Genomic DNA, 230,686 nt, shown 5'->3' with positions numbered 1-230,686 from the left:
CGCAGGCCTTCGGCGAGCTGCGCGAATTCCTGCACCGCACCGCGATTGCGGCTGCCGTGGCCGCAGATCATCAGGCCGAGCTTTTCGCCCGCCGGCGTTTCTCCGACAAGATCCGCCATCACGCCGCCCCTTCTTCGGCCGGATCGCCGGCCTTGTCCGCCGCGTCGGCCTCCGCATCGGCGCTCTTTTCGCCCTTGCGCCGTCCGGCGATGGCGAGCCCCGCGGCCAGGGCGGCGGCGGCCGCGACCGCGGCGACCCCGACCCAATGCGAGTGTCCGGCGAGTTCCCCCACATGCCCGAGGTGAGCCTGCGCGGTCGCCGGCGTCATCGCCGTCGCCGCCAGGAGTGCCGACAGCGCATGGCGTGCCGTCTTGTGCCGCATCATATCCGTCTCCCCGACCAAAGCCGTGCCGCAGGCGCCCGCAGGAACGGGACGCGCGACCGCGTGAACAAGGCAACGCCATGTCGAGGGAGAGAAACCGGTCGAACGCACGAGCACCCATGGCGCCCCACCGGGGACGCCGCGCGCGATCGAGCCGTTCCGACAGCTCCGGACTGGACCCCCGGGTTGGGTCGGTCGCCACCGGATTCGCTTTCAGTCCCTCAAGGGACGCCGTCTCTTCAGGATGAATCCCGAAGCCGCACGCTAGTGGAGGGCAGCCGGCGCATCAAGGTCGAATTGCGACACCGGTCAGTCCGGCCCACGCCCGCGCACGGCAACCGCCTGTTCACGCTTGCCGTGCCATTGTGCGGCAGCATCCTGCAACCGTGGAGGGACAGACGGTCGATGGCACTTCAGGACACCACCCCGATCATGCGGACCGCGGCGGCTCCTTCCGCCGTCGCCCTGCCGGGTCTTGCCCATGCGGTCCCGACCACGCTGCCCCTGGCACCGGCCCCGATCGATCCCGATTGGATCCTGGAGGGCGCGCCGCAGGCGCGCGCGGCGCAGATCGCACACGCCGCAGACGGCCGCGCCACGCTGTCGGTGTGGGACTGCACGCGCGGACGTTTCCACTGGTATTTCGGCGGCGACGAGGCGGTCCACATTCTGGACGGCGCGGTGAATGTCACCGGTCCCGACGGCCGGACGCGGCATCTGGTCGCGGGCGACGCGGCGTGGTTTCCCGCCGGCACGTGGTTCGAGTGGGATGTGCCGGAGTATGTCCGCAAGGTCGCCTTCTGCCACGATCCGGTGCCAGCCGTCGCGCGGCTGCCGCTCAGGGTCTGGGGCAGGCTCGGGCGCATCGCCGCGCGGGTCCTGCGCGGTCGCCGTACCCGCGCGCCCGGAGGCCGCACGCCGGCGTGACGCGCCGGACCGCATGATCTAGTCTTCCCTGCAAAATCACACGCGCCAAAAGCACACACGGGGGAAGCGCATCATGTCCACCACCTCTCTTGTCGCCACCGTGATCGCCGACGACCGGCCGGGGCTCGTCCAGCGGCTGGCGGATGTCATCGCCGCCCATGACGGCAACTGGATCGAAAGCTCGATGGCGCGGCTCGCCGGCGAGTTCGCCGGCATCGTGCGCATCGAGGCGCCGAGCGACAGGGCGGACGCGCTGGAAGCCGGCCTGCGGGCGCTGGAGGCGGACGGCATCCATACCACCTTGCGGCGCAGCGACACGGCGCGGGAATCGCACGGCCAGCACGCGCGCATCTCCATCGTCTGTCAGGATCACGCCGGCATCGTGCATGCCCTGTCGGCGGCCCTGGCCGAGCGCCAGGTCAGCATCACCCATCTGGAGACGGAGGTCTTCGCCGGCTCCATGAGCGGCGAACGCATGTTCCGCGCCGAACTGGACGTCGTGCTGCCGGTCGACCTCGACACGCGCGCGCTGGCCGAGACGCTGGAGGATCTCGCCGGCGACCTGATGGCCGAGATCGACTTCGCCGACATCGGCTAGGACGCGCCAGGGCCGGAAGACCTCGCCCCGCCCCGCTGCCCGGCGCCGTCAGCCGTCCGTCACGGGGCGCACGGCGACCAGATGGTTGTCCCAGGCGACCCCCGGCCGGGCCGCGACGAGCAGCGGCCGCGTCTGCGGCCCCGTGCTCTCCAGCAGCGCGCCGGATCCGTCGGAAAGCAGAAAGCCGGTTCGGTCGAGCGGCGCGACGCCACAGGCGTCGGCACGCTGCTGGCTGCCCAGGAATCGCCCGTCGCCCCCGGCAAAATACAGCACCCGGCCGGCGCGCGGACAGGAAGCGGCGATCACCGTGCCGTCATGGCTCGCCGAAACCGATCCGACGTAATTGGCGAGCCGGCCCGACAAATCCGCCGGCACGTCGTGAAATGTCAGCCGCTCGCGGGTCGCATCGAAGGAGGCCATGAGCGGCGGCGTCTCCTCCGCGCCGCCCTGGTGCTGCCCGCCGATCCACACGCGCCCCGCGTCCGTCACCGCCATGTGGCGCAGCGACAGCTTGTGCAGCACCGCCGGGGCCTCGACGCGGGCGACGATCTCGCCGCTCTCCCGGTCGATCAGGCTCACATTGGGGCGCATCGTCGCGATGTTGAGTTTCTCCCGGCCGCGCTCGGGATGGGTCTCGATCCCGCCATTGGCCACCACCAGCCGACGCCCGTCCGGCATCGGCAGGAGATCGTGCGGTCCCGTGCCGCCGCTGTCGAACTCGCCGATGCGCCGGACCGTTTCCCCGGAGACATCATAGACGCCGATCACGCCGCGCGCCGCGGCGTAATCGTTTTCCGTCGCATAGGCGAGCCGCCCGTCGGGCGAGAAGGCGCCGTGACCGTAGAAATGCCGCCCCGCGACCGCCTGGATGGTCTCAGGCGGCCGGCGGCCGGCCGGATCGAACAGGACCGCGAAGGTGCCCGGACGGCGGGCGAAGGCAAGACAGCGCCCGCTCACCGGACATTGGGCGACGTCATGCCCGCGCGCGGGCAAGGGAATGACCTGACGGTCCAGACCGTCGAGCCCGGTGACGACCACCGCATGCGATCCGTCCGCCTGCCGGCGCGCGGCGACGAACAGCGGATCGTCCTGCAACGACGGCCCCGCCCCCGCCTGGCCGCGCGCCGCGCCGGGCAGCACAAGCGCCAGGGCCGTGGCCGCCGCGCCGGTGAGCACCTGCCGCCGGTCGAGGGCGCGCTCAGTCGCCGTCGAGCGCATTGAAGCCCCCCTCGAAGTCCAGCGCCCCGGCCAGTTGCCCGCCGACCATCGACTGAAGCCCGGTCAGGATGGCACGGACATAGATGAGACGCTGACGGTCGTCCTCATCCGCCAACGCCACCGCGAGATCGGCCGGCAAAGCCGCGAGCGCCCGGCCCGCGTTCTTCGCCTCGAAGGCGAGCGTGTTGTCCATCCACGCCAGGTCGGGCGCCGCCCTGGTGTAGCCTGCACGGCGGAGCGCCTCGGCGAAGCCGTCGATCGAGGCCGCAAGATGCCGGGCGGCGAGATGGGAGCGGGCAAAGGGCGCGCGCGCGGCGCGCGCCTCGGCCGGGCCCGGCTCCAGGACCGGCGTCAGCACCTGATCGGCCATCAGCGACAGGCTCGTCGTCAGCTGGTTGAAGGCGAAGCCGGCGGCCGCCTTCTCGGTTTGCGCGAGCGCGTTGTCCGGTCCCGGCGCGAGAAGCTGCGCGGTCTGGCCGGTCGGCGTTTCATAGGCGGTGCGGATTTCCAACGCGAGATCGCTCAGGCGCGCCCCCAGCGCGCGGGCATAGGCACAGGCGAAGCCGTCGTCGGCCTCCGCCGCGAGCCGCACCTCGCCATCGCCGCCGAAGGCGATCCATTCCAGCGCCGTCAGGCCCTGCAGAGCGACGCTCTTGTCGCGCAGCACGTCGGGATCGGTGGCACCGGGATCGCGGCTGGCGGTGAGCCGGGTCACCTGACGCCACACCACGTTGCGCCGGTCGGGCACGAAGGCGAGGCGCTCCAGCCGGGTATCCTCGGCAAGCGCGCCGAAGCGCAGGACGGCCAGGCGGCCTTGCGCGGCGACCGCCCCGGCAAAGGCGTCCCGAAAGGCGTCGCGGGCCGCCTCGCCGGCCTCGGCAGCGCAGACATCATCGATGCGCCCGCGCAAGTCGCGCAGGCGCGCCTCCAGCGCCTCGGTGGCCGGCACGGCGACCTCGCGCACCAGCGCCGGGATCAGCGCCGCGTAATCGGGCCTTGCCGTCTCGGACGCGGTCTGCGCGCGCGCCGCGCCGGGACCCGTGGCAAGCGCCATCCCGGCCAGCACGAGTCCGGTCCGCACAAGTCCGGTCAGCACGGGCGCCAGCGCGGGCCGGCGACGTTTTGGGGCACGGATCATCTCGAAAGCCTTCCTCTGTCTGATGGTCGGCATCTCTCGACCGACGTCGCCGACGCGACGGGTTACAGCGATTTCAGGAAGCGGATCAAGGCGTCGCGATCGGCCTTTTCCAGCGCCGCATAGCCGTCACGGGCGGCCTGCCCCTCGCCGCCGTGCCACAGGATCGCCTCCTCGAGCGTGCGCGCCCGCCCGTCATGGAGATAGCTCTCCTGCCCGCTGACGAGTTCCGTCAGGCCGATGCCCCACAGCGGCGGTGTGCGCCACTCGCGCCCCGACGCGGAGCCGGCCGGGCGGTGGTCCGCCAGCCCCTCCCCCATGTCGTGCAGCAGCAGGTCCGTATAGGGCCAGATCAACTGGAAGCGGTGGCCCGGCTGCGCGGCCTTGCGCGAGGTCACATATTTCGGCGTGTGGCAGCTCGCACAGCCGAGATCGGAAAAGAGCGCCTTGCCGGTGAGAACCTCCGGCGCGTCCACGTCGCGCCGGGCGGGCACGGCGAGATTGCGCGAATAGAAGTCAACGAGCGCCATCACCGGGTCCGGCGCTTCGCTCTCGCCCAGATGCGCCTGCTCGCCGGTCGGCAGATCGAAACAGGCGGTCTGGGCCGGCATGCAATCGCCGAAGGGTTTTGGCACGTCGGGCGAGGAAATGCCGATGTCGCCGGCGAAGGCCCCCGCCGATTGCGAGCGCACGGTCGGCTCCGACGCCTTCCAGCCGAAACGCCCGAGCACCCATTCGCCGGTTTGCGCGTCGCGGCGAAGGCTCGCCCGCCCGGAAATGCCGTCGCCGTCGGCATCCTCCGGATCGGCGCGCGCCAGGATGTCGCCCGGGTGGATCGCCTCCAGCAGGCCGAGACCGATCATCTGCGGCGCAACACGCGGCGAGACCATCACGTCGGGACGCATCGGCCCATAGCCGAGATCGGTCATCTCATAGGTCGGCACGCGCAGCGACACTTCCGTGCCGTCGGCGAGCGTCACGGGCTTTTCCGCGTAGGAGACGCGCAGGCGCCCCTCGGCGGGAAGGCCCTGCACGGCAAAGGTCTGGAACTGCGTGCCATAGGTCGGCTCCGGGAGCACCAGCGCGCGCCCCTCGTCCAGCATCGTGCGTTCCGCCTCCGTTTCCGGCGGCACCGACAGGCGCAGGAAGAGCGCCACGGGTTCTTCGCCGGCGCGCGGCGGATGGCCGCGCCCGTCGCGCAGGTGGCAACCCTGGCAGGAGCGGGCGTTGAACAGCGGCCCGAGCCCGTCGGAGGCCTGCGTCGAGGCCGGAGAGGAGACCCAGAACTTCTCGAACAGGCCGTTGCCTAAGAGAAAGTCGCGCTGCTCCTCGAAGGACAGATTGGCGGAGGGAAAGGAGAAGGCGGTCGTGTTCAGCTTCTTGCGCGAGGTCGCCGCGCCGCCCGCCATGATCTCGAAAGCCTCGACCGTGCCCGGATCGTCGGGGTGGCTGAGGACGCCGGCAACCTTTTCCCGGTCGGCGGGCGTGAGATCATCGCGATGCGACAGGTCCATCGCCTGCGCCGGGCCGATGCCCGCCAAGGCGACAGACAGCCCCCAGGCCAGGGTGACAAGACAGGACGCCACCGGACTTCCCCCGGCGCGTGCTGTAAAACGCGAGTTCTTCATCTGCTGCGGTCCCGTGCCGCGCGTCCCTCCAACCGCGCCACTTGCCTTTCGAGTGCGGGGCGGACACCCCAAGCCGGTTCCCGTCCCGCGTCGTGTCGGCCGCCGGCGGTGCCGGCGGCCGGTTTCTTTCGGCCTGCGTCTTACTGGAAGACGGCGCCAGGATTGTCGAGGCTGTCGGAGCCCTCGAAGGCGACGTCGCCGAGGTCGAGCGCCAGCACGACCTTCTCGATGGAGCGCGTCTGGTCGATCAGCGCGTCGATCGCCGCCTGCACGGCCGCGTTGCCCTCGGCGTTGCCCTCGCCGATCATCTGATCGTAGGCCTCGACCGTCTCGGCACGCGCGCGCAGGGCCTCGAAGCGGGCCAGCGAGGCGTCGAGCTTCACGGTCAGCTCCTCGGCGAGCGCGGCATCGCGCTCCGCCACGAGATCCTTGAGCGCCGCGCCGGACACCGACTTGCCGTCGAAGCCCTCATAGGCGCCGTGCCAGACGTTGCGGATGCCGATCACATCGTCGAGATGCGACATGTGGGTGTTGTCGGAGAAGCAATCGTGCTCTTCCTCCGGATCGTGCAGCATGAGCCCGAGCTTCATGCGCTCGCCGGCAAGCTCGCCGTAGGAGAGCGAGCCCATGCCGGTGAGGATGGTGGCGAGACCGCCCGCCTCGCCCTTGGCCATGAGCTCGGCGCGCGCGGCCCCCTCGTCGGTCCAGGCCGCCGCCATTTCCTTGAGATCCGCAAGCAGCAGGTCGGTCGCCGCCCTGAGATAGGCGACCCGACGCTCGCAATTGCCGCCGGTGCAGTTGTCGACGTCGAAATCCGTTGCCGGTCGCGCGCCGGCACCGGCCCCGGTGCCGTTCAGATCCTGCCCCCACAGCAGGAACTCGATCGCATGATAGCCGGTGGCGACATTGGCCTCGATCTCACCCGCCTCCTGAAGCTCCTCGGCGAGCAGCGCCGGGGTGATTTCGGTCGCGTCGATCTCGCGCCCGCCGACCTTGAGCGTCGGGTTCGCGATCACATTGGCGGTGTAGAAGGCGTTTTCCGGCGACTCCGACCCGTAGCTCGCGTCGACGTAATCGATCAGCCCCTCGTCGAGCGGCCAGGCGTTCACCTTGCCTTCCCAGTCGTCGACCATCGCATTGCCGAAGCGATAGACCTCGGTCTGCTGGTAGGGCCGACGGGCCGCGATCCAGGCGGTGCGCGCGGCGGCCAGCGTTTCGGCGTTCGGCGTCGCGATCAGCGCGTCGATCGCAGCGGACAGGGCCTCGGCGGTGGTGACGGATTCGGCGTATTTCGCCGCGGCGATGTCGGCATAGGTGTCGAGCACCGCCTTCGGCTCCGCCGCGGATGCGCCAGACGCAAGGGAACTGGCGAAGGGGATGAGCGCGGCGACGGCAAGCGTTGCCAGCAGACGGGTCTTCTTCATGAGGGCGCCTTTCTTGACGGAATTGGCAACCGGCACGCCGGGGGACGGGGCCGGTTCGGGATGATCAGTGACGGGTCAGTCAGTGACGGGTCAGGGAGGGGGCATGCGTGCGCGGGATCTGGCGCGCGCCCGGCGGAAGCGCCGCCGACACGAGCCGCAAATCGACGCGGCGCAGGCTGTCGGCGAAGAAGGCCGTGGCCTCCAGCGTGCTCGGCAGCCCGGGCGAGACGACCAGTTCCTCGACAATTCCGGTCGCCGCCTCGCGGTTGCCGCGCTGCCATGCGGCGAGCGCCTCCACGGCCATCGCCTCATGCGCGCAGCGGCGCGGGCAGTCATGGGGCATCAGGCAGAAGCCGCATTTCGCCCAGCCGTTGATCGCCCGCGCATAGGCGGACAGACCGGACACCGCGACACGGGCCCGGGCGACGCCGAGGCGGCCGGCGTAGAGGCTCCACGCATCTTCCCAGCAGGAAATGTTTCCGGTCTGATAGCCGGCAAGCCAGCGCCGCAGGCCCTCGACGACCAGATGCTCGGCCTCGCCGCCCGTGCAGGCGTCGGGCGCGGGGAAATCCACTCGCATGTTCATCGCAACCCCCAATCGACGGGGGTCAAGGCCCCGCCATCAAAGGGCGGCCGGTGCGGCCGCACGACCGCAGCTAGCAATACATGAGAGATTACGTCAAGATTTTTCTCGTTTTAAGTCAATAGTTTAGAATAATTCAAATGTGGAGTGCAGTAATCATATTTACGTAGTCACGGCGCGAAACCCGGAGCTCGGGACCTCTGCGACCCGCCCTGGACCGAGACTTGACGCGCCGTGCTTCTCCACCTCGACAAAACGCATCAGATCGGCCGGCGCCATGGGCCGGGCATAGAGAAACCCCTGCACCGTCGAGCAGCCCGCGCCCTGCAGGAAGGCGAGCTGGTCGGGCGTTTCGACGCCTTCGGCCACGACGGGCACCTTGAGCGACTGTCCGAGCATGATGACCGAATGGACGATGGCCCGGGCGCTTTCGCAACTCACCAGATCGTTGATGAAGCCGCGATCCAGTTTCAGCCGGTCGAAGGGGAAGCTGCGCAGACTGGCCAGCGCGGAGTAGCCGGTGCCGAAATCGTCCAGCGTGACCGACACGCCGAGCGCGCGCAGCGCCGCGAGCACGGCGATGTTTTTCTCCGGGCTCGCCATCAGCGCGGTTTCCGTCACCTCGAGTTCGAGGCGCTCGGCGGGCAGGCCCGTATCGGCGAGGATCGCGGCGACGCGCTCGGGCAGATCGCCGCGCATCAGCTGCACCGCCGACAGGTTCACCCCCAGATGCAGGGGCCGCGTCCAGGTCGCAGCCGCCCGGCAGGCCTCGCACAGGACCCAGTCGCCGATCTGCAGGATCGCGCCGTTGTCCTCGGCCAGCGGGATGAAATCGGCCGGCGACACCGGTCCGAAGTCCGGATGCCTCCAGCGCAGGAGCGCCTCGGCCCCGTTGCAACGGCCGGTCTCGAGATCGAGCTGCGGCTGGAACACCAGATGCAGCTCGTCGCGGTCGACGACGGTGCGCAGATCGACGGAGAGCGCGCGGCGGCGACGCTCGCGATCGTCGATGGAGGTGTCGCAGATCTCGATGTCGCCGAGACTGTTGGCCTTGGCGCGGGAGAGCGCCAGCGCCGTGTTGGCGTGCAGATCCTGGGCGGACAGACCGTGGTCGGGATAGGCGCCCCCGCCGAGGCTGGCCGAACAGCCGAGCAGCGTGCCGGACGCGCGCACCGGCGCGCAGACGAGATCGCGCATCCGGGTGAGAAACGATTGAAGATCCTGCGTCGCCGGCACCCGGGCGACGATCGCGAATTCGTCGCCGCCGAGCCGGATGGCGCATTCGCCCACGCCCATGTCGTCGCGAATGCGCGCGCCCAGCGCCGCCAGATAGGCGTCGCCGGCGGATTGTCCGCGCAGATCGTTGAGCGTCTTGAAGTCGTCGAGGTCGACGAGCGCCAGAAACACCCGCCCGCCGCCGGTGTCGCTCCAGGCGCAGGCCTCGCTCAGAACCTGAAGAAAGGTCGTGCGGTTGCCCAACCCGGTGAGCGGGTCGCGGGTCGACAGACGCAGGCGGTCGGCATCCGCGACGGCCCGGGTTCGGTGATCGAGCAGCGCGGTGACGACCCCCATGCCGACGACCATGGTGCCGACCCCCATGACGGAGAGCGCCAGCGCCCAAAGCGCGTCCGCATCCTGCGGAACGCTCGGACCGAGCACCTCGATCCGCAGCGCGGACATGCCGGTGAAATGCAGGCTGACGATCATCGCGACGAAAACGGCGAGCGCGCCGTAGCGGCACCAGATCGTCACCGGGCGCATGGCGCGGTTGAGCGCAAGCCCGCCCAGCGCCAGCGCCAGCACCACCGACCAGACCACCCTGGTCTCGTCCCAGGACACCAGCCCTTCGACGCGATAGCCGCGCATGCCAAGATAATGCATCGCCGTCGTGGCCGCGCCGATGACCATGCCACCGGCTTCCGGCGCCAGCGGAAAGCGGCCGCTGCTCGCCACGCCGAAGCCGATCGCGGTGCCGACAATCGCGATGAACAGCGACAGGATCGTCGGAACGGGATCGAAGAACACCGGCGCCGGCGTCTCATAGGCCAGCATCGAGACGAAATGCGTGCACCAGATCGCCGAGCCGGCCGCCACGCCGTTCAGAAAGAGCCATCCGGCCCGGGTCCAACCATCCGAATCCCGCGCACGGGCGAACAAACGCAGACTGATCCATGCCCCTGCGACACAAATACCGGCGGCACAGGCCACCAGAAACAGGTTGTGCTCAAGATAAATACACGCAAGTACGTCGATCATCACACCCGGTTTCTCGCGGTTTCGCGTGTTTTCGCCCGTGGAAAGCAGAGAGTTCGGCGCAAAGTCAGCAGGCAGGCTAAGCCTTGACCGCCTAACGCCGTCTTTACTTCCGGGAAAAACTTGCGACCCCAGGAAAAACGGGCACCGGATCATCGCCCGGTACAGTCAATGGGACAGTCGGCCGGGACCGCGGCTACCGCGCGGCCGCGTCCTTGCCGCCCTCCGCTCCGTCGTCCGCGCGGCGCGCACCGGGCGGCACCAGGGACGCGCGCCGGTTGAGCGCGTCGACGTCGAAACCGGCGAGCCGCTTGTAGCCGGAGGCGGTCTCGGTCAGTTCCTCGCGCGACAGCACGTCCTCGATGCGGGCAAATCCGTCCGGCGCCCGGGCCTCGACGATGTCGAGGATCTTGTCGGGACCGTCGGCGCGGTTGGCGAGCACGATCCGCGCGGTCGCGGGCCGGCGCTCCGCCTCATAGGCCGCGAGTGCGGCCGGGGTCGTGCCATGGGCGAGGATCTCGCGCGTCAGCACCCGCGCGTCGAGGATCGCCTGGCTCGCCCCGTTGGAGCCGATGGGATACATGGGGTGGGCCGCATCGCCCAGCAGCGTCATGGCGCCATGGGTCCAGCGCGGCAGCGGGTCGCGGTCGACCATCGGATATTCGAAGATGCTTTCGGCGGCGCGAATCACGGCCGGGATATCGAGCCAGTCGAAATGCCAGTCGGCGAAGCGGGGCAGGAAGTCGGCCGGGTCGCCGGGGCGATTCCAGTCCTCGCGGCGCCACAGATAATCCGGCGGCAGCCTCAGGTCCGCGATCCAGTTGATCACCGAGCCCGGACGGCCGTCCTCCAGCGTGATGTCCTCGATCGGATAGCACACGAACTTGCGCGGCTTGCAGCCCGACATCGCCATGCTCCGCCCGGTGAGGAACCGGGGACCGCGCGTCACGCCGCGCCACATCACGATGCCGCCCCACACCGGCGGCCCCTCGTCCGGGTAAAGCGCCGCGCGGGCCGAGGAATGAATGCCGTCGGCGGCCACGAAGATCGCGCCGCGCTCCGATCCAAGCGCCTTTCCGTCGCGGTCGGCGAGATCGATCTCGACGCCGTCGCCGAGATCGCGCCAGCCGGTCACGGCGGCATCGCAGCGCACGGCTTGCGCGCCGAGGCGCGCGCGCACCGTCTCCAGCAGCAGCATCTGCAGCTTGCCGCGATGGATGGAGACCTGCGGCCAGGAATAGCCGGCGTTGCGCCCGCGCGGCTCCGACCAGATGGGCTGGCCGCGCGAGGAGAAATAGGCGACCTCCGCCGTGCGCAGCCCGATCCCGTCGAGGCCCTCCATCAGACCGAGCTCGTCGAGTTCGCGCACGGCATGCGGTTGCAGATTGATGCCGACGCCGAGCGGCTTGATCTCGCGCACGCTCTCGAAAACGCGTACGGGCACGCCGATGCGCTCCAGGCTGAGCGCCAGGGTGAGGCCGGCAATTCCTGCGCCGGCGATCAGAACGGTCATGGGATCGATCTCGTTTTCGGGAACGGGGCCGGCGCTCCGCCCGAGGCCCGGCGGCACGACACCGCCGGGCCGGGCGAGCGCGGAAACGGCTCAGTCGGTGCCGGCATACTCGGCGATCATCGCCCGGGCATCCTCGACCATCGCCGCGCCGTCATACCCCTTCGCCGTGACGTCGGCGATCCAGGCTTCGATGACCGGTTCGGCCGCCGCCTTCCAGCGCGCCACTTCCTCGGCGTCCAGCATGCGGATGGTGTTGCCGGCGGCCTCCGCCGCGGCGATGCCGGGCTGGTCGCCCTCGTCCATCACCCGTCCGACCCACTTGGAGATCTCGCGCCCGCTGTTGGCGTCGATCACGGCCTTCAGGTCGTCCGGCAGCCGGTCGTAGGAGGCCTTGTTCATGGCGAAGACGAAGGCGGCGGTGTAGAGACCGCGCGGCCCCTCGAAGTCGGTGTGGCTGTCGACCAGTTCCGCGACCTTGAGCGGCGTGGTGACTTCCCACGGCACGACCGTGCCGTCGATCACCCCCTTCGACAGCGCCTCGGGCATGGCCGGGACCGGCATGCCGACCGGCGTCGCGCCGAGCGCGTCGAGCAACGCGTTGGTCTGGCGGGTCGGCCCGCGCAGCTTCAGCCCCTGCATATCCTCAAGCGACGACACGCCGTCGCCCTTCACGTGCAGCAGGCCGGGGCCGTGCACATGCAGCGCGATCACATGCACGTCCTTGAACTCGTCGGTCAGATACTTCTCGTAGAAGTCCCAGAGCGCCTGGCTGGTCGTCTCGGCCCGCGCCGGCATGAACGGCAGTTCGAAGGCCTCGGTGCCGGGGAAACGGCCGGGGGTGTAGCCGGGCAGCGTCCAGACGATGTCGACCACCCCGTCCCGGGCCTGATCGAAGAGCGCCGGCGGCGTGCCGCCAAGCTGCATGGAGGGATAGACCTCGACCTTGATCCGCCCGTCGGACTCCTCCATCACCTTTTCCGCCCAGGGCGTGATGAAGTTCTTCGGCACGGGCGCCGGGGCGGGCAGGAAGTGATGGACGCGCAGCGTGACGTCCTGCGCGAGCGCGGGCGACAGCCCGGCGCACAGGAGCGCCGTCGCGGCGATGGCAAGCGGCTTCAAGGGGATCATGAGCGGTTCCTCCCAACAGGATGCGCCCGGGGGCGCGCCCCGGATCATTCTTCAGTGAAACGAGTATGATCGGCTTGCCGGCGCGTTTCAACAACGCGGCTCATGCGCGCGCATCAGACGCGCGACAACCCGCGATGCCTTTGCGCGCGTCAGACGCGCGACACCATGCGATAATCGCTTCGGTGCAGCATCCGCACCTGGGTGATCGGCTGGTCGAGCAGCCAGGTGGTGCGCTCGAAGACGAACAGCGGATCGCCGGGCGACAGAGCCAGAAGTTCCGCCTCTTCCGCCGTGGCGGCCGTCGCGCCGAGCGAAATCTCCATCTCCGAGAAGGGCGCGTTCTTCACCAGCCATTCGTTGGGGCTCATGCCGGTGAAGGGCTCGCCGGCGATGTCGGGCACGGCGGCGAGGTTGATCCAGCGGTCCTCATAGGCCCAGGGTCGATTGTTTGCGAAATGCAGGCAGCGCAGATGCAGCATCGCCGTCCCGGCCGGCAGGTCGAGATGCGCCGAAACCGCCTCGGGCGCGGGCAGCGTCTCGCGCGTGAGCACGGTGAAGCGATAGATCGCGCCGCGCCCCTCGACCTCGTCGCGCACGATGGGGATTTCCAGCCGCGCCTCGCGCAAGGGATGTTCGGCGATGCGCGTGCCGGCGCGGCGCTTGCGCTCCACCACGCCGATGTCCGCCAGCTCGCGCAGCGCCCGGTTGACCGTCACCCGGGCACAGCCGAACTCGCGCGCGAGATCCTCCTCGCCGGGAATGAGCTCCCCCGGCTGCCAGACGCGGTCGCGGATCCGGCGCAGGATCTCGGTCTTGATCGTGCGGAACGAGACCAGGGCGCGCTGTTCGGGCGGACCGTCGGCAGGTTTGTCGACGGGGACGCCGACGGGGCTGCCGATTGGGCCAAGTGGGTCGGTCAAAGGGTCTCCTTCAGCTTGCGCATGGCCTTGCGATAGCCCGCCTCGATCGCGTCGCGCCGCACGTGGCGGCCGCCTTGCACCAGATGCCGGCCGGCCGACCACACGTCGCGCACGAGCGTGTCGTCGCCGGCGAAGATCCAGGCGTCGAGCAGATCGTCGCCGGCAAGGCCTTCCAGATGCACCGAGCCGGCGTCGAGTGCAAGCAGATCGGCGAAGGCGCCTTGACGGATCGCCCCGCTGTCGCGCCCGAGCGCCCGCGCGCCGCCGACGAGGGCCTCGTCGTACAGCCGGCGCCCGCAGGAGCGCTCGGCGGTGGCGAGCACGGCGCGGTGACGATCGCGCAGACGCTGCGAGTACTCCAGCGTGCGCAGCTCCTCCGACAGGGCGATGCGGATGTTGGAATCGGAGCCGACCCCCAGCGTCCCGCCCTCGGCGAGATAGGCCGCGCCATCGAAAATGCCATCGCCGAGGCTCGATTCTGTGATCGGGCACAGTCCGGCGACCGCGCCGCTCGTCGCCAGCGCGCGCCGCTCGTCCTCGGTCAGATGCGTGCAATGGATCAGGCACCAGCGGTCGTCGACCGCATGCGTGTCGAACAGCCACTCCACCGGGCGCTTTCCGGTCGCCGCGCGCACCTCCTCCACCTCGCCGGTCTGCTCGGCGATATGCATGTGCAGCGGCGCGTCGGGCCGCCAGGTCACAAGCTCGGCCAGCGCCGCCGATGGCACCGCGCGCAGCGAATGCGGCGCGATCCCGAGGCGCGCATCGCCCGGCAGGGCGCGCACGGCCGCCTCGGCGCCCTCCAGGATCGCGGCATAATGGTCGAGATCGGTCCGGAAGCGGCGCTGCCCGCCGGCGAGCGGGCGCGCGTCGAGCCCGCCGACCTCGTAGTAGACGGGCAGCAGCGTCAGGCCGATGCCCGAGGTTTCGGACGCGGCGGCGATCCGGCGCGCGAGGATCGCGGCGTCGTCATAGGGCGTGCCGTCGGCCTGGTTGTGCACATAGTGGAATTCGGCGGAGGCCGCATAGCCGGCTTCCAGCATTTCCATCTGCACGAAGGCGGCGACCGCCTCGATCTCCTCGGGCGTGAAGCCGGCGAGGAAGCGGTACATCAGATCCCGCCAGGTCCAGAAGGTGTCATGCGTGCCGGGACCGCGCCGCTCGCTCAGGCCCGCCATCGCGCGCTGAAAGGCATGCGAATGGAGATTGCCGGGCGCGGGCAGCAGCACCTCGACCGCCGCATCGGCGCGCGCCCGGCCTCCCGCATCCCCCTGCGCCACCGACGCGATCCGCCCGTCGGCGCCGATCTCGACCGACACGTCCCGCGCCCATCCGCTCTCCAGCAAAGCCGCCGTCGCCCAAATCCGCATGCGTCACCCCTTCATTTTTGGATTGACAATTATGTACATACATATCGTAATTAAGCCAATACATATTAACGCCCCCTCCGTTTTCGCGGGGCGGAGGTTCACCAACGCCGGGAGGAAGCATGCCGGGACGGGTTTTGCGCGACGCACGCCTTGCCACCATGGTGCCGGGCGGCGCGCCCTACGGCCTGATCGAGGATGCGGCGCTGGCCATCGACGCCGACGGGCGCATCGCCTTCGCCGGACTCGCGGCGGATCTGCCCGCGGCCTTCGCCGACTGGGCGCAGGAGCCGCTGGACGGCCGGCTGGTGACGCCGGGGCTCATCGACTGCCATACCCACATCGTGCATGGCGGTGATCGCGCGCGCGAGTTCGAGCTGCGCCTCGAGGGCGCGAGCTACGAGGAGATCGCGCGGGCCGGCGGCGGCATCGTCTCCACGGTCAGCGCGACCCGCGCCGCCAGCGAGGAGGATCTGGTCGCCGCCGCGCTGAAGCATATGGACGCGCTGATCCGAGACGGCGTGACCACGGTGGAGGTCAAGTCCGGCTACGGGCTGACCATCGCCGACGAGCTGAAAATGCTGCGCGCCGCCCGAAGGCTGGCCATGCTGCGCGAGGTGCGCGTCGTCACCACCTATCTCGCCGCCCATGCCGTTCCGGCCGACTACAAGGACCGCGCCGACGCCTATATCGACGAGGTGGTGCTTCCCGGGCTCGAGGCCGCAAAGCAGGAAGGGCTGGTCGACGCCGTCGACGGCTTCTGCGAGGGCATCGCCTTTTCCCCGGCGCAGATGGCGCGCGTGTTCGACAAGGCGGCGGAACTCGGCCTGCCGATCAAGCTGCACGCGGAGCAACTGTCGGATCTCGGCGGGGCGCGGCTTGCCGCAGAGCGCGGCGCGCTGTCGGCCGATCATTTGGAGTATCTGTCGCAGGACGGCATCGCGGCGATGGCCGAGGCCGGCACGGTCGCCGTGCTGCTGCCCGGTGCCTTCTACACCCTGCGCGAGACGCAGCTGCCGCCGGTGGATGGCCTGCGCGCCGCGGGCGTTCCCATCGCGCTCGCCACCGACTGCAATCCCGGCTCCTCGCCGATGAGCTCGCTGCTGCTGGCGATGAACATGGGCGCGACCCTCTTCCGCCTCACGCCGGAGGAAGCGCTGGCCGGCACCACCCGCGAGGCGGCGCGCGCGCTTGGTCTTTCCGACGATCTCGGCACGCTGGAGGCCGGCAAGATCGCGGATCTGGCGATCTGGGACGTCGCGACCCCGGCCGAACTCACCTATCGCATCGGCTTCACGCCGCTTCATCGCCGGATCTTCGGCCACGCTGTCAGCCACGAAAAGGGAGGCGCCGCATGACCGTCGTCCTGACCCCCGGCCGCCTCACGCTCGCCGATCTCGACGCCATCTATCGCGGCGCCCCGGCCTCGCTCGATCCCGCCTGTCGCGGGTCCGTGGAGGCCGCGGCCGCGCGCATCGCCGAGGTCGCCGCCGGCGACGTGCCCGTCTATGGCGTGAACACCGGCTTCGGCAAGCTCGCCAGCGTGCGCATCGCGCCGGTGGACGTGACCACGCTGCAGCGCAATCTGATCCTGTCGCATTGCTGCGGCGTCGGCGATCCGCTCGACCGCGACGTGGTGCGCCTCGTGATGGCCACCAAGCTGCTGTCGCTCGGCCATGGCGCCTCGGGCCTGAAGTGGGACACGCTCGCCCTGCTCGACGCGATGCTCGCGCACGACGTGATTCCGGTCATTCCCGGTCAGGGCTCGGTCGGTGCCTCGGGCGATCTCGCGCCGCTGGCGCATCTCGCCGCCGTGATGATCGGCGAGGGCGAGGCCTGGGTGAAGGGCGAGCGGCTGCCCGGACGCGCCGCGCTGGAACGCGCCGGCCTCAGCCCCATCGTGCTCGGCCCCAAGGAGGGCCTCGGGCTGATCAACGGCACGCAGGTCTCCACCGCGCTGGCGCTCGCCGGCCTCTTCAAGGCCTGGCGCACGGCAACGGCGAGCCTCGTGACGGGGGCGCTGTCCACCGACGCGGCGATGGGTTCGGCCGCGCCCTTCCGCGCCGAGATCCATGCCCTGCGCGGCCAGCCGGGGCAGATCGAGGCGGCACGCGCGCTGCGTGCCCTGATGGACGGCTCGCAGATCCGCGAAAGCCATCGCGAGGGCGACGAGCGGGTTCAGGATCCCTATTGCATCCGCTGCCAGCCGCAGGTGGCCGGCGCCTGTCTTGACCTGCTGCGCCAGGCGGGCGCGACGCTTGAACGCGAGGCCAATGCGGTCACCGACAATCCGCTGGTGCTCGGCGACGGGTCGGTCGTGTCGGGCGGCAACTTTCATGCCGAGCCGGTGGCCTTCGCCGCCGATCAGATCGCCATCGCCGTGTGCGAACTGGGGTCTGTCGCCCAGCGTCGCATCGCGCTTCTGGTCGATCCGGCGCTGTCCTACGGCCTGCCGCCCTTCCTGACGCCGACGCCGGGGCTCAACTCGGGCCTGATGATCGCCGAGGTGACGGCGGCGGCGCTGATGTCGGAGAACAAGCAGCGCGCCATGCCGGCAAGCGTCGATTCCACGCCGACCTCGGCCAACCAGGAAGACCATGTGTCGATGGCCTGCCACGGCGCCCGCCGCCTGCTCGCCATGACCGACAATCTCGCGCGCATCGTCGCCATCGAGGCGCTGACGGCGGCCCAGGGCGTGGAGCTGCGCGCGCCGCTCGTCACCAGCCCGGCACTCTCCGCCGCGCTGGCCGCGATCCGCGCGGCCGTGCCGTCGCTCACCGACGACCGCTACATGGCCGGCGATCTCGCGGCCGCCGCACGCCTCGTCGCCGAGGGAACGCTCGCCGAGGCGGTGCCGGCCGGTACCCTGCCCGATCTCGCCGGCACCCCGGGTGGCGAAGCAAAAGGAGCGACCGCGTGACCCCCGTCGAAATTCATGAGGGAACCTCCCCCGTCATCCTCGGCCTGCCGCACACGGGCACGCATGTGCCCGACGCGATCCTCAGCCGGCTGAACGACCGGGGTCGGGTGCTCGCCGACACCGACTGGCATATCCATACGCTCTATGACGGGCTGCTCGCCGGCGCGACGACCGTGCGCGCCACCTTCCACCGGTATGTGATCGACGCCAATCGCGATCCGGCCGGCGTCAGCCTCTATCCGGGGCAGAACACCACCACGCTGGTGCCGGAGACCGATTTCGACGGCCATCCCATCTGGCGCGACGGCGAGACGCCCGGCGCCGACGAGATCGCGGAACGTCGCGATACCTTCCACGCGCCCTATCACGCGGCCATGGCCGCGCAGATCGCGCGCGTGAAGGCGATCCACGGCGTCGCGCTTCTCTACGACTGCCATTCGATCCGCTCGCACATCCCGTTCCTGTTCGACGGCAAGCTTCCCGATTTCAACATCGGGACCAACCAGGGCACGACCTGCGCGCCGGCGCTCGAACAGGTCACGGTTGAAACCTGCGCCGCCGCGCAAGGCTACACCAGCGTGCTCAACGGCCGCTTCAAGGGCGGCTGGACCACCCGCCACTACGGACAGCCCGAAACGGGCGTCCACGCCATCCAGATGGAACTGGCCCAGTGCACTCACCTCGCGACCGAGGCCCCGCCCTTCGCCTATGACGCGGACAAGGCGGCCCGGTTGCGGCCCCATCTCGCCACCCTGCTTGCGCGTCTGGAGCGTCTCGTGCTCGAGGACGCGCGCGTCAACGGAGACCCTGCATGACCAACCCGCGTCACAACACCCGCATCGTGCGCGCCGACACCGGCACCGAGCTTTCGGCCAAGTCCTGGCTGACGGAAGCCCCGCTGCGGATGCTGATGAACAACCTGGACCCGGATGTCGCGGAGAAGCCGCATGAGCTCGTCGTCTACGGCGGCATCGGCCGGGCCGCGCGCACCTGGGACGATTTCGACAGGATCGCCGCGACGCTGAAGGATCTGGAAGCCGACGAGACGCTGGTCGTGCAGTCCGGCAAGCCGGTCGCGGTGTTCAAGACGCACAAGGACGCGCCGCGCGTTCTCATCGCCAACTCCAACATCGTGCCGCATTGGGCCAACTGGGACCACTTCAACAAGCTCGATAAGGCCGGGCTGATGATGTACGGCCAGATGACCGCCGGCTCCTGGATCTACATCGGCAGCCAGGGCATCGTGCAGGGCACCTACGAGACCTTCGTGGAGGCCGGCCGCCAGCATTACGGCGGCAACCTGAAGGGCAAGTGGATCCTGACCGGCGGCCTCGGCGGCATGGGCGGCGCCCAGCCGCTCGCAGCCGTCATGGCCGGCGCCTGCTGTCTCGCCGTGGAGTGCAACCCGGACTCCATCGACTTCCGCCTGCGCACCCGCTACGTCGACGAGAAGACCGATTCGCTCGACGAGGCGCTCGCGATGATCGACCGCTGGACCAAGGCCGGCGAGGCCAAGTCCGTGGCGCTGCTGGGCAACGCGGCGGAGGTCTTCCCCGAGCTGGTGCGCCGCGGCGTGCATCCCGACATCGTCACCGACCAGACCTCGGCGCATGATCCGATCAACGGCTATCTGCCCAAGGGCTGGACGATGGCCGAATGGGAGGCGAAGCGCGAGAGCGACCCCAAGGCGGTGGAAAAGGCGGCGCGGGCCTCCATGCGCGAGCATGTGGAGGCGATGGTCGCCTTCTGGAACGCCGGCGTGCCGACCCTCGACTACGGCAACAACATCCGCCAGGTGGCGCTGGAGGAAGGCTTCGAGAATGCCTTCGCCTTCCCCGGCTTCGTGCCGGCCTACATCCGTCCGCTGTTCTGCCGCGGCGTCGGTCCGTTCCGCTGGGCGGCGCTGTCGGGCGATCCGGAGGACATCTACCGCACCGACGAGAAGGTGCGCGAGCTGCTGCCGGACGACCATCACCTGCACCGCTGGCTCGACATGGCGCGCGAGCGCATCTCCTTCCAGGGCCTGCCGGCGCGCATCTGCTGGGTGGGTCTGGGCGACCGGCACCGCCTCGGCCTCGCCTTCAACGAGATGGTGCGCAAGGGCGAACTCAAGGCCCCGATCGTGATCGGCCGCGACCATCTGGACTCCGGCTCGGTCGCCTCGCCCAACCGCGAGACCGAGGCGATGAAGGACGGCTCGGACGCGGTCTCCGACTGGCCGCTGCTCAACGCGCTGCTCAATTGCGCCAGCGGCGCCACCTGGGTCAGCCTGCACCACGGCGGCGGCGTCGGCATGGGCTTCTCGCAGCACTCCGGCATGGTGATCTGCTGCGACGGCACCGAGGATGCCGACCGGCGCATCGAGCGGGTGCTGTGGAACGATCCGGCCACCGGCGTGATGCGCCACGCGGACGCCGGCTACGAGATCGCGCTGGACTGTGCGCGTGAACACGGATTGCGGCTGCCGGCCATTCTCGGCAATTGAGGTCGTCGACCGCACCGTACCCGGGTCCGGGACCGCGCCTGCGGCCCCGGACCGCCTCCCGACAACAACACGACCAACCAGAGGATCGAGCGAAATGAAAAGACGCGATTTCCTGAAAACCGCCGCCACCGGCGCCGTCGCCACCGCCGCGGGCGCGACGCTCGCCACGCCTGCGATCGCGCAGGGCGTGCTGAAGTGGAAGATGGTCACCGCCTGGCCGAAGAACCTGCCCGGCCCGGGTGTGGCCGCGCAGATGCTGGCCGACCGCATCACCGCCCTGTCCGGCGGACGCATCGAGGTGCAGCTCTTCGCCGCCGGCGAGCTCGTGCCCGGCCCGGGCGTGTTCGATGCCGTATCGGAAGGCACCGCCGAGCTCTATCACGCCGTTCCGGCCTATTGGGGCTCGAAGTCCAAGGGCATCCTGCTGTTCGGCTCGCAGCCCTTCGGCCTGCGCGCGGACGAGCACTTCGGCTGGCTCGCCCATGGCGGCGGTCAGGCGCTCTATGACGAAATGTACGGCCGCTTCGGGCTGAAGCCGTTCCTGTGCGGCAACTCCGGACCGCAGTGGGCCGGCTGGTTCCGCAACGAGATCACTTCCGCGGACGATCTCAAGGGCCTGCGCTTCCGCACCACCGGCCTCGCCTCCGAGATGTGCGCCAAGCTCGGCATGGCCGTGCAGGCCATGGGCGGCCGCGACATGTTCCAGGGGCTGCAGTCCGGCGCGCTCGACGCGGGCGAATTCATCGGACCGTGGTCCGACAGCGCGCTCGGCTTCTATCAGGTCGCCAAGAACTACTACTGGCCGGGCGTCGGCGAGCCGTGCTCGGCCGAGGAATGCGCGGTCAACATGGAGGCCTATGAGGCGCTGCCCGACGACCTCAAGCAGGCCGTCAAGTTCGCCTGCGAATCCCTCTACAACCCGGTTTGGACCGAGTACACGACCAAGCACGCGCTGGCGCTGGAGAAGCTGGTCGCCGAGCAGGGCGTGCAGGTGAAGAAGCTGCCCGACGACGTGATCGTCGCCATGGGCAATGCCGCCGGCGAGGTCATCGCGGATCTGCGCGAGGACGACGACGAGCTGGTGCGCCGGATCACGGAGAGCTTCCTGACCTATCGCGCCTCGATCGCCGCCTACATGCCCTATGCGGACAACGGGCAGATGAACGCCCGCGCGATGGACTACAAGTACTAGGACCTGCCCCGATGCGGGACCGGGAGGCCGGCATCGCGCCGCGCCTCCCGGTTCCGGATCCGCCGGTTCGCCTTGCCGCCTCCCCGTCCTGAAGGATCCCGCCCGTGCTCGATCGCCTCGCCGACAGGCTCGATTGTCTCAACCGTGTCGTCGGCGCGACGGTGCGGTGGTTCGCCCTCGCCATGGTGATGCTGCAGTTCGTCGTCGTGGTGCTGCGCTACGTCTACGGCATCAGCTTCGTCTTCCTCAACGAGGGCGTTCTCTACCTGCACGCCGCGCTGTTCATGCTGGGCGCCGGATACACCCTTCTGGTCGACGGCCACGTGCGCGTCGACATCTTCTACGCCAACGCCTCGCGGCGCGGACGCGCCGCCATCGACGCCGCCGGCGCCGTGCTTCTGCTGCTCCCCTCGATGGCGGTGCTCGCCTGGTACTCCTGGCCGTCGGTGCGCAATTCCTGGGCCGTGATGGAGGGTGCGATCTCCGTCGGCGGCATTCCCGCCTCCTTTCTTCTGAAGTCCCTGATCCCGGCCTTCTGCGTGCTGCTGGCGGTGCAGGGGATCGCCTGCCTGCTGCGCGATCTCGCCCGCCTCGCCGGCACGCCCCGCACGCCCGGCCACGAGGACCACGCATGAGCCTGCCACTCGACCTCCTGATGTTCGCGGCGCTGATCGCCGCGATCCTGATCGGCTATCCGGTCTCCTTCACCCTCGCCGGGGTCGCCACCCTCTTCGCCTTCCTAGGACTGGTGACGGGGCAGTTCGACATGGGCCTGCTCGGCGCGCTCGCCCAGCGCGTGTTCGGCCTGATGACCAACACGGTGCTGATCGCCATTCCGCTGTTCGTCTTCATGGGCGTCGTGCTGGAAAAGAGCCGCATCGCGGAAGACCTGCTGGAAACCGCCGGCCGGCTGTTCGGCACGCTGCGCGGCGGGCTCGGCATCTCGGTCGTGCTCGTCGGCGCGCTGCTCGCCGCCTCGACCGGCATCGTCGGCGCGACCGTCGTCGCCATGGGAATGATCGCCCTGCCGACCATGCTGCGCAACGGCTACGATCCGAAGCTCGCCAGCGGCATCGTGTGCACCTCCGGCACGCTGGGGCAGATCATTCCGCCCTCCACGCTGCTGATCATTCTCTCCGACGTGATGTCGAACGCCTACCAGCAGGCCCAGTTCCGCGAGGGCAAGTTCACCATCGAAACGATCTCGGTGGGACAGATCTTCGCCGCCGCGCTCTTGCCCGGCCTGACGCTGGTCGGCATCTACATCGTCTATCTGCTCGCCAAGGCCTGGCTGTCGCCGGCCTCCGCCCCGGCGCTGGAAAAGGCCGACCACGCACCGGGCCGCGTGGAGATCGCCGCCGCCATCCTGCCGCCGGTGCTGCTGATCATCGCCGTGCTCGGCTCGATCCTCGGCGGCATCGCCACGCCGGGCGAGGCCGCCTCGGTCGGCGCCGTCGGCGCGTTGCTGATGGCCAGCGCGCGCCTGGCCGGCGGCGCCAAGCGGCTGGTGATCGCCGGCACGCTCGCCCTCGCCCTGCTGGCCCTGCTCGCGGGCGTGCATCCGGTGCGCCTGCAGCGCGACGACGCGGACCTCGTCGACTGGATCATCGGCGCGATCGCCACCGGGCTCGTCGCCATCGCCGTCGCGGCCGTGGTACAGGCGCTGGTGCGCGCCCATCGCGCCGACGTGCTCAAGCCGGTGATGTCGTCGACCCTGTCGGTCACCGCGATGATCTTCGCCACCATCCTGACGGCCAGCGTCTTCTCGCTGGTGTTCCGCGGACTCGGCGGCGACGCGCGGGTGGAGGAAATCCTGTCGAACATGCCCGGCGGCCCGCAGGGCGCGCTCGTCTTCGTGATGGCACTGATCTTCGTGCTCGGCTTCTTCCTGGACTTCGTCGAGATCTCGGTGATCCTGCTGCCGCTGGTCGCCCCGGTGCTGATCCTGATGGGACACGATCCGGTGTGGCTGTCGATCCTGATCGCCATCAACCTGCAGACGTCGTTCCTGACGCCACCCTTCGGCTTCTCGCTGTTCTACCTGCGCGGCGCGGCCCCGAAGGAGGTCACGACGGGCATGATCTATCGCGGCGTGCTGCCCTTCATCGCGCTGCAGATCGGCGCCATCGGGCTGATCTGGATGTGGCCGCAGATCGCGACCACCCTGCCGAAACTGGTCTTCTGACGACCGGGACCGAATCAGGCCGCAACGCGAGCGGAGGCCGGACACGGCCGCCGCTTCCGGCAGCCGCCCACACACGCCGATCCCGCCGGACGCATCGCGCCTCACACGGGCGCGATCGTCACATGCTCCGCGTCGGGAAACCGGACCTCCTCCAGATTGTCACCCGGCCCGGCGCGGTCGACCACGAGAAAGTCGTGGACGGGCTGCAGCGCCAGCAGCGGGTGATGCCAGACCCCGCGCGCGATCTGGATGCCCTGATCGCCCCGCGCCAGAAACGCGCGACACGCCTGCGCCCGCGGCGCCTCGGCCACCACCACCAGCCAGGCGTGACGCTGCATCGGAACGAAGGCCTGGCTGCCCAGCGGATGCCGCTCCAGCATCTCAACGCGCACCGGGCTCGGCCAGGGCGTTCCGCGAAAGATCGACAGGATCGCGCGCCCCCCCTCCCCCGGATCCGCCTCGGCCAGCGCGTGAAAGCGGCGGGTGCGGCCCGCGTTGATCAGGTGACTGCGCGCGAAATCCGCCTCGATCACATCGCCGAAGGGCGCGAAGGCCTCGGCGGTCAGCGGCTCGGGAACAATCGGGTCTGGATGGGACGACACGGGCGCCTCCGGGTTTGACGCTACGCAGAAAGACGATGGCGACAGACGCGGCGCGGGCTGCCGCCGCCCCTTTGCCGCGGACCGCGGCGTGACCCGGCGCACGGCCCGACGCCCGCGCATCATACCCGTCCGCGCCGACGTGGAAAGCCCACCCGGCCTCCCTGTGGCAGTCATGCCCCGGCGCCACTCACTGGCGCTGCTCACCGGCGCCGCTCGTCGGCGCTGTTCGATGGCGCTGCTCGATGGCCCCGCCCGGTCTCTGGCCGTCCCACGTCACGGGCCCGGTTCGCGCCGCGCGGATATCCCTAAGGAGACCGCAAAGCGCATCAAGGGGTGCATTGCAGCCCCGCCGCTCGGGATCGTTGCACTCCTGCAACACCCTTGCCAAAAGTTAACACCTAACTCCCGGTAGCATCGATTCCCGATTGCCATATCTTTCCTTAGCGGCAATCGTTCCGGGGCCGTCCGCTTTCATCCCGTTTTTCAGATATTTAATCCTGAAATCGGGTCAGTTCACGCGCGTTACTTTCGCAACTTAGAGTCTTTGGGGGTGTTCCATTCCTGCCTCGGCCCAGCCCACCCCGGCCACGCGCCGCTCCTCCCTGCGCCATGCGGGCCTGCGCCGTCCGGGCCGCGACCTTCTGACGTCCTCCTGCGCGGCCGCCCTGCTGGCCGGCGGCGGCGGGTCGGCGTTCGCACAGGATGTGGCCGCGCCCTGGCAGCCCTGGGCGGAAGCCGGGGCCCAGGCGGGGGCGCGCTCCTCGGCGTTTCTCGAGGGCTTCATGCCGCTCGCGCAGGATGCCGACAGCCTCGTCTTCCTCGACATGCGTCTCGACTACGACACCGACAATCGCGGCGCGACCGCCTTCGGGCTCGGTCTGCGCGAGATCGTCGGCGAGGATCTGATCCTGGGCGCCAATGCCTTCATCGACGTGGTGCGCACCGACAACGACAATGTGTTCGCCGGCGCGACGCTTGGGCTTGAAGCCTTCACCTCCATCTTCGATCTGCGTCTCAACGCCCATATTCCCATCGGCGGATCGGCCGGCGCCGGCTCGAGCATCGCGTCCACCGGCACGGTCTCGGTGATCGGCAACCAGCTCACGGAGGGGCGCGTACGGACCGACCGGACCGAGGCCCTGCTCTACGGGCTGACCGGCGAGATCGGCGCGCTGTTCGATTCGCCCTTCGGCGCCGGGCAATCGATCCGTCCCTATGCCGGCGGCTATCTCTACGATCGCGAGGGATATGACACGCGCAGCGGCGCGCGCCTCGGGCTGGAGTATCGTGTCGACGACGTGTTGAGCCTCGCCGGCTCGCGCTTCACCCTCGGCGCGGAGGTGGTCTTCGACAGCGAGGACGATGTCGATGCCATCGCCTCCGCGCGGCTGCGCATACCCCTGTTCGCCGGGCGAAACGGCGGCGGCGCCCTTGGCGAGGGCCGCATGTCGGCGCTGCGCGACCGCATGGACGAGGGCGTGCGCCGGGACACGGGCATCCGCACGGGCGAGAAGGGCCGCTCGACCGCGATCGCCGGGATACCGGTGGTCAATCCGGCGACCGGGCGAACCTACGGGCAGGTCTATTATGCCTCCCAGGGCGCGTCGGGCAGCGGCAGCTTCGCCGATCCGACGAGCCTTGCGACGGCGGTCGCAAACGCCGGGACCGACGGCATCGTGGTGGTGCTGGGCGCCGGCGGCGCGGTGACGACCTCCGGCGTCACCCTCCAGTCCGGCCAGATCCTGACCGGCGGCGGCGAGACCATCGCCACGCGATTGAGCGACGGGACGACCGCGAACTTCCTGCTCGAAGGCACCAACGGCACCATCGACGGCGATCCGGGCGTGACCACCGTGACGCTGGCCGACGGCGTGACGATCCGCGATCTGACGATCCAGGGCGGGGCGACCGCCATCGGCGGCACCAATGTCTCGGATTTCACGCTGACCGACCTCTCGGTGCAAAACGCCACGGACGGCATTCGCGTCACCGGCGCGACGAATGCCACCGTCAGCAACGTGTCGTTCAGCGGCATCACCGGCACGTCGCTGTTTCTCAACAACCAGTCGGCCAATATCAGCAATATCACCATCACCGGCGGAACGACCGGCCTGTCGATCGCCAACAACACCGGCACGACGACGCTGTCCGACATCACCGTCACCGGTGTTTCCGGCGACGCGGTGACCTTCGCGGCAAACAGCGGCACCATCGCGGTCGAGAATCTGGCGACCGACGGCAGCGGCGGCGACGCGCTGTCGATCAGCGGCGGCGGCACCTACGGCTTCACCGGCACGACGCAACTCGCCAATGCCGGCGGCGACGGCATCGACCTGACGGGCACCTCGAATGCGACGCTGACCTTCGGCGACGTCGACGTGACCGCGCTCGGCGCCGGCACGGGCCTCAATCTCGCCGGCGGCGACGCGACCGTGACCATCCAAAGCCTCGATGTGAGCGGCACCGGCACGGCCGGCAGCCGCGGCGTCGACCTGTCGGGCACGCAGAACGGGCGCAGCGTCACCGTCACCAACGGGGGAACGATCGCCGGCGTGGAGACCGGCATCGTGCTCGGATCGAACGGTGCCGCGGCCGCGGCGCCCGACGCGGTCTTCACCTGGGGCGGCGGCGACATCGGCGGAACCGCCTTCTCGCTCGACGGGGTCGGCGTGAACGCCGCCGACGGCGCTTACGCGTTCGGCACCACGGGCTTCAGCGCCCCGTTCAACTTCACCGCCTCCACCACGACCAACTACTTCGTCGCCGCGACCGCCACCGGGACCGGCGACGGCTCGTCGACCGAGAACCGCGCGTCGATCGCGACCGCGATCGGCGCCGCCGCCGGGCTCGGGACGGTCAATTTCATCCTGATCAACGACGGATCGGCGCTCGACACGAGCGGGCTCACCTTCCAGCTCTCGGACGATCAGACCGTCGACACCTTCGGCGACGGGCGGACCTTCGCCTCGAACGGACTGCTGATCTCTGCGAATATCACCGGCGCGAACCTGCCGAGCGGATCGACCGCCATCTCCGACCCGACCGGCCTGGGCGCCGCCACGCTGACCAACAGCAGCGGCGCCGTGGCGACCCTGTCGCTGGCGAACGGCAATGCCGTGCGCAATCTCACGATCGGCAGCGCGGCCGGGACGGCGCTGTCCGGCTCCGGCATCGCCGGCGTGACGCTCGAAGGGCTGACCATCGGCGGCAGCGCCGGCGCGATCGTCAACGGCGTCGCGCTGTCGGACGTAAGCGGCGCGGTCACCCTGACCGACGTCGAGATATCCGGCGCGACGGGATCGGGTCTCAGCCTCACCGACGTGTCGGGGACGGTGACGGGGACGAATGTCGACATTACCGGCACGACTGCGCTCAGCGTGACGGGGGGCGATGCGGCGATCTCCTTCGACGCGGCGAGTTCGGTGACCAACACCGGCGGCACGGCCGTTGCCATCACCAACCGCATCGGCGGGTCGTTCAGCCATTTCGGCGCCATCATGTCGGATGGCGCGGGGGCGGGCGGCATCACCGTTTCCGGTGCGATGGCCGCCAGCGACGTGACCTTCGGCGGCCAGGTCTCGCTCGGCACCGCGACCGCGCTCGGCGCCGGCGCCGGCGTCTCGCTGGACAACAATGGCCAGGCTTCCGACATCGCCTTCACCGGCGGGCTGGAGATCGCCACCGACGGGCAGGCCGGCCTCACGGCGACGGGCGGCGGCACGCTTGCCATCGCCGATGCGGGAGCCGAGAGCATCGCGGCGACCGGCGCGCAGGCGCTGTCGCTCGACGGCATCGCGCTGGCCGCAGGCGGCGTCAGTTTCGACAGCCTGTCCTCGACGGGCAGCGCCACCACCGGCGTGACGCTGAACGGGCTCTCGGGCGACGCCTTCGCCGTCACCGGCACGACCACCGTCACCAACGCCACCGGCGACGGCATCGCGCTCGCCGGCATCGCGAGCGCCGCCACCTTCGGCGCGACCACGGTGACCGGCGCGGGCGGCGCGGGCGTGGCGCTTGCCGGCAACACCGGCGCCACCGTTTTCGGCATGACGACGGTGACCGATGCCGGCGGCGACGGCATCGACATCACCGGAAACGCCGGGACCACCACCTTCGCGACGACGGCCGTCGATCACGGCGCAGGCGTGGCCGGGATCGACATCAACGGCACCAACGCGCAGGTCACCTTCGGCGCGACGACGATCTCCGATCTGCGCGACGGAACCACCGGCATCGACCTGTCGGGCGCCAATACCCCGGCGAGCTTCGGCGTCACCACGATCACCGGCCGCACGAATGCAAGCGCGGTCGGCATCGACCTGTCGTCGACCACCGGCGGGCAGACCGTCTCCTTCGCCACCGGCTCGTCGATCACCTTCACCGGCACGGGCGCGGCGGTCGGCGTGGAGCTGTCGTCCGGCAATTCGGCGGCCACCAGCGCCAATGCCGAGTTCACCTTCGGCGACGGGTCTGGCACCGACGCCAACGGCACCAACAGCACCATCTCGGTCGGCGCCAACGGCGCGACCGTCGGCGTCAAGGGCCTCGTCTCGACCTCGGGCACCTACGACTTCGACGATGTCGCCTTCACCGGCGTCGCCGAGTTCGGGGCGACCGGCAACACCTTCGTCTCCGCCGCCGCCACGACCGGCGCCGGCGACGGCTCCTTCTTCAATCCGCTGTCGGTGGCCGATGCCGACACGCTCGCCACCGCCACCACCTTCGTCTTCCTCGATGGCACCTACGACTTCACCACGCTGAACGGCGGCACCGGCTTCTCGCTCGCCAGCGGACAGAATGTGACCGGCTTCGACAACGCCAATGCCGTGTCCATCGGCGGGGCGCCTGTGAATGTCTCCGGGCTCGCCTCCGTGACGGTGGCGCGCGGCGACGCGGGAACCGGAACGGGCGGCGCGATCGCCATCGCCAATTCCGGCGCCGCCGACCTGTTCCTGCTGGCCGGTGACAATGACGTCACCAATGTCTCGCTCACCGGGGCGGGCGGCACCGGCGATGTGCTCGACATCACCGGCAGCGGGCCGATCGCGATCGAGGGCGTCACCGTGTCCAACGTCGGCGCCGGACGCGCCGTCTTCGACGTCAACGCCGCCACCGGCACGCTCACGCTCTCCGGCAACGCCATCGACGTCGCCGGCACGCTGCTCGACCTCGACGGCGGATCTGCGGATGTCACCCTCGCCCGCGGCACGCTGCCCAATGGCGGCGCGGCGGGCACGCTGTCCGGCGGCGCGCTGACGCTTGCCAACACCACCGGCGGCACGATCGCGCTCACCGACGTGACACTCACCGGCAGCGCCAGCCTCACCGACGTGTCGGGGACGGTGACGGGGACGAATGTCGACATTACCGGCACGACTGCGCTCAGCGTGACCGGGGGCGATGCGGCGATCTCCTTCGACGCGGCGAGTTCGGTGACCAACACCGGCGGCACGGCCGTTGCCATCACCAACCGCATCGGCGGGTCGTTCAGCCATTTCGGCGCCATCGCGTCGGATGGCGCGGGGGCGGGCGGCATCACCGTTTCCGGCGCGACGGCCGCCAGCGACGTGACCTTCGGCGGCCAGGTCTCGCTCGGCACCGCGACCGCGCTCGGCGCCGGCGCCGGCGTCTCGCTGGACAACAATGGCCAGGCTTCCGACATCGCCTTCACCGGCGGGCTGGAGATCGCCACCGACGGGCAGGCCGGCCTCACGGCGACGGGCGGCGGCACGCTTGCCATCGCCGATGCGGGAGCCGAGAGCATCGCGGCGACCGGCGCGCAGGCGCTGTCGCTCGACGGCATCGCGCTGGCCGCGGGCGGCGTCAGTTTCGACAGCCTGTCCTCGACGGGCAGCGCCACCACCGGCGTGACGCTGAACGGGCTCTCGGGCGGCGCCTTCGCCGTCACCGGCGCGACCACCGTCACCAACGCCACCGGCGATGGCATCGCGCTCGCCGGCACCGCAAGCGCCGCCACCTTCGGCGCGACCACGGTGACCGGCGTGGGTGATGACGGGCTCGACCTCAACGACGTGACTGGCGCCGTCACCTTCGCCGGCCCCGTCACGATCGCGGGCGCGACCGACGACGGCATCGACATTCAGGACAGCTTCGATGCCGATGTGACCTTCCAGGACACCGTGACGATCTCCGGGTCGGGCGGCAACGGGGTCGAACTGAACGGGTTCAACACAGCCGGCACCTCGGCTGGCACCCTCACCTTCGCCGGTCTGCTCGATATCGACACCTCGACCGGCACCGGCATCTCTATCTCCGACCGGGTCGGGACGCTGACGTTCGGTCAGGTCGACATCGACACGGTGGGCACCGGGGGCGTGGTCGTGTCGGGGGCAACCCTCGACGGCACGCTGTCCTTCGCGCAACTCGACGTGAACGGCGGCGCGGGCAGCCAGGTCGGCTTCGGCGTGGCGGGCGGCTCGAGCGGCGCGATCGATATCGACGGCGGCACGATCGAGGCCATCGACGGCGAGGCGGTCGGACTCATCGGCTCCAGCGTGACGCTGACCTACAGCGGCACGGTCACGCAGGCGAACGCCACAAACGAGCTTCTGCTCGTCTCGGACGGCGATACGAGCACGGCCACCTTCGAGGCGGGCAGCACACTGACCGCGAGCGACGGCACCGGCCTGCAATTCGACAACGCCGACGGGACCTATAGCTTCCTCGGCACCACGACGCTGAACGGGGGCGACGCCGGTCTCGACATCCTGAACGGGTCGGCGGGCACGTTGCAGTTCGCCGCGACCACGTCGATCACCGATCCGTCCGGCACGGCCGTGTCGATCCAGAACAGCAGCGCCGACCTGACCTATGCTGGCACGATCACGCAGACCAATGCGGTGACCGCGATTCTCGCCAGCAACAACACCGGCGGCAGCGCGACCTTCAGCGGCGGGGTGACGGCCAACACGAGCACGGCAACGGCGGTCGACCTCCAGACCAACGCCGGGGCAGCCTTCAGCTTCACCGGCGATCTCGACATCGACACGACAACGGGAACCGGGTTCCTGGCTTCCGACAGCGGGACCCTCGGGATCGCGGCGGGCGGCGCAACCAGCATCCTATCGACGGCCGGTCAGGCCCTCAGCCTGTCCGGGACCGCACTGGCCGCGGGCGGCGTCAGTTTCGACAGCCTGTCCTCGACGGGCAGCGGCACCACCGGCGTGACGCTGAACGGGCTCTCGGGCGGCGCCTTCGCCGTCACCGGCGCAACCACCGTGAGCGGCTCCACGAACGCCGGCCTTCAGCTTGGCGGGAATGCCTCCGACATCACCTTCGCCGGCCCCACGTCGGTGACCATGACCAACGCGGCCGCCGCCGTCGCCGTCACCGGCACGACCACGGGCGCGACGACCTTCAACGATCTCGACATCGCGCTGAACGCGGCCGGAGCCACCGGTCTCGACCTGACCGGCGCCACCGTCGACGCCGACCTGACCGCGAGCGACTTCGACGTCACGGGCACCGGTGCCACCGGCTCGACGGGCGTCGACCTGTCCGGCACCACCGGAACCGGCACGATCCGGCTCGGCGACGCCGATCCGGGGGGCGAGAGCGCGACCATCGCCGGCGTCGACATCGGCGTGCGCTTCTCCGCCGCCACCGATACGGCCCTGGTGTTCGGCGACGGCGAGGACAGCGACGACCAGGGATCGTCCATATCGGCGGCGACCTGGGCGATCCGCAACGGCAAGGACGTCACGGCCGGAACCTATGATTTCGACGACGTGACGAGCTTCACCGGCGCGCTCGACTTCAACTCAAGCCCGGGCGACCAGCTGGTCTTCGTTGCCGCGAACGCAACCGGCGACGGCTCCGGATCGGACGTCGACAACCGCGCCACGATTGCAACGGCGGATGCGATCACGACCGCGAACGTCATCTTCGTCCTGATCGACGATGGGGCGACGATCGTCGACAACGACGGCTTCACCCTGTCCGACGACCAGACCATGGCGTCTTTCGGGAACGGGCGGACCTTCGCGACCAGCGGACTGGACATCGACACCACGCTTTTCTCCGGGGTGCCGGGTGCTGCGGACACGATCTCGGACCCCACCAGCAACGGCGCCGCGACGCTGACCAGCGCCGCGACCACCACGCTGACGGCCGGCAATAACGCGGTTCTTCAGGATTTCATTCTAGGGAACACCGGCGCGGGCGGCTCGGCCCTGCTCGCCAGCGGCACAGCCAACCTGAATGTCACCGGCCTCACCGTTTCGAACGGCTCGACCGCCACCGGCATCACCCTCAACTCCGTGACCGGAACGGTCGCGTTCGAAAACACCAGCGTCACCACCAACGGGGACGGCATCGTCACGAGCGGAACCGACGTCACGTTCAACGGGACCACCTCCGGCACCCTGTCGAGCATGACCGGCGACATTCTCACGGTGAACAGCGGCAGCGCCACGTTCAACGGTGCCGTGACCATGACCGGGGCCGCGGGAAGCACCGGAAACGGCCTCGTCGTCGCCGGTGGCACCACGACCTTCAACAACACGCTGACCGTCACCCACGGGGGAACCGGAGACGGCATCGTCCAGTCGGGCGGCACGACGGCGTTCAACGGCGCCGTCACCGTCACCCAGACCGGAACGGGCGGCGGCATCAGTCAGACCGGCGGCACATCGGCCTTCGGCGGCGGGCTCGCCGTCGACACGGCGAACGGCGCGGGCGTTTCGGCCTCCGGGGGCGCAACCATCGGCGTGGCGGCGACGGGCGGCGCCGAAACGATCACGACCGGGACGGGAACCGCGCTCGATCTCGCCAATGTCAGCATCGGCGCGGGCGGGCTGAACTTCGACACGCTGGCGGTCACCGCCGGAGGGGCGGACGACGGCATTTCGCTCGACACGGTCGACACGACCAATGGCGGCATCGTCCTCGGTTCCGCGGCGCTCGCCGGCCACACGGGCACCGCGATCGACCTCGACGCGATCACCGGGGCCAACGGCCTCACGCTGACCTCGGCCGATCTCGATCTCGGCGCGGGCGGCACCGGCGTCGCCGTGGGCGGCGCGAATACGACCATCGCGCTCGGCACGGGCACGGCCAATGGCGTCACGGGACTGGTCGTCGACGGCGGGGCCACCGGCGTCACGGTGAGCCAGACCGCCGGCACGCTCGACATCGGCACCACCGCGACCGGCCAGCTTCGCATCGGCGCGACGACCGCCCCGACGGGGGCCGGCGTCGAGATCGGCGCGAATTCCGGCGGCACGATCGCCATCGGCAATGCCACCAATGCCTCGACACTCCGCGCCGGGGGCGACGCGGTGGCCGTGACCAATTCCGACGCCGACGTCACCCTCACCGGCCTCGACATCAACGCCGCGGGCGGCGACGGCATCCGCGTCACCGACGATGACGCGACGGGCAGCTTCACGCTCGCCGGCACCAACACCATCGACAACACCGGCGGCGACGGGATCGACATCGCCGGCGCCAGTGCCTCGATTTCCGGCGTCACCATCGGCGGCTCGGCGACGGGGCCAAGCGACGACATCACCGGCGACGGCGTGCGCGTCACCGACGGCGGGCAATCGATCACGGCGCGCCTCGACAACGTGATGGTCGCGCTTGCCGGGCAGGCGGGCATTTCGCTCGACGGGTCCGGCGCGGGATCCATTGTCGTGACGTCCTTCAACGGCAACGCGGTCACCGCCGCCGGCGGCGCGGGCGTGTCGATGACCGATGTCGCCTTCGACGCCGACGGCGGGTTGACCGGCGGCGGCGATGCGAACTTCACCGGCGACACGGTGACGGGCGGCGATCTTGCCATCGGCCAGGGCGGCACGGTCGCGGGCGCCGGCCTCGTGCTCGCCAATGTCTCCGGCGATCTGGCCTTCGGCGCGCTGGACGTGACCTCCGCCGGCACCGGCCTCGACGTGACGGGGTCCGGCGCGTTCAACGCCGGGGCCGGCAGCGGCTTCCGCCTCGCGACCACGTCGGGCACCGTCAATTCCACGGCGGCCGCGGGCGTGCTGTTCGACCCCTTCACCGCCGATGTGACGCTGACCAGCATCACGGCGAACGGCGGCACGACCGGCGTGCTGCTCGAGGATATCTCCGGCAGCTTCACGGTCACCGGCACGACCGACGTGAACGGGGCGACCGGCGACGGCCTCGTGCTGCGCGGCAATGATGCCAGCGTCACCTTCTCCGGGACGACCACCGTCACGGATGCGGGCGGCAATGGCATCACGCTCGACGGCAACACCGGCGCCGTGACCTTCGGCGCGACGACCATCGACATGGGAACGGGTGCCGGCGCGCGCGGCATCGGCTACGTCAATTCCAACGCGGCGACGAGCTTCGGCGCGACGATCATTCAGGACATCGGTGCGGCCGGCACCCAGGTCGGCATCGACTTTAACGGCGCAGAGCTGACGGGCGCGGCCACCTACGCCTCCGTCGCCCTGTCGGGGCCGGACACATCCACGGACTCCATCGGCGTCGATCTGAGGGGAATCGACGGCGACCAGGCGGTCACGCTCGGCACCGTCGGCGCGACCGACAGCACCAGCGACACGCCGAGTTCGATCACCGACCTGCATCGCGGCGTCGTCATCGATCCGACGGCGGCGGTCCAGTTCACCTTCGGCGACGGCGCGCCCGGCGGCCCGGACGAAGCGAGCAGCATCACGGTCAACGGCCAGGCGGGCGCCTACACGGTCGACGCGGGCGGCGGCACGCTCAACGCCTCCAGCTTCGACTTCAGCGACGTCGCCTTCACCGGCGACGCCAATTTCCCCGTCTCGCCGACAAGCGTCCTCTTCGTCAGCGAAACCGGCGGAGCCATTGCCGCCGGCGTGCACAATCTCAACATCGCGCTCAGCGCGGATCAGGTGCTGACGGTGACGGAGGCGGAAGGCCTGACCAACACAGGGCAGACCTTCGTCTTCGTGGCGCATACGGCCGCCGGCACGATCGACGTGAGCGGCGGCGGCGCGGACGGGTTCACGCTTCAGGAGGGGCAGTCGCTCGACGGCTTCGCCGACGGCAACTCGGTGTCCTTCGGCAGCATCAAGCCAGCCAACATCGAGGGCGATTTCGGCACGACCGGGGGCTCCGTCACCCAGAACGTCGTGACGGCGTCCAACGGCAACGCCGGGGCGACCTCGATCATCGCGGCCGCCGGCGACAACACCATCGCGAACACCACCTTCAATGCCGCCGGCCTGACGACCGGCGAGGCGGCGATCCTGGTCTCCGGCATCACCAACGCCGCCCATACGGTCACCCTCGACAATCTGGAGATCGGCGGCATCGGCGCCGGCGCCATTGGCGTGGCGCTCGACGACAACAACGCGGCCATCACCCTCACGGACGTGGACCTCATCGGCAGCAATGCCGGAACGGCGCTCAGCGTCGACGCGGGCACGGCCTCGACGGCTGCGATCAGCGTCGACGCGGCGTCCGACATCGACGGCACGACCGGCACCGTCGTCGCCATCGGGGCCGGCGGTCGGGACGTGACGGTCAATTCGGCCCTCAGTGCGAGCGGCAACACGGAGAAGGTGATCGACATCGCCGGACAGAGCGCCGGCACGATCCAGTTCGGCACGGTGAGTTCGGCAACGGCGACCGGCGACAGCGTCATCGAGGTTACCGGCCAGACCGGCGGCACGGTGACCTTCGGCAATGTGTCGATCACCGGCTATGGCGATGGCGGCGGCGATACGGCCGTCGCGCTCGCGGGCAGCGGCGGCACGATCAACCTTGCCGATGTGGATATCACCACGACCGACGGCGCGGGCCTTTCGGCGACGGGCGGCGGCCTGTCCGTCCAGGCGACGTCGGGCGACATCGATGTGTCGGGCGGCACGGCGCTCGGTCTGTCCGGCGTGACGGCCAATGCCTTCGCGCTGACCTCGATCACCGGCAACGGCGGCGGCACGACCGGCACCGGCGTCCTGCTGAACAATCTCGGGACGACGTCCTCGTTCACGGTCTCCGGCGCGACCACGCTCGACAATTACACCGGATTCGGCATCGAGATCGCCAATCTGAGCGAGGCGACGCAGACAATCGGCTTCGGGGCGGTCAACATCAACACCACCGTCGGCCAGGTCGCCGCCACCGGCGACGGTGTTTCCATCGACACGCTCTCGGCGACCGGCGTCGACATCGACTTTGGTGCCGTGACGATCGGCAATGCGACCAACCAGACCGACACCGGCCTCTCGATCGGCAACATCACAGCCGCCGCGAACGACATCGACGTGGACTTCGCCAGCCTGGCGCTCACCAATCTTGACGAGGCCTTCCTCGTCGACAGTTTCGACGCAACCGGCCGCACGATCACGGTTGCCGGAACCACCACCATCGCCGACGCGGCGACCACCGGAATCGCCGTCACCAACTCCGCCGGCAACGTGACGTTCAACGACCGAACGACCATCTTGAATGACGCCGCCGGCGCGAACGCAAGCGGCGTCGATCTCGGGACCAGCGCCGGCGGGGCGAACACCGGCGCCTACACGTTCAACGGCGTCGACATCACCGTGAACGGGACGGGCGCCTTCGGCTTCCGCGCCACCGATTCCGGCAGCGTCACGATCAACGACCCCGCCAGCAACAACCAGATCACCTCCAACAACGGCACGGCACTCTTCATCAATCCGACGCAGATCAGCATCGATCTGGAAACGGTTACCTCCTCCAACGCGAGCGGCTCTGGCGTGTTCATCACCGGCGGGGACGCACTCGGCGGGGCCGGCGCAACTGGGCTCGACATCGCCAATCTGACCGTCACGAATTCGGGCGGCGCGGGCCTGCGGATCACCAACTCGACCGGCACCTATTCCTTCGGCACGACGACCATCGACAACGCGAGTGGTGCCGGCACGGCCGGCGACGGTGTCGACATCGTCGGGGGCGCGGGCGTGACGACCACGGTGAATTTCACCAATGGCCTCGAGATCACGACGACCTCGGGCACCGGCTTCGTCGCCGACGGCAGCACCGGCACGCTGACGCTCAATGTCGCCAATGCCGGGACCGAATCGATCACCACGCAGACGGGCCGGATCCTGCGGATGGACCAGATCGGGATCGGCGGCACCGGCGTTTCCTTCGACACGCTGACGGCCCCGGGAACGGTGACCGGCGGGGATGCCATCAGCCTGTTCGATGTCGACGGCGGCACCTTCAGTGGCGGTGCGGTGAGCATTGCCGGGACCGCCGTTTTCGGCGACGGCATCACGATTTCCGGCTTCTCGTCGTCGACGTTCAACTTCGCCTCCGCCACGATCAACAACACGGCGGAGGACGGCATCGCTCTCAGCGGCGCGAATGGCGCGGTGACCTTCGGAACGGTCGACATCGACGGCACGACCGGCGACGGCATCGACATCACCAATGCCGTCAACGCCGTGACGATCAACGGCGGCACCATCGGCGCGACCGACGATCCGGCCGGCATCGGCGTGGACATCAATGGCGGCTCGGGCCCTGTCACCATCGCCGCGGCGGTCAGCAAGACCACGGCCGGCGACATCGTCGAGATCACGGGCCGCACGGCCGGCACGGTGGCGCTCACCGGCGCCATCACCGGATCGGGCGCCAGCGGCGGCATCGACGTGTCGGGCAACAGCGGCGGCGGCATCGATTTCCAGGACGATCTCAACCTGTCGGGCAGCGGCGCGACGGTGAGCGTGCAGACCAACACCGGCGGCACGACCACTTTCTCCGGCACCAGCAAGATCATCAACACCGGCACGGGCAACGCCGTCACCCTTGCCAACAATGCCGGCACCGTGAGCTTCACGAACGGCGGGCTCGACATCGACACGACGTCCGGCACGGGCTTTTCGGCGACCGGAGGCGGCACGGTGAACGTCACCGGCGGGGGCAACAGCATCGCCTCCACCGGCACCGGCCGGCTGCTGGTGATGAACGGCGTCGCCGTGGGCAGCACCGTCACCTTCGCCTCGCTGACGGGGACGGGCACGATCTCCGGCGACGCGGTGAGCCTGACGAACGTGTCGGGCGGCACGGTCGATGGCGGCACGGTGACGATTGCCGGAACCTCCGGCGGCGGCACCGGCATCGCGCTTGCGAGCAACGCCGCGACGGTCCAGTTCGGCACGACAAGCGTGACCGATGCGACGGGCGACGCCATCGATCTCAACGCCAACTCCGGCACGGTGACCTTCGGCGCGACCACGATCGCCAGTCCGACCGGCATCGGCATCGACGTCGCCGGCAGCAACGGCGCGATCGCCTTCGGCGATGTGGACATCACCGGTCTGGGCGCGACGACCGGCGTCGATCTGTCCGGCGGCACGGTCGACGCGCAGATCACCTTCGCCACGCTGGACATCACCGGTACGAGCACCGCCGGCTCCACCGGCATGGATCTCACCGACTACGACAACGGCCAGGATGTGGTCACGACCGGCTCCGGCACGATCCAGGACGTCGAGACCGGCATCGATCTCACCAACGCCAATATCGCCGATGGCGTCACCTTCCGGTATGGCGATGGCTCGGGCACCAATCCCGGCACCGAGAGCACCATCGATACCGCCGGCGTCGGGGCCGACAACCCCATCGTGATCACCGGCCTGTCGTCGACCGGCGATTACAATTTCCTGGATGTCGGTTTCGGCGGCAGCGACACGTCCGGCCTCAGCGGTGGCGGCGGTGGAGGAACCGTGTTCTGGGTGGCGGCATCCGCGACGGGCGCCGGCGACGGATCTTCGGCGGCGAATGCGGGTCTGATTTCGACCGCAGATGGGCTGACCGGTGTCGATACTCCCACCTACATCGTGCTGCTGAACGATCCAACTGGCGGGCAAGACACGATCAATCTCGGCTCCGTTGCGTTCACTTTGGAAGCCGATCAATCGCTGCTGAGCTTCCACACCCAGGACTCGTTCTCCTTCGGCGGCGGCGCGCCGGCGAACGTTCAGCTCACCGGGATCACCGGCGGCACGACGATCACCAATCCGAACACCGGCTCCGGCGCCCCGGTGCTGACCTCCAGCGGCACGACGACGGTTACGGTGGCCGACGGCAGCGTGATCGACGGGCTGGAGATCGCGCATACCGGAGGCAGCGGCCAAGCGGTCTTGAGCAGCGACCTCGACGGGTCCTTCACGGTGCAGAACTCCCTCATCCAGGCCAGTACCTCCGGCGACGCCGCCATCCTGGTTGAGCGTAGCTCGGGCTTTTCCGGCACGACGGTCGGTCTGATCGACAACAACACGATCGACACCAATGACGCCGGCGCCGGAATCAGAGCCCTCCTCAATGCCAGCACGGGTGCCCCAGACCTCCAGATCACGATCAGCAACAATACGTTCCAGGGCACAGATCCCAATATCGGCATCGCGGTTGGGGGAGGCGTTTCCGCAACGGCTTGCGTGGACATCGTCGGCAACATCGACGTCACCGGTGCAGCACATAGCATCACTGTATCGGCGCTCTTTGGCTTCGATCTGGAGCTTGCCGGCTACACGGGCCCTGCGGATAATACGGCGGCGATCCAAACCTTCCTCGCGGGCCGGAACACGGTTACCGGCGGCGCGTCGACGATCAACGTCCAGGCTGGATTGGGTGGCACAGTCGGGCCCGGTCCCGCCACCTGTACCCAGCCATGAACCAGGAGGTCAAACGTCGTCGGTCAGACCCTGCCCCGGCATCCGGATGCGCCATCCAGACCGTGGGCCGACGCCTCGGTTGGATGGCGGAACCGTCCGGCGGCAGACGCCGTGAGTGGGGCAGCCATGGCGTCAAACCGGGTGCAACCGGCGATGTCAACACTGACAGGAGGCACGACACCCGAGGCGGGGGAGTTCATGCTCGCAAAGCGCGCCAATTTCGGGTTTTCAATTGACACGAGCATTGTGTGATGAGAAAATTTACAATGTTCATCGTCGATTTACTTGAGCCGGACCTGCTTTCAGAAGCGAGAAACCAGAACACGCACGTTCATCTTTCGAGAACCGGGGGAGACTGAAAAGCATGGCGGAACCATTCCTTGCCGAGATCCGAATGGTGGGGTTCAACTTTGCCCCGCGGGGGTGGGGCTTCTGCGACGGACAGATCCTGCCGATCAACCAGAACCAGTCGCTCTATTCCATTCTGGGCACGACCTATGGCGGCGACGGGCGCACCACCTTCGCCCTGCCGGATCTGCGCGGGCGCACGCCGATCCATGTCGGGCGCAGCGACGGCGGGCAGTTCCACGCGGAGGGGCAGAAAAGCGGCGAGGAGACCCACACGCTCAGCACGCCCGAAATGCCGGAACATACACACTACCTGCAAGCGAACTCGAACCCCGGGAACCAGTTTTCACCCGCCGGCCATACGCTCGCGAGCTTGTTGGACAGCTACGTCGACTACAGTGCGAGCACGCGGGTGCAGCTGCGATCGGGCACGATCACCAACACCGGCGGCGGACAGGCGCATGAAAACATGCAGCCCTATCTCGCCGTGAATTTCTGCATCGCGCTGCAAGGGCTCTTCCCCTCGCGCAACTGAGCGCTTCGATCCGATCCATTCTTCAGTCAGGCTTGGGAGGGCCGAAGACATGTCCGAACCCTTCGTCGGCGAAATCCGCATGTTCGCCGGAAATTTCGCCCCGCGCGGCTGGGCCTTCTGCGACGGCCAGTTGCTGGCCGTCAGCCAGAACGACGCGCTGTTCTCGCTGCTCGGCACGATCTACGGCGGCGACGGGCGCACCACCTTCGGCCTGCCCGACCTGCGCGGTCGCATTCCGATTCACTCCGGCCACGGGCCGGGCCTTTCGGAGCGCCGGCTGGGGGCCAAGGGCGGAGCGGAAAAGGTGACGCTCACCGTCAACCAGATGCCGTCCCACGGCCATCCGCTTCAAGCGAGCACCTCTCCCGGCATCACGTCGAGCCCGCAGGGTCGGGTCACGGGAGACACCTCTGGCTTGGACTTGTATGCCGAGGCGATGCAGGACACGAACATGTCCTCGGACTCCGTGACCCACACGGGCGGCAGCCGGTCGCACACCAACCTGATGCCCTACCTCTGCGTCCATTTCATCATGGCGCTGGTCGGCATCTATCCGAGCCGACACTGAGGAGGCGCCGCCATGTCCGAACCCTTCATCGCGGAAATCCGCATCTTCGCCGGCAATTTCGCCCCGCGCAGCTGGGCCTTCTGCAACGGTCAGCTTCTGCCGATCGCACAGAACACGGCGCTGTTCTCCCTCATCGGCACCACCTACGGCGGCGACGGGCGCACGACCACGGCGCTTCCCAACATGGAAGGACGCGCCCCCATGCACCCGGGTCGGGGACCGGGCCTCACATCGCGCCGGCTCGGCGAGCGGGGCGGCACCGAAACGGTGACGCTCAGCGAAGCCCAGCTCCCGAACCACAACCACACCCTACGCGCCGCTGGAAATACAGTGGGAACCACGGGAACCCCCACGACCAACACGGCATATGCGATACCCCTCACGCAGAACGGGTACCATGGCGGCACGCCGGACGTCGACATGGCCTTCGAAGCGCTGCCGGGCGCCGGCGCAACCAACGCGCACAACAACATGCAGCCCTATCTGACGATGAATTTCATCATCGCGCTGCAAGGGCTTTATCCGTCGCGCGGCTGAGACACGCGGCTTTCGACGGGGACCTCACAGTCAAGGGAGCGACGCCATGACGGACGCACCGATTGAAAACACAGACCGCGCGCTCGAGGACGACGCCTTCCTTCCAGGCGGCAGCGATCCGGGCCTCACTCCCTTCGCCGAACTGTCGCGGCTGATGGTCGTGGGCATCGACGTGGGCAACGACAACGCAGTGTCCTACGTCTGCCAGGATGCGCCGAACGGACCGTGGGCGGGGAGCTGGACGGCCATCTCCGACACCGCCTATCTCGTGCTCGGCACGGGCGTCACGACGGACGGTCGCGTCGCGCTGGCCGCGCAGACGCGGGACACGCCGACGGTGCACTACATCGACGAGGCCCCGCAGGGGCCCGGCGGCGGGCAACGCTGGAACATGGCCATCGATCTCGGTCTGCCGCCCGGGGTCGACGGTCTGGTGCAACTCGTCATGGGACGCGACGCGGACGGGCGCATCTCGATCTTCGGCGTCGACGGCAGCACCGGCAACGTCTGGTGGATCTTCGAAAATCCGGACAAGATCGTCGACCAGACCGAGGAGATCACCCCGCCCGGGGCCTCCGAGCCGATCACCGTCCACGTCAAGGTGGCGGAACCGCCCGACCAGCCCTTCGGCGACTGGATCCAGTTGCCCGGCGCGGCGATCTCGCGGCTCACCCTCGCCAACAACGCCGACGGGCGCATCGTGCTGATCGGAACCGGCCAGGAAGAGACGGCGCGGTCGGTCTACGTCACCCAGATGAAGGGCGGCACGACCCTGACGCCGGGCCAGTGGACCGACTGGACGCGGATCGACACGCCGGCGAGCGGCCCAGCCCTGTCGCAGCCGACCGCGATGGTCGATCTGGAGGGCATGCTCAACATCTTCATGGTGTGCAACCACAATCAGGTCGCGCAGATCCGGCAGGTCCAGCCCGGATCGGCCCATTGGTCGCGCTGGGTCCGCCCCGGCATGGTCGACACCGACCTCGTGGCCGTCACCGCCGCGGTCGATGGCGACGGCCACATCCTGCTGATGGCGATCGACCAGAACAAGGGCCTGCACGCCAACATGCAGGTGGATGCCGTGTTCCAGCAGTGGAGCAGCTGGCGCAAGATCGGGATCGCGCCGGGCTTCGGCGAAATGGGGATGGACTACAATTCAGACGGGCGGCTGACCTACTTCCAGGGCGACGGCACCGACGACAGCCTGCACATCCTGTCGCAGTTCACGCTGGACTCGACCTCCTGGGACGCGTCCTTCACGACACTGACGCCCGCGCAGACGCAGATCTTCACCTATGGTGTCGTGCGGGATCTGACGCCACCGGGAACCGGCTGACATGACGATGCCTGCCGCGGCCGCCATTCCGGCGGCCGCAGATCGGCCGATCCCGACGCTTCCCCGCGCCAAGCGGCGGGGGCTCGTGCTTCGCCGCATCGCGGAAAGCGACCTGCCGTTCCTCGCCGCGCTCTATGCGTCGACCCGGGCGGAGGAAGTCGCGCCGCTGCCCTGGAGTGCCGACGAGAAAACCGCCTTTCTCGACATGCAGTTCCACGCGCAGCATGCCCATTACATGCAGCATTATCCGGATGCCGACTGGCTCGTCGTGGAACAGGCGGGCACCTCCGTCGGGCGGCTCTATCTGGAACGCTGGCCCTCGGAAATCCGGGTCATCGACATCGCGCTCTTGCCGGACGCGCGCGGGAACGGCCTCGGCCGGGCGATGATGGAAGACGTGATGGCGCTCGCTCGGGCGGACGGCCTCGGCGTCGGCATTCACGTGGAGTACAACAACCCCGCCATGCGGCTCTATTCCCGCCTCGGCTTCACCAAGCGCGAGGACAAGGGCGTCTATCACCTCATGCGCTGGGACCCGGCCTGAACGGATTGCCGGCGCGACCCGCCTCCTCTCTTCTCTATCCGGCGTTGATCCGGGCTGGCCGATCCTCGGGGGCTCGTCGATTCTCGGGAGTTGACCGATCCCTGGGCCGACCGATCGAGGCAGATGCAGGTCGATCCGCAGCCTGGGCCCCGCACCCCGCAGCCGGACGACAGCGCGCCTGCGCGTCACACGGCGAAATCGGACGCCCCCTCCCCACGCTCGCGCAGGGCGCTCGACAATCGGCGCCGCCAGCGGGCTGCGTCTTCCGAAGCCGGCAGAGACCCAACCCGACGGGCGCGAAGCCGCTGACAAATCGCTCGGCCGGGACAACCAGGCCTCAGGCGAAGACCGCCTCGTAGAGCACGCCCTGTGCATCCTCCCCGATGGGGACGAGAAAGAGGTCGATCGCCTCCTCGCCGTCGAACTCGACGCGATGGATCGCCTGGTCGATCACCGGCGACTTCGGACCGCGAAACACCACGGAAAACGCCCCGCCGGGGCGCTCGGACTGGCCCCTGTGCGCGACGTCCGTGATCCGCAGCGCCATGGTTTCGCCGTCGGCGCTGACATGCACCGGTTGCGCCATGCGGGCCGAGAAGTCCTCGGCGGTGAGCGCGGCAAGATCGGTGAGGGACGTCATGAGGCAGTCTCCCGAGAGGTTTTGATACGGCTAAGTGTCGCCCGTCGGCCCGGCGGGCGGTGTGCGGTCCGAGCGCGGGCGGCGGACGATGCGCGGGATCGGAAAGACGCCGAACCCGAGATCGATGGTGCGCGCCCGGGCGGGCGATCCGCCCCGGGCGGTGTCGCCCTCAGGCGCAGCGGTCGCGGCGGGCAATCCGGCGGCCAGGGCGCCGCTGCGGATCGCCTCCAGCGTCGGCTCCACCACGCCCCCGAACCCGCCCTGATGCAGCGCGGTCAGCATGGTCAGCGTGTTGGCCGCCTCCCCTGAGAAGGTCCAGCGGCTGTCCGCGAAGCGACACCCCTGGAGAACCGGCAGGGCACCGCCGCAATAGACGATCCGGCAGGATTCGAAGCTGCAGTCGCGAAAAGCGCCACCGTCGACGATCACGGTCCGGCCATGGAACCGCGCCCCGTGGTGCGTGCCCCGCACCGGATTTGGGTCGCTCGCGCCCTCGTTCCCCGCCGTCGTCATTCGCGCTCCCGCTGTGGCGTCTCGCCGGCGAGCGTAGAACAACCAGACCGCGCTGGAAAGGCCCGCTTCGCGCAACCGAGACGCGCCCTCCCCCGCTCTGTTCGGTCCGGGACCACAGGGGCGCCGTGAACGGTTGTCGCCACGGGGGCACACCCGTTAGGGTGTTCGCGACGTGCGTTCGCGCACCGCCACAGGCAAGGGATTTCACACATGAGCGACACACCGGGCGATGCCCGTCAGACCAATGGCGCCGGCGCGGCGCCTGCCGAAGACGGCGCAAGCGCGGCGCCGGGTGCCCTGCCGCTGTTCTATCGCACGCCCGAGCCCCTGCGCGCGGACACGCATGGCGCCTTGAAAGTCGATCTCACGCCGCATTACGGCTTCGCCCGCAACGCCCATGCCGTGCCGCTGAATGCCATCGAGTTCGCGGCCGCCGCCCGCCACTATCCGATCGTGTTCGCCGCCGGCTCCACCCCGCCGGCGGCGGTTGCCGTGCTCGGCCTGCGGCGCGACGCCAATCTGTTCGTCAACGCGGCGGGCGGCTGGGTCGAGGACCTCTACGTGCCCTCTTACCTGCGCCGCTACCCGTTCATTCTGGCGCGCGATGCACAGGGCAAGGATTTCGCCCTGTGTGTGGATGTCGCCAGCGACAAGGTCGGCGAGGCGGCCGGCCATGCACTCTTCGCCGAGGGCGCGGCAAGCGAGGCCACCCGGAAGGCGCTGGAGTTCTGCAGCGCGTTTCACCGCGAGGCGCAGGCCAGCGCCGCCGCCCTCGAAAAACTCGCCGAACACGACCTGCTGATTCCCAACGAGGGGCGCTTCACCCTGTCTTCCGGCGAGGTGCTGACCGTCAACGACTTCCTGGTCGTCAGCGAGGAGCGGTTCGCTGCCCTGTCAGACGCGGCGTTCCTCGATCTGCGCAAGGCCGGCACGCTGCCCGCGATCTACTGCCATCTTCTGTCGATGCGCTGCTGGAGCGACCTCGTGCGGCGGCTCGAGGCCCAGGCCTGACGGTCTGCCCGCCCCCCGAGTTTCGGTGCGGTTCGGTGGCTTTCGGTGGCCCTGAGCAGCGCGGTATTCCTCAGTCCCGCCCCAAACCCCGATCCCCGGCCCCCGGACCGTCCGCAGCCGGGCCGGGGTGCCCGCTTTCCCGCTTTCGGGAAAGCCGGCGTGCGGCGCGGGGTGCACGCGTGCGGTGCAGGTCAGTTCAGCTGGTCGTAGGCGGCGGTGAAGCCGATCAGCGACACGGGCACGGCGAGATCCTTGCGCTGCGCCGTCTTGAAGGCGACCGTCATGCGGCTCCCCTTCTTCAGGGACGCGAGAAGATCGTCGCTGATCGCCGTTCCGGCATAGGCCCCGTTGGCATCGCTCGTCTGGATGACGAGGGCGGAAGGCTCGCCGTCGTCCACCGCGATCGAGGCGCCCGCCGGCAGGAAGACGCCATGCGGCAGGGCCAGCACGAGCGCATGGTTTTCCGCGCCCTCGCGCGGCTCGACGACGACCGTCAGCAGGCGCTGGTTGGTCTCCTGAAGAACGATGTTCTGCACCACGCGGCACCGCCGGGGCGCGTCGCCCTGCGCCTCGCCGCATTGCATCACCCAGTTGCGCGCGCCGTCGCTCCCGCCCTGCGCGCCCCCCGCTTGCTGGGCCTCTACCGCGCTCGCGCCCGCCAATGCGAGACCGGCGGCGAGCGCAAGCGCCAGGGGGCCGGCGCGACGCGCTCGGGTGCGAAGGAATGGTCGGCGAGCGAAAATCATGAGCGAATCCGATCCGTTTCGACAATCAGGCATTGTGCGCGATCTTAGGGACCAGACCCCCGGCGGGTCAATGCGCAGGGCCCCGCAAACAGGCCCTCGCAAGTCGCAAGAACCGGCAGCCGGACGCCGCGTCCCGCCCGCGCGCGACGTCCCGCTTGGCGTAGGGGAAAGCGCCGGGTAATCTTGACGTCGGGCAAGGGCGCGATCATGGGAGGCATCCCCCTTTAAGACGGATCCACCGGGCCCTGCCGCCGAGGACCGCCATGACATCGCGCTTTCCCGTTCCCGCGCCCGCCCGTCGCCTCTGCCGCACGCGCCAGCTTCCCCGCTCCGCCTCCGCTCGGATGCGCGGCTGAACGATGGCGCGGGTGACCTCACAGGACGTGGCACGCCGCGCCGGGGTCAGCCAATCGGCGGTCAGCCGGGCCTTCACGCCCGGCGCCAGCGTCGCCCCGGAGACCCGCAGCCGGATCCTCGCGGCCGCCGAGGCGCTCGGCTACCGGCCCAACAAGATCGCCCGCTCGCTGATCACCCGGCGCTCCGGGCTCATCGGCATCGTCGTCGGCTATCTCGACAATCTCTTCTATCCGACCGTGATCGAGAGACTTTCGCGCGGCCTGCAGGAGCGCGGTTTTCACGCGCTGATGTTCTTCACCCCACCGACGGCCGAAACCGACGAGGCGGTGCTGCGCGAACTGCTGGAGTACCAGGTCGACGGTCTGATCATGGTCTCCGCCGGCCTGTCCTCGACCTTCGCCGCCCGCTGCTCGGCCGCCGGCATTCCCGTCCTGCTGTTCAACAGGACACTCGACGACCCGTCCTTGTCGGCGGTCAGCTCCGACAATGTGGCCGGCGGCGAGACGATCGCCCGCCATCTCGTCGCCTGCGGTCATCGGCGCATCGCGTTTCTGGCGGGCTGGCCGGGAAGCTCCACCAGCCGCGACCGGCGGCGCGGTTTCGTTGCCGAGCTGAAGCGCCAGGGCCTGGATCTCTATCGCGAGGACGTCGGTAACTACGATCTGGAAACAGCGCGCGCCGCCACGCGGCGGCTGTTCGCCGAACCGCCGATCCCCGATGCCCTGTTCTGCGCGAACGACCACATGGCGATTGCCGCGCTGGACGTCCTGCGCGCCGACCTCGGCCTCTCGGTTCCCGGGGATGTGGCCGTGGCGGGCTACGACGACGCGCCGATGGCCGGCTGGGCCGCCTATGCGCTGACCACCGTCAGCCAGCCGCCGGACGAGATGGTGGCGGCCGCGCTGCGCATCCTGCTCGCCAACATCGCCGCACCGGCCCCACGGCCCGAGCGGGTCCGGATCGCCGGGCGCCTCATCCTGCGCGCCAGCACCCGGGCGATCCACGAGCCGCCGTCCGCATGAAAAAACCGCCGGCCCTGTCGGACCGGCGGTTTCTGCATTCTCCGTCGCGGTTTACCGCGACACGCAGCGCTTTACTGCGAGAAGTCGATCTGCGGCAGCAGCCACTCGAAGTAGCTGTTTTCGGCGAGCAGCACCTCGGTGAAGGTCAGCGCGTCCGCATAGTCGATTTCCGTCAGCGTGGTCTTGCCGAACTTGACGAAATTCTCGCGCTGGACAGCCTTGGCGACCGCCGCGGAGATCGTCTCGACGACATCGTCCGGCGTGCCGGCCGGCGCCCAGATGCCGACGTTGGGCGGCAGCGCCAGATCGACGCCGGCTTCCTTCAGCGTCGGCAGGTCCGGGGCGAGCTGCGCACGCTCCTCGCTGAGCTGCGCCAGCGCCACGAGCTTGCCGGCCTCGGCCTGCGGCAGGATCGCCGAGGCGAAGCCGAGCACGACGTCGACATCGCCGGCGACCGTCGCGGCGATGGCCGGGGTCACGCCGCCGAAGGGAATGTGGAACATCTCGATGTCGGCGGCCTTGGCGATGGCCTCGGCGGCGATATGCGTCGCCCCGCCGGTGCCGGCGCTGCCGTAGCTGACCTTGCCCGGATTCGCCTTGGCGTATTCGAGCATCTCCTCCATCGTCTTGAAGGGCGCGTCGGCGCGCGCGGCGAGGACGTTCGGTCCCACGGCGACCCGCGCGACCGGCTTGAGATCCTCGAAGCCGTAGGGCAGGTCACGCTGATGCGGGGCGACCGTCTGCACCGAGCTCACCGCGAACAGCAGCGTGTGCCCGTCCGGATCGGCGTTGGCGACATAGGCGCCGCCGACGGTGCCGCCGGCGCCGGGGCGCGTTTCCACAACCACCGGAGTGCCGAGTTCCTCCGACAGACCCTCGGACAGCGTCCGGGCGAGCGTGTCGGTCGAGCCCGGCGAATAGGGCACGATGATGGTCACGGCGCGCGACGGAAACTCCGCCGCCGCCTGCGCGGTCATCGCGGCAAGGGCCAGGCCGGCCCCCGCCAGAAGCGTCGTCAGTGTTCGTTTCATGTCATCCTCCGTTTGCGACACAAGAAACTTCACGCGCCGCGCGCGGCACGGCATCCGCGCGCGACGTAGCCTCGGGCGCGGTGCGCCCCCTCGCGGCCTGTCCGGCAGCGCGACCGGCCACGTATCCAAGACCCAGCGCGGACAGCAGCCCGTTGCCGGACACATAGCCGCCGGAGCCGGACCGTCCGCTGATCCCGACGGCCGCGCCGCCGCCGGCGAAGAGACCGGGGATCGCCTCGCCGTCCGGGCGCAGCACGCGGGCGCGCGCATCCACCATCAGTCCGCCCTGGGTGTGAAACACCGCCGGCATGATCTGGGTTGCGTAAAGCGGCGCGCGCAGCGGCCCCATCTCCCAGCTTGTGCGACCGAAACGGTCGCTGCCACCTTCGGCGGCGCGGGCGCAGCAGGACAAAGTCCGTTCCAGACGGTCCGCCGGCAGGCCCGCGCGCCGCGCCAGGGCGGCAACCGTCTCCTCGACGATCGTCACGCCGGGCGCCAGCACATCCCCGAAGGTCGGCTGGCCGGCCCGCACGCTTTCCGCGATGCGGGCGTCGTAGATCATCACGCAGGGCCCCTCGGCGGTCATTTCATGATCGGTGAAGGCCGAGTAGCCGAGCGTTTCGTCGGCGAAGCGGTTACCATTCGCATCGACGATCAGGCCGCCGCGCTCGATCACGGTCCAGGTCACCAGCGCGCCGTTGCGGGCGGCGATGGCCGCATGGCCCTGAAAGGCGCCGAGATTGCCGGTCGCCGCGCCCAGGTCGCGACCCCAGCGCAGGGCCTCGCCCTCGCTGCCGGGCGCGCCGGCATATTGCGCCGCGCGGGTCGACGGGCAGTTGAGGTGCAACAGACCCGGCGCGCCGCCGAAGCCGTTGGTCGCCAGCACGACCGCCTTGGCGCCGATGCGCAGCGTGCGCCCCTGCGAATCGCGGGTTTCGGCGCCGATCACGCGCCCGTCGCGCTCCAGGAGCCGCACGGCCGGCTGCGCGAAAGCCAGCGGAATGTCGCGCGCTTCCGCCGCCCGCTCCAGACCCGCCAGAAGATCCGCACCGGACCGCGACGGCGGCGCATGCAGACGCGCCACGCTGTGGCCGACATGACGATAGGTCTCGACGAGGGTCAGTTCGACGCCGGCGACATCGACCAGCCATTCCACAAGCGGCCCGGACAGCCCGGCCAGCGCGGCGGTCAGATGCGGCGCGTCATGGTCCCCCGCGACCCGGTGCAGATCGGCCTTGAAGCGCTCCGCCGTGTCGTCGATCCCGGCCGCCTTCTGGAACCGCGTTCCCGCGCCGGGGATCGATCCGCTCGACAGAACGGTGTTTCCGGCGGCACGCTCGAGCTTCTCGATGACGGCAACCTCGGCGCCGGCCTCATGCGCGGCAATGGCGGCCGTCAGCCCGCAGCCGCCGGCGCCGATCACCAGAACCTCGATGTGCATATCCATCTCGATACCCGACATCGTGTCGTGCGCCATGTCGGCTCCCCCTTGACACTCCCGGCAAGGACTCATCCGGCAACGCTTCGCCGGGCCTCGTCTCTCTGCAACCCGGGTCTCCGCCGTCGCGCACCGCTGACCGGCCGACGCCTGGCGGGACGCAGCTGCCAGCCGGCATCGCCTCCCCGAAAAGTGTCAACACTATTCACGATCACGGCCGGGAGTGTCAACCGTTTTGCGCGCGGATCCGCGCGTCACAGGATTTCGCGAAAGAGGGCAGAGACTTGTTGTCTTTTTTATACATCGTTTGCAAGGAGGCCGAGAGGCTTCCCGAATCTCCCGAAAGGCGTCAGGGTTCGTCGAACGCGCTCGTCTTGCACTTATAGTGTTGACAGTTTGCGCGCAAATGACAGTATGGCGACGAAAATCGCGGCCCACTGGCCGGGTGTCTGGCCAAGTGTCTGGCCGGGCGTGTCGCCGGGTATGTCGCCAGGTGTGCCCATGACGCGCCGCTCGCCCTCCCGGGTCGCGGCGCCTGCCGACCGGCGGGCAGCTTTTGGGGCCGGGCCGCGACGGACATCCGCGCCGCCCCCGGTCGCAGCGGGTGACCATGGGGGATCGGCCGGCATTGCCGGCAAGCGACGGGCCACCCGCCAAGGCCAAAAGCCTGGCGGTCGGGGGCGACGGCGGATGCCTCCGGCGTCCGGTCGGGGACCGGGTCGGGACCGGTTGGGGCCGGCATGCCGGACAGACTGAAGATTGGGAGCGTGTGATCCGTACCGAAACAACAAGCGCCGCGCGGGCCCTGGTTACCGGGAGCGCATCCGGCATAGGTCGCGCGGTGGCGCGGCGGCTGATGGCCGACGGCTACGAGGTCGTCGGCGTCGACAGGGTCGCCGGGGAGACCGCCGGCGCCTCTGGAGCGGGCGCGGAGGCGGCGGGCGATCGCCAGCATGAAACCCTGCGGGCCGATTTGACGGCGCCGGACGATCTCGCGCGCGTGTGCGCGCAGGTCGCGGGCGCCCCCTGGAGCGTCTTCGTCCATGCCGCCGGCATCATGCGGGCCGATGCGGACACGCGGACATGGGCCACCGCCGGGCGCGATCTCTGGCTTCTTCACGTGGGCGCGGCGGCGCATCTTGCCGCCGCGCTGACCCCGACCATGCCGACAGGGCGCGGCCGGATCGTGCTGCTGTCGAGCCGGGCGGCGCGGGGCCGCGCCGGGCGTCAGCTCTATGCCGCCTCCAAGGCCGCGCTCGACGGGCTGGCCCGTTCGCTCGCCGCCGATCTGATCGACCGTGGCATCACGGTCAATGTGGTCGCGCCGGGCGCGACGGACACGCCGATGCTGCGCGACCCGCACCGTGCGGCCCCCATGCCGCCACCGCCGCCGCTCGGCCGCTTCGTCGCCGCCGAGGAAGTGGCGGCGACCGTCGCCTTTCTGGCAAGCATCGAGGCCGGTGCCATCACCGGTCAAACGCTCTATCAATGTGCAGGCGCCGGCCTGGCGTCAGCCGGACGGACAAATGGATCGGCCGCCCCGATCCGGGAGGAGACATGAAACCTGTTTGGAACCGGGCGGAACTGATCGCCGCCCTGGCCTTCGTGGCCACCGGCGTCGGCGCGCTCGTCATCGCGCTCGACTATCCGCTCGGATCGATCACGCGGATGGGCCCGGGCTTCGCACCCGTCGGCCTGAGCCTGCTGCTGATCGCCACCGCGGGGGTCGTCGCCCTGCAGGCCCGCCGGGCGCCGGAAAGCAACGTCCACTTCGCGCTCAGACCCTTCGCCCTGATCATGGGCGGGATTCTCGTCTGGGCGGTGCTGGTCGACCGGGTCGGCTTCGTGCCCGCCACCGTGCTTCTGGTGCTGGCCTGCGCCTATGTGGAGATCGGCACCACCTGGCGCAGTTCTCTGCTTCTCGCCGGCGGCCTGTGCGCCGCCGGTTACACGATCTTCATCTGGGGACTGGGTATCCCCATGTCCGCGTTCGGAGGCTGAGCCCATGGATCTCATGAGCGGACTTTCCGTCGGCTTCGACATGGCGGTGACCTATGAAGGCCTGCTGTTCTGCCTGATCGGCGTCTCCATCGGCATGTTCATCGGCGTGCTGCCCGGCATCGGGCCGCTGGCGGCGGTCGCGATGACGCTGCCGATCACCTATCACCTGCAGCCGATGAGCGCGCTCATCATGCTGGCGGGCATCTTCTACGGCGCGCAATACGGCGGCTCGACCGCCTCGATCCTGCTGAACCTGCCGGGCACCTCGACCACCGCGGTGACCGCGCTCGACGGCTATCCGATGGCCAAGCAGGGGCGCGCGGGCGTGGCCTTGTTCATCACCACCATCACCTCCTTCTTCGGCGGCTGCGTGGCGATCGTGCTGCTGATGGGCTTCGCCCCGGCGCTCGGCTCCATGGCGCTGGAGTTCTCCTCCGCCGAATATTTCTCGATCATGCTGCTCGGCCTGATCGCGGCGGCGACGATGGCGGTCGGCTCACCGATGAAGGGCGTGGTGTCCGTCGTCGCCGGTCTGCTGCTGGCGATGATCGGCATGGACACCACCTCCGGCACGCTGCGCTACACCTTCGGCATTCTGGAATTGCAGGACGGGCTCAACCTGGTCGCCATGGCGATGGGGCTGTTCGGCGTCGCGGAGATCCTGAAGAACGCCGGTCAGCCGGACCGCCCCACCGACAACCTGCAGAAGGTGCGTCTGCGCGACCTGATGCCCACCCGCGCGGACCTCGGGCAATGCTGGCGCCCGGCGATACGCGGGGCCGGCATCGGCTCCTTCATCGGCATCCTGCCCGGCGCCGGACCGACGCTCGCCGCCTTCCTCGCCTATGCGATGGAAAAGCGGGTCGCGCGCGATCCCTCGCGCTTCGGCAAGGGCGCGATCGAGGGCATCTCCGCTCCGGAAGCGGCGAACAACGCCTCGACGCAGGCTGCGTTCATCCCCACGCTGGCGCTCGGCATTCCCGGCGATGCCTCGATGGCGGTGCTGCTCGGGGCGATGATGATCCACGGCATCACCCCGCGCCCGGAGTTCTTCTCCGTGCACGCGGACCTCTTCTGGGGCCTGGTGGTCAGCTTCTGGATCGGAAACCTGATGCTGCTGGTGCTCAACATCCCGTTGATCAGCGTCTGGGTGCGCATTCTCACGATCCCGCAGCGCCTGCTGTTTCCGGCGGTGATCTTCTTCATCTGCGTCGGCGTCTACAGCGTGAACAACAACCCGTTCGACGTGATGACGGTGATCGTCTTCGGCATCATCGGCTACATGATGAACATGTTCCAGTATCCCACCGCGCCGATGCTGATGGGCTTCATCCTGGGGCCGATGATCGAACAGCACTTCCGCCGGGCGCTGCTGTTCTCGCGCGGCGACATGATGACCTTCATCGACCGGCCGATCAGCGCCGCCTTCCTGGCCTGCTCCGCCGCGCTGGTGCTGCTGCTGATGCTGCCGGCGCTGAAATCCGGTGTCCGCCGCCTGCGCCGGCTGACGTAGGGTCGCGCGTCCGCACGGACGCGGGGCCCGCGCAAACTGCAACGCCCTCGAACGGCGGCCCGCCCGGGCCGCCGTTTTTTTTCGTGCGCAGCGCGCGCGGCGCGCGGGACTGTGGTCCGCGCGCCGGCAAACAAAAAGGGCCCGCCGAAGCGGGCCCTTGTCTTCTTGGCAAGACCGGCGAGAGAGCGCGTCAGCCCTGCTTCGCCATCTCCGGCGCGGCGAGTTCCGGCGGCACGGCGACCCCGTCCAGATCGTTGTAGTAGCGTTCCATCTCCTTGACTTCCGGCTGGCCCATCAGGCCCCAGATGTCGTCGATGGAGACCAGCAGATCGGGGCGGTCGACCACCTCGTCGGAGGGGATCGCCTCCTTCAGGATGGCGAGCGCGTTCTGCATCGCCATCAGGGCTGCGGCCGGCATCAGGCGCGGCAGCGTCACGCGCTTGACGCCGAGTTCCGCCAGACGCTTGTAGGGAATGAGCGGCGTGGTGGGACGGTTGCGGATGCCGAAGCCCATGTTGACCGACACGGGCACCGGGACGGCATCGACCAGGGCCTTGATCTGGTCCTCGCCCTGGATCGCATCGGCGAAAATGAGATCCGCCCCCGCCTTGGCGTAAAGCTTGGCGCGGCGGATCGCGCCTTCGAGACCCTCGAGCGCGATCGCGTCCGTGCGGGCCAGCACCACGAAGTCGTCGTCGCGGCGCGCGTCGCAGGCCGCCTCGATCTTGCGCGCCATCTCGCGCATGTCGATCACGTCCTTGCCGGCCATGTGGCCGCAGCGCTTGGGGCTGACCTGATCCTCGATGTTGACGCCGGCGACCCCGGCCTCCTCGAAGCGCTGGATCGTGTGATAGACGGTGACCGGATTGCCGTAGCCGGTGTCGGCGTCGGCCATCACCGGGATCGAGACGCTGCGCGCGATCATGCGGCAGGCGTCGACATTGTCGGTCAGCCCCATGATGCCGACATCGGGCACGCCCATGCGCGAATTGGCGAGGCCGGCGCCGGTGGTGCAGGCGGTCTTGAAACCCATCTGCTCCACGAGACGCACGCTGTAGCCGTCGAACACGCCCGGCGACACAAGGAGGCCGTCGGCGGCGAGCAGCTCGCGCATCATCCTGGTCGGTTTCACGGCGCGGGCATCGGTCTTCTTCATCCGGTTTTCCTTTTTTCGGATTGTGCAGTCGCGTCCTCGCCACGGGCCTCGAGCAGGTCGTGCAAGGCGCGGGTGGCGCGCGCGATGTGCGCGCGCATCAGGGATTCGGCGAGATCCGCGTCGCGCGCCTTCATGGCGCGCAGGATCTGCCAGTGTTCGGAAAAGGCATCCTCGCGGCGGCCGGGCACCTTGCCGGAGCGGGCGCGGTACAGGCGCAGGAGATAGTAGAGCTCCTCGCACAGCAGATAGCGGATGCGGGCGTTGCCGCAGCCATCGGCGATGCGCACGTGCACGTCCAGCGCCGGTCCGTCGCGCGAGGCCCGCGCGGTGGAAAAATCCTCCACCAGCGCATCCATCTCGGCGTCGGACATGACCTGCGTCGCCAGACGCACCGACATCCCCTCCACCGCCTCGCGCAGTTGGAAGATCTGGATCATGTCGGCGACCGACAGATCCACGACGCGAGCCTTGAGATAGGGCTCCTTGACCACCAACTGTCGGCCCTGGAGCCGTTTCACCGCCTCGCGGACCGGACCGCGACTGACCTGGAAGCGCTCGGCCAGCGCCGCCTCGTTGACAACCCCTCCGAGTGGAATCTCGCCCGTCAATAGAAGGTCGAAGATGCTCTCGAAAACCCGGTCGACCAGTGTCTGATGTTGCTTCTCAGCCAAAGCGAGCCCTTTCTGTCGACACTTCAATCAAGGTTTCCGCGATAATCGCGAAACTAAACGAATTTCATGCGGGCCACAAGCCAGTTTCAACAAAAGTGTTGACACTTTGCGGCCCGACCGATATCGCCAAGGGAAAGGAGGATCCATGTCAGGCCATATGTCCATTCCCCTGTCCGACCTTCCCGCGCGCGCTCCCGAGCACGGGCGGCCCGAGCACGGAGTGCCCGGCCCCCGGATCGTCGATCTGCCGGCGCTCGGCAAGGAGCGGATCGCGCGCCTGCCCAAGTCCCTGCTCGTCGTGCTGGAGAATATGACGCGTCAGGCGCTCGCAGGCGAGCCCGTCGGCGCGGCAATCGACGCCCTTCTCGCCTTTGACGCGACGTCGCGCGACCTGGTCGTGCCGCTTCGGGTGTCGCGTGTGCTTTTGCCCGATTCCAGCGGGCTGCCGGCGCTCATGGATCTGGCGGCCGCCCGCGACGCGCTTGCCGCGCGCGGCGAGGACCCGGAAAAGGTCGAGCCCCGCGTGCCGGTGACGCTTGTCGTCGACCATTCCCTGATCGTCGATGTCGCCGGCCGGCCGGATGCGGTGGCGCGCAACATCGAGCTGGAATACGTCCGCAACCGCGAGCGTTACGCCTTCTTCAAGTGGGCGCAGCAGGCCTTTAAAAGCCTGCGCGTGGTGCCGCCGGGCGCGGGCATCATTCATCAGGTCCATCTGGAAAAGCTCGCGAAGGTCGTCGACCTTCACGAGGTGCCCGGCGTCGGCCCGGTCGCGGCACCCGAGTTCGTGCTCGGCTGCGATTCCCACACGCCGATGGTCAACGGCCTCGGGCTGCTCGCCTGGGGTGTCGGCGGCATCGACGGCGAGGCCGCGGCCCTCGGCCAGCCCTATGTGGTGCGCATTCCCCGCGTCGTCGGCGTGCGACTGACCGGCGCCCTGCCGGCCGGCTCGACCACGACCGACCTCGTGCTGACCGTCACCCAGCGCCTGCGCCAGGCCGATGTGGTCGGCGCCTTCGTCGAGTTCTTCGGACCCGGCGTCGCCGCGCTGAGCGTGCCCGATCGCGCGACGCTCGCCAACATGGCGCCGGAATACGGCGCGACGGTCGGCTATTTCCCCATCGACGCGCGCACCATCGACTATCTCGCCCAGTCGGGCCGCTCGGCGGAACAGATCGCGCTGGTGGAAGATTATGCGAAGGCCGCCGGTCTCTTCGTCGACGACCCCGCCTGGGAGCCGACGGTGTCGGAGGCGATCGACATCGACCTGTCGTCCATCGTGCCGAGCGTCGCCGGGCCGAAGCGTCCGCAGGACCGTGTCGCGCTTCCGGACGTCAAGGCGAGCTTTACCCAGGCCCTGACCCAGCCGACGGAGGAGCGCGGGTTCGGTCTGTCGCCGGACGCGCTCGACGCCCGTGCCGAGGTCACGCTCGACGGCGAGACGGCGACGCTCACGCACGGTTCGATCACCATCGCCGCGATCACCTCGTGCACCAACACGTCGAACCCGTCGGTGATGATCGCCGCCGGGCTTCTGGCGCGCAACGCGGCCGAAAAGGGCCTGGTCCCGCCGCCTTTCGTGAAGACCTCGCTCGCGCCGGGCTCGCGGCTGGTGAAGGATTATCTCGGAGATGCCGGCCTCCTGACGCCGCTCGAGACGCTCGGCTTCCACATCGTCGGCTACGGCTGCACGACCTGCTCCGGCAAGTCCGGCCCGGTCGACCCGGCAATCGCGCAGGCGGTCGCCGACGAGGGGCTGGTGGCGGCGGCCGTCCTGTCCGGCAACCGCAATTTCGAGGGACGCATCCACAAGACGGCGCGCGCCGCCTATCTCGCCTCCCCGCCGCTGGTCGTCGCCTATGCGCTGGCCGGCCGCGTCACCATCGATTTCGAGGCCGAGCCGCTCGGCACGGACCGCGACGGCGCGCCGGTCTATCTGCGCGACATCTGGCCGGGGCGCGACGAGATCGACCGGCTGGTGCGCACCAGCCAGCGCCCCGAACGCTTCCGCGAAAGCTACGAGACGCTGTTCGACGGCTCCGAGCTCTGGCACGACCTGGAAACCGCGACGGGTCCGCGTTTCGACTGGGACCCGGCCTCGACCTACATCAAGCGCCCGCCCTTCTTCGACCTCGACGGCGGGCCGCTGCCCGATGCGATCGAGGGGGCCCGCGTGCTGGTGAAGGTGGGCGACAGTCTGACGACCGACCACGTCACGCCGAGCGGCGAGATCCTGCCCGACAGTCTGGCCGGTCAGTATCTCATCGACCAGGGCGTGGCGCCGAAGGACTTCAACGCCGTGACACAGCGGCGCGGCAATCACGAATTCATGGCGCGGATCACCTTCGCCAACCAGCGCATGAAGAATGCGCTGGCGCCCGGCACCGAGGGCGGCTTCACCCGCCTGTCGGCGCAGGCGGAGCCGGTCCCGATCTACGAGGCCGCCTGCCGCCTCAACGAGGACGGCGCGCCGGCGGTGGTGCTGGCCGGACGCGACTACGGCATGGGCTCGAGCCGAGACTGGGCGGCCAAGGGCCCGCGCCTGCTCGGCGTGCGCGTCGTGCTGGCGCGCTCCTTCGAGCGCATCCACCGGGCCAATCTGATCGGCATGGGCATCGTGCCGCTGGTTTTCGCCGACGGCGAGGATGCCGACAGCCTGGGCCTTACCGGCTTCGAGACCTATCGTTTCGAAGGCCTGCACGACGCGCTGTCCGACGACGCGCCGGTCGCGGTCACCGCGACCCGCGACGACGGCACGCCCCTGCGCTTCGCGGCCCGTCTCGACGTGGCCGGATCGCAGGAGCGCGCGCTGCTCGGCAATGGCGGCATCTTCGAAACCCTGCTCGCGCAGCTGAGCGACACGGCGCCTGCGACCTGATCCGCGCGGCACACCCCGCGCAGTCCGTTGAACCACGAGGGAGAGACATCGATGACACTCGACGAGGCCAGAGACCTCGCCGTCGCCTATCTCGAAGCGATGGAACGCCGCGATCTCGACGCCGCGCGCGGCTTCGTGGGCCCGGCGCCGGAAATCACCTTTCCCGGCGGCCGCCGCTTTTCCAGCATCGACGAGATCGTCGCCAATTCCTCCGGCCGCTATCGCCGGGTGTGCAAGACGATCACCCGGCGCGACGCCTGGGACGCCGGTGCGGCGATCGGCGTTCTGATCACCGGCACGCTTTACGGCGAATGGCCCGACGGCAGCGCTTTCGACGGCATTCGCTTCGCCGACCGCTTCGACATCGTCGACGGGCGGATCGTGCGCCAGGAAGTGTGGAACGACGCCGGCGAGCGGGTGCTCGCCATGCAGAAGGAGGCCGCCGAATGAGCTACGACCTCGTCCTGAAGAACGGCGACATCGTCTTCCCGGCGGAGGGCGTGCGCCGGGGCAGCATCGCCGTGAAGAACGGCCGCATCGCCGCGATCCTCGATCCGTCGGAAACGGTCTCCGCGACCCGCGTGATCGACTGCAGCGACAAGTGGATCCTGCCCGGCCTGATCGACCCGCACACCCATGTCGGCTTCGGCGACAAGGAAAACGACTGGGCGACCGAGACCCGCACGGCGGCCTTCGGCGGCGTCACCGGGCTGATGAGCTTCTGGCGCCACGAGGATCTCGGCGCCTCCACGGGGCCGTGGATCGAAGCCGGCGAAGCCACCGCGATGACCGACTTCGGCCTGCATTTCGGCGTGACCTCGCGCCGGCACGTGGAGGAACTGGGCGCGCTGTCGCGCCGCTTCGGGATCACCTCGATCAAGGTGTATCTCATGTACAAGGGCGCGACCGGGGCGGCCAAGGGCTTCACCGAGGTGGACGACGCGCTGCTCTACAGCGCGATGCAGGCCGGCGCCAAGGTGCCCGGCGGCGTCGTCAGCGTGCATTGCGAGAACACCGAGGTCATTCCGATCTTCCGCGAGCCGCTCAAGGACGCCGGCCGCGACGATCTGGTCGCGTGGGACGAGCAGTCGCCGGGCTTCCTGGAGACGGAAAACGTCTTCCGCGTCGCCTTCTTCGGCGAAAAGACCGGCTGCCCGGTCAACATCGTGCACATGTCGGCGGCCGAAAGCCTGGAGCAGGTGCGCCGCATGCGGCGCCCGGGCCGTCCGCCGATCAACATCGAGACCTGCATCCACTATCTGTCGCTGTCGCGCGACGCGGACATCGGCACCATTGGCAAGGTCAACCCGCCGCTCAGGCCGCAGTCCGACATCGACGCCCTGTGGGAGGGCGTGCGCGAGGGCGACATCACCACGATCGGCTCCGACCACGTGCCGCGCAAGCGCGCCACCAAGGAAGGCAGCATCTGGACGGCGACCGCGGGTTTTCCCGGCATCGCGCAGATCCTGCCCGTGCTGGTCGAGGAAGGCTACTACAAGCGCGGCATCCCGATCGAGCGGCTGGCGGCGACGACCTCGCGCAACGTGGCGGCCCTCTATTCGCTGCCCAACAAGGGCTCGATCGCGCCAGGTTACGACGCGGATTTCGCCGTCGTCGATCCGGCCGGCACCACCACCGTCGACCCGGCGGAGCACCCGTCGCACTCCGACTATTCGCCCTATGCCGGCATGACCTTCCGCGGCGCCGTCACGCACACCGTCCTGCGCGGCACGACCGTGTTCGAGGACGGCGCGCTGGCCTGCCCGGACGCCGCCCCCGGCGCCTACATCAAACGCCTTTGACCTGAGGACACGTGATCACATGAGCGAACGCATCTGGGACAAGTTCCTGACGGAAGCCGACAAGGAAATCTTCCAGCTCGCCGGCTACGGCAAGCGCGGCGGCTTCGGCAAGCGCCCGGCCCTCTTCATCATCGACGTGCAGTACAATTTCTGCGGCGACGAGCCCGGCGAGGACCACAAGGAGGGGCTTAAGAAGTACCGCACCCATTGCGGCCCCATCGGCTGGAAGACCGTGCCCCATACCGAGCGGCTGATGAAGATCGCCCGCGAGAAGGACATTCCGATCTTCTACACCCAGTCCGAGCGCCGGCCCGACATGATCGACAGCGGCGTGCAGGTGGGCAAGAGCCATCGCGGCCACGAGAAGACCAGCCAGGAAGGCAGCCACGCGACGCAGACCGTCGCCCCGCTCGCCCCGCGCCCGCAGGACATCCTGATCGGCAAGCGCAAGCCCTCGGCCTTTTTCGGCACGCTCTTCATGAGCCACCTCAACTTCCTCGACGTCGACACGCTGATCCTGTGCGGCTGCACCTCCTCGGGCTGCCTGCGCGCGACCGCCGTCGACGGCTATTCCTACAATTTCAAGGTCGTGATCCCGGAAGAAACGGCGTTCGACCGCTTCGAGGCGAGCCATGCCATGAGCATGTTCGACCTCAACTGCAAATACGCCGACGTGATCCCGACCGACGAGGTCGCGACGTATCTTTCCGGTCTGCCCGCCAAGGACGGCACGGCGGACTGACGAAACGGCCCCGTCGATGCGGCGGACCGACCTGCGCTTTGTTCCCCTCCCAGGCAAGACGCAGTCAACTGGGCCGGAGCTCTCGCTCCGGCCCTTTTTTCTTTGTTTGTTTGGGGCGTTCGGGTCTTGTGAGTGGTCCGGCCCGGGATCCGTTCCGGTTTGCTGACCGGCAAACGCGGCGAAATCCGCCGCATCAACCCAACCTCCGTCGGGCGTCAGCTCTTGTCCCTGGGGGCGAGCAGCGCGAAGACCAGCGGGGCCAGCGCCATCACGGCCGAGATGCGGATGACGTGATGCAGCGCCACGAAGGCGGCATCGGCCTCCAGCGAGATCGCGACCAGGCTCATTTCCGCCACGCCGCCCGGCGCGAAGGCCAGAACGCCCTGCACCATGCGGATGCCCATCAACTGCTCCAGCAGGGCGGCGAAGGCGAGCGCCAGCCCGAGAAACAGCACGATGGAGCCCGCGGTCAGCCCCACGACCCCGGCCACGCCGCGCCAGGTCACGCCGACGAAGCGGCAGCCGATGACGGTTCCGATCACCACCTGCGCGCCCCATACAAGCACCGTCGGCGGATGCAGATCGCTGACCACGCCGGTGAGCTCCAGCGCGGCGACCAGCAGCATCGGCCCCATCAGATAGCGCGCGGGCAGCCGCAGGAGTTTGCCGAAGAACGCCCCGGCGGCGGCGAAGACCAGCAGCAGGCCGACGTTCTCGAAGGTCATGTCGGTCATCGCGCTCACGCCGCGCGCCACCGCCTCGCCCCCTTCCGCCCAGACGACGAGGCCCGGCAGCACCATCACGGTCAAAAAGACGCGGGTCGAGTGAACGAGCGCCACCTTGGAGGAATCCGCGCCGTTCGCGTCGGCGGCGAGCACCATCTCGATCAGCCCGCCCGGCATGCCGGCGAAATAGGCCGTCTTCCAGTCCATGCGGCCGACGAAGTGAAAGAAGGTGACGGCCACCGCGCCGCACAGCACCAGGAACACGAAGAGCGCCGCGATGCTGATCAGCCAGTCGCCGGCCCGGGCGAAGAGCTCCGGCTGGAAGTAGGTGCCGAGCACCACGCCGATCACCGCGCTCATCGCCGGTCGGGCGAGCCGCGGCGAGGCGAGCGGCGCGCCGGACACGCTGGCGACCATGGTGAACAGCATCGCCCCCAGCATCCAGGGCAGGGGCAGGTTCAGCAGATGAAAGACCGCCCCGCCGATCAGGCCGAGGCCGAGAGCGAAGACATAACGCGAGGCGGTCAGGAGAACGGCGGACGGACTAGACAAGTGCGGCAATCACCCCGCGCGGCCAGTGGATGTTGAGCAGGTAACCGAAGGCGTAGATCGCGGCGAGCGTCGCGGCGGTCACGGCAAGGGTCGCGACGGCCGACAGATCGGAGGCCCTGCGCAGATAGACGAGAAAGGCGACGGCGGTGGCGGGAAAAAAGCCAAATCCGTGCACCAGCCCAATGTAGACCCCGAAGAGGGCGAAGAACAAGGCGGCCGTGCCGAAACCGGACGACTGCGTGCTGGCGTCGAAGGCGCCGCCGGCCTCCGCCTTGCCTTTCAGGAGCGTCACCGCCAGAAGGGCGCAGCACGCCAGACCGAAGCCGGTCGCGAACATGGGAAAGAAGCGCCCGCCGGGAAAGAACCCGGTCGCCATGACGAAGCCGCCGGCAAGGGCCGCGGCCAGTGCGGCGAGGAAGCTCAGATGCCTGAAACGTTCGGTGGCGGTCATGCCGTTGCCCTCCGGGTGAGCGCCGAACGCAGGCCATAGACCAGGAAGGACACCGTGATCAGGGCGAGCACGGCGACGCCCGGACGCGTCAGCCACTCCCAGCCGTAGCGGTTCAGCGTGATCCACAGGTTGCGCTCCACGAGCGCGCTCAGGATGAAGCCGATCAGCAGCGGCGCGCGCGGAAAGCCGAAACGCTTCATCAGCCAGCCGAGAATGCCGCAGGCGAGCAGCGTCACCAGATCGCCTATGTGGCGGGTGGCCTGATAGGCGCCGACGATGATCAGCGTGAAGACGACGGGAAACAGCAGCGAGAACGGCACCAGCGCCAGCCGGCTGATCGGACGCGACAGCAGGAAACAGACCGCCGTGCCGACGATGTTGCCGATGGCAAGGCTCCACACCAGCGCGAAGATCAGTTCCAGATTGTCGGTCAGCATGCGCGGGCCGGGCTGGATGCCCTGCACCACCATGGCGCTCAAGAGCAGCGCCATGCCGGCGCTGCCCGGCACGCCGAACAGAAGCGTCGGGATGAGCGCCCCGCCCTCCTTGGCGTTGTTGGCGCTTTCGGGTGCGATCACGCCGCGCACGTCGCCCTTGCCGAAGCCCGACTTGTCGCGGGCGGTGCGCACCAGCAGGCCGTAGTTCAGCCAGTCCACGATCGAGGCGCCGAGACCCGGCACGATGCCGACGCCCACGCCGACCAGGGCATGGCGCACGACAAGGACCCAGTTGCGCAGAACGTCGCGCGCGCCGCGCCCCCAGCCGGAGCCCACCGCCAGACCCTCGCGGGCGATCGACCCGCCGCGCGCCAGCAGATCGAGAAACTCCGGAACCGCGTAGAGACCGAGCGACAGCACCACCAGCGGCAGGCCGTCGAACAGATAGTCCATCCCGAAGTCGTAGCGATATTCGGCGGTGATGTCGGAGGCGCCCCAGGCGCCGAGGAACAGCCCCAGCGCGGCGGCAAGCAGCCCCTTGAGCGGCGCGTTGCCGGACAGCACGCCGATCATGCACAGCCCCATGAGGCTCATCATCAGGAGTTCGGGAGAGGCGAAGGCGAGCACGATCTCGCGGGCGATGGGCAGCGACAGGCACAGCGCCAGCGCGCCGATCACCCCGCCGAACATGGAGGCGAGGAAGGCGGCCGACAGCGCCCGCGCGCCCTCGCCCTTTTGCGCCAGCGCATAGCCGTCGACCACGGTCGCCTGCGATCCGGCCGAGCCCGGCACGCCCATGAGGACGGAAACGAAGGTGTCGGAGGTGGTGATGACCGCGGCGACCCCGATCAGCATCGCCAGCCCGGCCGTCGGCTCCATCGTGAAGGTCAACGGCAGCAGCAAGGCCATGCCGACGATGCCTCCCAGCCCCGGCAGAACCCCCACGGCGAGCCCGACACCCACGCCGATCAGCAGATAGGCCAGATGTCCCGGCTGCATGACGATGAACAACGCCTGAATGGCGGCTTCGACCATAATCCCTCCCAAAAGTATCAACACTTTTTATCCTCACGGCTTGAAATCCAATCTTCAATACCCTTAACTGTCAACACTTAGTTTCGAAGCGACCGAAACTCAGGAAGGGAGGACACAGTCATGCAAGCTCAGACATTTCCCAAACGGCTGGCGAAACTCGCGCTTTGCGCGGGCCTGATAGCCTCGTTCGGCGCCATGAGCGCGCAGGCGGAGGAATATTACGCCGGCAAAACCGTCACCCTGCTGGTCGGTTTCTCGCCCGGCGGCGGCACCGACCAGTTCGCCCGCGTCGTCGCGGACCATCTCGACGACCACATTCCCGGCAACCCCTCGGTGATCGTGCAGAACATGCCCGGCTCCGGGTCGGTTCTCGCGTCGAACCACTACGTCACGCGGGTGGAGCCGAACGGCGAGACGCTGATGGTCGGCACCGGTCAGCTGTTGATGCGCATCCTGCTGGGCCTGCGCGGCTCGCAGGCCGAACTCACCCAGTACGATCCGCTGATGGCCGGTCCGGCGGGACGCGTGACCTTCGCCAGCCCGGAACTGGGCATCGAGACCCCGCAGGACATCCAGGCGAAGGCCGGCGACATGATCCACGCGAGCGCGGGCATCATGGCGTCCATCGACACGCTGCTCGGCCTCAAGGTGCTCGACACGGAAATCCGCGCCATCACCGGCTACAAGGGCAAGGCGGAAACCCTGCTCGCCTTCGAGCGCGGCGAAGCCAATGTCGACGGCCAGACCATGCCGAACTACATCGACAAGGTTCAGCCGATGATCGAGGAAGGCAAGGCGGTGCCCCTGTTCTCGCAGGGCTTCATCGACGATGCCGGCCGCCTCGTCGCCGACCCGGCGGTGCCCGACCTGCCGACGGTGGCGGATGTCTATCGCTCGCTGAACGACGGTCAGGACCCCTCCGGCCCGGCGTGGGACGCCTATATGGCGATGACCGGGGCGACGGTGAGCCTCGGCCGCGTGCTCATGGTGCATGAGGATGCGCCCGATGAGGCTGTGGCCGCGCTGGAGGCCGGCGTCCGCTCGATGCTGCAGGACGCAACCTTCCAGAAGGAGATCGAGGCCTCGCTCAACGGCTACGTGCCCTATGACGGGCCGGCACTCGAGGCGGCCGTCAACGCGGTGCGCGGCATGTCTCCGGAAACCCGGACCTGGCTGAAGGAGTTCCTGACGCGTGCCTATGGCGCCCGCTTCGAATAATCCGGCCAACGTCTGACGGTCCGGGCCCGGCGTTGCGTCGGGCCCGGAGCTTTCTCCACAGTCATCGTCACCTATTCATCGGGTTCACCTATCCACCGGCCCGCACGACCTGGAGTCCGACATGAAAGAACCACGCGGCACGCGCATGACGCTCGCCACCGACGCCGGAGACATGCCCTGCTACACGGTGTCACCCGAGACACCCGGGGACACCCCGCCGCCGGCGCTCGTCCTCCTGCAGGAAATCTTCGGCACCAATCTGCACATTCGCGAACTCGCCGATCAATGGGCGGACGCCGGCTTCCGGGTGATCGTCCCGGACCTGTTCTGGCGAATCGAACCGGGGGTGGAGCTCGGCTACGACGGCGACGATCTGGAGCGCGCCCGCGCCATCTACGCCAGGCTCGACTGGGATCTGGCGGCGGAAGACGTCATGACCTGCGTCGCGGCGCTGCGCGCCGAGGGCCACGACCGGGTCGGCCTGCTGGGTTTCTGTTTCGGCGGCAAGCTCGCCACCATCTGCGCGACGCGGCCCGGACTCGACGCCGCGGTCGGCTATTACGGCGTCGGCATCGAGAAGCTCGGCATCGCCGGGAAGGTCGCCTGCCCGCTGATGCTGCACTTCGGCGCCGAGGACAAGGGCACGCCGCCCGAGGCCATCGCCGAGCTGCGCCGCCAGCTGCCTGAGGGCACGCCGGTGTTCGCCTATGAGGGCGCCGGACACGGCTTCAACAACTGGCGAAAGGCTGCCTACGACGCCCCGTCGGCCCAGCGCGCCTTCGCCCGCAGCCTGACCTTCCTCCGCAAGATCCTGATCGACGGCGACGGGCGCTGAGCCGGGCTCCGGGCGCCCCGCCGCCGGTCCACATGCCAGGACGGGCAGGCGGGACCGGCAGGCGGGCGCCCGCCCCCCGTGCACGACATATTTCTGCATACAATTTATAATACTTGACTCATAATTCATGCTCGCAAAGATGGAGTTGCGCGCCAGAACTTTCTATTCATTGAATATTCAAGAGGAAGACGCCATGTCGCAGGAGACGTTCGAAAGCGGCTTCCGCCTGACCGAGGCGCAAAAGGCGAAATTCGCAACCGACGGCTACGTGAAGCTTCCCGGATTTCTGTCGCCGGCGACGGTCGACATGCTGCTGCGGCGCACCGAACACGAGATGAGCACCGCGCCGGACAACTTCAAGTCGGAATTCAACCGGCTGAAGTACGACTTCGAAAGCCGCAAGGACGACGTCTACGACCTGATCGCGACGCCAAGCTTTCAGGACACGCTGACGTCGCTGACCGGGCGCACCCTGTTTCTCACCTTCGAACTGTGTTTCGAGCTTCAAAGCGGGGTGAGCAAGGGCTTTCCCTGGCATGTCGGCGTTCAAAGCTTCGGCTACCAGCGGGCCGACGAATTCGGATGCACGATCTGGGCGCCCCTGCACCCCGTACGCGCCCGCGGGCAGCGCGGCGGCATGGCCTATGTCCCGGACCGGATCGTGTCCGGGCGCTTCATCTACGACCAGATCGAGCCGGCGATCATTTCCACCCTCGAGGAGAAGGCGCGGCGCGGCATCGCAACGTCGATGAGCGACTATTTCGCGATGCGCGCCGGGATTCTCAATTCCCCGACGATGTCGGACATTCTCGAAATGCACTGCGAGGAAGACGACTTCGAACCGGGCGATGTACTTGTGTTCAACAAATATGTGGTGCATCGAAGCGTCAGGCTCGAGCCCGGAGAGCTCGAGAAGCGCGCGGCCTTCGTGATGCGGTTCGTCGAGGAGGGATCGCATTACGACCTTCAACGCGCCCGCAATCTCGAGTATCCGACGGAGAAATACGGCCACAAGCAGTTCACCCGGTCGCATATGGAGATTGGCCTGCCCGACGGCGCCTTGCTGACCGACAGCGACTATTTCGACAACAAGCCCATGCGCATGGTCCATATGCGCGCAACGCAGTGAGGCCCGACATGACGACGAAGGATCTGGTGCTGATCGCCCTGTTTGCGGCGATCGTGGCGGTGCTCGGCGTGTTTCCGCCCTTCACGCTGCCGCTGGTCGGCGTGCCGATCACGGCCCAATCGCTCGGTGCCATGCTGGCCGGCGGCGTTCTCGGCGCCCGCCGGGGCGCCCTGGCGCTGGTGCTGTTCCTCGCGCTGGTCGCGATCGGACTGCCGCTGCTCTCCGGCGGGCGCGGCGGTTTCGGCGTGTTTCTCGGTCCCAGCGGCGGCTTCCTGGTCGGCTGGATCGTCGCCGCCTATGCGATCGGCTTCCTGGTCGAACGCGCATGGGACCGTTTGACCTATGTCTCCGCCTTCGTGTGCTGCGTGGCCGGCGGCATCCTGCTGCTCTATCTGATCGGTATTCCCTGGGTCGCCTACGCCGCCCAGATCCCCCTGGCGACAGCCTTCTGGGGATCCATGCCGTTCATTCCCGGCGATGTGATCAAGGCGCTCATCGCGTCGGTGGTGATCGTCACCGTGGCGCGCTCCTACCCGATCATCGCCGCGCAACGGGCCTCTTGACGCCCGCGGTCCGCCAGGGCCGACTTCACCCGGGCGGAAACATGGACTAGAACCCGCTGACATCGACGCCGTGCGCCGCCTGCCCGGGTGGCGCCGCGCAGTCCTGCCGACCGCCCGGTCCTGTCGATCACGCGCTCTTGCCGGTCGCGCGGTGCGGCATCGCCCGGCGCGCGAGGACTGTGCGCGAGGACTGTGCGCGCGAAATAAAGCGGAATACGGAGACCGACCGGGTGATCACGTTGCAAGGAGTCGGCGTTTCGAAGGCCGGTCGCGAGATCCTGACGGACATCTCGCTCACGCTTCGCGAACGGCGGATCGGGATCATCGGTCACAACGGTTCTGGGAAGAGCACCTTCGCGAAGCTGCTGAACGGTCTCGAACCCTGTTCGCGCGGCCACATCGCGATCGGCGACGCCGGCGCAAGCGACGACCGCATCCGCCGGATGGTCGGCTTCGTCTTCCAGAACCCGGACAATCAGATCGTCTTTCCGATCGTGGAGGAGGATCTCGCCTTCGGTCTCAAGAAGTCGGGGCTTTCCAAGGCGGACATCGCCGCGCGGGTCGCGGACTATATGGAGCGCTTCGGCGTCTCCCATCTGAAACGCCGTCTCACTCATGAGCTGAGCGGAGGCGAGAAGCAGCTCATCGCCCTCATCGGGGTGCTGATCATGGAGCCCGGCTATGTCGTGCTCGACGAGCCGACGACCCTGCTCGACCTGCGAAACCGGGCCATGCTCCTGAAGACCCTCAGGGCCCTGGAGCAGACGCTCATCATCGTGAGCCACGACCTCGACTTCATGATGGAAATGGAGCGGGTCGTCCTGATCCATGAAGGCCGGATCCATGCCGACGGCGACCCGGCCACGGTGATCGCGACCTACCGGGATCTCTCGGCATGCTGACCGGCCTTTACAGCGACACGGAAAGCGCGGTTCACCGCGTGCGTCCGGCCGTGAAGATCCTGCTGCTCTTCGTGCTGTGCACCCTGCTGTTCGTCTGGGAAAGCTGGTGGCTTCTCGGCGGCGCCTTCGCGGCGACGGCGCTCTTGTTCGCCTGGGCGCGGATTCCGCGCGATCACATCGTGCAGTCGATCCGGCCGGCGCTCTGGGTCTTGGCGGTGATCTTCGCGGTTCAGCTGATTCTTGCCGACGTCCTGCTCGCGGCCTTCGTCGTGCTGCGCTTCGTGACCATGATCCTCGCCGCCTCGCTGGTGACGCTGACCACCCGCTCGAGCGAGATGGTCGAGGGCATCGAATCCGCCCTTCGCTTCCTGCCGAACCGGAGCGTCGCCGAGAAGATCAGCCTGACCCTGTCGCTCTGCCTGCGGTTCATCCCGCAGGTGCGCGGCACCTTCGCCGAGGTTCGGGATGCCCAGCGCGCGCGCGGTCTCGCCAATGACTGGCGCGCGCTCGTGACCCCGACAATCGTCCGCACCCTCAAATCGGCCGACGAAATCGCCCAGGCCATCGAGGCCCGCTCGCCGGGCGGTCCCTTCTCCGCGCCCGGTCGCAGGGACACCGGCGTGCCCGGCGATGCAGGCGCGACGGCCGTCGCGGAGACCCGGCGGGAGCGGACCCGATGATCCGGCTTCGCGGACATCACCTGCTGTGCACCCTCACCTTCGCCGGGCGCGGGTACACCCGCGCCTTCGAACGCAACTACGAGGCGGTGATCCGCCGCCTGAAAGCCGGCACCCCGATCCTGATCGTGGACGGACCGGACGACATCTGCCAGCCGATGCTCGCGGTGCCCGACCATCACTGCCACGAGGCGCGCATCGTCGACCGCGACCGACATGCGCTCGCGGAGGTCGGGCAAGCGCTGGGGCGCGAGATTGCCATCGGCTGCAGGCTGGACCCCGGCGAGCTCCTCGCGCCGCCTCTCGCGGCTCGCTTCGCGGACGGCTCGGTGCGCACCGGCTGCCTTGAATGCCAGTGGAAACCGGTCTGCGACGGGATCGCGGCACGCGGGTTTCGCGGCACGCGGCTCTTCGACGACGGGTCGCCCTGAGATCGATCCTTCAAGGTCCTCCCCGCACCGCCCGTCTCCGGTCGAGACCCACGCCTCAGCGCGAGGCGCGGCGGCTGCGATCGATGGCGGCGAGGATCGCGGCGCCGAATTCGTCGTCCGTGACGGTCTCGGGAAGCCGTTGCGGTGTGGAGCCGCGAATGCCCTCCCAATGCCCATGGCCGCGATAGCGCAGGGCAACGACTTCGATCACCCCCTCCGTCATCCGCAAGGCGACATAGCCGGCGCCCTTGTACAGGGCGGCGCGGGTCTTCACCCCGGCGACCGCCATGTTACGCGCCTCGAACACGCCAGGCTCCTCCTCCGTCGGGAAGCGGATCAGACTGTGGAACTCCGGATGATCGGGCGGAATGAAGCGGCTCGCGGCCAGGGCGGCGCGGGCCTCCCGACCAAGATCGTCCGCCGCCATGTCGGGCTCGAAGACCGCGTTGACCCCCTTGGGATCCGCCACAGCAAGGCTGTACACCGCCTGCGAGTAGATCCGGGTGAAGGTGCGATAGGCCTCGATCCGCGCGTGTTTGCGCGGTGTCAGGGGAGGCGGCGGCGGCCGGCTGCGGGCCTCCCGGTCGAATCTCTCCCGCAACTGCTGGATGGCGCGGTCCCGGCTCATTTCACGAAACTCACCCTCATCTCGATTCCAAGGCTCTCAGCATATGCAACCTTTCGTTGAATTTGAAGCCTTTGTCCTTGATCCGCCGTTGCCGGAACGGCGAGCTCCAGCCGGCGTCGCGCGATCATTTCGGCAGTCAGATCCAGGTCTTCCTTGATGTCGCGATCGAATGTCGCGATCTGGTCGAGATAGCGGCGCAACTGGCCGTGGATCCGCCCCGGCCGGTCGCGATAGGTCGGCGCGCCGGTGCCGAGCGTCTTGGCGCTGGTCGCGATCCTGGTTTCGTCGTCGAAGAAGTCGAAGGTCTTGAAGGTGGGCGCGGTGCGCCGGCCGAGCCGGCCCGACGCCTCGAGCGCGGCCTCCCAGGGCTCGCCCTGCGCGACGACGTCCTCCGGCAGCAGAGGATTGAGCGTGAATTGCGCGACCACGATCCGGACAACGACTATGGCCGTTCGACAATGGATCGCCCCGAGCGCGCCCGCGTGCGGTCGAAGCTGGCCTGCGATGCCGGATGGCACGGGATCGGGTTTTCGCGAGGCGCATTGGTCTTTCTTACGAGGTCTGCTACACATTCAAGGATACGAATAATGCGGTCGCGCCCCGTCAAGCGACCCGCCCGCCGGTCGCATGCCCATGCCCCATTCGCCGAACCGAAGATCGCCCGCCGCCGTCCCGTCGTTCGAACGGCCAGCGCACGGTCGCGCGCGGGCGGGCGCCACGCTTTGCCGGGCCCTCGCGCTCGGTCTCGGCGCAAGCCTTCTGAGCGCCTGCGGCCATGCCCCGAAGGACGCGGCGCGCGACGCCGAACCCTACCCGCCGCTGCTCGTCGCCGGCGCCGATCTCGGCGCGCCGATCCTGGGGCGGATCGCGGCGGCCATCCGCTTCCGAAAGGGCTATCTCGCCGACCAGCCGGACGCGCGGGCCTATCTGCTGAAGCGCCTGCGGCCGCTCGACCTGGTGCTGGTGCGCTCGCGCGGCAAGGCGACCCATCACATCATTCCGAGCGAATTCGCCCATGTGGCGGTCTATCTCGGATCGGAGGCCGAACTCAGCCGCGCCGGCGTCTGGCGGCATCCGGACGTGCAGCCGCACGCGCGCGACATCCGCGACGGGGCGGTGTTCATCGAAGCGGACGTGAAGAACGTGCATCTGTCGAAGCCGGAGCGGATCTTCGACACCGACCGCGTCGTCGTGTTGCGCCCGCGCGTGCGGTCTGCGGCTGAACGACGGACGCTGCTGGCCGCCTTCTACGAGACGATCGGCACGCGTTTCGACTACCATTTCAACGCCGAGGAGAGCGAGACGCTGTTTTGCGCCGAACTCGCCAATCACGTGCTCGACAATCAGGGCATTCCGCTGCGCCGGGCCTATGGCCGCACAACCATCCGGCCGGACGACATGATCGCCGAGGTGCTGGCCGGGCGGTCGCGGCTCACCTTCGTCGCCTATGTCGTCGGCACGCCAACCGGCTGGCGGGCCGGCGACCGGGGGGACCTCGCCGCCGACATGGAGGCGGCCCGCACGCCGGCGCGGCGCGGCGCGCAAGCGCGGGAGACCTGTTCCTAGGGAAAGACCTGTTGTCTTGTGAAGCGCCGGCGGGCCGCCTCCCCGCGCCTTCAGCTGCGGGGCGCCTCCGCCGGGTCGAGGCGGTCGGCGAAGGTGTCGAGCAGCCGGGTCTTGAGGATCTTGCCGCTTGGCGCCGCCGGGAGCCGGTCGACCAGCACGATGCGCGAGGGGCATTTGTAGCTCGCCAGCCGCTCGCCGACGAAGCGCTTCAGGGCCTCCTCGTCGAGCAGGGCATCGCTCCCCTGCACGAAGGCCATCACCTCCTCGTTGCCACCCTCCACGCGCCGACCGACGACAGCCGCCTGGACCACACCCGGATGTTCGGTGAGCGCCGCTTCCACCTCCGGGGGATAGACGTTGAACCCGGAGCGGATGATCAGTTCCTTGCAGCGCCCGACCACATGCACGTTGCCGTCCTCGTCGAAGCGGCCCATGTCGCCGGTCCTGAGCCAGCCGGCGGCGTCGAGCACGCGCGCGGTCTCCACCGGATTGCGGTAGTAGCCCGTCATGACATGCGGGCCGCGGGTGAGGATTTCGCCCACGCCCTCGTGATCGGGTGCGTCGATCCTGACCTCCACACCCTTGAGCGGTTTGCCGACGCTGACGTCGGGCGTGCCCGGCGGATTGCGCGTGCCGCAGATGCCGGCGGTGGTTTCGGTCATCCCGTAGCCGTTTTGCAGGGCGAGCCCGTAGAACGCCTCGGCCTTGCGCTTCCAGGCCGGATCGAGCGGCGCGGCGCCGGAGGAGACATAGCGCAGCTTCGCGCCCTCAAGCCGCGTCATGCCGAGATCGGCGGTGTGTTTCATCAACAGCGCATGCATCTGCGGCACGGCCGGAAAGGCCGTCGCCCCGTCCCGCAACGCCGCCAGCAGCCGCTCCGGCGAAAAGCGCGTCTCGAGCTGCACGCAGGCACCGGCATGGGCGGAAGCCATCAGCATCGACGCAAGCCCGAAGACATGGGTCAGCGGCAGGGCGCCATAGACCCGGTCCTGTGCCGTCAGGTCACGCAGATCGGCCGAGGCCTCGGCCGCGAAGCACAGGTTGGCATGGGTCAGCATCACGCCCTTGGGCGCGCCCGTCGTGCCGGTCGTGTAGAGCAGCACGGCCACCTGATCCGCGTCGGCGCGCACCGGCTCCGGTCTCGCCGTCTCGTCGCCGGCGAGCGCGACCGCGCCGAACCCGGTTTCGTGCACCTGAGCGCCGGCCGCTTCCGCATGCGCCCGGGCCTCGGGCGAGACAGCGGTGGTGAAGGCCGTGACGCGCGGGGTCGCATGGGCGGCCACACGGCCGATCTCGGCCGCCGTCATCCGCGCGTTGACGGGGATCGCCCAGGCATCGAGCCGGCTGCAGGCCAAGATCAGCGCGGCGAGCGTGAAACAGTTTTCGGCAACGATCAGCACCCGGTCGCCCGCGCGAACGCCGGCCGCGCGCAAGGTGTCGGCGGCCGCGCGCGTGGCGTCGCGATAGGCGGCATAGGTCACCTGCGTGCCGTCGGCATCGATCACCGCAAGACGCTGCGGCGTCGCCTCGGCATGGCCGTCGACCATCTGGTGAATGCGCGTGACTGCGGCGGGGCTCATGCGTCGACCTCATACGTGCGATCGGAGGGACAAGGTGTCGGGCGCAGGCGCGCGAGCGCCGCGCAGGCCTCGCGTTCGAGCTGGGCGACGATCCCGGCCAAGGGCGCGCGGGCCCGCGTCAGGCCGAGCGCCTGACCCGCCGACAGCATGCCGTGCGACACGTCGCCGGTCTCATAGGCGCGCCGCCCGATCCGGCCCGCCACATGCGGCATCAGCGCCTCGATCCCGATCTCGGGGTCCTCGCGCTCCAGCCGCGCGACGACCTCGGTGGTTTCGTTCCGGAGCGTGCGGATCGTGTTGCGCACGCTGGCCATGGTGAGGACGGTGTCGCGCTCGTTCGCCGCGACCAGCGCCTGCTTGTAGCCCTCATGCGCCGGGATCTCGTCGGCCACCAGCAGGCGCGTGCCGATCACGACGCCGGCGGCCCCGTTGGCCAGCGCCGCCACGATCTGCCCGCCGGTGCCGACGCCGCCGCCGATCAGGAAGGGGATCGACAGGCGCTGTTCGGCAAGCGCCATGTTCACGAAGGTGCCCACCAGATCCATGCCCGGATGGCCGCCGCATTCGGCCCCGACGATGGACACCATGTCGACGCCGACCGCCTGCGCCTTCACCGCGTAGCGCACGGAAGGAACCTTGTGCAGCACGGTGATGCCGGCCTCCTTCAGCATGGGCAGCCAGGGTTCGGGATTGCGGCCCGAGGTTTCGACCACGGAAACGCCGGCTTCGGCGATCAGCGCGAAAATCTCCTCGGTGCGTTCGCCCGGCACGAGCTTCGGCAGCATTGAGACGTTGACGCCGAAGGGTCGGCCTTCCGCGAGATCGCGGCAGCGGGCGATCTCGGCCTTGAGATCCTTGGGATCGGGAAAACTCGCGGCGGTGATGAAGCCGAGAATGCCGGCGCGCGCGCAGGCCGCGACATACTCGGCATCGGCGAGCCACATCAGTCCGCCAGCGACCACCGGCAGGCGCAGGCCGAAGGCGCGGGACAGCGCCGTGTCGAAAACCGGATCGGCGGGCGTCATATCTCGTCCCTCAGCCTGGTGAAATCGGGCGACCGCTTGTCCAGAAAGGCCCCGATGCCTTCGGCCGCCTCGGCCGAGCCTTGCGCGCGCGCCATCGCGTCGCGTTCGGCATCGAGCTGCGCGTCGAGCGTCGCCGCGCCTGCGCGGTGAAGAAGCACCTTGATCGCGCGCTGCGTGGCGCCGGGCCCGGCGGCAAGCCGGTCCGCGAGATCATGGGCGGCAGCGAGCGCCTCACCCGGAGCGCTGAGCGCGCTCAAGGCGCCGAGCGCGTCGAGACGGGGGGCGGTGATCGGCTCGCCGATCAGCGCGAGACGGGCGAGCAGCGCCGGCGGCAGATGGCGCGCCAGCGTCCAGGTGATCCCGCCGTCCGGGGTCAGGCCCGCCTTGACATAGGCGATGGTGAACCGCGCGTCCTCCGCCGCCACCACCAGATCGCAGGCGAAGGCGAGCGACACGCCCGCCCCGGCCGCGCCGCCGTCGACGGCGGCGATCACCGGCACGGGGCAGGCGCGGATCGCGCGGATCAGATCGTGCAACGCCTCGATGCGCTCCCGCCTTGCCGCTTCCGGCAGGTCGCGGCGGGTCGCGAGCGCGGTGAGGTCGCCGCCGGCGCAGAAGAAGCCGCCCTCGCCCGTCAGGATCACGGACGTCACGCGCGGGCTTGCGGCGGCGCGCGCCAGCGCGTCGTGAAGGACATCGTAATAGGCCGGCGTCAGCGCATTGCGCCGCGCGGCGTTGGCGTTGACCACGACGAGCCGGTCGCCGCGATCCTCGATGCGTGCGCTCACGTCTCCGCCTCCGCCTGTGCCTGTGTCTGCGCCTGTGCGTCCGGCTCCGCCCCGCGCCGATGCGGCGGCACCGGCTTGAACACGCCGCTGGCGGTGGCGATCAGACGGCCGTCCCGGTCGACGAGTTCGCCGGCGATGAACAGAAGCGAGCGGCCGCCGCCCGTCACGCGCCCCGTGGCGGTGATGCGGTCGCCAAGCCTTGCCGGCGCGTGAAACTGCGTCGTCATGGAGACGGTGAGAAAGGGCGCGCGACCGTCCGGGCTCACCGTCAGGCTGCCGGTGGCGCCCATGGCGTTGTCGAGGATCGAGACGATCAGCCCGCCATGCAGCATGCCGTGGCGGTTGGTATGCTGCGGGCCGACATCGAGCCAGCAGCGCGCCGAGCCGTCGCCGCGCCCCACATCGAGCACATAGCCGATGAGCCGCTGCGCGCCCGTCTCGTTCTCGATCAGCCCCTCCCCGTCCATCGCTCAGGCCGCCTTCAGCCGGACGAAGCGGGCGAGGTGATGCAGATGATCGCCGAAGCGATGATCGATCATGATCAGCCGGCGCACGAAATGCGCGAGCTCGTACTCTTGTGTCATGCCGATGCCCCCGTGCATCTGGATGGATTCCTCCGCGACCAGCTTGGCGACCGTGCCGATCAGCTGCTTCGCGGCGCTGACATGACGTTCGCGCAGATCGCGCTCCCGGTCGAGATGGCCGGCCACATTGATCACGGCCGAGCGCGCCTGCTCGATCTCGATCAAGAGGTCGGCCATGCGGTGCTGCAGCGCCTGGAACTTGCCGATCGGCTGGCCGAACTGCTTGCGGGTGCGCAGATAATCGGTGGTCAACTCGCGGATCGCCTCCATCAGACCGAGTGCCTCGGCGCATTGGGCGACACTCGCCCGCGCCACCGCGCGCTCCAGCGCATCGAAGGCATCGCCTTCGCAGCCCAACCGCGCCGCCGCTGGCAGTTCGACGGCCTCCAGTTTCAGTTCCGCCGCCCGACCGCCGCCGGCCAGCGGATAGTCGCGCAGGGTCAGACCGGGCGTGTTGCGCGGCACGAGGAAGAGCGAAATCCCTTGCTTGTCGGCCACGTCCCCGGAGGTGCGCGCGCTGACGACGATCGTGTCGGCCGCGCCGGCATTGACCACCACCGCCTTGCGCCCGTCGATCCGGTAGCCGCTCTCGGTCGCCGTCGCGGTCGTCGCGACGCGCTCCAGATCGTAGCGCCCGGCCGGCTCGTAATGGGCAAGCGCCAGATGCATTTCGCCGGCGATCACCGTCTCCAGCAGCGCGCGCTGGTCCGCGTCGCCGCGCTCGGCGATCAGGCTGCCGGCCAGCACGACCTCCAGCAGCGGCTCGACGGCCCCGGCCCGCCCCAGCGCCTCGAAGACGACGGCGAGATCGAAGCCCGATCCGGCGAAACCGCCGACGCTTTCGTCGAACACGGCGCCGATCACGCCCATCTCGGCGAGACCGGCCCAGATTTCGGGGGAAAAGCCGGTTTCCGTCTGCTCCGCCGCGGCGCGGGCGGTCGGGGTGCAGGTGTCGCGCAGAAACCGCTCAAGGGCGTCGCGCAGCATCCGGCGTTCGTCGCTCAACTCGAAATTCACGGGGCCGTCCTCACAGATCCAGGAGCGCCTTGCCGATGATCGCGCGTTGGACCTCGTTGGATCCGCCGTAGATCGACAGCTTGCGATTGTTGAAATACTGCCGCGTCGCCGGCAGGGCGTAGTCCGGCCCGACCGGCTCCGCGTTGGCGCCCTCGTCCAGCAGTTCGGACGGAAACGGCGCGGCATAGGGACCGACGGCGGTGCGGGTGAGCGCGTTGATCTCCTGGCGGATCACGGTGCCCTTGATCTTCAGCATCGAGCTTTCCGCGCCGGGCGCCTGACCGGCCGCCGCGCGCGCGATCACGCGCAGATTGGTGGTCGCCATCGCCATCAGCTGGATTTCCAGTTCCGCCATCTTCGCGGCGAACAGGGGCTCCTCGGCGAGCGGCCGCCCGCCGGCGCATTCCAGCGCGGCGATGCGGGCGAGATTTTCCAGCGCCGCATTGGCGAAGCCGACGCCGGCGATGTTGGTGCGCTCGTGGGTGAGCAGATACTTGGCGTAGGTCCAGCCCTTGTTCTCCTCGCCGACAAGGTTCTCCGCCGGCACTCGGACATCGTCGAAGAAGACCTCGTTCACCTCCGGCTCGCCGTCGAGCAGCACGATGGGGCGCACGGTGACGCCCGGCGTTTCCATGTCGATCAGAAGGAAGCTGATCCCCTCCTGCGGCTTGCCCTCGGTGGAGGTGCGCACGAGGCAGAAGATCCAGTTGGCGTGCTGGCCGAGCGTCGTCCAGGTCTTCTGCCCGTTGACGATGTAGCTGTCGCCATCGCGCACGGCCGTGGTCTTCACCGAGGCGAGATCGGAGCCCGCGCCCGGCTCCGAATAGCCCTGGCACCACCAGTGCTCACCGTTGAGAATGCGCGGCAGGAAGTGCTCGATCTGCTCTTTGGAACCGAACTTCTGAAGCACCGGTCCGAGCATCGCCACGCCGAAGGGCACGATCCTCGGCGCATGCGCCCGGGTCGTCTCCTCCTCGAAGATGTGACGCTCGACCGCGTTCCAGCCCGCGCCGCCGAACTCGACCGGCCAGTTGCCGGCGAGCCAGCCGCGCGCGTTGAGGATGGCGTGCCATTCCTCGTGATCGGCCTTGGTCAGCCGCTTGCCGAGCCGGCCCTTTTCGGCGAGCCGCGGCGGCAGCTTCTCGGCCAGGAACGCGCGCACCTCGGCGCGAAACGCCAGTTGCTCTGGCGTGTAACTCAGGTCCACGACCGCTTCTCCTCAGTAGATCTCGAAAAGTCCGGCCGCGCCCTGGCCGCCGCCGATGCACATGGTGACGACGCCCCGCTTGACCCGCCGGCGGCGTCCCTCGATCAGAAGATGCCCGGTGAGCCGCGCGCCGGTCATGCCGAAGGGATGGCCGAGCGCGATGGCGCCGCCGTTCACGTTGAGCCGGTCGGGATCGAGCCCGAGCCGGTCGCGGCAGTAGACGGCCTGGCTGGCGAAGGCCTCGTTCAGCTCCCACAGGTCGATATCATCGACGCCGAGCCCGGCGCGCTCGAGCAGTCGGGGCACGGCGAAGACCGGGCCGATGCCCATCTCGTCCGGCTCGCAGCCGGCGACCGCGAAGCCGCGAAAGGCACCGAGCGGCTCAAGCCCGCACCGCGCGGCCTCGCCGGCTTCCATCATCACCAGCGCCGCCGCGCCGTCGCTCAGTTGCGAGGCATTGCCGGCCGTCACGAAGGTGCCGGGTCCGCGCACCGGCTCCAGCTTCTCAAGGCCCTCGACGGTGGTGCCGGGGCGGTTGCATTCGTCCCGGGCGAAGACCGCCTCGACCTCGGTTGTCTCGCCGCTCGCCTTGTCGGTGACTGCCTTGACGACCGGCATGGGCGCGAGTTCCGCGTCGAACCGGCCTTCGGCCTGCGCGGCGGCCGTGCGCCGCTGGCTTTCCAGCGCGAAGGCATCCTGCACCGCGCGCGACACGCCGTAGCGCTCGGCCACGATGTCGGCCGTCTCGATCATCGACAGATAGAGCTCGGGCTTTTCCGCCTCGATCCAGGGATTGCGCGCGGAGCGCACCGGCGGCTGGACGCGCGAGATGCTTTCCACCCCGCCGACGAGCACGGCGCGGGCGCCTTCCGCGGCGATCAGATGGCCGCCCATGGCGATCGCCTGCAGGCCGGAGGCGCAGAACCGGTTCACGGTGGTGCCGGCGACCGACACGGGCAGGCCCGCGCGGATCACCGCCTGGCGGGCGATGTTGCCGCCGGTGACATATTCGGGATAGCCACAGCCGAAGATGCTGTCTTCGATGAGCGCCGGATCGATGCCGGCGCGACGCACGGCCTCCGCCGCCACATGGCCGGCCATGTCCGCGCCATGCGTGAGGTTGAGCGATCCCCGCCCGGCCTTGCCGACCGGCGTGCGGGCAACCGACACGATGACGGCCTCGCGCATGAGTTTCTCCCCCGACTGCCCCCGGTCCCGCCGGCGGTGCATGCGCGCCACAGGGCGCAGTTATGGCGCGCAGCTCTCCCGCGCGGCCGGCGCCACTATAGGCGGCGCGCCGTTATAATTTCAATATGAAAAATGATATTCCAATATGCGGAATTAATCCCGCTGCGCCAGGGCCGAGCCCTGCCCCATCCGGCGTTCCAGTTCCTGCACGGCCGCGCGCAGTTTCGGACCCACCTCGTCGCGCATGCGCGCGTCGCTCAGGTCGGCGGGCATCGCGCCGCAGGTGAAGATCACCGGCTCGCTCAGGTCGCGGCTGTGAAAGGGCACGGCCACGGCGCGGATGGTGGAGGCGAAATACTCGCTGGCATCGACGATCACGAAGCCCTGGCCGACGAGTTGCCCGTAGGCGTCCTGACGGATCGTCTCGGCGCGCTGCCGCGTCAGACCGCGATGCCCGTCGGCGGCCTCGACCGTCTCGGCGAAGGCCCTGTCGTTGAGGGCCGCGAGCATGGCATGGCCGGAGGAGGACCCGTTGTAGGGCAGCCGATGGCCGACCTCGAGCCAGATCGAGGAGACGCCATGCGGCCGCCAGGTCTTCACCAGCAGCATCTTGTCGTGATCGCGCACCGCCAGGAGCGCCAGCGTGCCGGTCTCGTCGGCGAGCCGCTGCATGATCGGATTGGAGAGATCGACGAAGGAGATGGAGGCGCCGGCCACATTGCCGAGCGCCAGCAGCGCGGGGCCGGGTCGATAACGGTCGCGGCGGCGCGCGTGGGTCAGGTAGCCGAGCGACTGCAGGGTGAAGGTCAGCCGCGAGACGGTGGACTTCGGCAGCCCCGTGCGCTCCGCGATCTCGGCGTTGCCGAGCCCGTCGTCGGAGGGGCGGAAGGCGCGCAGCACGCTCAACCCCCGCGCCAGCGTCGTGGCGAAGCGCCGGTCCTGTTCGCCCCCGCGCTCCCCGGCGCCCGCGTCATCGTCGCCGTGCGGCCCCGTCTCCCGGCTCCTGCCCTCGTTCATGTCCGTCTCTCCCCGCGGTCCCGCGCGCTTACATCGAATTCGGAATCAGCAGGGACAATACAGGGAAGGACATGATCAGCAGAAGCACCAGAACATCGACGCCCAGGAACCGGACGATGCCGGCGAAGATCCGGTCGATGGGCACGCGCTTGCCGACCACGCCGGCGATCACGAAGACATTGAGCCCGACCGGCGGCGTGATGAGGCCGATCTCCAAGAGCTTGATCACGACGACGCCGAACCAGATCAGGTCGAAGCCGTAGCTTTCCACCAGCGGCACCATCAGCGGCAGCGTCAGCACCATGATGCCGATGGGGTCGAGGAACATGCCGAGCACCAGATAGATCGCGGCGATCGCCAGCATCAGCACCACCGGCGAAAGTTCGGCGTCCGTGGCGGCGCCCACGACATCCGGCGCGACCCCGGTGAGCGCGATGAAGGCGACGAAGATCTTGGCGGCGGCGGCGATCAGGAAGATGCTGGCGGTCTGCAGACAGGTCTCGCGCATCGCCTCCCACAGCGACCTGAGGGTCAGCTTGCGCTGCGCGAAGCCGATGGCGACGGCCGCCGAGACGCAGATCGCCGCCGCCTCGGTGGCGGTGAAGATGCCGCCGTAGATGCCGCCGACGATGATCACGAAAAGCGTGACCGCCGGCCAGCTGTCGAGCGCGGCCTTGAGCCGCTCGCGCCCCGTGATCCGCCCCTCGAAGGCGGGGGCGGCGGCCGGATCGCGCGCCACCCAGATCCAGATCACCAGCAGGAAGCCGAGCAGCGACAGGATCCCCGGCAGGATGCCGGCCAGGAACAGCTTGCTGATCGAGGTCTCGGTGAAGATGCCGTAGATGATGAAGAGCACGGAGGGCGGGATCAGCGACCCCAGCGTGCCGCCGGCGGCCACGCTCGCCGTCGCGAGGCGCTTGTCGTAGCCCATCGACAGCATTTCCGGCGTGCAGATCCGCCCCATGGTCGAGGCGCAGGCGATGGAGGAACCGGTGATCGCGGAAAAGCCGCCGCAGCCGACCACCGACGCCATGGCGACGCCGCCGGGCACCCGCGCCAGCCAGACCCGCGCGGCGTGATAGATCCGCGTGGTGATGTCGGCGCGATAGGCGATATGGCCCAGCGCGACGAAGAGCGGGATCATCGACAGATCGTAGCTGTGGATCAGGTCGAAGGAATTGGAAAAGACCAGCGACGAGGTCGGCCGGAAGGCCCGGTCCGGCATGAATTCACCGGTGCGAAAGGCGAAGATCACGAAGGTGCCGACGGTCGCGACACTGGCAAGCGCGAAGGCGATCGGCACGCGCAGCGCCAGCAGGCCGATCACGGCGGCGAAGGCGACGAGGCCGACGAGGGTTCCGTCCATGGCTCAGGCCTCCTCGGCCGGCGGATGCGGCAGGTCGTCGATCAGCGGCTCGCCGCGCGCCATCTTCGCGAGATCGCTCACCACCATCACCAGCAGCCGCAGCCAGCACACGATCATGCCGAAGAGAAAGATCGCCCGGCCCGGCCATTTCGGCAGGCTGAGCTCGCCGAAGAAGAAGGCGCCGCTGGTCGCGGTATGCGCCAGTTCCCGCCAGCCGGCCCAGATCAGCGGCGCCAGGGCGAACAGACCGACCACCGAGCCGAAGACCACCAACGCATCGCGCAGGCGCGGCGGCAGGGCGTTGGCGACGAATTCCACCGCGATGTTGGCCCGCGCGGCCGCCACCGCGGCAAGCGGCAGAACGATCGCCGCGACCATCAGTTCTCGGACCATGACCACCGTGTCCGGCACCCCGGAGTTGGCAAATGCGCGCAACAGCACGCTGACGGTGATCAGGAGCCCCAGCCCCACCACGGACATGGCGGCCATGTCCAGCAACAGCCGTTCGATGCGGCGCAGCATCGCATGTCTCCCCGAGCGCGCGGCCACACGCCGCGTCTTGCAGATCCAAAGCGCCGCGCGACCGGCCCGCCCCGCCAGGAGAGGTCCGGTCGCGCGGCAGGCGCGCTCAGTCGCGCGTCCAGGGATAGCCCTTTTCGTCGCGTTCGGCGGTGTATTCCGCGATCAGGCGACGGTAGTCGGCGAGCAGCGCAGCGCCGTCGAGACCGGCGGCCGAGGCCTGCGCGGTCCACTCCTCGATGTAGGCCTCGCCGCGTGCGACCAGCTTGTCGCGCTCGGCGTCGGGCAGGTCGAGCACCTCGACGCCGGCCGCCTTCATCGTCTCGACGGCGGCCGCGTTGTCGGCGGTGATCAGCCGGCCGAGCTCATCGGCCATGCCCTTGCCGGCCTCGGCGAGCGCGGTCTTGTGCGCCTCGGGCAGCGCGTCGTAGACCTGCTTGTTCATGAAGATGCCGAGCGCGCCGACCTGCCCCCAGTTCAGCCGCGTGTAGCTCGTCATCACCTCCTGCTGCTTCAGCGCGGCCACCGCGTAGGAATAGCCCTGCGAGCAGTCGATCAGCCCCGTGTCGAGCCCCTGATAGGCATCGTAGATCGACATGGACACGAGGTTGGCGCCGAGATCGGCGAAGGTCTTGCCGTAGGCCCCGACGCCGCGCACCTTCAGCCCGTCGATGTCGTCGACGGAGCGGATCGTCACGTCCTTGCAGCCGATATGAACGGCGGAGGTCGTGAAGGTGCCGATGTAGACGAGATTCTGTGCGGCGAGATTGTCGCGGATCGCGTCGGAGGTGCGCATCAAGTCATCGGTGGCGCGCATGCCGACCCACGGATCGGGGTTCTTCAGCGGCAGATCGGCAATGCCATAGGCCACCATTTCCTGCGGGAAGTAGACGGCAATGATCGTTCCCGCATCGGCCACGCCGTCGGCGATGGATTTCGCCGCGGCACCCGCCTTGAACAGCGCGCCGCCCCACTGGATGTCGAACGTGAGATCGCCGCCGGTCCGCGTGGCGACATCCTCCGCGAACCAGTTGAGCGCGGCCGCGCGTGCGCCCCGGTTCGGGCCCGCCTCGCCGAAGAACAGGCTCGTGGCCGCAAGGGCCGGCTGCGCGGCCATCGCAATGACGGCGGCGCCCGCAAGCACCGCAGATGTGACTTTCCTCATATGGTCCTCCCGCCTCATGCGCTTCCCTCCCCGGGCGAACGCCATCAAGTTCTTTAATTCCGCATAATGGAATTTAATTCTATAATATGAAACATACGAAAGCTGCCCGCCGAACACAAGGGGATTTCTGCGTGGGGGAGCCGTGACGAGCGCGATGCGCGGCACGGGCGTGCCATCGACAGTGCGAGGCCGGATGGACCGGGGCCGCCGGACACGCGCGGCCCGCAGCGGCATCAAGGGCAGAGACGGGAAGCGCCCGTGCGCGGTCGACGCGCGCGGTCGGAGCTTTCGCCCCCCGCCGCGAGGCCCGGTCAGTTCCCGTCTGGAGACGGCGGCGCGGTGCGGCCGGGAAGCTCGAGCACCGCCTCGAAGCCTTCCGGCCGGTTGGCCAGCGACACGCCGCCGCCGACCGCCTCGGCGATCTCGCTGGCGATCGACAGGCCGAGACCGGTGCCCTCCATCGCCGTCCCGCGTTCGTCGAGGCGCCGCCCGCGCGTGACCAGGGACGCGATTTCGGTCTCGGGCACACCGGGACCGTCGTCGCGCAGGTGGATGCGCACCATGGCGTCGGCGCGCGCGGCCGTCAGCGCCACATGGGACCGTGCGTGCCGGGCGGCGTTTTCCGCCAGCGCGCCGATGGCCTCCGCGAGGTCGGCCGGATCGAGCGCGACGGCGAGGTCCTTCGGGATCGCGATCTCCCAGGTCAGCCGCTCGCCATCGGGCGTGCGCCGCAGGACCGAGACGATCCGCTCGGCGACCCCGAGGACCTGCGTGGCGCTGCGCCCGCCCGCGATCGTGCGGGCCCGCACCAGTTCGCGTTCCACATGCCCCTGCATGGTGCGCACGACTTCCTCGATCGCCTCCGCCTCCCGTGCCGCGCCCCGCGCCCGCAGCCGCCCGGCCTCGCCGAGCAGCGCCTGAAGCGGTGTCTTCAGCCCGTGCGCCAGATCGCCGGCACGCAGGCGCGCGCGGTCGACATCGGCCTCCCGGGCCGCCATCAGCGCATCGATCTCGCGGGCGAGCGGGCGCACCTCGCGCGGCCAGTCGGCGCCCATGCGCGTCGCGCGGCCGTCGCGCAGGGTCGCCACGCGCGCGCCGATGCGGCGCAGGGGCCCCAGACCGAAGCGGACCTGGGCGATCTGCGCGGCGATCAACACGCCCGCCAAGAGCGCCAGATACGGCATGAGATCGGTGGCGAAGGCCCGCCGCGCGGCGTCGAGCTCCGCCCGGTCGAGCGCGACCGCCACCCGCGCCGGCGCGTTGCCGAGCGCCGCCGGCAGACGGACGCTGCGCTCCAGAACCAGAAGCGCCTGCCCGTCCGGTCCGGCCAGGCGATGGACATGGACGCGCCCGTCTTCCAGCTCGTCGACGGGCAGCGCCAGATCGACATCCCACAGCGAGCGCGAGCGCAGCACCGTGTCGCCCGTCTCGATCTGCCAGTAGAGCCCGCCGTAGGGCCGCGCGAAGCGCGGATCGGCCGGCGCGCGCACGACCGCGAGGCCCCCGTCGCGGCGGGCAAGGCCAGCCATCACCTGATCGAGATGCACGGAGAGTTCGGCGGTGGCGCGACGCTCCACATGGGCGCCGAACAGCACGATCAGGCCGGCGGCGGCAAGCCCCAGCGCAGCGAGCACCGCCACCGCGCCGGCCAGCGTCAGCCGCCGGCCGAGCGAGCCGCTTCCGGTCTCGCTCACGCGCCCGACCCTTCCAGATAATAGCCGAAGCCGCGCCGGGTGCCGATCACGCCGGCGCCGAGCTTGCGCCGCAGCCGCGCGATCACCGCTTCCAGCGCATTCGTCTCGCGCGCGTCGTCGTCGCCATAGAGATGCTCCAGCAGCTCGCCCGCCGGCACGACGCGGGTGGCGTGCAGGGCGAGATAGGAAATCAGACGATACTCCAGCGCGGTCAGCGTCACCGGGCGCCCGTCGAGCGACACCTGCATGCGGTTGGTGTCGATGGCGAGCGCGCCGATCCGCTGCACCGCCGCCCCGCGCCCGGCCGACCGGCGCACCAGCGCCCGGGCACGGGCGATGAGCTCCTCCATGCGGAAGGGCTTGGGCAGATAGTCGTCGGCGCCCGCCTCGATCCCCTCCACACGCTCCTGCCAGCTGCCGCGCGCGGTGAGCACGAGCACCGGCATGTCGCGGGCGTTGGCGCGCCAGCGTTTCAGGATCGACAGGCCGTCGAGCCCCGGCAGACCCAGATCGAGCACCACGAGGTCGTAGCTTTCGGTGTCGCCGAGAAACCACGCCTCCTCGCCATCGGAACAGACCTCGACGCGAAAGGCCGCCCCGCCCAGGGCCGCCGCCACGTCCGACGCGATCCGCGCGTCATCCTCCACGACAAGCGCGCGCATCAATCGTCCCAGCCACGGTCGTGGTCATCATCGTCATCGTCGAACTCGCGTTCCAGGATGGCGCCGGTGGCGGCATCGACCGTGACTTCCGCCAGACGTCCGTCGGCGGAGACGATCTCGAACTCATAGACGAAGCGGCCGTCGTCGCGCTCGAACTCGATCTCGATCACGCGGCCGCCGAACTCCGCCTCGATCCTGGCAAGCAATTGCGACAGCGGCAGCACCTCGCCGCGCTCCAGCGCGGCGCGGGCCCGGTCGTGATCGTCGCGATCGGCCAGCGCCGACGTGGCGAAGGCAGGGAGGAGAAGCGTGAGAAGGGCAAGGACGGGAAGCGTTTTCATGGGTCCATTGTCTAGGGCCGGCGACCTGACAGCAAGCTGACAAGGGGCGTCAGGCCCGCGTCAGCGGCAATGGCGCATACCCGTTGCCATCGCCGCGGCAGACGACGCGGCCTTGCACAGGAGACACTGACATGAAACGCATTCTGATCGTGACCGCCGCGCTCGCCACCGGTGCCGGCCTCTTCGCCATCGGCGCCCAGGCCTCCGACGACGGCCGGCAGCTGACCAATGTCCCGCCGCGCGCGGAATGGATGAGCATTGCCGATCTCAGCGCGAAGCTGGAGGCCCAGGGCTACAAGATCCGCGAGATCGAGGTGGAGCGCGGCGCCTACGACGTGGAGATGATCGACGCCAACGGCATGAAGGTCGAAGGCTACTTCCATCCGGTCACGGGCGAGCCCCTGCCCTACCGCGACGACGACTGAGCCGGGTCGCGGGTCGATCGACATCGGATCGACCCGCCGTCGCCTTCCCGCAAAAGCCGCGCGCCGGACAGCCGACGCGCGGCTTTTCAGTTTTGCAGAGACAGACCGCCGTCCCCCGATCCTAGCGCTCGGACGAAAAATGCTGGGTGAGATAGGCGAGGATCGTCTCGCGCATGTCCTCGCCGTAGTCCGGCATGCCCTGCTCCTTGATCATCCAGTCCCAGAGATAGGCCCAGCGTTCGTCGGTCAGGCGCATCTGCGCGAAGGTCTGCGCCGAATGGCAGGCGGTGCAGGCGTAGAAGGTGTCTTCCATGCCCGGCGAAACCGGCAGGTTCCCGAATTCGGGATCGCGCACGACGCCGGTCTCCGGCTGCCCGGCCAGGCCGCCGAGCGGCTGCATCGGCGCGACGCTCATCGGGCTCATGGGCTGCCCCGGATTGGGCATCATCGGATTGGGCGTCTGCATCGGGTCGGGCACCGACTGCGCCTGGGCCGGCGCGACGCCCAGCGCGACGCCGGACAGCGCAAGAAAGGCCGCCAGCAGGCTGGAGGCGGCGGCATGTCGTATCGGCAGTCTCATTCATTCCCCCGGTCGGCTGTCCCGCGACGCTGCGCGGGATCCTGGGTTGGAGACAACGGGTTTTCGTTGGTGGTTTGTGGAGGGTGCAGGGATCTGGCGGGCGGCAGGCGTCCGCGAAGCCCCCCGCGCCGGGGCGCGGCGCGAGGGGACCCTGAAGACGCGCGCCCCGCGCGCCTCAGCTCGCCAGAACGGCGATCCGATGCACCATGTTGTTGCCGTAGCCACGCGGGTTCCAGCCCGGCGTCGTGACCGGCTGGGTGCGGCCCTGCGTATCGGTCGCCCGCGCCCAGATCTCGTAGTAGCCGGCCTGCGGCAGCGGGATGCGCGCGGTGAAATGCTGCCAGGCGTAGCGGTTGACCGGCTTTTCCAGCTCCGCCTCCTGCCAGGTCTGGCCGAAGTCGTGCGACACATGCACGCTCGCCACGTCGCCGTCGGCCCAGGCATGCCCGCGCACCTCGACGATACGGCCGCCGAGCTGGGTGCCGGTCGCCGGGCTGGTGATCAGCGACTTCACCGGCATGGTGGTCATCACCACCATGTCGTCCTCCGGCACCTCGGTGCCCGGCGCCACTGGATAGGCCGGCAGGCGGTAGGAATAGCCGCCCATCTTCGGCCCGTCGTGGACCTGGTCACGCACCCAGATGCGCGTCAGCCACTTCTGCGAGGCCGAGCCCGGATAGCCCGGCACCACCGTACGCAGCGGGAAGCCGTGGATCGGCGGCAGATCCTCGCCGTTCATCGCCCAGGCGATCAGCGCGTCTTCCTCCAGCGCCTTCTCGATGGGAACGCCGCGCGAGATCGGCACCTTGTCCGGGTCGCCGGACAGATGCGGGTCGTTGCCGTAGTGCCCGGTGTAGACGGCGCTCGGCTTCACGCCGGCGGCATTCAGCACGTCGCGCATGCGCACGCCCGTCCACTCCGGACAGCCGACGGCGCCGGTGGTCCACTGGTTGCCCGAAGCCCCCGGCACGAAGAACGCGCGGCCGTTGCCGCCGCATTCCAGCACGAGCTGGCGTGTCACGGTCTCGAAGTTGGACTTGAGATCGTCGAGGGTCAGTTCGAGCGGCGTGTCGACCTCGCCGTCGACGGTGAGCGTCCAGCCCGAGGCGTCGCCCTCCAGCGCATGCTCCGGAACGTTCCCGTTGTTGCGGATGAACAGACGGTTTGCCGGCGTGACCCGGTCGTCCAGCAGATGCGCGGCCGTCTCCGCGTTGATCGGCCGGTCGTTGAGCAGGGTCAGCTGGTCCTTGAACGCATAGGCGTCCATGTCTGCGCCTTGCGCATGCGCCAGCCCGACGGGCTGAAGCCCTTCGGGAAAGAAACGCGCGAAGGGCACGGCCACCGCCGTTCCCAAAGCCGCGATTCCGGCCGCCTTCAGGAAGCCCCGCCGGCCGCTGTCCCGCGGCTCCGCATCCCGCTCGGACCCGGCGTCCCGCTCCGGGACCTCGCGCAGGGCAGGTTCTAGATCGAACTCCCGATCGTCCATGGTGTCTCCTCCAATGTGTCCGCAGCCATCCCGACCGGCAACCGCCCGACGGGCCCGGGATCTTGCCACCCCCGGATCCGGACACCCCTGCGGGTCCCGGATTTGCGTTTTCTCATCGGCCCGCGCCGTGGCACAAACCGACCCCCACGAAGGTAATAGGTAGAATTACGTTGTCCATACGGTATTACAAATAAAACTTCGAATACATCGAACCATCGCAGACAGAGGGCGGACGCCGGCGCGGCCACCGTGGCCCTTCCGGACCGCCAGCCGCCCGGCCGCGCCGGAGCCAGAGCCCCGAGACCCCGCCCGCAAGCCGGCGACACTGGCTCACCGACCGGTCAGCTTTCTCCCGCGCCGCCGCTCGGACTGTCTTGCCCACGCCCCACCCGCCTCGCCAGCCCAGCCAGCGTGCCGGGCATACCCGCTCGACCGGCGCGCTCTCATGCCCACTCACCGGACCTGCGCGTCTCCGCCCCTCGCCCTACCCCCTCGCCAACGCACTCACCGAGCCCGCCCTCTCAGCCCGCATGCCTCCGCATACGTCCGCCTCGCACCCCCCGCACGGCACTGCATGCGTCCGGCTGCCCCGCATCGCCCTGCACTCAACCGCCCCGCGCCACACCGCCTCGTGCCGCACGACCCCGCCCCGTGCTTCTCTGCGCTGCTCTGCGGCGTACCGCGCCACACCGCATCACCGCGCGCTACACCGCCCGCCCAGCACGCCACCGTCTCCGCCCCGCAGACCTTGACCCCAGCGGCCTTGACAGGCCGCCCTTCAAACATGAAACTGATGTCAGTTTTATTTAGAGACCCACGGGCACGGCGCTGATCGCTGCGTCCGGACCCGTATCGAAAGGCCGGCATGACACCCAGACGCATCGCCCCCCGCACGATCGACGCGTCCAGCGCCGAAGAGGCGCGCAAGGCACCGCATCCGTCCGCCGGGCCCGAGGCCGGCTCCGGAATTGCCGGGCGCGAAACAGCCTCCGAAAACACCGGGTCCGCCACCGGCTCGCCCGCCTATGGCGAGACGCTGACGCGTCAAGCCGCCGGGCAGCCGAAGGGCGCGCGGACGCGGGCGCACATCATGAGCACGGCCTGCACCCTGCTCGACAGTGTGACGCCGCAGGATCTCACCGTGTCGCGGATCTGCGCGGCCGCCGGCATCGCGCATGGCACCTTCTACATTCATTTCGCCGACAAGACGGTGTTGCTCGCGGAGCTGTTGGACGGCTTCGTCGCCCATGTGCAGGTCGCCATGCGCCGCGCCGGCCGGGCTGGCCCGACGGATCCCGTGCGCGCCGCGACGGCCGCCTATGCCGCGCTCTTCGCGCACAATCGCGGGCTCATGCGCTGCCTGATCCACCATCTGGACGGTTTTCCGGACGCGCGCGCCGCCTTTCACGATCTCAACCGCGCCTGGGTCGAGACCGTCGTCGTGGCGACCCGGCGACGGCTGGCGCGCGCGGGGCGCGCCGACGCCATCGCCGATGCCGAGCTTTATCGCCGCGCCTATGCGCTCGGCGGGATGGTCGACCAGTATTTCGCCAGCCTCTACCTGTCCGGCGACCCCGGTCTGGAGGCGGTCTCGCGCGATCCCGACGCGGTGATCGAAACGCTCAGCCTGATCTGGGACCGGGGGATGAAGCCATGACATGTCTCGACGACGGCGACCGACTGTCGGGGCCGGAACTCGACGCGCACAAACAGGCGGCCTGGCAGACCCAGCGTCGGCATGTGCAGGAAAATTCCGCCTTCTATGCGAATCTGTGGCAGGGGCGCGCCCCGCCCGAGGATCTGCGCGACCTCGCCGAGCTGCCCTTGAGCGACAAGAGCCAGTTGCGCCGCGCGCAAGGTGAGCATCCGCCCTTCGGCGATTATCTCGCCGCCCCGCGCGCGGCGGCCGTGCGCCTGCACCGCACCTCCGGCACGACGGGTCAGGCGATGAACCTGGCCCTGTCGGCGCGCGACTGCGCCATCACCGAGACCGTGGGCGGGCGCGCGCATGCCGCCGCCGGCCTGACGGCGGATCACACGGTCGTGCATTGTCTGAATTATCAGATGTGGATGGGCGGGCTCACCGACCACATGACCCTGCAGGCGACCGGCGCCCTGGTGGTGCCCTTCGGCGTCGGCGCGACCGAGCTTCTCGTCCGCACGATCCTGGAGGTGGGCATCGACGCGATCTCCTGCACACCCTCCTATCCGGCCGTGCTGGAGCGCGTCATCGCGGAGAAGTTCCCCGGCCTCAGCCCCCGCGATCTCGGCCTGAAGCTCGGGCTTTTCGGCGGCGAGCCGGGCCTCGACGATCCCGCCTTCCGCGACCGGATCGCCCGGGTCTGGGGCCTGCAACCGCGCAATGCCAACTACGGCGTCTCCGACGTGTTCTCGAATTTCGCGGCCGAATGCCCGCATGACACGCGGTTGCATTTCCTCGCCGGCGACGTGCTGCACCCCGAACTGATCGACCCGGACAGCGCCGCCCCGCTGCCGCTGGAGGCGGGGCAAACGGGCGAACTGGTGCTCACCCATCTGGCGCGCGACTGTCAGCCGCTGGTGCGCTTTCGCACCGGCGACATCATCGCCGTGGATGCGACCGAGCCTTGCGCCTGCGGGCGCACCGGCTTCCGCTTCCGCGTCGTCGGGCGCTCCGACGACATGGTGGTGGTGCGGGGGCTGAACCTCTTTCCCTCCATGGTCGCCGCCGTCATCGCCTCCTTCGACGACCTCTCGGGCGAATACCGCATCCCGCTCGACACCCCGCCGCCCTACGACACGCTGCCCGTCACGGCGGAACTCGCCCGCGACACGCGCGATCCCGGCGATCTGGCAGAGCGCGTCGCGCGTGCGATCAAGACCGCGCTCGGGGCCAGTGCCACCGTGCGGCTGGTGCCGCATGGCGCCCTGCCGCCGAACGAGGGCAAGACCCGACGCGTCATCCGGAGCCACACATGAGCGACACACGCGACATCACCTATGCCACCGTGCTGAGCACGCGCGACGACCATGGCGTGCGCACCATCACGCTGAACCGGCCCGAAAGCCTCAACGCCATGAACCGGGCGCTGATCGACGACGTGGCCCGCGCCTTCGAGGACGCCAATGCCGACCGGGCCACGCGCGCCATCGTCTTCACCGGGGCCGGCAAGGCGTTTTGCGCCGGCGACGACCGATGCGAGCATGTCCATCCGGAAACGGAAGAGGACGCCCGCGATCTGGTGCTGGCGATCCAGCGCGCGACCCACGCGATCATGCTCGGCCCCAAGCCGGTCGTCGGCGCGATCAACGGCTGGGCCGTCGGCGGCGGCTTCGAATGGGCGATCAACTGCGACTTTCCGATCTGGGCGCGCTCGGCGCGCGGCTTCTTCCCGGAGGTGTCGCTCAACCTCTTCGTGACCGGCGCGGTGACGGCGCTGCTGCCGGCGCTCGTCGGACTGATGAAGGCGCGCGAGATGCTGACCTTCGGGGAGCGCTACGACGCTGAGGAACTCGCCCGGCTCGGCGTCGCCTGGAAGGTGGTCGACGACGCGGACCTGATGGCAACCGCGCAAGACACCGCCCGTCGCCTCGCGGACCTGCCGCCCCTGTCCGTGCGCGCCATGAAGCGCGTGCTCAACGCGGCCGCCGTGCCCGACCTGCACCGCGCGCTCGCGCTGGAAACCGACGCCACCGTCACCGGTTTTCTCGACCCCGAAACCACCCGCCGCCTCAGCGCCTTTTGAAGGGGCGGGGCCTCACATCGCCGCCGCCTGGTCCCGCAACAGATCGCCGAGCTTGTGGAACACCTCGGCGCGGGCGGAGCCCGGTCGCCAGGCCAGAACGACGCGGCGCGGGCAGGCGTCGGGCAGCGGGGTGAGGCGGATGTCGGCGGACCCGACGACGCCGGCCTTCACCGCCAGATCGGGCAGGAGCGTGATCCCCAGCCCCTCCGCCACCATGGCGATCAGCGTCGTCAGGCTGGTCGCGGCGAAGCGGTCCTCGCTTTCGCGGATGCGCCCGGGGTAGGCCTCCAGCGCGTGGCGCTGCAGGCAGTGGCCCTTTTCCAGCAGCATGAGCTGCCCGCTCTCGCTCAAGGCCCGCGCCCCGTCGGAGACCGGCCAGTCGGCCGGCGCGGCGAGATGGTAGCCGTCCTGAAACAGCGGCATCAGCTCCAGCGCGCCCGTCTCGAACGGCAGGGCGATCAGCACCAGATCGAGCCGTCCGGCGTTCAGCCCCTCGATCAGGCTCTCGGTGATTTCCTCGCGCAGATAGACCCGCAGGCCTGGCAGGGTCTCGCGGATCGAAGGCAGCGCGCGGGGCAGCAGATAGGGGCCGATGGTCGGGATGGCGCCGAGCTTCAGGTCGCCCTCGAAGGGATTGCGATGCGCCCGGGCGATCGCCTCGATCTCTTCCGCCTCCAGCAGCAGGCGCCGGCCGCGGGCGACGATCTCCTCGCCGAGCGGCGTGAGCAGGACGCTGCGCCGCGTGCGCTCAATCAGCCGAACGCCGAGCCGGTCCTCCAGCTCCTTGATACCGCCGCTCAAGGTGGGTTGGGTCACGAAGCACCGCTCCGCCGCCCGCGAGAAATTCAGCGTGTCGGCCACGGCCGTCAGAAAGTGGAGCTGGCGCAGCGTGATCATTTATCGAGATTTCCTATCATTCTGACAGATTAATTCATTTTCTCCTATATATACCGGTTTGCTATCCCTTGGCCATCGAAACGACGACGACAAGGACGACACCGATGAGCGACGACATCCGCACCCCCGGCCCGCGCCTGAACGAAGCGGCTCCCGCCTTCGACGCGCCGACCACCCATGGCCGCAAGACGCTCGAGGATTATCGCGGCAAGTGGCTGATCCTGTTCTCGCATCCGGCGGATTTCACGCCGGTCTGCACCACGGAGTTCATCGCCTTCGCCAGGCGCCATGACGAGTTCGCCGCGCGCAACACCGAGTTGCTGGGGCTTTCCATCGACAGCCACTACGCCCACATCGCGTGGGTGTTGAACATCAAGGAGAAGTTCGGCGTGGACGTGCGCTTCCCGATCATCGCCGACCTGAACATGGCCGTCGCCCAGGCCTACGGCATGATCCAGCCCGGCGCCTCCGACACGGCGGCGGTGCGCGCGACCTTCATCATCGACCCCGAGGGCGTGCTGCGCGCCATGGTCTACTACCCGATGAACGCGGGCCGGTCGATCGACGAGATCCATCGCCTTCTGGTGGCCCTGCAAACGGCGGACGAGCACGCCTGCGCCATGCCGGAAAACTGGAAGCCGGGCGACGAGGTGATCGTGCCGACCCCGGCGACGCCAGAGGCCGCGCAGGCCCGCGCAGGCGAGGGCTACAACACGGTCGACTGGTATTTCTCCACCCGCGCCCTCTGACGCTGGCGTCCGGCCCGCGTTCGCGCGCCCGGCATCGGGTGCCGGCGCCATCGCCGGCCCGTGCCGCAAACAACGCCACGGCGGACCCGAAAGGGCCCGCCGATCCCGTTCCCATCCCTGACCCGACCACAAGGAGGTTCAGATGACGAGCCCGATCGTCAAACCGTTCTGGGACGACGCCACCGGAAGCTGGCAGTACGTCTTCCACGATCCCGAGACCATGAAGGGTGCCATCGTCGATCCGGTCCTCGATTTCGACCCCCGGTCCGGCGCGACCTCGACGGCCAACGCCGAGCGTCTGCTGGCCTATGTCCGCGAGACGGGCATAGAGTTGGTCTGGATCCTCGACACGCATCCGCATGCCGACCATTTCTCCGCCGCGCAGTGGCTGAAGGACCAGACCGGCGCGCCGACGGCGATTGGCGAGAAGGTCGTCGGCGTTCAGGCGCTGTGGCAGAAGCTCTACAATCTGCCCGCCGATTTCCCCGTCGACGGCAGCCAGTGGGACCGGCTCTTCGCCGACGGCGAACGCTTCATGGTCGGCAATATCCCCGTCACGGTGATGTTTTCGCCGGGGCATACGCTGGCGTCCATCACCTATGTCGCGGGTTCCGAGGCCGGGCGGGCCGCCTTCGTGCACGACACGCTGATGATGCCCGACAGCGGCACGTCGCGCGCGGATTTTCCCGGCGGCAGCTCCGATGCGCTCTACGACAGCATCGCGGCGATCCTGTCGCTGCCGGACGACACGCGCGTCTTCGTCGGCCACGACTATGCGCCCGGGCGCGCGGCGCGCTGCGAGGCGACGGTGGCCGAACACAAGGCGGCCAACATCCACTGGAAGGACGCCCCCTCGCGCGCCGACTACCGGGCGGTGCGCGACGCCCGCGACGCGACGCTGCCCCTGCCGAAACTGATGCTCGCCGCTCTTCAGGTGAACATTCGCGGCGGTCGCCTGCCGGAAGCAGAGACCGACGGAAACGCCTACCTGAAGATCCCGCTCAACCGCTTCGAGCCGAGGTAGGGGGCGACGCCGTCATCCGGCGCGGGGAGGCCGGCGCGCCGGAGCCCTCGCAGACGCGGAGCGAGGCGGCTCGCGGCCCGTGTCCGGCCGCGAGCCCTCCTCGGGTCCGTCCGCACTCGCGATCAGCCCCTGGCCGCGTCTGACAGCGGCTGCGGAGCGCCACCGGAGCGGGGCGCGCATTGCCGAACTCGACATCGCTCTCTGCGCCGCCGGCGAGATGCCGACGCCGCGCGGGTCCGACGCGCGACCGTGGTTCATCGGGACACTTTCTGCGGCTCAAAAAAGATCTTCCGCCGGGTGGACGGTCAAAAATCCTTTCGCACTTGGAACCCTCCAGCGCTGGAAGCTCGTTGTTCGGGAGCGGAACGAAAAGGAGGCTTCCATGAGTTACGGCCGTTTTCTTGCAATGATTGCCACATCGACCGTCGTGATGTTCGGGCTGATGTACCTCAACACCTATCTGGTCTCCCACGTCTTCTGGTCGGAGACACGCGCCTGGATGGCTTTGGTGATGGGCGCGACCATGGCCGTCATCATGCTCGCCTACATGCTGTCCATGTACTGCAGCCGGTGGATGAATGTGGCGATCTTCATCGGTGCGATCGCGGTGTTCGGCGCCGCGCTCTGGCTGGTCCGCAGCCAGGAGACCGTCGGCGACCGCTCCTACATGCGCGCGATGATCCCGCATCACTCGATTGCGATCATGACGTCCTCGCGCGCCAATATCTCCGATCCGCGCGTCCGCAAGCTGGCGGACGAGATCATCTATGCGCAGGACAAGGAGATCGCCGAGATGCGCTACCTGATCGCGGATATTGGCGCCTCGGGCGACGAAGAGGAACGCCCGCAGGCCGAGCCGGCCGCGCTCGTGCCGCTGGCGCAGGCCCTGTCCACGGCCGAGATCGCCCCCCTCGATCCGCAGTTCATGACAGACGAGGACATCGACCAGCTCTTCCCGAACGGGCCCGACTGCGTGTTTCGCTACACCGAGGACAGCCCGCCGGTTTTCGCCATCGGCGACGCGCAGGATGCCGCGGCGGGGCTGATCAAGATCAGCGGCGATCTGGTGCGTGTGTCGTCGAACGGCACGTCCGAAGCGACGCGTGACTTCGCGTCGGCCGATCTGACGCTCCAGCTGCGGGCGGTGGACAAGGCCGCGCTGCCGCGCGGCGGGCAGGACGACCGGGTCGATGCCGACCTGCGCCTCAGGCTCGACGAGGGCCTCTCCGCCGGGTACCGTGGCTATTTCGACTGCCGCACGTGAAGACGGCGTAGCGGAGACACTCCGGGCCGAGGGATGAGACCCGGAGCCGAGGCAAGAGGCTGGCCGGCATCCGGCAAACGCGCCGATGCCGACCTGACGGCAAAGAGGCCGGGCACAGGCGGGGCGTTCTCCTCGGGGCGCCTCGCCCACCGCGAAGACCCCCGTCGTCCCGGCTCGCCGGCCGCGCGCCAACATACGCAGCCACCGGAAATCGACAAGAATTTCACCCGGGACGCAACTTTTGATATAGGCTTCGCTGTGTGTTTGTGAAACTGGCGCGCCGGGAGCCCACGCCGCGCGTCTGCGGACGACCGAGATCCGGGCTCCGGAGGTGCAGCCTGAGCGGTCGCGGAAACTCTCCACATGGATGACAAGCCCGGGAAGGATGACAAGGCCGAGATCGAGAGAATAAAGAACATCGAAGCATCTCGATTGCTCAGAATTTATAGTATATCTGGTATTATATTTTCTTTTATTTTATTTCTGATTCAGAAAGATTTTGTTGATTTAATATTATTGACTGGCTTGGGTCTGTTTTTTTTGCGGATCTCGACCAGGATTCTAAACGATCCGGATTAGCGGCAGATTTTTTCGCATAGGGAGACACATCGCTTGCCGCGCGGCGGAGCCACGGGTCCCGTCTCGTGAGCGCAAGGTCGGAAACCGTCGCCGAGCCTCGGCCAAAGCGCCGCGCTCCGATTGCACGGACTTCGCAAGTCATTCCGGATCGGACAAGGGAGTCCCACCGCGAAAGGCGCACAAGAACGCCCGATCCGGCCCCACTTCCGGGGCCCACCATGGCGCTTACGCGCCGTCCCCCTCTCATCGCCTGAATTGCTCACCAGATACAACTCATGCAATATGCTGCAGAGTTCCGGCTCATCGCATGCGCGCCACGACGATGCATGCCAACCCCATTCTGTCGCCGAAAACCGGTCGCTGTCGTGTGACGCGGAGAAAACGCAGGACCTTGCGATATGGACGCGGGCGACGACGACGCCAACGACAAAAAAGACGACCCCTTCCGCCCGAAATCACCTTTCGTCGGAATACTATTCATTCTGTTAAGTATTGGAAATTTCATCTACAACGGATACGAAACGAGCTCATTACTTCTTTTTGCAACCGGCCTGTTCCAGGTTCACCTTTACGTGAACTTGCGTCGGATCGTCAGGAATTTCCAGAGCGATGCTGGCAACCGGACGAGTTGAAATTGGTTACCGCGCGCTGGAACCGACGCTCCAGTCTATGAAGAGCCAATCCGAGACTGGACAGTCGACGCCCGGCCTCGACCAACTCGCGATTGGACCTGATCGTCGCGAGCCGCTCTGGAAGCCCAGCGGCGCGCAAACGAAGAGCACTGAAAGCGTCGCAAGGCACCCAGGCGAGCACGGCCGGTCGAACGGCTCACGCGAAGACGTTGAGCGATGCGAACCTGTCATAGGCCAAAAACTGCAGGGGCTTCCAGGAGGAGGTCCGAACCCGACGGGTTAGCACGCCGAGGGGCCGTCCGAACTGACGCGAGGCCCCGACTGGAGCGAAGCCCGAAGGCGGCGCGAAAATGAAGAATGGCGGAGAGAGAGGGATTCGAACCCTCGGAACGCTTGCGCGCTCAACGGTTTTCGAGACCGCCCCGTTCGACCACTCCGGCACCTCTCCGCGAAACGTCAGGGTCGTGGTCCGGACGTGGCGCGTGTCATATCGAAGTGCGGCGCATCGGACAAGGGGGCACGCGAAATTTTCCACCCCCACCCGACGCAAGACCGGCACGGCCCGCGCGGCAACCCGCGTCGCCCTTCCCCGCGCCCTCATCGTAATCCTGCACGTTCCCTACTTCGTCTTCGTCCCGTGTTGTTCCGCCTCATCCCGAGAAACCGAATAGCTCATGAAGGCCCTCGCCAGCCGTGCGCAGCGGTCGACCAATCGCGCTTGGCGTCGCCCCCGTTTCGCCTCCTCTCTCGCCCCACCCGCGCCGCGTTGACTTTGCGCGCGCGATGGGTATAGTCGCGCACGCTTCGCGTGGGGACCAGTGCGTCCCCATTTTCGTTGCCCGAGGCTTTCCGCCGTTTTCGTTCACGCCAATACGCCCGGCCCTGCGCCGCGCTCTTGACGTTGGATGATCGACAAACGGCGAGACGGGTCGCCACCGGATCGCACCGCGACATCCCTTGCGGATATCGCGCGGAGATCCGAGGGCCGGCCCGTTCGATCCCGCACACGCGGGGGTCGTCAAAGTCCCGCGCCAGGACCTGCGCACGGGACGCCACAGGGTGCGTCGCAAGCCGGCCGGATGACCTCCGGTCGCCATCGAAAACGAAAAGAAGGACGTGCGAGACATGTTCGCAGTGATCAAGACGGGCGGCAAGCAGTACCGCGTCGCCCAGGATGACGTCATCAAGATCGAGAAGCTCGCGGGCGAGGCCGGCGACACCGTGACGTTCGAGGACGTGCTGATGGTGGGCGGCGAGACCGACACCATGATCGGCGCGCCGACCGTCGAGGGCGCCAGCGTCGTGGGCGAAGTGGTCGAGCAGGGCCGCACGCGCAAGATCATCATCTTCAAGAAGCGCCGCCGCCAGAATTCGCGCCGCCGCAACGGCCACCGCCAGAGCCTGACCGAGGTCCGGATCACCGAGATCCTGACCAACGGCGCCAAGCCCTCGAAGACGGCCGCCAAGCCGGCCGCCGCGAAGGCGGATACGGCCGAGAGCGCGCCGGCCGCCGAGGCCGAGGCCGATCTCCCGGTCCTGTTCACCGCGCCGGACGGGGCCGCGGACGACCTGAAGAAGATTTCCGGCGTCGGCCCGGTGCTCGAGAAGAAGCTCAACGCGCTCGGCATCACCACCTACGCGCAGGTCGCCGCCTTCACGGCGGAGGACATTGCCCGCGTCGACGACGCGCTGTCCTTCAAGGGCCGCATCGAGCGCGACAACTGGGTTCAGCAGGCGAAGGACCTGGCGGCGGAATAACGCCCGGGTCACACGTCAGGTCACAGGTTACGGACGAGGAGTTTCGTCATGGCACATAAGAAAGCAGGCGGTTCGTCGCGCAACGGTCGCGATTCCGCGGGTCGCCGTCTCGGCATCAAGAAGTTCGGCGGCGAGCTCGTCATTCCGGGCAATATCATCGCGCGCCAGCGCGGCACGAAGTGGCATCCGGGAACGGGCGTCGGCATGGGCAAGGATCACACGATCTTCGCCAAGATCGAAGGCAAGGTGACCTTCGAGAACAAGGCCAACAAGCGCACGTATATCACCGTGACGCCACTCGTAGACGCAGCAGAGTAACGCCGACGTGTCCACACCAGACCGCCGGCGTCCCATCGACCCGGCGGTTTGAGAAAACCGGCACGATCGCGACGGATCAGGGGAGATGGGCCGCCATCTCCCCTTTTTCTTTGTCGCATCACTGATCTGCCGGAGGACATCATGGTTGCCGATCTCGAGGATTCCCTGGACGAAGACAGTCTGGGCGCGGCGGTGCTGCCGCAGGCCACCGCGCGGCTGCGGCTCGACGCCCCGCGCCCGGACGACCTCGCCGATATCGTGGCGCTGGCCAACAACCGCCGGATCGCGACCATGGTCGCGACCATGCCCCATCCCTTCTCCATCGACGACGGCCGCGCGCTGATCGCCCGGGCGGCCCAGCGCACGCCGACGCGCGCCAAATTCGCGATCCGGATGAAGTCGACCGGCCGCTTCATCGGCGCCATCGGCTATGGCGCGCTGGACGAGGACGGGCCGGTGCATCTCGGCTACTGGCTGGGCGAGCCCTTCTGGGGCCAGGGACTGGCGACCGAGGCCGCCCAGTCGATGATCGACTTCGTGTTCTCCGCAACGCCCCTCACCCGGCTGACGGCGGGCGCGCGCATCACCAATCCGGCCTCGCGGCGGGTGCTGGTCAAATGCGGGTTCCAGTTCGTCGAGCAAGGCATGATCCACTCGCGCGGCGCGGGCGGTGCGGTGTCGGTCGACCATTTCGCGCTCGACCGCAGCACCTGGACCGCGCTCAAGCGCTGGGGGCAGGCGTCATGACCGCGCCCGCACTCGCGACGCGGCGGCTCGATCTGCGCCCGCCGCGTCCGGGCGACGCGGAGGCCTTCGCCTCGCTGTGCGGGCGGGCGTTCGAGGTCGCGCGCTGGCTGACGAGCCCCGCGTGGCCCTACCGGGAGGGCGACGCGGAGGCCGTGATCGCCCGCGCGGTCGCCAGCGATCCGCTCGCGGAGGAGGCCGTCTTCGCGGTCACGCTCGGCGGGCCGGTGATCGGCTGCGTAAGCGTCACGGCGCCGGGCGATCTCGCAAGCGCGCCGGAGCTTCCGACGCTCGGCTACTGGCTCGGCCAGCCGTTTCAGGGCTTCGGCTATGCCACGGAAGCCGCGACGGCGGCCCTGGCCTGGGCCTTCGAGGCGCATGACTGCACGCGGATCGGCGCCCGGGTCTTCGCCGACAATCACCGCTCGCGCCGGCTGCTCGCCCGCCTCGGCTTCGTCGAGACCGGGCACATGCGGCGCTTCGCACGACCGCTCGGCAGAGAGGTGGACAATGTGCTGCTGATCTGCGACCGCCCCAGGTTCCAGGCGGCGGCGCGCGACCGCCGCGCGGGAGCGGACCCGGCGCGGCCGCGCGCGCACTGACGGACGCGCGCGACTGGACACCCGCGCCAGTGGACGCCCGCGCCATTGGACGAATGCCGCGAGATCGGCTATTGGCCTGTCTCCAGCCCCCATGCCGACTTCGCGCCAGGAAAGGCGACACGCAAGATGAAATTCCTCGACCAGGCCAAGATCTACGTGCGCTCCGGCGACGGCGGTGCCGGGGCGGTCTCCTTCCGGCGCGAGAAGTACATCGAGTACGGCGGGCCGGACGGCGGCGACGGCGGACGCGGCGGCGACGTCTATGTGGAGTGCGTCGACGGGCTCAACACGCTGATCGATTTCCGCTACCACCAGCACTACAAGGCGAAGACCGGCACCCACGGCATGGGCCGCAACCGCACCGGCGCCAAGGGCGCGGACGTGGTGCTGCGCGTGCCCGTGGGCACGGAGATCCTGGAAGACGACAACGAGACGGTGCTCGCCGATCTCACCGAGGTCGGGCAGAAGGTCCTGCTGCTCAAGGGCGGCAACGGCGGCTTCGGCAACGCGCATTTCAAGTCGTCGACCAATCAGGCGCCGCGCCATGCCAATCCCGGCCTTCCCGGCGAGGAGAAGTGGATCTGGCTGCGGCTGAAGCTGATCGCCGATGCCGGCCTGGTCGGCCTGCCGAACGCCGGCAAGTCCACCTTTCTGGCCGCCGTGTCGGCCGCCCGGCCGAAGATCGCCGATTATCCTTTCACCACGCTGCATCCCAATCTCGGGGTCGTGGAAATCGACGGGCGCGGCTTCGTGCTGGCCGACATTCCCGGCCTGATCGAGGGCGCGCACGAAGGTGTCGGGCTCGGCGACCGGTTCCTCGGTCATGTGGAGCGCACGCGCGCGCTGCTGCATCTGGTCGATGCGACGCAGGAAGACCCGGGCGAGGCCTACCGCGTGGTGCGCGGCGAACTTGCGGCCTACGGTCACGGGCTCACCGACAAGCCGGAGATCGTCGCCCTGTCCAAGGTCGACGCGCTGAGCGACGATTTGCGCGCGGAGAAGGCTGAGAACCTGGAAGCCGCCTGCGGGCAGAAGCCTGTCCTCCTGTCCTCGGCGAGCGGCGAGAACGTCGACCTCATCCAGCGCATGCTGATCCGCGCCATCGACGCGGAACGCGCGGAGGAGGCCAACACGGTTCCCGCCGCCCCCGAAGAGCCCTGGCAACCCTGAGGCGGCGGGAGGCGACCATGGCCCAGACCCTGACCGACGTGCAGGCCGACGCTCAGGCGCACACAAGCGAGACCCGCGGCCGGCTGACCCGGTTTTCGCGGGTCGTCGTCAAGATCGGATCGGCGCTTCTGGTCGCCGACGGCACGCTCAAGCGCGACTGGCTGGCGGGGCTTTGCGACGACCTCGCCATGCTCACGCGCGCCGGCTGCGAGGTGATCGTGGTGTCGTCGGGCGCCATCGCGCTGGGGCGCGGCGTGCTCGGCCTGCCGCGCGGCGCGTTGAAGCTGGAACAGGCGCAGGCGGCCGCGTCGGTGGGTCAGGTGGCCCTCGCCCAGGCCTATGCGGAGGCGCTCGGCGCGCACGGGCTCACCGCCGGCCAGATCCTGCTGACGCTCGGCGACACGGAAGAGCGCCGCCGCTATCTCAACGCGCGCGAGACCATCGCCACCCTTCTCAAGCTCGGCGCCGTGCCCATCGTCAACGAGAACGACACGGTGGCGACCTCGGAAATCCGCTACGGCGACAACGACCGGCTGGCGGCGCGGGTCGCCACCATGGCAAGCGCCGATTGTCTGGTGCTGCTGTCCGACGTCGACGGGCTCTACACCGCGCCGCCCGCGCAGGACCCCAATGCGGTGTTCCTGCCCGAGGTGCCGGCGATCACGCCGGAGATCGAGGCAATGGCCGGCGCGGCGGGTTCGGAACTGTCGCGCGGCGGCATGCGCACCAAGATCGACGCGGCAAGGATCGCCACCGACGCGGGCACGGAAATGGCCATTGCATCCGGCAAGCGGCTCAATCCGCTTGCGGCCATCGAGACGGGCGGACGCGCCACCTGGTTCCGGGCGCGCGCGACGCCGGCGACGGCGCGCAAGGCCTGGATCGGCGGGCATCTGGAGCCGCGCGGCGCGCTGACGCTGGACGCCGGCGCGATCCGCGCGGTGCGGGCCGGGCGCAGCCTGCTGCCGGCCGGCGTGCGCGCCGTGGCGGGCAGCTTCGCGCGCGGCGACGCGGTGCGTCTGCTCGACACGCAGGGGCGCGACATAGGGCGCGGGCTGGTCGCCTACGACCACCCGGAAGCGCGGATGATCATGGGCCGCAACAGCCGGGAGATCGAGGCGATCCTCGGCTATGCGGGACGCGCGGAGATGGTCCATCGGGACGATCTCGTGCTAAGCGGGCAGACCGGCGACGGACCGGCGCGGCCGGCGTCCGGCGCGGACGCGGCGACGCAACAGGGAGTGAGCGACGATGCTTGAGCGGGTCGAAACGGACGCCCGTCACGGCGACGACAACGATATCACGGCGCTGATGCGGGCGATGGGAACGCGGGCGCGGGCGGCGGCCCGCCGGCTCGCCACGGCACCGCGCGCGCGCAAGGATGCCGCGCTCGCCGAAATGGCGGCGGCGGTGCGCGCCGCGACCGACGAGATCCTGGCCGCCAACGCCGAGGACGTGCGCGCGATGACCGAAAACGGTCAGACGGCGGCCTATCTCGACCGCGGCACGCTTGACGCCGAACGCATCGAGGCGATCGCAAAGGGGCTCGAGGCGATTGCCGAGCTGCCCGATCCGGTCGGCGCGGTGATCGCCGAATGGGAGCGGCCGAACGGCCTCAGGATCGAGCGCGTGCGCACGCCGCTCGGCGTCATTGGCGTCATCTACGAAAGCCGGCCCAACGTGACCGCCGATGCCGGCGCGCTCTGCCTGAAGGCGGGCAATGCCGTGATCCTGCGCGGTGGCTCCGACACGATCCGCTCTAACCGCGCGATCCACGCCGCGCTCGCGCGCGGGCTCGCGGCGGCCAGCCTGCCGGAGGACGCGATCCAGATCGTGCCGGTGACCGACCGCGCCGCCGTCGGCGAGATGCTCGCCGGCCTCGACGGCGGGCTCGATGTCATCGTGCCGCGCGGCGGCAAGAGCCTTGTCGCGCGCGTGCAAACGGAAGCGCGCGTGCCGGTCTTCGCCCATCTCGAAGGCCTGTGCCATCTGGTGATCGACAAGGCGGCCGACAAGGACATGGCGGTGGAGATCGTCGCCAACGCCAAGATGCGGCGCACGGGCATCTGCGGCGCGCTGGAAACGCTGCTGGTGGACCGCGCGGTCGCCGACACGCATCTGGCGCCGATCTGCGAGGCACTGCTGGCGCGCGGCTGCGCGTTGCGCGGCGACGCGGAGGTCTGCGCCCGCATTCCCGAGGCCGTGGCGGCCACGGAGGACGACTGGCGCACCGAGTATCTCGACGCGATCCTGGCGATCCGCATCGTCGACGATCTCGACGCGGCCATCGAGCATATCGAAACGTATGGCTCCCATCACACCGACGGCATCGTCACCGACGATCCGGCGGCGGCCGAACGGTTCTTCGCAAACGTCGATTCGGCCATTCTCACGCATAATGCCTCCACGCAATTCGCCGATGGCGGCGAGTTCGGCATGGGCGCGGAGATCGGCATCGCGACGGGGCGGATGCATGCGCGCGGGCCGGTGGGGCTGGAACAGCTGACCAGCTTCAAGTACCGCGTGCGCGGCACCGGACAGGTCCGGCCCTGAATGCGCCGTCCTTCGCATCGCACGCGCTTGTCCCGGCGCCGCCCCGCGCCATGACCGACGAGCCCCGGGAGACCACGCCCCGGCGGTATCTGCGGATCCCGCATGCGGAGCCCGGCCAGACGGTCGGCCTGTTCGGCGGGTCGTTCAATCCGCCGCATTCGGGCCATCGGCTCGTCGCCGAGGTGGCGCTGAAACGCCTCGGCCTCGATCAGGTCTGGTGGATGGTGACGCCCGGCAATCCGCTCAAGGATCACGGCAACCTCGCCCCGCTCGGCGACCGGCTGGCCGCCGTGGAGCATTTCGCCGCCCATCCGCGCATGCGGGTGACGGCGCTCGAGGCCCGGCTTGGCAGCCCCTACAGCGCCCGCACGATCACGCGGCTGGCGACCCGGCGCCCGCAGGTGTCCTTCGTGTGGATCATGGGGGCGGACAATCTCGCCACCTTCCATCGCTGGCAGGACTGGCGGAGCATCATGCGCCAGGTGCCTGTGGTCGTCGTCGACCGGCCGGGCGCGACGCTCTCCGCGCTGTGGTCGCCCACGGCGCAGACCTTCGCCCGCGCGCGCTGGCCCGAGGAACAGGCCGGAGCGCTTGCCAGGGCCGCCGCGCCGGCCTGGACCTTCCTGCATGCCCCGCGCGACCCCACTTCCTCCACCGCGCTGCGGGCGGCGAACGGGCGGTGGTGACGCCCCGTGTCCCAGGTGACGCCCCCGGTGGCGCTTCCTTGTCAGGCCTGTAACGCCCCGCCAGAGGCCCGTTGCAGGCCCCGGCCAGGGCGTCTTGCGGCGATGTCTTGAAAATGCAAGGCGGCAGGGCTTATCTTAACGTCAGGGAGGGGAGTCGCGGACAGCACTCTTCGACCGCAAGGTCGGGTCCCGCCGTCCGCGGGCCCATGAATGCAAACTGGGCTGAATGCAAACTGGGCTGCACACGCTACGAAAGGCAATCCGTCTGAGCATGACCTTTGAACCCGAGGGGACGGCGATGACCGCTCCTCACCCCGGCGCAACCGGCACGCTTGCGCGTGCGGACCTGCGCGAAACCGTCCTGGCCTCCCTGTCCGATTCCAAGGCCGAGGACATCGTCTCCATCGACATCAGCGGCAAGTCCCCGATGGCCGATATGGTCGTCGTCGCGTCGGGCCGGTCGCACAGGCATGTGGGCGCCATCGCCGACCATCTGCTGCGCGACCTGAAGGACGCGGGACACGGCGGCGCGCGCGTGGAAGGGCTTCCCCAGTGCGACTGGGTGCTCATCGACGCCGGCGACGTGATCGTTCACGTCTTCCGTCCGGAGGTGCGCGCCTTCTACAACATCGAGAAGATGTGGTCGGTGGACGACAGCGCGCCGGTCCACTACGCCGGCTGAGCCGGCGCGACCGCGCGCCCCGGACGGGGCGCGCGCCCGACAGTCCCTCTCCCGGTCGGCCTTCCGGCCGGGTCGGGCGGGATTGGGCCATCTGCCGGTCACGCCCGGACCACACCGATCTCAGGTCCGCGACGACGCGTGTCGCTTGCGTGATGGGGCGGCGCGTGCCCCGCTGACCGGCTCCGCGCCCATGACGCTCGCCTCCAAGGCCCTTGCCCCAGAACCCTTGCCTCCAAAACACTGCAGGACCCCATGCGGATCCATATCGGCTGCATCGGCCGACTCAAGACCGGACCGGAACGCGCCTTGTTCGAGCGCTACGCGGAGCGCATCGCCAAGGCGGGGCGCGGGGTCGCGCTCGGGCCCTTGAGCGTGATCGAGCGGCCTGAATCGCGCGCCGCGCGGGCCGACGACCGCAAGGCGGAGGAGGCGCGCGCCCTTCTCGACGCCCTGCCGGCGGGAACGGTCGTGCTGGCGCTCGACGAGACCGGCAAGACCCGGGCAAGCGCAGCCTTCGCCGACGATCTCGCCGCCTTGCGCGACACCGGTGTCCAGGATCTCGCCTTCCTCATCGGCGGGGCGGACGGCCATGGCGCGGCCGTGCTGGCGGCGGCCCGCTCGACCCTGTCGCTCGGCCCGATGACCTTTCCGCACCAGGTCGTGCGGGCCCTGGTGGCCGAGCAGATCTACCGCGCGATCACGATCCTCAGCGGCCACCCCTATCACCGGGCCTGAATCACCGCGCCCGATCTCCCAGTCTGGTCTCCCAGTCTGATATCCAGGTCTGGTGTCCAACTCCGGCGCCGCTCGCAGCGCCGGAGCGGGGTCGCACGGCAGCTCCGAACGCGTGACCGCGCCCGCGCCGGATCGTCGCGCCGGCGGGCTTGACGCAGCGCCTCCCTCGACCTGCCCGTATTCCGCCCCATTTTCCCTGTAGCGACGATGGTCAAGGGAGAAGGAGAGGCATTCATTCCTCGTTAGGGTTGACGGTTCGTTAACGCGACCGGGCCATACTTGGGCGTCAATGCGTCACGAGTATCGGGTACGGGCGAGTGATGGTCGGTACGGGCCTGAAACGGCCGGAGACGGAACCGGCGACCCGCAAGGACGGGCGAACCGCCAGGAAAGACGTTCGGAACGAGACAGCGGAGCGGGACGGCGGAACGAACCCCTCCGACATCTCTCGTGGCGCACGGACAAACGACGCCTGCGGAGACCGCTCAGGCGGACTTGGCAGGGCGGACTTGGCAGGGCGGATTTGGCAGGGCGGACCTGGCGGAGTCGACCTGGCAGAGCGGATCACGCGCGACATCCGGCCGAGGAACATGCGAACGAGACTCCTCCTTCTCAGCGCTGTCGTCGCCGGCCATCTGGGTCTGGCGGTCGGAAGTGCGCAGGCGCCGGCCGTGGCGCAGCCGGACAGCGGATCCGCCGCATCGCAGGCGGCCGCACAGGCAGGCGACACGACCGCAGGCGCCGCGACGACGGACAAGGACGACACGGGCCTTGCCGCGCGCAAGGCCGAACGCGAGGCGGAACTCGACACGCTGACCCGCGACCTCAGTCTCTCCGAGGAGAGGCAGCAGGAGATCGAGCGGGAGATCCGCTCGATCGAGCGGGATCGGAAGGCACTCAACGCGGCCCTGTTGCGCACGGCGCAGCGGGTGACCACCCTGGAGGAGCAGCTGGCGGCAACCGAAAAGCGGTTGCAGCGGCTGGGACGGAACGAGGACGCGGTGCAAGCCTCACTGGCCGAACGACAGGACGTGCTGGCGGAAGTGCTCGCCGCGCTGCAGCGCATCGGCAAGCGGCCGCCGCCCGCGCTCGCGGTGCGCCCGCAGGACGCGCTCGGCGCCGTGCGCAGCGCGCTGCTCCTGAACGCCGTGATGCCGGACATCCACCTCGAGGCGCGGGCGCTTGCGGGCGATCTGTCCAATCTGCGCCAGCTTCGGATTTCCATCGCCGCCGAACGCGACCGTCTGGTTGCCGACACGCGCCGGCTCAACGAGGAGCGCGCGCGGGTGGAACTGCTGGTCGCCTCCAAGCGGCAGGAGCGCGAAAAAAGCGAAGCGCAGCTGGCCGAGGAGCGCGCGCGCTCCGAAAAGCTGGCCGGCGAAGCCGAGACGCTGAAGGATCTGATCGCCACGCTGGAACGCGAGATCGCAAGCGCGCGGGAGGCGGCAGAGGCCGCACGGGCGGCCACCGCCGCGCGCCGCGACGGGGTCGCCCCCGCCGATCCGTTCCGCGATCCGGGCCGGCTCGCCCCGGCCATCGCCTTCGCCGAGGCCAAGGGTCGGCTGACCCAACCGGTCGCCGGAACGGTGCTGCGCGATTTCGGTGTGGACGACGGGTTTGGCGGAACGACGCGCGGGCGCTCCATCGCGACGCGCACCGGGGCGCAGGTCACGGCACCGGCGGACGGCTGGGTGGTCTATGCCGGTCCGTTCCGCTCCTACGGCGAAGTCTTGATCCTCAACGCCGGCGACGGATATCATATCCTTCTTGCCGGCATGGCGCGTACCAGCGTCGAGCAGGGTCAGTTCGTTCTCGCGGGCGAACCGGTGGCGGCAATGGGGGAAACCCGGGTTGCCAGCGCCGCGACACTCGACCTCGCAGCACCGCAACCGGTGCTCTATGTTGAATTTAGGAAGGACGGCATCTCGATCGATCCCACACCCTGGTGGGGTCGGCCCGAAGACGAGAAGGTTCGCGGATGATTCGGAAAGCTTCCCTTGTACTGGTCGGCGCCCTCATCGGCGCCGCAACCGTTACCGCCCTGTCGCAAATGCCCGTGCGGGTGAGCGGCGTCGCCAATGCGGCCGCCTCCGACACGTATCGGCAGCTCAACCTGTTCGGCGACGTGTTCGAGCGCGTGCGCTCCGACTACGTGGAGATGCCGGACGACGCCGCGCTGATCGAGTCGGCGATCAACGGCATGCTCAGTTCGCTCGACCCGCATTCGAGCTATCTGTCGCCCAAGCACTTCCGCGACATGCAGGTGCAGACGCGCGGCGAGTTCGGCGGGCTCGGCATCGAGGTCACGATGGAAGACGGCCTGGTCAAGGTCGTCACGCCGATCGACGACACGCCGGCCTTCCAGGCGGGCGTGCTGGCCGGGGACCTGATCACCCACCTCGACGGCGAGCAGGTGCAGGGTCTGACCCTGTCGGAGGCGGTCGAGCGCATGCGCGGCCCCGTCGACACCGACATCGAGCTGACGATCCGGCGCGAGGGCGCGGCGGAGCCGGTCAAGGTCACCATCACGCGCGACATCATCCAGATCCGGTCCGTGCGGCACCGCGAGGAAGGCGACGTCGGCTACATCCGCGTCACCCAGTTCAACGAACAGACCTTCGACGGCGTGCGCGACAGCATCGAGTCGCTGAAGGCCTCGATCGGCGAGGACAAGATCAAGGGCTTCGTGCTCGATCTGCGCAACAACCCCGGCGGGCTGCTCGACCAGGCCATCGCCGTGTCCGACGGCTTCCTGCAGCGCGGCGAGATCGTGTCGACGCGCGGCCGCAACGCCGACGAGACGCAGCGCTACAACGCCCGGGGCGGCGATCTCGCCGAAGGTTATCCGGTGATCGTCCTGATCAACGGCGGCTCGGCCTCGGCGTCGGAGATCGTGGCGGGCGCGCTTCAGGACCACCGGCGCGCGACGATCCTCGGCACGCGGTCCTTCGGCAAGGGGTCGGTGCAGACCATCGTGCCGCTCGGCGCCAATGGCGCGATCCGGCTGACCACGGCGCGCTACTACACCCCGTCGGGCGTGTCGATCCAGGCCAAGGGCATCACGCCGGACATCGAGCTCCTGCAAGAACTGCCCGAGGAACTGCTCGGCCGGGCCGAAACCAAGGGCGAGGCCGGCCTGCGCGGTCACCTTGCCGGCGAGGGCGACGGCGAGGAAGAATCCGGCAGCCAGGCCTATGTCCCGCCGGACCCCAAGGACGACGCCCAGCTCAACCTGGCGCTCGATCTTCTCAACGGCGTCCAGGTGAACAGCGCCTTCCCGCCCGTGGGCGACCAGAAGGCAGGCGTTCCGAACTGATTTGACGAGACCGGATGCGGTCGCCGGAGGGAGCGGCGACCGCATCCGGCCCGTCGAAGATTGCGGATGAAAGCAAATGGCGGGCAAGGACCTGTCGGCTCCGCTGGGGCTCGGCAAACGCAAATACCTCAATCTCCCTCTCGGCCTGATCGGCGCCGGCGTCCTGACCGTTCTGGTCACCACCGGCCTCGTGTGGGTCGGTGTCGTCGACGATCCGCTCGGCGGCGAACCGACGGCCAGCGTGCCGCTGGAACGCTCCATCGACGGCCTGTCGACCCGCGACTTCGGCGTGGTGGAAATCCGCCCGTCGCTCGGCGAGGGAGCGCCGGTCGCCGACGGGCAATCGCGCCCCACACAGCAGACCCTCGGTCCAAGGTTCGAGCCGAAGCCGCTCGACGAGGGCGACGGCGCGGGCCCACATCCGGCGCAGACGCCCCGCATGGCGCGCGACACCCTGTCCATCCGTCCCGATGCGCGCGTCTCCCAGGCCGGCCCACACGGCACGCTGCCCAAGGTCTCCGAAAACGGGCTGCGGCCGCTCGACATCTACGCCCGCCCCACCGGGCAGACCTTCGATTCCATCCCGCGCATCGCCATCGTGGTCGGCGGCCTCGGCCTGTCACAGACCGGCACGCAGCAGGCGATCGCCAAGCTTCCCGCCGATATCACCCTGGCCTTCGCGCCCTATGGCGGGAGCCTCGACCGCTGGATGCAGCAGGCCCGCCGCGACGGCCACGAGTTGCTGCTGCAATTGCCGATGGAGCCCTTCGACTATCCCGACAACGATCCGGGGCCGCACACGCTGCTCGTGAGCCATGACGCGCGCGAGCTGGACGAGCGTCTGTCCTGGCTGTTGAGCCGGATCACCAATTACGTCGGCGTGATGAACTACATGGGCGCGCGCTACACCGCGAGCGAACCGGCACTGGAGCGCCTGATGGACGCCGTGACCCGGCGCGGCCTGATGTTCGTCGACGACGGGTCCTCCTCGCGCAGCCGCGCCAGCGCGGTCGCCACCGGCCTGCGCACGCCGCTGTCGCATGCCGATCTGGTGATCGACGACGTGCCGCGGCCGAAGGACATCACCGCCCGGCTGCTGCAGCTCGAAGGCACCGCCCGCGCGCAGGGCATCGCCGTCGGCGTGGCCAGCGCCCTGCCGGTGACGGTCGAGCATCTGGCGAAATGGGCGGAAGATCTGGAGGAACGCGGGCTTCAGCTGATCCCCGTCAGCGCCTCCATCGACCGCACCCGCGGCTAGGCTGGAAGCCGGCCGGCGCGCCGTGGCGCGATCAACCGCCCCCCCCGACGGCGCCGCAAGAAATGGCGACGGATTCTCAATTCAAGCTTTTTGCCGATTTTCGAACCCGGTCGCGTTTGCGACACTCGCCCCGATTCCCGATCCGGTCGGGAGCGCGCCACCTTTGCAAACTTGCGACGTCGCCAACCCGGGGCCATCGACGACATGACCGACCTTTCCTCCCGCCCGTATCGCCCCTGCGTGGGCATTGTGCTTCTCAACGACCACAGCCGGATCTGGATCGGCAAGCGGCATCCGAAGACGGGAACCGATCCGACCTACTGCTGGCAGATGCCGCAGGGCGGGATCGACGAGGGCGAGACGCCGCTCGCCGCCGCGCGCCGCGAGCTCTACGAGGAAACCTCGATCCGCTCGGTGAGCCTGATCGCCGAAGCGCCCGGCTGGATCAACTACGACTATCCGCCCGACGTGGCCGCCAACAAACGCACGAAGCGCTTTCGCGGTCAGACGCAGAAGTGGTTCGCCTTCCGCTTCGACGGGCCGGAGAGCGAGATCGACGTCCTGCAACCGCCCGACGGGCACACGCCCGAATTCTGCGACTGGCGGTGGGCGGAGGCGCGCGAGCTGCCGGACCTGGTGATCCCGTTCAAGCGCCCGGCCTATGAGGACGTGCTCAAGGCGTTTTCCTCCCTCACCATATGAGGTCCGGCGGGGCGCGCATCCTCTTCGCGAAAGGGACCGCCGCCCGGGCGGTCTCGCCCTGGCCGGGCCTATATTCACGTTTCTGGACGTTTTGCCCCCGCCCCTGTTCCGGACGTCCGGTCCTTGGTCTAGTCTCCCCGTGACAGATATCCGCCGTCCTGGCGGGCGCGCCGCCGGGGGAGGTGTGCGGCGCGATTGCACCAACACACGGGAGGGAACCATGGACCTGGGAGCGGATCTCAAGGGCCGGCGGGTGCTGATCACAGGCGCCTCCGGGGGTCTCGGCGCGCATTTCGCGCGCACGGTCGCGCGCTGCGGGGCCGCCGTGGCGGTCGCGGCGCGGCGCACCGACCGACTCAACGACCTCGTCGAGACGCTGAAGGGGCTCGGCGCGGCGCAGGCCCATGCCATCGAGCTCGACGTGACGCATGGCGCGGCAATCCATGCCTGCGTGGCCGAAACCGTTTCGGCGCTCGGCGGTCTCGACGTGCTGGTCAACAATGCCGGCATCGTGCGGCGCGGTCTGGCGATCGACCAGACGGCGGAGGATTTCGACGACGTCATGTCGGTCAACCTGCGCGGCGTGTGGCTGATGGCGGTCGCGGCGGCGCGTCACTGGCGCGAAACGGGCACGCCCGGCAACATCGTCAACATCGCCTCGATGCTGGGCGAGCGGGTGAGCACGGGCACCGCCTCCTATTGCGTCTCCAAGGCCGGCGTCGTGCAGATGACCAAGGCCCTGGCGCTGGAATTCGCCCGCCACCGGATCCGCGTCAACGCGCTGGAGCCCGGCTATTTCGAGACCGAGATCAACGCCGGTTTCTTCGATACCGAGGCCGGCAAGGCGATGATCAGGCAGATCCCGATGCGGCGGATCGGGCGGGTCGAGGACCTGGACGGTCCGTTCCTGCTGCTCGCCAGCGACGCCTCGCGTTTCATGACCGGCGCGGCCATTCCGGTCGACGGCGGCCATCTGCTTTCCTGAGAGGACCGTTGCCATGGACTTTTCGATCGATCCCCGGCACGCGGAGTTGCGCGACCGGGTGCGCGCCTTCGTGCGTGAGACCATCCAGCCGCTGGAAGACGATCCGGCGAGCTACAACGCCTTCGAGAACCTCAGGATGGAGCTGCGCGACCAGATCCGCGCGCAGGTGCGCGAAGCCGGTCTGTGGGCGCCGCAGATGCCGGAGGCGCGCGGCGGCCTCGGCCTGTCGATGGTGGGGCAGAGCGTGGTCTACACCGAGGCCAACCGCTCGATCTTCGGACCGGCCTGCTTCAATTGCGCCGCGCCGGACGACGGCAACATGCGCGTGCTGGAGACCGTGGGCACCGAGGCGCAAAAGGCGGAATGGCTGCAGCCGATCGTCGACGGCGAGGTCAATTCCTCCTTCGCCATGACCGAACCGCACCCCGGCGGCGGCTCCGACCCGGGCATGATCCGGACCCGCGCCGAGCGCCGGGGGGACACATGGCGGATCACCGGGCGCAAGTGGTACATCTCGGGCGCGGCGGTCGCCAAGCACTTCATCCTGGTCGCCCGCACCGACCCGAACCCGGACGAAAAGCGCCGGCATCTCACCGGCTTCCTGTTTCACGCCGACCAGCCCGGCTGGCGCATCGTCCGGCGCATCGGCAACATGGGGCCGGACGAGCACGGCGGGGTCTGCGAACTGGAATTCGATGGCCTGGAGATCGCCGACCGCAACCGGCTGATGGAGGTCGGCGACGGGTTGCGGCTCACGCAGATCCGGCTCGGGCCGGCCCGCCTCACCCACTGCATGCGCTGGCTGGGGCTTGCCCAGCGCTGCATGGAAATCGCCCAGGCCTATGTCGAGGAGCGCGAAGGCTTCGGCATGCGGCTCGCCGACCGCGAATCGGTGCAGCTCGCGCTCGGCGATCTCGCCCACAACATCCAGATCGGCCGGCTCCTCGTATTCAATGCCGCCTGGCAGCTCGACCGGGGCGACAAGGCGCGCGCGGAAGTGTCCTCGGCGAAGATCCATGTCGCCGACACGCTGCATCAGGCGGCCGACACCGCGATCCAGCTCAACGGCGCGCGCGGGTATTCCACCGATACGATTCTCGAGTGGATCTACCGCTATGCCCGCGCCGCCCGTCTCGTCGACGGCGCGTCCGAGGTGCACAAGATGGTGCTTGCCCGCCTCTATCAGAAGAGCGGCAGCGACTACTGGCGCTGAGCGGCTCCCGGGGCCTGCGCGGCGTCCCACTCCGCGCGCACCGCGTCGTCAGCCTCGCCCGGGGCATGACGGTCGGCCAGATGCCGGAACGCGGCCGGCGTCAGGAGCCGTGCAAGTGCCCAGACGGCGGTCCCGCGCACCAGCGCGCTGGCGTCGGCGAGCAGCGCCTCGACAGGGGTTGCCAGATCCGCCGCGCCCGAATTTCCGGCCGCGATCAGGACATTGCGCAGGAAGCGGTCGCGTCCGATCCGCTTGATCGGCGAGCCGGCGAAATGCGCGCGAAAGGCCGCGTCGTCGAAACCGAGGAAGTCGGCCAGCCGGGGCGCTTCCAGATCGGCGCGGGCCCGGAGTTTCGCCTCGCGCGCGGTCACGGCGAACTTGTTCCAGGGACAGGCGGCGAGGCAATCGTCGCAGCCGTAGATGCGATTGCCCATCGCCGCGCGGAACTCCCGCGGGATCGGCCCCTTGTGCTCGATGGTGAGATAGGAAATGCAGCGCCCGGCATCGAGCCGGTAGGGGGCGGGAAAGGCGTTCGTCGGACAGGCATCGAGGCAGGCGCGGCAGGAGCCGCAATGGTCCGTCTCGGGCGCGTCGACCGGCAGGGGCAGATCGGTGAAGATCTCGGCCAGAAAGAACCAGGAGCCGAGGCGGCGCGACACGAGATTGGTGTGCTTGCCCTGCCAGCCGAGCCCGGCGGCTTCGGCGAGCGGCTTTTCCATCACAGGCGCCGTGTCGACGAAGACCTTCACCGCGCCGTCGACGCCCATGCCGCGTGCCCGCGCCAGCAGATGCTGGGCGAGCTCCTTCAGCCGGCCCTTCATGACATCGTGATAGTCGCGGTTGCGGGCATAAACGGAAATCGTCGCCGCTTCCGCGTCGGCGAGTGTCGCCAGCGGATCGGTCTCGCTGGTGTAGGACATGGCGAGCGTCACGACGCGGCGCGCCTGCGGCCACAGCGCCGTGGGGGACGCGCGTCGCGCCGCCGTGTCCGCCATCCAGGCCATGGTCGCGTGATGGCCGTCGTCGAGGAATCGCCGCAGCCGTTCGCCGGCGTGCGGGATGGCGTGCGCGTCGGCGATCCGGCAATCGTCGAAGCCGAGCGCCGCCGCCTTGTCGCGCAACGCGCGCGTGAGACGCGCCCCCTGATCCGGGGTGAGCCGTTCCGCTTCTAGAAGTCCAGATCCGCGTAGGTCGCTGCCGGCGGCATGCCGAGCATCTTTTCGGCGAGCAGCGGACGGAAGCTCGGCCGCGACTTGATGCGCGCGTACCAGGCCTTCACGTTTTCCTCCTCCGCCCATGGCACCTCACCCAGATAGTCGGCGCAGGACAATTCCGCCGCGACGGCGAAATCCGCGAATGTCAGCCGCTCCCCGGCCAGCCAGTTGCGCGAGGCGGCCAGATAGCCGAAATAGCGCAAATGGTGACCGATGTTGGCGCGCGCGGCGCGCAGAACGGCCGAATCGGGAGAGCCGCCGCCGATCGAGGCCGGCATCTCCTGCTTGTAGATGCGCTCGCGCACGAAGGGCCCGACCACTTCCATGTCCAGCTTGTTGACCGCCCAGTCGACCAGACGCCGGGTCTCGGCGCGCGCGTCCGGGTGGTCCGGCATCAGCCGGCGGTCGCCGACCGCATAACCGCGCGTCTCGTCCAGATATTCCATGATCGCGACCGCGCCGCAAATCGGCGGGCCGTCGTTCTCGCGCAGCACCGGCACCGTGCCCGCCGGATTGAGCATCAGGAAATCGCGCCGCCGCTCCCAGGGACGTTCGGTGACGAGGTCCACCTTGGCGCCATATTCGGCCAGCACAAGCTGCACGAAACGCGAGGCCGGGGAGAAGGGGTGTCGATACAGCTCAAGCATAACAGGATCGTAACCGCTCAGGGTTAATCAAACACACACGGCGCCGCCCCCGCAGCCCGTCGTCGGCCCCCTATACGCCGGCAGCGGAAGTCGCACAATGCGCCAGTTCACATGGGCCCGCGCAGATGGCCCCACGCAGATGCCCCGTGCCGGGGCGAGACCGGAGACCGCAGGCAGATGGAAACGGAAACCCTCGTCGGAGCCCTGATCCTCGGCATCGTCGAGGGACTGACCGAGTTCATTCCCGTCTCCTCGACCGGCCACCTGCTGCTGCTCGGGCATTTCATGGGATTCGAGAGCACGGGCAAGACCTTCGAGGTGCTGATCCAGCTCGGCGCGATCCTTGCGATCCTGACCGTCTACGCCCAGCGCCTGCTGACCATCGCGACCGCGCTGCCGCATCAGGCGTCCGCCCGGCGCTTCGTCTTCGGCATCCTGCTGGCGTTCCTGCCGGCGGCCGTGATCGGCGTGCTGGCGCATGGCTTCATCAAGGAAGTGCTGTTCGAATCGCCGGCGCTGATCTGCACCACGCTGGTCGTCGGCGGCGTGATCCTGCTCGTCATCGACAAGCTGCCGCTCACCCCGCGCTATCACGACGCCATGGACTATCCCCTGTGGCTGTGCCTCGCCATCGGCGCGTGCCAGACGCTCGCCATGGTCCCCGGCGTCTCGCGCTCCGGCGCGACCATCGCCGGCGCGCTCTTGATGGGCACCGACAAGCGCTCGGCCGCGGAATTCACCTTCTTCCTGGCCATGCCGACCATGGCCGGCGCCTTCGCCTACGACCTCTACAAGAACCGCAACGTGCTCTCCATGGACGACGCGGCCGTGATCGGCATCGGCTTCGTCGCGTCCTTCGTGATGGCCGTCTTCGTGGTGCGCGGCCTGCTCGAATTCGTCAGCCGGCACGGCTTCGCTCCCTTCGCGTGGTGGCGCATCGGGGTCGGGCTGGCCGGCTTCGCCGGGCTCTATTTCGTCGGCTGATCCGTCGACCCGTCGTTCCCGTCGCGCGTCAGATGACGGGCCATCTCGGCGATCTCGCGCCGATGCCGGTCGCGCAAGGCCGGCGGCGCGAGGAGGTCCGCGCCCGGTCCCAGCCAGCGCACCAGCGGCAGGATCACCGTCGGATCGGTGTTGGGCACACGCACGATCGCGGCGCCCGGCACCGGGCAGCGTCCCGTTTCGTCCGTATCCATCGTGACCGCCGCGTGGCGATAATACCAGTCGCGCGCCAGAAGCGCGGCCTGCGCGCCCGTCACCCGGATCTCGCTGACCGCCCCCTCGCCCTCCCAGCGGCGCATGGCCCGCGACAGCCATTGCCGGCCGATCTGGCTTTGCACCGACATGCCGGGCCTTGGTCGAAACTGCAGGCCGCTGACCTCGATGGCGTGAACGCGGTCGGCCCGCAGAAAGCGTGGCGCGGCGAGATCCACCTCGAAGCCGAAGAGATACCAGCGGTCCCGGTCGAACAGGATGCCGTAGGGCTCGAGATCGTAGTCGACGATGCGCCCGCGATAGGGGTTCTCGTGGGACAGCCGGACCCGGCGGCTTGCGAGCAATCCGGTCATGAAGGCATCGACGGCGGCCTGCATGTCGCCCGGGCCGGTCGTCTCGGGTTCCAGGTGAAAGATGTCGGCCGGCGGTCGCTCGATGGCGACGATGCGCTCCCCTTGCGCGAAGAGCTCGCGGGCCATGGCGGGCAGCGAGGCCAGCAGCTTGGCCTGGGCGCTGTCGAGATCCTCCAGCAGCGGCGTCGCCTTGAGACCGCGCACCAGAGCCAGCGCCACGAGCAGCGACGCGGTTTCCCGCCGCGTCAGGGCGACGGGCGGCTGCAGGAAATCCCGCGCCAGCCGATAGCCGCCGTCGGCCCCGCGCTCCGCCTCGACCGGAATTCCCAGCGCGTTCAGCCGCTCCACGTCCCGGTAGACCGTGCGCACCGACACGCCGAAGCGCCCGGCCAGCTCGCTCGCCGAGCGCTGGCCGCCGGTCAGAAGCAGCAAGATGGCCAGCGCCCGCTCGATGGGATTCATCGCGCCCTCCCTGTGTCATCCGCTCCGCCCGCGCAAAAAGCGCAAGCCGGGACCGAATAGCGGATCATACCTGACGCGCCGGTGTCAGGTATGGGGCGCGACACTCTCTTCGACGCCGATTTTCGGCCGAGACCGGGAGAGAGACATGACCCTGATACCCAGCCCCCTTCGTCGGCACACCGCGGCGGATCGTCTCGCACGGCTGCGGCACGCGTTCCGGGCGGCGGTCCGGGTGCCGCGCCTCCATCGTCTGCGGGAGAGGTACGAGCTGTGGCAGAGCGCGCGCCGCAGCCGTGAGGCCCTCGACCGGCTCGATGCGCGAAGCCTGGAGGATATCGGCCTGCGCCGGACGGAGACGGGCTACGAAAGCGGACCCTCGACGTGCGAGCGCGACGTGAGGCTCATGCGCGCGCTCGGCAGCTCCTACTGGCTGTGGCGGTGACCGGCGCCCTGCCGGCGGATCCGTGGCGATCGAGGGGAGCGGGCGCGTCCGGCGCCCGCGCGCCCCTCAGCCTTCGGTGCGGTAGGCGTCGTACTGGCCGTGCTCGCGGAAGCGGCCAAGGTAGGTCGGCAGGATCGCGGCGAGCGTATGCGGCTCGATGCCAAGCCCGGCAAGCGTGCGCCCGTCCTTTTCCGCCGCCTCGGAGACGACGTTGTCGACCTTGAGCAATTCCACCTGGTCGACGGTCAGGAGCGGCTTGGGCAGCAGTTGCAGAACGCTCGCCTGAACCCGCGCGAGACCGAAGGGCAGCGGCAGCAGGAGCCGCTTGCGGCGGATCACCTCGAGCATCAGCTCCAGGCATTCCTTGAAGGATTTCACCTGCGGGCCGCCGAGTTCGTAGATCGTGCCGGGTGTGCAGTCGCCGTCCACAGCCCTGGCGACGGCCTCCGCCACATCGCCGACGAACACGGGCTGGAACTTCGTCTCGCCGCCGCCGACCAGCGGCAGGGCCGGAGACAGGCGCGCCATCGAGGCAAAGCGGTTGAAGAAATCGTCCTCGGGCCCGAACACGATGGAGGGGCGCAGGACAATGGCGTCCGGCACGGTCTCAAAGACGCCCTGCTCGCCGAGCGCCTTGGAGCGGGCATAGGCCGAGGGCGAGTCCGGATCGGCGCCGATCGCCGAAACATGCACGACGCGGGAGATGCCGGCGGCCCGCGCAGCCTCCGCGACGGCGCGCGGTCCGAAGGCCTGGACGGCGTCGAAACTCTGCGCCCCGCTCTGGTAGAGGATGCCGACAAGGTTCACCACCGCGTCAGCGCCCTGCACCGCACGGTCCACCGACCAGCGATGGCGCAGGTTGGCCTGCACCGGCATGATCTGACCGACGGCGCCCAGCGGCTTCACGTGATCCGCCAGATCGGGCCGACGCACGGCGACGCGCACCCGATATCCGCGCCGCGCCAGCGCGCGCACCACGTGGCGGCCGAGAAAGCCGGAGCCGCCGAAAACGGTGACGAGCTTGCCTTGCGAAACCCTGTTCGGCGCCTCGCCTGCAGTCGATGTACCGGAGGCCGATGTCATGCCAGTCGCTCCCTTGCCGGACCCGCGCACCCGGTGTGTCGCCCGGGGCGTTCCCGGTCTCTTAGCTGGTGAGATCGCGTCTCACAAGGCCGCTTGTGCATGACCGGCATTTGGGGTGAAAAGGGTCGTTGACAAGCGCTGGCGAGCCTCTTACAAGCGCTCCTCACGAGCCCAGGTGGCGGAATTGGTAGACGCGCTAGCTTCAGGTGCTAGTGCTCGAAAGGGCGTGGAGGTTCGAGTCCTCTCCTGGGCACCAATTCCCGCGGATCGGTCGGCGCAAGCCCCCGATGCGGTTGAAAAAGGTCCGGACCCTGGTCCGGACCTTTTTTCGTTTCGGGACCTCTTCGGATCAGGGCCTGTCGCCACCGTCCTGAATCGCCCGTGATTTCAATCGCATGAGACCTTGAGCCACCGGGCCGCCACCACGGCGCCGGGCGCGCGTTTCGCCGCATGCGGCGGGACCACCGCCGAATCGCCCGCGCAAAAAGACAGCGGATCACCTCCCCGGACCGCCATGCGGACCCCGCACACGGGCTTTGCGACCGCCGCCGCGCCAACGCCGGCCGTCAGGCGCGGGCCGCGACGGATCGCCGCTCAGGGCGCGACAAGCGCGATGAAGACCGCCCGGATTTCCGCCCGCGCGTCGTCTTCACCGATCTGCCCGTCGAGCACGGCCCGGCCAAGCTCTTCCGCCGCCCCCTGGAGGGCGATCATCCGGGTCTCGGAGGGGGCTTGCACCGCCGGCACCAGCCGCAGGATGCTTCGCGACGCCGCCTCGACGAAGGCCGCGCGAATCGCCACCGGGATGTCGCGATGTTCGGGATAGGCCCGCAGCGCGGCAATGGCGGCCTCATGCACGCGGCCATGCCGGGCGACGCAGGCGAGAAAACTTTCGGCGAACAGCGCGGCCGCGGCCTCCAGATCCTTGGGGCCGGCGGCCAGACCGGCCTCGAAATCGGCGAAGAACCGCTGATCGTAGCGCTGGTACAAGGCATTCAGAAGCCCCGCCCGGGTGCCGAACTGGCTGTAGGTGACCGGCTTCGTGACGCCCGCGGCTTCCGCGAGCGTCTGGAGCGTCAGCGCATCCGCGCCCTTCTCCTGAATGATCCCGGCGGCCAGGTCGAGCAGGGCATCACGGCGGTCTTCCCGTTTCATCCTGCGTCGCACAGGCTGGCCTCCTTGCATCATGCGCGGATCGCGCGCCACCATGTGCGCAGCGCGCGAGCGCGGATCGCGTCAGGAGCGGGGGTCGCGCGCCGGCTCCGTCACCTGCCCGCCGCCTCGCAGGGCCCCTGCAGCGGCACCTTCGGGAAATCGATCTTAGGCTGGACGATGTTGTTGATCCAGTTGCTGAAGGTGTTGAGCGCCACCCACGCACAGATCTGGATCAGCTTTTCCTGAGGAATGCCGGCCGCTCCGGCGGCCTCGAAATCGCGCGGCTCGAGATTGCCCCGCGTCTCCATCGCGCGCAGCGCCAGGGTCAGCACCGCCTGCTCGCTCGCGTCTTCGGCCTCGCCCCGTTGCGCGGCGGCGCAGTCTTCCGCGCTCATCCCCGCCCGCCTGGCGGAGAAGGTGTGACCGCTGACGCAATAGTGGCAGCCGTTCGCGTTGGCCACCGCCAGCGCAATGAACTCGCGCTCGCGCGTGGACAGGTGGCAGGCGTCCTCCAGCGACTCCTCGAACGCCAGATAGCCGCGCATCGCCGCGCCGTCGATCCCCAGCGCTCCGAAGAAGTTGGGCACCATGCCGTAGCGATCCTTGATCGACTGAAGGATCGGAGTGGCGATGGCGTCGGCGGTGTCGAGCGTGACGGGAGACATGGTCAACATGGGAGGCGATCCTGATTGCGAAGAGGGAAGCGGACGGTCTGCAAAGGCAGCTCGGCGACACCGAGGCGATGCCCCGTCGCGCCGCTAATATACTTTTGGTAACTTAATACGCAAGCACACAAAAGCGCTCCACCGGCTTGACGCAGCCGGTACGCACGCGCGGAAAGGACGCCGATCTGAAAAACGGGGACGTCAGGCGCCCACGAGCTTCAAACAGATTTTTCAGGCAGGCCTTGCAGGCAGGTTTTTCGGGCAGGTTTTTGGGCAAACTTCCAAGGCAGGCACTTCACCTGCGGCCGGCCCCGCCCCGCACCGACGCGAAGAGCCACTGCGGGCGCGGCAGGAGAGCGGCCGCGCGCTCTGGCGCGACCCGCACGCAAGGCACGGAGGGTCATGGGCGCGGCACGCGCCGACAGAGGCCGGGCGCGCGCCCACGTACGCAGCGCGCCGACAAACCCGACATCACCCGCGCCGCGCGCATGCATCGCGCCGCACGCCGGGGCGCATCAGTCCGAAGAAATTTGAGAGGAAACTGGTGGAGCCAAGGGGATAGTCACCTCGCATCGAAAAACCATCAATGAAATCATCATTCTCTTGATCTTACAGTGGTTTATGGGTATGCGATCGGGGTACGCAAGTGGGTACGCAGAGGAGCCAAATGCCACGATCTTCAGCCACGGATCGCCGTTTTCTTGAGAAGCACGGGGGCCAATGGCGGGTCACCGTAGCGGTCCCGAGAGACCTGCATGACCGGATGCCAACCCGTCTGAAACGCTCGCTCAACACCGATAGCCTTGCAGCCGCCAACCGCCTCAAGTGGTCTGTAATCGCGGAACTGAAGGCGGAGATCGAACGGGCACGCGGCGGGACGCTTAAGGCAAAGCACATTCAGGACGCCCTTGAGATGGCGGAAATGTTGCGCAAGGCGAAGACGGCGGAGGAACGCGAGGCAATTCGCGACGGGGTCATGCTCTCAAGCGACGGGATGCTGGGTCCGCTCTACTACAGGGGAGAAGACCCGGACACCGGCGAGCCGATCTACGAACACAACCCGGAGCGTGAGAGGGAAGCGGGGGAGTTCGTCAAGATCGCGCTGGGCATGTCCACGCTCGTTGATCTGCACCACGCGGCCTATCTGGAAAGCCTCACGGTGAAGCCCCGGACACGGGCGGATGACGTCCGGGCCATGAAGTATCTCAAGGCGTGGTGCAAGCGGGAGGGCGTTGAACCGTCCCTTCAAGCCATCAACCGCAAGGTCGCCGTCCGGTTCATGGATGCCTTGCCTGATTTGGCCAAGGGGCTGTCGCCGGTGACGCTCAACAAGTACCTGCGGCGGTTGTCGCGGTACTGGCAATGGCTGGAGCGGCGGGAGGAGGTCGACACCAACGTCTGGCACGGTCTGACGCTCCCCGAGCCCGAGACGCCCCACGACGCGGAGGAGCGGCCTTTCAGCGATGAGGAGATGCGGCGGCTTCTCACAGGCGAGACCACCCAGCACATGCATGACCTGATGCGTATTGCCGCGCTCACCGGTGCCCGTATCGACGTGATCGTGTCGCTGAAGGTTCGTGACTGCGAGGGTGGCGTCTTCGTCTTCAAGCCACAGAAGAAGGAGAAGAAGGAGCGGATCACACCCATTCACTCCAGCATTGTGCCGATCATCGAGCGGCGTACCAAGGGCAAGAGCCCTGACGACGATCTGTTCCCCGAGTGGCCGCCCGTGAAGAAGGCGGGCTCGATGCGGGAGCGGTCCTTCAAGGCGTCGAACCAGTTCACCGAATACCGCCGATCCGTCGGCGTCGATGAAGTGATACCGGGCAAGCGTCGGTCGCTGGTCAACTTCCATTCGTTCCGTCGCTGGTTCATCACCACGGCGGAGCGGGCCGACCAGCCCGAACACATCATCGCCGCCGTTGTCGGCCACAAACGAAGCGGCATGACGCTCGGGCGCTACTCCGCCGGACCGCTTGTCGAACAGGCGCGGCGCTGCGTGGAAGCGGTGAAGTTGCCAGCGTTGGAGATGGAAGACCCACAGGGCGACGATAGCCTGTCAGGCAAGGACGAAGCAGCATGACCCGACGAGCCGTTTGGCAATCGGCCTTGGGCCCGGTCGGCGGCACGCCTCAGCTATCTAAATTGCACAGCCTAGGGATTACACAGGGCGGCCCGCTCGTGGTTCCCCGGGCGCCCCTATCGGCGATGGGGCCTTGCACGACCCCTCGAGCCGCCACAGCAAACAACATTGATCAGGACGCGGGCGCCCGATCACCGGCGCCGGCCGCGCTGGTGACCTTGTGGACGAGCCCTTTGGAGACCTTGAGGTGCCGTGCGATCTGCTGGAGGGACCAGCCCTCGGCCCGAAGCCGGTTGGCCTCTGCCTGCTGATCGGGGTTCAGGGCGGGCTTGCGTCCGAACTTCACGCCCTTCTCCTTGGCCCTGGCGATGCCGTCCATCTGGCGTTCCCGCCGGATGTCGGTCTCGAACTGGGCGAACACCGCGAGCATCCCGAGGAAGGCCCGTCCCGCCGCATTGCTCGTGTCGATGCTCTGGTCGAGCACCTTGAGCGTGACGCCCTTCGCCTCAAGGTCCCCGACGAGGGACAGGAGGTGCTCGGCTGAGCGGGCCAGACGGTCGATCCGGGAGATCACCAACGTGTCTCCCTTGCGGAGATAGCGCAGGCACTCGGCAAGCTTTGGCCGCTCGGCATCGAGGCCGGAGCGCTTCTCCTTGAAGATCTCCTCGCAGCCGGCCGACACGAGCTTGGCCTCCTGCACCTCGAGCGACTGTCCGACCGAGGAGACGCGGGCATATCCGACAAGCGCCATGATCGTTCACCAATAGCTAGATGTTCGTGACCTTTAGTTTGTGAACGGAAAATGACCAGCCTGTCAAGCCGTCCCCGAAGCGGTCACGCATGTATACGATGATGACCGCCTGCCGAACGTTGGAAGCTCGGCGCCGGGCAAGGGCATCGCGAGGACGCCCTTGCCGTATTCTGTGTGGAGGGTGGATCAATGGCGCCGGGTCTGCCGCTCCTCCGTCTGGCGCTTCAGGCCGGCCTTGGCCAGCCGGTCCGCCCGTTCGTTCAGATCGTGCCCGCTGTGGCCGCGCACCCATTGCCATGTGATCTCGTGGCCGACCATCGCGGTCTCGAGGCGTTGCCAGAGGTCGACGTTCTTCACGTTCTTCCAGTTGCGAGCCTTCCAGCCCGGAAGCCACCGCGTTACGCCGCTAACGACATATCTGCTGTCGGACACAAGCCGGACGGAGGTCGGCCTCTTGAGCGCCTCCAGCGCCTTGATCGCGGCCATCAGTTCCATGCGGTTGCTGGTGGTGTCGGGGTGGCCACCCGAGATCTCGAGGGTCTTGGTGGCGTTGGTGAGGATCGCGCCATAGCCGCCGGGGCCGGGATTGCCCGAGCAGGCCCCGTCCGTGTGGATCAGGACGCGACATGGTTCGTTCGTGTTGTCGTGCATCGTCATCGGATGAAAGGCGGGCCGGGATATCCCCGACCCGCTGTAGCCTCACGCGAGGTCGCTCTCGCTTTCCTCGGCTTCGTCGAGAGACTGCTCTAGGTCATAGGCCTTTCTTGCCGCTTCGAACGAGGCCCGCTGTAGCTGGATGAACTGCTCGTCGTCGATGAAGCCGGAGGCACGAAGGCGACCGGCCAGGGTGACGATGTCGCCAACATGGGCCACGGACTCGGGACCGTTCACTGTCGGCATGAGGCGTTCACGGACACCGGTGTAGCGCTCTTGCAGTTTCACCAACTGTGGAACCATCTGCGAGGCTCGCGTGACCGCCTCGCGAAGATCGGTTGTCGAGACCAGCACGTCGCCAACACCGAACTCGGTCATGGTGCTGAAGAAACGGACCATGCGGCCAGCGAGACGGATGGTATGGATCAGGATAAGGGTCATTGGGTGTCTCCTATGTTGTGTGGGAAGCGGAATGAAAACGGCCCGGTCCTGAAGGGAGCCGAGCCGCTGGCAGAGGTGCGAGGTAGGCAAAATGCCTGGCCTAAGGTTTGCCTGCTCAGGCCGCGTCAGGGACGCCTGACCGACGGCGAATGTGGCCTCAGAACTCGTCCTCTTCGTCGTCGTCCAGCACCTCGCCCGTTCGGTCGAGCAGTTCCCTCAGCAGATCCGGGAGCTTGCGCCCGAAGTAGTGCTCAAGCGCCCGTGCGGCGATCTCCGGGTTTCGGGCCAACTTGGTGCTGAATTCCTTGGCCATCCGGTCCGCATAGGCCTGGGCCTGCTCCTCGATCCACATCTCGCGATCCTCCTCGCTCATATCCTCATTGCGCTTGCCATCGGCCGCTCGGCGTGCCTGCCACCATCGGGTGAACTCGTGGGCCTGCTCACCCAGGGTCTGGATCACTTTCCGCATGATCCCGACCTGCCGCTCGGAGACGCCCGAAGCCTCTGCGATCTGACGCTTGGAGTAGAGCCCGCAGAGCGTGAGGCGCCATGCGAGGTCCTGACGCTGCCGGTTGTCCATCGGCAGGACGGCCCGCGTGTTGGCCCGGGCGGCCTCGAGAACGGCCTCCTCGGGCGAGCCCTCGAAGTAGCGCACGGGGATGTCCTGCCGGTCCGGGGAGCGCTGATAGGCCTCGTGCCGGTGATGTCCGTCGATCAGGATGAAGTGGCTACCGACGACCATGAGGGTCACCGGGTCGAGGTCCTCGGTGGACTTCAGCAGCTTCGACAGGGTCGTGAGGTGGTGTTCGGCGAGGCTCTCCTCGCAGCGCACATTGAACGCCACGGGCAGCAGGGTGATCGCGTCGAGCCTCAGCCGCTCCGGCCGGTCCTTGCGTCCGGGTGTCGCGGCAAGCCCGGAGAGCAGGCGAACCGCCTCCGCGAAATCATGGGCATCGTCCAGTGCCTCGGGCGTGGCGGGTGGTGGTGGGCTATCGGTTGGTTCGATCATGTGGTTCCTTCTCGGTTGCCCGCACGACTCCCGAACGCGGCGAAAGAGGCCACGGACGGGATGGACGGGACAGGGGATGTGGTTGGGGATGATGGGCCAGAGCTACGGACTGCAGCCGCTGGCGGACGACACAGGAGCAAGGCCGCTCTTATGTCTTCTTCGCAACCTATCAGGTCTGCGAAGACCGTTCGGGTGTCTATGATGCAACTACGAGATGGAGGGGCAAAGTCGGCGGCGAGCCACAGCATCTTGCGCCCTGCTTGGGCATCCCAGATGCCGACGGCCCCGGTGTCTGACCAGCGGCGACAAGAGGTCTTCTGCCACCGAGGCGATCAGCCAAGGCCGGACGGGCTGCCGAGGGATGATCCGGCGCCCATGAGGCCCGAGGCGGGCCCTTACAGCTGCTCGCTACCCCCACCCGGGGGAAACCGCGCGAGCCGGTGATCAGATCGGCCGCTCGGATTTTTGCGGCAAACATTCCGGGGTCAGTCCTCGGAGAAGAAGTCCTCATCGAGCCGCTGCAGGGCGAGGCTGCGCTGCGTGCGCACGCCGACGCCGTGCTCGATCATCAGCGCCGCGAGCCGGCGTCCGTCGATCAGGATCACGCGTTGGGGCAGGTTGCGAGCATAATCGACCGCCTGAGCGGTGAAGGCCGAGGTCGTCACGAAGACGCCCTTCGTCGCGCCGAAGCCGACGAGGGAGCCGACAAAGCCTTGCACCGCCGGTCGCCCGATGGTGTTGTCGGACGCGTAGCGCTTGGCCTGCACATAGATGCGGTCGAGACCAAGCCGGTCCTCGTCGATCACCCCGTCGATGCCGCCATCGCCGGAGCGGCCGAGCTGCCGGGCGGCGGAGCGATGCGAGCCGCCATAGCCCATGGCCACCAGCAGATCGGCGATCAGCTTCTCGAAGAAGGCCGGGCTGTTCTGGGCGATGCGCTCGAGAAGATCGGCTTCCAGCGCCGCATTGAGCGTGCGAAAGGCCGCCTCGATCTGCTCTTCCGGCGTGGCGCTGGTCTCCCGGGTCGGCACGGCCGCCGCGTCGGTCGTCTCGCCGTCGCCTCGGGGCCGGCTGCTGGAGTTCGTCGCGTAGAACTCGGCGAAGGCGGGAATGGTCTGTAGGAAGCGCGTGTCAAGCGTTGCCGGCGGATTGGCAAGCAGCGCCCGGCCTTCGTCGCTGGCCGTGAAGACGCCGCGTCTCGGGGTGTCGATCAGCCCCGCGCGGGTCATGTAGAACTTCGCCCAGTGGATGCGGTTGTGCAGCACGCGCTGTCGACCGCTCGGCAGCATCTCCTCCCGCTCCGCCTCGTCGAGACCGAATTGGTCGGCGATCCTTTCAGCAGCCTCCGGCACGCGCATATCGCCCTCGGCGGCGAGCCGGAGGATCGGGAGCATCAGCGTCTGATAGTCGGGGATGGTCATCCGGTCACATCCTCACCCTTCCTTGGCAGCGGTCTTGGCGGCAGCCTGGCCGGCCCGCCATGCGGCGAGCAAGGAGGCTTCGCTTGCGAGATAGAACTCTCCGCCCAGCGGCTCCGCCTGCAATTCCTCAAGACGCTGTTTCATCGCCTCTTCGCCGGCCTGGGCGACGCTCCAGTCGGCATGGGGCGGATCTCCGGGCTCTGTCTTCCACACCTCCCAGCGAAAGGCGCAGGCCGGCATTGCGCGGTTGAAGGCGTGGCAGCGCAGGTCTGGCGCCTTCGAGTAGCCCACCTTGGCGACCATGAGACCGGCAAGCTCTGCGTCCGCGCGGCCGAGGAAATGGGGGAGATGTCCGTTGAGCCGCAGGATGTAGAGGTGTTTCGGACTGTCGTCCTCGTCGACCGTGTAGGGACTGGTTGACCGGGCAACCGCCCGGCTGGTCGCGAGCTTGGCGGAAAGCGGCGCCGGCTCGGTGTCCTCCGTGCGCCGGCCACCATAAACGGGAACCTCGACGACGGGCAGGTCGAGCAGCTTGCGGGCTTCGTCGGGTTCCATGCGCCGACCACGCCGGCCAATCGTCTGCCGGTTGTTGCCCTTGCCTGTCGAGGGGCCAAGCGTCAGCGGGGCAAGCTCGGTGATGGGTGGCTCGTGGCCCGGCAGAACCTTCCAGGCCTGCAAGGCTTGTACGGCATGGGTCCACCGGTTTCCCGTGTCCGGGTCCGACGAGACGCGTTGATAGAGATCCTTTGGCATGAAGTCGCCGTTCGTGCCGAGTTGCGACCCAAGGCGCAAAATGCCCGCCAACCTGCCGCGCAGGGGTTCAGGCGCCTTCGCGTTGTCGGATACATAGATCGCAACGAGCGGATTCTCTCCAGCCTCCTTCAGGAACCACGCGCGGTCACTCTCCTTCGTGAAGCCGAGATAGCCCCAATACTGCGGGTCGAAGCCCCAGGCCGATGTCAGCCAGATGACCGGCGGGGCCCCGTCGAACGCGACCCCCGGCAAACGGTTTTCCCCTGCCATTCATGATCCTCTCTGCCTCACCCGGTCTGCGCCGTTGCCCTCCGCCCGCGTTTCGGCTTGGGTGCGGCGGCGCGGGCCGCCTTGATGCGCTCCAGCAGGACGCTTGCCGGTTCGTCGGTCGGGTCCTGCGGGACAAGCTCGCCGCGAAAGGCCCTGGCGAGGATCGCCGCGTCCAGCCTGTCGGTCAGCGCCAGCGCCCGTTTCGCCTCCCCCGCCAACCGGTCGATTTTTTCAAAGGCGCTCTCGATGCGGCGGACGATTTCTTTTTGTTCTTCAAGTCGTGCAGCTGGAATTCGGAACTGGCGAAGTCCCTTGAGTGGAACTGTCTTCTGCGCAGTACCAGTAGCGATTTCGTCCGCACTAACTTTCAACTGAGGAGAAGCGAGCATCGCTGCAAGATAACTTGAACATAGCCGCCCCCCTTTTGGACGTAGAATTGCGATGTGCCTCTGAAAAACAAAAGGTAGATCAAAGTTCACCAACGCGGGTATGCCATAAGACCCAGCCACAGAATACAGCACGTCGCCCGGTCTAGCTCTTCGGTTCTGATGGAGCGCCATATAGTATTCTTTTGGAACGAACCGAGTGGCCTTTGAGAGGTCAACTTCACCTGTATTCATTGCTGAAATTGTGATGAAAGGCACCCCTGCTGTGGCCTTTGGTGGTGCTTGATGATCACCGTCAGCAATTGAATCACACAGCTCAACAAGAGGCGATGAGTCTCCAAATGGCAGTCCACGTGCATGGCGCCAACCCTTCGTCAACTCCCCGGAGAACGCCTTGGCGAGCACCGCCTGCTTGTAGCGGGTGACGAGGGCGTCGATGCGCTCGAGCTCCTTGCGGGCGCGGGCGGAGCGGGCGCTCAAGGCGTCCAGCCTGGCGACAATCCGCTTCTGCTCGGCTAGCGGCGGGAGGGGAAAAGGCGCTTGCTGAAGCTTTGAACCTGAGAGCTCAAGAAAGGTCGTGCCGCTCGCGAGTGTTTCAAGAAATGGTTTCGACCACGTCAGGTAGTGCCTCGTATACTCGGAGGATATCGAATCCCTCAGAACCAAGCTTTTAAAGCCTTGATTTGTTGCGATCGGATTGGCAGCGATTGCGCAGTATCCGATTGGCGCCCTCGAAGTGAACAGCACGGCACCAGTTGGCAGAAGCTTGGCAGAAGACGACAAGTATCCCTTCTCAGTCAGATTTCGCTTCCCTCTGGAAATGTAGGGCTCGTCATAACCTGTCAGATCCGCTGGGGTGATCCACGGGACACCCTCTTCATCTGAGAAGTTCTCTGGATCTTTTGCCGATGGTGTCCCGCCACCTGTCACATCGGCAATCTCGGATATGGCAACCCAAGACCATGTGGCCGGCAGGACCCAGCGAGCGGTTGCGCTCATTCCGCCGCCTCCGGCGCGTCCGTCTCCGCCGTCTCCTCCAGCTCCGCGCTCAAGCCCTCGATCTCGACCATCGCCGCCTGGAGATGCCCCAGGATGGCTGCCGCGATGTCGTCGGGCTCCGTCAGCCCGTCTTCCGCCTCCTCATCCGCCTCGCGCAGCCAGGAGATATCCAGATTGTCGCCGCGTGCCGCGATCTCCTCGCGCGTGAAGCAGCGCCAGCGGCCCTCCTCGCCCTGGTCCGCGCCCCGCTCATGGCCGAGCGGGCTTTCCCCGAAGGCCGCCTCGAAGTCCGCGAAATGGGCTTCCGTCAACTGGTTTGTCTTGCCGAACTTCGGCATCTGGGCGCGCAGGTCGTAGATCCAGACCTCGTCGGTGTTGCCGGTCTCGGTCTTGCCCCGGGTCAGGAAGATGACGTTGGTCTTCACCCCTTGCGCATAGAAGATGCCGGTGGGCAGGCGCAGGATGGTGTGGAGATCGCACCAGTTCATCAGCATCTGGCGGAGCGCCTTGCCGCGCCCGTCCTCGAAGAGCACGTTGTCCGGCACGACGATGGCCGCGCGTCCGCCGGGTTTCAGCGCCCGGATGCAGTGCTCGACGAAGGGCAACTGATAGGAGGAGACGGTTGCCGTCACCGACAGGTCGTCGCGGGTCGGCGCCCCGCCCGCCGGGCCGAAGGGCGGATTGGTCAGGATCAGGTCGGCCTTGCCAAGCCCCTTGCCCTTGTCCGCCAGCGTGTCGCCGAGGTCGACATGCTCGCTGTCGATCCCGTGCAGGTGGAGGTTCATCAGGAGCAGGCGCAGCGTGCCCGGCACGTTTTCCAGCCCGTGAAAGGCGTTGGCCTTTTGCCAAGCGCCGGCGTCGGGAAGCGCGAAATACTCGTCCGTCCGCGCCTTCATGAAGCGGTCGACGGCGATCAGAAATCCGCCCGTGCCGGCGGCGGGGTCCTGGATCACCTCGCCCGGCTCGGGCTTCATCAGCCGCACCAGAAGCTCGATCAGCGGACGCGGCGTGAAGTACTGGCCAGCACCGCGCTTGGTTTCCTCCGCGTTCTTCTGCAGCAGGCCCTCGTAGAGATCGCCGAACTGGTCGCGCTCCTCGGAAAACCAGTCGAGCTCGTCGATGGCGGTCACCAGCGTGGTCAGGTTCTGCGGCTCGCGGATGAAGGTCGCGGCATTGTCGAAGATCGCCTGCACCATGCGCGGCAGGGGGCGGGCATCGGCATAGCGCCGGCGCTCCTCGTCGGGGGCATTGTCCGCCGGCGGCAGGCGCAGGGCGTCGTCCGTGCCGAGCCGCGTGCTCGTCGCGCCCAGCGTCACCAGCATGTGGCGGTAGAGCTCCAGCTTGGCCAGCCCATCGGCCGCCACCAGATCCGCCCAGCGCAGGCCCTTCGGCAGGATGCCGGTCTCGCGCTCGCGCTCGGCCATCATCTTCAGGAACAGCAGATAGGTCAGCTCGGTGACATATTGCTGATAGGTGATGCCGTCCTTGCGCAGGACCGCGCAAAGGCGCCAGAGCTTCTGGACGATGGCGTTGGCATTCATGGGCTGTGCGCTTTTCCTGGTGGGTTATCGAATCGCGACCGGCAGCCTCGCTCAGGCGGCGGGCGTGGTCCAGATGGCTTCGTTGAGATCCTTCAGCACGTCGTCGAGCCTGCCGTCGAACTCCCGGGCGATGCGGCGGAAGCCGCCCTTGTCGGCGAAGGCGCCCTGATCGAGGAGCGAGGGATCGGCCACGGGCTTTTCCTTCAGCGCCCGGCCGATGCGGCGCAGCCAGTCCTTCTGCTTCGCTGTCCAGTCGCGCGTCGCCTCGAGCCGCCGGACGGCCGCCTCCACGCGCTCGGCATAGGGCACGAGCGGATCGCCAAGCGCGGCCTGACGCACGAAGCCGATGATATGGGCGGCGATGTCGGCGTTTCGCGCCCTGCCATAGGCGGCGCGGAGCATGCGCTCGGAGAAATGTTGATCCTCGAGCAGGCCGGCGAGTTCGGCAAGCTCCTTGCGGGTGAGCTCGCGCGGGCGCTGGGTCACCGCGACAAGCGCCGGCAGCGTGTTCATGTTGTCGCGCACGAAGGCCTCGAACTCCTCGATGTAGTCCTCCGGCGTCGTACCCTCGCCGAAGATCTCCTCGATGCGCAGGAGTTCATCCTCATGCGGCGCGATGACGATGCCGGTGGAGCGCGGATCGGCGGGCGGGGCGGCGGAGCGCTCCAGCAGTTCCACGGCGCGGGGGTGCGCGTCGAGCCAGTCCTTCAGCTCGGCGCCCGTCCGGGTGGACAGCGTCTGAATCGCCTGCTCGGGCGGCGATCCCGTGTGGCGCTCGAAGGCGTCGCGGGCCTCCGCCTCCATCCGCCCGGCGAGGCTGCGCATCCGCACGATCACCTGGCCGGCCACCCAGTCGCGGTCCTCGTCGCTGGGCGCGGCCTCCAGATCGGCCACCAGCTGGGCCAGAGAAATGGTCGGTTTCACCACGACCGGGCGCATGTCGGTCATGTCCTGCAGTTCGGCGTAGAGATCGACCGCGTCGAAGATGCGGAAATGCTCCTTGCCGATCTCCGGGCAAAGCCGCGTCGCCCGGCCGATCATCTGTTCATAGAGGATGCGACTCTTCACCCGGCGCAGGAAGACGAGGTTGCAGATCGAGGGGATATCGACGCCAGTCGTCAGCAGGTCGACCGTCACGACGTACTTCGGATGTCCGTCGTTGCGGAACTTGAGGATCAGATCCTGCGCGTTGTCGACCTGGCCGGTGATCTTCCGCACCATGCCGTCGGGGATCGCGTCCGCGCCGTATTCGTCGGCGAGCGCCTCCTTCAGGAGCCGCACCACGTCGTCGGCGTGGCTGTCGCGGGCGGCGAAGATCAGCGTCTTGCCGGGATTGTCCGGCGGGATCTCGGCGGCGATCGCCTGGCAGACCACCCGGTTGAAGGCCTCGGTGTAGACCCGGCGGTTGAAGGTGGCGAGATCGTAATCGAGGTCCACGTCGTCGGGCAGATTGAAGAGATCGATCTGGCCGTTGCGCGGATCGATGATCTCGACCTCCTCGCCGCCCTCGAAGTGGATGCCCGCTTCCGACAGGGCGGTGACGATGCGCTTCGGCGGCAGATGATCGATCAGATAGCCCTCGACCACGGCTTGCCGGTAGCCGTAGCGATAGACCGGATGGCCGAAGATCTCGCGCGTGTGCAGCGCCGGGGTCGCGGTCAGCGCGATCTTCACGGCGTCGAAGTAGTCGAGCACCTGCCGATAGGCGGACTGGTAATCGGCGAGATTGCGGAAGCCGATGTCGCCTTCACGCAGTTCCGCGTCGAGCGTGTAGCCGCGATGGGCCTCGTCGACAATGATGCAATCGTACATGCCGGGCGTCGGGCGCTGGGCCGGATCGGGCTCGTTGAGAATGCGGGCGATCAGCGACTGGACGGTTGCCACCTGCACCTGATCGTCCGGTCCCGGCAGCCGCTGGTCGAGCCCCGCGACCTTGTAGATCTGCGCGAAGTTCAGCATGCCTTCGAGCTCGGTCGTCTCCAGCGCGTCCTGGGTCTGCTTGCCGAGCGCCGTCCGGTCGACGAGAAAGAGGATGCGGCGGAAGCGCTTGTGCTTCAGCAGCCGATACATGAGGGCGATGCTGGTGCGGGTCTTGCCGGTTCCGGTCGCCATCGAGACGAGGATCTCGCGGCTGCCGGCCTCGACCGCCGCTTCGATACTGGTGACGGCCTCCTCCTGATAGGGGCGAAGCCGACCCTTGCCGAAGGCCTCATCGGCCAGACCCTGGGCGGCCGCATCCACGTCCGTCTCGAGCTTTGCCATGAGATCATGCGGCGCGAACCACTGCGGCAGCGCCTGCGCGTGGTTCTGCGGCCGGCGCAGATCGCGGTACCAGATGCCCGAGCGGGTCAGCCATTGCTTCACGAAGGGGCGCCCGTTGGTGGCGAAGGCGAAGGGCACGCGGAAGGGGTCTTCCAGCCCATCCGCCCAGGGAGCACCCTCGGGCTGGCTCTTGGACTCGAGCCGGATCGATTGTGCATAGCGTTCGGCCTGCTTCAACACGCCGGGCACATCGACGGATTCGCGCTTCGCCTCGACGACGCCGACGCAGGTCAGGCCGACGAACAACGCATAGTCGACATGGCCGGTTTCCGTCGGCCACTCGGCAATCGCGAGGTTGCGCCCCTGTTCCGGCCGCGTGCCCTTCGCGTGGCGCAGCGTTTCGGTGTCCGCTTCCCAGCCCATGTCGGTCAGCTGGACGTCGATCAGGAGGCGGGTGTCGGCCTCGTCGAGGTCCATCCGGCCGGCCGCCTGACGAGCGGCTTGCTTGCGCTCGAGCCTGGACTGCTCCGGCTCCGCTTCCGCCCGCGCCTGCAGGTCGCGGAGTTGCTCCTCCAGCGCGGCCCGTGTCGCCTCGTTTTCGAGCGCGGCCTCTTCCCAGATCGCGCTCTCCGCCCGGGCCTGTTCGGCCAATTCCTCGGCCGCCTGCCTGGCCTTCGCAAGGTCTTCAGCCGAGGCGTGCGCGGCGGCAAGCCGGCCTTCCGCATCCACGACGCGCTGGCGCAACTGCTCCAGTTCGTCGCGAAGCGCCTGATCGGCCTGATCGGGACTCGCCGGCGGCACGAAGGGGCCAGCCTTGAAATCCGGATCGCGCCCGTAGGTTCGCCGGTACCAGACGCCGAGCGTGCGACAGAACTTCAGCGCCGAGAGCGCGTCCGACGCAGAGCCGACAAACTCGTGGGCCGCCTCGTTGCCGCGCCGGCGGAGCGCATGAAAGACATCGGCGACCTCGCGCGGGATGACCTGTTGCGTGACCAGTCGACGAAGGAGGTCGTTCGTGGTTTCGCGAGCGTCCGGGTCATAGGCACCCGACAGCGCGGCGATCTCCTTGACCATGAACTCAGAGAACTGCCGGCTCTTGAGAAGCGACGTGTTGGCGTCCTCGACAAAGAAGCGCTCAGCGAGAACACCCAGGCGGTGCAGCTCGACGCTGAGATCCTTCAAATGGTCGAAGTTCGTCGAAGCCATGCGAGAAACCGGAAAATCAAAACGACCAGAAGTCGTAAGGGCTTTCCAGCGTAATGGCAATCATACTCGATGCCAGGCGCGTGCCGCGCAGGCTTCGCTCCCGCGATCTGGGTACGCAGACCGGGTACGATCCTGGGTACGCAGAGAACGATCCGTCAAGGCTAACTTACTGAAAATATTCTAGTATTCGCATCTTGGAGGAAACTGGTGGAGCCAAGGGGAGTCGAACCCCTGACCTCTTGAATGCCATTCAAGCGCTCTCCCAACTGAGCTATGGCCCCGTTTCCAGTCTTCGCCGCTTGTCCGATCCTGGCCCCTTGAGAGCAGCGTGATCGTCGTCTGCGGCGGCCGGCCCGTTTGGCGTTTGGGAGCGCCTTGGCCGGTGCGGGCGGAAATTACGCGTTCCGCCCTTCAAGTCAAGCCAAAACGTGACCGACGCGCGTCGCCGTCACTTTCCCCCACCCGGCTGTGGACAACCGTGCGGGCTCCGGCTTTCAGCGGTCGGTGTCCTCGTCGTCGCGCTCGACCACGATGCCGGGCACGTCGCTGTCCTCGTCGTCTTCGTCGTCGATGAACACGTCGTCATCGCCGTCGTCGCTGGAGATGTCGCTGTCCAGATCGTCGTCGTCGATCGACGCGTCCTGGTCGCCCTGGGTCTCCGCGTCCGCTTCCTCGAGGCTGACGATCTCGGCCCCCTCCTCGGCGGTTTCGACGTCATCGTCTTCCGCCTCGGGGACGGGTGCAGCCTTCGCGGCCTTTTGCGGACGCGCGGACTGCGCCACGACGAAGACCGTTCCGCATTTCGGACAGGTGATCGGATCGCGGTTCAGGTCATAGAATTTGGAGCCGCATCCACCGCACAGCCGCTTCGTGCCAAGTTCGGGTTTTGCCACGGTTCGAACCCTTGTTTCTTGCAGATCGGGCGTTCGCATAAAGACTGCCCGCGCGTCTGTCAAAGCCTAATCCCGCCTGCGTCGTCAAACGCTTTCTGGCGCTCCGACGGGCCCGGTGACGGATCGTTTGCAGCATGATAGGACAGTCGATGCAACACCCGCCGTCGAAGGGTCCAATCCAAACATGTCTCACCCCGCCTCTGCCACCCCCTACACAGCCCGCGCCTCGGGCGCGCTGAGCGGGCGCATCCGCGTGCCCGGCGACAAGTCGATCTCCCATCGCGCGCTGATGCTCGGCGCGCTCGCCGTGGGAACGAGCCGCGTCTCCGGCCTGCTGGAATCGGAGGATGTGCTCAACACCGCCGCCGCCATGCGGGCCTTCGGTGCAAGCCTGGACCGGCACGACGACGGCACCTGGGTCATCGACGGGGTCGGCGTCGGCTCGCTTCTGGAGCCGGAGGGCGTGATCGACTACGGCAATGCCGGAACCGGCGTGCGGCTGGCGCTCGGGCTCGCCGGCAGCCACCCGATCACGGCAACCTTCGTGGGCGACGCCTCGCTCTCCGGCCGGCCGATGGGGCGCGTGCTGGCACCGCTGAGGGACATGGGCGCCCAGGTGGTGGCGCGCAGCGGCGACCGCCTGCCGCTGTCCATTCGCGGCGCGGACACGCCCGCCCCGATCACCTATCGCGTGCCCGTCCCTTCCGCGCAGGTGAAGTCGGCGGTGCTGCTCGCGGGGCTCAACGCGCCGGGACAGACGACGGTGATCGAACCGGTCCCCACGCGCGACCACACCGAGCGGATGCTGGCCGGCTTCGGCGCCGACATCACGGTCGAGACCGACGCGGACGGGGTCCGGCGCATCACGCTCACCGGACCGGCGGAGCTGACGCCGCAGGAGGTGACCGTGCCCGGCGACCCCTCGTCGGCCGCCTTTCCAATCGTCGCCGGCCTGATCACGCCGGGCTCCGACATCACGGTCTCCAACGTGCTGCTCAACCCGCACCGCACGGGTCTTCTGACGACGCTTGAGGAAATGGGCGCCGATCTGACCATCGAGAACATCCGCGAGACCGGCGGCGAGCGCATCGGCGACGTGCGCGTGCGCCACTCGCGCCTGACCGGCGTCACGGTCCCGGCGGATCGCGCGCCCTCGATGATCGACGAATATCCCGTCCTGGCCATGGCCGCCGCCTTCGCCGAAGGCACGACGGTGATGGAGGGGCTGGAGGAGCTGCGGGTCAAGGAATCCGACCGCCTGGCGGCGGTCGCGGCCGGGCTTGCCGCCAACGGCGTCGCCTGCGAGGAGGGGCCGAGCACGCTCGCGGTCACGGGCCGAAACGGGCGGATCGGCGGCGGCACGGTCGCCACACACCTCGATCATCGCATCGCCATGAGTTTCCTCGTGCTGGGCCTGGCGGCCGATGCGCCGGTCACCGTCGACGACGCCGGCGTCATCGCCACGAGTTTCCCCGGATTTCTGGAGATGTTCGCCGACCTGGGCGGCGACCTGCGTGCCTGCGAGGAGACGGCGGCATGATCATCGCAATCGACGGCCCGGCCGCCTCGGGCAAGGGCACGCTCGCCCGCCGGCTCGCCGCCCATTTCGGGCTGCGGCATCTGGACACCGGCCTGACCTATCGCGCCGTCGCCGCGGCGCTTCTTGCGCGCGGCCTGCCGCTCGGCGACGAGGCGGTCGCCATCGCCACCGCCCGCAATCTCGACCTCACGCGCCTCGATCGCGACGTGCTCTCGGCGCATGAAATCGGCGAGGCGGCCTCGCGCATCGCGGTGCTGCCGGGGCTGCGCCGCGAGCTCGTCGCCCTGCAGAAACGCTTCGCGGAGCAACCGCCGGGCGCCGTGCTCGACGGGCGCGACATCGGCACGGTGGTCTGTCCGGATGCGACCGTGAAACTCTTCTGCACGGCGAGCCCGGAAGTGCGGGCGCGCCGGCGCACGGCGGAATTGCAGTCGAAGGGCGGTGAGGCCGCCTACGACAAGGTGCTCGACGACCTCAGGCGGCGCGACGCGCGCGACGCGGGACGCGACGTCGCCCCGCTCAAGCCCGCCGACGATGCACACTTGCTCGATACGTCGGAAATGGATATAGAAACGGCGTTCAAGGCGGCTGTGGATATCGTCGACGGCGTGCGCGCAGACTGACGCGGGCATGCGGCCGGCGGTTTTTCCGTTTCGAGCCGAACCGCGCCCGTGACGTGACCGCACCTGCGAGGGGCGGTCGTGGATTGGCGCCCGACGGTGCCGTCTGAACGCGAACCGCACGCGTTTCGATCCCAATCGCAAACGCGGACGTTTCAAATCCAGGTTCTGCGATGTCCGCTTCGCCGGCTCGCAGGGGGCCGGCGACCAGCCGCTCCCCGCGATCGCATCCCCGCTCTAGCAGCCGGATGCCGGATCGCCGCAGTGACCGATCGACAACACGAACCCGCCGGCGACGAGCCAGATTTGGCTGCCAGGAGCTTTCATGAACAGTTTGAACCCTACGCGCGATGAATTTGCCGCTCTTCTGGAGCAGAGCTTCGAGGAGCACGAGCTTCAGGAAGGCTCCGTGGTCACCGGCAAGGTCATTGCGATCGAAAAGGATCTCGCGGTCATCGACGTCGGCCTGAAGGTCGAAGGTCGCGTTCCGCTCAAGGAATTCGGCGCCAAGGGCGGCGACGGCGAAGACGCCAGCATCGGTGTCGGCGACGACGTCGAGGTCTACCTTGAGCGCGTGGAGAACGCGCTCGGCGAGGCCGTGCTGTCGCGCGACAAGGCGCGTCGCGAAGAGAGCTGGATCCGGCTGGAAGTCGCCTTCGAGGCGAACGAGAAGGTCACCGGCCACATCTTCAACCAGGTCAAGGGCGGCTTCACCGTCGATCTCGACGGCGCCGTGGCCTTCCTGCCGCGCAGCCAGGTCGACATCCGCCCGGTGCGCGACGTGCAGCCGCTGATGCACACGCCGCAGCCGTTCCAGATCCTGAAGATGGACAAGCGCCGCGGCAACATCGTCGTGTCGCGCCGTGTCGTCCTCGAGGAAACCCGCGCCGAACAGCGTTCGGAGCTGGTCCAGAGCCTCGAGGAAGGCCAGGTCATGGAAGGCGTGGTCAAGAACATCACCGACTACGGTGCGTTCGTCGACCTCGGCGGCATCGACGGTCTGCTGCACGTCACCGACATCGCGTGGCGTCGCATCAACCATCCCAGCGAGGTTCTCGCCATCGGTCAGACCGTCAAGGTCCAGATCATCCGCGTGAACCAGGAAACGCACCGGATCTCGCTCGGCATGAAGCAGCTCGAGGCCGATCCGTGGGACGGCATCGAGGCCAAGTATCCGGTCGACGCCAAGTTCACCGGCCGCGTGACCAACATCACCGACTACGGCGCCTTCGTGGAGCTGGAGCCGGGCATCGAGGGTCTGATCCACGTCTCCGAGATGTCCTGGACCAAGAAGAACGTGCATCCGGGCAAGATCGTCTCCACCTCGCAGGAAGTGGAAGTGATGATCCTCGAGGTGGATCCGGTCAAGCGCCGCATCTCGCTCGGCCTGAAGCAGACGCTTCAGAACCCGTGGGAGGCCTTCGCCGAGAAGTACCCGTCCGGGACCGAGGTCGAGGGCGAGGTCAAGAACAAGACCGAGTTCGGTCTGTTCATCGGTCTCGACGGCGATGTCGACGGCATGGTGCACCTGTCGGATCTGGACTGGAACCGTCCGGGCGAGCAGGTCATCGAGGAGTACAAGAAGGGCGACATGGTTCGCGCCGTCGTGCTCGACGTCGACATGGACAAGGAGCGCATCTCGCTCGGCATCAAGCAGCTGGGCGGCGATCCGTTCGACACGGCGGCCGCCGGCGAGCTGCGCAAGGGCGCGGTCGTGACCTGCGAAGTGACGGAAGTGAAGGACGGCGGTCTGGAAGCCAAGATCTCCGATTCCGACATCACCACCTTCGTGCGTCGTGCCGATCTGGCCCGTGACCGCGGCGAGCAGCGCCCCGAGCGGTTCTCGGTCGGCGACAAGTTCGACGCCCGCGTCACCCAGTTCGACAAGAAGACCCGCCGCGTGTCGGTCTCCATCAAGGCGCTGGAAATCGCCGAGGAGAAGGAAGCCGTGGCGCAGTACGGATCGTCGGACTCCGGCGCCTCGCTCGGCGACATTCTCGGTGCCGCGCTCAAGGCCCGCGAAGGCGACGAGACCGACAGCTAAGCCGCACAGCACGGGCCGGCACCCGCCGGCCCGCGCCTGGCGTCTCTGCTCGGATTGCCAAACGAAAAAGCCCCGGTCGCGCGACCGGGGCTTTTTTTGTTGGTGTCACGCTTCGGCGGATCCTGTCCGGGTGTCGCGCGCGCCGTCAGCCGTAGCAGTGTTCGGCGGCCGGATAGGCGCCGGATTCGACCTCCTCCGCGAAGGCGCGGAAGGCGTCCTCGACCGAACCGGCGCCGGCCATGTAGTCCTTGACGAAGCGGGCGGTCCGCCCCCGGCTCACGCCCAGCATGTCGTGCAGCACGAGCACCTGCCCGTCCGTCGCGGGTCCCGCGCCGATGCCGATCACCGGCACCTTCGCGGCCTGCGTCACCGCCTGGCCGACGGCGTTCGGCACGCACTCCAGAAGCAGCAGCCGCGCGCCGGCCTGTTCCAGCAGGGTGGCCTCCTCGCGCAGCCGGCGCGCACCCTCTTCCGACTTGCCCTGCACCTTGTAGCCGCCGAGCATGTCGACGGTCTGCGGGGTCAGGCCGAGATGGGCGCAGACGGGCAGCCCGCGCGCGCTCAGAAAGGCCACCGTGTCGGCAAGCCACGCGCCGCCTTCCAGCTTGACCACATTGGCCCCGGCGGCAACCAGACGCGCCGCGCTGCGCGCCGCCTCGTCGGACGAGAAATACGTCCCGAGCGGAAGATCGGCGACGATCAGCGGCGCCGGCCCCTCGCCGGCGGCGATCCCCCGCGCCACGCACTCCGTGTGATAGGCCATGTCGTCGAGGGTGACGGCCACCGTTGCCGTGCGCCCCTGCACAACCATGCCGAGACTGTCGCCGACGAGAACGGTGGCGACCCCGGCCGGGCCCATCAGCGCGGCGAAGCCCGCGTCATAGGCGGTGATCATTGCGAAGCGGCGGCCCTTGGCCTTGCGTGCATCGAGCGTGGCCAGCGTGATCGGCGGCATGTCGGTGTGTCCTCCCCTGTTTCGCGCCCAGCGCGTGCTGCAGCGCAACGTGACCGTTCAGTGGCAGAGAATTCCCGGATAATCAACGACCGGGACGCGCGGCCGCACCCGCACGCGACCCCGATACGGTGGATCGGGGCTTTTCAACGCCGCCGCGTGCATGTAGCGATAGGCCCGGTGCCACCAGCAAAAGGCAGAGCGTTCATGTCCCTAGATGCCGACGCCATCGTCGACCGCCGTCGTCTGCGCCGCAAGGTGACCTTCTGGCGGGTCGCCGCCTTCGTCGTCGCAATCGCCGCGGTGATCGGCGCTCTGGCATGGAGCGGCGGGTTCGGCTCCTTCTCCAAGCGCGCCGCCCATGTCGCGCGGGTGGATATCAGCGGCGTCATCGTCGACGACCGCGACCGTCTGGCGCTGCTGAAGTCGCTGACCGAGAACCGCAACGTGCGCGCCGTCCTGCTCGACATCGACTCGCCCGGCGGATCGACCGTCGGCGGCGAGGCGCTCTATCAGGCGCTGCGCGATCTGGCCGACGAAAAGCCGGTGGTGGCCACAATCGGCACGCTCGGCGCCTCGGCGGGCTACATGACCGCCATCGCCGCCGATCACATCGTCGCCCGGCGGACCTCGCTCACCGGCGCCATCGGCGTCTACATCCAGTACGGCAACATCAAGGGCCTGCTCGACACGCTCGGCGTCGAGGTCGACGTGGTGCGCTCCGGGCCGCTGAAGGCGGAGCCGAACTTCTTTTCGCAAACCCCGGACGCCGCCCGCGACAATCTTCAGGCGGTGATCGACGACAGCTACGACTGGTTCGTGGAGCTGGTCGGCACGCGGCGCGGGATCGACCCCGAGACCCTGCGCACGGTCACGCAGGGCGGGATCTACTCCGGCGAACGGGCCCAGGCCCTCGGTCTCGTCGATGCGATCGGCGGGCAGGCGGAGGCCCGCGCCTGGCTTGCCGAGACGCATCAGATCTCCGCCGACCTGCCGCTGGTCACCTGGGCGCCGAGCCGGGATCTGGACGAGCTGCCCTTCGGCGCGCGGCTGGCCCGGGCGGCGGGTGCCGGCTTCGCCGACGCCCTTGCCGCCGGCCTCGGCGGCGCGAAGGCACTTGTGCCGGAAGGGGTTACGCTTGACGGTCTCGTATCCGTTTGGCACGCTCAGACAGCGGCGGACGGGAGCAACGGCTCTGGGGGGCAGGAATGATCAAGTCGGAACTGGTGCAGCGGATTGCCGAGCAAAATCCGCATCTCTACCAGCGGGACGTCGAAAATATCGTCAATGCCATTCTCGACGAGATCACCAACGCCCTTTGCGAGGGAAACCGTGTCGAGCTGCGCGGCTTCGGTGCCTTCTCGGTGAAGAACCGCCCGGCGCGGACCGGACGCAATCCGCGCACGGGCCAGAAGGTCGAGGTGGAGGAAAAATACGTTCCCTTCTTCAAGACCGGCAAGGAAATGCGCGAGCGGCTGAACGACGGCGACGACGTCGGCGAGTGACCGCCCGGGACGCCCTCAGGACACACCGCCGCCTCTAGAGAGAGGCTGCTGGAGAAGAGGTGTCCCGAGCTGGGACGTGCCATGCCGCAGATGCCGCAGTGCCCGACGGGCGCCAGCCCCGGCCCGGATCCCGCATTCCCGGCACCGGACCCGAAACGACGCACACCGTGGAGACAGTCGCGTGACCCGCTTCCTGAAAAACCTTGTGCTGATCCCGATCGCCATCGTGCTGATCGCGCTGGCGGTGGCGAACCGTCACACGGTGACCTTGTCGCTGGACCCTTTCTCGCGCGTCGATCCGGCGGTTTCGGTCGAGGCGCCGCTGTTCTGGTTCCTCTTCGCCGCCGTCGCCTTCGGCGTCTTCATCGGCGGCGTCGCCTCCTGGGCGGGACAGGGCAAATGGCGCAAGGAAGCCCGCGTGAAGCGGCGCGAGGCCGACCAGTGGCACAGGGAGGCCGACCGGCTCAAGGCCGTTCAGGAACCGGCGCCCAAGGGCCCGCAGCTTCCCGCCCCGTCCGACAAGTCCCGCTCGGCGGCCTGATACCGCGCACCCTGACGCCGCGCACCCTGGCGCCGCGCACCCCTGAGATCCCGCCGGGGTATCCGGTCACATCTCCTGGTCGACCGGCGTCATCCAGCCGACCACGGCCCCGCCGGGCTCCTTCAGCACGGCGATCCGCCCGATCCCCGGCACATCGAAGGGCGGCTGCAGCAGCGTCGCGCCGTGTTCCACCGCGGCCTGAGAGCGCGCATCGACGTCGTCGACGGCGATATAGGGCATCCAGTGATCCGTCACGCCGTCGAACTTCGGCCCGGACATCGTGAAGATGCCGCACACGGGCCGGTCGACGCCGGCGCACATCGCGAGCCAGTAGGTTCCGCCCTCGGGATCCGGCATCCCTTCGAAGGTCCAGCCGAGCGCACCCTCGTAGAAGGCCTTGGCCCCGTCCGGATCGCGGGTCATCAACTCGTTCCAGTAAAAGACACCGTGCGGCACCGGCATGTGCATCTCCTCCCGGGATGGTGGCTGCAGGGGCATCAAGCCTACACCCTGCCGGCCCCCGCCCCCATCCGGACCATGCCGGACGCGCGGCCCGCTTGGGCGGGCTCACGCGGGATCGTCGGGCCGCGTCTCGTCCGGCGGCCGATAGGGCGGCAGGCACCAGCCCTTCACGATGGCCCCGCCGCGCAGGACAAGCGCGAGCGCCACGCCGGCGGCCGCCGCCGGCCAGTCGGGCACGCCGGCCACGGACAGGGCGACATAGCCGCCTGCCCCGGCAAAGGCGGCAGTCAGATAGATTTCCGGCTTGAGCAGCGCGGAGGGCTGGCCGGCGATGGTGTCGCGGATGATGCCGCCGAAGGTCGCGGTCGCGACCCCCATCAGCACCGCGACCAGCGGCGGATGGGCCAGCGACAGGGTCTTGGCCGCCCCCATCACCGAATAGGCGGCAACCCCCATGGCATCCGCCCAGCGCACCGGCTTGTCGATGCGCTCCACAAGCCCGGCGCCGAGCCAGAGCGCGGCGCCGATGGCCAGGCACACGAGCAGATAGGTCTGGTCCTCCACCCAGAAGACCGGCGCGCCGAGGACCAGGTCGCGCAGGGTGCCCCCGCCCACGCCGGTGAAGACCGCGAAGAACACGAAGGCCAGGAAGTCGAGCCGCAGGCGCGAGGCGACCAGCGCCCCGGTCACGGCGAAGACGGCGACGCCCAGAAAGTCGAGGATCTGAAGAATGTCCCCCATGGGGCCCTCACCTGTCGCCCTCAGCCCGTCAGCTCCGAGCGTGGCCGAAACGCAAAACGCGGCGCCCGAACCCGGCGCCGCGCCTGTCCTGTCGCTGCGAGGCTGGGGCTCGCGCCGCCGCCTCAGGCGGTCTTGTCGACCGTCGCGCCCGGTGTCGCGCCGGCCTCGCCGCCGTCATCGGGCTTGCGCTCCTTCGGCCCGCCCTTGGCCACGCCGACCATGGCCGGGCGCAGCACGCGATCGCCGATCACATAGCCGGCCTGCACGACCTGCACCACCGTGTTGCTCGGCACGTCGGGATTGGGGACCTCGAACATCGCCTGATGGTAGTTCGGGTCGAAGCGCTCGCCGGCCGGGTCGAGCCGGGTGACGCCGTGCTTCTCGAGCTGCTTGAGCATCTCGCGCTCGGTCATCTCCACGCCTTCGATCAGGGCGCGCATCGTCTCGTCGGCGGCGGCGCGGGCGTCGTCGGAAATCGCGTCCAGCGCCCGGCGCAGATTGTCGCCGACGTTCAGCATGTCGCGCGCGAAATTTGCGACCGAATACTGCCGGCTGTCCTTGATTTCCTTCTCGGTGCGGCGGCGGAGGTTTTCCATCTCCGCCATGGTGCGCAGCACGCGATCCTTCATTTCCTGGTTTTCGGCGCGCAGCGCCTCGACCGGATCGAGCTCGGCATCGGCCTCCGCCGGCTGTTCCGCGGCCGCGTCGTCGGCGCGGGCGTCCGCGGCCTCGGCGGCGGCGTCCTCGGGCTTCGGGGTGGATGTCTCGTTGCTGTCGTTCATCTTGGTTCCGAAATTAGGTCCGAAGGCTGTTGTGCAGGCATCGCTGCGCCGTTTCCACGGTGCGACCGGCATGACCCGCGCCCACCGCGGAACGCCGGCCCCGAAGACCACGGCCCGGAAGTCGACACCCGAGCGCGGGCCCAGTAATCGGATCGGGACCGCGCCCGGGCGGGCCGCCCGGCACGTCGGGCTTGTCCATGCAGGCGGCCCCGCGCCCGATGCGAAGCGCGAGGCGTCGGTCACGTGGCGGCTCCGTCGCCCGCGCGGGGCGGGCGACGGGAAGGCGTCAGGACGCCGTCTTGATCCAGTCGGCGAGCTTGTTCTTCGGCGCGGCGCCGATCTGCGTGGAGACGGGCTCGCCGTCCTTGAACATGATCAGCGTCGGGATCGACCGCACGCCGTATTTCATGGCGATGTTCTGGTTCTCGTCGATGTTGAGCTTGGCGATCGTGACCTCGCCGTCCATCTCGTTCGACAGTTCCTCGAGCGCCGGCGCGATCATCTTGCACGGGCCGCACCATTCCGCCCAGAAGTCGACGACGACCGGGCCGGCGGCCTTCAGGACGTCGTTTTCGAAGGATTCATCAGTTACGACTGCGGTGGCCATGTTCTACCCTTTCCAAGGTCAAGCCGGATTCCAAGGTCAAGCCGGACCACGACGGCCGAGGCGGCCTGCGACACCGCAGGCGGGCACGTCGTTTCGTTGCGCCGAAGGTAAGAAGCCGCCCCGCTTGCGTCAAGCAAGCGATCGTCGCAAGGCGACCGCATCGCCTTGCGCGCGCAAGCGCGCCAGGGCCTCCTCCAGCCGCGCCTGCGGGAGTTCGGCCAGCCAGGGGGCGGAGGTGTAGAGCAGCGCGGCGCGCACCGCATGATGCGGATAGATCTCGCCCAGCAGCGCGCGATAGACGGCGAGCTGCGTGACATAGGCCGCGCCGATGTCCTTCACGCTTTCCGGCACCACCCGGTCCGTCTTGAAATCCACGATCAGCACATCGGTGTCGGTCACGCAGAGCCGGTCGACCTGCCCGGACACCTCGACCGCGCGCCCGTCGTCCAGCGTCAGCCGCCCGACCACGGGCACCTCGGTGCGGGCGCGGCCCGTGAACACCTGCGCGAAGCGCGGATCCTCCAGAACGGCGATGGCCTCGGCGGCAAGATCGTCGGCGCCGCCATCTTCCCCGGAGCCGACCTGGCCGGAGAGAAACCGCACGGCCGCGGCGCGCCGGTCCTCGGGGGGAAGGTCGGGCAGCAGTTCCAGCAGACGGTGCATCAGCCGGCCGCGCTCCAGCGCGGCCGAGGCCGCGTCGCGGGCGCGCGCCAGCGCATCCCCGAGCGCATCTCCGGCGGCAACGGGTTGCGGCCCCTCCTTCGTTTCCATCTCCTCGAAGGCGGCGGACGGCTGAAGACGCGGCGCGCGGGCCGGCGGATCGGCGGGCGTGATGAGCCAGTCCGGATCGCCTTCCGCTGTTTCGGTCGCCCCGGTCTCCTGCGCCCCCTCACCGGCCGGCGCGGCCCGCCGGCCCAGCAGCGGCGGCGCGGTCACCTTGCCGTCCGCCTGCCACACGCGGCAGGGCGCGCCGGTCGCCGTCTCGCCATCGCGCGCGGTGGGATCGAGCCCGGCGGCGATCAGCGCCTGCCAGCAGGCCTCGTGCTGCCCCTTGCGCGGCGCCCAGCCGCAGACGACCAGGCGGTCGCGGGCCCGAGTCATGGCGACATAGAGCAGCCGGCGATATTCCTCTTCCGCCGCGCCGCGCAAGTCGCCCAGCGCCGCCTCGTGCCAGGGTGTGCGTCCCTCCTTCGACGGCAGCCAGACGAGCGCCGGCGGCGCGCCGGGATCGCCGCCGCGGGGCGCTTTCAGAAAATCCGGATCGTGCTGCGCAACGACCGGCGCCGCCCCGCCATCGACCAGAATGACCAGCGGCGCCTCCAGCCCCTTGGCGCCATGCACGGTCATGATCCGCACGACCCCGCGCGCGGCGTTCAACTCGCGTTTCACTTGGGTCGGCGCGGCCGTGAACCAGGCCAGAAACCCCTCAAGCCCCGGCGTGCCGGTCTGCTCGAAGGCGATCGTGAGGGCCAGGAACTCGTCGAGCACATCGTCGACCTCGCTGCCCAGGCGGGTGCGAAACGCCAGCCGTCCGCCGTCGGCCCCGAGCAGGCGGCCGTAGAACTCGAAAGGCGGCATGAAGTCCGCCCGCGCCCGCCAGCTCTCGATGCGCGCCCGCACCCGCTCCCAGGCCGGCGTCTCGGTAGCCGCCTTGACCAGCGCCTGCCAGAGCGTTCCGGGGCGCAGGCGCTCGCCGTCGGGGCGGGCGAGGGCGAAGAGATCGTCGTCGTCGCAGCCGAACAGCGGGCTCTTGAGAACGGCGGCCAGCGACAGATCGTCTTCCGGCAACAGCAGGAAGCGGCCGAGCGCGATGAGATCCTCGACCGCGATATGCTCGTTGAGGATCAGCCGGTCGCTGCCGGCGACCGGCACGCCGGCGAGCTTCAGCGCCCGGGTCAGCGCGTCGACGAAGGGGCCGCGCTTGCGCACCAGAACCAGAACGTCGCCCGGATCGGCCTCGCCGCGCGTCTCCCAGGCGCGCACGGTCTGCGCGATGCGCTCGGCAAGGCGGATCATCGGGCTGTCCGCCGACAGCCGGTCGATGGGCGCGCGCCAGTCGTCGGGGATCTCGACGCTGGCCGCCTCCTCCGGCGGCCAGATCTCCACGTAGCCCGGCTCGTTGCGCCGGATCGCCTCGTGCACCGGCGGCGCCGGCTCCTGCGCGAGCCCCTTGTGGACGGCCGGGTCGGCGAACACCGCGTCCACCGCCGACAGCACGTCGGGACGCGAGCGGAAGGAGAGCGTCAGATCGACCCGCGAGAAGGGCGAGGCCGCGTCGCGCGCGCGAGTCTCGAAGAAGCGGCGCATCTCGGCGAAATAGGCCGGCACCGCGCCCTGAAACGAATAGATCGACTGTTTCTCGTCGCCGACCGCGAACAGCGTGCGGGTGCGCGGATTGGCCGAGGCGCCGGCGAAGAACTCCTCGGCGAGCGCGCGGATCACCTGCCACTGGTGCGGGCTCGTGTCCTGCGCCTCGTCCACCAGGATGTGATCGAGCCCCCGATCGAGCTTGTATTGCACCCAAAGGGCGGCATCGACGCGCGACAGCAGTGCGGCGGTGCGCACGATGAGATCCTCGAAATCCATCAGCCCGCGCCGCGTCTTTTCGCGCTCATAGGCCTGCAGCATGGCATCGGCGAGCCGCAGCGCGGCGGCCGTGCCTTCCAGCGTGTAGGCCGCGCGGCGCTTGTCGTTGAGCGCGACGAGCCGCGCCTGCTCGGCGACAAGCCGCTCCACGATCTGCGGATGCGCGGTCGCGACGGCCTTGGTGGCAAGCACCTTTGCCGGCTTCAGGTCCTTGGTCAGGAACGCCCGCTGCCAGGCCTCGCGAAAGCCCTCCGCATCGTCGCGGCGCAGGGCCGCGCCGGCCGCACGCAGGTGCCCGGCCCGGGTCTGGTCGGTCTTGCCGCCGGTGTCGAGCGCGTCGGCCACGGCGGAGATCTCACTTGGCGCGATCAGCGCCGCCTCGGCCATTTGCGTATCGAGCGCGGCGCGCGTCTCGCCGGGGCCGAGCCCGAAGAGCCGGAAGAGTTCCGCAATCGCCCGGTCGACGGGGCCGGCCTCCTGCAGCCAGCGGCGCAGCGTGTCGCGGGCGGCGACCAGCTCGCCGAGCACCGCCTCGACCTTGCTGTCCGGCATCTCCGCGATGAGAAAAACAAGCGCCCGGCCGAGCGGACTGTCGGGCGCGGCTTCCGCCCGGGTCAGAACCTGCGTACGCGCGGACGCCAGAAGATCCGCCGACTGGCGATCGTCCAGCACGGCGAAATGGCCGGCGACATTCGCCTCCAGCGGAAACTGATGGAGCAGCGCCTCGCAAAAGGCGTGGATGGTCTGGATCTTCAGTCCGCCCGGCGTTTCAAGCGCGGTCGCGAAGAGATGGCGCGCGCGCGCCAGCCTTTCCGCGTCCGGCGCCTTGCCCTCGATGCCGGCGACTTCCTCCGACAGGCGCGCGTCGTCGTAGCCGGTCCAGGTGCCGAGCGTCTCGAAGACGCGGGTCTGCATCTCGGCGGCCGCCGCCTTGGTGAAGGTCAGACACAGAATGCGCGAGGGCGGCGTGCCGGCGAGCAGCAGACGGATCACCCGTCGCGCCAGCACGAAAGTCTTGCCCGAGCCGGCATTGGCGCTCACCCAGGCGGAGCGCTCCGGATCGGCGGCCTCGGCCTGACGCGCCCGTGTGGCGGCGGGGATCTCGAAGCCGCTCATGCGCCGTCTCCTCCCGCGCCGGGTTCGCTCGCGAGCGCCCATTCGCGCACCCGGGCCAGATGATCGTACGCCCCGCTCACCTCCTGCTCCATCAGGACGCGGGCGCGGGAGAGATAGCCGGTCGCCGGATCTTCATAGCCGGCAAAGAGCCGTTTTGTGCGCAGCAGCGCTTCCGCCGCAAGCTCGGCCACGGCGGCCTCCTTCGGGTTGCGCCGGGCGACCTCCAGCGGCACGCGCCCGCCGGTCAGGCGCAGATAGACGAGATCGGTGACCGGCAGCGTCGCCTCGACGTCGGCGAAGGCACCCTCGGCGATCATCGCGGCTTCCAGCGGCAGCTGCGGGGCGAGCAGGGCGGAGACCTGGGCAAGGCTCGGCGCCTGACCCGTCTTGTAGTCGATCACCGAAAGCGTGCCGTCGCGGGTGCGGTCGATGCGGTCGGCGCGGGCGCTCAGGGTCACGGTCCGCCCCGGCGCAAGATCGAGATCCAGCGCGCCGGGGATTTCCAGATGCCGGCCGGCAACGGTTTCGGCCCCCTCCGCCTCGTGACGCACGAAGGCCCGCGCGATGCGCGTGAAGCGCAGCCACCAGATGGCGCGCACGGCCGGAAAGGCCTCGAAGGCCGCGAAACGCGCCCGGCCGAGATCGAGCAGATGCGCTTCCGCTGTCGCGTCGAAGGGTCCCGTCCAGCCGCTCAGGAAGTCGGCGAGAATGTCGTGAATCAGCGTGCCCTTTTCAGCCGCGCCCGGATCGCCGCCGATCGGATCCACGGGATCAAGCCCCAGCACCTTGCGGGCATAGATCGCGTAAGGATCGCGGATCAGCGTTTCGACCTCGGTGACCGACAGCCGCGCGGGCCGGGCCGCGACCGGCGGGGCGGGCGCCGGGCGGGCGGCAGGGCGGACGGGGCCGTCCGGCCGGTCGAGCCGGGCGGCGAGGTCTCGCCAGCCGTCCCCGCGCGCGCGCATCGCGGCAACCGGGCTCTCGGCACCGTCGCCGAGCAGCGTGGTCAGCCGCAGCAGCCAGCGCGAGGGCACGGTCGGCGCGCCATCGGCCCGCTCGGCCCGCGACAGCACCACGCGCCGCGCGCCCAGCGCCTGCTGGAAATCATGCGCCGCCGCGCCGATGCGCCGCTCCGGCGGATCGAGCCCGATGCCGTGCTTCATCGGCCGGTTGAGCCAGGGGTCGTTGCGCGTGCGCTGCGGCCAGGTGCCCTCGTTGAGCGCGCCCAGCACCACGAGATCGAACGGCTGCAGCCGGGCTTCCATGGGACCGAGAATGGCGATGCGCGGATCGCCGGGAAGACGCCGGCGCACATTCAGCCCGGACACGAGCGCCAGAAACACATCCGGCCAGTCACGGGCCGGCACGGCAAGCCCGGCGTCGCGGCCGTCGAGCATGTCGGCGAAGGCCTGCGCCAGCCCCTCGCCGGCCTCGCCGGCGTAAAGCTCGTCATGCCCGCCGGTCTCGTCGCGGGCAAGACGCCGCAGCACCTCCTCATGGGCAGCCACCAGATCCACGACGGGAACCGGTTCGCTGTCCTTCCCATCGCCGGCCTGTGCAGCGCTGGCCCCCGCCTCGCCGGCAAAGCCTTCGAGCGGCGCCAGCGCCTCGGCCAGCCGGTCGACGAGATCGAGCAGCGGCTCCCAGTCGGGGGCGTGCACGCGCTTCCAGCGCGGGGCGCGATGCTCCGGCGTCGCGACCGCCAGATCCCGCGCCGCCATCACGGCGTCCTTCAGGCCGCGCGTGCCGGTCTGGGGACGCGGGCCGCGCAGCACCGCCCGCTCCAGCACGCGGGCACTGGCGCGGACATCCTTTGCCGGCAAGCCAAGACGGGTCAGCGGGTGCTTCAAGAGGGCGAGCAGCGCCACCGGCTCCAGCCCGTCGAGCGAAAGCCGGGCGGCAAGCCGCGCCAGAACGCCGGGCGCGGTCTGGTCGAGCGGCCGTCCGGCGCTGTCGTCGGCCTGAATGCCCCAGCGCGTCAGTTCCACGATCACCCGGCGCGCAAGCGTCCGGTCGGGCGTGACCAGGGCCGCCGTCTGTCCCTCCGCCACCGCCTTGCGCAGAATGACGGCCGCCGTCAGCGCCTCCTCCGCCTCGTTGCGGGCGACCAGAAGATCTACCTCGGCGAAGGCCTCCTGAAGAGCGCGCGGGTCGAGCCCGCGCCGGATCTCAGGCCATCGGTCTGTCGTTTGCGCGGGCCGCAGCGCTTCCGCGACGATCCGGTCGCGCAGGGCGTGCGGCCCGCCGACCGGCGCGAGTGCGGCAATCTCGTCGCGGCGCACGCCGAGGCCCTGGACGAGCCGGGCCATGCCGTATTGCGGATGGCTCGGCGTGCCGGGCGTCTCGGGCGTTCCCAGGATCTCGGTCCAGGAGCGCGGGTCCAACGTCGCGTCGAAGCCGGGCAGCACGATGGTGCCCCGATCGAGCCCGGCGACGGCGGCCAGCAGATCGGCGGTGGCGGGCACCGAGCCGGTGGCGCCCGCGACGATGACCGGCCCGCGCGGACGCGTCGTGCGCAGGCGCTCCGCCTCGCGGCGGATGAGCGCGGAGCGGCGCGCCTTGGGGTCCATGGCGTTTTGCGCGGCCAGATGCTCGGGCCAGTGGCTCATCGCGATCTTGAGGAAATCCAGCGTAATCTGCCAGTAGCGGGCATGGTCCTCCGGTACGAGATCGGTCAGCCCCGCCCAGGAGATCTCCTCCGTCTCCATCTCGTCCATCAGCGCGATCAGATCGCCGGCGAGCCAGGCCGCGTCGGCGGCGGACGCCGGCGTGCGCAGCACGGCCTCCGCGCCAAGCTCCAGCACCTCGCGCCGCAACGCCCCTTCCCAGGCCTGCACGAGCCGCGTCATGGCGAGCTTGCGGTGCATGTCGGGCAGCGCCGGCGGCAGGCCGGCGACCTCGCGCGCGGCTCCCAGTTGCTGGGCGTCCTCGTCGACATCGCCCAGCGCGCGGATCGACGGCAGCAGCACGGCCGCGCGGTCGAGCCGCGCCTGAAAGAGCGCGGGCAAGGCGCGCGCCGCGCGGCGGGTCGGCAGGTAGAGCGTGACATCGGCCAGCGCCAGCGGATCGGCGACGAGATCGAGCCCCGGCACCAGACGACCCGAGACGATCTCGTCCACCAGCGTTTCGAGAAACGGCGCCGAGGGCGGGATGGTCACGATATCGGGCGCGGCACGGGCGGGCATTCACAAGGTCCTGAAGACAGAATTTCTTTCAAAAACAGTCTTTCGGCAGGCCTGCCGCCGGCAATCGCGTTTTCGGCGGCCGGTCCTTCGGCGTGGGCCCCGCCGGCACTCGATGTCGTCGGGGCCGGGCGCGCTTCAGGCCGCGCTGTCGCGGATCGCGCGTTCGGCCGCCTCGATCGCCTCGGGCGTGCCGACGTGCAACCACAGGCCTTCCATCTGCACACCGTAGAGCGTTCCCCGCTCGATCGCCACGTCGAAGAGGCGGTTGAGCGAGAAGGCGCCCGCCGGCGCGTCCGCGAAGAGCCGCGGATGCAGGATCGCCGCGCCGGCATAGGCGAAGGGCACGACGGCGCGTTCCGGCCGCCGGGTCAGCCGACCCTGCGGGTCCATCAGGAAATCGCCGCGCCCGTCGTAACCGACCGAATAGGCGTATTCCGACAGAAGCAGCATCGCGTCCATGCGGCTGTCGTCCCAGGCGCGCGCCAGATGCTCCAGGTTCGGGGTCACGCCCTCGATCCAGGTGCTGTCGGAATTGAGCAGGTAGAAGGGTGCCTCCCCCAGCAAGGGCAGGGCCCGGGCGATGCCCCCGCCGGTGTCGAGCAGTTCGGCGCGCTCGTCCGAGACGACCGCCTGCGGCGGGCCGGGCCGGCGACGCACATGCACGTCCACCAGATCGGCGAGGTAATGCACGTTGACGACGCAGGTCTCGACGCGCGCGGCGGCGAGCTTGTCGAAGGCCCGGTCGATCAACGCGCGGCCCGCGACCGAGATGAGCGGTTTCGGCGTTGTCGCGGTGAGCGGGCGCATGCGCTTGCCCATGCCGGCGGCCAGCACCATGGCGACACGTGGGCCCGTCTGCGCCGCTGCGTCCTGCGTCACCGAAACCACCGTTCCCTCGCTCATGTACCGTGTTCCTTCCCGTCCCGGGCCGCCGGCGGCGCCAGCGCCCCGGCGGCGTCGAGCCAGACCCTCAGGTCGTCAAGTGCCGGATGCGCCAGAGCGCGCATCAGATAGTCATGCACACGCGGCAGATGGGTGAGATAAGCCGGCTTCCCATCCCGCCGCGCGAGACGGACGAAGACACCGAGCACTTTGCTCGCCCGCTGCGCGGCCATGATCGCATAGTCACGCTGAAACCGCGCGACGTCGACCGCGGGGTCGACGGCGCGACACCGCTCCAGATAGCGCGCCACGAGCCGGGCTTCCAGATCGCGCGGCACGTCGACGCGCGCATCCATGGCAAGCGAGGCGAGATCATAGGCGGGCGAGCCCATCACCGCGTCCTGATAGTCGACGAGGCCGAGCCGGTCGTGTCCGCTCCGCTCCTCACGCCAGATCAGGTTGGGCGAATGGTAATCGCGCAGGACGAGAACGGGCTCGGCCTCCCCCACCGCCTCCAGCAGCGGCTGCCAGAGCCGGCGGAACGCAACGCGCGCCACCGCGTCGGGTGCGGCATCCACCTGGGGAAGATACCAATCGAGGAACAACTCGGCCTCGGCCAGCATCGCGCGCGGATCGAACGCGGGCACCCGGTAGATTCCGCCGCCACAGGACGCCGGAACCTCCAGCACGGGGCCGATCCGCCGCGCCTGCAGGTCGACCAGCAGGTCGACGGCCGCGAGATAGCGCTCCGCGACCGGCGCGCCGTCGTCGAGAAAGCTGCCCTGCCCGAGATCCTCCTGCAGCAGCAGCCCGGCCGGACAGTCGGCGGCGAAGGTTTCGGGCGCGCAGAAGCCAGCCGCGAGCAGCGCCGCCCCGACGGCGACCACGGGCACGAGATCGCGGGCCAGATGGACCTTTTCGGCGTAGCTTTCGGTGTCTCCCGCATCGCTCGGCGGCAGGTCGAGGACGGGGGCGTTCATCAGGATCGCCCGCCTCGCGGCGTGCCGGATCGTCTCATAGGCGCGCGGCGAGGCGTCGCCCTGCAGATAGCGCCGGGTTGCCGTGGCGAAGCCGGCCGCCTCCAGCAGCGCGCGGATCGCGCGTGTGCGCGCCAGACGCGCGATCCAGAACGCCTGCGACCCGTGAAATACAAGCCGGCGGCTGTCCGGACCGTCGTCAGCGGAAAAGCGGACCGTCAGCGCGTCGGCCGGCAGGCGTCCCGCGCCGCGCTCCGGCCATTCGACCAGCGCCGCGCCGCGTTCCAGCGCCTCGTCGAGACCCAGTTCGTCGAGTTCTTCCGGCTCCTCGAGCCGGTAGAGATCGAGATGGGCGACCTCGAAGCGGGGCAGCGGATAGGACTGGACCAGGGTGAAGGTGGGGCTTGGAACCTCGAGCGTGGCGTCATCGGCGAGCGCGCGGATCGCGGCGCGCGCGAAGGTCGACTTGCCGGCCCCCAGATCCCCGTCGAGGCAGAGGCAATCGCCGGGTGCGAGGATCATCGCCACGTCCTCGGCGAGACGCGCCGTCTCCTCCGGCGTGGCGCAGACCACGGTGAGGAGAAGGTCGTCAGCCGGTTCGGATCGGGCAGGGGTCGGCGCGGGATCCTCGCTCATGACGCGGGATCACTCGGCGGCGTGGCGGAGGGTGTCGGGTGCGAAGGGAAATCGGCAGACGACAGTGGTGCCGACCCCCTCTTCCGATTCGATGGCGACCGAGCCGCCATGCAGTTCGACGAAACTCTTGACGATGGACAGGCCGAGCCCGGCGCCGCGACGGCGCGCGCCCGCGTCGCGGCCGACGAAGCGCGCGAAGACCTGATCGAGCATGTCCTCGGGAATGCCGCAGCCGTGGTCGCGGACCTGAAACTCGATGGCATCGGACACCCGCGTGCAGGTCACGTCGATCCGTCCGCCGACATCAGAAAAGCGCAGGGCGTTGGAGATCAGATTGTACAGGACCTGACGCAGCCGGCGCTCGTCCGCCTCGATGGAGCCGACGTCGGCGGCCATGTCGAGGTTGAGCGCGATGCCGGATTCCGTCAGCCGGTCCTTCAGGCCCTCGACCGCCGCCTGCACGGTGCGCGCCACGTCGACGGAGGAAACGTCGAGTTCCATGATCCCGGCGTCGATGGTCGCCAGATCCAGAATGTCGTTGATGATCGCCAGCAGCGCGGAAGACGACGACAGGATGTAATCGACGTATTCGCCCTGCTTGGCCGTCAGCGGGCCGAACTTCGGGTCCGACAGGAGCTGGGCGAAGCCAATGATGTTGGTCAGCGGCGAGCGCAACTCATAGGAGACGTGCTGGATGAAAGCGTTCTTGAGCTGGTCCGCCTGCTCCAGCGCCACGTTCTTGTCGAGCAGCGCGCGCTCCACGTTCACCGAATCCGTGACATTGACGAAGGTGACGAGCGTGCCGCCATCGGGCAGCGGGACGGTCGCATAGTCGATGGCCTCGCCGTTGTCGCGCTCCATGCGCCCGCTCACCGGCTCGCGGTTTTCCGCAAGGCTGGTGATCGCGGTGACGAGGCGTTGCCAGACCTCGTTCTCCGCCGGTTCCAGCGCCTCGGGCAGCAGGATGCGGGTGACATGCGGGCTGTCGCCGAGCCGGTCGTCCACCAGGCTCCACATGCTCTCGAAGGCGGGGTTCCACAGCCGCAGCCGCCCGTCGGAGCCGAACACGGCAACCGCCTCCGACAGGTTGTCGAGCGTCTCGCCCTGAACCCGGATCAGCGAGTTGTAGCGGCTTTCCAGATCCAGCCGTTCGGTGACGTTTTCATAGATATAGGTCACGCCGCCCTGCGAATGCGGGTTGGCGATCACGCGCAGGGTGCGCCCGTCGGGCAGATGCCACCAGAATTCGCGCGCCTCGAGCGAGGTGTAGCTTTCCAGCAGCTTGTTGCGCCAGCCGCGATAATCCGCCTGCTCGGGCAGCTTGCGCGCCGCGCGCAGGGCATCGAGAAGCGCGCCGTCGGTCGGGTTGCCCTCCAGGAAACCGGGCTCCAGATCCCACAGGGCGGCGAAAGCGGCGTTGTGGAACTGCAACTTTCGGTCGGCCCCGAAGATCGCCACGGCGGTCGCCAGCTGGTCCAGCGTGCGGGCGTGGAAGTCGATGGTGCGCCCCAGCTCCTGACGCATGCGCTCCAGATCGCTGACGTCGATCGCCAGACCGCCGCTGCCACTGTCGATCGCAAGCTGCGTGACGTCGTAGATGCGCCGGGCGCCGGCCGACACCGCCGGCACGCGGGCCTGGGCCACGCCCCTGGCATCGCGGTCGGCGTCCATCGCCTTGCGGTTCTTCGCGTCAAGAAACTCCGTGCCTGCGGTGAGCGCCTCCTGCCGGCTCGCGCTGTCGACGGCGCGGGCATAGGCGTCGTTCACCCACACGAGCCTGCTGTCGGCATCGCGCAGCCAGGCCGGCGCCGGCACGCTGTCGAGCAGCGCGCGCAGCGTGTCCAGCTCGGCGGTCAGCGCCTCGTTGCTCTTGGCCAGAAGCGCCTGCGACTTGCGCTCGCCGGTCAGATCGCGCACCCGCATCACCGGGGCGCTCGCGGCCACGCGGCCGTCGATTTCCACCAGACCGCCACCTTGCGTGGGCAGCACCATGCGAAAGCCCTCGCCCTGCCGGCGCAGCCGGTCGACGGCCTGCTCCAGCGCGGACGCGGAGCGGGCGTCGAGCCAGGTGCCGAAGGCGAGCAGCCGGGTCGCCGAACGGGGAACGCCGGAGGCTTCGTCGAGCACGCCGGCGATCATCGGCTCGTCCTGACCGCCGGGCCAGACCACGAGACGCTGATCGTCGGAATCGATGAGGCTTTCCAGCCGGTCGAGGCGCGCGGTGAGCGCGGCGTTCTTCTGCAGCGCCTCGTCGAGCGATCCGGCGACCGCCTGACGGCCGCGCACCAGCGTGACGGCCACCGTGACGGCGAAGGTCACCGCGCCGCCGACCGCCGCCATCCAGACGATCTGCAGCGCGTCTAATCCGTTTGATGCGGGGGCGGCTGCGCCTTGCGCGGCGGCGAGCGCCGTGGACGACAGCAGGGCGACGAGGCCGCCGGCGGCGCGCAGGGCCGCCCCTCGACTCGAATGTCGCCATGCGCGGGTCTCGCGCGCATGTTGCAAGCCGTCCGCCGGCATCGTGTCAGATCCTTTACGCCGCAGGGAGCCAGAAGGGCTCGACCGGACAGTTCTGCCTCACGACCCGTCCGATTCGCAAAAACCATAACGCAAAGGCGAATCGCGCAGAAGGGTTCCGACCCCAAAAGAAAACGGGAGCCGTGTCATCCACAGCTCCCGCACAGCGGACCCGGCGACCGGAAAGGCCGGCGCGCGGGGGATCTCGTCAGGAAACTCCGGGCGGCCGGACGCGCCGGCCGCCGGGACGGATCAGTAGCGGTACTGGTCCGGCTTGAACGGGCCGGTCGTCTCGACGCCGATGTACTCGGCCTGCTCCTCGGTGAGCTCGGTCAGATCGACGCCGAGCTTTTCCAGATGCAGACGGGCGACCTTCTCGTCGAGATGCTTGGGCAGCACGTAGACGGAGTTGTCGTAGGCCTCGCCCTTGGTCCACAGTTCGATCTGCGCCAGCACCTGGTTGGTGAAGCTCGCCGACATCACAAAGGAGGGGTGGCCGGTCGCGTTGCCGAGGTTCAGCAGACGCCCCTCCGACAGCAGGATCATGCGATTGCCGTTGGGCATCTCGATCATGTCCACCTGCGGCTTGATGTTGGTCCACTTGTGGTTCTTGAGCGCGGCGACCTGAATCTCGTTGTCGAAGTGGCCGATGTTGCCGACGATCGCCATGTCCTTCATCGCACGCATGTGCTCGATGCGGATGACGTCCTTGTTGCCGGTGGTGGTGATGAAGATATCGGCCGTCGGCGCAACGCTCTCCAGCGTCACCACCTCGAAGCCGTCCATCGCCGCCTGCAGGGCGCAGATCGGATCGATCTCCGTCACCTTGACGCGCGCACCCGCGCCGCGCAGCGAGGCGGCCGAGCCCTTGCCCACGTCGCCATAGCCGCACACCACGGCGACCTTGCCGGCCATCATCACGTCGGTGGCGCGGCGGATACCGTCGACCAGGCTTTCCTTGCAGCCGTACTTGTTGTCGAACTTCGACTTGGTCACGCTGTCGTTGACGTTGATGGCCGGGAACGGCAGGTGCCCCTTCTTGGCCATCTGGTAGAGGCGGTTGACGCCCGTCGTCGTCTCTTCCGTCACGCCCTTGATCGCGGCGCGCTGGCGCACGAACCAGCCCGGCGAGGCGGCAAGGCGCTTGCGGATCTGCGCGAAGAGCGCTTCCTCTTCTTCCGAGGTCGGGTTCTCGATCAGATCGGTCTCGCCTTCCTCGACGCGCGCGCCCATCAGCACGTAGAGCGTGGCGTCACCGCCGTCGTCGAGGATCATGTTCGCCGGCTCGCCGCCGTCGAAATGGAAGATGCGGTCGGCGAAATCCCAGTATTCCTCCAGCGTCTCGCCCTTGTGGGCGAAGACCGGCACGCCGGCGGCGGCGATCGCGGCGGCCGCGTGGTCCTGCGTGGAGAAGATGTTGCACGACGCCCAGCGCACGTCGGCGCCCAGCGCGGTCAGCGTCTCGATCAGAACCGCCGTCTGGACGGTCATGTGCAGGGAGCCGGCAATGCGCGCGCCCTTGAGCGGCTTGCTGTCGCCGAACTCCTCGCGGCAGGCCATCAGGCCCGGCATTTCGGTCTCGGCGATGTCGATCTCCTTGCGGCCGAAGTCGGCCAGGGAGATGTCCTTCACGTGATAATCGGGTGCAGTCGTCATGGGTGTGATCCGCTCGTTTGTCATCGCGTTACCCGGCAAGAGCGCTTGCGCGGAACCGAGAGCCGGGCGGGATGCGCCGTCCCGGCATGTCCTGAATGTCCTCAAACGGGGCGGCGCCGGCGCTGTCGGCTCCCGGCGTGTCCGCCTTGTCCAGCCCTGCGGCCAGTCCAGCCTCTCGGCCTTTCCCGGCTTGTGGCCTTTCCCGGCTTGTGGCCTGTCCCGGCTGTCGACCATTCCCGGCGGTCAACCGGGGCCGGACCGCACGCCTCCCCGCGTGCCCCGCGCAAGGGAAACCCCCGCCGCGAGACTGCCCCGTCTTATAGAGAGACGCTCGATAGAAAGCAATAAGGATATAAAGATTTCTTTATATCCCGGGCGTGACGGTAAACGGACCGCTGTCTGCGCGTCCGGAGCGGCGCGACGGCAGGGAAGCACATGATGATGAAGGATCCGGGGGATGGGGCAGGGCACCGAACGCAGGCACAAGCGTGCCGGGGCCTTGGCCGAAGGCACCGGCCAGAGCGGCGCGCACGCCGGGATGTGCCGGGTTTGAGCCGAGAGACGCGCAAAAGCGGGCAGCCAACGGCGGACAGTCACGGATGCGGGACGGCACACGGCACAGGCAGCGCTCCGCTCGCGGCTCACGGTCGGATCGATGGTGCGCCGGTCGGAGGGGTCGTGCCTCAGTCGGTTTCGCCGAAGCCGCTTTCCACCAGATCGCGGATCGCGGCGAGCGCCGCGTCGGCCTCGGGGCCCGAGGCGCTGACGCGGATGCAGCAGCCCGGGCTCGCGGCCAGCATCATCAGCCCCATGATGGAGGTCCCGCCGACGGTCTGGCCGTCGCGGGTCACCGACACCTGCGCGTCGAAGCCCTCGACCAGCCGCACCAGCTTGGCGGAGGCGCGGGCATGCAGGCCCCGGCGGTTGACGATGGTCAGATCCTCGGCGCGGGTCGCATCGACGGGCGTGTCGGTCATGCTCATCCCTGCCCCGACAGAACCTGGCTGGCGACGGAGATGTATTTCTGACCGGCCTTGCGCGCTTCCTCGACCGCATCGGCGATGGCGCAGTCCTGGCGCACGCTCGCCAGCTTGATCAGCATTGGCAGGTTGACGCCGGCGATCACCTCGATCGTCTTTCCGTCCATCACCGAGATGGCGAGATTGGAGGGCGTGCCGCCGAACATGTCGGTCAGCAGGACCACGCCGCTGCCGTCGTTGACCTCCTTGACCGCGGCCAGGATGTCGTCGCGGCGCTGCTCCATGTCGTCATCCGGCCCGATGCAGATCGCCCCGATCTGCTCCTGCGGCCCGACGACGTGTTCCAATGCCGCCCTGAATTCTTCTGCCAGCCGCCCGTGCGTGACGAGTACGAGACCGATCATGCCCTGTCCGTCATCATGTTTGTGTCTGCCCGTCGCCGCGTGTGCCGGCCGCGCCCGGGCCCGCGCCGGACGCCCAATGTCTGAAAGCCGGCACTGCAGTGCAAGAAAAATCCGCGTCGTCTGCCGCCTTTTCCGGCACAGGCTCTCCAACGCCGCCTCGCCGGGGACGCATCCGCCCCATGTGTCACGCCGGCGGGGGCGCCCTCACCCCATGCCTTTCGCCGCCCGCCGCGAGACGCAGGACGCGCGCGACATCGAGCTGGCTCGGCGGAGAGGCGATGCACAGGCGCGGCAGGGCGATTCCTTCGAGCCGCGCAACGTCCTCGCCCGGATCCGGCAGCCGCGCGCATGTTTCCGCCGGCACCAGATCGACGATCAGCCGCACGATCGCGCGGGCCTCATGCGCCACGGCGACGATGCCGAGCCCGCGCCGCTCCCACAGTCCGGCGAGCGCGGTCGGCGGTTGCGCGACGAGCCGCGCGCCGCGTGCCGAAAGACAGACCCGGTCGTCGGCCACGTGCCGGGCGAAGGTCCCATGCGCCTGCGCGCTCAGCACCAATGCGTCCGCGAAGCCCGATTTGCCGCGCCCCGAGGGCCCGCGCACCAGCACGCCGCAGGCGCCGACAAGCACGCAGGAGGCATGGATCGTCGGCGCGCTCATCCCGCGCCGCGTTCGGCCGGAAGGCGCACGGTGAAGCGCGCGCCCAGAATCCGGGGGGCGCCGGTCGCCGGATCGGTATCTTCCCGATTCTCCACCGCGATGGTGCCGCGATGGGCCTCGACGATCTGCCGCGAGATCGACAGGCCGAGGCCGGAATTGTTGCCGAAGCCCTCGTCCTCCGGCCGGTCGGTGTAGAAGCGCTCGAAGATGCGGTCGGTCATCTCGGCCTTGATGCCGGGGCCGTCGTCGTCGACGGTGATCACCACACGGTCGCCGTCGCGACGCGCCTCGATGCGCACCCGCCCGCCCTCGGGCGAGAAGGAGCGGGCGTTGTCGATCAGGTTGTTGACGACCTGCGCCAGCCGGCTCTCGTGCCCGAGGATGCGATAGGGATGGCCGCGCCGCGACGGCGCGATGCGCACCTCGACGGGCGCCTCGCCGGAGGCCGCCCGCTCGTTGGCGAGATCGCTCACCCCGCGCAACAGCGCGGCGATGTCGACCGGCGCCGCATCGGCGCGTGCGAGTTCCGCATCCAGACGCGAGGCATCGGAGATATCTGTGATCAGCCGGTCGAGCCGGCGCACATCGTGCTGGATGATGTCCATCAGCCGGTCGCGCGATTCGTCGGTGCGGGCGAGCGGCAGCGTTTCCACCGCGCTGCGCAGCGAGGTCAGCGGGTTCTTCAGTTCATGCGCGACATCGGCGGCGAAGGTCTCGATCGCGTCCATGCGCATGTAGAGCGCGTTGGTCATCTCGCGCAGCGTGCGGGCCAGGTGACCGATCTCGTCGCGCCGGTCGGAAAACTGCGGGATCTCCTCGCGCGACTTGACGCCGCGCCGCACGCGTTCGGCGGCCGCCGCGAGCCGACGCACGGGGCCCGCGATGGTGCCCGCCAGCAGGATCGACAGCACCATGGTGACGGTGGCCGCGACCAGGAAGACGCGCATGATGGCGACGCGTTCGGCGCGCACGATGGCGTCGATGTCGCCGCCCTGGGTCGACAGCAGCAGCGAACCCAGCACCGCGCGGAACCTCTGGACCGGGACGGCGACGGACACGATCAGCTCGCCGCGCGGCGAGACGCGCACAACGCTTGCCGGCGAGCCCGCCAGCGCTGCCTCGACCTCCGGATAGGCCCGCCCGTTGCCGGCGCCGATTTCCTCGTAGAGCGGCAGGTCGCCACGCCGGAACCACAGTTTCACGTCGGCCCAGATCTGTTCCCACAGGCCCGGTTCCTCGGCCGTCGGCGGCGGCAGGTCGAAGCGCAGGATCTGGCCGCGGGCGTAGAGATGCCGGCTGTCGAGGATCAGGATGCCTTCGGGATCGTAGATCCGGGCGCGCGTCTTGGTCGGCGAGATCAGCCGGCGCAGGACCGGCGCCACCCGTTCCGGATTGATCGGGAAGTCCAGAAGCCGGCCGCTCTCGCTCGGCGAGATGCTCTCGCCCGCCTGCAATTGCAGAAGCTGTTCGGGATCGACCATCAGCCCGTCGGGCTCGACGGTCGCCGACGCCGCGATGGCCCCGGCGATGATCTCGCCCTGGGTCAGCAGGCTCTGCACGCGCGCGTCGATCAGCCCGGCGCGAAACTGGTTGAGATAGAGAATGCCGCCGACGAGCGCACACAGCGCCGCCAGATTGAGCACCAGAATGCGCCGGGTCAGCGACGACGTCAGATAGGGACCGAGAAACCCGCCGATGCGCGACAGCACCCGGCGGCGCAGGCGGCGGTTGCCGAGCGTGCGCAGCGCCGCGGAGGAGCGCTCCGCGCCGCCCGCCGCCGCGCCTTGCGCGCGCGGTCCTTCGCCTGTCCCGGTTTCGCTCACCATGTCCTGCCCCCGAGCGCGTGTCGCGCCTGTCCGGGCGTCCCGTCCCGACCCCGCGCGGGGTCAGCGCCTCGTGCCCGCGCGCACGTCAGCTTTCGCGGAAACGATAGCCGACGCCATACAGCGTCTCGATCATGTCGAAGCTGTCGTCGACCAGCTTGAACTTCTTGCGCAGACGCTTGATGTGGCTGTCGATGGTCCGGTCGTCAACATAGACCTGATCGTCATAGGCCGCATCCATCAGCGCATTGCGGCTCTTCACCACGCCCGGGCGATGCGCCAGCGCATAGAGAATGAGAAACTCGGTGACCGTCAGCGTCACCGGCTTGCCCTTCCAGGTCGAGGTGTGGCGCTCCTGGTCCATCACCAGATCGCCGCGCTCCAGCAGCTTGTCGCTCTCCGGCTTCGACGCGGTGGCGTCGCGCGGCTGCACGCGGCGCAGGACCGCCTTGACGCGCTCCACCAGAAGGCGCTGGGAAAAGGGCTTCCGGATGAAATCGTCGGCGCCCATCTTGAGACCGAAGAGCTCGTCGATCTCGTCGTCCTTGGAGGTCAGGAAGATCACCGGCAGGTCGGATTTCTGGCGCAGCCGGCGCAGCAGTTCCATTCCGTCCATGCGCGGCATCTTGATGTCGAAGATCGCAAGATCCGGCGGATCGGTGATGAGCCGGTCGAGCGCGGACGCGCCATCCGTATAGGAGTGGACACGATAGCCCTCGCTCTCCAGCGCGATCGAAACGGATGTCAGAATGTTGCGGTCGTCGTCCACAAGCGCAATCGTCGGCATGTTCCGGGTCCTGCCCCCATTTTCGGTCGTGTCGGTGTCGTTGTACCAGCCTTGCCGGTGAAAATGCGCGCAAATTATGACGCGGCTCGCCGCACGGCCCGGGCTCAGCGCGCGTCGCCCGGGCGCTCTGCGTGCCGCGCGACCTGCCGGCGGAAGCGCAGGAGAAGACCGGCGAGCGAGACGACGATGCCGGCGAGCAGTCCCCCGATCAAGCCGCCCGCGCCCAGATCGAACATCAGCCCGCCGGCCCAGGCGACCGGGATTCCCACCAGCCAGAAGGCGGCGATCTGCCAGGCCGTCGGCCACCACACGTCGCCGAGCCCCCGCAGCGCGCCGAGCGCCACGCCCATGCCCGCGTCGACCGACAACAGGAAGGCGGCGACAAAAAGCGCCTCGCGCGCCGCCGCGACCGTGCGCGGGTCGGCGATCACCAGCGAGGCGACCTGTTCCGGCGCGACGACAAAGGCAATCGCCACCGGCACCGGCCAGAGCGTGCCGAGCCCGATGCCGACCCAGCCGGCCCGGGCGGCCTCGGCCGCACGCCCCTCGCCCACCGCGCGCCCGACCCGGATCGCCGTGGCGCCGGCCGTGCCGATCGCCATCATGAAGGTCAGCGTGACCAGGGTCATCGTGGTCTGATAGGCGGCCAGTTGGGCCGTGCCGATCAGGCCCGCCATCATCACCACGGCGGCGAAGGCGGCGCTTTCGATGCCCTGCGCCAGACCCATCGGCAGCCCGAGGCGACGCAGCCGGGCGGCGACCGGCCCGGTGAGCAAACGCCCGTCCGCGACCGCGCGCTTGCCGAATGACAGAATATGAAAGGTGTCAATCCGCAGCGCCTGAATCAGAAGGATCGCCGCGAGCGTCAGGCCGGCCCCGGTGCGCGCGATGGAACTGGCGAGCATGATGCCCTCCGCGCCGAGCGCCGGGATCACGTCTCCCCACCCGGAGCCGAGGGCGAGGTTCAGCGGCACATTGACGAGATTGGCGAGCAGCATGATCGCCATGCCCGTCTTGGGTCGGCCGGTCGCTTCCATGAACAGGTTGCAGACGATGAACAGGAGCGTGCCGGGCATGCCGAGGCCGAAGGCGAACGACACCCGCGCCGCCCCCTCGACCAGGTCCGGGGCATGGCCGATGGCGCGGAAGAACGCGCCGGCCCCGAGCGACAGCAGCAGGATCGCCACCGCCAACAGGAGGGCGTGCACCACCGACGCACGGAAGATCGTGCCGATGCGCGGCATGTCGCCCGCCCCGACCGCCTGGGACACGAGCACGGCGGTCGCCTGCAGCGCGCCCACGGCGATCAGCATCAGGGTCAGTTGCGGCGCAACGCCGAGGCCGAACTGCGCAAGCGGTTGCGCACCGAGGTGTCCGGCCATGATCGTGTCGACGGTGAACATGACCACCAGCGCCGCCCGCGCGACGATGATCGGCAGCGCCAGCGTCACGGTCCGGCGCACATGCCAGGACACGGGCGCGACCGGCGGCGAGAAGGAGGGCTGGGCGGACAGGGTCATCGGTCACCTGCACTCTGGGGTTATCGACCATCCGGCGGCGGGATCCCCGGCACGGACCTGTGGGACATCGGATCGAGGCCCGACCGGAGCTTTACAAGAGGTCGGCAAGAGGTCGGCAAGGGTTCGGGCGTGGAAATCCGAAAGCGTCGGGCGCGCCGGAGCGTCGCCGCCGATCCTCCCGTTCCCCTCGCCGGAGCGGCCGAATAATTTAACCGCGTGAAGAAAGATATTTCGGCTTATCGCACATTTAATCGATTTAGGCACCTCACTGAGACGGAGGTAATGCTTGTTGATCCGCGGGCCATCCACTAGGTTCGCGAGGCCTCGCGGAGCGGCAGAGCGAACCCGTGCCCCTGGACCCGTATCCGGACCCGTCTCATGGCCCCGCATCCCGGGGCCCGTACCTCGGGACCAACGGAAAGGGACGGCAGAGCGACGCCGTCCCATAGCTGGCAGTTGGATCACGGCACGAATGGATCACGGCTCGGCCAGCAAGGCCCGCGCGATCCAGGCCGTATCCCGCGCGCGACCGCCCTGGGGTGCGTCCGCCAACCGGGATGCGACCGAATGCAGGGAAACCAGGTCTTGCTTTCGCCGACGCGGCGGGTAGGACACGTGACGGATCGGGCCGAATTGGCGGCCGGGTCGATTTCTTGGGGCCGGCCACGCAGATGGACCGGCAACGACAGGCCGGCGACAAACCGGCAGGCGGAACGCGAAAGCGCGCCACGGTGGAAACGCAGACGTGGAAACGCAGACAAGGACCTCGGAAAAATGGCGGATCAGGGCGTAGTGCTTCCCTCAAACCCCGCGGAGATGGGCGGTTTGACGGATCTCGCAGGGCTTCATCACAACCTTACCGCGCCCGCGCTTTATGAAGAGGCCCTGCGTCGCGGCGAGGCCGAGCTGGCCGACGGCGGCGCCCTGGTGGTCGAGACCGGCGTCCACACCGGCCGCTCGCCCAAGGACAAGTTCGTCGTCCATGACGACACCACCCGCGACAGCGTGTGGTGGGACAACACCGCCGAGATGAGCGCCGAGTCCTTCGCCACGCTGCACGCCGACATGATCGCCCACGCCAGGGGCATGGAGCTCTTCGCGCAGGATCTCTACGGCGGCGCCGACCCCGCGCATCGCATCAACGTGCGCGTCTTCACCGAATATGCCTGGCATTCGCTGTTCATCCGCAACCTGCTGATCCGACCCGAGCGCGCCGACCTCGCCCGCTTCTCGCCCGAGATGACGATCATCGACCTGCCAAGCTTCAAGGCCGATCCCGCCCGCCACGGCTGCCGCACCGAAACGGTGATCGCCTGCGACTTCACCAACAAGATCGTGCTGATCGCCGGCACGTCCTACGCCGGCGAGATGAAGAAGTCGGTCTTCTCGCTGCTGAACTTCCTTCTGCCCGACCAGGGCGTGATGCCGATGCACTGCTCCGCCAACGTCGGCGAGGACGGCGACACCGCCGTCTTCTTCGGCCTGTCGGGCACGGGCAAGACCACCCTGTCGGCCGATCCGACGCGCACGCTGGTCGGCGACGACGAGCACGGCTGGGGTCCGGAAGGCATCTTCAACTTCGAGGGCGGCTGCTACGCCAAGACGATCAAGCTGTCGGCGGAAGCGGAGCCGGAGATCTTCGCGGCCACCAAGCGCTTCGGCACGGTGCTGGAAAACGTCGTGCTCGACACCGACACGCGGGTGCCCGACTTCGACGACGGCTCCAAGACCGAAAACACCCGCTGCGCCTATCCGATCGATTTCATCCCCAATGCCAGCGCGACCGGCCGGGCGCCGCAGCCCAAGAACATCATCATGCTCACGGCGGATGCCTTCGGCGTGCTGCCCCCGATCGCCCGGCTGACGCCGGCCCAGGCGATGTATCACTTTCTGTCCGGCTACACGGCGAAGGTCGCCGGCACGGAAAAGGGCGTGACCGAGCCCCAGGCCACCTTCTCGACCTGCTTCGGCGCCCCCTTCATGCCGCGCCATCCCTCGAGCTACGGCAATCTGCTGCGCACGCTGATCGCCGCGCACAATGTGGATTGCTGGCTGGTCAACACCGGCTGGACGGGCGGCCCCTATGGCGTCGGCCACCGCATGCCGATCCGCGCCACCCGCACCCTGCTCGGCGCCGCGCTGGACGGCTCGCTGCGCGACGTCGCCTTCCGCAAGGACGCGAACTTCGGCTTCGAGGTGCCGGTGGAAGTGCCGGGCGTCGACGCGTCGATCCTCGATCCGCGCTCGACCTGGTCCGACCCCACCGCCTACGACGCGCAGGCCGCCAAGCTGGTGGAGATGTTCGTGTCGAACTTCGCCACCTTCGAGGCGCATGTGGACAACACCGTCCTGGACGCGGCCCCCGCCACGCGCACCGCGGCCGAATAAGCCGCCTCCGCCAATCGGGTTTTCGGGCGCGTCGGTCTCCGGCGCGCCTTTTCATTTCAGGCTGTTGTCCGTTTCGCCGAGCCGACGGCTGCACCAAAGGCCAAGCCTCCCGCCCGCGTTGCCCCTGTGCGCGCGGGCGCGGGCGACCTATACTCCGGCCAGGTCATTCTTCGGCCAAGGAGGACACCGCCATGCAGACCGCCCCCGCGCCGACATCCCCCCTCCCCGGTCCGGGACAGGACGATCCGCTCGCGCTCGCCGAAGCCTGGAGCAAGGCCGGCCGGCAGGTCGCGCTCGCCACCGTCGTCGAGACCTGGGGCTCCGCCCCGCGCCCCGTGGGCGCGCATCTCGTCATCGACGCGGAGGGCAACTTTCAGGGCTCCGTCTCCGGCGGCTGCGTCGAGGGCGCGGTCGTGGCGGAGGCGGTCGACGTGATCGAGACCGGCAAGGCGACCATGCTCGAGTTCGGCGTCGCCGACGAGACCGCCTGGCGCGTCGGCCTGTCCTGCGGCGGACGCATCCGCGTCTACGTGGAACCGGTGCGGACCGCGGGCGCGGGCTGACGCCAACGCGCCCGTCGCCTTCCCCGGTCTTCGCCCCACTTGCCGTCTCGACCCGCTCCAGGGTCTTCCCCGCTTCAGGACCGCCCCCGTCATGGATCTCGACCTGCTGTCCCGGCTGAACGCCGCCCGCGCCGGCCGTCGCGCCGCCGTTCTCGTCACCGATCTGGACACCGGTGCCCAGCGTCTGGTGACCCCACAGGACGATCTCACCGCCGATCCGCTCGCCACGGAGATCGCCGCGCGCTTTCGCTCCGGCAAATCGGGGCAGGTCACAACGCCCGAGGGCGCGACCGCCTTTCTCACCGTCTCCGTGCCGCCGCCCCGGCTCGTGCTGATCGGCGCGGTGCACATCAGCCAGGCGCTGGTGCCGATGGCGCGGCTTGCCGGCTTCGACACGATCGTCATCGACCCGCGCACCGCCTTCGCGACCGAGGATCGTTTTCCCGACGGACGGCTCGTCGCCGAATGGCCGGCGGACGTGCTGGAGGAGATCGCGCTCGATCCCTACACCGCGCTCGCCGCCCTCACCCACGACCCCAAGATCGACGACACGCCGCTCGTCGCGGCCCTTTCTGCCGGCTGCTTCTATGTCGGCGCGCTCGGCAGCCGCAAGACCCACGCCAGGAGGCGCGAGCGGTTGAGCGAGGCCGGCGTGACGACGGCCGATTTCGCGCGCATCGACGCGCCCATCGGCGCCGACATCGGCGCCGCGTCGCCGGCCGAGATCGCCGTTGCGGTGCTCGCCAATGTGATCGCGGCGCTGCGCAAGGGACCGGGAGACGGGTCGTGAAATTCGGCGAGATCGCGACCGCCGAGGCCGAGGGCACGCTGCTCGCCCACACGGTGCGGCTGCCCGACGGCGCACTGAAGAAGGGCCACCGGCTGACGCCGGCCGACGTGGCACGGCTGATCGCGAATGGCATCGACACGGTCGTCGCCGCGCGCCTCGACGCGCGGGACTGCCATGAGGACACGGCGGCCGACCGGCTGGCGCGGGCCGCCGCCGCCGGCGGGCTGTCGCTCGAGCCGCCCTTCACCGGACGCGTCAACCTGCATGCCGAGGCCGATGGCATCCTGATGGTCGAGCGGAGCGCGGTCGACGCGCTCAACCGGATCGATCCCGCCATCACCTTCGCCACGCTGCCGGCCTTTGCCCGGGTGACGCGCGGGCGCATGGTCGCCACCGCCAAGATCATCCCCTTCGCGGTTCCCGAACCGCTGATCGCGGAGGCCGAACGCCGGGCCGCCGGGGCTGTGCGGCTTGCCCCGTTCCGCGCCCGCGATGTCGGGCTGGTCGCCACCGTGCTGCCGCACCTCAAGGAGAGCGTGCTCGACAAGACCCGACGGATCACCGAGGCGCGGCTTGCCGTCTCCGGCTCCCGCCTCATCGGCGAGGCGCGCGTGGCGCACGCGGTTTCGGCCACGGGGGAGGCGCTCAAAGCCCAGGTCCGAGAGGGCGCGCAGATGCTGCTTGTCTTCGGCGCCTCGGCCATCGTCGACATCGACGACATCATCCCGACCGCGATCCGCGCGGCGGGCGGCCGGATCGTGCATTTTGGCATGCCCGTCGATCCCGGCAATCTGCTGCTGGTCGGCGAGCTCGACGGCATTCCTGTGATCGGCGCGCCGGGCTGCGCGCGCTCGCCCAAGGAAAACGGCTTCGACTGGGTGCTCGACCGGCTGATGGCCGATTGCCCGGTCACCGCCGACGACATCATGGGGATGGGGGTCGGCGGTCTCCTGATGGAAATCGGCTCCCGTCCGCAGCCGCGCGCCCGCACCCCGGCGGCGGCGGCGCGCGCGCGGAACGTGGCCGGGGTTCTTCTGGCCGCCGGTCAGGCGCGACGCGCCGGCGGCGTCAACAAGCTGCTCGCCCGCCTCAACGGCACGCCTCTGGTGCGTATCGCCGCACAGGCCGCCCTCGACAGCGGCCTGTCCTCGCTCACCGTCGTGACCGGGCACGAGGCGCCGGCCATCGCCGCCGCGCTCGACGGCCTGAACCTCACGCTCGTCCACAATCCGGACTTCGCCGAGGGCATGGCCGGCTCGCTGCGCACCGGCGTGCAGGCGTTGCCGTCCGAGACCGATGCCGCCGTCATCCTGCTCGCCGACATGCCCTTCGTGTCGTCGGCCGACATCGACGCGCTGATCGCGGCCTATCGTCCGGAAGAGGGGCGGACCGTGGTGGTCTCGACCGTGGAAGGCAAGCGCGGCAATCCCGTGCTGTGGGACCGGACACATTTCGAGGCCCTCACCCGGCTGGAAGGCGACACGGGCGCGCGCCATCTGATCGAATCCGCCGGTGACCATCTGGCGCGGGTTGAAATCGGGGCCGCGGCGCGCCAGGACCTCGACACGCGCGCCGCGCTCGATGCCGTGGGCGCGCGGACGGCGCTTGACGGCGACACCGATTGACAACGGTTTCGTGGCGAGGCCGCTGCGTCCGCGCGCCGCGCAAACCCGCCGCACGGACCTACGGAATTGGCAGGATGCCGGCAGCCGCGCATGAACCACATCGCTGCACTGCACTATGTTCATGGCTCCTATGCGGAGTCCGCGCTTTCCACAGGGCAATGTGACACTTATATAACGGTCACCATTATTCGCCGGTCGCATGAGGCAGCCCGGCTTTTTCCAGCGCAGATCCGTCCAACGCGCGATGCCCGTCAGGGCAGCGCAGGTCCGTTCAAAGCGCGATGCCCGCAAGGGTGTCGGCGAGAGACGTTGACCGGCCCGTGTCGGTGTCGCGCCTGATCAGGGGTATGAACCATGAGCGAGCTTCGTTTGCCGCGCGCCGGACAGTGCAAGTGGGCCGAGGGCACCGGCGGCAACTACGTCTTCCCGTGCAAGAACCGCGTGGAGCCGGGCGTGTCCTACTGCGACGAGCACCGCGCGCTCGTCTACATCTCGCCGGAAGAGCGCCGCCGCAACCGCGAGAACGCGCCGGTCGCCTTCCGCCAGCAGAAGCGGATCGCGGCGTAACCGCCCGGTCGATCCGCCGATCTTTTCAAGAGGCCGTCCTTTTCGGGCGGCCTTTTGCTTTGCGCGCCGGTGGTTTGACCGAACGGCGCGGGCAGGCCGGCCGATCCGGTTGCGGTCGGGGCGCGTAGTCCGGGCACAGTCCCTTGCCTCCCTCCCCGCCCCGCACACGAGACCGTCCCTCCCATGTCCGTCCGCACGCTTCTGCCCGTCTTCGCCGACCAGCTCACCGCGCGGCTCGCCTCGCTCAGGACGATGGACCCGGCACGCGACCGGGTCCTCATGGTCGAGGTCGCGGAGGAAACCGCCTATGTCCCCCATCACCGCAAGAAGATGGCGTTTCTGCTGTCCGCCATGCGCCACCATGCCGAGGCGCTGCGCGCGGCCGGCTGGCAGGTCGACTATGTGACGCTGGATGCTGCCGACAACGCCGGCTCCTTTTCCGGCGAGATCGCGCGCGCCGTCGCGCGTCTTTCCCCCGAGGCGATCCGCGTGACCGAGCCCGGCGAATGGCGCGTGCTGAAGATGATCGAGGACTGGGAAAACGCCTTCGGCGTGCCGGTCGAGATCTGCGCCGACGACCGCTTCCTGTGCACGCACGCCGGCTTCGCCGACTGGGCCAGGGGCCGCAAGCAACTGCGCATGGAGTATTTCTATCGCGAGATGCGGCGCGCGACCGGGCTCCTGATGGACGGCGACCAGCCGGTCGGCGGCAAGTGGAACTATGACGCCGAAAACCGCAAACCGGCGCGCGGCGATCTCTTCATGCCGCGCCCGGCCGCCTTCGACCCCGATGCCACCACACGGGCCGTGATCGACATGATCGCGCAGCACTTCCCCAACCGCTTCGGCGATCTCGAGCCCTTCTGGTTCGCGGTGACGTGCGATCAGGCGAAAGAGGCACGCGCCCGCTTCATCGAGGAGGCGCTGCCGCGCTTCGGCGACTATCAGGATGCCATGGTGACGGGCGAGCGGTTCCTCTACCACTCCATCCTGTCGCTCTACCTCAATTGCGGCCTGCTCGATCCGCTGGAGACCTGCCAGATGGTGGAGCGCGCCTATCACGACGGGCACGCGCCGCTGAACGCGGTGGAGGGCTTCATCCGCCAGATCATCGGCTGGCGGGAATACGTGCGCGGCATCTACTGGCTGAAGATGCCGGACTACGCGCAGGAAAACGCGCTGGAGGCGACGCGCGACCTCCCCGGTTTCTACTGGAGCGCGGAGACGCGCATGGCCTGCGTGCGCGAGGCGGTGACTCAGACGCGGGAGGAGGCTTACGCCCATCATATCCAGCGGCTGATGGTCACCGGCACCTTCGCGCTGCTGGCCGGTGTGCGGCCGCAGGCGCTGCACGAATGGTATCTGGCCGTCTACGCGGACGCCTATGAATGGGTGGAACTGCCGAACACGCTCGGCATGAGCCAGTTCGCCGACGGGGGGCTGCTTGCCTCCAAGCCCTATGCGGCGAGCGGCAACTACATCAACAAGATGTCGGACTATTGCGGCGGCTGCGCCTACGACGTGAAGGACAAGACCGGCGAGACCGCCTGTCCGTTCAATCCGCTCTACTGGGATTTTCTGGAGCGCAACCGCGACCGGCTGAAGGGCAATCCGCGCCTCGCCCAGCCCTATCGCACCTGGGAGCGCATGACCGACGACACGCGCGCGGCCTATCGCGCGGCCGCCAAGCGGGTCAAGGCCGCGCTGGACGCCGGCGACCTCTAGGGTCGAGCGGAACAGGACGCAAGACGATCAGAGCGCAAGACGATCAAGTCGCGGGCACCCCGAGGCCCGGCGCAGGCACGGCATCGCGCGCCGCGAATCGCAGGTCCAGACCACCCCCCAAAACGCGAAAAGCCCCCGGCCGGGCCGAGGGCAAATTCGCCGCAATCCCAAGCGCGCAAGGGATCCTTGCGCGAAAAGGCTTACTTGGGACGCTTGGAGCCGTAGAGCGAACGGCGCTTCTTGCGGTCCTTCACGCCCTGCGTGTCGAGCACGCCGCGGATGACGCGATAGCGCACGCCCGGAAGGTCGTTCGGGCCGCCGCCGCGCACGAGCACCACCGAGTGCTCCTGCAGGTTGTGGCCTTCGCCCGGAATGTAAGCGGTGACTTCGTTGCCGTTCGTCATGCGCACGCGGGCCACCTTACGCAGAGCCGAGTTCGGCTTGCGCGGCGTCGTGGTGTACACGCGGGTGCACACGGCGCGCTTCTGCGGGTTTCCACCCAGCGACGGGGTCTTGGACTTCTTGACGGTCGGCTTACGGTTCTGACGAACCAACTGATTGATTGTCGGCATCTTCGCTTGCGGCTTTTATTGGAGAAAGGTCTTGGGCGCTCCGTATAGGGGGAGCGCCCGGCTTTGTCAAAGGAAGAATCCGGATCGCACCGGGGTTTCTGGCCGGACCGGCACGCTCAGACGTCGAGATTGGCGACGGACAGCGCGTTGTCCTGGATGAAGGTGCGACGCGGATCCACGTCGTCGCCCATCAGCTTGGTGAAGATGTCGTCGGCGGCATCCGCCTCGCGCACCTTCACCTGCAGCAGGGAGCGGGCGTTCGGGTCGAGCGTGGTCTCCCACAGCTGTTCGGCGTTCATCTCGCCCAGGCCCTTGTAGCGCTGCATGGAAATGCCCTTGCGGCCCTGCGCGAAGACGGCCGCCAGCAGCGCGCGCGGCCCGCGGATCGCGGTCTCGTTGCCCTTGCGCGCCAGGGTCGCCGCCTTGACGTAGATCTCCTGCAGATGCTTCGTGCGTGCATCGAGCTTGCGCGCGTCGGCGGAATCGAGAAGCGCGGCGTCGATGGTGGCCACCTCCTTCACGCCGCGCACGGTGCGTTCGAACACCAGGTCGCCGCTCTCGCGCACCTCGCCCGTCCAGCCGCGCTCGTATTCCTCGGCCAGGATGTCGAGCCGGCGCGCGATATAGGCCGCGGCCTCGCGCGCGCGCTCCGGATCGGCATGCACATCGGCGCTGAGGGCGCCGGCGATGGCCGCCTGCTCCACCACGTCGCGGTCGTAGCGCGAATGCAGCCCATCGAGGATATGGGCCACGGTGCGCGCCGTCTCCACCACGTCGCGCAGATCCTTGCCCGAGCGCACCTCGCCGTCGGCGAGCGTCAGCGTCGTGTCCTCAAGGCCCGTGTCGATCAGATAGGTCTCGAGCGCCTCCTCGTCCTTCAGATACTGCTCCGACTGGCCGCGCTTGACCTTATAGAGCGGCGGCTGCGCGATATAGACGTAACCCTGCTCGATCAGATCCGGCATCTGACGGAAGAAGAAGGTGAGAAGCAGCGTGCGGATGTGGGCGCCGTCGACGTCGGCGTCCGTCATGATGATGATCTTGTGGTAGCGCAGCTTCTCGATGTTGAACTCCTCCTTGCCGATCCCGGTGCCGAGCGCCGTGATCAGCGTGCCGATCTCGTTGGAGGACAACATCTTGTCGAAGCGGGCGCGCTCCACGTTGAGGATCTTGCCGCGAAGCGGCAGGATCGCCTGGTTCTCGCGGCTGCGGCCCTGCTTGGCGGAACCGCCGGCCGAGTCGCCCTCAACGAGGAACAGTTCGGCCTTGGCCGGGTCGCGTTCCTGACAGTCGGCGAGCTTGCCCGGCAGCGAGGCGACATCCAGCGCGCCCTTGCGCCGGGTCAGCTCGCGCGCCTTGCGCGCCGCCTCGCGGGCGCTCGCCGCCTCCACGATCTTGGAAACGAGCGTCTTCGCCGGCGCCGGGTTTTCCTCCAGCCAGGTGGACAGCGCGGCGTTGATGGCGTTTTCCACCACCGGGCGCACCTCGGAGGAGACCAGCTTGTCCTTGGTCTGGGACGAGAACTTCGGGTCCGGCACCTTCACCGACAGGACGCAGGTCAGCCCCTCGCGGCAGTCGTCGCCGGTGAGCGAGACCTTTTCCTTCTTCAGGAGGCCGGACTGGTCAGCGTAGCCGGTCATCTGGCGCGTCAGCGCCGCGCGGAAGCCCGCCAGATGCGTGCCGCCGTCGCGCTGCGGGATGTTGTTGGTGAAGCACAGCACCTGCTCGTGGTAGCTGTCGTTCCACCACAGCGCGGCCTCGACGGTGATGCCGTCGCGCTCGGAGCGCATGACGATGGGCGCCTCGACGAGGGGATGCTTGGCCCGGTCGAGATAGCGCACGAAGGCCTCCAGACCGCCCTCGTAGTAGAGTTCCACCGCGACGTCCTCGACGCCGCGCTTGTCGGTCAGCAGGATGCGCACGCCGGAATTGAGGAAGGCGAGTTCGCGCAGCCGGTGCTCCAGCGTGGCGAAATCGAACTCGGTCCGGGTGAAGGTCTCCGTCGACGGCAGGAAGGTGACCTCGGTGCCCTTCTGACCGTCCGCCTCGCCCGTCACAGTGAGCGGGGACACCGCGTCGCCATGCTCGAAGCGCATCTCGTGGCGCTTGCCGTTGCGCCAGATCCTGAGCTCCAGCCAGGACGACAGCGCGTTCACCACCGAGACGCCGACGCCGTGCAGGCCGCCCGACACCTTGTAGGAGTTCTGGTCGAACTTCCCGCCGGCATGCAGCTGGGTCATGATGACCTCGGCCGCCGACACGCCTTCCTCCGGATGGAGGTCGGTCGGAATGCCGCGCCCGTTGTCGGTCACCGTGACCGAACCGTCGGCGTTGAGCGTCACCGTCACCCGGTCGGCATGACCGGCCAGCGCCTCGTCGATGGCGTTGTCGACCACCTCATAGACCATGTGGTGCAGGCCGGAGCCGTCGTCGGTGTCGCCGATGTACATGCCCGGACGCTTGCGCACCGCATCCAGGCCCTTCAGGACCTTGATGGAATCCGCGCCGTATTCCGCGCCGCTGTCGGGGGCGCCCTCGGGCATGGTCGGGTCCGGCTCGCCGGTCGTCGGTGTATCGCTCATTCGAATCAGTTGCTCGCTCGATATCGTGAAGCCAAGGTTATACGGGCTCGCGGGCGCCGTTCAACCGACCGGAACGCAAGGGGAAGCTCCGGCGCGCGCCGGCCGTGCTCCCGCACGGCGGAGCGGACGGACCGCCTCCGCGCGCACCGGATTTCTTCCATTCAGCTCAAGGCGTTGCCCCGCTCGTGCGGTGCCGCGTCATCAACGGGTGGCAACGGCCACCGCCGCCCCGGCAATGAGGGACCCGGCACTCCTGTTGAGAAGCCGGACCGCGCGCGGCGTCGAGATCAGGCGCCGGGCGCGCTCGGCGAGCACGCAGTAGCCGCCGAGAACACCCCCCAGAACGGTGAGCGCCACCAGGCTGAGCTCGAGATAGCCCAGCACCGTGACGGTCTCCAGCGCAATGATGTTGGGCAGGAGCGCCAGATAGAAGACCATCGTCTTCGGGTTTCCCAGGGTGACGGCCAGCCCGCCCAGCATCAGGCCGACGCGCTGTTCGCTCGCCGGCTGGTCGAGGCCCGCCAGACCGGCATCGGCCGGGGCGGTCCACATCTTCCACGCCAGATAGACCAGATAGGCCGCACCCGCATATTTGACGATCATGAACACCATGGCGAAGCTCTTGGCCAGCACCGCCAGCCCGGCGACGGCAAAGCCGAGCCAGATCACGTCGCCGAGCGCCACGCCCAGACAGAAGGCGACCGCGCCCTGACGGCCGCGCGCCAGCACGCGGGCGACGATCGCCGCGATGCCCGGACCGGGAATGACGGCGGCCACGAAAAGCGCGGCCGCGAAAATGGCGAGAGCCGAGATATCCATGTCGGAGAGCCTTGAAGAGATCACGTGTCGTTATAGACCGAAACCGCGCCGTTTGCGACCGCCATCAGGCGGCTTTCGGCCGGCAGGTCGACGAAAAGCTGCGGGTCGGTGCCGGTCATCAGCACCTGCAGGCCGAGATCGGCGAGACGCGTGAACAGCGCCCGGCGCCGGCCGGGGTCGAGATGGGCGGCCACCTCGTCGAGCAGCAGCACCGGGGTCATGCCGGCGGTCGCCGCCGTCACCTCCGCATGGGCGAGCACCAGGCCGATGAGAAGCGCCTTCTGCTCTCCGGTCGAGGCCAGCGCGGCCGGCATGTCCTTGGCCACGTGGCGCACCGCGAGATCGGAGCGATGCGGCCCCTCCAGCGTGCGCCCCGCCGCCCGGTCGCGCCCGCGCCCCGCCGCCAGCGCCGCAAGATAGCGGTCTTCCAGATCGCAGGCCGGGAGCGCCGCCGCCTCGTCCTCGAAGGCGCCGGTGAGGGCCACGTCGGCGCGCGGAAACGGCAGGCCGAGACCGGCCTGCAGGGCGATGCGGTCGACCAGCAGCGCCACCGTCTCGCGCCGGGCCAGCGACACGGCAACCGCAAGCGGCGCCAGCTGCGCCTCGACCGCGTCGAGATAGGCCGGCCCGCCGCCCTGGTCGAGCAGGCGGTTGCGCGCCCTGAGCGCCTTTTCCAGATCCGCCACCCGACGACCGTGGCCGGGATCGACCGCGAGCACCAGCCGGTCGAGAAAGCGCCGCCGGTCGCCGGCGGGCCCGGTGAAGAGACCGTCCATGGAGGGCAGCAGCCACAGCACGCGCAGATAGTCGAGCAATTGGTCGGAGGTGCGCGCGTCCGCCCCGTCGATGCGGATGCGGCGTCCCGGCTCGCCCGGCGTGTGGCCGACTCCGATGCGGGTCTCCTCGGCCACGCCCGAGACCCTTGCGGCCACGCTCCAGGGCGCGGCACTGCCCTTGAGACCGATCTCGTCGAGCGGCGCGCGGCGCAGGCCCCGCCCGGCGGTCAACAGCGACACGGCTTCCAGCAGATTGGTCTTGCCCGCGCCGTTCTCGCCGACGAAGGCGATCAGCTGCCCGTCGAGCGCGATGGTGAGCTGCGCATAATTGCGGAAATTGGTCAGGCTGAGGCTGCGCAGGGCAACCCGCACCGGCTCGCCCATGTCCCGGCCACCGTCCTGGTGTTGGTCTGGCCCGTCCGCGGTCACACCCGCATCGGCATCAGCACATAAAGCGCATCGTCCGCGCCCTTGTCCTGGATCAGGGTCGGCGCGCCGGCATCGGCGAAATGAAAGGCCGCCGTGTCGCTCTTGAGCTGCCCCGTGATCTCCAGCAGGTAGCGGGAGTTGAAGCCGATCTCCAGCGGATCGGACTCATAGTCGACCGCCAGTTCCTCGGTGGCCGATCCGGAATCCGGATTGACCACGGTGAGCACCATGCGCCCCTCGGAGATCGCCAGCTTCACCGCCCGTCCGCGCTCCGAGGAGATCGTCGACACGCGGTCGACCGCCGCCTTGAACTCGTCGCGGTCGACAAGGAGTTCCTTGTCGTTGTTCTGCGGGATCACCCGACCATAGTCGGGGAAGGTGCCGTCGATCAGCTTCGACGTCAGAACCACCGCGCCCGTGGTGATGCGGATCTTGGTCTCCGAGATCTCGACGCGGGCTTCCGCCTCCGGGTCTTCCAGCAGCTTCTGGATCTCGCCGACGGTCTTGCGCGGCACGATGATGCCGGGCATGCCGCTGGCGCCCTGGGGCGCCGCGATCTCGGCGCGCGCCAGCCGGTGCCCGTCGGTCGCCACGCCGCGGAAGCGCTCGCCCGCGTCGGTCGCCACCGTGTGCATGTAGATGCCGTTGAGATAATAGCGCGTCTCCTCGGTGGAGATCGCGAATTGCGTCGCGTCGATCACCTTGCGCATGTCGCGCGCGCTCAAGGTGAAGCCATGCGTGAAGTCGCCCGCCGTGATGTCGGGGAAGTCGGACTCGGGCAGCATCTGCAGCGCGAACCGCGAGCGCCCGGCGCGCAGCTCCAGCGTCGCGTTGTCGCCGGAGGTCTCCAGCACCACCTGCGCCCCGTCGGGCAGCTTGCGCACGATGTCGTAGATCATATGCGCCGGCACGGTGGTCGCGCCGGGCTGTTCCACATGCGCGGGAATGCGCTCGGAGATCTCCAGATCGAGATCGGTCGCCTTGAGCGCCAGCTCCCCGTCCTCGCAGCGCAACAGCACGTTGGACAGGATGGGAATGGTGTTGCGGCGTTCGACGACACGATGAACGTGGGTCAAGGACTTCAGAAGATCGGTCCGCTCGAGAGTCACCTTCATTGTGTCGTCCACTTCCTTGTGTCGTCCACTGTCAAATGCGTTGGCACCGGGAGGCCGTTTTCGCGAGGAAGAAGCCGCGACGGCAAAATGGGCGTCGACACTGCCCTTTCGCGCTGCGAAATGCAAGGGCAAGCGGCCCGAAACGCCCCGTCATCCGCAGAAAACCGCCACTCCCGGCTCGGGCGCGGCGGTTTTGTCCAGCTTTCGGGAAAGGCGGAGCCGGAGAGGCGACCCAACGGCCCCGCCGGAGCGCTTTTCGTGTCGCGATCAGGCGTCGAGCATGCGCTTCAGCAGATCGATCTCCTGCGCAAGGCCCGCGTCGTTGCGGGTCAGGTCCTCGATCTTGCGGACCGCGTGCAGCACGGTGGTGTGATCGCGGTTACCGAAGCGCCGGCCGATCTCCGGCAGCGAGCGCGGCGTCATCATCTTGGCCAGATACATCGCGATCTGGCGCGGGCGCACGATGGTGCGCGTGCGCCGCGCCGACAGGAGGTCGGCCTTCGACACGCTGTAGTGCTTGGACACCACGCGCTGGATGTCCTCGATCTTGACCCGGCGCGGCTCCGTGTTGCGCACCAGATCGCGCAGCGTCGCCTCCGCCATCTCCTGCGTGACCGGCTGCCCGGTCAGCTGGTTGTGGGCGATCAGCCGGTTGAGCGCGCCCTCCAGGTCGCGCCCCGAGGTGCCGACGTTGCGCGCCACATAGTCGAGCACGCTTTCGGGCACCGAAAAGCCCGGGTGGCTGCGACGCACGGTGTCCACCCGGTTGGTCAGGATCGCGCGGCGCAGACCGTAGTCCGGCTCGGAGATCGCCACCACAAGCCCGCCGGCGAGCCGCGAGCGCATGCGGTCGTCGAGCGTCTCCAGATCCGACGGCGGACGGTCGGCCGCCACCACGACCTGGCGCGCGCCGTCGATCAGCGCGTTGAGGGTATGGCAGAATTCCTGCTGCACCTGCTTGCCGTGCAGGAACTGCATGTCATCTATGAGGAGCAGGTCTATCGTGCGAAGAGTGTCCTTAAAGGCAAGTGCGGACTGGGCTTTCAGGGCCGCGACGAAGCGGTACATAAAATGTTCCGCTGTCAGGTAGAGCACTTTTCGCCCCGCTGCCTTGGCCTCGCTGGCGATCGCCTGCATCAGGTGCGTCTTGCCGAGACCGACAGACGCGTGGACATAGAGCGGATTGAAGGTCACCGAGGTGGCCGTGGAGATCTGGCGGGCGGCGGCAAGCGCCAGCGCATTGGACTCGCCCTCCACGAAGGAGGCGAAGGTGTATTTGGGATCGAGCGCCGCGCCCTCGAGCCCGCCCTCGCCGCCGGAGGCCCGCGTCTGGGTCGGGGCGGCGGCGGGCGCGGAGGGCGCCGCGACACGCGCCTTGTCGGCCACGTTGATCGCGTCGGCCCCGCTTGCAAGGGTCGGCTTCGGCCGCTGCGCCGGCGCCGTGCGCGGACGCACCGCGCCGCGCACCGTCAGCTCGATGCGATGCACATCCTCGCATTCGCGCTTCCACAGCCCCATCAACCGCTCGCGGTAATGCGACTGGATCCACTGCTTGAGGAAGCGGGTCGGCACGGACAGACGCACCGTCCCGTCGGCATGATCCTCCAGATCGACACGCGCGAACCAACTGGTGAACACGTCCTCGCCGAGCTCGGCGCGAAGCCGCTTCTTGACGCGCGCCCAGTTCTCCGCACCGACGCTCTCGGATGCCGGAAGTTCCTGCAAGCTCATTGTGATCGCCTCCAAAGCCAACGGGCATGTCCGCCGCCGCAGAACCCGTCGTTTTGTTGTCCTCGGCCGTTTCGGCCGTTTATCGCCGCTTGCGCGGCGGGTTTGTCGGGCGGGCTTCGGCGCCCGCCGCCTTGTCGCTCACCGGACGGCCCCTGCACGGCGGGGCCACGCGTCCGGGTCAAGGTGATCGGCTCCCCGCTGCGGGAAGCGCGCAAGCGTCCATGACCGCCGGAAAGCCGGCCGGCCGTGTCGACGCGAGGAAGTGAGTGATCCTGGCAGAGTGATGCACGGACGCGCCGCGCCCGCACCCGATCGGGCCGGGACTTAAACGAGACGTCGCTTCCGCCTGACCAGATCCGGAGCGGCACAGAAAGTCCATTGTGCTGTCATCGTCAAGCCCCTCTTTTCATTGGCTGGCATGCGCGCGAAGCGGACATGCCGATCTTGCTTTTTGCCGACATCGCCCGCAGCCGGGCACATCGGTCGTTTAAGCCGGACATCCCCGCGATCGGAGCATGCCGACGTCTTCATTCCTGTCCGCACCGCGTGCGGCCTCATGCCGCTTCGGCCCCGGATCTTGTCAGCCTCTCGGGCCTCGAACGATCTTTCCGGCCCCTCAGGCCGCGGACGCGTCCGGAGCCCGCGAGCCCCCTGGCCTCGCATCCCGCCGGCCGTCCGTTGCGACCGCGCCACCCGCAATCCGCGCGGCGACCGCAATCCCCCGCGGCCTTGCGCTGACGCACGAAAACCCGCTCCTGCCGAATATTTCCGGCAGGCGACAAAGGAACTCACGGGGTCTGATTATGTTACCTGGCGAGTACAGATACGCTCTAATTCCGCCTGAGGCAGAATAAGCCCGAGCCCAACTCTGGCAGAGCATTGAGACGGCATGATGTTGCTTTTAGGCAAAAGTATACCATCGCTCTTCCTGAGGCCCTCACGACTTAACTTGTTCGATTTACCCGGGGCGACCGCCCGATAGACACAACATACACAGCCAAAATCGGCCCCGCAACAGCGCCGGGCGCCATTTCGGGCGTGCAGCGCAAGCAGCCTGCGACAGGCCGTCGCCTTATCCGGCGGGGGAAGGTTTGGAAGGCTTTTTGAGTCAAAGCGTTTTCCGGATGGCGCGCGGACAAACACCCGTTTTGCTGTGCACGAAAAAAAAATCTGCCCGCTCAATCTTGACTCGCGACAAACGCCGTCCGCCAGTCGCCCGACACTCCAACACCCAGATAAGTATCTGTTCTTTATGGATATATTCTGCCATCGGGCCGACGGATGCAGCCCGACGATTCGCAGCCGGAGGTTAGACGGATAGGGCGAACCCAACCGTGTGACGGCAAAAGAAAAACCCGACCAAAAGGCCGGGTTCCAAACCTCGTATGGGCTGTGGGATCAGGCGCCGAGCGCCTTGACCCGCGAGTTCAGCCGGGAAATCTTGCGCGCCGCCATATTGCTATGGAAGACGCCCTTGCTGACCGCCCGCATGAGCTCGGGCTGGGCCGCCTTGAGCGCCTCGTTGGCCGACGCCTGGTCGCCGGAAGCGATCGCCTCCTCGACCTTGCGCAGGAACGAGCGCACCCGGGTACGGCGGGCCTTGTTGGTGGCCGTGCGGCGCTGGATCTTGCGTGCCGCCTTCTTGGCCGAAGGGGTGTTCGCCATGGTGTGTCCTGATGCGTTACGTGAACAATCGGTCTCGTCGCGATCGAGGCGTTACAAACCACCCCGGTCAAACGAAAGCGGCGGCGGAACGGGCCGCCACCGGTCGACCGCGCTTATAGTCGGCGCCAACGCGCGCGTCAATGCGAAAGTGGCACCGACGCGCAACGTCGCGCAGACATCACCGGTTCTTGAACTGCGGCGCCCGCTTCTCGACGAAGGCCGACATGCCCTCGCTCTGGTCCTCGGTGGCGAACATGGAGTGGAACACGCGCCGCTCGAAGCGCACGCCCTCGGCGAGCGTCGTCTCATAGGCGCGGTTGACGCTTTCCTTGGTCATCATCGCGATCGGCAGCGAGAAGTCGGCGATCTTCTCCGCCACCCGGATGGCCTCGTCGACCAGTTCGTCCGCCGGCACGACGCGGCTCACCAGTCCGGACCGCTCCGCCTCGGCGGCGTCCATCATCCGGCCGGTCAGGCACATTTCCATGGCCTTGGACTTGCCGACGAAGCGGGTCAGGCGCTGGGTGCCGCCGGCGCCGGGCATCACGCCAAGCTGGATTTCGGGCTGGCCGAACTTGGCGTTGTCGGCGGCCAGGATGAAGTCGCACATCATCGCCAGTTCGCAGCCGCCGCCGAGCGCATAGCCCGCCACCGCGGCGATGATCGGCTTGCGGAAGCGCGAGACCTCGTCCCAGGAGGTGATGAAATCCTTGGTATAGGCCTCGACATAGGACAGCGAGCTCATTTCCTTGATGTCGGCGCCGGCCGCGAAGGCCTTTTCCGATCCGGTGAGCACCACGCAGCCGATCTTGTCGTCGCTCTGGAATTGCGCCAGCGCGCTGTTGAGCTCGCCGATCAGCTCCGAATTCAGCGCATTGAGAGCCTTCGGACGGTTCAGCGTCACCAGCGCCACGCGGCCGCGCTTCTCAACCTGAATATTCTCGTATCCCATGGGACCTCCCAAGTGTGCGCGGCGCCGGAAAGGCGCGCCGCCTTACGCCGCAAAGGGGTAGCCGATGCCCGCCGCGCTCGCAACCGCACAATCGCGGCGCGAAGATGCCGGGCTCTGCCCGCCTAGCGTTGGCAGCGCGGGCAATGGAACGTGGAGCGCCCGGACTGGACCAGCCGCCGCACGGTGCCGCCGCAGCCGGGCGTGCGACAGGGCTCGCCCTCGCGGCCGTAGACCTGGAACGTGTGCTGGAAATAGCCGAGCTGGCCGTCCGCCTGGCGGTGGTCGCGCAGGGTCGAGCCGCCGGCGGCGATCGCCGCGTCGATCACCTCGCGGATCGCGACCGCCAGCCGCTCGGCCCGCACGCCCGCGCGACCCGCCTTGGTGGCCACCGTCCCGGCGGCGCGCTGCGGGGAAAGCCTCGCGCGAAAGAGCGCCTCGCAGACATAGATGTTGCCAAGGCCGGCGACGATCCGCTGGTCGAGCAGCGCCGCCTTGAGCGGCGTCGCCTTGCCGGCCAGCAGATGCGCCAGCGTCTCTGCGTCCAGCGCATTGCCCACCGGCTCCAGCCCCAACCCCGCGAAGAACGGATGGCTTTCCAGTTCGGCGCGCGGGACCAGCGTCATGAAGCCGAAGCGGCGCGGATCGTTGTAGACGATGCGCAGTCCCGCCTGATCGGCCCGCTCCAGATGAAAGATCACGTGGTCGTGCTTGCGGTCTTCCGAACGGGCATAATGAAAGGCACCCGGAACGGTCTGCGTCGCCGCCTGTTCGATGCGGAACGCGCCGGACATGCCCAGATGCATCACGAGCACGGTGCCGTCGTCGAGATCGGCCAGCAGGTATTTCGCCCGCCGGCCCAGCGAGACCACGCGCCGGCCCGTCACCCGCTCGCGAAAGCCGGGCGGGAAGGGAAAGCGCAGATCCGCGCGCGCCAGGGTCACCTCGGCGATCCGCGCGCCCTCCAGGACCGGCTGCAGGCCCCGGCGGACCGTCTCGACCTCGGGCAATTCGGGCATGCGCGCATCTCCTTCCCCGCACCCGGCCTCGCCCGGGTGCTGCGTCTGCTGCATACAACACACCCGGGCGCGGTCAATCCCCGCGAACCGCCGCCGCGCCGATTGCCGCAGGCGTGCACACCGCATCCAAGGCCCCGTGACCTCTTGCGGAAAATGCGCTAAGGCAAACCTTCGACAGGCGCCCATCCCGGCGCCGGCAATCCCGGCGGGAGACGAACATGGCGGCCAGCCCCGACAGGAACGACACGCGCGCGCACGGGCCGGACATGGCCACGAGCTTCGGCTTTCAGACGGTGGCGCAGGGTGAGAAGCAGCCGCTGGTCAACGACGTCTTTCACCAGGTGGCCAGCCGCTACGATCTGATGAACGACCTGATGTCCGGCGGCCTCCACCGGCTGTGGAAGGACGCGATGGTCTCCGCGCTTGCGCCCCCGCGCAAGGATCGCCGCGCGTTCAGGGTGCTCGATGTGGCCGGGGGCACCGGCGACATCGCCACGCGCATCCTGGAGCGCGGCGGAGCGGGCACGCAGGCCATCGTCTGCGACATCAACGGCTCCATGCTCTCCGTCGGCCGCGAGCGCGCCGCCCGGGCCGGCCTGTCCGACCGGCTGCGCTTCGTGGAAGGCAACGCAGAGGATTTGCCCTTCGCCGACAATGAGTTCGACGCCTATACGATCGCCTTCGGCATCCGCAACGTGCCCGACATCGCCAGGGCGCTGCGCGAGGCGCGCCGGGTGGTGAAGCGCGGCGGCCGCTTCCTGTGCCTGGAATTCTCCCAGGTCGACGTGGCCGGTCTCGACCGGGTCTACGATGCCTTTTCCTTCAACCTGATCCCGACCATGGGCCGTCTCGTCACCGGCGACGGCGAGCCCTATCGCTACCTCGTAGAATCGATCCGCAAGTTCCCGCATCAGGAGCGCTTCGCGCAGATGATCCGCGACGCGGGCTTTTCGCGCGTCACCTATCGCAATTTCTCCGGCGGCATCGCCTGCCTGCACTCGGGCTGGGTGGTCTGAAACGCCGATGCCCGTCGCCGCCCTCTTTCGCCTGGCCCGCGCCGGCTTCGTCATGGCCCGCGAGGGCGTGTTCGGGATCGTGGATGTGCCCGATCTGCCGCCGGCCCAGCGACTGGCGCTCGCCGCCGTGCGCCTGCTCGAACGCCGCTCGGCGCGCGACAAGGCCGCCCGGACCCGGCTGTCGGACGCGCTGACCCGGCTCGGCCCCTCCTATGTGAAGCTCGGCCAGTTCCTCGCCACCCGGCCCGACGTGGTGGGCCGCGAGATCGCGACCGATCTCACCGCGCTGCAGGACCAGATCCCGCCCTTCCCGATCGAGGAGGCGCGCGCCGTCGTCGAGGCGCAGCTGGGACGCCCGGTCGAGGACATCTTCGTCACCTTCGATCTGCCCGTCGCCGCCGCCTCCATCGCCCAGGTGCATCCGGCGGAAATCCGCGAGGAGGACGGCTCCCTGCGCAAGGTCGCGGTCAAGGTGCTGCGGCCCGGCGTCGCCGAGCGGTTTCGCCGCGATCTCAAGAGCTACTATCTGATCGCCAGGCTGATCGAGCGATTTCACCCGCCCTCCCGGCGCCTGCGCCCGCTCGCCGTGGTCGACACGCTGGCGCGCTCCGTGGAACTGGAGATGGATTTCCGCCTCGAGGCCGCGGCCCTGTCGGAAATGGGCGAGAACACCGCCGACGATCCGGGGTTCCGCGTACCGGCGGTCGACTGGCCGCGCACGGCGAAATGCGTGCTGACCATGGAGTGGATCTCGGGTCGCAAGCTCAACGATCTCGAGGGACTTGCGGCCGACGGCCACGATCTGCCGGCGGTCGGGGCGACCGTCATCCAGTCCTTCCTGCGCCACGCGGTGCGCGACGGCTTCTTTCATGCCGACATGCACCAGGGCAACATGTTCCTGGAGCCGGACGGCACGCTGGTCGCGGTCGATTTCGGCATCACCGGGCGGCTCGGGCGCACCGAACGCCGGTTCCTCGCCGAGATCCTGTTCGGCTTCATCACGCGCGACTATCACCGCGTGGCCGAGGTGCATTTCGAGGCGGGCTACGTCCCGGCCGATCAGGACGTCGACGTTTTCGCGCAAGCCATTCGCGCCATCGGCGAGCCGATCCACGGGCAGGACGCGTCGGAGATTTCCATGGCCCGGCTGCTGACGCAGCTTCTCGAGGTCACCGAGCTCTTCAACATGCGCACCCAGCCGCAGCTCATCATGCTGCAGAAGACCATGGTCGTGGTCGAGGGCGTGGCGCGCACGCTCAATCCGCATCTCGACATGTGGCGCACCGCCGAACCGGTCGTGCGCGGCTGGATCGAGCGCAATCTCGGCCCCGGCGCCCGGCTGCAGGACGCGGCCGGCGGTCTCTCGGCGCTCGGCAAGCTTGCCGCCGACCTGCCGCTGCTCGCCGACCGGGCGCAGCGGCTGTCGCATGAGGTCGAGCGGATGGCCGAGAAGGGCCTGCGCTTCGACGCGGAGACGGCCGAGGCCATCGGCCGCGCCGAGGCCCGGCACAGCCGCTCCGGCCGATACGCCCTGTGGGCGATCGCCGCCCTGCTCGCGATCGCCATTCTGGGCTGATCCCGGTTCGGGCCGGTTCCTATTCCGAGACCCGGCGCAGGGTGAGATTGATCCGCCCGTCGTCCTTCACCAGGGTGGAACTCCCGGGGATCGTGCGATCCACGCCGTGATAGGCGAGCCGGGCGTCGCCCCCCAGCACGACCACATCCCCCGACGCGAGACGGAAGCTGCGCGTTGGTGCCTTTCGCGCGGGTCCGCCGAGGCGAAACACCGCCGTCGCTCCCAGCGAGATCGACAGCACCGGCACATCGAAACGGGCTTCATCGCGATCCTGATGCAGCCCCATGCGGGCGCCCGACGCGTAGAAATTGATGAGGCAGGCTTCCGGCTCCGGCGCGCCGGGACAGAGGTCGCGCCACGCGCTCAGCACGCGCGCCGGCATCGCCGGCCAGGGACGCTCCGTCACCGGGTGGGTCGGCTGATAACGGTAGCCGGCGCGATCCGCCACCCAGCCGAGCGGCCCGCAGTTCGACATGCGCACCGAGAATGCCTTGCCGGTGCGTGGCATCGCCGGCGTGAACAGCGGGGCCTCGGCGACGACGGCGCGGATGTCGGTCAGCAGCGCCTCTTGCGCGGCGCGGTCGAAATAGCCGGAAAGAAGGCGAAACCCATCGGGCATCGCGGGTCTTGGCCGGGAGGCGGCGGGCCGGGTCATGTCCGCACGATGCTTGCAGACAGGGGCGGAAGGCAAGCCCCTCCGCAGGTCTCGGGACCCTGCGCACAAATGAAAACCGCCCGAGAGGACCCGGGCGGTTTCGCAGAAATCGTCAAGGGCCGCGCGGGAGGCGCGACGCGGATCAATGCGTGGCCAGCGCCGCCTCGACGTCGCGCAGCTGCTGGAGAAGCGACGCCGCCCTGTCGCGGGTCGCCTCGTCCTTCGCATCGGCGAGATCCTCTTCCGCCTCGCGGATCTGGCGGGCGATCTCGTCCGCCTTGAGGTCGGCCATCGGCACGGCCTGCTCGGCGAGAACCGTCAGCCCCTTGGGGCCGGCCTCGGCGAAACCGCCGCGCACGAAATAGGCCTCGTCCGAGCCCGACGGCCGCGACACGGTCAGAACGCCGGGCCGCAGGGTCGACATCATCGGAGCGTGGCCGGCCATGATACCGAATTCGCCCTCGATGCCCGGAACGACGACCTGGGTCGCCTCTTCCGACAGAAGAAGCCGCTCGGGCGAGACGAGTTCGAACTGGAAAGCTTCGGCCATGTCGTGCCTCGGTCCTTCGATGGGTTACGCGGCTTCCGCGGCGAGCTTCTGGGCCTTTTCGACCGCCTCTTCGATGGAGCCGACCATGTAGAAGGCCGCTTCCGGAAGATGGTCGTACTCGCCGTCGACGAGCCCCTTGAAGCCTTTGATCGTGTCCTCGAGCGCCACGAGCTTGCCCGGCGAGCCGGTGAAGACCTCGGCCACGAAGAACGGCTGCGACAGGAAGCGCTCGATCTTGCGGGCGCGGGCCACCGTCAGCTTGTCCTCTTCGGAGAGCTCGTCCATGCCCAGGATGGCGATGATGTCCTGCAGCGCCTTGTAGCGCTGCAGCGTCGCCTGCACGGCACGGGCCACTTCATAGTGCTCTTCGCCGATGATGCGCGGGTCGAGCATGCGCGAGGTGGAGTCGAGCGGGTCCACGGCCGGATAGATGCCCTTTTCCGCGATCGAGCGGTTCAACACGGTCGTCGCGTCGAGGTGGGCGAAGGTCGAGGCCGGCGCCGGGTCGGTCAGGTCGTCGGCAGGCACATAGACGGCCTGCACCGAGGTGATCGACCCCTTGGTCGTGGTGGTGATGCGCTCCTGCATGGCGCCCATGTCGGTGCCGAGCGTCGGCTGATAGCCCACCGCGGAAGGGATACGGCCGAGCAGCGCCGACACTTCCGACCCCGCCTGGGTGAAGCGGAAGATGTTGTCGACGAAGAAGAGCACGTCCTGGCCCTTGTCGCGGAAGTCCTCGGCGATCGTCAGGCCGGTCAGCGCCACGCGGGCACGCGCCCCCGGGGGCTCGTTCATCTGACCGTAGACGAGCGCGGCCTTGGAGCCCTCGCCGCCGCCTTCCTTGTTCACGCCGGACTCGACCATTTCCCAGTAAAGGTCGTTGCCCTCACGGGTGCGCTCGCCGACGCCGGCGAACACCGAGTAACCGCCGTGCGCCTTGGCGACGTTGTTGATCAGCTCCATGATCAGAACGGTCTTGCCGACGCCGGCGCCGCCGAACAGGCCGATCTTGCCGCCCTTGGCGTAGGGCGCCAGCAGGTCGACGACCTTGATGCCCGTGACCAGGATCTCGGCTTCCGTCGACTGCTCGACGAAGGCCGGCGCTTCCTGGTGAATGGCGCGCTTGCTCTCGTGCGGGATGTCGCCCGCCTCGTCGACCGGCTCGCCGATGACGTTCATGATGCGCCCGAGCGTGCCGTCGCCCACCGGAACCGCGATCGGCTCGCCGGTGTCCGTCACCTCCTGGCCGCGCACGAGACCCTCGGTCGCGTCCATGGCGATGGTGCGCACGGTGTTCTCGCCGAGGTGCTGCGCGACCTCGAGCACGAGACGGGCCCCGTTGTTGTCCGTCTCAAGGGCGTTCAGAATCGCCGGCAGATGATCGTCGAACTGAACGTCGACGACGGCGCCGATGACCTGCGTGATCCGTCCGACTGTCTTGTCAGCCATAATTGATATCCTCGTCTCGATCCGGTCAGAGCGCTTCGGCGCCCGAAATGATTTCGATCAGCTCCTTGGTGATCTGAGCCTGACGCTGGCGGTTGTAGCTCAGCGTCAGCTTGTCGATCATGTCACCGGCGTTGCGCGTCGCATTGTCCATCGCGCTCATGCGCGCCCCCTGCTCGGAAGCGGCATTTTCCAGCAGACCGCGGAAGATCTGCACGGAAATGTTGCGCGGCAGGAGCTCGGCGAGGATTTCGGCCTCGTCCGGCTCGTATTCGTAAACGGCCTCGCTGCGCGTGCCCGCGGCGGCATCCTCGTCGAAGCTCGCCGGGATGAGCTGCTGCGCGGTCGGCACCTGGCTGATGACCGACTGGAACCGGGCATAGAACAGCGTGCAGACGTCGAAGTCGCCGGCCTCGAACATGTCGCGGACCAGGGCGCCGACCTCGTCGGCGTTTTCGAAGCCGATCCGCTTCACATCGCGGAACTCGATCGTCTTGACGATGTGCTGACCGAGGTCGCGCTTCAGCGAATCGAAGCCCTTCTTGCCGACGCAGACGATCTTCACCGTCTTGCCGGCGGCGATCAGGCTGCGGGCCCGCTCGCGCGCCAACTTGGCGATCGAGGAATTGAAGCCGCCGCACAGCCCGCGTTCGGCGGTGGCGACGACGAGCAGATGCACGTCGTCCTTGCCGGTGCCGGCGAGAAGACGCGGCGCGTCGTCCCGCCCCTCGAAGGCGGTGGCGAGGTTGGCCAGCACGGCTTCCATGCGCTCCGCATAGGGCCGTGCCGCTTCCGCGGCCTCCTGAGCGCGACGCAGTTTCGCCGCGGCCACCATCTGCATGGCCTTGGTGATCTTCTGCGTCGCCTTAACGGAGGCGATCCGGTTTCTTAAGTCCTTCAGGCTCGGCATGGCCGCCCCTTGTCCTGGATGCCGTCAGTCCGCCTCAGGCGAAGTTCTTGGTGTACGCCTCGACGGCCGCCTTGAGGCGCCCCTCGAGCTCGTCGTCCAGAGCCTTCTTCTCCCAGATCGCATCGAGGAGATCGGCATGCTCGCCACGCAGGTTGAGGAGAAGCCCCTCCTCGTACTCCTTGACCTTCTCCAGCGGGAGCTTGTCGAGGTAGCCGTTGACGCCGGCATAGATGACGGCGACCTGCTCCTGGGTCTTGAGCGGCGAGAACTGCGGCTGCTTGAGAAGCTCGGTCAGGCGCGAGCCACGGTTCAGCAGGCGCTGCGTGGTGGCGTCGAGATCGGAGCCGAACTGCGCGAAGGCCGCCATCTCGCGATACTGCGCAAGCTCGCCCTTGATCTTGCCGGCGACCTGCTTCATCGCCTTGATCTGCGCCGAGGAGCCGACGCGCGACACCGACAGGCCGACGTTCACCGCCGGGCGGATGCCCTGGAAGAACAGGTCGGTCTCGAGGAAGATCTGGCCGTCGGTGATCGAGATCACGTTGGTCGGAATGAAGGCCGACACGTCGTTGCCCTGCGTTTCGATGACCGGCAGAGCCGTCAGCGAGCCGGAGCCGTTGTCCTCGTTCAGCTTGGCCGAGCGCTCCAGCAGACGGGAGTGCAGGTAGAACACGTCGCCCGGGAAGGCCTCACGCCCCGGCGGACGACGAAGCAGCAGCGACATCTGGCGGTAGGCGACGGCCTGCTTGGACAGGTCGTCGTAGCCGATCACGGCATGCATGCCGTTGTCGCGGAAATACTCGCCCATGGCGGTGCCGGAGAACGGCGCCAGGAACTGCAGCGGCGCCGGGTCCGACGCGGTCGCGGCGACGACGATGGAGTATTCCAGCGCGCCGGACTCTTCCAGCTGCTTCACGAACTGCGCGACGGTGGAGCGCTTCTGGCCCACCGCGACGTAGATGCAGTAGAGCTTGACGCTCTCGTCATTCGACGCGTGCAGCGGCTTCTGGTTGAGGAACGTGTCGAGGATGATCGCGGTCTTGCCGGTCTGACGGTCGCCGATGACCAGCTCGCGCTGGCCGCGGCCGATCGGGATCAGGGCGTCGATCGCCTTGAGGCCGGTCGACATCGGCTCGTGCACCGACTTGCGCGGCAGGATGCCCGGCGCCTTGACGTCGACGCGGCGCATCTCGGCGCCCTCGATCGGGCCCTTGCCGTCGAGCGGGTTGCCGAGCGGGTCGACGACGCGGCCGAGCAGGCCCTTGCCGACCGGGACTTCCACGATGGCGCCGGTCCGCTTGACGGTGTCGCCTTCCTTGATGTCACGGTCGGAGCCGAAGATCACGACACCGACGTTGTCGGTCTCGAGGTTGAGCGCCATGCCCCGGATGCCGCCCGGGAACTCGACCATCTCGCCGGCCTGGACCTTGTCGAGGCCGTAGACGCGGGCGATGCCGTCACCCACCGAAAGCACCTGACCGACCTCGGAAACCTCGGCTTCCTGGCCGAAATTCTTGATCTGGTCCTTGAGGATGGCGGAGATTTCCGCTGCCCGAATATCCATCAGCCGACCTCTTTCATCGCGAACTTGAGGGAATTGAGTTTTGTCTTGAGAGACGTGTCGATCATGCGGCTGCCGACCTTGACCACCAGGCCGCCGATCAGCGCGGGATCGACCTTCGTCGTTACCGTCACGGTCTTGCCGGTCGCCGCGTTCAGCGCCTCCTTCAGGGAAGCCAGCTGCGCATCCGACAATTCGCTCGCCGAGACCACGTCGGCGGCCACTTCGCCGCGCCGCTTGGCAAGCTCGCTGCGGAAGGCGGCGATCATGCCCGGAACGGCGAACAGGCGGCGGTTCTTGGCCGCCAGCCGCAGGAAGTTCGCCGCAAGTCCGGTCAGACCGGCCTTGTCGAGGATCGCGCTGAGCGCCTTGAGTTGGTCGTCGGCGGAAAACACCGGGCTATGGACGAGACGATTGAGGTCGTCGCTGTCCGTCAGCAGCTTCTCGAACCCGGAAAGCGCCGTCTCGACCTCGGCCACGGAGCCCTGCTCCTCTGCCAAGTCGAGCAGCGCCGTCGCATAACGGGAAGCCACACCTGAAATGAGAGATACGTTGTCGGTCACAGGGTCCGTGCTCTCTTAGGCGGATTAGGCCGGAGCTCTCAGCAAAGCTGATTGCAAGGCGTTGGAAAATCTTCGCTTTTCTGGGCGGAGCGGGACAGCGCGTCCCGTCGCTTCCTCAAAGCCGCGCTCCGATTACCACAGGGCTCAAGGCGGTGCAACATAGCCACAGGGCCCAAATGCGCCAATCGTGGCGGAAAAAGGTCGAAGCCCTCCTCGCAGGGCGCGCGCGGGCCCTCACAAAAAGCTCTGCGGGTCGATATCGACCTGGACGCGGATCTGTCCGCGCGGCCGAGGCGCGGCCGTCAGCCAGGCCCGTAAATGGCCCTGGAGATCGAAGGCGCGCGGCGCCATCGCCAGCAGGCGGAACCGGTAGCGCCCGCGCACCAGCGCCAGCGCGGCCTCGGCCGGCCCGAGGATGGTCAGCTCGCCCACATGGGGCGCGGCGCGCGCCAGCGCCTGCGCATGGGCGAGCGCCGCCGCCTTGTCGGGCCCCGACACGATGAGCGCCGCCAGCCGGCCGAAGGGCGGCAGCCCGGCGGCGCGGCGGGCGGCGATCTCCGCCTCGTAGAAGGCGTTGCGGTCGCCGGAGGCGAGCGCGCGGATCACCGGATGCTCCGGCGCATGGGTCTGCAGCAGCCCCCGACCGCCACCGCCGATGCGCCCGGCGCGCCCGGTCACCTGGGCGAGCAGCTGGAAGGTGCGCTCGGCCGCGCGCGGGTCGCCATGGGCAAGGCCAAGATCGGCGTCGACCACGCCGACCAGCCGCATCAGCGGGAAATTGTGCCCCTTGGCGACCAGTTGCGTGCCGACGACGATATCCGCGCCGCCCTCCGCGATCACCCGGATCTCCCGGCGCATGCGCTCCGTGCCGCCCTGGATGTCGGAGGAGAGCACCAGCACGCGCGCTTCCGGAAAGGCGTCGGCGACCTCTTCCGCGATCCGCTCGACACCGGGACCGCAGGCAACCAGCGACTGGGTGTCGCCGCAGGCCGGGCAATGGTCGGGCGCCGGCTCGGCGTGACCGCAATGGTGACACACGAGACGGCCCTGAAAGCGGTGCTCGACCAGCCAGGCGCTGCAATTGGGGCACTGGAAGCGGTGACCGCAGGAGCGGCACAGGGTCAGCGGCGCATAGCCGCGCCGGTTGAGAAACAACAGCGCCTGCCCGCCGCCGGCGACCGTCTCGGCGATGGCCGAGCGCAGCGGCGGGGCCAGGAACTGGCCGCGCTCGGGACGGTCGAGCCTGAGGTCGATGACGGAGATTTCGGGCATGGGTGCGCCGCTGGCGCGCTCGGGCAGTTCGAGCCGCTCGTAGCGCCCCGTGAGCGCGTTGACCTGGCTCTCGACCGAGGGCGTCGCGGAGGCGAGCACCACCGGAAACCCGGCGAGATGTCCACGCACCACCGCCATGTCGCGGGCGTTGTAGGGCACCCGGTCGTCCTGCTTGTAGGCGCCGTCGTGCTCCTCGTCGACGACGATCAGGCCGAGCTCGCGAAAGGGCAGGAACAACGCGGAGCGCGCCCCCACGACGACGCGGACATCGCCGGTGGTCACGCCGCGCCAGATGCGGGCGCGGGCCTTGGGCGTGATCTGCGAATGCCATTCGGCCGGTCGTGTGGCGAAGCGCTGTTCGAATCGCTCCAGAAACGCCGTGGTCAGCGCGATCTCGGGGATCAGCACCAGCGCCTGCCGGCCGGCCTGAAGCGCGGCCGCCACCGCCTCGAAATAGACCTCCGTCTTGCCCGAGCCGGTCACGCCGTCGAGCAGGAACGTCCGGAAGGCGGATCCGATTCCCTCCCGCAGCCGCGCGGCCGCCGTTTCCTGCGCCGGCGTGAGCACCGGTGGCGCGAAGTCCGGATCGGGCGCGGGCAACGGCGGGCGGGCGGGCATCGACACCACCTCGAGCGTGCCCTGCGCCACGAGCCCGTCGATCACCGAGGGGCTGACGCCGGCGGCATGGGCGAGCCCGCTCTTCGTCCAGGCCATGCCGTCGTCGAGCGTTTCCAGCACCCGCTTGCGCGCCGGTGTCGCCCGTCCCGGCAGGGGCGCGCCCTCGACCCGCCGCACGCCGGGGACCGGGGCTTCCGGCTCCAGCGCCTCGGGGGAGCGCAACACCATGCGCAGCACCATGCCCGGCGCGGCCAGCGTCCAGTTGGCCACCCAGTCGACCAGCGCGCGCAGATCGTCGGCGAGCGGCGGCGTATCATCGTAGACGTGGAGAATGTCCTTGAGCCGCGCCGGCGCGGCGCCCTCGGGCGCCTCCAGAGACCACACGGCCCCGATCACCTCGCGCGGACCAAGCGGCACGCGCACGATGGAGCCGGGACGCACGCAGACCCCTGGCGGAACGCGATAGGTATAGGCGGCGCCGATGGCGACCGGCAGCAGCACCTGAACGCAGGTCGGCGGCCCCCCCTCCGGCGCCTGCGGATGGGGCGCGCCGAACAGATCGGCGGCGGCCGGCGTCCCGGGTGTCCTGGACGTGGCGGGCGTCTGCCTCTCGGGCGTCTGCACCTTGGGAGGGGGGCGGGAAGCGGTCATGGTCCTTCGTTCGCACGGCCGCGCAAGGGGCCGGGTCGCGGCGCCGCCCGCCGGCATCGCCGGGGGCTTGCGCGAATCGGGGGTGTCGTCGCCCGCCATCCTAGGCTATGGAAACGGGCGACTGCAGCAAGGGAGGCGGCAGGGAAGACCGGCGCCGGCGGCCGACCGCCGTGCCGTTCTTGTCCCGCGCTTTGCGTCCTTTCGTCAAATGCGCCCGTCATCCGTATCCGTTACAGGAGCCGACGCTCTCATGAAGTTCTTCGTCGATACCGCCGACACCTCGGAAATCAAGGACCTCGCCGCCACGGGCCTGCTCGATGGCGTGACCACCAATCCCTCGCTGATCCTCAAGTCGGGCCGGCCGATGCGCGAGGTGATCGAGGAAATCTGCGCGCTGGTCGAGGGCCCGGTCTCGGCGGAAGTGACCGCCACCGAGGCCGACGCGATGATCGCGGAAGGGCGCAAGCTCGCAGGCATAGCCGACAACATCGCGATCAAGCTGCCGCTGACGCTCGACGGGCTCAAGGCCTGCCGCGCGCTCACCGACGACGGCCACATGGTCAACGTCACCCTGTGCTTTTCCGCCAATCAGGCGCTTCTCGCCGCCAAGGCGGGCGCGAGCTTCATCTCGCCCTTCATCGGCCGGCTCGACGACGTGCATGTCGACGGCATGGAGTTGATCCGCGAAATCCGCGTGATCTACGACAATTACGCCTTCGACACGGAAGTGCTCGCCGCCTCGATCCGCAGCGCCAACCACGTCAAGGACTGCGCGCTCGCAGGCGCCGATGTCGCCACCGTGCCGCCGGCGGTGCTCAAGGGCCTGGTCAAGCATCCGCTCACCGACAAGGGTCTCGAGCAGTTCCTCGCCGACTGGGCCAAGACCGGCCAGAGCATTCTCTGAGGTCCCGTGTCGCGCGCTCGCAACTCGCGCGCGGCCCTCAAGCCACGGCGGCGGTTAATTTCTGTTAACCGCCGCAGGGCACACTCGGCGGCATGACCGATGCCGCCGCCCTCCTCGTCTGTGCCAGGCCGGACGTCAACGCCGCCGTGAGCCAGTGGCTCGACCATCTGGGGTCGGAGCGGCGGTTGGCGGACAAGACGCTCGTCGCCTATGAGCGCGACGTGCGCCAGTTCCTGCGCTTTCTCACGATGCATCTGGGCGCGCCGCCGGCGATTTCCGATCTCGACCGGCTCAGCCCGCGCGATTTTCGCGGCTTTCTGGCCGAACGGCGCCGGGCCGGCGCGGAAAGCCGCTCGCTGGCGCGCGGCCTGTCGGGCCTGCGCTCCTTCCTCGGCTTTCTGGAACGGCGCGGCGACATCGACGCGACGGCCGCCGGCGCGGTGCGCGCGCCGCGCCTGAAGCGCGCGCTGCCCAAGCCCGTCCGGGCGGACGAGGCGCTGACCCTCGTCGATGCCGACAGCGGGCTCGACGCCGAGCCCTGGATCGCGGCGCGCAACGCCGCCGTCCTGACGCTCCTTTACGGCTGCGGCCTGCGCATTTCCGAGGCCCTGTCGCTCACCGGGCGCAGCGCGCCCACTCCCGGCACCGAAACGCTCAGGATCACCGGCAAGGGCGGGCGCACGCGCCTCGTGCCGGTGCTGCCGGTGGTCGGCGAGGCGGTCGCGGCCTATCTGGCGCTCTGCCCCTTCACGCCGGAGCCGGAGGGGCCGCTTTTTCTGGGCGCGCGCGGCGGACCGCTCAGCCCGCGCATCGTGCAATACGCCATGGCGCGGCTGCGCGGTGCGCTCGGACTGCCGGACAGCGCCACGCCGCATGCGCTGCGCCACTCCTTCGCCACCCATCTGCTCGCCGGCGGCGGCGATCTGCGCACCATCCAGGAACTGCTGGGGCATGCCAGCCTCTCGACCACGCAGGTCTATACCGAGGTCGACGAGGCCCGCCTGCTCGCGGCCTATGACACGGCCCACCCGCGCGGCCGGCGCGCCGCCGGCCGAACGCCCAAATCCGTGGGGTCCGGTTGAATCGCGCAGGCTTTTGTCCGGTTTCGGTTGCAGTCGGGCGCACAGAGCCCCAAATTCCCGAGATGGAGACCCGATTTGCCCGCGCGCTCATCGTTCTTGGAGGCCTCGTCGCCACGCTTGCCGCGACCGCGCCGGCGCATGCCCAGACGCGTGCACAAGCCCAGACGCAGGCCGAGTACGTCTGTCGCACCCCCGAGGCGGGCGTCTGGATCAACGACATGGCCGAGGTCAGGCAGATCCGGCGCATCGAGATCGAAAGCTTCTGCGAGGGCGAGGGCGAGAACGTGCGCGCGGCGGTGCGCATGCGGGCCTTCACCCGCTGCTCGCCGCGCGACTGCAAATGGGGATGGCAGCCGGCCTATCGCACCGCCGGCGGCCGGCTCATCGCCCGCTTTCCCGGCTTTTTCGGCGCCCGGGAAATCCAGGTCATCTTCATGGGACGGCGGATCGAGGCGCTGGTGACCATCGATCCGCACGACCCGACCGAGCCCGATTCCTATCACGCCGCGATACTCGCCCGGGAATAAGGCCGGACGGGTTTTCTCCCCGCCGGGACTGGTCGCACGTCGACCCCTGCCCCAAGCTTGACGTAGCGTCGCCCGCAAATCCGGCCAGCCTGGCGGCAGGCCGGCACCACCTTCCACGGGCGCCGTGACGCTTGACCGGCGGGTTCCGGACAGGCCCGCCGACCGTGACCCGGCCACGTCCGCTCCGGCCACCAGAGGGGCCGGCGCAGACGCGCCATCCGGTCCGCAGGTCCGCGCTTCCCTCGACCGACAGCCGTTCCGGCGACTGTCGGGACGCGGAGGCCGGGAGGTTTACGCGACCGGGACGCAACTGGAGGAGAACAGCATGCGACTGCTAGCCGGACTGACGGGCATGACCGCCCTGATCGCCCTGTCGACCGCCCCTGCCATTGCCGAGTGCAACTGGGGCAAGATGGCCGACTCGAAAGCGAAAATGTCGACGATGGCCTCCATGGAGACCGCGCCGTCCACCGCGATCGCCACCAACGACCTGGACGAGCTGGTGATCAAGCAGGAGGACGCCAAGGCGCGCCCGCCGCAGGAAACGGAGATGCCGGCGGCGGAGTGATCCGCGCGCGGATCCCACCTCGCGCGCCGGGGCATGTGCCTTCCCAAACCCGGCGGGGCACCCCCGGTTTGAAAACACAACGCCCGCCGTCTCGCGACGGCGGGCGTTTTTGCAAGAGCGTGTCGCCGCCCGCACGGGGCGGCAACATGCGCCGGTCAGGCGTGGATCGGCTTGGCGAAGGCGGCCATGGCCGCTTCCTTCACCGCCTCGCTCATCGTCGGATGGGCATGGCAGGTGCGCCCCAGATCCTCCGACGAGCCGCCGAACTCCATCAGCACCGCCGCCTCGTGGATCATTTCGCCGGCGCCGTGGCCGATGATGTGCACGCCGAGCACCCGGTCGGTCCTGGCATCCGCCAGCACCTTCACGAAACCGTCGGCGTGACCCATCGCCTTGGCGCGGCCGTTGGCCATGAAGGAGAACTTGCCGACCTTGTAGTCGATGCCCTCGGCCTTGAGCTGCTCCTCGGTCTTGCCGACCTCGGCGACCTCGGGGCTGGTGTAGACCACGCCGGGGATCACGCCGTAGTTCACGTGACCGGCCTGACCGGCGAGGATCTCGGCCAGCGCCACGCCCTCGTCCTCGGCCTTGTGGGCCAGCATCGGCCCGGCGATCACGTCGCCGATCGCATAGATGCCGTCGACATTGGTCTTGTAATGCGCGTCGGTCTCGATCCGGCCGCGTCCGTCGCGGGCCACGCCGATCTCGTCGAGACCAAGCCCCTCCGTCACCGGACGGCGGCCGATCGCGACCAGCACCACATCGGCCTCAAGCGTCTCGGCGGCCGCCTCGCCGCCCTCGACCGGCTCGACGGTGACGGCCAGCTGCTTGCCCTTCTTCTCGACCGCCGTGACCTTGGAGGACAGCTTGAACTCCAGGCCCTGCTTCTTGAGGATGCGCTGGAAGTTGCGCGACACGTCGGCGTCCATCGGCCCGAGGATCTTGTCCATGAACTCCACGACCGTGACCTCGGCGCCCAACCGGCGCCAGACCGAGCCGAGCTCCAGACCGATCACGCCGGCGCCGACCACCACCAGACGGTTCGGCACCTTCTCCAGCTCCAGCGCGCCGGTGGAGGAGACGATCTGCTTCTCGTCGATCTCAACGCCCGGCAGCGGCGCCACGTCGGAGCCCGTCGCGATGACGATGGAGGTGGCTTCCAGGATCTCGGTCGAGCCGTCCTCGGCCTTCACCTCGACCTTGCCCGGCGCGAGGATGCGGCCCGTGCCGTGATGGGCCGTGATCTTGTTCTTCTTGAACAGGTAGTCGATGCCGCCGACGTTCGCGTCGATGGTCTTCTGCTTGTGGCCCATCATCGCCTTCAGATCGAGCTTCGGCTTGTTCACCTTGATGCCGAAGCCCTCGAAGCTGTGGCCGGCCTCCTCGAAGAGTTCCGAGGTGTGCAGCAGCGCCTTGGACGGGATGCAGCCGATGTTCAGGCAGGTGCCGCCATGGGTGGCGCGCTTTTCGACCACCGCCACCTTCAGGCCGAGCTGGGCCGCCTTGACGGCGCAGACATAGCCCCCGGGGCCGGTTCCGATGACGAGAAGATCATAGTCTGCCATTGCAAGTCGCCTCATTGTTCGCGGCACGCCGGCGTCAAACGGCCGGCCTCTGGACATCGTGTTGCGCGATCCGGCGTGAAAGCCCTGGCACCGCGCTCAGGTGCGAAACCGGACGCCCGGGGGCGCGGATCCGCTTTCTCTTGTCTGTTCGTCGGCCGGCCTTAGCGCTCGGAAAGGGCCAGCCTGAGACCGAAGCCTGCAAAGGCAACGGCAACCGTGCGTCCGATCCAAGCCATGGCACGCCGGCTCGCCAGGAGCCTTGCCCCCACTGCCGCGGCGAACAGACCGTAGCCGATGAAAACCACCAGCGTCAGCCCCATGAAGACCCCGCCAAGTCCGAGCACCTGCAGCGTGACCGGACCGGCCTGCGGGCTGACGAACTGAGGCAGGAAGGCCAGAAAGAACAGCGACAGCTTCGGGTTCAGCACATTGATGAGAAACCCGTTGAACGCCACTGCGCCGAGATCCGCCGGACCGGCCGCCTCGCGATCAAGGGCAAGCGGGCCACCCTGACGCAGCGCCTGCCAGGCGAGATAGAAAAGATAGGCGGCGCCGGCGTATTTCAGGACCTGGAAGGCAAGCGCGCTGGCATGAAGCAGGGCCGCCAGACCGAACATTGCCGCGAGCAGCGCGGGAACAATGCCGAGGGTGCAGCCGAATGCCGCCGCAATGCCCGGAAGCCGGCCGCGTGCGAGCCCGGTCGCCACCGTGTAGACCACGCCGGTTCCAGGCGCGAGCACCACCACAAGGGCGGTCAGAAGAAACTCCGGTCCCATCGGTATTCTCCCCCCCTCAGACGTGCGCCAGCCTGCGGCGGACGTTGACCACGATGGCGCCGTGCAGGGCGACGACTGCGGCCAGCGAAACGGCGTGCACGGAAAGCGTCGCCGAAGGGGCAAGTTCGGCAAGGCCCCAGCATCCGAGTGGCAGGAACAGGACGAGCGCCGTCCAGAGCCCCGGATTGGCGCGCCGCATGACAAGCGCCTGCACCAGATGCAGGACCGCGTTGACCAGCACGAGGTAGATCCCGATCAGGCCCCAGCCCGACGCGAGGTCCCGCATCAGCCAGAGCGTCACGACCATGACCCCCCACACGCCGAAGACGTTGATCACGAAGACATCGCGCACGCTCAAGGCCTCCCGCCCGCCGCCTATGGTGGCGTTGACGAAGTGACGGAACCGATCGCCGTCATGTTCCTCGAGCTGATGCAGCATGTAAACGGGCAGGACAAGCCAGACCAGGCGCTCGCCCAGCGGCCACGCCACCGTCAGGAGCGGCGTCAACACCAGAAGGCCGAGCCCCGCGAGGGCGCCGCCGTAAACCCAGTTCGCCTGCAAACGGCTGACGGTTGCCTTCATTCCTGCCTCTCCTCGGCCGACCGCCCGCATGGGCGCCACCGGATGTCACGGGCGCACGGGAGCGCACCCGCGGGACAGGGTCTCCGGACGGGATCGCCGCCCGGAGACCGTAGTCGTTCGCCGCGATCAGAGATCCAGCACGAGACGCTGGACGTCTTCCAGACTCTCCTTGACACGGACGAGGAAGGTCACGGCCTCCTTGCCGTCGACGATGCGGTGATCGTAGCTCAGTGCCAGATACATCATCGGCCGTGCCACGATCTGCCCGTTCACGACCATCGGCCGCTCCTGGATCTTGTGCATGCCGAGAATGCCCGACTGCGGCGCGTTGAGGATCGGCGAGGACATCAGCGAGCCGTAGACGCCACCGTTGGAGATCGTGAAGGTGCCGCCGGTCATGTCGGCCATGCCGAGCTTGCCGTCGCGCGCCTTGCGCCCGAGATTGGCGATTTCCTTCTCGATCTCGGCGATCGACATCTGGTCCGCGTCACGCACCACCGGCACGACGAGCCCCTTGTCCGTGCCGACCGCCACGCCGACGTGGCAGTAGTTCTTGTAGATGATGTCGGTGCCGTCGATCTCGGCATTGACGGCCGGGATTTCCTTCAGCGCGTGACACACGGCCTTGGTGAAGAAGCCCATGAAGCCGAGCTTCACGCCGTGCTTCTTCTCGAACAGATCCTTGTACTGCTTGCGCAGCTCCATGACCGGGCCCATGTCCACCTCGTTGTAGGTGGTCAGCATGGCCGCCGTGTTCTGCGCGTCCTTCAGCCGGCGGGCGATGGTCTGGCGCAGCTTGGTCATGCGCACGCGTTCCTCGCGCACCTCGTCCTCGGGCACGGAGGCCGCGCGCGGCGCGCTCTGCGCCGGGGCGCTCGCCTGCGGCGACGTCACGCCGGACTCCAGCGCCGCGATGACGTCGCCCTTGAGCACCTGACCGCGCTTGCCCGAGCCGGACACCTGGCCGGCCTCGACGCCCTTCTCGGCCATCATCTTGGCCGCCGAGGGGGCCGGCGGCATGTCGGTTGCGGAGGACTTTGCCGGAGCAGGCGCCGGGGCCGAAGCGGCCGCCGCCGGCTTGGCCGCCGCGCCGGCGCCCGGGGCGATCTTCGCCAGAAGCTGGCCCGGGGTGACGGTGTCGCCGGTGGCGGCGGAGATCTCGACCACCTGGCCGGCGACCGGCGCCGGGATTTCCTGCGCCGCCTTGTCGGTCTCCAGTTCGACCAGAATGTCGTCGGCCTTGACCGCGTCGCCGACCTTGACGAACCACTCGCCGACATCGGCCTCGGTCACGCTTTCACCGGCGGCGGGGACCACGACCTCGACCGGCTCCTGGCTCTCGCTCCCGGCATTCTCGGTCTTGGTCTCCTCGGCCTTGGCGGGCGCGGCGTCGGTTTTGGCGGGCGCGGCCTTCTTCGCGGGCGCGTCGCCATCGGCGATCTGACCGAGCAGCGCGCCGACCTCCACCGTGTCGCCTTCCTTCACCAGGATGTCGGACAGGGTGCCGGACGCGGGCGCGGGCACCTCGACGGTGACCTTGTCGGTCTCCAGCTCGACGATCGGCTCGTCGGCGGTCACCGCATCGCCCGGCTTCTTGAACCATTGGGCGATGGTCGCCTCGGTCACGGATTCTCCAAGGGTGGGCACTCGGATTTCGGTCGCCATGATCTCAATCTCTTTCGTTCGGTCTCGGCGCGGACGTGTCCGCCCGGCCGCGAGGGCATTCGGTCTCGGCACGGACATGTTCGTCCGGCCGCGAAGACGGGAGGCGTGATGCCCCGAACCGCTCGGTCGCCCTGAGGAAGGCGCGCCGGACGGCGCTATCTCAGCATTGCAAGGACGCGCCCGCCAGCCATACGAATGGCCGACGGGCAGGCCGGTCACCCGGCGAAGGCCTCATCCAGGAAGGCCTGGAGCTGCGCAAGGTGCTTGGACATCAGGCCGGTCGCCGTGGCCGCGGCCGCGGCACGTCCGACATAGCGCGGGCGGTCGTGTTTGGCGCCGATCTGGCCCAGCACCCATTCGATGTAGGACTGGACGAAGAACCAGGAGCCCATGTTCTTCGGCTCTTCCTGGCACCAGATGACCTCCGCGTCCTTGAAGCGCCCGAGCTCCGACACCAGCGCCTTGGTGGGGAACGGATAGAGCTGCTCGACGCGCAGCAGGTAGACGTCGTCGATGCCCCGCTTCTCGCGCTCCTCGAACAGGTCGTAATAGACCTTGCCCGAGCACAGGATGACGCGGCGGATCTTGTCGTCGGCGACGAGCTTGATCCCGGCCTCCGGGTTCATCTGCGCGTCGTCCCACAGCAGGCGGTGGAAGGACGAGCCGTTGGTGAACTCGTCGAGCGTGCTGACGGCGCGCTTGTGGCGCAGCAGCGACTTCGGCGTCATCAGGATCAGCGGCTTGCGGAAGTCGCGCTTCAGCTGCCGGCGCAGGATGTGGAAGTAGTTGGCCGGCGTCGTGCAGTTGGCGACCTGCATGTTGTCCTCGGCGCACATCTGCAGGAACCGCTCCAGACGGGCCGACGAATGCTCCGGCCCCTGCCCCTCGTAGCCGTGCGGCAGCAGGCAGACGAGACCGGACATGCGCAGCCACTTGCGCTCGCCCGACGACAGGAACTGGTCGAAGACCACCTGCGCGCCGTTGGCGAAGTCGCCGAACTGGGCCTCCCACAGCGTCAGCGCGTTCGGCTCGGCCAGCGTGTAGCCGTATTCGAAGCCGAGCACCGCCTCCTCGGAGAGCATCGAGTTGATGACCTCGTAGCGGGCCTGCCCCTCGCGCAGATGATTGAGCGGGATGTAGCGGTCCTCGGTCTCCTGATCGTAGAGCACCGAGTGGCGCTGCGAGAAGGTGCCGCGCTCGCAGTCCTGACCGGACAGGCGCACCGCATGGCCGTCGAGCAGCAGCGAGCCGAAGGCCAGCGCCTCGGCGGTCGCCCAGTCGATGCCCTGGCCGGTGTCGAACATCTTCTTGCGGTTGTCGAGGAAGCGGCGGATCGTGCGGTGGACGTTGAAGCCCTCCGGCACGTTCGACAGCGCGGTGCCGAGCGTCTCCATGTCCTCGCGCGTGATCCCGGTCTGGCCGCGGCGCGGATCGTCCAGATCCTTGGCCTGCTTCAGGCCCGACCACTTGCCGTCCAGCCAGTCGGCCTTGTTCGGCTTGTAGGCCTGCCCGGCCTCGAACTCGGCGTCGAGCTGCGCGCGGATGTCGGCGCGCATCTTGTCGACCTCGTCCTGGGAGAGAACGCCTTCCTTGACCAGCTTCTCGGCGTAGATCTGCAGCGTCGTGGGATGCTTGCGGATCTTGCGGTACATGATCGGCTGGGTGAACGCCGGCTCGTCGGACTCGTTGTGGCCGAAGCGGCGGTAGCAGATCATGTCGATCACCACCGGCTTGCCGAAGAGCTGGCGGAACTCGGTCGCCACCTTCGCCGCATAGACCACCGCTTCCGGGTCGTCGCCGTTCACATGGAAAATCGGCGCCTCGATCATCTTCGCCACGTCCGAGGGATACGGCGAGGAGCGCGAGAAGCGCGGATTGGTCGTGAAGCCGATCTGGTTGTTGATGATGACGTGGATCGAGCCGCCCGTGCGATGCCCGCGCAGCGCCGACAGGCCGAAGCATTCCGCCACCACGCCCTGTCCGGCGAAGGCCGCGTCGCCGTGCAGCAGCAGCGGCAGCACCTTGGAGCGGTCGACCTCGGTGGTCTCGACCCACTTGCCGTCCACGGCCGACAGCTGGTCCTGCTTGGCGCGCGCCTTGCCGAGCACCACCGGATCGACGATCTCCAGATGCGACGGGTTGGCGGTCAGCGACAGGTGCACGTTGTTGCCGTCGAAGGCACGGTCCGACGAGGCGCCGAGGTGATACTTCACGTCGCCCGAGCCCTCGACGTCGTCAGGGGTGAAGGAGCCGCCCTTGAACTCGTGGAAGATCGCGCGCAGCGGCTTGCCCATCACCTGGGCGAGCACGTTGAGGCGGCCGCGGTGGGCCATGCCGAGGACGATCTCCTCAACGCCCAGCGCGCCGCCGCGCTTGATGATCTGCTCGAGCGCCGGCAGCAGCGCCTCGCCGCCATCGAGGCCGAAGCGCTTGGTGCCGGTGTATTTGACGTCCAGGAACTTCTCGAAGCCCTCCGCCTCGATCAGCTTGTTGAGGATCGCCTGCTTGCCCTTGGGCGTGAACTCGATTTCCTTGTCCGGGCCCTCGATGCGCTCCTGGATCCAGGCCTTTTCGGCCGGATTGGAGATGTGCATGAACTCGACGCCGAGCGTCGAGCAATAGGTGCGCTTGAGGATGCCGAGCATCTCGCGAATGGTCGCGAACTCCAGCCCCAGCATGTAGTCGATGAAGATCTTGCGATCCCAGTCGGCCTCCGTGAAACCGTAGGCGGACGGGTGCAGCTCCTCGTGATTGACCTCTTCCTTCAGATTGAGGGGGTCGAGGTCGGCATGCAGGTGACCGCGCATGCGGTAGGCGCGGATCATCATCAGCGCGCGCACCGAATCGCGCGTCTGCTGCTGCACGTCGGCGTCGGTCAGCGCCGTGCCGGTCGCTTCCGCCTTCGTCTTGATCTTGTCGCCGAGGGTCTTTTCGACCGCTTCCCAGTTGCCGTCGAGGGCATTGACCAGGTCGCCGTTGGCGGACACCGGCCAGTCGGCGCGCTTCCAGGACGCGCCGCGCGCTTCCTTGAGAACGTCCGCCGTGTCGTCGGGAAGGTTGGAGAAGAACTCGCGCCACGACTCGTCGAGGGAGCCGGGATCTTCCTTGAAGCGCGCGTAGAGGTCTTCAATGTATGCCGCGTTGCCGCCGTAAAGGAACGACGTCATCGCGAAGGCATTGTTCGCGTCCTGCCTTGCCATCACCATAGCGGGGTATCCCCCCGCCCGCCTGTTGAGGGGAGCCCTTTCACGCAGCGCCCCAGAGAACGGATGTGGGAGCGGTCGGCGCGAGGCGTGTCCCGCGCAAACCCCATTTCGTCAGCCCGACTTCATCAGCCCGACCCAATCGGTACACGGGAACCTGCCCCAAGGAAAGGTCCCCGCTCCGATATGGTGGGGCGATCACGGTTAAAAAGCCGTGATCGCTTGAAAAATCAGCCCTTGAGAACCTCGAGAAGGGTCTCGCCGAGCTTTGCAGGAGACGGCGACACCTTGATGCCGGCCTCTTCCATCGCCGCGATCTTGTCCTCGGCTCCGCCCTTGCCGCCGGAAATGACGGCGCCGGCATGGCCCATGGTGCGGCCCGGAGGCGCGGTGCGGCCCGCGATGAAGCCGGCCATCGGCTTCTTGCGGCCCTTCTTCGCCTCGTCCTTGAGGAACTGCGCGGCCTCTTCCTCGGCCGAGCCGCCGATCTCGCCGATCATGATGATCGACTGCGTCTCGTCGTCGGCGAGGAACATCTCCAGGATGTCGATGAACTCGGTGCCCTTGACCGGATCGCCGCCGATGCCCACCGCCGTCGTCTGGCCGAGGCCGGCGTTGGAGGTCTGGAACACCGCCTCATAGGTCAGCGTGCCCGACCGCGACACGACGCCGACCGAGCCCTTCTTGAAGATCGAGCCCGGCATGATGCCGATCTTGCACTCTTCCGGCGTGAGCACGCCCGGGCAGTTCGGCCCGAGCAGGCGCGAGTTGGACTTCTCCAGCCGGCGCTTGACCTTGACCATGTCGGCGACCGGAATGCCTTCCGTGATGCAGACGATGAAGGGGACTTCCGCCTCGATCGCCTCGATGATCGCGGCACCCGCGCCTGCCGGCGGCACGTAGATCACGGAGGCGTCCGCACCGGTCGCTTCCTTGGCTTCGCCGACGGTGGCGAAGATCGGAAGCTCCGCCGCGCTGTCGAGGCCGGACGACCAGGTCTCGCCACCCTTCTTCGGATGCACGCCGGCGACCATCTTGGTGCCGTAGTACTCCAGCGCCTGCTCCGTATGGAACGTGCCGGTCTTGCCGGTCAGTCCCTGAACGATGACCTTGGTGTCCTTGTTGACGAGAATGGACATTATGCGCCCCCTTTCACGGCCTTGACGATCTTCTGCGCCGCGTCGTCGAGATCGTCGGCGGCGATGACGTTCAGGCCGCTCTCGTTGATGATCTTCTTGCCCTGCTCCACGTTCGTGCCCTCGAGGCGCACGACGAGCGGAACCTTCAGGCCGACGTCCTTCACCGCCGCGACCACGCCTTCCGCGATGACGTCGCAGCGCATGATGCCGCCGAAGATGTTGACCAGGATGCCCTTCACGTTCGGGTCCGACGTGATGATCTTGAAGGCCGCCGTGACCTTTTCCTTCGAGGCGCCGCCGCCGACGTCCAGGAAGTTGGCCGGCTCGGCGCCGTAGAGCTTGATGATGTCCATGGTCGCCATGGCAAGGCCGGCGCCGTTCACCATGCAGCCGATGTCGCCATCGAGCGCCACATAGGCGAGGTCGTATTTGGAGGCCTCGATCTCCTTGGCGTCTTCCTCGGTCTTGTCGCGCAGGTCCATGATGTCGTCATGGCGGAACAGCGCGTTGCCGTCGAAGGAGACCTTGGCGTCGAGCACCCGCAGGTGGCCGTCCTTCATGACGATCAGCGGGTTGACCTCGAGCAGCGCCATGTCCTTCTCGACAAAGGCGGTGTAGAGGATCGGGAAGAGCTTCATGCCGTCGGCGCGGGCGTCGCCCTGAAGCTCCAGCGCGTCGCAGAGCTTCGTCGCGTCGGCTTCGGTCACGCCGGTGTCCGGATCGATCGGCAGCGTGACGATCTTCTCCGGGGTTTCCTCGGCCACGGCCTCGATGTCCATGCCGCCCTCCGTCGAGACGACGAAGGCCGGACGGCCGACGGTGCGGTCGACGAGGATGGAGAGATACAGCTCGCTCTCGATGTCGGCGCCGTCCTCGATGTAGAGGCGGTTGACGACCTTGCCGGCGTCACCCGTCTGCGCGGTCACCAGCGTGTTGCCGAGCATCTCGGCGGCATGGGCCTTGACCTCGTCGATCGAGAAGGCGAGGCGGACGCCGCCCTTGGCGTCGGGGCCCAGTTCCTTGAACTTGCCCTTGCCGCGGCCGCCGGCGTGGATCTGGGACTTCACCACCCAGAGCGGACCGGGAAGCTGCTTCGCGGCAGCCTCGGCCTCGTCGACGGAAAAGATGGGTACGCCATTTGCCACAGGCGCGCCGAAGGCTTTCAGCACCTGCTTGGCCTGGTATTCATGGATATTCATGCGTCACTCCCCCAGTGCATTGGAGACGGTTCGCGTCATGCGAAACGGGAGGCCGAAGGGCCTCCCGGAAACCGCGATCACGCCAGAGCCGGCTGGATCTTCTTGCAGGCCTCGACAAGGCCATCCACCGAGGCGACCGACTTGTCGAACATCGCCTTCTCGTCACCGGTCATCTCGATCTCGATGACGCGCTCGACGCCCTCGGCGCCGATCACCACCGGCACGCCGACATAGGTGTCGTTCAGCCCGTACTGGCCGGTCAGATGCGCGGCGCAGGGCATCACGCGCTTCTTGTCCTTCAGGTAGGCCTCGGCCATCGCGATCGCGGAAGAGGCCGGCGCGTAGAAGGCGGAGCCGGTCTTCAGCAGGCCCACGATCTCGGCACCGCCGTCGCGGGTGCGCTGGACGATCTCTTCCAGACGCTCTGCCGTGCACCAGCCCATCTTGACCAGATCGGGGAGCGGAATGCCGGCGACCGTCGAATAGCGGGTGAGCGGCACCATGGTGTCGCCGTGGCCGCCGAGCACAAAGGCGGTGACGTCTTCCACGGAGACGTCAAACTCCTCGGCGAGGAAGTAGCGGAAGCGGGCGCTGTCCAGCACGCCGGCCATGCCGACCACCTTGTTCGCCGGCAGGCCGGAGAACTTCTGCAGCGCCCAGACCATCGCGTCGAGCGGGTTGGTGATGCAGATCACGAAGGCGTCCGGGGCATGCTCCTTGATGCCGGCGCCGACCTGCTCCATCACCTTCAGGTTGATCTCCAGAAGGTCGTCGCGGCTCATGCCCGGCTTGCGCGGCACGCCGGCGGTGACGATCACCACGTCGGCGCCGGCGATCGGCTCGTAGCTGTTGGCGCCCGACAGCTTGGCGTCGAAGCCGTCGACGGGGGAGGATTCGGCAAGGTCGAGCGCCTTACCCTGGGGCGTGCCTTCGGCGATGTCGAAGAGGACGATGTCGCCGAGTTCCTTCAGGCCGGCGAGGTGGGCGAGCGTGCCGCCGATCTGTCCCGCGCCGATCAAAGCGATCTTGTTCCGAGCCATATCCTATTGCTTCCCTTTACGTAAAATGGAGCATTGGCCGTTCTCAACGGTCGGGCATGGCACTAAACCCTTTGGGCGTTCCGCGCAAGCTAATCGAAGGAATACCCGCGCGCGACGCGCTCACTCCACCTCCCGCAGCCAGCTTTCGGAGCGCATTTCCGTCAGACGTGACACGGTGCGCTGAAACTCGAAGGATTCCGTCCCGGTTTCCGCAAGATAGAGGCCGTCGGGCTCGGCCTCGGCGGAGACGATCAGCTTGTTGCGGTTGTCGTAGAGCGTGTCGATCAGATTGATGAAGCGCTTGGCGGCATTGCGCTGCGGCAGCTCCATTACCGGCACATGCTCCAGAACAAATGTATGATACGACTTCGCCAGCCGCTGATAGTCGGCCGCGCCGAGCGGCTGCTCGCAAAGTTCCGCAAACGTAAACCGGGCCACGCCGGCCGCCGTCCGCGGCACGGGGATGTGCCGGCCCTTGACCTCCAGTTCCTCCGCATGCGCCGGCAGACCGTGGGTGAGCTTGCGCCACAGCGCCTCGACCCCGGCGTCGCTGTCGGGTCCGAGCGGGCTCATGTAGAGCGGCGCCCCGGCGAGCTTCTCCATCCGGTAGTCGGTGCGCGCGTCCAGGCACAGCACGTCGACGCGCGTCTTGAGCAGTTCGACGAAGCCCAGGAAATGGCCGCGATTGAGCCCGTCGCGATAGAGATCGTCGGGCGCCACATTCGACGTGGCGACCACCACCACCCCCTGTTCGAACAGCCGGGTGAACAGGCGGCCGAGGATCATCGCGTCGGCGATATCCGTCACCGTGAACTCGTCGAAACACAGAAGCCGCGTTTCGGCCGACAGTTCGGCGGCCACCGGCGGGATCGGATCGTCGCCTGCGATGTCGCCGTCGCGTATCGCCGCGCGCACCCGGTGCACCCGCTCGTGCACATCCGCCATGAACTCGTGAAAATGCACGCGCCGCTTCTTGCGCGTGACCGCGATGTCGAAGAACAGGTCCATGAGCATGGTCTTGCCGCGCCCGACCTTGCCCCAGACGTAAAGACCCTTTAGCGGTTCTCGCGCCTTGCCACGCTTGCCGAAGAGCCAGCCGAGCGCGCTCTTCTTCGAGGCCGGGCCGGTTTCCGCCAGCCCCTCGTTGAGCCGGTCGAGCGCCGCCACGACGGCCGCCTGGGCCGGATCGTGCTCGATCTCGCCCGCTTCGATCAGGGTCCGGTAGCGGCCCTCCACCGTATGCGTAATGGCGATGGCGCCCTGCGGCCTGCGGCCGGGCGCAGACGGGCGCGCGGCCTGCTCCCGCGATGCCGGCCCTTGAGACGGCTGCCCCCTGGAGATTTGCGGATCCGACACTCTCGTTCCCCCGCCCGATGCTGACAGGCGCTGGATAGCCCGCCCCGGGCCGGTCGTGCAACCGCCGTCGCGGGTCGCGCCCGTGCGGTCAGTCGCCTTCGCGCGACGCAGCCGGGTCACCGGAGGCGAGAAAGGCGTCGTCCACCGGCACCTGAAGACCCGTCGCGAGCCGGTTGGTCTCGCTGGCCATGCCGACGACGGCGAGCAGCTCGCCCAGTTGCGCCTCGCTCATGCCCCTGGCGCGTGCTGCGGCCGTATGCGAGCGGATGCAGTACTCGCAGCCGTTGGCGATGGAGACCGCGACGTAGAGCAGTTCCTTGGTCAGCGGATCGAGCGCGCCGGGCGCCATCACCTCCTTGAGGCTCGACCAGGTGCGCGCCAGAAGCGCCGGGTCGTTGGCCAGAACGCGCCAGAAATTGTTGATGAACTCGGTGTTGCGCGTGGCCTTGATGTCCGCGATCACCGCTTGTGCGGCGTCGGACATTTCCGCCTCGTCCAGAATCGGCCAGACCGACATGAGCCCCCTCCCCGATCTCGGTGCCCGCCGTGGCGGGCCGCTGCAGGCAACGCCGCTCATCGTCAGCGGGACGCTTTTCGCTCCCCGCCCGCGGTCAGCGGGCGTCTTGCGAGCTTCGTGCCCGCGGTCAGCGGGACATCTCTCCTTTTGCGTCCGCCTTCAGCGAGACGGCTTTGTTTTTTGTGCTCGCCTTCAGCGAGACAGCTTTGCTTTTTGTGCTCGCCTTCAGCGAGACGGCTTTGTTTTTTGTGCTCGCCTTCAGCGAGACGGCTTTGTTTTTTGTGCTCGCCTTCAGCGAGACACGGTGATCGGCGCGCCGGTCGAGGTGCGGCCCGAGAAGCGTTCGGGGCCGGTTGCATAGAGTTCCGCGATGGTCGCGCCGGCCGTGTCCTTCAGCGACACCGTCTTGCCCTGCAGGTCCCAGGCCGAAACGGTTTGCAGCGCCGGCGTGGTGCAGCCGCGCGAATTGGCCCGGTAGCCGCCGCTCCAGGTGGTCAGCGTCATGAACAGCTTGCAGCTGTCGGCGCCGGACGCGACCGTCCAGCCGCCGAGCATGTCGCTGCGCCCGACCTCGCGCGCGCCGGCCGGCGGGCCGCTCGCCAGCGGATCGGCCGCGGCGACTTGCGTTCCGTCCGCGCCGTCGGCGAGCGTGCCGTCGAGCGTCGTCGTTTCGACCGGCTCCTGCGTCAGCATCGGATCGACGGGTTCCAGCGACTGGCTGCTGACCGGCGCGGCGGGCGTCGCCGGCAGGGGCGCCGCGCGGTTGCCGTAGCCGAGCCGCTGGCAGCCGGCCAGGACCACCGCGAGACCCAGAACAACGGCGACGGGAGCAATCGCGGGGGCGCTGATGGGGGAAAGGGAGCGAATCATGCGCGTGTCATCCTCAGTCTGGGCACTGGCTCGGTCTTGCCTCGGTTTCGGCTCGGTCTCGGGTCTCGCCACCCGGTGTGGACATGCTCGCCTGCAGGCCTTCTTCGCACGTTTTCCTTTCGATCCGCGTCGGACTTGCAATCCCTGACGGCGCTCCGCCGGGCGCGAATCGATCCTGTCATGTTAGCGCAGGACACATTGGCCTGCCCATGGCGATCCTCTGTCTTTTCGGTGACCATTTGGTTGATGGGGGCGCGTGGCGCGCCATCAAAGCGCCGCACTCGGCGGGCTAGAGTGCCCGCAGGTCTGGGGAGACCACCCGAGGCGGGCGCCCTTGAAAACGAGGAGCGCCGCATGGCCGACATGCATGATACGCCGCACCCATCCGATCCAGCACGTGCCCATCACGCCGACAGGCGGACCACCGACAGGCGGACCGCTGACAGGCAGTCAACCGGACCGACTGCGACCGGGCGGGATCGATCGCCGCGCGCGACCCTGGACGCCGGCTACTTCCGCAAGCTGACCTTCGCCGATCAGGCGCGGTTCCGCGATCACCTCCTGCGCCTCGATCCTGATGGCCGCCGGGCGCGCTTCGCCATGCCGGCGAGCGATGCCTTTCTGCGCTGCTATGCCGAGACGAGCTTCACCCTCGGCACCGTGCTGCACGGCTATGTCGTCGACGGGACGCTGCGGGCCGTCGCCGAGTTGCGCCCCTGCGGCGATCCGAGAACGGCGGAAGCCGCCTTTTCCGTGGAAGCCTGCTGCCGGCAATCCGGCGTCGGCACGCGGCTGATGGAGCTCACCCTCATCGCCGCGCGCAATCGCGGCTGCCACCATATCTACATGAATTGCCTTGCCACCAACCGCGCGATGCAGGGTCTTGCGCGCAAGTTCACGCGGGACCTCACCTTCGAGATGGGCGATGTGGTCGGACGGATCGACCCGCGCGGCCCTTCGCCCTTCTCGGTGATGCGCGAGCAGATCGGCGATCTGTTCGGCTGGTTCGGGGCCCTGGTCGACACGCCGGCGCACGGCGACAACCGGGCCGAACGGCCGTAGAGCCGGGGCGCCAACCCCATCGCGGACCGGGCCAGCGTCACGCCGACCGGCGCAGGGCGCGGGCCGGGCGGCGCAGACTGCCGTGATCGAGCGCCAGTCGGGTCGCCCGGCGGATGGCACGAAATGCCTCGCGGGTTGCCTCGCGCGCCGCGTGGTGCATCGCGCCGGACGCCGGTACGCCGGGCACCTGCCAGTCGGCCCGCTGCACATGGCGCGGCCAGGCGTCGCGCAGGGCCGCGTGCAGGCCCGGCGTCAGCGCGATCACCATGTCGGGCATCGGCGCATGGTCGAGCGCGAAAAGCTGCCAGGCCTTCGGCTGCAGGCCCGACGCGGGAATGCCGTTCTCGCCGAGCACCCCCGCGACCCTCTCGCCGAGGCGCGCGGCCGGCTCAAGTCCGGCGGAAAAGGCCCGCACATCGCCCTCGCCGGCGGCATTGAGATAGGCCTCGGCCATCGGGCTAAGCACGGCATTGTCATGGCACAGGAACAAGACCGTCACGGCCATCGCGCACCTCACTGATCGGGACGAATCGCCCCCCGTTCCCCTCGCGGCTTCCCTTAAGCGCGCGGAGGCACGAGATTATGACGACACGTCCCTTCGATGCCGGAGGTCGACAGCGGATCGCCGGTGCGGGAGGCGGCGCGCCGTCAGTCCTTGGCGAAACTGTCGAAGGCGGCCAGCGCCTCGGCGCCGTAGATCATCGACGGACCGCCGCCCATGTAGACGGCGACACCGATCGCCTCCATCACCTCTTCACGCGTCGCGCCATATTTCGCCGCCGCCTTGGCGTGATAGGCGAGACAGCCGTCGCAGCGCGCGGCGATGCCGATCGCCAGCGCGATCAGTTCCTTGGTCTTGCTGTCGAGCGCGCCTGCCCCGATGGCCGCGCGGGCGATCTCATGAAATCCCTTGGCCACTCCGGGAATGCCGCTGCGCAGGTCGCCCATGCGCTGGTCGGTCTGGGCGATGAAGGCTTGCCAGTCGCTGACGGCCATCTGTGTCTCCTTGACGGTTTGACTGGCGCGCCGACCTCGGCGCGCCGGGGCCACAAAGCCCGCACCCGACGCCGCGCGCCTTGCGCTGCATCAAACGGAGCCGACAATCGCGCCCGGCATTGCCCCAGAACCGCCGCGTGGCCCGGCCCCGCCCCTTGACGTGGCCGAAAAATACGCGAAAACCGCAGGATATCGCCGAGACGCTCCGCGGCCCGCCGCCGCGGCGTGTCCTCCGCCACCCGCCCCGGAGCCCTCATGCCCTTCGCGATCTGGTGCCTGCTCGCCGCCGCCATCCTGCCGATCCTCTCGGCCTTTCCGGCCAAACTGTCGAAGGACTTCGACAACGCGCGCCCGCGCGATCCCGACTACTGGAAGGACGGTTTTCGCGCCCGCGCGGCGGCCGCCCAGGCCAACGGCTTCGAGGCCTTTCCGTTTTTCGCCGTGGCCGTGATCGTCGGGCTGTGGCAGGGCGGCGACGCGGCGTGGATCGACCAGCTCGCGGGGCTCTTCATCGGCGCGCGCGTCATCTACGTGGTCTGCTACTGGACCGATCGGTCGACCCCGCGCTCGCTCGCCTGGGCGGTCGCCTTTCTTTCGGCCGTGGCGATCTTCACCAGCCCGGTGTGGAGTTGAGGCCGGCGGCCCGCGACGTCAGGTCTCCCAAACGGTGGCGTTTTCGGAAAAATCCGGGCGCTGGGGCGCCACCACGCAAAAGCGGTGGCCGCTCGGGGCTTCCATCACCACCCAGCCCTTGATCTCCGCGACACGTGTCGCGCCGAGGCGCTCGAGACGCGCGACCTCCGCCGGAATGTCGTCGGTCTCGATGTCGAGATGCACCCGCGAGGGATGCTCCACCGCCTGCACGAGCACCCGCACCTCGCCGGGCCGCCCGGTCAGGTCGCGATACTTCGGATCCTTCGGCTCGGCTTCTTTCTCGCAGCCAAGCGCGGCGGCCCAGAAGGCCTCATGCGTGCCCGCATCCGGGCCCTGACAATCGATGACGATGCATCCCAGGCGGCTTCTGTGCATGTCGGCTTCCTCTCCCCGCCGCGCAGTCGCGCAAGAACAATGCATGAACATTGCAACCGGCGCGCGCTCTTGTCAACCGCGCGACCGGTGCCGTGCCGCCTTTTGCCCGGATCGCGCCGACCGGGCCCGAAACGCAAGAAGGCGGGCCGAGGCCCGCCTTCCAGCTGCAAGATCCGATGTTTGCGGAGGGGACCGCCTCACACGCGGCGTTCGACCATCATCTTCTTGATCTCGGCGATCGCCTTGGCCGGATTCAGCCCCTTCGGGCAGGCCTGGGCGCAGTTCATGATCGTGTGGCAGCGGTACAGCCGGAAGGGGTCTTCCAGATCGTCGAGCCGCTCGCCGGTCGCCTCGTCGCGGCTGTCGATCAGCCAGCGGTACGCCTGCAGCAGCACGGCCGGGCCGAGGTAGCGGTCGCCGTTCCACCAGTAGCTCGGGCAGGAGGTGGAGCAGCAGGCACACAGGATGCACTCGTAGAGCCCGTCGAGCTTGGCGCGATCCTCGTGGGACTGACGCCACTCCTTTTCCGGCGCCGGCGTCGTCGTCTTCAGCCAGGGTTCGATCGAGCGATGCTGGGCGTAGAAGCGCGTCAGGTCCGGCACCAGATCCTTGACCACCGGCATGTGCGGCAGCGGGTAGATCTTCACCGGCCCGTCGCCGATCTCGTCCATGCCCTTGGTGCAGGCGAGCGTGTTGGTCCCGTCGATGTTCATCGCGCAGGAGCCGCAGATGCCCTCGCGGCACGAGCGGCGGAAGGTCAGGGTCGAATCGACCTTGTCCTTGATGTAGATGAGCCCGTCGAGCACCATCGGGCCGCAATCGTCGCGGTCGACGTAATAGGTGTCGATGCGCGGGTTGCGCCCGTCGTCCGGGTTCCAGCGGTAAATGCGGAACTCCTGCAAGCGGTTCGACCCGGACGGCTTGTCCCAGACCTTGCCATCCGACACTTGCGAGTTCTTGGGAAGCGTCAGCTGTACCATCGTGTCATCGCTCCGCGTTCGGCGCCCGTGGTCCGGGGCGCTCACGTCGTCAGGTCGTCAAGCGGCGCGCTCGAAGACCGTGTTGTCATCCGTGACCCCGACCGCCCGATAGCCGAGAGCGCCGAGCCGGGCCTCGCAGTCGGTGCGCCAGTGATCCCGGCAATTCGTTTCCAGCAGGATCGCGCCCGGCCGCCTGTCGGCCGGTACCATGTCCAGATAGGGCAGGAGCGCCCGGTCCTCGAAGCCCTCGACATCGACCTTCAAGACATCGGCGCGGGCGATCCCGTGCGCGTCCAGAACCTCGGCGAGCGGACGGACATCGACCCTGCGCGCACGCCAGTCGTCGGCCCCGTCCTCGTTCGCCAGACCCTCCACCAGGGTGGCGAAGCCGCAATTGGACGCGGCACTCCACAGCGCCCGTGTCCCGGTGTCCGGCCCCACCGCGCAGACCTCCACCGCCACTTTCGTCAGGTCGTTCGCCGCGATGTTGTAGGACAGCCGCTCGGCGGTCTCCGGATTGGCCTCGATCGCCAGCACCCTGGCTCCGCGCCGGGCCGCGTCGAGGCTGTAGCTGCCGACGTTGGCGCCGATGTCGACGAAGGTCACGCCGGGGCGCAGGTAGGGCGCGATCAGCGCATGCTCGGCCCGCTCGGGCAGCCGCCCGCGCGCCAGGATCTTGCGGTCGTCGTAATTCGCCCCGGGGTAGAGGCGAAACCGCAGGCCCTCGGCCTCCGCGTCATAGGGCCCGCGAAAGAGACGCGCCACGAGACCGCGCACCCGCTTGCGGAGCCAGCTCGACATCTCGCGACGGTCGGCAAGCCCCCAGGCAATCCGGCCCCAGCCCTCGGCACAATAGGTGCCGAAGGGGGAGACGGTGTCGCTGGGGTGCTCGCCGGCCATCCTGATCGCCAACCGGTCAGTAGACGCGCGCCTTGGGCGCGATCTTGGCCGGGTCGATGCCGCCCTCGTTGTGCGAGGTCAGCGGATCGACGATCACCGGGCGGTAGTCGAGACGGACCTCGCCGGCCTCGCTCACCCAGGCGAGCGTGTGCTTGCGCCAGTCGTCGTCGTTGCGCCCGCCCATCGGACCGTCCTTGTAGTCCTCGCGGGCATGGGCGCCACGGCTTTCCTTGCGGGCTTCGGCGCCGTAGACGGTGGTGATGGCATTGGCCATCAGGTTCTCCAGCTCCAGCGTTTCCACCAGATCGGAGTTCCAGATCATCGAACGGTCGGTGACCTTGAGGTCGCCGAGCTCGCCCCAGATCGCCGTCAGGCGGTCGCAGCCCTGCTTGAGGCTGTCCTGCGTGCGGAAGACGGCGGCGTCTTCCTGCATGGCGCGCTGCATCTTCTCGCGCAGCTGCGCGGTCGGCGTCGCCCCGTCGGCATGGCGCAGCTTGTCGAAGCGGGCCATGATCTTGTCGCAGCTCGCCTCGTTCGGCGTCGGCACGGCCGACTTCGGATCGACGACCTCCGCCGCGCGGATCGCCGCCGCGCGGCCAAAGACCACAAGGTCGATCAGAGAGTTGGACCCGAGACGGTTGGCGCCATGCACCGAGGCGCAGCCCGCCTCGCCGACGGCCATGAGGCCGGGCTGGATGGCGTTCGGATCGTCCTTGGTGGGGTTCAGCACCTCGCCCCAGTAGTTCGTCGGGATGCCGCCCATGTTGTAGTGAACGGTCGGCAGCACCGGGATCGGCTCCTTGGTGACATCGACGCCGGCGAAGATGCGCGCCGATTCCGAGATGCCCGGCAGGCGCTCGGCCAGGATGTCCGGATCCAGATGGTCGAGATGCAGGAAGATGTGATCCTTGTTCTTGCCCACCCCGCGGCCTTCGCGGATCTCCATGGTCATGCAGCGCGACACGACGTCGCGCGAGGCGAGATCCTTGGCCGACGGCGCATAGCGCTCCATGAAGCGCTCGCCCTCGGAGTTGACCAGATAGCCGCCCTCGCCGCGCGCGCCCTCGGTGATGAGGCAGCCGGCGCCGTAAATCCCGGTCGGGTGGAACTGGACGAATTCCATGTCCTGAAGCGGCAGGCCGGCGCGCGCCACCATGCCGCCGCCGTCGCCGGTGCAGGTGTGGGCCGAGGTCGCCGAGAAATAGGCGCGGCCGTAGCCGCCGGTCGCCAGAACCACCATCTTGGCGGCAAAGCGATGGATCGTCCCGTCATCGAGGTTCCAGGCAATCACGCCCTGGCACTCGCCGTCGTCCGACATGATCAGGTCGAGAGCGAAATACTCGATGTAGAATTCGGCGTTGTTCCGCAGGGACTGGCCGTAGAGCGTGTGCAGGATGGCGTGGCCGGTGCGGTCGGCGGCCGCGCAGGTGCGCTGCACCGGGGGGCCGTCGCCGTAGTTCTGCATGTGGCCGCCGAAGGGGCGCTGGTAGATGCGCCCGTCCTCGGTGCGCGAGAAGGGCACGCCGTAATGCTCCAGCTCGTAGACCGCCTTGGGCGCCTCGCGGGCCAGATACTCCATGGCGTCGGTATCGCCGAGCCAGTCGGAGCCCTTGACGGTGTCATACATGTGCCACTGCCAGCAGTCGGGCGTCATGTTCTGCAGGCTGGCGGCGATGCCGCCCTGCGCCGCGACCGTGTGCGAGCGGGTCGGGAACACCTTGGTGATGCAGGCGGTTCTGAGCCCCTGCTCGGCCATGCCCAGCGTCGCGCGCAGACCCGCGCCGCCGGCTCCGACGACGACCACGTCATAGGAGTGATCGACAAAGGAATAGGCTTGTCCTGCCATGGTTTCAGCCTCCGAAGCTGATCTTGAGAACGGCGAAGATCGAGGCAAAGCCGATGAACGCCGAAAAGAAGGTGTTGCCCATCAGCGACAGGAACTTCAGCCCCTCGCCGTGGATGTAGTCCTCGATGATCACCTGCATGCCGAGCTTCATGTGATAGACGGCCGACAGGATCACGAGGAGCAAGATGATCGCCACCAGCGGATTGGCAAGGGCCGCCGACACGTCGGCGTGGCTGCCGCCCTGAAGCGCGACGATCAGGACAATGAAGAAGGAGATCAGCACGACGTTGGCCACCGCGGTGACGCGCTGGCGCCAGAAGTGGTCGGTGCCGTCCTTCGCGGATCCCAGTCCGCGGACCCTGGCGAGGGGGGTGCGCATGTCGCTCATGATGATGTCTCCCTCAACGAACCGCGTAACCGATGATCCACAGCAGGACCGTCAGCGAAACCGAGCCGGCGAGCGTCGCGCGGGCGAGCCATTCGCGCGCCTCGGGGCCGAAGCCGTGACCCATGTCCCAGATGAAGTGACGCAGGCCGCCGAGCATGTGGTGGAGCAGTGCCCAGGTGAAGCCGAACAGCACCAGCCGCCCGAGGATCGACCCGTAAATCGCGTTCACGAAATCGAAATAAGCCGGACCGGCGGCCGCGGCAACGAGCCACCACGCGACCAGGATCGTGCCGAAATAGAGCGCGCCGCCGGTGATGCGGTGCAGGATCGACATGATCATCGTGAAGATGGGCTTGTAAATCTGGATATGCGGCGAAAGCGGCCGGCTGTTTTTCATCCCGACATCCGACATGGGTCGTTCTCCCGTTTCCCGTCACGGCCGTCGCGTCAAGGCTTACGTTTACGTAAACGACAGCTAAATCAGGGCCTTGTATGCCTGCCTTCTAGCGCCATCATGCCGAAACGTCAAAGCAACTATCGGCGAAGGCAGTCCGGACCCTTTGACGGAGCGGCGATATGGGCGGGAAACTCAGGGATGGCGGGCGACGGGGACGCGACCTTCCCTATAGGTCAACCTCTTGTGCAGATGCACCATCAGCACGGTCGCGAAGATCGGGGTCAGCAGGTTCAGCAGCGGGATGGCGAGAAAGCCGGCGATGGCGAGACCGGCCAGAAAGACGGTCGTGGAATGCTGACGGCGGAAGGCCCGGGCCTCCTCCGGCGCGCGAAAGCGCATGGCGGCGAACTCGAAGAACTCGCGCCCCAGCAGATAGCCGTTGACCACCGCGAAGGCGATCAGGTTCACCCCCGGCACCAGCAGCAGCACCAGGGCGAGCAGGTTGCCGGCGATCACCACGCCGGTGAACTTGATCGCCTGCGGCAGCGCCTGGGCGAGCGGCATCGCCTTGCCCGGCGGATCGGCCGGATAGTCGCCGCGCTCCACCACCTCGGCGATATCGTCCTGCAGGATGCCGGCGATGACCGCCGTGACGGGCGCCACCAGAAAGCCGAGCAGAAAGATCGCGCCGATGCCGGTCAGGAGCGACAGCGCCGTCTCGAGCCAGGGATAGGGCAGGACCACGAGGGTCGCCACCGCCCCGTTGAGCGCCACCCAGACGAGCAACAGCAGCAGCAGCGTGTACCCGAGCGTCTTCCAGAAGATCGCCCGCAAGGGCGGCTCGAAGATCTGGGTCAGGGCGCGAAGGGCGGAAGCGATCATCGTGTCGAGCGATCTCAGGTTGGGGAACAGGCGAAGGCCGCGCGTCGGAACCCGGCGTCCGCTCAGGTAGGCGGGCGCGACCTGTCCCGCAAGGGCCAGCGCCAGCCACCCGCCCGGGCTCACCCCCGCTCGACCCAGGTGCGAATCAGCCAATGGGCGATGGAGAGCGCCGGCGGCACCCGGACCCCGTCGGGATGCGTATCGGCCAGCATGGCGCGGACCTCGTCGCGCGAGAACCAGCGGCAGGCCTCCAGTTCGCTTTCGTCCATCGTGATGGCCCGCGTGGTCGCGGTGCCCTGGCAGCCGATCATCAGCGAGGCGGGAAAGGGCCACGGCTGGCTCGCCAGATAGGACACCGCGCCGACATGAATGCCGGCTTCCTCGAAGACCTCGCGCCGCACCGCTTCCTCGATGGTCTCGCCCGGCTCGATGAAGCCGGCGAGCGTCGAATGGACGCCCTCGGGCAAACGCGGGGGGCGTCCCAGCAGGCAGTCGTCGCCATGGGTGACCAGCATGATCGCCACCGGATCGGTGCGCGGGAAATGCAGCCCGCCGCAGGCCGGGCAATCGCGCCGGTAGCCGCCCTGCGTCATCGCGCTTTCCGCCCCGCAGCGCGAGCAGAAGCGATGCGTCGCGTGCCAATGGAGCAGCGAACTCGCCTGCGCCACCATGCCGAGGTCGCCCGCCGGCAGGCCCGCCTGGGCGGCGAGCGAGCGCACGTCGATGCATTTCACCCCGGGGGTGTCCGTCTCCAGCGCCTCGACGCTGACTGCGAGCCGCGCGGCGAAGACCGGCGCCGCATCGGAATCGCCGAAGCCGAGCAGCACGTCCTCCCCGTCGAGCCCGATGCGATCGCCGAACGCGCGCGGCTGCAGGAGCCCCGGCGTCTCGCCCCGCACATCGGCGACGACGCGCCCCTCACAGAAGAACACATAACGGGCGGCGGCGCTGTCGCGGTGCCGGGCGAGCCAGGCGGCATCGCCGCGATGCTCGGACTGGCGGTCGAGCGGATTGCCCTGAAAGGCGAAGCCGAAGGGCATCGGCGAATCAATGGTCATGGGGCCTCGGTTTCTTCGGTCTTGTCGGTCTTGTCGGGTGTTCGGCATCGCGCGGGTGCGGGCCTCGGTGTCGGGCCGGCCTATCCCGCGTCGACCAGCCGGGCGGCGAGCCGGGACGCCAGGGCCTGCGCGACCTCCGGCGCATAGGGTTCCGCCGTGCCGACGCCCCAGACGGGACCGGGCCAGGCCGCATCCTCGGGAAAGCGGGCGATCACATGCACATGCAGCTGCGGCACCATGTTGCCGAGTGCCGCGACATTGAGCTTGGGGCAGCCGGTTTCCGCCTTGAGCGCCCGGGCCACGCGGTCGAGTTCCGCCATCAAGGCGACCTGCTCCGCCGGCGCGAGATCGATGAGATCGACGAGATCGGGCCTTTGCGGGATCACCAGCAGCCAGGGAAAGCGGCTGTCGCTCATCAGCCGCACGGTGGCGAGATCGAGATCGGCGACCGGCAGGCTGTCGGCGGCCAGGCGCGGGTCGAGGTCGAAACGGGGCATGACTGGCTCCTGGCCCGAATGGCGCATGTGGCGTGGGATCGGCGGCCGCGAACGCGCGCCCGGCGGAGCGCCACTATACAGATGCGACCGGCCGGGCGCGACCGGCCCGCAGCCCTCCCGCTTGCACATCCAACGGTGCGATTGCCGTTGACGGTCGCGCCCTGCGCATTGCATCCAGAACGATACTGACTCCAGACCACAACGGGCGCGGTCAACGCGCCGCATCCCGGGAGGATCCGCCATGCTGCCGCGTGCCGACACCTATGACGCGCTCGTCGACGCCTTTCGCTGGGAGGTGCCCGCGCGCTTCAACATCGGCGAGGCGATCTGCGACGCGGGTGCTGCGCGCGCGCCGGACCGCACGGCGCTCATCTGCATCGCCGAGGACGGTACCCGCGAAGAGCTGACCTTCGCCGACCTCAAGGCGCTGTCGAACCGCATCGCCAACCGGCTGGTCGCCGACGGCGTGCGGCGCGGCGACCGGGTCGGCATCCTGCTGCCGCAAGCGAAGGAGACGGCCGCCGGCCACATCGCGGCGCTCAAGCTCGGCGCGATCACCATTCCGCTGTTCACGCTGTTCGGCGAGGAGGCGCTGGCCTATCGCCTCGCCGATTCCGGCGCGAGGGCCGTGATCACCGATGCCGGCGGTGCGGCCAAGCTTGCCGCGATCCGCGATCGGCTGCCGGAGCTTGTCCATGTCTACACGATCGACGGCCCGCATCCCGGCACGACGGACCTCCATGCCGCCCTCGCCGCTCAACCGGCGGAGTTCGCGCCCGTCGACACCGCCGCCGACGATCCGGCGATCCTGATCTATACCTCCGGCACGACCGGGCAACCCAAGGGCGCGCTGCATGCCCATCGCGTGCTGCTCGGACATCTGCCGGGTGTGGAGATGAGCCACGATTTCTTCCCGCAGGCGGGCGACCGGATCTGGACGCCGGCGGACTGGGCCTGGATCGGCGGGCTGCTCGACGTGCTGATGCCCGCGCTCTTTCACGGCGTGCCGGTCGTCTCCTGCCGCTTCGCGAAATTCACCGCCGAGGCGGCCTTCGAGCTGATGGCGCGCGAGGGCGTGCGCAATGCCTTCCTGCCGCCAACGGCGCTGAAGATGATGCGCGCTCACGGCGTGCCGAAACCCTCCGTGCCGCTCGATGTACGCACCATCGCCAGCGGCGGCGAGACGCTGGGCGCCGAGCTTCTCGACTGGGGGCGGGAGACCTTCGGCGTCACCATCAACGAGTTCTACGGCCAGACCGAGTGCAACATGATCGTGTCCTCCTGCGCGGCCCTCATGCCCGCGCGGCCCGGCATCATGGGCAAGCCGGTGCCGGGGCACGCTCTCGCCATTGTCGGCCCCGACGGGACGCCGCTGCCGGCCGGCGACCAGGGCGTGATCGGCGTGAAGCGCGGCGATCCGGTCATGTTCCTCGGCTACTGGAACAACCCGGAGGCGACGCGGGCCAAATTCGCCGGCGACTATCTGCTGACCGGCGACATGGGCGTTGAGGACGCCGACGGCTGGATCCGCTTCGTCGGGCGCGACGACGACGTCATCACCTCGGCCGGCTACCGCATCGGCCCCGGCGAGATCGAGGACTGCCTGATCGGCCATCCGGCCGTCGCGCTCGCCGGCGTGGTCGGCAAGCCGGACCCGCAGCGCACCGAGATCGTCAAGGCCTTCGTGGTGCTGGCCGAGGGGCACGCGCCGTCCGAAGCACTCGCCGAGGAGCTCAAGACGCACGTCAAGTCCCGGCTCGCCGCGCATGAATATCCCCGCGAGATCGACTTCGTCGACGCACTGCCGATGACGACCACGGGCAAGATCATCCGCCGCGAGCTGCGCGCCCGCGCGGCGGCCGAGACCCCCGCCGACTTATAGCTCGCGCGGCGGCTGAGACGATTCACACGAATTCCAGCCCAACTAATTTGAAGGACTCACAGAATGTCAATCGACGAATTCAACGAAGCACGCTACAATTACTTCAAAGACATGGAGATAGCTGCTTTTGAAGCATCCGCCGCGTATGGCAGATGGGTCACAGGCGCCTTGTTTTTGATACACGGCGGCGCACTCGTTGGCATTCTCTCAACTCTTGAAGGAGGCCAAATAAATTCTTTCGAATTAAAAAATAATGTAAAGACTTCAATTTATTTTTTTACATTTGGAGTAATCTTCGCAATTGGGTGTGGAGCGCTAGGCTGGCGGAACTACATGATGCACTCCCAAAACTACTCCCAGAGGGTTCGAAAATACGTATTGGATGGCATGAAAGATCCCGAAGATTTTTTGTTTCACTCAAAAGAAAAGGTGAACTTAACATATAGGCTAGCTATTTTTGCGGGGTCGATTTCTACATTATTATTTGTATTTGGCTGCATTTCACTAACATGCACCTGATTTGTAACACCTTAAAGTGCGTAGATGGGGAGTGCGACATGACCGGATTTCCCTTGCATCGAACGGCATGAGCGAACATATAGGGGCCGGGAGGTTGGTGGTGGACGCGCCACTCGCCAACCGGGTCAGGTCCGGAAGGAAGCAGCCCCAACGAGTTTCGGCACGGGTCACCGTGCCAGCCTCCCACCCTTCCCCCCGCTCACATTCTGCCGGTACCCGCATGAACGTCCGGCGAGATCGGGCCATGCGATACGGGTGGGCCGGCCCGCACCGCGCGTGTGCAACACGGGCACAAATCGCCGGTGCTGACCAGATTCGCCTCAACAACGCCGCACCGCGCCGTTAAGGTGCCTCCCATGGACGGGCTCATTCCTTCTTCGCCAGATCAGGACGGCGCCGGCTACCGGGTGCTTGCGCGCAAGTACCGGCCGAAGAGCTTCGAGGATCTCGTCGGCCAGGAGCCGATGGTGCGCACCCTCAAGAATGCCTTCGAAACCGGGCGCATCGCGCAGGCCTGGATGCTGACCGGCGTGCGCGGCGTGGGCAAGACCACGACGGCGCGCATTCTCGCGCGCGGCCTCAACTACGAGATCCCCGGCGAGGCCGACCGCCCCACCGTCGAGCTGGACCGTCTCGGCGTGCATTGCGAGGCGATCATGGACGGGCGCCATGTCGACGTGATCGAGATGGACGCCGCCTCGCACACCGGCATCGACGACATCCGCGAGATCACGGAAGCCGCGCGCTACCGGCCCGCCTCGGCGCGCTACAAGGTCTACATCATCGACGAAGTGCACATGCTGTCGAAGTCGGCCTTCAACGGGCTGCTGAAGACGCTCGAGGAGCCGCCGGAGCATGTGAAGTTCATCTTCGCCACCACCGAGATCCGCAAGGTTCCGGTGACGGTCCTGTCCCGCTGCCAGCGCTTCGACCTGCGCCGCATCGACGCGGACAAGCTCGTCGGCCTGCTGCGGCGGATCTCGCAGGCCGAGGGCATCGCCGTGACCGACGAGGCGCTGGCGCTGATCGCCCGCGCCGGCGAGGGATCGGCGCGCGATTCCCTGTCGCTGCTCGATCAGGCCATGGCGCATGGGTCTGGCGGCGGGTCTGGCGGCGCGGCGGATGCGCCGGTCGACGCCGAGACCGTGCGCGCCATGCTGGGGCTGGCCGACCGGGCCCGCATCATCGACCTCTTTACCCATCTCATGAAGGGCGACGCGGCCGCCGCCATGGGCGAGTTCCGCGCGCAATACGACGTCGGCGCCGATCCGGTCGTGGTGCTGTCGGATCTTGCCGAATTCACCCATCTGGTGACCCGGCTCAAGATCGTGCCGGAAGCCGGCGACGAGGCCTCCGTCACCGAGGCCGAGCGCCTGCGCGGGCGCGAGCTTGCCGAGGGCCTGTCGCTGCGCGTGCTGTCGCGCTGCTGGCAGATGCTGCTCAAGGGCATCGCCGAGGTGCAGGCCGCGCCGAAACCGCATCTCGCCGCCGACATGGTGCTTGTGCGGATCGCCTATGCCGCCGACCTGCCAGACCCGGAAGAGGCGCTGAAGCTGCTGCGCGCCGGCAATGCGCCGGAACTCGCGGCAAAGCTCCCGGCCTCCGCACCGGCCGCGCCATCGTCTTCCGCCGCGCCTGCGCCCTCTGCGTCCCCTGCGCCCTCTGCGTCCGAAGGGGACGCGCCTGCATCGCAAGCGCCGCAGGCCGCCGCTCCGGCACCGGCAGCGACACCGGAGCCGGCCCCGCAAGCCCAAGCCCCGCAAGCCCAAGCCCCACAGAGCCCGGCGCCGCCGAGGCTTCAGGCCGTGTCCGGCGGCGCGCGGCAGGCGCCTGCCCGTGCGCCCGAGGCAAGCCCGGCCCCGCAGCCCTCCGTGGCACTCGCCTCGCTCGCCGATTGCGCCGCGCTTGCGGCGGAAAACCGCGACATTCAGCTGCGCTTTCTCATCGAGCATCAGATGAAGCTGGTGCGCTTCGAGCCGGGGCGCATCGAGTTCCAGCCGGTGGAGAACGCCGATCCGGATCTCGCCGGCAAGCTCGGGCGCAAGCTCACCGAGTGGACCGGCATGCGCTGGATCGTCACCGTGTCGCGCACGCACGGCCGGCCGACGATCGCCGAGGAGCGCGAGGCGCACAGGCGCCAGCGCTTCGCCGATGCGCGCGCCGAGCCGGCGGTGGCCGCGCTGCTCGAGGCCTTTCCCGGCGCCAAGGTGGTCGACGTACGGGTGACCGCGAGCGAGACCGACCCCGCGCTCGAGCCGGGCCTTGACAGCGAGACGGACGCGGACGACACCGACCCCGACATCTGACACGCATCCGGCGACGCGGCGGTCCGCGCGCGTGGCTGCCAGGGAGACAGGCCATGGACTTTCTGAAAATGATGAAACAGGCGAAGCAGATGCAGGAGCAGATGGGCTCGCTGCAGGAAGAGATCGCCGCCTTGACCGTCGAGGGCACCTCCGGCGCCGGCATGGTCACCGTCACGCTGACCGGCAAGGGCGAGATGACCGCGCTCAAGATCGACCCGTCGCTCGCCAAGGAGGACGAGGTCGAGATCCTGGAGGATCTGATCCTCGCCGCGCATCAGGACGCCAAGGCCAAGGCCGACCAGATGATGCAGGAAAAGACGCAGGAGCTGATGGGCGGCCTCGGCCTGCCGGCCGGCTTCAAGCTGCCGTTCTGACCGCCCCATGAGCAACCGCGCCGTCGCGGGACCGGAGGTCGAGAAGCTGATCCAGCTGCTGGCCAAGCTGCCGGGGCTGGGCCCGCGCTCGGCCCGCCGGGCCGCCCTTCATCTGATCAAGAAGAAGGACCAGCTGCTGATCCCGCTCGCCCAGGCAATGGGGGTGGCGGTGGAGCGCGTGACCGTGTGTTCGACCTGCGGCACCGTCGACACCTGCGATCCCTGCACGATCTGCTCCGACCCGCGCCGCGACGCGTCGACCATCGTGGTGGTGGAGGACGTCGCCGACCTCTGGGCGCTGGAACGCGCCGGCGCGCTCGACTGCCGCTATCATGTGCTCGGCGGCACGCTGTCGCCGCTCGACGGCATCGGGCCGGAAGATCTCACCATCGCGCAGCTGATCGAGCGGGTGGCGCAGGGCGAAGTGTCCGAGATCGTGCTGGCGGTCAACGCCACCGTCGAGGGCCAGACCACGGCGCATTACATCACCGACCGGCTGCGCGGCTTCGACGTCCGCGTCACCCGGCTCGCCCATGGCGTGCCGGTGGGCGGCGAACTCGACTATCTCGACGAGGGCACGCTCGCCCAGGCGCTCAAGGCGCGCACCTCCTTCTGACAGCGGGCTTCGGAGGATGGCGGCCGATCCGCTTGCCCCCTGCGCCACGTCGCTTCCCTCGCGGGGCGCGGGCTTGCTAGAGCAATTTCAGCAAAAGTTGGAGACTTTTGCGTTCGCGAAATTGCGTAAAGACGAAGACATAGAGCATTTCGAGTGGTTCGGCATTCACGAGAAATGCTCTAGGCTTGCCCCACCCGCGTTTCGCCGGAGGACGCCATGCGCCGTCGATCCCTGTTTTGGCGCCCCCTGTTTTGTCGCCCCCTGTTTGGGCGCCCCTTGTTCTGTCGCCGCCTGCTTTCTCGCCTCGCCGGCTGTCTGGCCCTTCTGGTCGCACTGGACACGCCTGTCGCCGCCGGACCGTATGACGCGCAGTTCCGCGCCTTTCTCGAGGCCGAGATCGTTCCTGCGGCCCGGGCCGCCGGCGTGCCGCAGGCGGTGCTGACCCGCGAGCTTGCCGGCCTCACGCCGGACACCTCGCTTCCGGGCCTTGGAAGACCGGGCGAGGACGCGGGCCCGCCGCCGGTCAACTATCAGGCCGAGTTTCGCGCGCCCTCGCGCTACTTCTCCGACAATCAGTTCAACGCGCTGGTGGCACAGGGCCGCCGTCTTGCCGAGCGCCATGCGGCAACGCTTCGACGCATCGAACGCGAGACCGGCGTGCCGGGGCGCATCGTGCTGGCGATCTGGGCGCGCGAATCCGCCTATGGCACCGCCGCCATCCCCAAGGACGCGCTGCGCACGCTGGCAACCCGCGCCTTCATGGGCCAGCGCCGGGATCTCTTCAAGGGCGAGACGGTCGCGGCGCTGCAGATCCTGGCGCAGGGCCACATTTCCCGGTCGCGCATGAAAAGCTCCTGGGGCGGGGCGATGGGGCAGCCGCAGTTCCTGCCCTCGAGCTTCCTGCGCCATGCGGTCGATTTCGACGGGAACGGCCGGCGCGACATCTGGACTTCCGTGCCGGACACGCTCGCCTCCATCGCGCGTTATCTGCAATGGCACGGCTGGGTGCGGGGCCGCGACTGGGGCTATGAGGCGGTGATCCCGCCCGCCGTCTCCTGCACGCGCGAGGGGCCGGATCGCGGCCGGCCGATTTCGGCCTGGATCGCCGACGGGGTGACACGGGTGCGCGACCGCCCCTTTCCGGCGCATGAGGTGCCGCAGCCGGGGTTTCTGGTGATGCCGGCGGGGCGGCACGGCCCGGCGTTCCTCGCCACCGACAATTTCTATGTGCTGAAATCCTACAATGAGTCCGACGTCTACGCGCTTTTCGTCGGCCATCTCGCCGACCGCTACGCCAACAATCGCGGCTTCGTGCAGGGCTGGGACGCAATCCGCACCCGCTCGCGCGGCGCGGTGCGCGAGATCCAGTTGGCGCTGGAAGCAAAAGGCCACGACGTCGGCGGCGCCGACGGCCTCATCGGCTTCAAGACCCGCCGCTCGCTGGGCGCCGAGCAGGAAAAGGCGGGGCGGAGAGCGACCTGCTGGCTGGAGTGAGGGCGAGACGCTCGCCCGCCGTCACCCCGGATCTCCGC

The 230,686-nt window shown here is 68.5% G+C and carries 198 protein-coding genes, 3 tRNA genes and 1 other RNA gene (1 of these 202 running past the window's edge); 87 read left to right on the top strand and 115 right to left on the bottom strand.

Annotation, left to right across the window (positions count from 1 at the left end):
* A protein-coding gene (locus tag ABL312_RS20210) for a sirohydrochlorin chelatase (RefSeq protein ID WP_349359195.1) crosses the window boundary here: on the bottom strand, positions 1-119 show its 5' portion. Its footprint begins 1,006 nt before the window's first position; only the first 119 of its 1,125 coding nucleotides appear in the window; the start codon lies at positions 117-119; the stop codon falls past the left edge of the window.
* Positions 119-385: a DUF6732 family protein gene (locus ABL312_RS20205; RefSeq protein ID WP_349359194.1), complete on the bottom strand. Its 267-nt coding sequence runs from the start codon at positions 383-385 to the stop codon at positions 119-121. The genes ABL312_RS20210 and ABL312_RS20205 overlap by 1 nt, the downstream gene beginning before the upstream one ends.
* Positions 386-787: 402 nt before the next feature.
* Between ABL312_RS20205 and ABL312_RS20200 the strand changes: the two genes are divergently transcribed.
* Positions 788-1,309, top strand: a complete 522-nt coding sequence (locus tag ABL312_RS20200; protein ID WP_349359193.1) for a cupin domain-containing protein — start codon at positions 788-790, stop codon at positions 1,307-1,309.
* 73 nt (positions 1,310-1,382) lie between these two features.
* Positions 1,383-1,907, top strand: coding sequence for an ACT domain-containing protein (locus tag ABL312_RS20195; protein WP_349359192.1), 525 nt, complete (start codon positions 1,383-1,385; stop codon positions 1,905-1,907).
* Between the two features lie 48 nt (positions 1,908-1,955).
* Here the strand turns inward: ABL312_RS20195 and ABL312_RS20190 are convergent, their stop codons facing one another.
* From ABL312_RS20190 to ABL312_RS20145, 10 genes are all read right to left on the bottom strand, one after another.
* The gene (locus tag ABL312_RS20190) at positions 1,956-3,125 is read right to left on the bottom strand and encodes a DUF1513 domain-containing protein (protein ID WP_349359191.1); all 1,170 of its coding nucleotides are present in this window, start codon (positions 3,123-3,125) and stop codon (positions 1,956-1,958) included.
* Positions 3,106-4,263: an imelysin family protein gene (locus tag ABL312_RS20185; RefSeq protein ID WP_349359190.1), complete on the bottom strand. Its 1,158-nt coding sequence runs from the start codon at positions 4,261-4,263 to the stop codon at positions 3,106-3,108. Before ABL312_RS20185 ends, ABL312_RS20190 begins: the two co-directional genes overlap by 20 nt.
* A 62-nt stretch (positions 4,264-4,325) precedes the next feature.
* Positions 4,326-5,888: a di-heme oxidoredictase family protein gene (locus tag ABL312_RS20180; protein ID WP_374730158.1), complete on the bottom strand. Its 1,563-nt coding sequence runs from the start codon at positions 5,886-5,888 to the stop codon at positions 4,326-4,328.
* 140 nt (positions 5,889-6,028) lie between these two features.
* Positions 6,029-7,312, bottom strand: a complete 1,284-nt coding sequence (locus ABL312_RS20175) for an imelysin family protein (RefSeq protein WP_349359189.1) — start codon at positions 7,310-7,312, stop codon at positions 6,029-6,031.
* A 79-nt stretch (positions 7,313-7,391) separates the two neighbouring features.
* Entirely contained in the window at positions 7,392-7,898 is a 507-nt protein-coding gene (locus tag ABL312_RS20170; protein ID WP_349359188.1) for a hypothetical protein, read from the bottom strand.
* A 159-nt stretch (positions 7,899-8,057) separates the two neighbouring features.
* Positions 8,058-9,989, bottom strand: a complete 1,932-nt coding sequence (locus tag ABL312_RS20165; RefSeq protein WP_349359187.1) for an EAL domain-containing protein — start codon at positions 9,987-9,989, stop codon at positions 8,058-8,060.
* A 355-nt stretch (positions 9,990-10,344) separates the two neighbouring features.
* The gene (locus ABL312_RS20160; RefSeq protein ID WP_349359186.1) at positions 10,345-11,661 is read right to left on the bottom strand and encodes a flavin-dependent oxidoreductase; all 1,317 of its coding nucleotides are present in this window, start codon (positions 11,659-11,661) and stop codon (positions 10,345-10,347) included.
* Positions 11,662-11,751: 90 nt separating this feature from the next.
* Positions 11,752-12,789 carry a TRAP transporter substrate-binding protein gene (locus ABL312_RS20155; RefSeq protein ID WP_349359185.1) on the bottom strand — a complete coding sequence of 346 codons (1,038 nt, stop codon included), beginning with the start codon at positions 12,787-12,789 and terminating at the stop codon, positions 11,752-11,754.
* 149 nt (positions 12,790-12,938) lie between these two features.
* On the bottom strand, positions 12,939-13,709 hold the full coding sequence (locus ABL312_RS20150) for a UTRA domain-containing protein (RefSeq protein ID WP_349359184.1): 771 nt from the start codon (positions 13,707-13,709) through the stop codon (positions 12,939-12,941).
* On the bottom strand, positions 13,706-15,079 hold the full coding sequence (locus tag ABL312_RS20145; protein WP_349359183.1) for a formimidoylglutamate deiminase: 1,374 nt from the start codon (positions 15,077-15,079) through the stop codon (positions 13,706-13,708). Before ABL312_RS20145 ends, ABL312_RS20150 begins: the two co-directional genes overlap by 4 nt.
* A 119-nt stretch (positions 15,080-15,198) precedes the next feature.
* Between ABL312_RS20145 and hutI the strand changes: the two genes are divergently transcribed.
* The 7 genes from hutI (at position 15,199) to ABL312_RS20110 (ending at position 23,858) form a co-directional block, all read left to right on the top strand.
* Positions 15,199-16,434 (top strand): imidazolonepropionase, encoded by a 1,236-nt coding sequence (hutI, locus tag ABL312_RS20140; protein WP_349359182.1) that lies wholly within the window; start codon positions 15,199-15,201, stop codon positions 16,432-16,434.
* Entirely contained in the window at positions 16,431-17,996 is a 1,566-nt protein-coding gene (gene hutH, locus ABL312_RS20135) for a histidine ammonia-lyase (protein ID WP_349359181.1), read from the top strand. The genes hutI and hutH overlap by 4 nt, the downstream gene beginning before the upstream one ends.
* Complete coding sequence (gene hutG, locus ABL312_RS20130) at positions 17,993-18,811, top strand: N-formylglutamate deformylase (protein ID WP_349359180.1); 819 nt, start codon at positions 17,993-17,995, stop codon at positions 18,809-18,811. Before hutH ends, hutG begins: the two co-directional genes overlap by 4 nt.
* Positions 18,808-20,481 carry a urocanate hydratase gene (gene hutU / locus ABL312_RS20125; RefSeq protein ID WP_349359179.1) on the top strand — a complete coding sequence of 558 codons (1,674 nt, stop codon included), beginning with the start codon at positions 18,808-18,810 and terminating at the stop codon, positions 20,479-20,481. Before hutG ends, hutU begins: the two co-directional genes overlap by 4 nt.
* A 94-nt stretch (positions 20,482-20,575) precedes the next feature.
* Positions 20,576-21,673 carry a TRAP transporter substrate-binding protein gene (locus ABL312_RS20120; RefSeq protein ID WP_349359178.1) on the top strand — a complete coding sequence of 366 codons (1,098 nt, stop codon included), beginning with the start codon at positions 20,576-20,578 and terminating at the stop codon, positions 21,671-21,673.
* Positions 21,674-21,777: 104 nt separating this feature from the next.
* On the top strand, positions 21,778-22,308 hold the full coding sequence (locus tag ABL312_RS20115; RefSeq protein WP_349359177.1) for a TRAP transporter small permease subunit: 531 nt from the start codon (positions 21,778-21,780) through the stop codon (positions 22,306-22,308).
* Positions 22,305-23,858: a TRAP transporter large permease subunit gene (locus tag ABL312_RS20110; RefSeq protein ID WP_349359176.1), complete on the top strand. Its 1,554-nt coding sequence runs from the start codon at positions 22,305-22,307 to the stop codon at positions 23,856-23,858. The genes ABL312_RS20115 and ABL312_RS20110 overlap by 4 nt, the downstream gene beginning before the upstream one ends.
* A 101-nt stretch (positions 23,859-23,959) precedes the next feature.
* Here the strand turns inward: ABL312_RS20110 and ABL312_RS20105 are convergent, their stop codons facing one another.
* Positions 23,960-24,460, bottom strand: coding sequence for an ureidoglycolate lyase (locus tag ABL312_RS20105; protein WP_349359175.1), 501 nt, complete (start codon positions 24,458-24,460; stop codon positions 23,960-23,962).
* Between the two features lie 704 nt (positions 24,461-25,164).
* On the opposite strand from ABL312_RS20105, the gene ABL312_RS20100 reads away from it, so the two are divergent.
* The 6 genes from ABL312_RS20100 to ABL312_RS20075 all read left to right on the top strand — a co-directional run bounded on the left by ABL312_RS20100 (position 25,165) and on the right by ABL312_RS20075 (position 43,960).
* Positions 25,165-40,092, top strand: a complete 14,928-nt coding sequence (locus ABL312_RS20100) for a right-handed parallel beta-helix repeat-containing protein (protein ID WP_349359174.1) — start codon at positions 25,165-25,167, stop codon at positions 40,090-40,092.
* Positions 40,093-40,456: 364 nt separating this feature from the next.
* Positions 40,457-40,975 carry a tail fiber protein gene (locus ABL312_RS20095; RefSeq protein ID WP_349359173.1) on the top strand — a complete coding sequence of 173 codons (519 nt, stop codon included), beginning with the start codon at positions 40,457-40,459 and terminating at the stop codon, positions 40,973-40,975.
* Positions 40,976-41,024: 49 nt separating this feature from the next.
* Complete coding sequence (locus tag ABL312_RS20090; protein WP_349359172.1) at positions 41,025-41,543, top strand: tail fiber protein; 519 nt, start codon at positions 41,025-41,027, stop codon at positions 41,541-41,543.
* A gap of 12 nt (positions 41,544-41,555) precedes the next feature.
* Positions 41,556-42,080, top strand: coding sequence for a tail fiber protein (locus tag ABL312_RS20085; RefSeq protein ID WP_349359171.1), 525 nt, complete (start codon positions 41,556-41,558; stop codon positions 42,078-42,080).
* Positions 42,081-42,126: 46 nt separating this feature from the next.
* Complete coding sequence (locus ABL312_RS20080; protein ID WP_349359170.1) at positions 42,127-43,416, top strand: hypothetical protein; 1,290 nt, start codon at positions 42,127-42,129, stop codon at positions 43,414-43,416.
* A gap of 1 nt (position 43,417) precedes the next feature.
* Positions 43,418-43,960, top strand: coding sequence for a GNAT family N-acetyltransferase (locus ABL312_RS20075; protein WP_349359169.1), 543 nt, complete (start codon positions 43,418-43,420; stop codon positions 43,958-43,960).
* A 337-nt stretch (positions 43,961-44,297) separates the two neighbouring features.
* On the opposite strand, the gene ABL312_RS20070 is transcribed toward ABL312_RS20075, so the two are convergent.
* Positions 44,298-44,600, bottom strand: coding sequence for a DUF6916 family protein (locus ABL312_RS20070; RefSeq protein WP_349359168.1), 303 nt, complete (start codon positions 44,598-44,600; stop codon positions 44,298-44,300).
* 30 nt (positions 44,601-44,630) lie between these two features.
* Positions 44,631-45,113: a hypothetical protein gene (locus ABL312_RS20065; protein ID WP_349359167.1), complete on the bottom strand. Its 483-nt coding sequence runs from the start codon at positions 45,111-45,113 to the stop codon at positions 44,631-44,633.
* A gap of 210 nt (positions 45,114-45,323) precedes the next feature.
* Between ABL312_RS20065 and ABL312_RS20060 the strand changes: the two genes are divergently transcribed.
* Positions 45,324-46,124 carry a SapC family protein gene (locus tag ABL312_RS20060; protein WP_349359166.1) on the top strand — a complete coding sequence of 267 codons (801 nt, stop codon included), beginning with the start codon at positions 45,324-45,326 and terminating at the stop codon, positions 46,122-46,124.
* Between the two features lie 191 nt (positions 46,125-46,315).
* Here the strand turns inward: ABL312_RS20060 and ABL312_RS20055 are convergent, their stop codons facing one another.
* Positions 46,316-46,870, bottom strand: a complete 555-nt coding sequence (locus tag ABL312_RS20055; RefSeq protein ID WP_349359165.1) for an invasion associated locus B family protein — start codon at positions 46,868-46,870, stop codon at positions 46,316-46,318.
* Between the two features lie 359 nt (positions 46,871-47,229).
* Here ABL312_RS20055 and ABL312_RS20050 point away from each other — a divergent pair, with 359 nt between their 5' ends.
* The gene (locus ABL312_RS20050) at positions 47,230-48,249 is read left to right on the top strand and encodes a LacI family DNA-binding transcriptional regulator (protein WP_349359164.1); all 1,020 of its coding nucleotides are present in this window, start codon (positions 47,230-47,232) and stop codon (positions 48,247-48,249) included.
* 71 nt (positions 48,250-48,320) lie between these two features.
* Here ABL312_RS20050 and ABL312_RS20045 read toward each other — a convergent pair whose 3' ends face one another.
* Both ABL312_RS20045 and ABL312_RS20040 read right to left on the bottom strand, forming a co-directional pair.
* Positions 48,321-49,280, bottom strand: coding sequence for a tripartite tricarboxylate transporter substrate binding protein (locus tag ABL312_RS20045; protein WP_349359163.1), 960 nt, complete (start codon positions 49,278-49,280; stop codon positions 48,321-48,323).
* Between the two features lies 1 nt (position 49,281).
* Positions 49,282-50,757, bottom strand: a complete 1,476-nt coding sequence (locus tag ABL312_RS20040) for an FAD-dependent oxidoreductase (protein WP_349359162.1) — start codon at positions 50,755-50,757, stop codon at positions 49,282-49,284.
* Between the two features lie 802 nt (positions 50,758-51,559).
* Here ABL312_RS20040 and ABL312_RS20035 point away from each other — a divergent pair.
* The 3 genes from ABL312_RS20035 to ABL312_RS20025 are packed head-to-tail and all read left to right on the top strand — an operon-like array spanning position 51,560 to position 54,232.
* A complete protein-coding gene (locus ABL312_RS20035) occupies positions 51,560-52,279 on the top strand; it encodes an SDR family oxidoreductase (RefSeq protein WP_349359161.1) in 720 nt (239 codons plus the stop codon).
* The gene (locus ABL312_RS20030) at positions 52,276-52,719 is read left to right on the top strand and encodes a tripartite tricarboxylate transporter TctB family protein (RefSeq protein ID WP_349359160.1); all 444 of its coding nucleotides are present in this window, start codon (positions 52,276-52,278) and stop codon (positions 52,717-52,719) included. Before ABL312_RS20035 ends, ABL312_RS20030 begins: the two co-directional genes overlap by 4 nt.
* A gap of 4 nt (positions 52,720-52,723) precedes the next feature.
* On the top strand, positions 52,724-54,232 hold the full coding sequence (locus ABL312_RS20025; RefSeq protein WP_349359159.1) for a tripartite tricarboxylate transporter permease: 1,509 nt from the start codon (positions 52,724-52,726) through the stop codon (positions 54,230-54,232).
* 190 nt (positions 54,233-54,422) lie between these two features.
* Here ABL312_RS20025 and ABL312_RS20020 read toward each other — a convergent pair whose 3' ends face one another.
* Both ABL312_RS20020 and ABL312_RS20015 read right to left on the bottom strand, forming a co-directional pair.
* The gene (locus ABL312_RS20020) at positions 54,423-55,388 is read right to left on the bottom strand and encodes an isocitrate lyase/PEP mutase family protein (protein ID WP_349359158.1); all 966 of its coding nucleotides are present in this window, start codon (positions 55,386-55,388) and stop codon (positions 54,423-54,425) included.
* Positions 55,385-56,059 (bottom strand): GntR family transcriptional regulator, encoded by a 675-nt coding sequence (locus ABL312_RS20015; RefSeq protein WP_349359157.1) that lies wholly within the window; start codon positions 56,057-56,059, stop codon positions 55,385-55,387. Before ABL312_RS20015 ends, ABL312_RS20020 begins: the two co-directional genes overlap by 4 nt.
* Positions 56,060-56,204: 145 nt before the next feature.
* Here ABL312_RS20015 and acnA point away from each other — a divergent pair, with 145 nt between their 5' ends.
* The 4 genes from acnA to ABL312_RS19995 are packed head-to-tail and all read left to right on the top strand — an operon-like array spanning position 56,205 to position 61,481.
* Positions 56,205-58,937 carry an aconitate hydratase AcnA gene (gene acnA, locus ABL312_RS20010; RefSeq protein ID WP_349359156.1) on the top strand — a complete coding sequence of 911 codons (2,733 nt, stop codon included), beginning with the start codon at positions 56,205-56,207 and terminating at the stop codon, positions 58,935-58,937.
* 51 nt (positions 58,938-58,988) lie between these two features.
* The gene (locus tag ABL312_RS20005; protein WP_349359155.1) at positions 58,989-59,387 is read left to right on the top strand and encodes a nuclear transport factor 2 family protein; all 399 of its coding nucleotides are present in this window, start codon (positions 58,989-58,991) and stop codon (positions 59,385-59,387) included.
* The gene (locus tag ABL312_RS20000) at positions 59,384-60,739 is read left to right on the top strand and encodes a dihydroorotase family protein (protein ID WP_349359154.1); all 1,356 of its coding nucleotides are present in this window, start codon (positions 59,384-59,386) and stop codon (positions 60,737-60,739) included. The genes ABL312_RS20005 and ABL312_RS20000 overlap by 4 nt, the downstream gene beginning before the upstream one ends.
* Before the next feature lie 19 nt (positions 60,740-60,758).
* Positions 60,759-61,481 carry an isochorismatase family protein gene (locus ABL312_RS19995; protein WP_349359153.1) on the top strand — a complete coding sequence of 241 codons (723 nt, stop codon included), beginning with the start codon at positions 60,759-60,761 and terminating at the stop codon, positions 61,479-61,481.
* A 215-nt stretch (positions 61,482-61,696) separates the two neighbouring features.
* On the opposite strand, the gene ABL312_RS19990 is transcribed toward ABL312_RS19995, so the two are convergent.
* Genes ABL312_RS19990 through ABL312_RS19980 form a run of 3 tightly spaced genes read right to left on the bottom strand, consistent with a single transcriptional unit; the run spans position 61,697 to position 64,681 of the window.
* Positions 61,697-62,758 (bottom strand): AbrB family transcriptional regulator, encoded by a 1,062-nt coding sequence (locus ABL312_RS19990; RefSeq protein ID WP_349359152.1) that lies wholly within the window; start codon positions 62,756-62,758, stop codon positions 61,697-61,699.
* Positions 62,751-63,209, bottom strand: a complete 459-nt coding sequence (locus ABL312_RS19985; RefSeq protein WP_349359151.1) for a tripartite tricarboxylate transporter TctB family protein — start codon at positions 63,207-63,209, stop codon at positions 62,751-62,753. Before ABL312_RS19985 ends, ABL312_RS19990 begins: the two co-directional genes overlap by 8 nt.
* Positions 63,206-64,681 carry a tripartite tricarboxylate transporter permease gene (locus ABL312_RS19980; RefSeq protein WP_349359150.1) on the bottom strand — a complete coding sequence of 492 codons (1,476 nt, stop codon included), beginning with the start codon at positions 64,679-64,681 and terminating at the stop codon, positions 63,206-63,208. The genes ABL312_RS19985 and ABL312_RS19980 overlap by 4 nt, the downstream gene beginning before the upstream one ends.
* A 120-nt stretch (positions 64,682-64,801) precedes the next feature.
* On the opposite strand from ABL312_RS19980, the gene ABL312_RS19975 reads away from it, so the two are divergent.
* The 7 genes from ABL312_RS19975 (at position 64,802) to ABL312_RS19945 (ending at position 70,436) form a co-directional block, all read left to right on the top strand.
* Complete coding sequence (locus ABL312_RS19975; RefSeq protein ID WP_349359149.1) at positions 64,802-65,899, top strand: hypothetical protein; 1,098 nt, start codon at positions 64,802-64,804, stop codon at positions 65,897-65,899.
* A gap of 121 nt (positions 65,900-66,020) precedes the next feature.
* Entirely contained in the window at positions 66,021-66,734 is a 714-nt protein-coding gene (locus ABL312_RS19970; RefSeq protein WP_349359148.1) for a dienelactone hydrolase family protein, read from the top strand.
* Positions 66,735-66,927: 193 nt separating this feature from the next.
* Positions 66,928-67,863 carry a hypothetical protein gene (locus ABL312_RS19965; RefSeq protein WP_349359147.1) on the top strand — a complete coding sequence of 312 codons (936 nt, stop codon included), beginning with the start codon at positions 66,928-66,930 and terminating at the stop codon, positions 67,861-67,863.
* A gap of 8 nt (positions 67,864-67,871) precedes the next feature.
* The gene (locus ABL312_RS19960; RefSeq protein ID WP_349359146.1) at positions 67,872-68,426 is read left to right on the top strand and encodes a biotin transporter BioY; all 555 of its coding nucleotides are present in this window, start codon (positions 67,872-67,874) and stop codon (positions 68,424-68,426) included.
* 230 nt (positions 68,427-68,656) lie between these two features.
* The gene (locus ABL312_RS19955) at positions 68,657-69,328 is read left to right on the top strand and encodes an ABC transporter ATP-binding protein (protein WP_349359145.1); all 672 of its coding nucleotides are present in this window, start codon (positions 68,657-68,659) and stop codon (positions 69,326-69,328) included.
* Positions 69,322-70,008 (top strand): energy-coupling factor transporter transmembrane protein EcfT, encoded by a 687-nt coding sequence (locus ABL312_RS19950; protein WP_349359144.1) that lies wholly within the window; start codon positions 69,322-69,324, stop codon positions 70,006-70,008. The genes ABL312_RS19955 and ABL312_RS19950 overlap by 7 nt, the downstream gene beginning before the upstream one ends.
* Positions 70,005-70,436: a DUF1284 domain-containing protein gene (locus ABL312_RS19945; RefSeq protein ID WP_349359143.1), complete on the top strand. Its 432-nt coding sequence runs from the start codon at positions 70,005-70,007 to the stop codon at positions 70,434-70,436. Before ABL312_RS19950 ends, ABL312_RS19945 begins: the two co-directional genes overlap by 4 nt.
* A gap of 55 nt (positions 70,437-70,491) precedes the next feature.
* On the opposite strand, the gene ABL312_RS19940 is transcribed toward ABL312_RS19945, so the two are convergent.
* Positions 70,492-71,064: a contact-dependent growth inhibition system immunity protein gene (locus ABL312_RS19940; RefSeq protein WP_349359142.1), complete on the bottom strand. Its 573-nt coding sequence runs from the start codon at positions 71,062-71,064 to the stop codon at positions 70,492-70,494.
* Complete coding sequence (locus ABL312_RS19935) at positions 71,061-71,582, bottom strand: hypothetical protein (protein WP_349359141.1); 522 nt, start codon at positions 71,580-71,582, stop codon at positions 71,061-71,063. Before ABL312_RS19935 ends, ABL312_RS19940 begins: the two co-directional genes overlap by 4 nt.
* Positions 71,583-71,697: 115 nt before the next feature.
* Here ABL312_RS19935 and ABL312_RS19930 point away from each other — a divergent pair, with 115 nt between their 5' ends.
* The gene (locus tag ABL312_RS19930; protein ID WP_349359140.1) at positions 71,698-72,630 is read left to right on the top strand and encodes a YiiX/YebB-like N1pC/P60 family cysteine hydrolase; all 933 of its coding nucleotides are present in this window, start codon (positions 71,698-71,700) and stop codon (positions 72,628-72,630) included.
* Between the two features lie 50 nt (positions 72,631-72,680).
* Here ABL312_RS19930 and ABL312_RS19925 read toward each other — a convergent pair whose 3' ends face one another.
* The 14 genes from ABL312_RS19925 to ABL312_RS19860 form a co-directional block, all read right to left on the bottom strand.
* The gene (locus ABL312_RS19925; protein ID WP_349359139.1) at positions 72,681-74,210 is read right to left on the bottom strand and encodes a class I adenylate-forming enzyme family protein; all 1,530 of its coding nucleotides are present in this window, start codon (positions 74,208-74,210) and stop codon (positions 72,681-72,683) included.
* Positions 74,207-75,235 carry a nitronate monooxygenase gene (locus ABL312_RS19920; protein ID WP_349359138.1) on the bottom strand — a complete coding sequence of 343 codons (1,029 nt, stop codon included), beginning with the start codon at positions 75,233-75,235 and terminating at the stop codon, positions 74,207-74,209. Before ABL312_RS19920 ends, ABL312_RS19925 begins: the two co-directional genes overlap by 4 nt.
* Positions 75,232-76,023, bottom strand: a complete 792-nt coding sequence (locus ABL312_RS19915) for an oxepin-CoA hydrolase, alternative type (protein WP_349359137.1) — start codon at positions 76,021-76,023, stop codon at positions 75,232-75,234. The genes ABL312_RS19920 and ABL312_RS19915 overlap by 4 nt, the downstream gene beginning before the upstream one ends.
* Positions 76,020-76,490 (bottom strand): PaaI family thioesterase, encoded by a 471-nt coding sequence (locus ABL312_RS19910; protein WP_349359136.1) that lies wholly within the window; start codon positions 76,488-76,490, stop codon positions 76,020-76,022. Before ABL312_RS19910 ends, ABL312_RS19915 begins: the two co-directional genes overlap by 4 nt.
* A 3-nt stretch (positions 76,491-76,493) precedes the next feature.
* Positions 76,494-77,624: an acyl-CoA dehydrogenase gene (locus ABL312_RS19905; RefSeq protein WP_349359135.1), complete on the bottom strand. Its 1,131-nt coding sequence runs from the start codon at positions 77,622-77,624 to the stop codon at positions 76,494-76,496.
* Between the two features lie 10 nt (positions 77,625-77,634).
* Positions 77,635-78,831, bottom strand: a complete 1,197-nt coding sequence (locus tag ABL312_RS19900) for an acyl-CoA dehydrogenase family protein (protein WP_349359134.1) — start codon at positions 78,829-78,831, stop codon at positions 77,635-77,637.
* 12 nt (positions 78,832-78,843) lie between these two features.
* Positions 78,844-80,019: an acetyl-CoA C-acyltransferase gene (locus ABL312_RS19895; protein WP_349359133.1), complete on the bottom strand. Its 1,176-nt coding sequence runs from the start codon at positions 80,017-80,019 to the stop codon at positions 78,844-78,846.
* 153 nt (positions 80,020-80,172) lie between these two features.
* Positions 80,173-81,036 (bottom strand): IclR family transcriptional regulator, encoded by an 864-nt coding sequence (locus ABL312_RS19890; RefSeq protein ID WP_349359132.1) that lies wholly within the window; start codon positions 81,034-81,036, stop codon positions 80,173-80,175.
* Between the two features lie 28 nt (positions 81,037-81,064).
* The gene (locus ABL312_RS19885) at positions 81,065-82,402 is read right to left on the bottom strand and encodes a TRAP transporter large permease (RefSeq protein ID WP_349359131.1); all 1,338 of its coding nucleotides are present in this window, start codon (positions 82,400-82,402) and stop codon (positions 81,065-81,067) included.
* A gap of 3 nt (positions 82,403-82,405) precedes the next feature.
* Complete coding sequence (locus tag ABL312_RS19880) at positions 82,406-82,924, bottom strand: TRAP transporter small permease subunit (RefSeq protein ID WP_349359130.1); 519 nt, start codon at positions 82,922-82,924, stop codon at positions 82,406-82,408.
* A gap of 106 nt (positions 82,925-83,030) precedes the next feature.
* A complete protein-coding gene (locus ABL312_RS19875; protein WP_349359129.1) occupies positions 83,031-84,086 on the bottom strand; it encodes a C4-dicarboxylate TRAP transporter substrate-binding protein in 1,056 nt (351 codons plus the stop codon).
* A 311-nt stretch (positions 84,087-84,397) separates the two neighbouring features.
* Complete coding sequence (locus tag ABL312_RS19870) at positions 84,398-85,780, bottom strand: HAMP domain-containing sensor histidine kinase (RefSeq protein ID WP_349359128.1); 1,383 nt, start codon at positions 85,778-85,780, stop codon at positions 84,398-84,400.
* Positions 85,777-86,442: a response regulator transcription factor gene (locus tag ABL312_RS19865; protein ID WP_349359127.1), complete on the bottom strand. Its 666-nt coding sequence runs from the start codon at positions 86,440-86,442 to the stop codon at positions 85,777-85,779. Before ABL312_RS19865 ends, ABL312_RS19870 begins: the two co-directional genes overlap by 4 nt.
* Positions 86,442-86,783: a PepSY domain-containing protein gene (locus ABL312_RS19860; protein WP_349359126.1), complete on the bottom strand. Its 342-nt coding sequence runs from the start codon at positions 86,781-86,783 to the stop codon at positions 86,442-86,444. Before ABL312_RS19860 ends, ABL312_RS19865 begins: the two co-directional genes overlap by 1 nt.
* 131 nt (positions 86,784-86,914) lie before the next feature.
* On the opposite strand from ABL312_RS19860, the gene ABL312_RS19855 reads away from it, so the two are divergent.
* Complete coding sequence (locus tag ABL312_RS19855; RefSeq protein ID WP_349359125.1) at positions 86,915-87,208, top strand: PepSY domain-containing protein; 294 nt, start codon at positions 86,915-86,917, stop codon at positions 87,206-87,208.
* A gap of 121 nt (positions 87,209-87,329) precedes the next feature.
* Here the strand turns inward: ABL312_RS19855 and ABL312_RS19850 are convergent, their stop codons facing one another.
* The gene (locus ABL312_RS19850) at positions 87,330-87,788 is read right to left on the bottom strand and encodes a hypothetical protein (RefSeq protein WP_349359124.1); all 459 of its coding nucleotides are present in this window, start codon (positions 87,786-87,788) and stop codon (positions 87,330-87,332) included.
* Between the two features lie 175 nt (positions 87,789-87,963).
* Positions 87,964-89,274 carry a sulfite oxidase gene (locus ABL312_RS19845; protein WP_349359123.1) on the bottom strand — a complete coding sequence of 437 codons (1,311 nt, stop codon included), beginning with the start codon at positions 89,272-89,274 and terminating at the stop codon, positions 87,964-87,966.
* Between the two features lie 865 nt (positions 89,275-90,139).
* On the opposite strand from ABL312_RS19845, the gene ABL312_RS19840 reads away from it, so the two are divergent.
* Genes ABL312_RS19840 through ABL312_RS19830 form a run of 3 tightly spaced genes read left to right on the top strand, consistent with a single transcriptional unit; the run spans position 90,140 to position 92,999 of the window.
* The gene (locus ABL312_RS19840) at positions 90,140-90,931 is read left to right on the top strand and encodes a TetR/AcrR family transcriptional regulator (RefSeq protein ID WP_349359122.1); all 792 of its coding nucleotides are present in this window, start codon (positions 90,140-90,142) and stop codon (positions 90,929-90,931) included.
* A complete protein-coding gene (locus ABL312_RS19835) occupies positions 90,928-92,232 on the top strand; it encodes a hypothetical protein (RefSeq protein WP_349359121.1) in 1,305 nt (434 codons plus the stop codon). Before ABL312_RS19840 ends, ABL312_RS19835 begins: the two co-directional genes overlap by 4 nt.
* Complete coding sequence (locus tag ABL312_RS19830; protein WP_349359120.1) at positions 92,229-92,999, top strand: enoyl-CoA hydratase/isomerase family protein; 771 nt, start codon at positions 92,229-92,231, stop codon at positions 92,997-92,999. Before ABL312_RS19835 ends, ABL312_RS19830 begins: the two co-directional genes overlap by 4 nt.
* Positions 93,000-93,011: 12 nt before the next feature.
* Here ABL312_RS19830 and ABL312_RS19825 read toward each other — a convergent pair whose 3' ends face one another.
* Positions 93,012-93,896 (bottom strand): LysR substrate-binding domain-containing protein, encoded by an 885-nt coding sequence (locus ABL312_RS19825; protein WP_349359119.1) that lies wholly within the window; start codon positions 93,894-93,896, stop codon positions 93,012-93,014.
* Between the two features lie 104 nt (positions 93,897-94,000).
* On the opposite strand from ABL312_RS19825, the gene ABL312_RS19820 reads away from it, so the two are divergent.
* From ABL312_RS19820 to ABL312_RS19805, 4 genes are all read left to right on the top strand, one after another.
* Complete coding sequence (locus ABL312_RS19820) at positions 94,001-94,645, top strand: peroxiredoxin (RefSeq protein WP_349359118.1); 645 nt, start codon at positions 94,001-94,003, stop codon at positions 94,643-94,645.
* A gap of 142 nt (positions 94,646-94,787) precedes the next feature.
* Complete coding sequence (locus ABL312_RS19815) at positions 94,788-95,669, top strand: MBL fold metallo-hydrolase (RefSeq protein ID WP_349359117.1); 882 nt, start codon at positions 94,788-94,790, stop codon at positions 95,667-95,669.
* A 382-nt stretch (positions 95,670-96,051) separates the two neighbouring features.
* Complete coding sequence (locus ABL312_RS19810) at positions 96,052-96,933, top strand: DUF305 domain-containing protein (protein ID WP_349359116.1); 882 nt, start codon at positions 96,052-96,054, stop codon at positions 96,931-96,933.
* A 977-nt stretch (positions 96,934-97,910) separates the two neighbouring features.
* Positions 97,911-98,144 carry a hypothetical protein gene (locus ABL312_RS19805; RefSeq protein WP_349359115.1) on the top strand — a complete coding sequence of 78 codons (234 nt, stop codon included), beginning with the start codon at positions 97,911-97,913 and terminating at the stop codon, positions 98,142-98,144.
* Between the two features lie 358 nt (positions 98,145-98,502).
* On the opposite strand, the gene ABL312_RS19800 is transcribed toward ABL312_RS19805, so the two are convergent.
* Positions 98,503-98,592 (bottom strand) — tRNA-Ser (locus ABL312_RS19800).
* Positions 98,593-99,269: 677 nt separating this feature from the next.
* Here ABL312_RS19800 and ABL312_RS19795 point away from each other — a divergent pair.
* From ABL312_RS19795 to ABL312_RS19720, 16 genes are all read left to right on the top strand, one after another.
* The gene (locus ABL312_RS19795) at positions 99,270-99,902 is read left to right on the top strand and encodes a 50S ribosomal protein L21 (RefSeq protein WP_349359114.1); all 633 of its coding nucleotides are present in this window, start codon (positions 99,270-99,272) and stop codon (positions 99,900-99,902) included.
* A gap of 48 nt (positions 99,903-99,950) precedes the next feature.
* A complete protein-coding gene (gene rpmA / locus ABL312_RS19790; protein ID WP_349359113.1) occupies positions 99,951-100,220 on the top strand; it encodes a 50S ribosomal protein L27 in 270 nt (89 codons plus the stop codon).
* Positions 100,221-100,361: 141 nt separating this feature from the next.
* A complete protein-coding gene (locus ABL312_RS19785; protein ID WP_349359112.1) occupies positions 100,362-100,967 on the top strand; it encodes a GNAT family N-acetyltransferase in 606 nt (201 codons plus the stop codon).
* Positions 100,964-101,566: a GNAT family N-acetyltransferase gene (locus ABL312_RS19780; RefSeq protein ID WP_349359111.1), complete on the top strand. Its 603-nt coding sequence runs from the start codon at positions 100,964-100,966 to the stop codon at positions 101,564-101,566. The genes ABL312_RS19785 and ABL312_RS19780 overlap by 4 nt, the downstream gene beginning before the upstream one ends.
* Before the next feature lie 126 nt (positions 101,567-101,692).
* A complete protein-coding gene (obgE, locus tag ABL312_RS19775; protein WP_349359110.1) occupies positions 101,693-102,736 on the top strand; it encodes a GTPase ObgE in 1,044 nt (347 codons plus the stop codon).
* A 17-nt stretch (positions 102,737-102,753) separates the two neighbouring features.
* Positions 102,754-103,995, top strand: coding sequence for a glutamate 5-kinase (proB, locus tag ABL312_RS19770; protein WP_349359109.1), 1,242 nt, complete (start codon positions 102,754-102,756; stop codon positions 103,993-103,995).
* A complete protein-coding gene (locus tag ABL312_RS19765) occupies positions 103,988-105,289 on the top strand; it encodes a glutamate-5-semialdehyde dehydrogenase (protein WP_349359108.1) in 1,302 nt (433 codons plus the stop codon). The genes proB and ABL312_RS19765 overlap by 8 nt, the downstream gene beginning before the upstream one ends.
* A 50-nt stretch (positions 105,290-105,339) precedes the next feature.
* On the top strand, positions 105,340-105,975 hold the full coding sequence (locus ABL312_RS19760; RefSeq protein WP_349359107.1) for a nicotinate-nucleotide adenylyltransferase: 636 nt from the start codon (positions 105,340-105,342) through the stop codon (positions 105,973-105,975).
* 298 nt (positions 105,976-106,273) lie between these two features.
* Entirely contained in the window at positions 106,274-106,657 is a 384-nt protein-coding gene (gene rsfS, locus ABL312_RS19755) for a ribosome silencing factor (protein WP_349359106.1), read from the top strand.
* A 252-nt stretch (positions 106,658-106,909) separates the two neighbouring features.
* Positions 106,910-107,392, top strand: coding sequence for a 23S rRNA (pseudouridine(1915)-N(3))-methyltransferase RlmH (gene rlmH / locus ABL312_RS19750; protein WP_349359105.1), 483 nt, complete (start codon positions 106,910-106,912; stop codon positions 107,390-107,392).
* A gap of 590 nt (positions 107,393-107,982) precedes the next feature.
* Positions 107,983-109,374: a peptidoglycan DD-metalloendopeptidase family protein gene (locus ABL312_RS19745; protein ID WP_349359104.1), complete on the top strand. Its 1,392-nt coding sequence runs from the start codon at positions 107,983-107,985 to the stop codon at positions 109,372-109,374.
* Positions 109,371-110,708: a S41 family peptidase gene (locus tag ABL312_RS19740; protein ID WP_349359103.1), complete on the top strand. Its 1,338-nt coding sequence runs from the start codon at positions 109,371-109,373 to the stop codon at positions 110,706-110,708. The genes ABL312_RS19745 and ABL312_RS19740 overlap by 4 nt, the downstream gene beginning before the upstream one ends.
* A 76-nt stretch (positions 110,709-110,784) precedes the next feature.
* Positions 110,785-111,966, top strand: coding sequence for a divergent polysaccharide deacetylase family protein (locus ABL312_RS19735; protein ID WP_349359102.1), 1,182 nt, complete (start codon positions 110,785-110,787; stop codon positions 111,964-111,966).
* 204 nt (positions 111,967-112,170) lie between these two features.
* Complete coding sequence (locus tag ABL312_RS19730; RefSeq protein WP_349359101.1) at positions 112,171-112,668, top strand: RNA pyrophosphohydrolase; 498 nt, start codon at positions 112,171-112,173, stop codon at positions 112,666-112,668.
* A gap of 220 nt (positions 112,669-112,888) precedes the next feature.
* Complete coding sequence (locus ABL312_RS19725) at positions 112,889-113,653, top strand: glucose 1-dehydrogenase (protein ID WP_349359100.1); 765 nt, start codon at positions 112,889-112,891, stop codon at positions 113,651-113,653.
* A 13-nt stretch (positions 113,654-113,666) separates the two neighbouring features.
* On the top strand, positions 113,667-114,866 hold the full coding sequence (locus ABL312_RS19720) for an acyl-CoA dehydrogenase family protein (protein ID WP_349359099.1): 1,200 nt from the start codon (positions 113,667-113,669) through the stop codon (positions 114,864-114,866).
* On the opposite strand, the gene queG is transcribed toward ABL312_RS19720, so the two are convergent.
* Together queG and ABL312_RS19710 are read right to left on the bottom strand one after the other, a co-directional pair.
* Complete coding sequence (gene queG / locus ABL312_RS19715; RefSeq protein ID WP_349359098.1) at positions 114,854-115,987, bottom strand: tRNA epoxyqueuosine(34) reductase QueG; 1,134 nt, start codon at positions 115,985-115,987, stop codon at positions 114,854-114,856. The two genes, ABL312_RS19720 and queG, sit on opposite strands and share 13 nt — an antisense overlap.
* A gap of 47 nt (positions 115,988-116,034) precedes the next feature.
* The gene (locus tag ABL312_RS19710) at positions 116,035-116,727 is read right to left on the bottom strand and encodes a glutathione S-transferase family protein (protein WP_349359097.1); all 693 of its coding nucleotides are present in this window, start codon (positions 116,725-116,727) and stop codon (positions 116,035-116,037) included.
* Positions 116,728-116,904: 177 nt separating this feature from the next.
* Here ABL312_RS19710 and ABL312_RS19705 point away from each other — a divergent pair, with 177 nt between their 5' ends.
* Entirely contained in the window at positions 116,905-117,711 is an 807-nt protein-coding gene (locus tag ABL312_RS19705) for an undecaprenyl-diphosphate phosphatase (RefSeq protein ID WP_349359096.1), read from the top strand.
* Here the strand turns inward: ABL312_RS19705 and ABL312_RS19700 are convergent.
* Complete coding sequence (locus tag ABL312_RS19700) at positions 117,696-118,757, bottom strand: WYL domain-containing protein (protein ID WP_349359095.1); 1,062 nt, start codon at positions 118,755-118,757, stop codon at positions 117,696-117,698. The two genes, ABL312_RS19705 and ABL312_RS19700, sit on opposite strands and share 16 nt — an antisense overlap.
* Positions 118,758-118,902: 145 nt before the next feature.
* Between ABL312_RS19700 and ABL312_RS19695 the strand changes: the two genes are divergently transcribed.
* Positions 118,903-119,199: a DUF1127 domain-containing protein gene (locus ABL312_RS19695; RefSeq protein WP_349359094.1), complete on the top strand. Its 297-nt coding sequence runs from the start codon at positions 118,903-118,905 to the stop codon at positions 119,197-119,199.
* A 66-nt stretch (positions 119,200-119,265) separates the two neighbouring features.
* Here ABL312_RS19695 and ABL312_RS19690 read toward each other — a convergent pair whose 3' ends face one another.
* A complete protein-coding gene (locus ABL312_RS19690; RefSeq protein WP_349359093.1) occupies positions 119,266-120,282 on the bottom strand; it encodes a complex I NDUFA9 subunit family protein in 1,017 nt (338 codons plus the stop codon).
* A gap of 169 nt (positions 120,283-120,451) precedes the next feature.
* Here ABL312_RS19690 and ABL312_RS19685 point away from each other — a divergent pair.
* Positions 120,452-120,538 (top strand) — tRNA-Leu (locus tag ABL312_RS19685).
* Between the two features lie 338 nt (positions 120,539-120,876).
* Here the strand turns inward: ABL312_RS19685 and ABL312_RS19680 are convergent.
* Together ABL312_RS19680 and ABL312_RS19675 are read right to left on the bottom strand one after the other, a co-directional pair.
* On the bottom strand, positions 120,877-121,437 hold the full coding sequence (locus ABL312_RS19680) for a TetR/AcrR family transcriptional regulator (RefSeq protein ID WP_349359092.1): 561 nt from the start codon (positions 121,435-121,437) through the stop codon (positions 120,877-120,879).
* A gap of 110 nt (positions 121,438-121,547) precedes the next feature.
* Positions 121,548-122,111 (bottom strand): carboxymuconolactone decarboxylase family protein, encoded by a 564-nt coding sequence (locus tag ABL312_RS19675; protein WP_349359091.1) that lies wholly within the window; start codon positions 122,109-122,111, stop codon positions 121,548-121,550.
* Positions 122,112-122,769: 658 nt separating this feature from the next.
* On the opposite strand from ABL312_RS19675, the gene ABL312_RS19670 reads away from it, so the two are divergent.
* The gene (locus ABL312_RS19670) at positions 122,770-124,185 is read left to right on the top strand and encodes a tyrosine-type recombinase/integrase (protein WP_349359090.1); all 1,416 of its coding nucleotides are present in this window, start codon (positions 122,770-122,772) and stop codon (positions 124,183-124,185) included.
* 172 nt (positions 124,186-124,357) lie between these two features.
* On the opposite strand, the gene ABL312_RS19665 is transcribed toward ABL312_RS19670, so the two are convergent.
* The 11 genes from ABL312_RS19665 to ABL312_RS19615 all read right to left on the bottom strand — a co-directional run bounded on the left by ABL312_RS19665 (position 124,358) and on the right by ABL312_RS19615 (position 136,834).
* The gene (locus ABL312_RS19665) at positions 124,358-124,936 is read right to left on the bottom strand and encodes a recombinase family protein (RefSeq protein ID WP_349359089.1); all 579 of its coding nucleotides are present in this window, start codon (positions 124,934-124,936) and stop codon (positions 124,358-124,360) included.
* Positions 124,937-125,122: 186 nt separating this feature from the next.
* Positions 125,123-125,587: a ribonuclease HI gene (rnhA, locus tag ABL312_RS19660; RefSeq protein ID WP_349359088.1), complete on the bottom strand. Its 465-nt coding sequence runs from the start codon at positions 125,585-125,587 to the stop codon at positions 125,123-125,125.
* Between the two features lie 48 nt (positions 125,588-125,635).
* Positions 125,636-126,031, bottom strand: a complete 396-nt coding sequence (locus ABL312_RS19655; protein ID WP_349359087.1) for a hypothetical protein — start codon at positions 126,029-126,031, stop codon at positions 125,636-125,638.
* A gap of 157 nt (positions 126,032-126,188) precedes the next feature.
* A complete protein-coding gene (locus ABL312_RS19650) occupies positions 126,189-127,040 on the bottom strand; it encodes a nuclease (RefSeq protein WP_349359086.1) in 852 nt (283 codons plus the stop codon).
* Between the two features lie 485 nt (positions 127,041-127,525).
* Entirely contained in the window at positions 127,526-128,461 is a 936-nt protein-coding gene (locus tag ABL312_RS19645; protein WP_349359085.1) for a restriction endonuclease, read from the bottom strand.
* A 12-nt stretch (positions 128,462-128,473) separates the two neighbouring features.
* Positions 128,474-129,484, bottom strand: a complete 1,011-nt coding sequence (locus ABL312_RS19640) for a hypothetical protein (protein WP_349359084.1) — start codon at positions 129,482-129,484, stop codon at positions 128,474-128,476.
* 17 nt (positions 129,485-129,501) lie between these two features.
* On the bottom strand, positions 129,502-130,869 hold the full coding sequence (locus ABL312_RS19635; RefSeq protein ID WP_349359083.1) for a restriction endonuclease subunit S: 1,368 nt from the start codon (positions 130,867-130,869) through the stop codon (positions 129,502-129,504).
* On the bottom strand, positions 130,866-132,410 hold the full coding sequence (locus ABL312_RS19630) for an N-6 DNA methylase (RefSeq protein WP_349359082.1): 1,545 nt from the start codon (positions 132,408-132,410) through the stop codon (positions 130,866-130,868). Before ABL312_RS19630 ends, ABL312_RS19635 begins: the two co-directional genes overlap by 4 nt.
* 51 nt (positions 132,411-132,461) lie before the next feature.
* Positions 132,462-135,878: a type I restriction-modification system endonuclease gene (gene hsdR, locus ABL312_RS19625; RefSeq protein ID WP_349359081.1), complete on the bottom strand. Its 3,417-nt coding sequence runs from the start codon at positions 135,876-135,878 to the stop codon at positions 132,462-132,464.
* Positions 135,879-136,083: 205 nt separating this feature from the next.
* Positions 136,084-136,159, bottom strand: a tRNA-Ala gene (locus ABL312_RS19620).
* 213 nt (positions 136,160-136,372) lie between these two features.
* A complete protein-coding gene (locus ABL312_RS19615; protein ID WP_349359080.1) occupies positions 136,373-136,834 on the bottom strand; it encodes a TIGR02300 family protein in 462 nt (153 codons plus the stop codon).
* A gap of 121 nt (positions 136,835-136,955) precedes the next feature.
* On the opposite strand from ABL312_RS19615, the gene aroA reads away from it, so the two are divergent.
* From aroA to rpsA, 3 genes are all read left to right on the top strand, one after another.
* Positions 136,956-138,311, top strand: coding sequence for a 3-phosphoshikimate 1-carboxyvinyltransferase (gene aroA, locus ABL312_RS19610; RefSeq protein WP_349359079.1), 1,356 nt, complete (start codon positions 136,956-136,958; stop codon positions 138,309-138,311).
* Positions 138,308-138,934: a (d)CMP kinase gene (gene cmk, locus ABL312_RS19605; protein ID WP_349359078.1), complete on the top strand. Its 627-nt coding sequence runs from the start codon at positions 138,308-138,310 to the stop codon at positions 138,932-138,934. Before aroA ends, cmk begins: the two co-directional genes overlap by 4 nt.
* A 322-nt stretch (positions 138,935-139,256) precedes the next feature.
* The gene (rpsA, locus tag ABL312_RS19600; protein ID WP_349359077.1) at positions 139,257-140,975 is read left to right on the top strand and encodes a 30S ribosomal protein S1; all 1,719 of its coding nucleotides are present in this window, start codon (positions 139,257-139,259) and stop codon (positions 140,973-140,975) included.
* A gap of 145 nt (positions 140,976-141,120) precedes the next feature.
* Here the strand turns inward: rpsA and panB are convergent, their stop codons facing one another.
* Positions 141,121-141,930 (bottom strand): 3-methyl-2-oxobutanoate hydroxymethyltransferase, encoded by an 810-nt coding sequence (gene panB, locus ABL312_RS19595; RefSeq protein WP_349359076.1) that lies wholly within the window; start codon positions 141,928-141,930, stop codon positions 141,121-141,123.
* A 204-nt stretch (positions 141,931-142,134) separates the two neighbouring features.
* Between panB and sppA the strand changes: the two genes are divergently transcribed.
* From sppA to ABL312_RS19580, 3 genes are all read left to right on the top strand, one after another.
* On the top strand, positions 142,135-143,139 hold the full coding sequence (gene sppA, locus ABL312_RS19590) for a signal peptide peptidase SppA (RefSeq protein ID WP_349359075.1): 1,005 nt from the start codon (positions 142,135-142,137) through the stop codon (positions 143,137-143,139).
* Positions 143,136-143,432 (top strand): integration host factor subunit beta, encoded by a 297-nt coding sequence (locus ABL312_RS19585; protein WP_349359074.1) that lies wholly within the window; start codon positions 143,136-143,138, stop codon positions 143,430-143,432. The genes sppA and ABL312_RS19585 overlap by 4 nt, the downstream gene beginning before the upstream one ends.
* Positions 143,433-143,613: 181 nt before the next feature.
* A complete protein-coding gene (locus ABL312_RS19580; RefSeq protein ID WP_349359073.1) occupies positions 143,614-143,973 on the top strand; it encodes a LapA family protein in 360 nt (119 codons plus the stop codon).
* A gap of 66 nt (positions 143,974-144,039) precedes the next feature.
* On the opposite strand, the gene ABL312_RS19575 is transcribed toward ABL312_RS19580, so the two are convergent.
* The 16 genes from ABL312_RS19575 to ABL312_RS19500 all read right to left on the bottom strand — a co-directional run bounded on the left by ABL312_RS19575 (position 144,040) and on the right by ABL312_RS19500 (position 166,295).
* Positions 144,040-144,435 carry a VOC family protein gene (locus ABL312_RS19575; RefSeq protein ID WP_349359072.1) on the bottom strand — a complete coding sequence of 132 codons (396 nt, stop codon included), beginning with the start codon at positions 144,433-144,435 and terminating at the stop codon, positions 144,040-144,042.
* A 105-nt stretch (positions 144,436-144,540) separates the two neighbouring features.
* The gene (locus ABL312_RS19570; protein ID WP_349359071.1) at positions 144,541-145,176 is read right to left on the bottom strand and encodes a trimeric intracellular cation channel family protein; all 636 of its coding nucleotides are present in this window, start codon (positions 145,174-145,176) and stop codon (positions 144,541-144,543) included.
* 122 nt (positions 145,177-145,298) lie between these two features.
* Positions 145,299-145,958, bottom strand: coding sequence for a nucleotide exchange factor GrpE (gene grpE / locus ABL312_RS19565; RefSeq protein ID WP_349361472.1), 660 nt, complete (start codon positions 145,956-145,958; stop codon positions 145,299-145,301).
* Positions 145,959-146,244: 286 nt separating this feature from the next.
* The gene (trxA, locus tag ABL312_RS19560) at positions 146,245-146,565 is read right to left on the bottom strand and encodes a thioredoxin (protein WP_349359070.1); all 321 of its coding nucleotides are present in this window, start codon (positions 146,563-146,565) and stop codon (positions 146,245-146,247) included.
* A gap of 129 nt (positions 146,566-146,694) precedes the next feature.
* On the bottom strand, positions 146,695-150,267 hold the full coding sequence (gene addA, locus ABL312_RS19555) for a double-strand break repair helicase AddA (protein WP_349359069.1): 3,573 nt from the start codon (positions 150,265-150,267) through the stop codon (positions 146,695-146,697).
* Positions 150,264-153,452: a double-strand break repair protein AddB gene (gene addB / locus ABL312_RS19550; RefSeq protein WP_349359068.1), complete on the bottom strand. Its 3,189-nt coding sequence runs from the start codon at positions 153,450-153,452 to the stop codon at positions 150,264-150,266. The genes addA and addB overlap by 4 nt, the downstream gene beginning before the upstream one ends.
* A gap of 135 nt (positions 153,453-153,587) precedes the next feature.
* Positions 153,588-154,355, bottom strand: coding sequence for a nucleotidyltransferase family protein (locus tag ABL312_RS19545; RefSeq protein ID WP_374730157.1), 768 nt, complete (start codon positions 154,353-154,355; stop codon positions 153,588-153,590).
* The gene (gene tsaE, locus ABL312_RS19540; RefSeq protein WP_349359067.1) at positions 154,352-155,947 is read right to left on the bottom strand and encodes a tRNA (adenosine(37)-N6)-threonylcarbamoyltransferase complex ATPase subunit type 1 TsaE; all 1,596 of its coding nucleotides are present in this window, start codon (positions 155,945-155,947) and stop codon (positions 154,352-154,354) included. Before tsaE ends, ABL312_RS19545 begins: the two co-directional genes overlap by 4 nt.
* A gap of 9 nt (positions 155,948-155,956) precedes the next feature.
* Entirely contained in the window at positions 155,957-158,467 is a 2,511-nt protein-coding gene (locus ABL312_RS19535; protein ID WP_349359066.1) for an ATP-binding protein, read from the bottom strand.
* Between the two features lie 249 nt (positions 158,468-158,716).
* A complete protein-coding gene (gene ahcY / locus ABL312_RS19530; RefSeq protein WP_349359065.1) occupies positions 158,717-160,120 on the bottom strand; it encodes an adenosylhomocysteinase in 1,404 nt (467 codons plus the stop codon).
* 683 nt (positions 160,121-160,803) lie between these two features.
* Entirely contained in the window at positions 160,804-161,103 is a 300-nt protein-coding gene (locus ABL312_RS19525) for an HPr family phosphocarrier protein (RefSeq protein WP_374730156.1), read from the bottom strand.
* Positions 161,100-161,504: a PTS sugar transporter subunit IIA gene (locus ABL312_RS19520; protein ID WP_349359063.1), complete on the bottom strand. Its 405-nt coding sequence runs from the start codon at positions 161,502-161,504 to the stop codon at positions 161,100-161,102. Before ABL312_RS19520 ends, ABL312_RS19525 begins: the two co-directional genes overlap by 4 nt.
* A 184-nt stretch (positions 161,505-161,688) precedes the next feature.
* Positions 161,689-162,165: a serine/threonine protein kinase gene (locus ABL312_RS19515; RefSeq protein ID WP_349359062.1), complete on the bottom strand. Its 477-nt coding sequence runs from the start codon at positions 162,163-162,165 to the stop codon at positions 161,689-161,691.
* The gene (locus ABL312_RS19510; protein ID WP_349359061.1) at positions 162,162-163,991 is read right to left on the bottom strand and encodes a sensor histidine kinase; all 1,830 of its coding nucleotides are present in this window, start codon (positions 163,989-163,991) and stop codon (positions 162,162-162,164) included. Before ABL312_RS19510 ends, ABL312_RS19515 begins: the two co-directional genes overlap by 4 nt.
* A gap of 85 nt (positions 163,992-164,076) precedes the next feature.
* Positions 164,077-164,775 carry a response regulator transcription factor gene (locus tag ABL312_RS19505; RefSeq protein WP_349359060.1) on the bottom strand — a complete coding sequence of 233 codons (699 nt, stop codon included), beginning with the start codon at positions 164,773-164,775 and terminating at the stop codon, positions 164,077-164,079.
* Between the two features lie 104 nt (positions 164,776-164,879).
* The gene (locus ABL312_RS19500; RefSeq protein ID WP_349359059.1) at positions 164,880-166,295 is read right to left on the bottom strand and encodes an MATE family efflux transporter; all 1,416 of its coding nucleotides are present in this window, start codon (positions 166,293-166,295) and stop codon (positions 164,880-164,882) included.
* 816 nt (positions 166,296-167,111) lie between these two features.
* On the opposite strand from ABL312_RS19500, the gene ABL312_RS19495 reads away from it, so the two are divergent.
* From ABL312_RS19495 to ABL312_RS19470, 6 genes are all read left to right on the top strand, one after another.
* A complete protein-coding gene (locus tag ABL312_RS19495) occupies positions 167,112-168,683 on the top strand; it encodes a phosphoenolpyruvate carboxykinase (protein WP_349361469.1) in 1,572 nt (523 codons plus the stop codon).
* A 191-nt stretch (positions 168,684-168,874) separates the two neighbouring features.
* The gene (locus tag ABL312_RS19490) at positions 168,875-169,246 is read left to right on the top strand and encodes an XdhC family protein (protein WP_349359058.1); all 372 of its coding nucleotides are present in this window, start codon (positions 168,875-168,877) and stop codon (positions 169,244-169,246) included.
* 91 nt (positions 169,247-169,337) lie between these two features.
* Entirely contained in the window at positions 169,338-170,036 is a 699-nt protein-coding gene (locus ABL312_RS19485; protein WP_349359057.1) for an XdhC family protein, read from the top strand.
* Positions 170,033-171,661 carry a molybdopterin-binding/glycosyltransferase family 2 protein gene (locus ABL312_RS19480; protein WP_349359056.1) on the top strand — a complete coding sequence of 543 codons (1,629 nt, stop codon included), beginning with the start codon at positions 170,033-170,035 and terminating at the stop codon, positions 171,659-171,661. The genes ABL312_RS19485 and ABL312_RS19480 overlap by 4 nt, the downstream gene beginning before the upstream one ends.
* A 354-nt stretch (positions 171,662-172,015) precedes the next feature.
* Positions 172,016-172,228 (top strand): hypothetical protein, encoded by a 213-nt coding sequence (locus ABL312_RS19475; RefSeq protein WP_349359055.1) that lies wholly within the window; start codon positions 172,016-172,018, stop codon positions 172,226-172,228.
* Positions 172,229-172,411: 183 nt separating this feature from the next.
* Positions 172,412-173,953 carry a cryptochrome/photolyase family protein gene (locus ABL312_RS19470; RefSeq protein ID WP_349359054.1) on the top strand — a complete coding sequence of 514 codons (1,542 nt, stop codon included), beginning with the start codon at positions 172,412-172,414 and terminating at the stop codon, positions 173,951-173,953.
* Between the two features lie 200 nt (positions 173,954-174,153).
* Here the strand turns inward: ABL312_RS19470 and rpsL are convergent, their stop codons facing one another.
* The 9 genes from rpsL to mutM all read right to left on the bottom strand — a co-directional run bounded on the left by rpsL (position 174,154) and on the right by mutM (position 185,610).
* Positions 174,154-174,525, bottom strand: a complete 372-nt coding sequence (gene rpsL / locus ABL312_RS19465; protein ID WP_349359053.1) for a 30S ribosomal protein S12 — start codon at positions 174,523-174,525, stop codon at positions 174,154-174,156.
* A 116-nt stretch (positions 174,526-174,641) separates the two neighbouring features.
* Complete coding sequence (gene gyrB / locus ABL312_RS19460; protein ID WP_374730155.1) at positions 174,642-177,107, bottom strand: DNA topoisomerase (ATP-hydrolyzing) subunit B; 2,466 nt, start codon at positions 177,105-177,107, stop codon at positions 174,642-174,644.
* Positions 177,108-177,308: 201 nt separating this feature from the next.
* A complete protein-coding gene (locus ABL312_RS19455; protein WP_349359052.1) occupies positions 177,309-177,926 on the bottom strand; it encodes a LysE family translocator in 618 nt (205 codons plus the stop codon).
* Between the two features lie 20 nt (positions 177,927-177,946).
* Positions 177,947-179,086, bottom strand: coding sequence for a DNA replication/repair protein RecF (gene recF, locus ABL312_RS19450; protein WP_349359051.1), 1,140 nt, complete (start codon positions 179,084-179,086; stop codon positions 177,947-177,949).
* A gap of 41 nt (positions 179,087-179,127) precedes the next feature.
* Positions 179,128-180,246, bottom strand: a complete 1,119-nt coding sequence (dnaN, locus tag ABL312_RS19445) for a DNA polymerase III subunit beta (RefSeq protein ID WP_349359050.1) — start codon at positions 180,244-180,246, stop codon at positions 179,128-179,130.
* Positions 180,247-180,513: 267 nt separating this feature from the next.
* Positions 180,514-181,977 (bottom strand): chromosomal replication initiator protein DnaA, encoded by a 1,464-nt coding sequence (gene dnaA, locus ABL312_RS19440; protein WP_349359049.1) that lies wholly within the window; start codon positions 181,975-181,977, stop codon positions 180,514-180,516.
* A 1,398-nt stretch (positions 181,978-183,375) separates the two neighbouring features.
* Positions 183,376-183,642, bottom strand: a complete 267-nt coding sequence (gene rpsT / locus ABL312_RS19435) for a 30S ribosomal protein S20 (RefSeq protein WP_349359048.1) — start codon at positions 183,640-183,642, stop codon at positions 183,376-183,378.
* A gap of 178 nt (positions 183,643-183,820) precedes the next feature.
* Complete coding sequence (locus tag ABL312_RS19430) at positions 183,821-184,594, bottom strand: enoyl-CoA hydratase (RefSeq protein WP_349359047.1); 774 nt, start codon at positions 184,592-184,594, stop codon at positions 183,821-183,823.
* Between the two features lie 122 nt (positions 184,595-184,716).
* Positions 184,717-185,610 (bottom strand): bifunctional DNA-formamidopyrimidine glycosylase/DNA-(apurinic or apyrimidinic site) lyase, encoded by an 894-nt coding sequence (mutM, locus tag ABL312_RS19425; RefSeq protein WP_349359046.1) that lies wholly within the window; start codon positions 185,608-185,610, stop codon positions 184,717-184,719.
* Between the two features lie 218 nt (positions 185,611-185,828).
* Here mutM and ubiE point away from each other — a divergent pair, with 218 nt between their 5' ends.
* The gene (ubiE, locus tag ABL312_RS19420; RefSeq protein ID WP_349359045.1) at positions 185,829-186,626 is read left to right on the top strand and encodes a bifunctional demethylmenaquinone methyltransferase/2-methoxy-6-polyprenyl-1,4-benzoquinol methylase UbiE; all 798 of its coding nucleotides are present in this window, start codon (positions 185,829-185,831) and stop codon (positions 186,624-186,626) included.
* 7 nt (positions 186,627-186,633) lie between these two features.
* Positions 186,634-188,202 carry a 2-polyprenylphenol 6-hydroxylase gene (ubiB, locus tag ABL312_RS19415; protein ID WP_349359044.1) on the top strand — a complete coding sequence of 523 codons (1,569 nt, stop codon included), beginning with the start codon at positions 186,634-186,636 and terminating at the stop codon, positions 188,200-188,202.
* Positions 188,203-188,221: 19 nt separating this feature from the next.
* Here ubiB and ABL312_RS19410 read toward each other — a convergent pair whose 3' ends face one another.
* The 7 genes from ABL312_RS19410 to ABL312_RS19380 all read right to left on the bottom strand — a co-directional run bounded on the left by ABL312_RS19410 (position 188,222) and on the right by ABL312_RS19380 (position 196,428).
* The gene (locus ABL312_RS19410) at positions 188,222-188,821 is read right to left on the bottom strand and encodes an alpha-ketoglutarate-dependent dioxygenase AlkB (protein WP_349359043.1); all 600 of its coding nucleotides are present in this window, start codon (positions 188,819-188,821) and stop codon (positions 188,222-188,224) included.
* A 178-nt stretch (positions 188,822-188,999) separates the two neighbouring features.
* A complete protein-coding gene (locus ABL312_RS19405) occupies positions 189,000-189,407 on the bottom strand; it encodes a F0F1 ATP synthase subunit epsilon (RefSeq protein WP_349359042.1) in 408 nt (135 codons plus the stop codon).
* A 24-nt stretch (positions 189,408-189,431) separates the two neighbouring features.
* Entirely contained in the window at positions 189,432-190,856 is a 1,425-nt protein-coding gene (atpD, locus tag ABL312_RS19400) for a F0F1 ATP synthase subunit beta (RefSeq protein ID WP_349359041.1), read from the bottom strand.
* A 25-nt stretch (positions 190,857-190,881) separates the two neighbouring features.
* Positions 190,882-191,763, bottom strand: coding sequence for a F0F1 ATP synthase subunit gamma (locus ABL312_RS19395; RefSeq protein WP_349359040.1), 882 nt, complete (start codon positions 191,761-191,763; stop codon positions 190,882-190,884).
* A 34-nt stretch (positions 191,764-191,797) separates the two neighbouring features.
* Positions 191,798-193,327 (bottom strand): F0F1 ATP synthase subunit alpha, encoded by a 1,530-nt coding sequence (gene atpA / locus ABL312_RS19390; RefSeq protein WP_349359039.1) that lies wholly within the window; start codon positions 193,325-193,327, stop codon positions 191,798-191,800.
* Positions 193,327-193,887 (bottom strand): F0F1 ATP synthase subunit delta, encoded by a 561-nt coding sequence (locus tag ABL312_RS19385; RefSeq protein WP_349359038.1) that lies wholly within the window; start codon positions 193,885-193,887, stop codon positions 193,327-193,329. The genes atpA and ABL312_RS19385 overlap by 1 nt, the downstream gene beginning before the upstream one ends.
* A gap of 234 nt (positions 193,888-194,121) precedes the next feature.
* Positions 194,122-196,428 carry a primosomal protein N' gene (locus ABL312_RS19380; RefSeq protein WP_349359037.1) on the bottom strand — a complete coding sequence of 769 codons (2,307 nt, stop codon included), beginning with the start codon at positions 196,426-196,428 and terminating at the stop codon, positions 194,122-194,124.
* A gap of 250 nt (positions 196,429-196,678) precedes the next feature.
* Here ABL312_RS19380 and fsa point away from each other — a divergent pair, with 250 nt between their 5' ends.
* The 4 genes from fsa to ABL312_RS19360 all read left to right on the top strand — a co-directional run bounded on the left by fsa (position 196,679) and on the right by ABL312_RS19360 (position 199,509).
* Entirely contained in the window at positions 196,679-197,332 is a 654-nt protein-coding gene (gene fsa, locus ABL312_RS19375) for a fructose-6-phosphate aldolase (RefSeq protein WP_349359036.1), read from the top strand.
* A gap of 92 nt (positions 197,333-197,424) precedes the next feature.
* Positions 197,425-198,414 carry a tyrosine recombinase XerC gene (locus ABL312_RS19370; RefSeq protein ID WP_349359035.1) on the top strand — a complete coding sequence of 330 codons (990 nt, stop codon included), beginning with the start codon at positions 197,425-197,427 and terminating at the stop codon, positions 198,412-198,414.
* A gap of 62 nt (positions 198,415-198,476) precedes the next feature.
* Positions 198,477-198,941: a hypothetical protein gene (locus tag ABL312_RS19365; protein ID WP_349359034.1), complete on the top strand. Its 465-nt coding sequence runs from the start codon at positions 198,477-198,479 to the stop codon at positions 198,939-198,941.
* A 325-nt stretch (positions 198,942-199,266) separates the two neighbouring features.
* Positions 199,267-199,509, top strand: a complete 243-nt coding sequence (locus tag ABL312_RS19360; RefSeq protein ID WP_349359033.1) for a hypothetical protein — start codon at positions 199,267-199,269, stop codon at positions 199,507-199,509.
* Between the two features lie 155 nt (positions 199,510-199,664).
* On the opposite strand, the gene lpdA is transcribed toward ABL312_RS19360, so the two are convergent.
* The 11 genes from lpdA to ABL312_RS19305 form a co-directional block, all read right to left on the bottom strand.
* Positions 199,665-201,074 (bottom strand): dihydrolipoyl dehydrogenase, encoded by a 1,410-nt coding sequence (lpdA, locus tag ABL312_RS19355; RefSeq protein ID WP_349359032.1) that lies wholly within the window; start codon positions 201,072-201,074, stop codon positions 199,665-199,667.
* 161 nt (positions 201,075-201,235) lie between these two features.
* A complete protein-coding gene (locus ABL312_RS19350; protein ID WP_349359031.1) occupies positions 201,236-201,850 on the bottom strand; it encodes a LysE family translocator in 615 nt (204 codons plus the stop codon).
* A gap of 16 nt (positions 201,851-201,866) precedes the next feature.
* Complete coding sequence (locus tag ABL312_RS19345; RefSeq protein WP_349359030.1) at positions 201,867-202,433, bottom strand: HXXEE domain-containing protein; 567 nt, start codon at positions 202,431-202,433, stop codon at positions 201,867-201,869.
* A 126-nt stretch (positions 202,434-202,559) separates the two neighbouring features.
* A complete protein-coding gene (gene odhB, locus ABL312_RS19340) occupies positions 202,560-204,098 on the bottom strand; it encodes a 2-oxoglutarate dehydrogenase complex dihydrolipoyllysine-residue succinyltransferase (RefSeq protein WP_349359029.1) in 1,539 nt (512 codons plus the stop codon).
* A 215-nt stretch (positions 204,099-204,313) separates the two neighbouring features.
* Positions 204,314-207,298: a 2-oxoglutarate dehydrogenase E1 component gene (locus tag ABL312_RS19335; RefSeq protein WP_349361467.1), complete on the bottom strand. Its 2,985-nt coding sequence runs from the start codon at positions 207,296-207,298 to the stop codon at positions 204,314-204,316.
* A 233-nt stretch (positions 207,299-207,531) separates the two neighbouring features.
* Positions 207,532-208,440 carry a succinate--CoA ligase subunit alpha gene (gene sucD / locus ABL312_RS19330; RefSeq protein ID WP_349359028.1) on the bottom strand — a complete coding sequence of 303 codons (909 nt, stop codon included), beginning with the start codon at positions 208,438-208,440 and terminating at the stop codon, positions 207,532-207,534.
* On the bottom strand, positions 208,440-209,639 hold the full coding sequence (gene sucC, locus ABL312_RS19325) for an ADP-forming succinate--CoA ligase subunit beta (RefSeq protein WP_349359027.1): 1,200 nt from the start codon (positions 209,637-209,639) through the stop codon (positions 208,440-208,442). The genes sucD and sucC overlap by 1 nt, the downstream gene beginning before the upstream one ends.
* A gap of 77 nt (positions 209,640-209,716) precedes the next feature.
* Positions 209,717-210,679, bottom strand: coding sequence for a malate dehydrogenase (gene mdh, locus ABL312_RS19320; protein WP_349359026.1), 963 nt, complete (start codon positions 210,677-210,679; stop codon positions 209,717-209,719).
* Between the two features lie 120 nt (positions 210,680-210,799).
* A complete protein-coding gene (gene zapE / locus ABL312_RS19315) occupies positions 210,800-212,035 on the bottom strand; it encodes a cell division protein ZapE (RefSeq protein ID WP_349359025.1) in 1,236 nt (411 codons plus the stop codon).
* A gap of 88 nt (positions 212,036-212,123) precedes the next feature.
* Positions 212,124-212,552, bottom strand: a complete 429-nt coding sequence (locus ABL312_RS19310) for a carboxymuconolactone decarboxylase family protein (protein ID WP_349359024.1) — start codon at positions 212,550-212,552, stop codon at positions 212,124-212,126.
* Between the two features lie 291 nt (positions 212,553-212,843).
* Positions 212,844-213,422: an AprI/Inh family metalloprotease inhibitor gene (locus ABL312_RS19305; RefSeq protein WP_349359023.1), complete on the bottom strand. Its 579-nt coding sequence runs from the start codon at positions 213,420-213,422 to the stop codon at positions 212,844-212,846.
* 354 nt (positions 213,423-213,776) lie between these two features.
* Between ABL312_RS19305 and ABL312_RS19300 the strand changes: the two genes are divergently transcribed.
* Positions 213,777-214,484, top strand: coding sequence for a GNAT family N-acetyltransferase (locus ABL312_RS19300; RefSeq protein ID WP_349359022.1), 708 nt, complete (start codon positions 213,777-213,779; stop codon positions 214,482-214,484).
* Positions 214,485-214,521: 37 nt separating this feature from the next.
* On the opposite strand, the gene ABL312_RS19295 is transcribed toward ABL312_RS19300, so the two are convergent.
* Positions 214,522-214,989, bottom strand: a complete 468-nt coding sequence (locus tag ABL312_RS19295; RefSeq protein WP_349359021.1) for a low molecular weight phosphatase family protein — start codon at positions 214,987-214,989, stop codon at positions 214,522-214,524.
* A gap of 143 nt (positions 214,990-215,132) precedes the next feature.
* Positions 215,133-215,480 (bottom strand): carboxymuconolactone decarboxylase family protein, encoded by a 348-nt coding sequence (locus ABL312_RS19290; RefSeq protein WP_349359020.1) that lies wholly within the window; start codon positions 215,478-215,480, stop codon positions 215,133-215,135.
* 255 nt (positions 215,481-215,735) lie between these two features.
* Between ABL312_RS19290 and ABL312_RS19285 the strand changes: the two genes are divergently transcribed.
* Complete coding sequence (locus ABL312_RS19285) at positions 215,736-216,113, top strand: MAPEG family protein (protein ID WP_349359019.1); 378 nt, start codon at positions 215,736-215,738, stop codon at positions 216,111-216,113.
* A gap of 18 nt (positions 216,114-216,131) precedes the next feature.
* Here the strand turns inward: ABL312_RS19285 and ABL312_RS19280 are convergent, their stop codons facing one another.
* The 9 genes from ABL312_RS19280 to ABL312_RS19240 all read right to left on the bottom strand — a co-directional run bounded on the left by ABL312_RS19280 (position 216,132) and on the right by ABL312_RS19240 (position 223,457).
* On the bottom strand, positions 216,132-216,509 hold the full coding sequence (locus ABL312_RS19280; protein ID WP_349359018.1) for a VOC family protein: 378 nt from the start codon (positions 216,507-216,509) through the stop codon (positions 216,132-216,134).
* A 197-nt stretch (positions 216,510-216,706) separates the two neighbouring features.
* Positions 216,707-217,489 carry a succinate dehydrogenase iron-sulfur subunit gene (locus ABL312_RS19275; RefSeq protein ID WP_349359017.1) on the bottom strand — a complete coding sequence of 261 codons (783 nt, stop codon included), beginning with the start codon at positions 217,487-217,489 and terminating at the stop codon, positions 216,707-216,709.
* A gap of 57 nt (positions 217,490-217,546) precedes the next feature.
* Complete coding sequence (locus ABL312_RS19270) at positions 217,547-218,389, bottom strand: FkbM family methyltransferase (RefSeq protein WP_349359016.1); 843 nt, start codon at positions 218,387-218,389, stop codon at positions 217,547-217,549.
* Positions 218,390-218,405: 16 nt separating this feature from the next.
* The gene (gene sdhA / locus ABL312_RS19265) at positions 218,406-220,235 is read right to left on the bottom strand and encodes a succinate dehydrogenase flavoprotein subunit (RefSeq protein ID WP_349359015.1); all 1,830 of its coding nucleotides are present in this window, start codon (positions 220,233-220,235) and stop codon (positions 218,406-218,408) included.
* Between the two features lie 4 nt (positions 220,236-220,239).
* The gene (gene sdhD, locus ABL312_RS19260) at positions 220,240-220,623 is read right to left on the bottom strand and encodes a succinate dehydrogenase, hydrophobic membrane anchor protein (RefSeq protein ID WP_349359014.1); all 384 of its coding nucleotides are present in this window, start codon (positions 220,621-220,623) and stop codon (positions 220,240-220,242) included.
* Positions 220,624-220,636: 13 nt separating this feature from the next.
* Complete coding sequence (gene sdhC / locus ABL312_RS19255; protein ID WP_349359013.1) at positions 220,637-221,035, bottom strand: succinate dehydrogenase, cytochrome b556 subunit; 399 nt, start codon at positions 221,033-221,035, stop codon at positions 220,637-220,639.
* A gap of 177 nt (positions 221,036-221,212) precedes the next feature.
* Positions 221,213-222,025, bottom strand: coding sequence for a sulfate transporter family protein (locus ABL312_RS19250; RefSeq protein WP_374730154.1), 813 nt, complete (start codon positions 222,023-222,025; stop codon positions 221,213-221,215).
* Positions 222,022-222,960 carry an NAD(+) diphosphatase gene (gene nudC / locus ABL312_RS19245; RefSeq protein WP_349359012.1) on the bottom strand — a complete coding sequence of 313 codons (939 nt, stop codon included), beginning with the start codon at positions 222,958-222,960 and terminating at the stop codon, positions 222,022-222,024. Before nudC ends, ABL312_RS19250 begins: the two co-directional genes overlap by 4 nt.
* A gap of 80 nt (positions 222,961-223,040) precedes the next feature.
* A complete protein-coding gene (locus ABL312_RS19240; protein ID WP_349359011.1) occupies positions 223,041-223,457 on the bottom strand; it encodes an HIT family protein in 417 nt (138 codons plus the stop codon).
* 241 nt (positions 223,458-223,698) lie between these two features.
* Between ABL312_RS19240 and ABL312_RS19235 the strand changes: the two genes are divergently transcribed.
* The 7 genes from ABL312_RS19235 to ABL312_RS19205 all read left to right on the top strand — a co-directional run bounded on the left by ABL312_RS19235 (position 223,699) and on the right by ABL312_RS19205 (position 230,648).
* Positions 223,699-225,339 carry an acyl-CoA synthetase gene (locus ABL312_RS19235; protein ID WP_349359010.1) on the top strand — a complete coding sequence of 547 codons (1,641 nt, stop codon included), beginning with the start codon at positions 223,699-223,701 and terminating at the stop codon, positions 225,337-225,339.
* Positions 225,340-225,402: 63 nt separating this feature from the next.
* Positions 225,403-225,858, top strand: a complete 456-nt coding sequence (locus ABL312_RS19230) for a hypothetical protein (protein ID WP_349359009.1) — start codon at positions 225,403-225,405, stop codon at positions 225,856-225,858.
* Positions 225,859-225,947: 89 nt separating this feature from the next.
* Positions 225,948-226,045: signal recognition particle sRNA small type (ffs, locus tag ABL312_RS19225), an RNA gene on the top strand.
* Positions 226,046-226,214: 169 nt separating this feature from the next.
* Positions 226,215-228,164 carry a DNA polymerase III subunit gamma/tau gene (locus ABL312_RS19220; protein ID WP_349359007.1) on the top strand — a complete coding sequence of 650 codons (1,950 nt, stop codon included), beginning with the start codon at positions 226,215-226,217 and terminating at the stop codon, positions 228,162-228,164.
* A gap of 53 nt (positions 228,165-228,217) precedes the next feature.
* Positions 228,218-228,538: a YbaB/EbfC family nucleoid-associated protein gene (locus tag ABL312_RS19215; protein ID WP_349359006.1), complete on the top strand. Its 321-nt coding sequence runs from the start codon at positions 228,218-228,220 to the stop codon at positions 228,536-228,538.
* Between the two features lie 7 nt (positions 228,539-228,545).
* The gene (gene recR, locus ABL312_RS19210; RefSeq protein WP_349359005.1) at positions 228,546-229,154 is read left to right on the top strand and encodes a recombination mediator RecR; all 609 of its coding nucleotides are present in this window, start codon (positions 228,546-228,548) and stop codon (positions 229,152-229,154) included.
* 276 nt (positions 229,155-229,430) lie between these two features.
* Positions 229,431-230,648: a lytic murein transglycosylase gene (locus tag ABL312_RS19205; protein ID WP_349359004.1), complete on the top strand. Its 1,218-nt coding sequence runs from the start codon at positions 229,431-229,433 to the stop codon at positions 230,646-230,648.
* The last annotated feature ends 38 nt before the right edge of the window (positions 230,649-230,686 follow it).

It is taken from the genome of Stappia sp. (assembly GCF_040110915.1).
GTDB lineage: Bacteria > Pseudomonadota > Alphaproteobacteria > Rhizobiales > Stappiaceae > Stappia.
The sequence above is the reverse complement of the archived record's forward strand: the minus strand, read 5'-3'. Positions and strand labels throughout refer to the sequence as shown.

Bases quoted from the DNA above. Each gene is read 5' to 3' on its own strand.
- ABL312_RS19475 (WP_349359055.1), top strand. From the start codon at position 172,016: ATGAGCGAGCTTCGTTTGCCGCGCGCCGGACAGTGCAAGTGGGCCGAG.
- ABL312_RS20080 (WP_349359170.1), top strand. From the start codon at position 42,127: ATGACGGACGCACCGATTGAAAACACAGACCGCGCGCTCGAGGACGAC.
- ABL312_RS19335 (WP_349361467.1), bottom strand. From the start codon at position 207,298: ATGGCAAGGCAGGACGCGAACAATGCCTTCGCGATGACGTCGTTCCTT.
- ABL312_RS19395 (WP_349359040.1), bottom strand. From the start codon at position 191,763: ATGCCGAGCCTGAAGGACTTAAGAAACCGGATCGCCTCCGTTAAGGCG.
- ABL312_RS19485 (WP_349359057.1), top strand. From the start codon at position 169,338: ATGGATCTCGACCTGCTGTCCCGGCTGAACGCCGCCCGCGCCGGCCGT.
- ABL312_RS20195 (WP_349359192.1), top strand. From the start codon at position 1,383: ATGTCCACCACCTCTCTTGTCGCCACCGTGATCGCCGACGACCGGCCG.
- cmk (WP_349359078.1), top strand. From the start codon at position 138,308: ATGATCATCGCAATCGACGGCCCGGCCGCCTCGGGCAAGGGCACGCTC.
- ABL312_RS20110 (WP_349359176.1), top strand. From the start codon at position 22,305: ATGAGCCTGCCACTCGACCTCCTGATGTTCGCGGCGCTGATCGCCGCG.
- panB (WP_349359076.1), bottom strand. From the start codon at position 141,930: ATGCCGCCGATCACGCTGGCCACGCTCGATGCACGCAAGGCCAAGGGC.
- hutI (WP_349359182.1), top strand. From the start codon at position 15,199: ATGCCGGGACGGGTTTTGCGCGACGCACGCCTTGCCACCATGGTGCCG.
- ABL312_RS19350 (WP_349359031.1), bottom strand. From the start codon at position 201,850: ATGGGACCGGAGTTTCTTCTGACCGCCCTTGTGGTGGTGCTCGCGCCT.
- proB (WP_349359109.1), top strand. From the start codon at position 102,754: ATGGCCCAGACCCTGACCGACGTGCAGGCCGACGCTCAGGCGCACACA.
- ABL312_RS19570 (WP_349359071.1), bottom strand. From the start codon at position 145,176: ATGGGGGACATTCTTCAGATCCTCGACTTTCTGGGCGTCGCCGTCTTC.
- ABL312_RS19495 (WP_349361469.1), top strand. From the start codon at position 167,112: ATGGGCGGTTTGACGGATCTCGCAGGGCTTCATCACAACCTTACCGCG.
- atpD (WP_349359041.1), bottom strand. From the start codon at position 190,856: ATGGCTGACAAGACAGTCGGACGGATCACGCAGGTCATCGGCGCCGTC.
- ABL312_RS19380 (WP_349359037.1), bottom strand. From the start codon at position 196,428: ATGACCGCTTCCCGCCCCCCTCCCAAGGTGCAGACGCCCGAGAGGCAG.
- sdhC (WP_349359013.1), bottom strand. From the start codon at position 221,035: ATGTCGGATGTCGGGATGAAAAACAGCCGGCCGCTTTCGCCGCATATC.
- ABL312_RS20020 (WP_349359158.1), bottom strand. From the start codon at position 55,388: ATGAAGAAGACCGATGCCCGCGCCGTGAAACCGACCAGGATGATGCGC.
- ABL312_RS19880 (WP_349359130.1), bottom strand. From the start codon at position 82,924: ATGCTGCGCCGCATCGAACGGCTGTTGCTGGACATGGCCGCCATGTCC.
- ABL312_RS19345 (WP_349359030.1), bottom strand. From the start codon at position 202,433: ATGAAGGCAACCGTCAGCCGTTTGCAGGCGAACTGGGTTTACGGCGGC.
- fsa (WP_349359036.1), top strand. From the start codon at position 196,679: ATGAAGTTCTTCGTCGATACCGCCGACACCTCGGAAATCAAGGACCTC.
- nudC (WP_349359012.1), bottom strand. From the start codon at position 222,960: ATGACCATTGATTCGCCGATGCCCTTCGGCTTCGCCTTTCAGGGCAAT.
- ABL312_RS19865 (WP_349359127.1), bottom strand. From the start codon at position 86,442: ATGCGCGCGCTTGTCGTGGAGGATGACGCGCGGATCGCGTCGGACGTG.
- ABL312_RS19500 (WP_349359059.1), bottom strand. From the start codon at position 166,295: ATGACCCTGTCCGCCCAGCCCTCCTTCTCGCCGCCGGTCGCGCCCGTG.
- ahcY (WP_349359065.1), bottom strand. From the start codon at position 160,120: ATGACGACTGCACCCGATTATCACGTGAAGGACATCTCCCTGGCCGAC.
- ABL312_RS19455 (WP_349359052.1), bottom strand. From the start codon at position 177,926: ATGGATATCTCGGCTCTCGCCATTTTCGCGGCCGCGCTTTTCGTGGCC.
- ABL312_RS19705 (WP_349359096.1), top strand. From the start codon at position 116,905: ATGGAAACGGAAACCCTCGTCGGAGCCCTGATCCTCGGCATCGTCGAG.
- ABL312_RS19795 (WP_349359114.1), top strand. From the start codon at position 99,270: ATGTTCGCAGTGATCAAGACGGGCGGCAAGCAGTACCGCGTCGCCCAG.
- ABL312_RS19360 (WP_349359033.1), top strand. From the start codon at position 199,267: ATGCGACTGCTAGCCGGACTGACGGGCATGACCGCCCTGATCGCCCTG.
- ABL312_RS19270 (WP_349359016.1), bottom strand. From the start codon at position 218,389: ATGGCCGGCGAGCACCCCAGCGACACCGTCTCCCCCTTCGGCACCTAT.
- ABL312_RS19925 (WP_349359139.1), bottom strand. From the start codon at position 74,210: ATGAGCCCCGCCGCAGTCACGCGCATTCACCAGATGGTCGACGGCCAT.
- ABL312_RS20075 (WP_349359169.1), top strand. From the start codon at position 43,418: ATGACGATGCCTGCCGCGGCCGCCATTCCGGCGGCCGCAGATCGGCCG.
- ABL312_RS20045 (WP_349359163.1), bottom strand. From the start codon at position 49,280: ATGAAACGAACACTGACGACGCTTCTGGCGGGGGCCGGCCTGGCCCTT.
- ABL312_RS20050 (WP_349359164.1), top strand. From the start codon at position 47,230: ATGGCGCGGGTGACCTCACAGGACGTGGCACGCCGCGCCGGGGTCAGC.
- ABL312_RS19645 (WP_349359085.1), bottom strand. From the start codon at position 128,461: ATGACCATCCCCGACTATCAGACGCTGATGCTCCCGATCCTCCGGCTC.
- ABL312_RS19740 (WP_349359103.1), top strand. From the start codon at position 109,371: ATGATTCGGAAAGCTTCCCTTGTACTGGTCGGCGCCCTCATCGGCGCC.
- ABL312_RS20060 (WP_349359166.1), top strand. From the start codon at position 45,324: ATGAGCGACACACCGGGCGATGCCCGTCAGACCAATGGCGCCGGCGCG.
- rpsL (WP_349359053.1), bottom strand. From the start codon at position 174,525: ATGCCGACAATCAATCAGTTGGTTCGTCAGAACCGTAAGCCGACCGTC.
- ABL312_RS19405 (WP_349359042.1), bottom strand. From the start codon at position 189,407: ATGGCCGAAGCTTTCCAGTTCGAACTCGTCTCGCCCGAGCGGCTTCTT.
- sucC (WP_349359027.1), bottom strand. From the start codon at position 209,639: ATGAATATCCATGAATACCAGGCCAAGCAGGTGCTGAAAGCCTTCGGC.
- ABL312_RS20190 (WP_349359191.1), bottom strand. From the start codon at position 3,125: ATGCGCTCGACGGCGACTGAGCGCGCCCTCGACCGGCGGCAGGTGCTC.
- ABL312_RS19285 (WP_349359019.1), top strand. From the start codon at position 215,736: ATGCCCTTCGCGATCTGGTGCCTGCTCGCCGCCGCCATCCTGCCGATC.
- ABL312_RS20170 (WP_349359188.1), bottom strand. From the start codon at position 7,898: ATGAACATGCGAGTGGATTTCCCCGCGCCCGACGCCTGCACGGGCGGC.
- ABL312_RS19410 (WP_349359043.1), bottom strand. From the start codon at position 188,821: ATGCCCGATGGGTTTCGCCTTCTTTCCGGCTATTTCGACCGCGCCGCG.
- ABL312_RS20030 (WP_349359160.1), top strand. From the start codon at position 52,276: ATGAAACCTGTTTGGAACCGGGCGGAACTGATCGCCGCCCTGGCCTTC.
- ABL312_RS19820 (WP_349359118.1), top strand. From the start codon at position 94,001: ATGAGCGACGACATCCGCACCCCCGGCCCGCGCCTGAACGAAGCGGCT.
- ABL312_RS19545 (WP_374730157.1), bottom strand. From the start codon at position 154,355: ATGAGCGAGGGAACGGTGGTTTCGGTGACGCAGGACGCAGCGGCGCAG.
- rpsT (WP_349359048.1), bottom strand. From the start codon at position 183,642: ATGGCGAACACCCCTTCGGCCAAGAAGGCGGCACGCAAGATCCAGCGC.
- ABL312_RS19760 (WP_349359107.1), top strand. From the start codon at position 105,340: ATGACCGACGAGCCCCGGGAGACCACGCCCCGGCGGTATCTGCGGATC.
- ABL312_RS19505 (WP_349359060.1), bottom strand. From the start codon at position 164,775: ATGCCGACGATTGCGCTTGTGGACGACGACCGCAACATTCTGACATCC.
- ABL312_RS19805 (WP_349359115.1), top strand. From the start codon at position 97,911: ATGGACGCGGGCGACGACGACGCCAACGACAAAAAAGACGACCCCTTC.
- ABL312_RS20065 (WP_349359167.1), bottom strand. From the start codon at position 45,113: ATGACGACGGCGGGGAACGAGGGCGCGAGCGACCCAAATCCGGTGCGG.
- ABL312_RS19840 (WP_349359122.1), top strand. From the start codon at position 90,140: ATGACACCCAGACGCATCGCCCCCCGCACGATCGACGCGTCCAGCGCC.
- ABL312_RS20145 (WP_349359183.1), bottom strand. From the start codon at position 15,079: ATGCGGATTTGGGCGACGGCGGCTTTGCTGGAGAGCGGATGGGCGCGG.
- ABL312_RS19810 (WP_349359116.1), top strand. From the start codon at position 96,052: ATGAGTTACGGCCGTTTTCTTGCAATGATTGCCACATCGACCGTCGTG.
- ABL312_RS19720 (WP_349359099.1), top strand. From the start codon at position 113,667: ATGGACTTTTCGATCGATCCCCGGCACGCGGAGTTGCGCGACCGGGTG.
- ABL312_RS19215 (WP_349359006.1), top strand. From the start codon at position 228,218: ATGGACTTTCTGAAAATGATGAAACAGGCGAAGCAGATGCAGGAGCAG.
- dnaA (WP_349359049.1), bottom strand. From the start codon at position 181,977: ATGAGCTTGCAGGAACTTCCGGCATCCGAGAGCGTCGGTGCGGAGAAC.
- ABL312_RS19850 (WP_349359124.1), bottom strand. From the start codon at position 87,788: ATGAGACTGCCGATACGACATGCCGCCGCCTCCAGCCTGCTGGCGGCC.
- ABL312_RS19310 (WP_349359024.1), bottom strand. From the start codon at position 212,552: ATGTCGGTCTGGCCGATTCTGGACGAGGCGGAAATGTCCGACGCCGCA.
- ABL312_RS20085 (WP_349359171.1), top strand. From the start codon at position 41,556: ATGTCCGAACCCTTCATCGCGGAAATCCGCATCTTCGCCGGCAATTTC.
- ABL312_RS19950 (WP_349359144.1), top strand. From the start codon at position 69,322: ATGCTGACCGGCCTTTACAGCGACACGGAAAGCGCGGTTCACCGCGTG.
- ABL312_RS19230 (WP_349359009.1), top strand. From the start codon at position 225,403: ATGTCAATCGACGAATTCAACGAAGCACGCTACAATTACTTCAAAGAC.
- recF (WP_349359051.1), bottom strand. From the start codon at position 179,086: ATGGGCGAGCCGGTGCGGGTTGCCCTGCGCAGCCTCAGCCTGACCAAT.
- rnhA (WP_349359088.1), bottom strand. From the start codon at position 125,587: ATGCACGACAACACGAACGAACCATGTCGCGTCCTGATCCACACGGAC.
- ABL312_RS19730 (WP_349359101.1), top strand. From the start codon at position 112,171: ATGACCGACCTTTCCTCCCGCCCGTATCGCCCCTGCGTGGGCATTGTG.
- ABL312_RS19945 (WP_349359143.1), top strand. From the start codon at position 70,005: ATGATCCGGCTTCGCGGACATCACCTGCTGTGCACCCTCACCTTCGCC.
- obgE (WP_349359110.1), top strand. From the start codon at position 101,693: ATGAAATTCCTCGACCAGGCCAAGATCTACGTGCGCTCCGGCGACGGC.
- ABL312_RS19520 (WP_349359063.1), bottom strand. From the start codon at position 161,504: ATGATCGGTCTCGTACTCGTCACGCACGGGCGGCTGGCAGAAGAATTC.
- ABL312_RS19240 (WP_349359011.1), bottom strand. From the start codon at position 223,457: ATGCCCCGTTTCGACCTCGACCCGCGCCTGGCCGCCGACAGCCTGCCG.
- hutU (WP_349359179.1), top strand. From the start codon at position 18,808: ATGACCAACCCGCGTCACAACACCCGCATCGTGCGCGCCGACACCGGC.
- ABL312_RS20180 (WP_374730158.1), bottom strand. From the start codon at position 5,888: ATGAAGAACTCGCGTTTTACAGCACGCGCCGGGGGAAGTCCGGTGGCG.
- ABL312_RS19710 (WP_349359097.1), bottom strand. From the start codon at position 116,727: ATGCTTGAGCTGTATCGACACCCCTTCTCCCCGGCCTCGCGTTTCGTG.
- ABL312_RS19970 (WP_349359148.1), top strand. From the start codon at position 66,021: ATGAAAGAACCACGCGGCACGCGCATGACGCTCGCCACCGACGCCGGA.
- sdhD (WP_349359014.1), bottom strand. From the start codon at position 220,623: ATGAGCGACATGCGCACCCCCCTCGCCAGGGTCCGCGGACTGGGATCC.
- ABL312_RS19825 (WP_349359119.1), bottom strand. From the start codon at position 93,896: ATGATCACGCTGCGCCAGCTCCACTTTCTGACGGCCGTGGCCGACACG.
- ABL312_RS19860 (WP_349359126.1), bottom strand. From the start codon at position 86,783: ATGAAAACGCTTCCCGTCCTTGCCCTTCTCACGCTTCTCCTCCCTGCC.
- ABL312_RS19665 (WP_349359089.1), bottom strand. From the start codon at position 124,936: ATGGCGCTTGTCGGATATGCCCGCGTCTCCTCGGTCGGACAGTCGCTC.
- hsdR (WP_349359081.1), bottom strand. From the start codon at position 135,878: ATGGCTTCGACGAACTTCGACCATTTGAAGGATCTCAGCGTCGAGCTG.
- ABL312_RS19910 (WP_349359136.1), bottom strand. From the start codon at position 76,490: ATGGACGGGGAGGGGCTGATCGAGAACGAGACGGGCGCGCAGCGGCTC.
- ABL312_RS20175 (WP_349359189.1), bottom strand. From the start codon at position 7,312: ATGAAGAAGACCCGTCTGCTGGCAACGCTTGCCGTCGCCGCGCTCATC.
- ABL312_RS19745 (WP_349359104.1), top strand. From the start codon at position 107,983: ATGCGAACGAGACTCCTCCTTCTCAGCGCTGTCGTCGCCGGCCATCTG.
- ABL312_RS20000 (WP_349359154.1), top strand. From the start codon at position 59,384: ATGAGCTACGACCTCGTCCTGAAGAACGGCGACATCGTCTTCCCGGCG.
- ABL312_RS20055 (WP_349359165.1), bottom strand. From the start codon at position 46,870: ATGATTTTCGCTCGCCGACCATTCCTTCGCACCCGAGCGCGTCGCGCC.
- ABL312_RS19515 (WP_349359062.1), bottom strand. From the start codon at position 162,165: ATGAGCGCGCCGACGATCCATGCCTCCTGCGTGCTTGTCGGCGCCTGC.
- ABL312_RS19470 (WP_349359054.1), top strand. From the start codon at position 172,412: ATGTCCGTCCGCACGCTTCTGCCCGTCTTCGCCGACCAGCTCACCGCG.
- ABL312_RS20200 (WP_349359193.1), top strand. From the start codon at position 788: ATGGCACTTCAGGACACCACCCCGATCATGCGGACCGCGGCGGCTCCT.
- ABL312_RS19890 (WP_349359132.1), bottom strand. From the start codon at position 81,036: ATGAACGAGGGCAGGAGCCGGGAGACGGGGCCGCACGGCGACGATGAC.
- ABL312_RS19290 (WP_349359020.1), bottom strand. From the start codon at position 215,480: ATGGCCGTCAGCGACTGGCAAGCCTTCATCGCCCAGACCGACCAGCGC.
- mutM (WP_349359046.1), bottom strand. From the start codon at position 185,610: ATGCCCGAATTGCCCGAGGTCGAGACGGTCCGCCGGGGCCTGCAGCCG.
- ABL312_RS19630 (WP_349359082.1), bottom strand. From the start codon at position 132,410: ATGAATGCCAACGCCATCGTCCAGAAGCTCTGGCGCCTTTGCGCGGTC.
- acnA (WP_349359156.1), top strand. From the start codon at position 56,205: ATGTCAGGCCATATGTCCATTCCCCTGTCCGACCTTCCCGCGCGCGCT.
- ABL312_RS19295 (WP_349359021.1), bottom strand. From the start codon at position 214,989: ATGGCCGTGACGGTCTTGTTCCTGTGCCATGACAATGCCGTGCTTAGC.
- ABL312_RS19680 (WP_349359092.1), bottom strand. From the start codon at position 121,437: ATGAAACGGGAAGACCGCCGTGATGCCCTGCTCGACCTGGCCGCCGGG.
- ABL312_RS19725 (WP_349359100.1), top strand. From the start codon at position 112,889: ATGGACCTGGGAGCGGATCTCAAGGGCCGGCGGGTGCTGATCACAGGC.
- ABL312_RS19635 (WP_349359083.1), bottom strand. From the start codon at position 130,869: ATGAGCGCAACCGCTCGCTGGGTCCTGCCGGCCACATGGTCTTGGGTT.
- tsaE (WP_349359067.1), bottom strand. From the start codon at position 155,947: ATGAGCGAGGATCCCGCGCCGACCCCTGCCCGATCCGAACCGGCTGAC.
- hutH (WP_349359181.1), top strand. From the start codon at position 16,431: ATGACCGTCGTCCTGACCCCCGGCCGCCTCACGCTCGCCGATCTCGAC.
- ABL312_RS19235 (WP_349359010.1), top strand. From the start codon at position 223,699: ATGCTGCCGCGTGCCGACACCTATGACGCGCTCGTCGACGCCTTTCGC.
- ubiB (WP_349359044.1), top strand. From the start codon at position 186,634: ATGCCCGTCGCCGCCCTCTTTCGCCTGGCCCGCGCCGGCTTCGTCATG.
- ABL312_RS19765 (WP_349359108.1), top strand. From the start codon at position 103,988: ATGCTTGAGCGGGTCGAAACGGACGCCCGTCACGGCGACGACAACGAT.
- odhB (WP_349359029.1), bottom strand. From the start codon at position 204,098: ATGGCGACCGAAATCCGAGTGCCCACCCTTGGAGAATCCGTGACCGAG.
- ABL312_RS20120 (WP_349359178.1), top strand. From the start codon at position 20,576: ATGAAAAGACGCGATTTCCTGAAAACCGCCGCCACCGGCGCCGTCGCC.
- ABL312_RS19785 (WP_349359112.1), top strand. From the start codon at position 100,362: ATGGTTGCCGATCTCGAGGATTCCCTGGACGAAGACAGTCTGGGCGCG.
- dnaN (WP_349359050.1), bottom strand. From the start codon at position 180,246: ATGAAGGTGACTCTCGAGCGGACCGATCTTCTGAAGTCCTTGACCCAC.
- ABL312_RS19510 (WP_349359061.1), bottom strand. From the start codon at position 163,991: ATGGTGAGCGAAACCGGGACAGGCGAAGGACCGCGCGCGCAAGGCGCG.
- ABL312_RS20095 (WP_349359173.1), top strand. From the start codon at position 40,457: ATGGCGGAACCATTCCTTGCCGAGATCCGAATGGTGGGGTTCAACTTT.
- grpE (WP_349361472.1), bottom strand. From the start codon at position 145,958: ATGAACGACAGCAACGAGACATCCACCCCGAAGCCCGAGGACGCCGCC.
- ABL312_RS19885 (WP_349359131.1), bottom strand. From the start codon at position 82,402: ATGGACGGAACCCTCGTCGGCCTCGTCGCCTTCGCCGCCGTGATCGGC.
- ABL312_RS19830 (WP_349359120.1), top strand. From the start codon at position 92,229: ATGAGCGACACACGCGACATCACCTATGCCACCGTGCTGAGCACGCGC.
- ABL312_RS19895 (WP_349359133.1), bottom strand. From the start codon at position 80,019: ATGCGCGAGGCCGTCATCGTGTCGGTTGCCCGCACGCCGGTCGGCAAG.
- ABL312_RS19815 (WP_349359117.1), top strand. From the start codon at position 94,788: ATGACGAGCCCGATCGTCAAACCGTTCTGGGACGACGCCACCGGAAGC.
- ABL312_RS19875 (WP_349359129.1), bottom strand. From the start codon at position 84,086: ATGAGGAAAGTCACATCTGCGGTGCTTGCGGGCGCCGCCGTCATTGCG.
- ABL312_RS19670 (WP_349359090.1), top strand. From the start codon at position 122,770: ATGCCACGATCTTCAGCCACGGATCGCCGTTTTCTTGAGAAGCACGGG.
- addB (WP_349359068.1), bottom strand. From the start codon at position 153,452: ATGCCCGCCCGTGCCGCGCCCGATATCGTGACCATCCCGCCCTCGGCG.
- ABL312_RS19780 (WP_349359111.1), top strand. From the start codon at position 100,964: ATGACCGCGCCCGCACTCGCGACGCGGCGGCTCGATCTGCGCCCGCCG.
- ABL312_RS19675 (WP_349359091.1), bottom strand. From the start codon at position 122,111: ATGTTGACCATGTCTCCCGTCACGCTCGACACCGCCGACGCCATCGCC.
- ABL312_RS19300 (WP_349359022.1), top strand. From the start codon at position 213,777: ATGGCCGACATGCATGATACGCCGCACCCATCCGATCCAGCACGTGCC.
- ABL312_RS19585 (WP_349359074.1), top strand. From the start codon at position 143,136: ATGATCAAGTCGGAACTGGTGCAGCGGATTGCCGAGCAAAATCCGCAT.
- ABL312_RS19640 (WP_349359084.1), bottom strand. From the start codon at position 129,484: ATGGCAGGGGAAAACCGTTTGCCGGGGGTCGCGTTCGACGGGGCCCCG.
- ABL312_RS19275 (WP_349359017.1), bottom strand. From the start codon at position 217,489: ATGGTACAGCTGACGCTTCCCAAGAACTCGCAAGTGTCGGATGGCAAG.
- lpdA (WP_349359032.1), bottom strand. From the start codon at position 201,074: ATGGCAGACTATGATCTTCTCGTCATCGGAACCGGCCCCGGGGGCTAT.
- ABL312_RS19695 (WP_349359094.1), top strand. From the start codon at position 118,903: ATGACCCTGATACCCAGCCCCCTTCGTCGGCACACCGCGGCGGATCGT.
- mdh (WP_349359026.1), bottom strand. From the start codon at position 210,679: ATGGCTCGGAACAAGATCGCTTTGATCGGCGCGGGACAGATCGGCGGC.
- ABL312_RS19370 (WP_349359035.1), top strand. From the start codon at position 197,425: ATGACCGATGCCGCCGCCCTCCTCGTCTGTGCCAGGCCGGACGTCAAC.
- ABL312_RS20205 (WP_349359194.1), bottom strand. From the start codon at position 385: ATGATGCGGCACAAGACGGCACGCCATGCGCTGTCGGCACTCCTGGCG.
- ABL312_RS19835 (WP_349359121.1), top strand. From the start codon at position 90,928: ATGACATGTCTCGACGACGGCGACCGACTGTCGGGGCCGGAACTCGAC.
- ABL312_RS19365 (WP_349359034.1), top strand. From the start codon at position 198,477: ATGGAGACCCGATTTGCCCGCGCGCTCATCGTTCTTGGAGGCCTCGTC.
- ABL312_RS19535 (WP_349359066.1), bottom strand. From the start codon at position 158,467: ATGCCGGCGGACGGCTTGCAACATGCGCGCGAGACCCGCGCATGGCGA.
- ABL312_RS19960 (WP_349359146.1), top strand. From the start codon at position 67,872: ATGACGACGAAGGATCTGGTGCTGATCGCCCTGTTTGCGGCGATCGTG.
- gyrB (WP_374730155.1), bottom strand. From the start codon at position 177,107: ATGAGCGATACACCGACGACCGGCGAGCCGGACCCGACCATGCCCGAG.
- sppA (WP_349359075.1), top strand. From the start codon at position 142,135: ATGTCCCTAGATGCCGACGCCATCGTCGACCGCCGTCGTCTGCGCCGC.
- trxA (WP_349359070.1), bottom strand. From the start codon at position 146,565: ATGGCCACCGCAGTCGTAACTGATGAATCCTTCGAAAACGACGTCCTG.
- addA (WP_349359069.1), bottom strand. From the start codon at position 150,267: ATGAGCGGCTTCGAGATCCCCGCCGCCACACGGGCGCGTCAGGCCGAG.
- ABL312_RS20155 (WP_349359185.1), bottom strand. From the start codon at position 12,789: ATGATCCCCTTGAAGCCGCTTGCCATCGCCGCGACGGCGCTCCTGTGC.
- sdhA (WP_349359015.1), bottom strand. From the start codon at position 220,235: ATGGCAGGACAAGCCTATTCCTTTGTCGATCACTCCTATGACGTGGTC.
- recR (WP_349359005.1), top strand. From the start codon at position 228,546: ATGAGCAACCGCGCCGTCGCGGGACCGGAGGTCGAGAAGCTGATCCAG.
- ABL312_RS19305 (WP_349359023.1), bottom strand. From the start codon at position 213,422: ATGATTCGCTCCCTTTCCCCCATCAGCGCCCCCGCGATTGCTCCCGTC.
- ABL312_RS19975 (WP_349359149.1), top strand. From the start codon at position 64,802: ATGCAAGCTCAGACATTTCCCAAACGGCTGGCGAAACTCGCGCTTTGC.
- ABL312_RS19430 (WP_349359047.1), bottom strand. From the start codon at position 184,594: ATGGGATACGAGAATATTCAGGTTGAGAAGCGCGGCCGCGTGGCGCTG.
- sucD (WP_349359028.1), bottom strand. From the start codon at position 208,440: ATGTCCATTCTCGTCAACAAGGACACCAAGGTCATCGTTCAGGGACTG.
- ABL312_RS19980 (WP_349359150.1), bottom strand. From the start codon at position 64,681: ATGGTCGAAGCCGCCATTCAGGCGTTGTTCATCGTCATGCAGCCGGGA.
- ABL312_RS19490 (WP_349359058.1), top strand. From the start codon at position 168,875: ATGCAGACCGCCCCCGCGCCGACATCCCCCCTCCCCGGTCCGGGACAG.
- ABL312_RS20005 (WP_349359155.1), top strand. From the start codon at position 58,989: ATGACACTCGACGAGGCCAGAGACCTCGCCGTCGCCTATCTCGAAGCG.
- ABL312_RS19650 (WP_349359086.1), bottom strand. From the start codon at position 127,040: ATGATCGAACCAACCGATAGCCCACCACCACCCGCCACGCCCGAGGCA.
- ABL312_RS20070 (WP_349359168.1), bottom strand. From the start codon at position 44,600: ATGACGTCCCTCACCGATCTTGCCGCGCTCACCGCCGAGGACTTCTCG.
- ABL312_RS19855 (WP_349359125.1), top strand. From the start codon at position 86,915: ATGAAACGCATTCTGATCGTGACCGCCGCGCTCGCCACCGGTGCCGGC.
- ABL312_RS19220 (WP_349359007.1), top strand. From the start codon at position 226,215: ATGGACGGGCTCATTCCTTCTTCGCCAGATCAGGACGGCGCCGGCTAC.
- ABL312_RS19940 (WP_349359142.1), bottom strand. From the start codon at position 71,064: ATGAGCCGGGACCGCGCCATCCAGCAGTTGCGGGAGAGATTCGACCGG.
- ABL312_RS19930 (WP_349359140.1), top strand. From the start codon at position 71,698: ATGCCCCATTCGCCGAACCGAAGATCGCCCGCCGCCGTCCCGTCGTTC.
- ABL312_RS19280 (WP_349359018.1), bottom strand. From the start codon at position 216,509: ATGCACAGAAGCCGCCTGGGATGCATCGTCATCGATTGTCAGGGCCCG.
- rsfS (WP_349359106.1), top strand. From the start codon at position 106,274: ATGACCGCTCCTCACCCCGGCGCAACCGGCACGCTTGCGCGTGCGGAC.
- ABL312_RS20025 (WP_349359159.1), top strand. From the start codon at position 52,724: ATGGATCTCATGAGCGGACTTTCCGTCGGCTTCGACATGGCGGTGACC.
- ABL312_RS19985 (WP_349359151.1), bottom strand. From the start codon at position 63,209: ATGACCGCCACCGAACGTTTCAGGCATCTGAGCTTCCTCGCCGCACTG.
- ABL312_RS20090 (WP_349359172.1), top strand. From the start codon at position 41,025: ATGTCCGAACCCTTCGTCGGCGAAATCCGCATGTTCGCCGGAAATTTC.
- rpsA (WP_349359077.1), top strand. From the start codon at position 139,257: ATGAACAGTTTGAACCCTACGCGCGATGAATTTGCCGCTCTTCTGGAG.
- ABL312_RS19700 (WP_349359095.1), bottom strand. From the start codon at position 118,757: ATGAATCCCATCGAGCGGGCGCTGGCCATCTTGCTGCTTCTGACCGGC.
- ABL312_RS19575 (WP_349359072.1), bottom strand. From the start codon at position 144,435: ATGCCGGTGCCGCACGGTGTCTTTTACTGGAACGAGTTGATGACCCGC.
- ABL312_RS19690 (WP_349359093.1), bottom strand. From the start codon at position 120,282: ATGACATCGGCCTCCGGTACATCGACTGCAGGCGAGGCGCCGAACAGG.
- ubiE (WP_349359045.1), top strand. From the start codon at position 185,829: ATGGCGGCCAGCCCCGACAGGAACGACACGCGCGCGCACGGGCCGGAC.
- aroA (WP_349359079.1), top strand. From the start codon at position 136,956: ATGTCTCACCCCGCCTCTGCCACCCCCTACACAGCCCGCGCCTCGGGC.
- ABL312_RS20185 (WP_349359190.1), bottom strand. From the start codon at position 4,263: ATGATCCGTGCCCCAAAACGTCGCCGGCCCGCGCTGGCGCCCGTGCTG.
- atpA (WP_349359039.1), bottom strand. From the start codon at position 193,327: ATGGATATTCGGGCAGCGGAAATCTCCGCCATCCTCAAGGACCAGATC.
- ABL312_RS20040 (WP_349359162.1), bottom strand. From the start codon at position 50,757: ATGGCGCACGACACGATGTCGGGTATCGAGATGGATATGCACATCGAG.
- ABL312_RS19920 (WP_349359138.1), bottom strand. From the start codon at position 75,235: ATGACGCCCGCCGATCCGGTTTTCGACACGGCGCTGTCCCGCGCCTTC.
- ABL312_RS19525 (WP_374730156.1), bottom strand. From the start codon at position 161,103: ATGAGCATGACCGACACGCCCGTCGATGCGACCCGCGCCGAGGATCTG.
- ABL312_RS19995 (WP_349359153.1), top strand. From the start codon at position 60,759: ATGAGCGAACGCATCTGGGACAAGTTCCTGACGGAAGCCGACAAGGAA.
- rpmA (WP_349359113.1), top strand. From the start codon at position 99,951: ATGGCACATAAGAAAGCAGGCGGTTCGTCGCGCAACGGTCGCGATTCC.
- ABL312_RS20160 (WP_349359186.1), bottom strand. From the start codon at position 11,661: ATGACCGTTCTGATCGCCGGCGCAGGAATTGCCGGCCTCACCCTGGCG.
- ABL312_RS19845 (WP_349359123.1), bottom strand. From the start codon at position 89,274: ATGGACGATCGGGAGTTCGATCTAGAACCTGCCCTGCGCGAGGTCCCG.
- ABL312_RS19965 (WP_349359147.1), top strand. From the start codon at position 66,928: ATGTCGCAGGAGACGTTCGAAAGCGGCTTCCGCCTGACCGAGGCGCAA.
- ABL312_RS19655 (WP_349359087.1), bottom strand. From the start codon at position 126,031: ATGACCCTTATCCTGATCCATACCATCCGTCTCGCTGGCCGCATGGTC.
- rlmH (WP_349359105.1), top strand. From the start codon at position 106,910: ATGCGGATCCATATCGGCTGCATCGGCCGACTCAAGACCGGACCGGAA.
- ABL312_RS19735 (WP_349359102.1), top strand. From the start codon at position 110,785: ATGGCGGGCAAGGACCTGTCGGCTCCGCTGGGGCTCGGCAAACGCAAA.